This is a genomic window from Caballeronia sp. LZ003 (assembly GCF_031451465.1).
In the GTDB taxonomy this organism is placed as follows: domain Bacteria; phylum Pseudomonadota; class Gammaproteobacteria; order Burkholderiales; family Burkholderiaceae; genus Caballeronia.
This window is the reverse complement of record NZ_JARUXJ010000001.1, coordinates 2025815-2222002: the sequence shown is the minus strand read 5'-3', so window position 1 is coordinate 2222002 and position 196188 is coordinate 2025815. Positions and strand designations below refer to the sequence as shown.

Sequence of the window (196188 nt, the reverse complement as noted above, 5' to 3'; positions counted from 1 at the left end):
TTGGTGACTTTCTTTGCAGCCGCAAAGAAAGTTACCCCTCCGCCGGGGAAGCGGCTACTGAAACAAACCGCGCGACAACGGCTCAAGTTCCCAGGAAAAAACCCACCACAAAACCAACACCCTAAGAACAAAACTTAGCCAACAACCCCAACTGCGCATTGCGAATAGACTTCCCCGACCGCCGCTTACGATAATGCCCATCGCTCTGCATGACCCAGGCAGACTGATTATCCCCAAGACAGACGGATAACCCTTCAGCAATCACCCGACGCTTAAGCCGCCGATCGCGAATCGGAAACGCCACCTCGACGCGTCGAAAGAAGTTCCGATCCATCCAGTCCGCCGACGACAGATACACATCCTCTTGCCCGTTCGCATAAAAATAGAAGATGCGATGATGTTCGAGGAAGCGCCCGACAATAGACCGAACGGTAATATTCTCCGAAAGATCCTCCACACCAGGCTTGAGCGAACAAACCCCACGCACGATCAAATCGATTTTCACGCCCGCATGCGATGCCTCGTACAAGGCAGCAATCACGGTAGGCTCGAGCAACGCATTCATCTTCGCGACGATCCGCGCTCGCCGGCCCGCGCGCGCATGCTCCGCCTCGGCGCGAATCGCATCGATCAATTTCGCGTGCAAGGTAAAAGGCGATTGCCACAAAAGATGCAGCGGAATCTCTCCGCCAATTCCAGTCAGCTGCTGAAAGACATGATGCACGTCCTCGCACATCTGCTGATCAGCGGTCATGAGACCGAAGTCGGTATAAAGACGCGCCGTGCGCGGATGATAATTTCCCGTGCCCAAATGCGCGTAACGCTTGAGCACCATCTTGCCGCCCTGCGACACGCGCCGCACGATCAACATCATCTTCGCGTGACACTTGTGGCCAACCACGCCATACACCACATGCGCGCCCACCGCTTCGAGTTGCGACGCCCAGTTGATGTTCGTCTCTTCATCGAAACGCGCCAGCAACTCGACCACTACCGTCACTTCCTTGCCATTGCGCGCGGCCTGCATGAGCGCATCCATCAAGGGCGAATCGGTGCCGGTCCGGTAGATGGTCTGCTTGATCGCCATCACTTGCGGATCTTTCGCCGCCTGCAACAGCAGTTCGAGCACCGGCTGAAAACTCTCGTAAGGATGATGCAGCAGGATATCGCCCTGATCGATCGCATCGAAAAGATTGGTCGTGTTGGCGATCGACTTCGGCACCGAAGGAATGTGCGGCACGAACTTGAGGTCCGGCCTGTCCACCATTTCAGGCAGTTGCATGAGCCGCACGAGATTGACCGGCCCGTTCACGCGATAACAATCGCGCTCGCTCAACTGGCTTTCGTCGAGCAGACGCCGCACGAGATGCGGTGGCGTCTCCGCCGATACTTCGAGCCGCACCGCATTGCCCAGATGCCGCGCGGGCAACTCACCCTGCAAGGCGACGCGCAGATTCGTGATCTCGTCTTCATCGACGAAAAGTTCGCTATTGCGCGTGATGCGAAACTGGTTGCAATTGCGCACGATGAGATGCGGAAACAGCTCGCTCACGAAGTGCTGCATGAACGTGCTCAGCAGCACGAAGCCATGCGGATAACCCGACAGCGCCTCGGGCATGCGCACGAGCCGCGGCAGCGCGCGCGGCGCCTGCACGATGCCCATCATGGCCTGACGGCCGAAAGCATCCGTGCCTTCCAGTTCGACGACGAAGTTCAGGCTCTTGTTCAGCACGCGTGGAAACGGATGCGCCGGGTCGAGGCCGATCGGCGTCAGCACCGGCAGCAGTTCGTTCAGGAAATATTCGCGCGCCCAGGCGTTTTGCTGCTCGCTCCAGCTTTCCGCGCCATGAAAATAGATGCCTTCCATCTCGAGCGCGGGCAAGACGATTTCATGCAGCATCACGTATTGCTGATGCACGAGGCGCTGCGCGCGTTCGGAGACGAGATCGTAGACATGCTGCAGCGACATGCCGTCCGGCGAGAGCGAGCCGGGGTTGTCGCGCATCTGCTCCTGCAGCCCGGCCATGCGGACTTCGAAGAATTCGTCGAGATTGCTGCTCGTGATGCAGATGAAGCGCAGGCGTTCCAACAAGGGAACCGAGATATCGGCGGCCTGCGCCAGAACTCGCTCGTTGAAACCTAGAATGCCCAGTTCGCGGTTGAAGAGCGGATAGCGTATGGACATCGGCTGGGAGAATGGTGTCTCGATCGGAAGGGCAAGGGAACGTTCGGATAGTCTCACAGTAAGATGGCTTTATTGTGACAGAACGATTGTCACAAATTCTACTCACATTGTGGTTAGCGTCGCTAGCGCAGGGCGCGTGATACCGCGGTCGAGCGTGATTCACCCATTGACATCGGCGCATAAGTAGTCGACGTAGAATAGAATCCTGCGCTGCAGCAAAGCGCGCCTCCTCCCACGATCCTTGGACATCCGATGGTCACTCATCCTCATCTTCTTGCCGCGGTCGACCTCGGCTCGAACAGTTTCCGGCTGATCGTGGGGCGGGTGGAAGAAACGCCCGCAGGCAGCCAGATTTACCAGGTCGATGCCTTGCGCGAGGCCGTGCGCCTTGGCGCGGGTCTATCGAAGGACAAAATGCTCGACCGTGCGTCGCAGTTGCGCGGGCTCGAAGCGTTGAAGCGCTTCGGCGAACGTCTGCGCGACTTTCATCCGGATCAGGTGCGCGCGGTGGCCACCAACACGCTCAGGGTGGCGAAGAACGCGCACGAATTCATCGGCGAGGCGGAAAGCGCGCTGGGTTTTCCGATCGAAGTGATCGCCGGTAGGGAAGAAGCACGGCTCATCTACGCGGGCGCCGCGCATTCGGTGCCGGCGAGCGCGGGCAAGCGCCTCGTGGTGGATATCGGCGGCGGCTCGACGGAGTTCATCATCGGCTCCCATTACACGCCGATTCATATGGAGAGTTTGTATATCGGCTGCGTGAGCCACAGCCGCACGTTCTTTCCGGCCGGCAATGTCGACGAATACACCATGCGCCAGGCTGAACTCGCGGCCAAGCGCGAAATCCAGATTATCTCGCGCGAATACAAGCAGACCGGCTGGGATCAGGCCATTGGTTCTTCAGGCACGGCGCGCGCGCTCGCGGAACTCGTCGAAGCGAACGATTTCAACGACCCTGGCATCACGCACGGCATTTCGCGCGGCGGGCTGGAGCGTCTGAAGCGCGCGGTCATCAAGGCGGAGAACGTCAATCGGCTGAAGCTCGTCGCGCTCAAGCCGGACCGCATTCCGGTGCTCGCGGGCGGCCTTTCGATCATGCTCGGCGTCTTCGAGGAACTGGGTATCGATTATGTGGATACCACCGACGGCGCCTTGCGTCTCGGCGTGCTCTACGACCTGCTCGGGCGTTCGCAGCATCAGGACATGCGCACCGTCACCGTGGAAGGCTTCAAGCGCCGTTATGGCGTCGATGCCGCGCAGGCCGAACGCATCGGCTCGCTCGCGATCAGCTTCTACGATCAGCTCGGCGAACCCGATGCGGAACGTCGCGAGGAAGAACGCATGTTCCTCGCGTGGGCTTCGTCGCTTCACGAGATCGGCTTGTCGATTGCGCATAGCGCGTATCACAAGCATTCGGCGTATATCGCAAGCAACGCGGACATGCCGGGCTTTTCGCGCACGGACCAGGCGCGGCTCGCGACGCTCGTGCTGGGTCACGCGGGCAAGCTCGGCAAGCTCGCGCAAGCGCGCGATGTCGACTGGACATTGCTGTTTTGCCTGCGTCTTGCCGTGTTGCTGTCGCGTCGGCGCGCGGATGTGGGGCTGCCCGGCATCGAGGTGAAGAGCGCGGCGGGAGGCTTCGAAGTGCGGCTGTCCAACGAGTGGGTCGCGAGCAATCCGCTCACGGACTACAGCCTCGTTCAGGAAGCCATGGAGTGGGAAAAGATCGGGCGCCCGTATCGCGTGGTCTATACCGGCGATTGACGAACGCCGCGCCTTGAATCAACCGATGAAGTGCCGCGCATAACGCGCGTTGATATCCGACAGGCGGAAGAGGGTAAGAAAGTCCGCCGTGTTGAAATCCGGGTCCCACGCAGGCGCGCCGCATATCTTCGCGCCTAGACGCAGATAACCCTTCACGAGCGGCGGCGGGCTCACTTCCACGCCCGTGCGCAATTCCTCCACCGGCAGCGGCGTATGCGGGAACGCGTGATATTCGGGGGCGGCGAGGGCATCGGCGGCGAGCGAGGTGTAAAGGTTCGCCGCGTAGTGCCCGCCGTCGACCATGCCGACGCTCGCGCAGCCAAGCATCGTTTCGTAGCCGTTGTGCTTCATGTAGGCCGCGAGCCCGCCCCATAGCGACATGATCACCGCGCCGTTGCGGTAGTCGGGATGCACGCACGAGCGGCCCACCTCGACGAGCTTCGGCCGCAGATGCGCAAGCCGCGACACATCGAACTCGCCTTCCGCATACAGCCGCCCAATCCGCGCGGCCTCATGCGGCGGCAGCACGCGATACGTGCCGACCACTTTCAACGTATCGAGATCGCGCACGAGCAGATGATCGCAGTAGGCGTCGAAGACATCGACGTCAAGGCCCGCAGGCCCCGAGAGGTGCGCGCCCATCTCCTCGGAGAACACGCGGTAACGCAGCCGCTGGGCTTCACGCACGGCGTCGCCGGAACGCGCCCACGACACTTGCAGCCGATGCTGGCCGGTGATGGTTTCCGCGGTACGCGGAAGCTGGCGGCGCGAATCGAGCGAGAGCGACGATGACGCTCCGGTTGGCAGGAAGGGCGTCGGCATATCGAGCATTGGCGTTCCTCGGCAGGACGAAAGCTTGAGGGTTTCGGTCCTCGCCAATGTAGTAACGCGCAATGACGCTCGCATGGCATCGCAGTGACGTTTCGATGAAACGACATTCTGTTGAACCTGCGATTACACGGCCTTTCGGCTAGAGCAGATCGGGGTTCGTCACCGCGCGCAGAACGACCTGGCCGTCGCCGTGACGCGAGCGCGACTGGAACCACCAGACGCCTGATTTCTTGATCGACCAGTCCGCTTCGTCGCCGGTCATGAGCCACGCGGCAACGTGTCCGAGCGTAGGCTGATGGCCCACGACGACCACCGTTTCCGCGATGCCATCGGGCCAGCCGGCGGCATCGAGCACGTCCTGTGCATGTCGGCCGGGCGCAAGTTGATCGATCACGCGATACTGATCGCCGAAGGCTTCGACGGTCTGAATGGTGCGCGTGGCCGGGCTTGCGATGAAGACCGCATCGTCGTCGATACGCGCCTTCAGCCACTTTGCGGTGCCTTGCGCCTGCTTGCGTCCGCGCGAGGTGAGTTGACGCGCGAGATCGCTTGCGGCCTGATCTTCGGCTTCGGCGTGACGCCAGAGAATGAGGTTCATCGTTGTCTCCGCGAAATCGAAATGGCAAGAGCTTGCATGACCGGGCGGCGGCCGTCACTCGCTAAAGTGGCAACATTCGTTCCCTCTGCCGGAAGTGTTTGCGGCGTCGCGGCAAGCAAGCTATAATCTGCGGCTTGTCGGAGCGTAGCGCAGCCTGGTAGCGCATCTGATTTGGGATCAGAGGGTCGAAGGTTCGAATCCTTTCGCTCCGACCACTATTTACAAGGCTTTGCAGGTAGCGCAGTTTGCGGTGTCTAATGCAATGTCTAACGGGTGTCTAATAAATTTCTGACACCTACGCCGATTTTGGCACGCGCAGCCGAACGTCCGACACCGGTACGTCGCGCTGCTTTAGGTAAATTTCCGTCGTCTTCGCATCGCTGTGCGCCGCCGCAATCTGCAGCGCCTTGATGTCGTATCCGGCCCGCTCGGCGTCGGTCAGCGCTTTCGCGCGAATATCTTTCACCGTGTAGTTTTCTGCTGTCAGCTCGGCACGTTCGCATGCACGATCCCATGCCGAGCGTACGGCGGTCGCGCCGTACGCCTTGCCGTCGAGCGCATGCACGACCGGCGCACTGCCGATGCGTTGCACGCCGCCGTCGATCTCGATGATCCGAGCGAGCACGGCATCGATCTCGGGCGTAATTGTGAAGTCAACGGCAAGGCCGCTTGAGTCTTCGGTCTTGCTCGGCAGGAAGTGAATGACGCCAGCTGCGCGATCGATCTGGTTCCACTTCAACTCGCGGATGTCCGTCGAGCGCTGCGCGGTCAGATAGCAAAGATCCACGAAGCACTGCATCATCGGTCCGGTCGGTACGATCTGCGTGCGCGTTTCGCCGTCGCGCGTGTAGGTGACGGTCAGCATCGCCGCGCGCACGCGGGCGAAGTGATCGTCGGTGATATAGGTCTTGCGCGCCTTCGGCTTTTTCAGCTTTACTTCGCCGCAAGGGTTCGTGTCGCGCCGGCCATTGTCGACACACCACTGAAAGAAGCCGGACAGGAATGCGCGCATCACGCGCTGCATCGCAAGCTTGTCGGCGTACTTCACCTTGAGCCAGTTCGTGATGTGCGTCGGCTTCACGTCAGCGACGTTCACATTGCGAAAGCCCTTGCCGGCGTAATCACCATACTTCGGCCACGCCTTTTCCTTGTGCTGCGCGGTGTGCTTACGCACGTACTCGTCGATCAGCGGGCGCATGTCGCCCGTGCCTTCGGGGCGTTCGACTTTCTTGCGCTCGGCCGCGAGCCGTTCGACCAGCGTCGTTTCGCTGTCGGTCAGCGCGCACAGGCGAATCCACTTGCCCGAGATCGGCTCGGACCAATACCACGCGCCGTGCTTCGGATATACGCGCGGGTACTTTGCTTTCTTGCGCTCGGCCATTACGAGAAGTCCAGTTCGACGACCGCAGGCGCGGCCGTACCGAGCCCATTCTTGCGCGCACTGAGTGCTTCGAAAGTCTGCCACGTAACAATCAGCCGACCGTCGGCGCTGCGCACGACATCGACGCCGAACGTCAGCTTGAACCATTCGGCTTGTTTGTTGCGGCGACGCTTGCCGGTGATCTGCACCAGCTCGTCTTCAGTCATCAGACTCATAACAAACCTTCCAGATGCGCGATGCCCACGACGCACAAGGCAAACACGCCGAGCGCAACGCGCAAGATGAAATTGAGCGTGTCGAGCGCATCGGCGTCCGACGGTGAGAGTTCAGGCTTCATCGACGCGTCACCAGGCAAAGATCCGCATGCTGGCGCAGCGCGCGACCGTAGCCGACGAGACTGCCTTCGAGCAGCACGGACGGGTACGGCGGGGCGACCGGCTGCGGACGCGCCGTAAAGTACACCGTCGTTTTGCGCCCGCTTTCCGGTTCCTTCTCGCGCTCGCTATGAATGCGGCCGTCGTTGCGCAGCGCGGGCAGCACGCCGTAGACGGCGGTCGCGCGGCGTCCGAGACGCGCCGCGATCTGCGTGATCGACAGGCGTCGACCGCCTTCGAGTATGCGCACGATGTCTTCGGGGGAAAGTGGGCAGCGTTTCATAGCAGTGGGGCGATGTCTTCAATCATTCGGTCGACGGCTGACTTCGAATCAATGCAGCCGTACACCGCGCAGTTCAGTCGGCGCAGTCGCGCGTGCTCGCGGATCTGCGCATCGTTCGGGGTCTTGCCAGTCGCCTTGAGCTCGACGAAAACTATCTTGCCGCTCGGGAAGATCACGATCCGGTCGGGCACGTTGCGCCGGCCGGGGCTAATGAACTTGATCGCCAAGCCGCCCATGTCTTGCATGCGCGCAACGAGATAAGCTTCGACGTCTTTCTCAAGCACGGCGGGCACCGATGTCGAAGTTCATTAGCTCGGCCGCGACGGCTTCGGTTTGGCGGCGCAGCTGCGTTTCGCGGCGCACCGTCTCGCGACGAACCTGATACACGTATTCCATCTCGCGTTTCAGGCGACGCAGCTTGCGTTCGAGCAGATAGCGGCGGATCACAGCGCACCCCCGGCCGCGGCGGTAGTGGCGATCGGGCAGTTCTTCGCCGCGCGCATGGTGTTCAGATCGGACATGCGTTGTGCGGCGCCGACTTGCGCCTTGTGTTCTGCAATCGCGTTGCCGATACCCCAATCGCCGAGAAAGGCCAGCACATCGAGTCCGCTGAACTCGGCCTGCTTGTTGATCGTGTGCTGGATGCCTTGCGTCTTCGCCATCTCGACGTCGATCTCGCGGCACGACAGCGTCGTGCGCTCGAAGTCGGTAACGTCACCGGCCTGCGCGAACTGCTTCGTTGCGCAACCGGTAAGTGTTACTGAGGCGCCAAGTACGGCGGAAAGTAAAAGATTCCGTTTCATGTTAGTTATTCCGCAACGTGTTAGGTATGAGTGAACTATAAGTCGTTAGTCGTCGCCTAACAAGAACTTTTTAGTCCTTTCTGTAGCGTGTTGCTTCGAAGCCGCCGGCAGACAGCGGAATGCCTTGCGCCCACTCGGGCACGGTCGAGATCAGCTCGGAAAGATGGCGGTCGCTGAATTCTTCGCGCGCGGGTGCCTCGGTGATCAGTTCGTCGTGAATCGACAGCACGATCTCGTATCCGGCGTCTTCGACAAGCGGCATGTTGTAAAACAGGATGTCGCGCGCGACGGCTTGGCAAAGGTTTTCGAAGATCTTGCCGCCGTAGGTTTTGACGCGCTGCCATTTGCGTGTGTACTGATTCACGCCCATGTACGAGATGCCGCCCGAGTCGTCGACTTGCGGCGCGATGTAACAGAGCTGCCGGCCGCTCGGCATCTGCACGCGCAGCCACTGACCGTCGCGGCGCATGATGATCGTGCCGATGCGCACCGTCGTGCCCGGTGAGCAGATCGCCTGGACCGCGCCGTCTTTAAGCGCCGGCCAGAACGCGGAGATCGCCGAGTGCGCGTGACGCCAGCCGCGCTTCAGGATGTCGCACGCGACGTAGACGTGTTCTTCGAGCCCGAGCGTGCGCTTCTTTTTGCTGGCCCACTGCCAGGCGCCGCGCGCTTCGCGCACGATCTCAGGGTCAACGATATCGATCGCCTTGAACACAGCCGCGGCGACGTCGTCGAGCTCCATCTTGTACGTCATCGTGAATGTGACGAACGCGCCGACGCCGCCCTCGTAGCCAAGCGCCAGTTCCTGCACCTTCCCAAGCTGGCGCTTCTCTTTGTCGACGTCGCCGACAGTGACACCGAACGATTTCGCGTACGCGAGCTTGTACAGGTCGGCGCCGGTGCCGGCGTCGTACGCGCGGAATGCGTCGAGCTTCCACTGCTCCCCTGCGAGGAATGCCGCGACGCGACCTTCGATGTTCGACAAGTCCGAGACGACGAGCTTCTTACCCTCGGGCGCGATGATCGAGCCGCGCACGATGTTCGACGTGAGTCCCATCACGTTTTCGAAAATGAGATCGGCACAGCCTGACTTCAGCGCGTCGATGCCCATCGCCGTGTAGCGCAGCTTGTCTTCATCTTCGAGCTTCGCGACGCCGAGCTCGCGCGCCATCAGGCCGACGTTCGGGCGCGGCATGTTGCCCGGCTGATACAGGCGATGCGCGACACGGCCGGTGCGGTTTGCGCCGCAGAACTGCTGCAAGCCGCGCAGCCGGCCATCGTGCGACACACCGCGCAGCAATGTCTTGTACTTCGACGAGCTCGTCATCGTCGCTTCGAGCCGTATCGCGAGCAGCTCGCGCAGCACGTCGGGCAGATCGGGATCGTTGATCCGGCGCTCAAGCGTCGACTTCTTCAGATCCGGGAGGTCGACATCGTACTCGGCAAGCAGATGCTTGAGCAGCTTGTCGCGTTGCGTGGCCTTCGTGACTTCGCCGTCGGTGAGATCAACAGTGCGCGATGCAAGATCTTTCTGCGCGCGATCGATGGTCTGCACTGCGGCGCGGGCAAGCTCGACATCCATTTGCATACCGCGCTGGTTGATCTGCACGTCAAGGTGCGACAGCGCAAGTTCGGTCTTGTTGTTCGGGTAGTTCCACTTCGGCATCTTCGCGTGCACTGCGCGCATCGCGCGGATGTCCGACTTCGCATACTCGACGAACTCTGCCCACTCTGTCGGGTGTGTCAGGCGCGTGGCGCGCGAGCCGTCACGGCGTGGCTTGCAGAACAACTGGATCAGCGCCGAGCCGCGCTTGTCTTTTGACTGGTCGAGCGGGATCTTGAAGATCTGACAGAGAAGATCAAGCTTGCCGGGCAGACTATGCTCGTACGCTTGCAGCATCGTGTCGCGCCACTTCGACAGCGGCATGCGCGCGAGCAGCTCGGGCGCGGCGTTGCGCAGCAGCGTGTAATCGAACATGTTGCCGTTCTGCCACCAGAGTTCGTCCGCATCGTCGAGCGCTTCGTCGAGATCCATCGGCATCGCGTCGCCCGCAGTGCGATCCCACTCGTAGACTTCGCCGTCGTCAACGGCGTACGTCACGAGCATGATCTCGGCGGGCTCGGCATAGATGTGCGTGCCGCTGCGCAGCGGTGTCAGGCTGTAGGTTTCGAGATCGAGCCAGAGTTTCATGCTTGTTCCGTGCTTTGCGGCATACTGTGGTCCCAACTTCTATCGGGTGATGTGATGGCCAATGTGACAAGGGCGTGGCTGGACGACGAGAAGACGACAGGCGACTGGGTTCGGCTTAAATATGAAGTAGGCGGCAAGATCAAGAATGCAAAGATCAGCAATTCTGCTGTCAGTACGTTGATGACTCCGACACCGACCGCTGATGAGTTGAATCACCTTTTGATCAAACTCGTTGCTGTCCAACTCGCCTTGCACCCGAACGAGGCCGACTTCCTGCTCGTCACGCCATTGAGATTTGACTAAATAAGGTCTGCGCCGTCGAGCTCGAACACCGCTTCGACGACGGGCGCAAACGTCATGCGCTTCGTCGGGGCTTTTTGGCTGCAGATCTCGAAGACTTCGCCGACTAAGCGGTCTTGCACTTCGAGCAACCATTTACAAGCGGCGCGGAACGTCGGTGCTTCTTGAAGCACGGTGTCGGTGCCAGCTGCGCGAACAATGTGTTTCATTTCAATTCCCTAATAAGTAGTCCGAAACGGCAGTGCCTGAACTTTCCGCCCTATGGTTTAAGCGATCGCGGTTTGCGCACCCTGCAGCCGTGAATAGCGTCCATACGGGCGGCGTGCAGTTAGCGAGTAAAGGCGTTGGCGCCGCGCTGCCGGGCGCGGCTCGGATAGATCGCCCCGAGAAGTCGTTGCTTTGGAGTGGCGTGCTTACCGCCAAGCAAACACACCACCCCAAAACACCCTGCGCGGGGACGCAGGGCGCAATGCCTTACTGCGCGTCTGCAGCTTCGACGTCGATGCGCGAGCGCACCTGGTCGAAGAACGCGTCGGCCGCATGCTTCAGTTCATCGCTCACGTTGACGATCTGCCCGACCGCGTACAGCGTGTCGTTTTCGAGCTGGTCGGCGACGATGTGCTTGCTCTTTGCATTGAGCGTCGAGCCGCTGCCAGCCGTCGGGCCACCCGTGGGCGAGTTGCTCACCGAGTCGGTGACGGGAGGCGTCGTCGGATCGAGCGGCGTGCTGGCGTCAGCTGCGGCCGAGTCAGCGACAGGGGCAGGTACGGACGGGGCAGGTTCCGCGTCCCCGGTGGATGCATCGGCATCCGCCGGGGTATCGACGTTTCCCACGTTCGGTTTCTGCGCGCCGTAAGTGACGTCTTGATCGGTGCCGGCATCCGGCGCCGGGGGTTCGGTGGCCGACGCTGCGGTGCCGTCACCGGGTACCGTCGGATCTTCCGCGACCGGCGTGGTGGTCGTCGGAATCGTGGTGGCGGGCGTGGTCGGGTCGTTGACGACAGGGTCGCCCGCTGCGGTGGTTCCACCATCGGCCAAAGGGGCTGCGTCAGCGTCCGATCCCAGAAGCGTAGACGCCGCGCCGCTGGATGCCGGTGGGGTTGCCAACGGGTCCGTATCGGTCGCTGACGACGTATCGGTCGAAGACGCGGTCGTGCCAGACGTAACCGACGGCGCCGTGACCGACGCAGCGCCATCGGTCGATGCGTTTCCCGAGTCGGGCGCCGGCGGCGCGTCGATCGTGACAGGCGTCGAGTCGTCGACGATCTCGAAGTCGGCTTCGTTTGCGAAGTCGACGGCCGGGGCTTCGAAGACGTCGCCCGTGGATTTAGCTTTGATCTTAGCCATGATGGGGTATGTTCCTTGCAAGGTGGAGGAGTTGACCGGCGCTCGAACGCCGGCCGATGCTTCCTGTTATGCCAAGTCGTCTTCGGTCTGCGGCGCGTCGATGGAATCGAATTCGTCTTCGTCCACCGGCGTGCCTGCGCTGAAGGCGTCACCGTCTTTCACGAACTGCACGCCGCGCAGCGTCGCGCGGATGCCCTTGCCGTACTTGTTGTCCTGCGCCCAAACTTCGACCGTGCCGTTCACATAGCAGCCTGCGTACGGCTTGCCGTCGGCAACCGTCAGCGGCGACTTGTCGCGATCGATCACGATCGGACGGCCCTTGTATTGCGGGCGCGATGCGGACAGAACGAAGTTGCCTTCGTAGCCGTCGTAAGACTTCAGATCCCCGTCGTACCAGCAGCACTTCTGCGGGTTATTTGCAAGCGACTTCAGGACGGCCGCGGCCTTGTCCTTCCACTTTTCTTTCGCAACTTCCTCGATGACCTTCTGCATCGTTGTTTTCTTCCAGCTGCCGTCGGCTTGCTTGAGCATGACGGGCGTGTCTTCGGTCTGAAGGAACGCGCCGCGATACGCGAACGGGCCTTGACCTTCGAACTGCACGGCTTCGAACAGGTCGGGGAACGACAAACGTGCGGATTGGAGTTGAACGATCATTTGGAAAACCTCTTATTTAAAGAATCTCGGGTAATAAAAACGGACACGCGCAATGGCTGCTTCGATGTGGGCCGTGCGCGCTGCTTCGCCGGTAATGCCTTTCGCTTCATTCGCCGCCCGCGCCAAGATCTCGCGCGCCTCGGGCGGCAATAGCGCGCTGATTACACTAGGCTGCGTCGGGGTAGGGTAGGTGCGTGCGTTCATACGAGATCGCCCCCGTCGTCTTCCACGGTGACGGCTTCGAAGTCATCAGCGGGCGGCGCAATCACAAGCGCGGGCCGGGCGTCAGACTCGGGCGCGACGGACGGCTTGCCGTCGGCCTGCGTGACGAGCGCTTCGGCTTTCTTCCAGCGGCGTGGCGATTCCTTCGCGAGTAGCTTCTCGGCTTGCGTTGGACTGATCACCTTGAACGTGTACATTTCGTCCTGCTTCAGCCGCATGGACTTCAGCAGTGCTTCTGCCTCGTTCGTGTCAGACCACTTGCGTGCGCCGCGCCGGCCTTGTACAAGCTTCACGCCGGGCACGGCGTGACCGGTGAGCAACTCGGCTTCAATGCGCCCGCGCACAGCCTTCATCCAGCCGTCAATCAGATCGAGCGACTCGTAAATGATCCCGAGGCGATCGTTTCCGAGCAATTCGACATCGAACGACGTTGTCTCGGCTTGGGCCAAAGCTTCGAAGTCAGCTCCGATCGATTGCTCGACATGCGCCGCGAGCGCCGGGCAGACAGCCTTCGCCTTGCAGAACTTGCACTGCTTCTCGCCGGGGTTGAAGTCCGACAGCGCGAGCGGCACGAAGTCGACCGACTCGACGTAGAGCATCGCTTGCTCGGCCGCAGGCTTTGCGGTTTCGGCAATCCACGTCAGCAACTCGTCGGGCGTTAGCGTCCACTCGCTCGGCTTCTCGGCTATGCGCGGCTGGTGAATGAAGATCGTGACTGCGTCGAAGTCGTGGAACGCGCTGTGTTCCTCGTATGCCGCGCCGGCGTACATCATTCCTTGGTAGTTGTTTTCGGCAACCACCGCGACGCCGCGGCCGAACTTCAGGTCGCCGACGCAGATCTCGGCACGATCCGGCCAGGTCGCGATCAGCACACAGTCGCTCGTGCCTTTCGCGCCTTTCTCGCCCGTAATGTGCTCGATCGACAGGCGCTGCTCGAACAACGCTTCGACCTTGGCGCCAGCCAGCAGGTACGCTGCGATGCGATCGCGCACGCCGTCGACATAGAGCTGCACCGCGTCGGCCATCTCTTCATCGACTTCGAACTCGCGTTCTCCGACCTTGATGATCCGGCCCATGTAAGCCGTGGTGTCAGCCGAAGCGTCGAGACACCACTTCGCGAGCTCGTGCGCGGCCGTGCCTTCGTCGGCGTACTCGCTGCTGTCGTCGGGCTGGCCGAGCTGCGCGGCGGTGGACGCCTTGCAGCTGATCCAGGTGTAGGCCGACGACGGCGACAGGAGCGCGTGCGTGCGTTCTTCGGTTTGCGTGCTCATTTCTGCACCGCAGCCTTACGCGTCGCGGGCTTCTTGCCTTTCGGCCAGCCAGCGGCAACGAGATCCGACACAAGATTTGCGACAACAGGCACCGAACGATCCTGTGCGGGCGTCGTTGCCTTCAAGTAAGACGCGAACTCGGGCAGTCGATCGTGTGCCTGCTCGACGGTGTTGCACGAATAGATGACCGCACGGATCTTTGACTGCAGCGCGTCGCGCGCCTTGATCTGTGCGTCAGCATCACGCGCCATCTTCTCGATCGATTCCCAGAAGGCCGAGTCGGCCTTCATGTGTTTAATCGTCTCCTCGTCGTCGAACGAGACAACAGAGACGCGCGAGAGCGGGCGAGGCAATTGCCACAAGTAGTCGGTCTTAAACCAGTGGCTATGTTCTTTATAAACAGCTTTCAGCTTCGGCGGGAGATGGTCGATCGCCCACTTTTGCACCGCGACGCGAGCGGCTTCGTGGTAATCGACGTTCGGCACGTCGTCGAGAACGGCGCGCACGAAGGCGTCGCGGTCAAGGTTAGTCAGTCGCATCGCGGCTTACTCCATCGAAGCCGTGGCGTCGATGTGGCCGGCGAGCACGCCGAGGCACATCTGATACACGGCCGGGTATTGCTTCTCGTCGAGCCCTTTCTTGTCGGCCTTCGCCGTGATCGCCTGCGCGCCGAAGCGACCGAGCACGGCTTCGGCTTGCTCGCGACCGACCAGGCGATTAATACCGAGCACGGCGTCTTTCATGTTCGCGAAGTTCGGGTCGAGATCCTTGAGCTTCGCGTACAGCTCGGCGGTCTTTTCAGCCCACGGCAGCGAGCCAGGCTCAGCGTCACCCGCAGGCGCGGATTCGTTTGCTTGGGCCGGCGTCAACTGTTCGCCAGACGGGGAATCGGTCGGCTCCGCAGCCGCCTGCCTGTTCTCCGCAGTCGACTTTTTTGCGGTGTTGTCCTGCAGTTCCTTCTGCGCCTTGACGACCGCTTTCACGGCGGGTGAGGAGGCGGCTTGCGCGCTGGCCTGTGCGGTTTGCAGGGCGCCAGCAGCGGTGAGTGCGGCGATCAGCTCGCGCATGACGGCGGTATTCTCAGTGAGTGCGGCTTCGAGCGACATGAGTACTCCTAACAGGTACGTTGAAAATGTGAGCGAAAAAAGCGACGTGGTTACGACAGATCGATGTCGAACGCGGTGTCGTACACGTCGCCGCACTTCACGATGGCGACAGCCGTGACCGCGACCACGATCCAGACGGCGGCGAGGATAAGCAGGAAGGGATGCATGGCAGCTCCGGTTCGTGTTAGCCGTTGTTAGTCAATGCCCTACGGCATGGATCGAAATGTATGCCAGCAGGAAACGCGTGTCAAGCGTTACACAACATCCAAGACGAAAAAATACCCGCGCTTGGGCGGGTATCGTTTGAAATCAGGAAGTTACGGTCTCAAAACTGGCGCCACATTCCAAGCACGCGCCCCACAACAATGATCTCTGGATTGTCGAGCATGTCGATGTCGTCGGTGATACTGCGTTCAGAATTCATCGCGTATAGAGTCGGTCGCCCTTCCATGCTGGTCATGAACAAGCGTAACGACGAGGTGTTTGTAGCCATATGCCTAATGACAACGACATCCATCTCTTGGACGGTCTGAGCTGGATCTACGGCAATCGTGTCGCCTTCACGGATAGTGAGCAAGCCCCCTTCAGGGTCGTAGAACTCATCACTCTCGATGGACAACGCAAAGGTGCCAGGGTTACACGGGAAGGGGCATCGGATTGCGTCTTCCCTCAGGTCGTTGCGCAGGGTGCTGTATCCGAAAACATTCGCTGATACGTTTTTCGGAAGCATTAATCTACCGCCAGTTCGGATACCTCGAAATGCGACCCGGTCTGGATCGTACAAGGGGCTGTTCCTGTACCGCTCCATCGCTGCGTTCTCATCATCGGGGTCGTCAACGATCCAATATCCGGCATCACGCCACCGCAGTAGGGGAATGCGACCGTCAAACTGCACGCGGAGCTTGGCCAAACGGTCCATTAATTCATGGCGAAGATCGTCATTTTCGATACCGCCAGCTAGAGCAGCGACGTCACGTAACAAGCTTGGCAATGCATAGCTCGTGCCCCTGAGGGCACCCGGGCCTAGATCGGTCGTCTGGTGATGAACAATGTGGTTGCGCCAATTCATGGAAGCCAACTTGGCTTCTGTCTCACGTATTTGCTTGCGCACGCCCTCATTGAGCTTAGCGACCTTGGATGCTGGCAGGATGTGTTCGACATCTATAGTTTCTTTGCCGGTGAGCAGATAGTCGACGGTTGTCTGTAGTAAATCTGCTAACTCTGGAAGTTTCTCAAAGTCCGGTCTGCTACTGCCAGATTCCCAAGCCGAGACAGATGATCTATTGATCCCAAATCGGTCGCCTACTGCCTGCAGAGTCAGCCCACGAGCTTTGCGCAGCTCGCGTATTCGATCCCCCATCGTTTGTTCTTCTGTGTTGACCATAGCAAATCCCCAAAATGTTGATTGACGGCACCCAACACGACGCCTAACATATGTTGTGTATTGACTAACCGCGACGGAGTTCGCTTGTCCATCATCAAGAACGCAATCCTCGAAGCGGGCGGCGCCGTGGCTGTGGCCCGGGCATTCGGGATCGATCGCATCTCCGTCTATAACTGGGTCTACAAAGACGAAGTGCCGGCCGGTCGCGTAGTCCGTCTGGCCGAGCTCACGGGCTGGAAACACACGCCCCATGCGCTCGCACCGAATCTCTATCCGAACCCGACTGACGGGTTACCTGTAGACGTGTCAGGTATCACCTAACACGATCCAAAAGTAGCTTAACGCAAAACCCTTGTAAAGCAAAGACTTACGAGGGCGGGGAACTTTTTGTCTGAGGAAACTGCGATGCAGTCAATAACGACGGGCGTTTGCGACGGTTTAGAGCAATTGTTCGCTCAAGTTTCCGCTTTGTGCGCCGACGCGCGTAACTGTGGTGCCTGGGGAACAACGTGAATAAGCAAATTCTCGTCGACGCGCTCGCGCCGATCGTCTCGCGTGTGGTCACGTCGCACTGTTGGGTGAAGCGTGACGGCGATCTGTCGCACATCCGCCAGGCGCTGACACCGGCCAAGCTTGCGCATCACGTGAACGGTGGGCCAGCGTACGGCGCGGCGCAGATCGAGCCCGGTGCGAGCGTGACGCGTATCGCGTTGCTCGATCTCGATTCACATAAGGGCGAGACGCCGTGGAGCGAGATGCAGGCGGTCACGCAGCGCGTTCTCGATGCGCTTGCCGAGACAGGCTTGCGTGGCATTCCGTTTCGGTCGTCGGGCGGCAACGGCATTCACATCTATATGTTATGGGACGCGCCGCAAGACGCGTACAGCGTGCGCGTCGCGCCTCGCGAAGCCATCGAGACGTGCGGCTTCACTGACGGTGTGAAGGGCGTGTCGGCGGGGCAGATCGAATGTTTCCCGAAGCAGAACAGCGTACCCGCCGACAAGTGGGGCAACATGTTCGTGCTGCCGCTCGCGGGCAAGTCGGTGCCGCTCGATACGTTCGAGCTCGAAGACATGCCGAAGGAATACGCCGCCGATATCGATTGGACGATATCCGATCCGGTACCGATGATCGAGCGCGAAGCCGCCGCCGCGCCCGTCGTGGGTGAGATGCCCGTCGAGCTCGCGCAGCTGCGCGAAGCGCTCGCCGCGATCCCGAACTCGGGCGATGACGAGCTCGATTACGACGAGTGGCGCAACGTGATGTTCGCGCTGCACCACGCCACAGACGGCAGCGATGATGGTCTTGCGCTCGCGCACGAGTTCTCGGCACGTTCGAGCAAGTACGACCCGACGTTCCTTGACGAGCGCGTTTGGCCGCATATCAAGCACGGGCACGACGGCGAGCGCGGCGCGATCACCGGTCGCACGATCTTGCATATGGCGCGCGAGCACGGGTGGCAAGAATCGCTCGAAGATGACTTCGAGATCGTGCCGCTCGCGCCTGGCGAGAAGCCGAGCCCGAAGCGTCCGTCGTATCGGCGCAACGGTCAGGGTGACATCCTCGCGGTGATCGAGAACGTTGTAATCGGGCTCGAAAACCCGAACGAAGTGGGCGTCGACATCCGCTTTGACGAATTCCGCGCTGAGATCATGCTCGCGCAGGCCGGCAGTGGCGAATGGCGCACGCTGACGGACGCCGACTACACCCGGTTGCAGATCCGGCTTGAGCAAATCGGGTTCAAGAAGCTTTCCAAAGAGATGATGCGCGACGCGGTGTGGCTCGTTGCTGACGACCACCGCTTCGACAGCGCCGTCGAGTGGATCGAGACGCTCGAGCACGATGGCGTCGCGCGCATCGAAACGTTCCTGCACCAATACATGAGCGTGCCCGACACACCCTACACACGTGCGGTGTCTCGTTATATGTGGACCGCGCTCGCGGGTCGCGTGCTGGCGCCGGGCTGCGAAGCGCCGATGGTGCCGGTGTTCATCGGTGGGCAGGGTGCGGGCAAGACGCGCTCGGTCAAGGCCATCTCCCCGGCCGTTGACTTCTACACCGAATTGAACCTGGCCGACCGGGATGCAGACGCGTCGCGCGTGATGCGCGGCCGACTCGTGCTTGAACTTGGCGAGCTGCGCGGGCTGCACACCCGTGATTCGGAGTCGATCAAGGCGTTCATCAGCCGCACTCACGAGAATTGGGTTCCGAAGTTCAAGGAGTTCAGCACGCAGTTCGCTCGGCGCTTTCTCTTCTTCGGCACCACCAATCAGGAAGAGTTTCTGGCCGACGAGACGGGGGAGCGGCGCTGGTTGCCGATCCGCGTCGGGCGGTGTGACGTCGCCGCAATCGCGCGTGACTGCCTGCAGCTTTGGGCCGAAGCGCGCGACGTTTTCGAGCTTGCAGGCATCGATTGGCAAGACGCCGAGAAGCTGGCCGCGGACGTCCATGCCGAGCACAAGATCAGTGATCCGTGGGCGCCGATCGTTCAAACGTGGCTCGAAACACCGGAAGAATTCGACGGTGAAGACGACACGCCAGGAAAACGCGAATTCTTGCAGGTTCACGAAGTTCTAGTCGGTGCGCTGCGCATGGACGCAAAACAGATTGGAAAGCGCGAAGAACAACGAATTGGCAGAGTTTTGCAAGCTCTCGGCTTCGTGCGGGGTCTGCGTCGGGTGAACGGTAAGCCCACAAGGGTGTGGGAAAAGCCCGACTGATACCACCGTAACCACCTGCCTAGCGCAGTTGGTTACGCCTGAAAGCCTTATCCAGTAAGCGATGCAACCACCGTAACCAACGTAACCAACTACTTTAATAATTACGCGTGTGAATAGTAGGGCGTTTTAGAAGGGAATAGAAAAAAGATGGTTACGGTCGGTTACGTCGGTAACGGTAAAAAATTGCACGTTGAGGTGCCGAATGAACAAGCGATTAGTCGGCGTGAATGAAAAGGGTTTGCGCGTGGGGCAGGACCACCAACACGCCAAGTTGTCGGACCGTGATGTCGAGCTGATGCGGCAGCTTCGGGAAGGCGGAATGTCGCAGCGAGACATTGCCGAGAAGTTCGAAGTCTCGGTGAGCCTGGTCGACAAGATCGTGAATTACCGCCGTCGCACGCAGATGCCGGTGAAGTTCAGGCCGGTGTGATTCGCACATATCGCGTCAGGCATCGCGCAACATGCGGCGCATGGCACACAGCACTTACACCCCCGATCTGGCTGCAGAAATTTGCAAGCGAATTGCGCTAGGCGACTCGCTGCGCACGATTTGCGATCTGGATTCGATGCCCGATCAAACCACGGTGTACCGGTGGCTGCGCGAACGTGAAGACTTCCGCCAGCAATACGCACGTGCGCGAGAAGATCAAGCCGAGCACTATCTCGACGAGATCATCACGATCTCAGACGATTCGAGCCGCGACACGATCCACGGCGAAGATCGGGACATGCCGAATAGCGAGTGGATTGCCCGCTCGCGCTTGCGCGTCGATGCCCGCAAGTGGGCGATGTCCAAACTAGCGCCGAAGAAGTACGGCGATAAGCTCGATCTCACGAGCGCCGGCGAATCGCTTAACCTGACGCCCGAACAGCGTCAGTCGAAGATGGCGGCGATAGCGGCCGCAGCCGCGAAACGCAGAGCCGAAGACGACGGCAGCGATCTCGTATGACCCCCGCCGATTACGAAGCCCTGCGCCCGTACATGACGGACGCGGAAAGGGCTGAATTCGACGCGCTGCTGGCTTCGTACGAGCCGCCCCTATGGGAACCCTTGCCGGGACCGCAATCGATCGCCTACGGCTCGGATGCTGACGTCATCGGATTCGGCGGCGCAGCTGGCGGTGGCAAGACCGATCTCGCGATTGGCAAGGCACTCACGCAGCATCGCAAGTGCATCGTGGTGCGGAAAAACGGTACTGAGCACGTCGGCATGGTTGATCGCATGGCCGAGTTGCTCGGCAATCGTGATGGATGGAGCTCGAAGGATGCGATCTGGCGCCTGCCGAAAGTGCAAGTCGAGTTCGGCTCAGTGCCGAACATGGGCGACGAGCAGAAGTACCGCGGCCGGCCGCACGATCTGATCATCTACGACGAAGCCGCCGAGATCCCCGAGTTCCAGATTCGCTTCCTGATGGCGTGGAACCGGACGACCGACCCGACGCAAAAGTGTCAAACGCTACTAACGTTCAACCCGCCGTCGAGTGCCGAGGGCAGATGGCTGATCGCGTTCTTCGCACCGTGGCTCGATCGCAAATACCCGGGCAAGCGCGCCGCACCTGGTGAGCTGCGCTGGTTCGCCACGCTCGTGCAAGGCAGTGACGTGCGCGATGTGGAAGTCGCAGGCCCCGAGCCATTCGAGCACAACGGCGAGATGGTGCACCCGCGCTCGCGCACGTTCATTCCGTCGCGCGTGACCGATAACCCGCACCTGGTGGGCACGAACTACGTGTCGCAGCTCCAAGCGCTGCCCGAACCTCTGAGGTCGCAAATGCTTTACGGCTCTTTCGAAGCGGGCATGGAAGACGACGCCATGCAGCTGATCCCCACGGCTTGGGTCGACGCGGCAATGGCGCGATGGAAAGAACCGAACGTCAAGCCGCCGATGGACTCGGTCGGCGTGGACGTGGCGCGCGGCGGGCGCGACAAAACCGTGATCGCACGTCGGCACGGCATGTGGTTCGACAAGGCGATCTGCTACGCCGGCACGGCAACACCGGACGGCCCGACCGTGGCCGGATACGTGATCGCAGCGACCCGCGACAACGCGCCGATGCACATCGACGTGATCGGCGTGGGCAGCTCGCCATACGACTTCCTGAACAACGCGCGCCTGCCTGCAATCGGCGTGAACGTGTCGGAAGCCGCGCGCGGCGTCGACAAGTCCGGCCAGCTCCGCTTCTTCAACCTGCGCACCGAGCTTTGGTGGCGCATGCGCGAGGCGCTCGATCCGGCAGCGAACAACGGCATTGCGCTGCCGTCTGAACCCGAGTTGCTTGCCGATCTCTGCGCGCCGCGCTGGCGCGTGCAGGGCAAGACCGTGCAAGTCGAGTCACGCGACGACATCGTGAAGCGCATCGGGCGATCGCCTGATCACGCATCGGCCTACATCCTGGCGCTGATCGACACACCGAAGATCGCCGACTTACGCGCACATACCGCCCATCGTGACGAATACGATCCGTACGCATATCAGCGCCCGACCGCGCGCCGCGGCGAGCACAACCCATACGGATAAAAGGAACTCGCCATGTGCAACCCGATCGCCATCGGTATTGCCGGCTTAGCACTGAGTGCCGGCACGGCGGTCGCGGCGCACGTTCAACAGAACCAAGCGGCCGCCGACGCACGAGGCGACGCCGATAAAGCAAAGGCCGCAGCGGGCACCGCGCAGAAAGCGACAGCCGCCGACACGTCCGGAGTGAGCGCAACTAGCGGCGCGGCAACCGCAGGCGTGAACAGCGGACCCGCTTCCACGCTGCTGACCGGTGCGGGCGGCGTTTCAAACTCTTCGCTCAATCTCGGCGGGCTGACCGGGCTCGGCGGCAACACGCTTCTGGGCTCGTAATGGCGCGCACGCTACTCGCTGACGACACCGCCGAGAATCCGCAGGCCGATAAGCCGAGTCAGACGGGCGGCAACGCAAAGCCCATCAAGACGCGCAAGGAATTGCATCTGCAGCGTTGGGTCGCGCTCAAAAACGAGCGCTCGTCATGGATGCGCGAATGGCGCGAGATCAGTGAAGTGCTGCTGCCGCGCGCCGGACGCTTCTTCGTCGAAGACCGTAACCGCGGCAATCGGCGCAATCAGAAGATCTTCGACTCGACCGCGACTAAGTCGCTGCGCGTGCTCGGCGCCGGACTGATGGCCGGTGCCACGTCGCCCGCGCGCCCGTGGATCTCGCTGAAAACACCGTATCGCGACCTGAACAAGAAACAGGCCGTGAAGCTCTGGTGCGCCGAAGTCACGAAGCTGATTCTCGACGTCTTCAATCGCTCGAACGTGTATCGCTCGCTGCATTCGATGTACGAGGAAATCGGCGCGTTCGGCACGGCGACGTCGATCATCATGCAGGATTACAACGACGTGATCCGGATGTACCCGCTGACCGCCGGCGAATATGCGATATCGACGAACGACAAGGGCGAAGTCGACACGCTGTACCGCGAATTCCAGCTGACAGTCGCGCAACTCGTGAAGAAATTCGGATACGAGAAGTGCAGCGACAACACACGCCGCATGTACGACAAGGGCAATCTCGACGTGTGGCGCACGGTCATTCATTGCATCGAGCCGAACGAAGACCGCGACCCGAGCAAGTCGGACGCGCGCAACATGGCCTGGACGTCGACCTATCTCGAACTTGGCGGCTCGGCCGACTCGCAGCAGACCACCGGCCAGGCCGTCACGGGCGGCGATAACGCCGAGCTGTCGGTGTCTGGCTTCCGCAAGTTCCGCGTCGTCGCGCCGCGCTGGTCGACCTTCGGCGGCGATATCTACGGCAGCGGACCGGGCAGCGACGCGCTTGGCGACATCCGCCAGCTACAGCACGAGCAGCTGCGCAAGGGTCAGGCCATCGACAAGATGACGAACCCCGCGCTTCAAGTGCCGACGTCGATGAAGAATCACGATCTCGACACGCTACCGGGCGGCGTCTCGTACGTGGACAGCGCACAGCCGAGTGGCGGCATTCGCACGGCGTACGAGGTCAATCTTCGTCTCGACTACTTGCTCGAAGACATCAACGATGTCCGGGCACGGATCAAGAGCGCGTTCTACGAAGACCTGTTTCTCATGCTCGCGAACAACGTCAACGCGAACATGACCGCGACGGAAGTCGCCGAGCTGCACGAAGAAAAGATGCTGATGCTCGGACCGGTGATCGAGCGCCTGCACGACGAGCTGCTTAAGCCGCTGGTCGACGCGGCGTTCGACATCCTGGCCGAAGCGGGCTTGCTGCCGCCACCGCCACCCGAGCTCGAAGGTATGTCACTGCAGGTCGAGTTCATCTCGATTCTCGCGCAGGCGCAAAAGCAGATCGGTACCAACGCGATCGACAAGTTCACGATGGCGCTCGGCGGCATTGCGACGTTGCAGATCAACGCGCAGCAGCAGCCGACCGTGCTCGACAACTTCGATCCGGACGGCTGGTACGAAACCTACGCCGATGCGCAGGGCGTTGACCCTGCGATCAGTGTCGACCCCGATCAGCGCGATCAGTCGCGCCAGCAGCGCGCGAAGGCGCAAGCACAGCAAGCCGCCGCAGCGCAAGCACAGCAAGCCGCCGCAGCGCAAGCACAGCAAGCCGCCGAGACAGCGAAGACGGCCGCGCAGGCACCGACGCAAGGTGGTGGCAGCAACGTGCTGTCTGACGTCATGAACAACCTGACCGGATATTCGCAGTAGGGGGCGAGACATGCAGCCACAGCAATCCACCCGAGCCGTAAGCGACACCGACACATTCCGTGTACGGCAAGACGGTCAGCTCGTGCACGTGGCCGCATCCGATGTTCTCGCGTACGCGCAGGCCGGCGTCGCGAAGATGAACGGTCAACTCTCGACGGCTGCATCGACCACCATCACGAGCGCGAGCCCATACCGCACGCGCGTGAACAACGCCAGCGCGAGTACCGTGGTGCTGACGACGAACGCAGCCGACGACGAGACGCACGTGATCGTGAACGTCGGTGCGGGAACCGTGACCGTCAACTACCCCGGCCGCACTGGCCCGAGCACGAAGGCGATTGCGCAAGACAACGCGCTGACGTTCGCGTACAGCAAGGCGCTCGGCTACTGGACGATCGAATAATGGCCTACTCCAAAGGTGTGATCTGGCGGGATATCGACAACCCAACGTCGGGCATGACGGTGAACGTACCCGTCACTGCAGCCGACGCAGGAACACCGATCAATCTTTGCATCAACAACACGTCGTTGCTTCTGGCGATCACGCTGGTCTTTCCGATCACCGGCGTGCAGGACGGGCAGAGCGTGCGCATCTTGCCGCAGAACGCGATCACGACCGTGACCACGAACGTCGAATCGGGCGGCTTGCTGCAAGGCTTGCTCACAAGCCTGCTTGCGGGCGGCAGCGGCATCTATCAATTCCGTGCCGACAAGAAGCTTTGGTACAAGCTCGCTAGTTAAGGGGCAAACATGATCTCGATGAAACTCACGCCGGCTGAAGCCAAGGCTGAAACGATGCTCGCAGCTCCAAGCGATGCGCCCGAATACCCGTACGGCTTGACGATCTGTCTCGACGACGATGTGCTTGCCAAGCTCGGCATCACCGATCTGTCGCCTGTCGGCGCTGTCTTCATGTTGACGGCGCGCGTCGAAGTCTGCTCAACCAGCCAATACCAGAATCAGGACGGCACGGACAAGAGCATGTCGCTGCAGATCACCGACATGGATCTCGATACGGGTGACGCGCCGCGCTCGACCAACGACATTGCGAACCGCCTATACGGCTGACGCGCACATACCGCAGATAGCCGCCCGTATATTCGCGCACAACATGAGCGACGACTTCAACCCGACCGATCTCAACGCGATCGAAGAACAGCGAGCAACGCAGCGCGAGCAGTCGCGCTTCGATGCGGCGGTCGAACTTGAAGATATTCGCTGGCTCATGAGCAGCAAACGTGGCCGTCGATTGATGTGGCGCCTGCTCGGCGACGCAGGGCTGTACCAGCAGTCTTTCAACGGCAACACGAACTGGTCGATTTTCAACGAAGGGAAACGCAGCATTGCGCTAAGGCTGACCGCCCAGATCCACACGATCGATAACGGCGCCGAGCTCTACGCGCAGATGGCGAACGAAGCGAAGGTAAAGGAAAAACCAAATGGCTGACCCCATCACTGAAGGCCAGACGGACACGGCAAGTACGGCCAGCGACGCGGCAAGCTCCGCGCACGCACCGGAACCCCAAGCAGCGACCCCGGCAACGCAACCGACGGACGGCGCTACGCTGCTCGACGGCGCGGCGAAGCCAGCAGAAGGCGACGCACCGAAGGAAGGCGACAAGCCTGCCGAAGAGGCGAAGCCGATCGAGTACACCGACTTCACGCTGCCCGAAGGCGTCACGCTCAAAGGCGAAGCGCTCGATGAACTGAAAGCGTTCGCGAAAGAGAAGGGTCTTTCGCAGGAAGACGCACAGAAGCTCGTCGACATGGGCGCGAAGCAGTCGCAAGCGTTCACGGCAAGGCTCACCGAACAGGCGCAAGCGCAAGCCGCCGAGTGGGCCACGCAGACGCAAAACGACAAGGAGATCGGCGGCGAGCAGCTGCCCGAGAACCTGGCCGCGGCGAAGCAGGCACTCGACAAGTTTGGTTCCCCCGAACTGAAGTCGCTGTTGAATCAAAGCGGTCTTGGCAATCACCCGGAAGTCGTCCGGTTCATGGTCAAGGCCGGCAAGGCAATCAGTGAGGACGGTCGCATCGTAACGGGCAGCGCCGGCAACAAAAACCGCGCCGACACCCCGATCGCAAACCGTCTCTATCCGAACCAGAAATAAGGGGCGTAAATCATGGCCGTACTTGGCACCAAAAACCCGACGCTGCTCGACGTTGCGAAATCGCTCGATCCGGACGGCAACACCGCCGACGTCGTCGAGCTGTTGAATCAGACGAACGAGATCCTGATCGACATGCCGTGGATGGAAGGCAATCTGTCGACGGGCCACCGCACGACGGTGCGCACCGGCTTGCCGACCGTTATCTGGCGCCGTATGTACGGCGGCGTGCCGGCGAGCAAGTCGACCCGCGCGCAAGTCGATGAAGCCTGCGGCATGCTCGAAGCACGCAGCGAAGTCGATGTGAAGGCCGCAAACCTGAACGGCAATTCGGCATCGTTCCGGTTGTCGGAAGCCAGCGCGTTCCTCGAATCGATGAACCAGACGATGGCGTCGACGTTGTTCTACGGCGACACGACCGTCAACCCGGAACGCTTCACGGGTCTCGCGCCGCGCTTCGGTCAGATCTCGGGCGCACCGAATGCCGACAACGTCATTGATTGCGGCGGCACGGGCTCGAACAACACGTCGGTGTGGCTCGTGACCTGGGGCGATCAGACCGTGACGGGTATTTTCCCGAAGGGCTCGAAGGCCGGGCTCGAACACCAGGATCTTGGCGAGATCGACGCGTTCGACGCAAACAACAACCGCTTCCGCGCGCTCGCAGATCGCTGGGAATGGGATTGCGGTATTGCCGTGAAAGATTGGCGCTACGTCGTGCGCGCGGCAAACATCAACACGACCGATCTGCGCAACACGGCGAGCCCGACGTTCCCTGGCGTGAACGGCACTTCGGCGATCAGCCTGCCGGATCTGTTCATCGAAATGATCTCGCGTATCCCGAATCAGAACATGGGTCGTTCCGTGTTCTACGTGAACCGCCAGATCGCCAAGATGGCACGCCGCCAAGCGATGAACAAGTCGCAAAACGTCTTCGGCATCGAGCAAGCGCAGGGGCAGATCACCACGAACTTCCTCGGCATTCCGATCCGCATGATCGATTCGCTGCTGAACACCGAAGCGCGCGTCGTCTAAGCATCCGCAGAGCGCGAGCCGCCCCGGCGGCTTGCTCTGTTCACAGAACATAGGAGCAGCAACCATGATTCTCGATCAACAAAGCTTGTTCTCGGATGCGCAGGCGATCACCGCGTCGGCCAATTCGAGCAACGTCATCGACACATTGCCGGTAAACACGCCGAACACCCGTTCGGGTATCGGCGACGGCGAAGACATCAGCCTGTTCGCGCAAGTCGGCCCGAACGCGTTCACGGGCGGCACGTCGCTGCAAATCCAGCTCGTGTCGGCGGATGACGCCGCGCTGTCGACCAATGCCCAGGTGCATTACGACACCGGCGCTGTGGTGCTCGCAAACTTGACCGCGAAGGCGCGCCTGATCGGCATCGATCTGCCGTACGGCAAGTTCCGTCGCTACGTCGGCCTGAAGTACACCGTCGTCGGCACGATGACCGCTGGCGTGATCACCGCCGGTCTCGTGAAGGATCTGCAGACGATCAACGGTACGGTCGATTACGCGAAGGGCTACAGCGCCGCGTAACGCGCAGCCGGGCTTCGGCCCGGCTATCTCCTTGGAGCGCAGAGTATGAGCATCAAAGTTATCGCAACTCGTGCCGGGTATTACGGCAGCTATCGCGAGCCGGGCGACGAGTTCGAAATTGCTGACGAGCAAGCCTTCCACGATTCGTGGATGGAAAAGATCGACGGCAAGCGCACGAAGCGCATCGCTGGCGCGGGCGTTCAGACCACCGGCAACAATCCGGTCGGTGCTTCGAAGCCTAACCCCGAGCTCGACCCGCTGGTTTGAGACGGGCCGATAGGTGAGTCGAAACGGGAGCCGTCGTGCTCCTGTTTTTGTTTGAGGGTTTCGCTATGGCTAGTGTCGTGGACATTTGCAATCTTGCTCTCGGGCACTTGGGCGATGACGCCACCGTGTCGAGCATCAGTCCGCCGGAAGGCAGCGCGCAGGCCGAGCACTGCGCCCGTTTCTATCCGATTGCGCGCGATGTGTGTCTTGAAGCCCACGAATGGGGTTTCGCCACCAAACGTGCCGATCTCGCCTTGTTGTCCACCGCCGCGCCGCCCGGCTTTCAGTTCGTCTATCAAGTACCCGCGAACTGTCGCAACATTGTCGACCTGATCGATCCGAACGCGCTCGACGATTACACCTACCATAACCGCGGCGAGCAGTGGCGCAACTCCGCGCGCGAGCCCGTGCCCTACGAGCAAGAGACGCTTGACGACGGTACGCAGGTTATTTACACGAATCTCGAAAACGCCAAGGTTCGATACGTATTCGGTGTCACCGATACGACCAAGTTCAGCGCGCAATTCACCGACGCTTTGGCGTGGCTTCTCGCCGCATACCTGGCCGGTCCGGTGATAAAGGGCGACACCGGTATGCAAATCGGGCAAGCCATGATGAAAGCCTTCGTCGTCAGCATCTCGCAGGCGAAGACAGCCGACGCGAATAGCCGGCAACGCTCGCGAGCACAAAGCGAACGTACCCCTTCTTGGATCGCGAGCCGCTAATGCCGAACGTCCGTAACCTATCGCGCTCGTTCGCCGCTGGCGAGATCACGCCTGAACTCTTCGGGCGCGTTGATCTTGACCAGTTTCAGACGGGGCTCGCGCTGTGCCGCAACTTCATCACGTTACCGCACGGGCCTGCCGCAAACCGCCCCGGCTTCTCGTTCGTGCTTGAAGCCTATGACAGCACGAAACGCACGCGTGTCATTCCGTTCACGTACTCGGTGACGCAGACGATGGTGCTTGAGTTCGGCGCGGGCTACGTACGGTTTCACACCGGCGGCGCAACACTGCTTGAAACATCGAAAAACGCGATCGTCTCGGGCAATACCGTCGCGGCGCCTGCGCACGGCTATGCCTCGGGCGATTGGGTATTCGTGTCGACCAACAACGTGTCCGTGTGGGGCATTGCCAACAATGTAACCGGATCAAGCTTTCAGCTTGTTTCGCCCGCGGGCGCGATACTCGATCTGACACGTGTTGCGGGCAGCGCGGCTGTGGCGCGCGTCTATCAGATCGCTACACCGTATTCCGAATCGGACATTTTCGATTTGCACTATGTGCAGTCAGCCGATGTGCTGACAATCACGCATCCAAGCTATTTGCCGAAAGAACTGCGGCGCTTGGGCGCGGCGAATTGGGCGCTGACCGATATCAGCTTCGTGTCGGCTATGAGCGCCCCGGCCGTCTGCGCTGCCACGCCGCATACGGGATCGAGCGGCACGCCGAACAACGTGGAATACGACTACGTCGCCACCGCGCTTTCGTCGACCGGCGAAGAATCTCTGCCATCGCCAATAGGCAGCTGCATGAACGACATCACGCTCGTCGGTTATGTGAACGTCGTCACGTGGACGTCGGTTGCTGGCGCCACGCGGTACAACGTGTACCGCAAGTACCAGGGCATCTACGCATTTATCGGACAAACAGAAGATCTGACGATCACGGACAACAACATCACGCCTGATACCGGCACGACACCGCCCGAGCTGGCGAATCCGTTCAACGGCCCCGGCAACTATCCGGCGGTGGTCGGTTATCACCAGCAGCGCCGCGTGTTCGCAAGCACGGTGAACCTGCCGCAAACGGTCTGGATGACGCGCACGGGTACTGAGTCGAACCTGTCGGCCAGCACACCGTCGCGCGACACCGACGCCCTGAATTATCGGATCGCCGCACGCGAAGCGAACACGATCCGCCATATCGTTCCCCTATCAGAGCTCGTGCTGCTCACGTCAAGCGCCGAATGGGCGGTGACGGCGAACGGCTCTGCGACACAGGCGATCACACCGAGCACATTGTCCGTACAGCCGCAGGGCTACACGGGTGCTTCCAACGTTGTGCCCGTGACGGTAAGCAACTCGCTCTTGTATTCAATGGCAATGGGCGGGCATGTCGGCGAGATGACGTACAACTATTACGCAGGCGGGTATGTCACGCAGGACATCAGCGTAATGGCGCCGCATCTGTTTGACTTTCGCACTATATCGGATATGGCGTACGCCAAGGCGCCGTACCCGATCGTGTGGTGCGTATCGTCTGACGGCACTCTGCTTGGGCTGACTTATTCGCCCGCGCACAAGGTTTCCGCGTGGCACCACCACGACACCGACGGCCAATTCGAATCGGTATGCGTTGTCACAGAAGGCAACGAGTCAGTGCTTTACGTTGTGGTGAACCGCGTAATCGCAGGACGCCAGGTGCGCTATATCGAGCGCATGCACACACGCCAGGTCGATGCGCTAACCGACAGTTTTTTCGTGGATTGCGGCACGCTCGTCAGCGGCACTAACATCGCGACGGTCGGCGGTCTTGACTACATCGAAGGGAAGACGGTGAGTATTCTTGTCGACGGCGCTGTTCAGCCGCAACAAACCGTCACGAATGGCGTCGTCACCCTGTCGCACCCCGGCGGCGTTGTTGCGGTCGGCCTGCCCATTACCGCGGATCTACAGACATTGCCTTTTTCGTTTGCAACCGAAGGATACGGACAAGGCCGCACGAAAAACATCAATAAGGTCTGGCTGCGAGTACATAACTCGTCAGGTATTTTCGCTGGCCCGAGCTTCGACAAACTTACGCAATTCAAGCAACGCAAGGCCGAGCCATTCGGCACGCCGCCGGCGATGGTGACGGGCGAGATCGAGATAACGTTGACGCCATCATGGCAGCAAGACGGCTCGGTGTGCATCCGACAAACGGACCCGCTGCCGGTGATCGTCGCGTCAATGACCATCGAAGCAGCAATCGGAGGGTAGATGGCGAAGCTGATCGTCCGCGAAATCCGCGAAGGCGATATTGAGCACATCGCCGCGTATATGCGCCCGGCGGATCTTGACGAGGTCGAAGCGGGTACTGGCGTGCGCGAAGCACTCGCGGTCCTGCAAGTCGGCGTCCAATCCTCTAGCCCGTGTTGGACGATCGAGGTCGGCGGGGAACCTGCCGGCATTTTCGGCGCGTCGCCCACCGCCCCAACGTTGCTCGTACCGAGCGTCGGCGCCGTCTGGATGCTCGGCACACCGATGCTCGAACGAGCGCCGAAGCAGCTCACAAAGCTTGGTCGCACATACGTGCGGCGTATGGCGGAACAATACGGCACGCTGATGAACTTCGTCGACGCGCGCAACCTTAAATCGATTCACTGGCTCGCGCGGCTTGGGTTCACGGTACAACGCGAGACGGTGCCGTACGGTCCGTTTGGCCTACCCTTCCATCGATTTGGGATGAATCAATAATGTGCGTGCCCGTTGAAAGCGCGACAACCGGTTCGGGCGCGCCGTACGGCTTCGGCGGATCTTCGGCCAGCCCGAGTGTGGTCACGCCGGGCAATGCGACACTTGCGCTCGGTGCAGCGGGCGGGGCGCTGAAACTGTTCTCCGCGCTTACGACCGCTGGCGCCACGCGCACAGCCGAAGACGCGCAAGCCGATGCCGCCGCAACTAACGCCCTAATCGCCGAGCGCGCTGCAGCAAGCGCAATCAGTAGCGGACAAGCACAGGCGTCTGACGTCTCGATCAGGGGCGCGCAGACGATCGCTACGCAGCGTGCGGCGCTCGCGGCAAACGGCGTCGATCTGAATTCAGGTACCGCTGCGAGCTTGCAGGCATCGACGAAGTACGTCACCGACCAGAACGTCGACACGATCACGGCGAACGCTGCGCGCGCCGCGATGGGTTACACCACACAGTCAAACGACTACGCCGACAAGGCGGGCAGTCTTCGCGCCGCAGCCGGCTCGGTCAGCTCTGTAACTGCCGGGGCGACGTCGCTACTTACGAGCGCCACAAGCGTCGCCTCGGACTGGTACCGCAATCAACGCGTGGGGGTAGTGTAAATGCCGGTCGTTCCGACACTCGACCCATCTCAGCGAATCACGCCGACCACCGATTCGGCGACGCCCGTCACGTCTGGCGCATCTGCGGATCTTATGACGCAGGGCACGCGCCAGATCGGGCAGCTCGGTGATGCGCTCGGTCAGGCAGCGAACGCGCAGTCGCAGATGGCGATCGACGCGCAGAATCTCGCGAATCAGACGCGCGTGAACGATGCACTGAACCAGCTGAAGACACAACAGCAGGATCTGATGTACAACCCGCAGACCGGCGTGCAGGCGCAGACCGGGCTCAAGGCTATTCAGCGCGACAGCGGTATGTCGCTTGCCGATGAATACACCGGCAAGCTGACCGATTCGGCCGCGCAGATCAGCAGCGGCTTGGCAAACCCGGTGCAGCAGCGCTTGTTTCAGGAGCAGGCCGCAGGGATCACGTCGCAGTTCCACGGCGCGACGACGCAATGGGAAGGGCAGCAATTCAAGTCGTACGCGCTGTCGACGCAAGATGGCACGATCAAGCTCGCGACGAACCAGATCGGACTTTATTACAACGACCCCGATGCGATCGACGCAAATCTCAAGACGATCAAGGCCGCTGTGTACCAGGCCGGTCAGATCAATGGCAGCGCCGCCACCGAGATTGAGGCGAACCAGCGCACGATGACGAGCAACGCGCTGTCGGCGGCTGTCGACACGGCGCTGCAGCAAGGGCAGATCACGTACGCGAATGGGCTTGTCCAGAAATACGGCAAGGACATGACCGCCGACGACATGCTCAAGATCAACGGGAAGATGAACTCTTTCCTTGGCGCGCAGGCCGCGTCGAATGTCGTTGCTCGTGTATTCGCGCAGGCAGGCCCGGCACTCTCGAATAGCCCGTTCGACAAGATGGTGTCGATCACCGCGGCGTCAGAATCGGGCGGCAAAGAGAACAACGCCGACGGCTCGACTGTCACATCGGCCAAGGGCGCGCAAGGCGTGATGCAAGTCATGCCCACGACCAACACCGACCCCGGCTTCGGCGTCAAACCTGCGCAAGACAATTCGCCCGGCGAGCGAGCGCGCGTCGGCCGCGACTATCTGCAGGCGATGCTCGCGCATTACGGCGGCGATCCGTCGAAGGCGTGGGCGGCATATAACGCCGGCCCCGGCACGCTCGACGCTGCAATGCAGAAGGCGAACGCCGCAGGCGCGCCCGGTAACTGGCTCACGTACATGCCGAAGGAAACACAGAATTACGTGCAGACCAACGTCGCCGCGCTTCAGCAGAACAACACCGCACAGCGCCCGTCGAAGCTCGACGTGATCAATGCCGTGCGCGCCGATCCTGTCCTGCAGCAGAAGCCGGAATGGATGCAGCACGCCGTCACGCAAGCCGGGCAGCAATACGACGAGCAGACGGAAGCGATCAAGCAGCAAGACGCGTCGAATCTCGCCGGCGTATTCCGCACGCTCGCGTCGAACCGCGGCAACATTAACGCCGTGTCGCCGGCGGATCTCGCAAAGGTCAACCCTGACGATCTGCCGAAGGTCATGTCGTACGCCAAGCAGATGAACGAGGGTGTCAACACAACGAACACCGCGCTTTATCAGACGTACATCACATCGCCGAACATCATGTCGAAGATGTCGAACGACCAGTGGCAGACGCAGGCTCCGAACTTCAGCGAAGGCGACTTCAAGCACCTGACGCAGATTCGCGCCGATCTGATCAACGGCACGGGCACGAACTCACCAAATAGCCTGAACACTGGCGCAATGACGCAGACGCTGAATCAGCGCCTGACGATGATCGGCATTAATCCGAGCCCGTCGCTCACTGGTCTGAGCAAAGACGTCGAAGGTGCCGAGCGCGTCGGCGCGATCCGGCAGTTCGTGACGAACTCGATCCTTGACGCGCAGAAGGAAGCTGGAAAGAAGTTCAGCGAATCCGAAATCACCGACCACATTGACGGCCTGTTCACGAAGTCGCTCACGTTCCGCAATCAGCTCGTGATCGGTCCGCTGTCGTTCCAACGTGCCGACTCGACCGTGAACATGATGCAGATGACGAAAGATCAGATCCCGGATGACGTCTTGCCGCTGCTCAAGTCGGACTTCGCCAAGCGCGGCGTTCCGAATCCGACGAACGGCCAGCTGCTCGGCGCGTACTGGACGATGAAAACGATGTCGCAAAAACTTTCGAGCAATTAATGGCCGATCTGACCGTTCCGAAGACCAGCACCATCAACAACCAGTTCACGCCGGATAGCGCATCGAGCTCGCCGAGCACCGACGGACCGATCGCCGCGCCGCGCGCGACGCCAGCGCCCGTCGTCGATACGGGTGCGGCAGTCGATGGTTACCTGCACAACACAGCGCAGGGCGCGCAAGCGAATCTCGCCATCGCGTTCGGCGCGAATCCCGATTACGAAGCAGAACTCTCGCGGCTGTCGAAGCAGACGGGCGTGCCCATCGACAGCGCGCGCAAGTTCCCGGATCAGGTCAAGCAACAGGCGGCGATCAGCGGCATCGACTTCCAGCGCATGGCCGCACAATTCCCGAGCACGGCGGCGTTCTATCAGAACCAAGGCAATGCGAATGTCGCGCACGATGACGTCGACGCGCTGCAGAACGTCGAGCACGCCACTTACGGCTTGACGCCGAAGTCGCTTTTCTCGATCCCGTCGCAAGGCCCGGCACCGACGCCGCGCTCGACCTTCGTCGGCCCGAACGAGCAGATGGTCGATGACGTCGACGCGCAGACGCGCCAGGTTATTAGCCCGCCGCAGATGGGCTCGATCGTGCCCGACAACTCCTCGCTGCCATTTCGCACGCGCATCACCGATTGGGCGCGTGGTCTGCTCGGCATGGGGCCGGGCGAAGGCAATGCGCAAGGTGCGGGCGGCGCACAAGCGTTCATCCAGCAGTATGCGAAAGATAACGGCGTACCAGTCGGCGACATGCGCGACGCGGTCGGCGGCATGTCGGAAGTGCCGACGCAGTTCGCGCAGGGCTTCTATAACTCGTTCCTTGCCGGGCTTGCTCCGGACGAGAACGGCCCCGCGCAAACGACGGCGGGCGGCATTGCGAGCGGCGTCGGCAACCTGGCTGGCTTCGTTGCCGGCGCGCCTCTGAAGCTCGCGGGCGCGGCAGTCGAACGTCTGCCGGGGCTGACGCACGTCGCAGGCGAATCTTTCGCCAAAGGGCTCGCGCGCGACGTCGGCGCGCAGGCCACGACGCTCGGGCTGGCTAGTGCGATCACCGCGACCGGCCAGGCGCTCGACCAGAGCACGCCGAGCGCAGCGCTCGCAACGCTCGGCATGGCCGGGCTGCACGGCGCGGAGATGGGCGCGGTGTTCGGTGGCGCCGGCCGCGTGCTGCCCGACAACACCGTCGTGCAGACGCTCGCGCGCGCGGTCGGTGTCAATGCGCTCATGGATGCGATCCAAGGCACAAACCCGCTCGACAATCGCCCGACCGCGCAGAAGATCTTCGACTATGGTCTGAACACGATTTTTGCGATGCACGGCGCTGGCCGCGCGACGGGTGGCTGGCTGCGCGACGCGGCGCGCGCCGAGACGGCGGTTAGCGACGGCGCAAACCTGCAGAATCTGGTCGACGCGTCGGCGCAATCGAAACTGCGCGAGCGCGACCCCGACACGTTCCGCGACTTCGTCGCACAGGCGAACGACGGCAGTCCGGTGCAGAACGTCTACGTCGACGGCGGCACGCTGACGAACGCACTTGCGCAATCCGGCATCAAGATGGCCGACATCGAGCGCACGATGCCCGACGTCGCCAAGCAGATCCCCGAGGCGCTCGTGACAGGCGGCGACGTCACGATCCCGATCGCCGACTACATGGCGCACCTGGCCGGCAGCAAGGCGCAAGACGGACTCATGCCGCACCTGAAGACAGACCCGGAAGGCATGACGTTTCAGGAAGCAAACGAATTCCACCAGTCGGCGGTCGATCAGTTCACGCGCGCGGCGCAGCAGACCATCGTCGACCGGGGCAACGACGACGCGGTCGCGCAGTCGGCGAGCGTTGTGCACGATGACGTGCTGCGCCAGCTCGGTGAGGCGAACCGTTTCACGCCCGACGTGAACAAGACTTATGCTGCGCTCGTGCGCGACACGTACACCGCCGCCGCCGCGCGCGCTGGCGTCACGCCAGAAGCGATGTATCAGCGCTATCCGCTGCGCATTGCGGCCGAGGGCGTAACGGGCGCGAACACTGTTGAGCAGACCTTGCCTCGAAACATCTTTCGAGAGGATTCTGTTGAGGACTCTGATGGGAAGATAGTTCCGGGATTCCACGCAGAAACCGACGGCGTTTCCATGACTCTTGCCCGAAACGGTGATGAGTTGCACCCGACATGGGTAGATAACGGCGGGGTGGAGCGAAGCGGAAAAATCACCGCGCTATACGAACGCGCCATCGAACTAGCAAAACGAGAAGGATTGTCGTTTGTCTCCGATAACTCCGTTACGGCCGATGCCGCACGTGTGTACGATGCTCTTAAACGCCGAGGCTACTCGGTGGAACGTAACTCGCAGGCGCGGCTTGCGGAACGACCCGAAGTAACGACGCCTCGCTGGTTGACAGACGACGGCTCGCCGGTGTTTCGCGTTTCATCGGGCAATGAGGTAAATCAAGGTGCGCGCGGAAAGCTCTCCTTTGCCGACGGCATCAGCAGCGCACCGAGCACGATTACGCTGAATAAAGACGCCGATCTGTCGACGTTCACGCACGAGCTCGGGCACTTCCAACTTGAGATGCTGTCGCACCTGTCTCGCGACGGCGCGCTGCCGGATGTGGCCGCAGACTTCAAGGCCGTGACCGACTGGTTCGGCACGACGCCCGAGAAGTGGCGCGAAATGTCGCTCGACGAAAAACGCCCGATGCACGAGCAATTCGCGCGCGGCTTCGAAGCATACCTGTTCGAAGGCAAGGCGCCGAGCGCCGAGCTGCGCGGCGTCTTTCAGAAGGTGCGGGCGTGGATGGTGAACGTCTATCGTTCGCTGCGCGCGCTGAACGTCGAGCTGTCGCCAGAAGTGCGCGGCGTGTTCGACCGCCTGCTTGCGACGAATGACGCGATCCGCAGCGCCGAAGCCGAGCGCGCGTACATGCCGATGTTCGCGACACCGGAAGAAGCGGGCATGACGCCCGAACAGTTCGCCGATTACCACAAGCTCGGGCACGAAGCCACGCTCGAAGCGTCGGACGAACTGAGCGCGCGCACGCTGCGTGACATGCGCTTCGCCGATAACTCGAAGATCCGCGCGCTGCGCGAAATCCAGAAAGATGTCGCCGCGAAGCGCCGCGAGACACGCGCCGAAGTCGAAGCGCAAGTCGCGGCCGAGCCGGTGTATCGCGCGCAGGATTTTCTGAAGAAAGAAAAAGGCGCGGACCGCGAAGCGGTTGCGGAACAGTTTGGCTTCAGCTCGGCCGACGAAATGCAACAGAAGCTTGACGCAGCCGAGCCGATGAAAGCCGTGATCGACGCGGTCACCGATCAGCGCATGCTCGAAAAGTACGGCGATATCACCGACCCGGCCGCGATGAACCGCGCTGCGAATGAAGCGATCCATAACGAGGTGTGCACGCGCTTCATCGCGACCGAACTGAAGGCGCTTGCGAAGGCGACCGGTCCGGTGCGCGAGCTCGAACGTGCCGCGCGCGAAGTCGCGCAGAACACGATCGCAAACAAGAAAGTGCGCGAGATCAGCGCGGCAAAATATGCCACCGCCGAGACACGCGCCGCGAAGCTGGCTGATGCCGCGCTGCGCAAGGGCGATCTCGCCGAAGCCGCCGCGCAGAAGCGCAATCAGCTCCTGAACAATCAGCTCGAAAAAGCCGCGCGCGCCGCCGCAACCGAAGTCACGAAGGGCATCGGCTATCTGCGCAAGTTCGACACACCAAGCAAAACGCTCGATCCCGACTACCGCGGACAGATTGAGTCGCTGCTCGACCGGTTCGATCTGCGCTCGTCGACAACCGGCAAAGACATCGCACGCCGCGAAAGCCTAGTGAAATGGGTCGAAGCGCGCACCAATGAAGGCACACCGCCGATCATTCCTGAAGCGCTGCTGAACGAAGCGTATCGGAAGTCCTACAAAGACATGACGATCGACGAGATGCGCGGCCTGATCGACTCAGTGCGCAACATCGAGCACCTGGGCAGATTGAAGCAGAAGCTGCTCACACTGGCGGATAAGCGCGAATTCAACGGGTTCATAGAGGAAGCCGTCGGCACGATTGAGGAGAACGCAAAAAAGACGCTGCCCGATAAGATCGAGTCGAACCAGCTCGCCGACAAAGTTAAGGCGAAGGCGAATCGTTTCCTCGCTGATCACCGCACGCTTTCGAGCTTATTGCAGCAGATGGACGGCAAGGATGGCGGCTTCCTATGGGACAAGATCGTGCGGCCGATGAACGAGCGCGGCGATTGGGAAGCGCGCCGGCGCAGCGAGGCAACCAAGGCGCTGCGCGAGATTTTCGACCCGATCGTGAAGAAAGGCGATTTGCGCACGAAGACCTTCATCCCCGAGATCAACAACAGTCTGTCCAAGGAAGGGCGCCTGGCCGTGGCCTTGAATTGGGGCAACGAGACGAATCAACGTCGCGTGCTGACGGGCGACAAATGGACGCCCGCGCAGGCTCAGGCAATTCTCAAAACGCTGTCGAAGGAAGACTGGCAATTCGTTCAAAAGGTATGGGATCACGTCAACACCTATTGGCCCGAGATTGCCGAGAAGCAATACCGTGTCACGGGCGTGCGGCCGGAAAAGGTCGAAGCGCAGTCTTTCATCAACCCGCACGGCGAGACGATGCGCGGCGGCTATTACCCGATCAAGTACGATCCGGTGCGCTCGACGCGGGCTGAAGAGCACGAAGAAACGGCAACGCTGAAGCAGATGCTCGGCGGCGCCGTCACGCGCGCGACAACGCGCCGTGGCTTCACTGAATCGCGCGTCGAAGACGTGAATCGCCCGGTGCGCAAGGATCTCGGTGTTATCACGCAGCACGTCGAAGAAGTGCTGCACGATTTAGCCTGGCACGAGTGGCTGATCGACACGAACCGCGTGCTCGGCAGCGGGCGCTTTGGCGACGCCGTGCGCGCGCATTACGGCCCTGAAGTTCTCTCGACCATGAAGGAAACCGCCAAGTCCATCGCGCTCGGCGATGTGGCATCGAAGCATGCGATGGACGCTGCGCTGGCGTTCCTGCGCAAAGGCACGATCGTGTCGCGGCTCGGGTTCAACGTCATCAGCGCGCTGAAGCAGTTCGGCGGCTTCGGTCCGACTGCCGCGCTGATCGGGCCAGGCTACATGCGCCGCGGCTTGATCGAATACATGGGTTCCGCATTCCAGCGCCAGCACGTGACCGACGCCGTCTATGGAAAATCAGACTTCATGCGCCTGCGCGGCCAGACGCTTAACCGCGACATCCGCGAAGTGCGCAACCAGATCGACGCCGGATCGCATCCGCTGATCGAGACGATCAGTCAGACGCTGCCCGCCGCGCAGCGCACTGTGCCGGTGATCGATGCGGTGAAAGACAGCTATTTGTGGATGATCGAATATTCGCAGCGTCACGTCGACGTGCCATCGTGGCTCGGCGCATATCGCAAGGGGCTTGACGACTTCGCCGGAGACGAAGCGAAAGCCGTTTCTTATGCCGACCAGGTCGTGCGCGATTCGCAAGGTTCGGGGCTAATCGCCGACCAGCCGCAGATCATGCGCGGCGGTCAGTTCGCGAAGTTGTTCACGACCTTCTATTCGGCGTTGAACGCTCAATACAACCTGCTTGCGAAAGCCAAGGGGCAGGGCGGCGTCGCGCGCCTCGCATCGGCGTACATGATCGCGATTGCGCTGCCTTCACTCTACACGGCAGCTGTCGCGAACCTGCGCGGGCATCAAGGTAACGGCGATGATTGGCAGATGCAGATGGGCGTCGATTATTTCCAAGAACTGCTCGGCAATACGCTCGGTATGGGCGTTGGTGTGCGCGAGTTGTCCAGCATCCTGCAGGGTTTTGATTACACCGGACCGACGCCGCTCACACCGATTGCAGATCTTGGGCAGTTCGTCAAACAGGCGAAGAAGGGCGAAGTGTCTGAAGGCGGCATCCGCGCGGCAAACAAGTTGGCCGGCGATGTTCTGCACTACCCGGCCGGGCTGCTTGATCGTGTCGCCGAAGGCTATCTCGCCTGGCAGAACGGTGATGCGAGCGCCGCGGCGATGATCGTCGGCAAGCCGACAAAGTGAGCGCACATACCGGGTAAACGTGCGCTGACAATTGCGGGCATTCAATAGGAGTGCCCGCGCATGACGGTTTCCAGTTCGAAGCGAAAAGCCGGCCCGTTCATCGGTAACGGTGCGACGACCGCTTTTCCGTTCGCCTTCAAGGTGTTCGATAAGACAGATATCGCGGTCGTGCGCGTCAATTCGAGCGGGGTATCGGCGCAGCTACTTCTCGACTCGGATTATTCCGTCGCGTTGAGCAGCGATCAGAACAACAACCCAGGTGGTTCGATCGTCTACCCGATCACTGGCACACCACTGCCGAGCGGCTTTACGCTGGTGATTCTCGGATCGTTACCTTACGATCAAACCGTCGATCTTACAAATAGCGGTGGCTTCTATCCGGAAGTCGTCGAAGATATGGTCGATCGCGTCGAGGTTCAGGTCCAGCAACTCGCCGAGCTGGCGTCGCGCGCCATTGTCGTCAATGAAAGTGAAGACACGCCGTCGGCGCTTCCGCCTGCAACGTCGCGCGGCAATACACTGCTCGGGTTCGATGCGCTCGGAAATGTTACCGCGCTGCCGATCACGGCAAGCGTCGGCGCCGGAAGCCTGACAGACGAGGTTTTCGTCGATGGCATCGACTACACATCGGGCTCGTCGACCAGCGTCACGCTTGGTAAAGCATATGGCGATAAGGCAAATCTCGGCGCTGTCGTCATGTCGGGCATTGTTCAAGATCCGGATTCGTACAGTCTGAGCGGCAAGACGCTGTCATTCAATACGCCAATCCCCGCCGGCATACCAAAGATCTGGCTTAAAGGCGGCACGACGCTTTCGGAGTTCATTCCACCGAATCAATCCGTCGCGGACCCGCAGTTATCGTGGGTCGGTTTGCTCGAACGGCAAGCGTTGAACATCGCCGAGCTGCAGTCTCTCAGTACCGTGCGCTATTCGCATGCCCACACGAGTGGGTACTACACGGCTGGCGATGGTGGCGGTGACGCGTTTTATGCAGTGGCCTCGGGCTCGGCATCCATCACGCCTGCCGTGCTCGGCGACATCGCGGCATCCGATGGCGGCGTGTGGCGGCGTGTGTTCAAGGGCCGCGTGAACAGCAAGCAGCTTGGTCTGTTCGGCGACGGCAACCAGAACGGCACGGCAGGCACCGATCAGACGACGCTGTTCCAATCGATTCTGAACAGCCTGCCCGCTTACACCACGCTCGAATTCCTTCCGGGCTACTACAACGTCAAGTCGATCGACTTTACCTCGGTCGTTGCGAACTGCACATTCATCTTCTACGACGCATGGATCAGCGGTATCTCGACTTCCGCCTTCGACGCGATCGTTCGGTTGAACGGATGCAACAACAACAAGTTCTATAACCTTCAGATCGTCAGCGACGGCGCTGCGCCGACTCCGGTGCATCAGCAAAACTACGGCTGCGCGCTCCAGTTCAAAGGCGATTCGAGCCTTGTGCCGGCGGTCAACACCTGTTTCAACTATTTCTATGGCGGCAGCATCCGCTATATCAAGGCGGGGATCAGTTACGGAAGCTTGCTTGGTCAGGCTGCGATGCCTGCTTCGCAGATGTCGGAGAACTGGTTTTTCGGTATTCAGTTCCGAGGCGTGCTACAGCCCGTCTACGGCAATGCCATCAACTCGTATTCGACATGGGTCGGCTGCAATTTTCTCGCGCAGCGCATGGAATCGAACGCATCGTGGTGGAACGATAGCCTGGGTTTTTGTGTGCGCAACGACTACAACGACATCGGCAACCACATGGTCATGATCGGTTGCGAGTATCAGCGCGGCATTCAAAACGGCACCTCAATCTTCGGCGCGAACATGACCATTCGCGACGCGATTTGGGAAGTCGGCTGTCAGGCAGTTCTCACGGGTGACAACCTGATCAGCGGCGACGCAGATGGCTTTTTCGGTCCGGCCGGACTTGCGCCGTTTGCGATTGCGACTGGATCGACGGGCACGCTTACGCTCGAAGACTTCAGACTTAGCCGCACATCTGGTGTTGCCGCCACCGACCGCGCGAAACTCGTTGATGCAACCGGCTCGATCAATTTTCGAGTCTTGATGCGCAAATGCCACATTCAGGAATTCTATTTCGAAGGCTTTGAAGGCGGCGCGACGTTTGTGCATGGATGCCAGGCTAAGTTCGAAGACGTGACGATCGACAACGCCACGACGACAAGTTGGTATCTCGACGACGGACGCGCGAACGCGATCAACAACGTAGACCGATCCGGAACTTCGATACCGACCAGTGGCACGACGAGCAGCTTCGGTGGGTGGGTCGTCACGGCAAATGCGCCCGCTGGCGCTTATCGTCAACTCACTGGCGACGGTCCGTTCGGACTAAACCAGTGCATTCAGGTTGTCACAACCAGCGACGGCTTGAATCTCGCAACCGACACCACGAACCGCTTCAAGGTGGAAGGCAATCGAGACTATCACTTCGCGGTGCCGCTCAAGTTCATGACGACTACGTCGACCGCCTACTTCACGCCGGTCATCGACTGGTACGACTACGGCGGAAACCTGATCTCGTCGCAGAACCTTGGGCGCATCGACCAAACGTACGCTGCTGCGACGGGCTTCAATTCATGGCAGATGTATCGCGCGCCCGCGAAAGCGCCGGTGAACGCCTACAGCGCCGCCGCTCGATTTATCTTCGGCGCGGGGGCGACGATCGGGTTTTGTCTGCCGTCGCTCAACTGAGCGCGGCTGAGATGGGGACGTTTGATGTCAATGCCTGAAAACCTGACCCAATACGGCGTCGCCGGAACAGGCGCCGTATTGGGGCTTCGTTGGTTGTATCAGGTATGGCGCGGCGGGCGCCGTGATTTTCAGGGCGATCAGTCCGAAGCGACCGCTATTAAAAACCTGAAGACTGAAGTCGCCCGGCTAACCGATCGCATCGACTCGCTCGAAAAGAAGATCGATGAACGCGACATCGAGATCGAAGACGAGCGCAAGCTGCGCCGCAACGCCGAAGACGAACTTGACCGCGAGCGCCGCAGAAGCGCGCAGCTCGAAGATCGCATTGCCGAATTGGAGAGCGACTGTGGCAAGCATTAATCACTGGTGGCAGCAAGTGAAGTTGCTCGTTGCCGTAGGGCTGCTCGTAGTTGTCGCCGGATTTGTCGGCGCCCAAGTGCAGCAGCGCTTGGATGCCGAAGAGCGCGCGAACCTTGTCGCGCGGTTTCCGATCGTCAAGGAGCAGGAGCGCGCCGCGTGTACGCGCGAGTTCACGGCAAAGATTGACGGGCTAGAGCGTGTCAACAAACAGGCAACCGATGACCTCGCAGCGATGAAGCAATCGGTCGGCGACACCAACCAGATCGTGGCTTACACGCTGCGCTGGCTCGGGGACCGCGCGAAGCTAAACGACGCTCGTCAAGCGGCCTTGATCAAGCAAGCCCGCGAAGCGGCCGTCGCGGCTAATGCCGCCGCACAGAAGACAGACGTCGTCGAACAGAAGGTGAATGTCGCGACCGCCAAAGCCGTCGAAGCAGCGAGCACAGCGAAGGCTGTCGACAAAAAACTTGAAACCGCAGTCCAACCGCCGCAACCCGCGCAACCGTGGATCGGCAATCGTAGATAGGGGGTTTGCATGTCAACCATTCTGATCATCGTTCTTATCCTGCTCCTGATCGGCGGTCTCCCCACGTGGGGGTATAGCTCGGCTTGGGGTTATGGGCCAAGCGGGCTGCTCGGCATCATCCTCGTAGTCGTCATTGTTCTCGCTTTGATGGGGCGGATATGAACGCGACGTATGACCGACAAGCGCTTGAAGCGGAACTCACGCGCGACGAGGACAACGTGCCGTATGCGTATCAGGACAGCTTGGGCTATCTGACGATCGGAATCGGCCATCTGATCGACAAACGCAAGGGCGGAAAACTGCGGCCAGAGGTAATCGATCTAATCTTCGAGCTCGACATTCAAGACGTCGAGGCGGATCTCGATCGCAATCTGACGTGGTGGCGAAACCTTTCGCCCGTGCGCCAACGCGTGCTTCTGAATATGTGCTTCAACATGGGGATCGGCACGCTGCTGACGTTTAAGAACACGCTCGTGGCGATGCAGAACGGATCGTACGCTGCCGCAGCGGCTGGCATGCTCGCATCGAGATGGGCGACGCAAGTCGGAGACCGCGCCGAGCGCCTGGCGGAAATGATGCGTTCGGGGGTGGCGCCATGAGTACGTGGGGTGATGTCGCATCGGCGGTATCGAAGTTCGCGCCGATCCTTGGTAATGCTGTTCCCGGCGTGGGCACGGTCGTCGGTGCTGGTGTGGGGCTCGCGGCATCCGTCATTGCGAAAGCGCTTGGCACTGATCCTTCGCCAGACAGCATCATGGCTGCGCTTGCGGCCGATCCGGATGCGATCGTGAAGCTGAAGCAGGCCGAGATGGATCACGAAAAAGATCTCGCCTCGATCGCCGCGCAACGTGAGCAGACGAATCTCGCTTATCAACAATCAGTCTACGTGGCAGAAGCGGCAGACCGCGACAGTGCGCGCCAGCTGGCAGCGAAGCAGCCGAGAGACTTCATGCGCCCGTTGCTCGCGCTCGCGGTCGTCTGCCTGACTGGATACATCGTCTATGTGGTGATGTCGGGGAAGGCCGGCGGCTGGAATGAGACGGTCATCGCTCTCGTATCAACCGTCATGGGCTACATCATTTCCGAGCTGAAGTCTGTGTACGGCTTTTATTTCGGTATGACGAAGGACGCGCAGGTTCAGAACGCTGCGATTACCTCATTCGCCACCGCGCCCGGCACCGTCACCGCGCCGGTTGACGACGCTGTCACTGTGCAGGCTCCGACAACATCGGGCCAAACCGTAACTGTTCAGCCTGGGCCGCAAGCTGGCGGCGCCGCAATGTTTCGAGGTTCCTAAAATGAAAAGACTTTTCGTCCTGGCGCTTGCCGCTTTCACATCCGTCGCCTTCGGTGCAACCACGATTCCGCCGTCACTAGTTAGCCCGGCGGGATCGACAGCAGGGCAGGCAATCATCTCGAACGGCCCAAGCATACCCCCTGCGTGGGGAACCGTTACGCTTGGCGGTGTATCCGGAACACTCGCCATTGCCAACGGCGGCACGGGCGCCACAAGCGCTGCTACGGCGCTGTCCAATCTCGGTGCTGCGCCGCTAGCCAGTCCGACCTTCACGGGCACGCCTGCAGCCCCCACGCCTGGTGTCGTGGCCAACAGCACCACGCTTGCGACAACGGCATGGGTTCGGCTGCTGCTCGCCTCACCACCGTCATGGGGCAACACGACGGCCGCGCCGATATTCGCCACGACGCTCTCGGCAACCGGCTTGATTACGCCCAGCTCGACTGCCGGCATCAAGGGCACCACGACGAACGACAGCGCGCAGGCGGGCAGCATCGGGGAATTCCCGACGCCCACGAATCTCAGCGCGGTTTCTCTGACTTCTGGAACCGCGGCGAATGTCAGCTCAGCGTCGCTGACGGCTGGTGACTACGATGTCGAGTGCACAGCCAACTTTGTTCCAGCAGCAACTACGACGTTCGGAAATATAGAGATCGGGGTCAGCACGACTTCGGCAACGCAGCCTGGTCTAGGCGGATATCAGCTGATTCAGGCTCCGCTCAATACAGGCGTTCGGCAAACCATCAAGTCTGGAGCCGTTCGGATACTGCTCGCATCGACGACCACCGTCTATTGCGTTGCAACTTCGGTTTTTGGAGCCAGCACAATGACAGCGGACGGTTTCATGCGGGTTCGCAGGGTGAGGTAAGTCGTTGAAAGGAATATAATCCGGCCCATTCCAAGAAATTACAGAGGGCCGAATGAAAGGCGCGGGACACAGTAACAATTTCGATTTCATACGCGTAGTCGCAGCATCGCTGGTTATTTTCTCCCATCAATACGGATTAATGGGTCTAGGTGAACCCGCTGTCTTCGGCGGGTTTAGCTATGGTGGTCTTGGAGTTCTGATTTTCTTTTCGATCAGCGGTTATCTTGTCTCGCAGAGTTGGGACCGTGACCCGCATGTCCCGCGCTTTGCTCTTAAGCGTATCCTGCGCATTTTCCCCGGCCTGATTTGTGTGGCGCTTCTAATGACTTTCATCATGGGACCGCGCGCGACAACCCTCTCGCACACCGAATATTTCCAGTCGCCTGAAACGTGGGATTTTCTGTTCGGCACGGCGACGCTTTGGAACCTAACAGACAAGCTCCCGGGCGTATTCGTGGGTCTCCACCATCCGACCGTCAATAGTTCGCTCTGGACAGTCCCGCTCGAACTGAAGTGGTACGGGTTCCTTGCGGTGCTCGGGCTGTTCGGCTCGCTGCGCCATCGCTACGTGCTGCCGGTGACGCTGCTCGTACTGGCGCTTTGCCGCTTCGTTTTGCCAATTGAGGCGGCGCGTCACCCGTTGATGGACTTCGGGCTGTGCTTTATGTTCGGCGCGACTATGCACGTATGCCGTGCCGATATTGAACGTTATCGTTCGATCGTCGGGCCGGTTCTCGGCTGCGCTGCCGTAGGCTTCTGGCTGCTGCGCAACGAATATTTTGCGCTTGTGATCGCGCTGCCGTATGTTGTCGTGACGTTCGGCAACATGTCGACGCCTTTCGTTCGTCGCTTCGGGCGCTTCGGCGATCTGTCGTACGGCCTCTATATCTACGCCTTTCCGATTCAGCAATTGATCATTCTGCACTGGAACAACTCGAAGCCGGTTTGGTTCAACCTGATGCTGTCGTTCGTCGCGATCTCGGTGATGGCGTTTCTGTCTTGGCATCTGGTCGAAAATCCGGCCATGTCGCTGAAGCGGTTCCTAGGCAAACGCCGCTCCACGGCGATGGGATCGGCCGCGGCGAAGAGCGTCTGACCGTGTGGGGCGTCGCGCTCGTCGTCGGGGTATTCGGTGCAGCGGGGCTGTTTGCATTCGTCGCCCATCTCGACGCGCGATCCGCGCGCCGCAAGCGCCGCCGCAACTAGCGCAACCCCTTGCGTCGCATCGAGTCCAGCAAGATATCCTGAACCTCGCGCTTCGTCTCGCGCCGAACCATCACGTCTTCGTCGATCGTGTCGCGCGCAACGATGTGATAGATGAACATTGGCCGGTTATAGCCGGCCTGAAGCTGACGCGTCGGACCAATCCGCTCGATGATCTGCTGGTACTCTTCCAAATTCCACCAGTGACCGAAGACGGCGAGAATGTTGCCGCCGTCCTGCAGGTTCAGCCCATGACCAGCCGATGCAGGATGCGCGAAGAGAACGGGGATTTTGCCGGCGTTCCAATCTTTGATGGTCTGCGGGTTCGAGTCCAGCTGCCGACCTTTAGGGAACGCCCGTGCGAGACGCGCGAGATCCGACTTGAAATGGTAGGCAACCAGCACCGGCATTCCGGCCGCTTCCTCGATAACGTCTTCGAGCGCCTTGATCTTTTCGTCGTGCACATCCTTCCAGTTGCCGGCGTCGTCCACGTATGCCGCGCCATTCGCGAGCTGCAAGCACTTCATCGTGCGGCTTGCGGCGTTCATCGCTTCGACCTCGTGCTCGCCGATCTCCATGAACATCTTGCGTTCCATGTCCTGATACAGCCGCCGCGCCTTTGACGGCAGATCGACGATGATATTGCGCACGATCGGTTTTTTCAGGTCGAACCAATCGGCGGCGTTCAACGACAGTGTGCAGTCGCGCAGCGCGGCTTGAATCTGCTCCTGCGCGAAGTCGAGCGGCTTCGTCTGGTGGTATCCCTGACCGCCAGGGACGGATTGAAACCAGCGCGATTCGAACGCCATGTAGCTGCGCCCGAGGCGCTGGCCGGCATCGACGAACCACTGCTGACCCCAAAGATCTTTCAGCCCGTTCGGCGATGGCGTGCCGGTGAGATTGATCCAGCGGTGCACTTTCGTGTGCGCGATCTCCGCGAGCGCCCGGCCGCGCACGCTGCCGCCGGACTTCTTCAGGAACTCGGTTCCTTTCTTGCTGCGCTGCTGCGAGATGCGCGTCGACTTCAGCTTCGTAGATTCGTCGGCGACGATCGTGCCGAACGGCCAGGGCCGTGGATGATGCTTGAACCAGTCGATCAGCCACGGCAGATTTTCGTAGTTGATCGTCATGATCGGCACATCTTTGCGCAGCGCCATTGCGCGCGCCGACGCATCACCGATAATCGGCACGACGTCAATGCTGCGAAGATGTTCCCATTTCTGGACTTCATCCGGCCAGGTGGATTGCGCGACGCGCAGCGGCGCAATCACGAGTGTCGGCTGCGACTCGACGCCGAAGTGATAGAGCGACTCTAGCGTTGTAAGCGTTCCGACAGTTTTGCCTAGCCCCATGCCGGCCCACGTGTTCGAGCGGTCGACCGCGTGCTGGTGCTCGATGATCAAGCCCTGATACAGGTGCGGGGTGAAGATGCGGCGGGTCATTTCGTGCGCAACAGAAGTTCAAGACGCGCGAGCGCGTTCCACGCTGCGTGCGCCGCGTGCAACAATCCGGTGTCTGCGTCGTGCGAACCATCGATGTTCTCGGCCAAGATGTGGCGCGCCAACGCGTCGCCGTAGCGTTCTGCGCCGTCCGGTACCGACTCCCATCCGTTCCAAGTATATTTGCGCGCACCAATCTCTGACACTTCGGCGACTGCCGTGAGCGCTCGGGGGAAATAGCCGAGTGCGCCGCGTAGGACCGGTGCCTTCCCAGCGTCGAGCTTGGCTCCAGCCTCGTGCGGGCTCCTACCGTGCGGGTCTGCTTCTGCGCGCTTCGGATACAAGCGCGTAGCCATATCTCTTTCGTATGCGATGCGCGGGTCGATCCCGCCATTGGCGTCTACGGTCACGATCTTTTCCTGTCTAATAACTGCGTTGCAATCGGGCGCAAAGCCTTATGGCTTCGTGCCTGTTTTATATGCAATTGATTAGACACCGCTGCGCGCTAGCCCTTCTACTGCAAGGCTTTCCCTGTCATTGGCCTCGGTGATTTGGGATCAGAGGGTCGAAGGTTCGAATCCTTTCGCTCCGACCACCATACACGAAGGGGTTACAAGTCACGGCTTGTAACCCCTTTGTCTTTTTGACGTCGGGTTTGACGTCTTCTTGGGGACTTCATGCTGCGTAACTTCGTGTCCGTTCTAGGTGCCGCCACGCTTGCACTCATGCTGGCTGCATGCACCGAACCCGCTAATCAAAAGCATCCGCCGCAAGACCCGCCCGACTATAAGGGCGTACCGACCGACGACACCCCGCCGTCGATGCTCATCGCGCCGACGTCGGCCGATCCAAAGTGAAAGAAGGCGAAGCGCCGACGCATCAGCGCCGGCGCTTCTAACCCGCACGGACTGTTCGCGCAGAGAGAAGCGCGGGCTGCAGATATTTTATGGAGGCTTGGCCTCGGCAACTGTGTGCGCTTGTTTCGGAGCGTAACCGCGTGCAAGTTTCAATACGCCGGCGCCCACACGTTTGCGCGGTAGGAACGACGCGTCGGTCATCCATACTGACCTTAACTTCTAACTGACATTTAAGCGAAACATTTGCCGCAAGGTTAATATCCGACGACTTAGTGCATTCTGGTTTCGCCATGAATCTGCTGTCGGTTTTCGCTATCGTTGCTCCGCTCGCGCTTGCATTCCTCTTTGCGTTTGCCGCGCGTATCGATCCATTGTCCGGCCGCTGGCGCAGGAAAACGCCAAAGCGCGATCGGACCAAGCCCGCGAGCGCGTGATGTTCCCTTGAGCGCTCATGCAGGCACGCATGCAAGCGTCACTGCTTGCAGCGGATCACCATCGAACGATTCTTGATGTTCGCGCCGAAGATACCCGCGACCGTGCCGCCGGAAGTCGCGCCGTTGTCATTGTCCTTCGACACCACGTCGTATCCATATGCACCGCACACTCCGCCCGCTTGCTTGTAGCAGGCCGCCCAGCTCGTGCTCGCATCGCCGCCGCTGCAGTTGATGGCGAAGCCCGTATCGCCGGATGGCAAGTAGGTCATGGTCGGGCCGTGGGCGCATCCGCCGAGCGCGCCGGTAAGCGCGAGAGCGGCAACGACTGCGCCCGGGTGGATTCTTTTCATCGAAATCATCGATCTTCCTCTTATGGTCCGTCTGCGTTCAACGCGACGGCAAGTAACGCGCCGGGTCCGTCGAGCGGCCCATGTAACGCACCTCGAAATGCAGCATGGTGCGGTCGCTGTCGGTATCGCCCATCTCGGCGATTTTCTGGCCCTGCTGCACGGTCTGGCCTTCCTTCACGAATAGCGTCCTGTTGTGCGCGTAGGCGGTGAGGTAGTCCTCGTTATGCTTGACGATCAACATGTTGCCGTAGCCGCGCAAGCCGTTGCCCGCATAGACGACGCTGCCCGTCGCCGCGGCCACGATCGGCGTTCCCGCTGAATTGGCAATGTCGATGCCCTTCGAGTTGCTGCCGTTGAAGTTGCGGATCACTTCGCCTTGTGCGGGCCAGACGAGCGTGATGCCCGGTCCGGGCTTTGTCGCCGGTGCGGTGTCCGCGCTCTTCGGTGTGCTCGTGCTCGCCACGTTCGATGAAGCCGTCGCCGAGCCTTCCGGCGGCACCACGCGCAGCACTTGTCCGACTTCGATTGCATCGGGATTCGACAAGCTGTTCCAGCGCTTGAGATTGGCGACGGTGGTGCGGTTGGCGCGCGCGATCTTCGTGACCGTATCGCCGCGCTCGACGCGATAGTAACCGGGCGCAACCGGACCGGAGCCACAAGCGGAAAGCGTCACGACCGCCGCGACGAGCGATGTAAAAACGAACTGGCGGATTCTTTTATGCAAACCTGACCTCGTAAGGCGCCGCCGCGCGACGGGCGTTTGAAATTTTGCGCGGCGGATCGAAGGCAGGATTTTACCGTTTCGGGTTTCCCCTGACAGAAAGCCGTTTGCAACGTTTAGTCGGCGCGCGTGACGACGAGCCTGAGCAGCGCGGTCTCTGTTTTGCCCGGCGCGAGCCAGCGCAGGCCAAGACCGTTATGGATGGCATCGGGCAAGCCGATCCACGGCTCGACGCAATAGAAGTCCGATGTATCCGCCTCGGTCCAGGTCGTGACGGCAAACCACGGCACCGAATCGGGCTGATGCAGCTCGAAACTCACGGTGCGCTTCAGGCCCGGCATGTTCAGGCGCACGGGCTGATCGGAAGGACCCGTGAAGCAATGAAAGCTGTCGATGATGCTCGCGTCGCCCAACGAGTAGCGCGGCGAGCCAGGCGTCGCCTCGCTGATCGCGCCGCCGGCCAACTGATGCCGGCGCTCGGTGCGCGGCAGCTCCACGCTGCTTTGTGCCCGTTGATCGTGCGGCAGATGGAAATAGAAGTGATGTCCGGCGTAATAGGGCAGCGCCACTTCGCCGGGATTCGATGTCGTGAGTTCGACTTCGAGAGTCGTGGCATCGACGAGCCGGTACGCTGCCTCGAAGCGGAATGCGAACGGATAGCCTGCGCGCGTGGCGTCGCTGTCGACGAGCGTCATGCGCAGGCCGTGACCGTCGGCATCGCGCGTACAGGAGAACGGCAGGTCGCGCGCGAAGCCGTGTGTCGAGAGCGTGTGGACGACGCCGTCCTGATCGCGCCACTTGTTGATTTCGCCGTCGACGAAATGCCGGCCGAGAAACGGAAACAGCAGCGGATTGCCGCCGCGAATCTTGGGCGGATTGCTCCAGTCGGGCGCATCGGGCCAGTGGATGACGGGCTCGCCGTTCACTCGCCACGTCATGAGGCGGCCGCCGGCGCTCGGCGCGAGCAGGATTTCGGCGCCATCGCGCTCGATATGAATCACGTCTGGTTGAGATGACATGGTGCGAAGACGCTCCGGTGAAATGATGATCGCGCTGAAAACGGGCCTTGAAACCCCGACGATTCTGCCTTGCTTTGTCCTACGGAGAAACCCTTTGCGGGAAATTGCGACTGCCGTCTCATCTGACGATGTGTTGTTATAGCAACCGAATGTTGGAAATCAGACGGACAGGGAGTCACCATGGATCTGGCGATGGCAATGGGCGTCGCGATGTTCGGCCTCTTCGGCGCGAGCACGGCAATTTTTCTTTATAAGCTGAAGGGCTGAGCAGCGCGCCGCCTGCTCGTCGAGTTCTTTCGGCTTGATTCGATATCGCTTTCTTATAAATTACTGATTGATTCGGTTTCGCTGACGTTTATCGATCGGTGACGCCTGTCGCACGCGTTTGTACGTTTTCCGCTTGGCGGTCCAACTACGGCTGTGCATAATCGGTCCCGACTTGCGCGCCGCACCATTTCCTCATCCCCTTCGATCTTCGTCTCGCCGCCTTCGGCCTTGCGCTTTGGAGCGAGGAAAGCACTCCGCGGCGCGTCTTCCTTCCTCTTTCATGAAAAGGACCGACGCGTGACTCTCTGGTTTCTTATTTTTCTGAGCGTGCTGCAGGGCGTGACCGAACTCTTTCCGGTCAGTAGCCTTGGACATACGCTGCTCGTTCCCGGCCTAATCGGCATGCATATCGACAAGCACGCGCCGCAACTGCTACCGTTTCTCGTCGCCTTGCATCTCGGCACCGCGCTCGCGCTGCTGTGGTACTTCCGCAAGCGCTGGGTCGCGCTGATCGGCGGCTGGTTCGCTTCGCTCGGCGGTCGCCGCAACGACGACGGTCACATGATGTGGGCGCTCATCATCGGCACCATTCCGACGGGCATCGTCGGGCTGTTGCTCGAAAAGCGGCTCGAAGCGCTGTTTCACGATCTGCGTATCGTGGCGGCGGCGTTGATCGTCAATGGCGTGTTGCTGTGGTTCGGCGACAAGCTGCAACGCGCCCGTGCAGCACGCGCGCCCGAAAAGCTCACGTTCAAGCAGGCGTTTCTGGTGGGTCTTGCGCAGATCGGCGCGCTGATTCCCGGTTTCTCGCGCAGCGGTCTCACGATCATCGCGGGTGTCGGCGCGGGCCTGACGGCTGAAGCGGCGGCGGAGTTTTCGTTTCTGCTTGGCACGCCGATCATCTTCGCGGCCGGCGTGCTCGAATTGCCGAAGCTCTTTCACGCGCCCGGTCAGCTTTTCGATGCGTTGCTCGGCGGCGTGCTGACGGGTATCGCGGCTTATCTGAGCGTGCGTTTCCTGATGCGTTATTTCGAAGGTCACGGCAAGCTGGCATCGTTCGGCGTGTATTGCGTGATCGTCGGCATCTTCTTCTTCGGATGGTTCATGATGCATCCGCAGCCGTTGTAATCAAGTCTGGCCGCGCCGCTTGCGGATTGAGGTAAAATCCTCGCTCTCTTGGGTGCGGCCGGTCTCGCTTGGCCTGCCACGCGCCCATGTCTCAAGTGGTTCCTCGTAACCGCCCTTAGCTCAGCTGGATAGAGCAACGGCCTTCTAAGCCGTAGGTCACACGTTCGAGTCGTGTAGGGCGGGCCAGAATCAGCGGTTGTTCCGAAGCGCGTTCAGGCGCATCTTTTTGCAAATCGTTCCGCCGTATTTTCGACGACCATTCGCTGTGTTCGTCGCACTCGCCAAGCGTGAATTTCGTCATCCGCGGCGAGCGGAATGATTACTTGGCGATCCGAATCGAGTCATGTCTTTTCGGCTGATTCCTTCGCCACGCGCGGATGATCGCTCGTCAGTGTCATCAGAATGTCCGAGTACCACGCGCTGTTGAGACCGAGGCTTTCATCGGCGTGGACATCTCTTGTTCCCATGTCGATGGTCGATGAATGAATGCCGAGCAACACCCACGGCAAGCTCGCGCCCGTGCTCGTGTTCGCCATCGACGGATTGCTCATGACCACAGGCGCGCCGCTCGTTCCGCGATGCGTGCGTGCATCCGTGATGAAGCATCCCTTGCCCTGAAAGCGCAGGCCGAATGCCGACGCGATAATGCCTTGCCGCACCACCGGCAAATGATGCAGCGAGTCGTGAAAACCAAGCGGGAAGCCGACGATCAGCACGGACGCGCCCGTTGGCATGACATCTTCGGGCGAGGGAAGATGCTCCGGCCCGAACGCCTCGAACACCGCCGTTACGGGCAACCGGTCGCGACGAATTTCCAGCACGGCGACGTCGATCGCGCCGCCGTCGTCCGACCCATCGCGCCAGAGACTCACGCTCTGTGCATACAACGGCAGGTTGAACCACGTCGATGCACCGAGGTTGTCGCGGTCTGTGTGCAGTTCGATTTCGATACGATCGGGAAAATGCTGGCTCGGTTTATCGGTGACGACGTGACGGCTCGTGACGAGAAACAGGCGCTGATCGCGAGCAAAGAAAAAGCCACTCGCATTCGTTAGATGACGCTCTTGCACGAACGTGCGGACCCGGGCCGCAGTAAGGAGCAGCGCTTCGGCCGCGGGCTTGAACGTGGCGGGCGTATCGGGTTGCTCGCGCGGAATCATTCTCCCGACGAGTTCAAGCAAAGCGTCACGCTGCGGCGCGGCTTCACCCGAAGACAAAAACGCATCCAGCGATAACTCGGATACGCGTCCTCCCGATGCGGCATTCGGCACATGTCGAACCACGGGCATTTTGTCCGCGCCGGTATGCAACAGCCATTTATCGCCGTTCGGGCTTACATAGAGTTCGATGGAGTCGGTGTTCATCAGAGTCGGGACGGCGTGATGTGATCGAATGGCGCTTTGCGTTTCTTGCCGCGCGTTTGCAAGCAAGCGTGAAGAAAACATCGGCGCCACGCATCAGCGATGTGAACTCGGGACAAGTCGAAATACCGCGTCGATATCATCAGTACTCCCCGATTATCGTGTCGACCGTTCAAGCCGAGAAAGAGAAGCGCATTCAAGGGGAGGGCAGAAAGCTGCAAAGGCGCGCGGGCAAAAAATAAATTCGAAGCGTGTCCAGCCGACGATACGCAGTCAATTCGGCAGGGTCAAGACATTTCGGGCGGCTGCTTCGCGGCTATTAGCCGGGGCAAAAAGTCGATAGCGGCTTGTCCCGCGCTTTCGGCGATGAGACAAGACGAGCCGCGCGTGATCGCTGCCGCACTACCCGGGCACACTCGAGTTGCCGCTGTGCTTGATCCGCAAACTCACGTCATACAAGTCTTTCGCAAACGAACGTCAGCGCCATATATATTTCGAAGCCGCGACACCGGAAGATGCGGAACATGACGCGCTTTCGGTCGGGTGAGTTCACGCGCTTTTTGGCGGGGTGCGTGATGCGGGTCGCGCGATGATAGACAGATAAAATCATTGAGGCCGGTACTGAAACTTTCGCTGTACAAAATCACTAAAGCGCGTAGGATGGGCTTGGCCGATTGAGTCGCGACTTTGTGTGAAAACCGCATACGTTGCTCTCACGGTGGGCCCTGACGGGATCGGCCTATTATCGGAGACCGTGCAATGCGGTCAGTCGTTGCGGTCAGTTGCATAGACGTCGCCGACATCGCGAACAGCGCCGATATTGCTCCACGCTCCATCATTGATATGCCGCCCACGGCGGCGCGAGGTCATCCCATGACAGTTGAATTCCGCCTATATCGCGGCCTTGAAATTTATCCGCTCGTCTTCTCGCATAGGCCCGCAGATTCCGGTCATGGTCATAACTACGACGAGGGATTCGACGCCGCCGTGCGCATTCAGGAACCGCAAGTCGAGACTGGCGTGGCGCGCAGTCGTGTTTTCAGGCTTAGCATGGACGAGCCTTTTCAAAGCGCGGGTGACGCGCGCCGCGCATCGACTGCTTATGCGGAACAGATGATCGATCAATGTCCGCAAGACAGAACGTTCTTCGACTGAATGATCGATCGAGCAGATCGGGAGACGTCGCGCCTGCATGATTTTTCCGCAAGCCTGAATGTGCTTTAGCTAAGAGCTGTGATGCCAGGGCGCCTCACGGCAATCAACCAGGAGACGCCATGGAGATTACGCGAGCCCGCTTTCGCATCGACCCGACACCGCGCAGGGCCGACGGAGAATATATGGCGCATGCGCGAATCATCACCACCAACGCGGACGGCAGCGAATCCGATGTCCTGTCGAGCGGCGATCTCGCCGGCTTCGACTCGCGTGACGATGCAGTCGCCTTCGCTAAAAAGTGGGCGCAAGACTGGCTCGACGCTCGCTTCGGCTAGTGTCCGCATCGGGTCTATCGAAACCCCGTGATTCCGTCTGCGCAGGCCTTCGTGCCTCTGGCTAACGTCTCACATCGCCAAGCATGCTTGCAGCGGAGAAAGAATGGCCAGTTTCAATCAGGAAGACGCGACGAAAGACCTGCCTGAAAATCCCATCAGGACGATGCGGAAAGCGCGCGCCTCACGCGTGCGCAAGGGCAAGCCGGCGCTTGCCGTCGTTTCGGCGGATGCCTACGCCGAAGCCGCACAAGACGACACGCGGCAGCGTGAAATACGCGCGCTCATCCAGATGGGCAAGGACCAGGGCTTCGTCACGCATGCGCAGATCAACGACCATCTTCCCGGCGACTTCGCGCAGAAAGCCGCGCGCGAAGCCATTGCTCGAACCTTCAACGACATGGGCGTCGCGGTCTTTGAACAGGCACCCGACACCGAAACCCTGCTTCTGAACGACGCGACCGCCGTCGCCATGCTCGAGGACCACTCCGACGAGGATGTCGAAGTCGCCTTGTCGACGGTGGATTCCGAGTTCGGCCGCACGACCGATCCCGTGCGCATGTATATGCGCGAGATGGGCGCGAAGCAATTGCTGACGCGCGCGGCGGAGATCGAGATTGCGCGGCGTATCGAAGACAGTCTTCACGAGATGATCCAGGCAATTGCAGCGTGCCCCGCGACCATCTCGCTGATTCTTGCCAGCGCGGCGCAGGTCGAGGCGGGCACGCTGTCTATCGATGAATTCGTCGATGGCATCGACGACAAGGACGATGCGGACGCAATGCCGTTCGCGCAGGCGCCCAATGCGCCCAATGCGCCCAATGAGTCCAGTGAGTCCAACGCACCGAGCGATGCCGACGAAGAAACCAGTCTCGAAGATTCCGACCGCGCCGAGCAGGAAAGGCTGAGTCGGCTCACGAGCGACAGCCTGGCCATCTTTGCACGTGTCGAAGAATCCTTCGACCGCATGACTGTCGATGCAATCCAAAGCCCGCTTGCAGATACGAGCATCCGCACCGAACTCGCGCGCATTCGCTTTACCAACCGGACCGTGGATCGTCTTTGCGCCGACATGCAGCAGCGAGTCGCGCAAGTTCGCATGGTCGAGCGGCGCATTTCGTCCATTGCGATCGATTATTGCGGCATGCCGCGCGAGCAATTCGTGGCGTCGTTTCCCGGTCATGAAACCGATCTCGAGTGGACCGCCAATACGGCTGCGGCAGCGAACTCGCATGAGTACGGCGCGTCGCTCTACCGCAGTCTTCCGGCCATCCAGACCGAGCAGCACAAGCTGATCGAGCTTGAATCGAGCGCCGCGATGCCGTTGCAAAGGCTCAAGCAAACCAGCCGTCAGATGCTCGCGGCCGAGTCGCGCATGAGACGCGCGAAGGCCGAGATGATCGAGGCCAATTTGCGCCTCGTCATTTCGATTGCCAAGAAATACGTGAACCGGGGCGTGCACTTTCTAGACCTGATTCAGGAAGGCAATATCGGTCTGATGAAAGCCGTCGACAAGTTCGAATATCGGCGTGGCTGGAAGTTTTCGACTTATGCGACGTGGTGGGTTCGGCAGTCGGTCACGCGCGCGCTCGCGGATCAGGCGCGCACCATTCGCGTTCCGGTGCACATGGTCGAAACCATCAACAGGCTCAATCGCATTTCACGCGAGATCATGCAGCAGACCGGACGGCCCGCGCAGCCTGCGGTGCTCGCCGAACGCATGGAGTTGCCGAAGGAGAGAATCAGCGGTATCCAGAAGATCGCGCTGCATCTCATCTCGCTGGAAACGCCTGCAAGCGATGACGCCGACGCCACGCTCGGCGACATGATCGAGGACACGAACGCGCAATCGCCGCTCGATGCCGCCGTGCACGCGGACATGCGCGCCGCCATCGACGACGCGCTCAACGCGCTTTCGCCACGCGAGGCGCGCGTGCTGCGCATGCGCTTTGGAATAGACACGGTATCCGAGTTCACGCTGGGCGAACTGGGCTCGCATCTGGGCGTATCGCGCGAGCGCGTTCGCCAGATAGAAAGCCAGGCCATACGTAAGCTGATGCATCCCCGCCGCGCCGACAAGCTGCGCTCGTTTCTTGACCTCTGAAACGTCAGGGACATGTGTCGAGGCAAAGCGATTGGTTCAAGCCCCGCCAGCGACGTCGTGACTCTCGTCGCGGCAAAGGCCGGAATCCGAACCGCGCGGACTGCGCCGCCCGAACCGTTGCGCGGCGATCAACTCCTCGGATGCGCGAGGAAGAAACGCAGCATCTCGGCGCTAGCGTCAGGTCCGGCCGGATCGGTGTAGGTTCCGCGCGTGCTGCCGCCTGACCATGCGTGCGGCGCGCCGTGAATGGTCCATAACTCCGCGATTTTCCCGTTGGCCGACTTCAAGCGCTGGACCGTGTATTTGCGTGCGCCGGCCATGCCGTCGTGCAGCTCGCGGTCGGAACCGCTTGCGGTGAAATCGTCGACGAGCTTGCGGGCGTTGGCGTAATTCACCGTGGCGTCGGCATCGCCGTGAAAGACGATCAACGAGCACTGCGCTCCGCCTCCCGCGCGCTGGTTCGCGGCGTTGCCCTGACCGCCGCGCATTGCTGCGAGCGCGGACGGCAGATCGTGCGCGGCACCCACGGGAAGGCCGGAGTGCACGCCCGCCGCTGCATAGAGATCCGGATAGCGCTGCGCCATGATCGCCGCCATTGCGCCGCCGGCGGACAAGCCCGCGACGTAGACGCGTTTCGGGTCCACGCGATGACTCGCCATGACTTCACGCGTGATTCCCGCGATGATCGACGGTTCGCCGCCGTCGCGTTGCTGATCCGACGACTTGAACCAGTTCCAGCACTTCGACGGATTCGCGCTTTGCGGCTGAACCGGATAGACGACGATGCAGTCGTGCGCGTCGGCAAGCGCGTTCATTTGCGTACCGGCCGCGAAGTCGTCGGCGTTTTGCGTACAGCCGTGCAGCATGACGATGAGCGGCAACGGCTCATCGCGATAACCGGCCGGCACATAGAGTTTGTAGTCGCGCTGACCGGCCGCGCCCGTGAAGCGCCGCGTGCTGAAGTGTCCGCGATCTTCGGCGTCCGGTGCAGAGGCGGGCGCTGGTTGCGGCGGTGCCTTGACGAAAGCATCCGATGCGTCAGACGCGTGCGTTGCGTGCGTGGCGCCGCGCATCGCGCGCTTGACGACCTCGACGGCGCCGCTGCTGTCGCTATTGCGAAAGCGTTCGAACGCCTCTTTCATGGAGTCGAGAAATCCTTCGTTCAGTTTCATCATGTTTTCCGTAGTCGTTTCCGGCCTGCATCGGCAGGTCAGCGGATTCGATCTGCAAGCGCCGCTTTCACAGCCGGCGATGCGTGCAGCGCACCGCGAACCAGTATTGATTCGATGGTGGCAAGGGCAAGTTCCGGGGAGACGTCGGCGGCAATGCTGGCAAGACCCAGTACCTGAATCTTGAGCCTTTCATTGGCCGCGCGCACCGCTTCCAGATCCTGCTTCGAGAAGTATTGAAGTCCCAGCACGAGGGCGCGCCGCGTCGCCGTTTCCTTGACGACCACGGCATGCACCGAGAGCTGATTGCGGATAGCCGTACGGATCAGATCCGTGCGGTTCGAATAGAAACCTTCTTCCACGAGCAGATCGATTTGGCCGAGATCCACCGGGCCAAGATTGATCGTGATTTTTTCCGTTTCGCCGCCTTTGGAACGTGCGGCATCCAAGATTTGCCTCGCCATGAGTTCGTTTCTTCCATCCGTTGACCATCCATATGGAGGGTTATAGGCTGGTTTCGAGAGCACGTCAAGAAAAAACGATATGTGCTTTTTCGTCCGATTAGCGCGAATTAGTCAGACATTTCAGCGGTTTTGCGCGCGGGGTCGGCATTCGTTCTGGCCCGCTTCCTGCCCTATGTTTTCTCACGTTGCTTCACCGCGCCGACGAACGCCCCACGGGCCAAGGCTCCGGCTGAAATTGGCTGGCCTTGGCTGGATTAACCGGTTCGTACAACACTTGCGCTGCACACCCAGGATGCATTTGCGCCCCAACATGGCGCATTGGATGCACCGCGTGTGCGGCTGGCAAACCTGTGTCGCCAGAGGATGACGTGAATAATCGAGCATACGAAACCAGTCCAGCTCAGTGCTCGCTTTGGAATCGCAAGAAGCTGCGGGTGCGGCCGGATGCGCGGCGCGTGCTCGTCGCGTACGCGGAGCGGGCGCTCGGCATATCGCTCGTGTCGTTGTTCGAGCTGAAAGGATTTCCGACGCAGCTTGCCATCGATGCGACATCGCTCAAGGGCATCGTCGAGGAGTGGCGGCCGCATTTGGTCTTCTTGGATACGCGCATCGGTGGCTGCGCCAACTATGCACTCGTGCGCGAAGTGCGCCGTCAGGACGACGACGCGGGCCGCCTGATCATCGCGATGAGCAGCTTTCTTCCCGAAGAGCCGCTCGGGCGTCTCAAGGAAGCGGGCTACGACGGGCATTGCCGCCGCCCGTGCCCCGTGTGGCAGATGACGGATCTGCTCGACGAATACTTCGCGTGCCACGCGGTGCGTTGAAGTCCGCACGCTGACGCTGCATCGCGCGCGCATAGCTCAGCGGGCCGAACACGGCATTGAGCGCGATCATCGCGATGAGGCTCGCCGCGAGCATGGCCCACGACATCGCGAAGCCGCCGCTTGCGTCGCGCACGATGCCGGCAATCACCGGCGCTGCCGCCGCGATCACGAAACCCACGCCCTGCACGAACGCGACGAGACGCGCGGCGAGTTCGGGGTCGTCGGCGTGATCGAGCGTCAATACGAGCGTGAGCGAAAACACGCCGCCGAGTCCCGCGCCGAGCAACGCCACGACCATAACGGGCAACGCGAGCGGCGCGTACAGCAGCAAGCCGAATCCCGCGAGTTGAGCGGCAAGGCCGGCTGCGATCCACGCGCGCCGGTCACGAGCGCGCCCGAAGCGAGCGGCCGCCATCGGCAAGAGCAGCGCGGACGACGCCTGAAACACCGTGAGCAACGCGAGCAGCGTGCCGCTTTCGCGGACGCTCTGACCGAGTTGTTGATAGTACGCGGGCAACCACGCGACAAGACTCGTATAGCCGCCGTTGACGAGCCCGAAAAACACGCCGAGCGCCCACGCGCGACGATTCGAAAAGAGCGAAGGCTTAGAAGTCGTATCGCGTGTGACGGCGGGACGAGGCAAGGCATCCGCGCGCATCAGAAGCAGCCACAACGCGAGCGCGATGAGCGCGGGTATCGCCCAGACAGCGAGACCTGTTTGCCAGCTTGCGAGCGCGGCCACGTTGGGCGTGATGCTCGCGCCCAGTCCGCCGCCCGCCATGATCGATGCGGAGTAGAGGCCCATCGCAAAGGGCAGGCGCGCGGCGAAGCGCGTTTTCATGACACCGGGCAGAAGCGCCTGAATGACCGCGACGCCCGTGCCCGCGACCGCCGCGCTTGCGATCAACGCCGCCGCTTCGCCCGCGAAAACACGCGCCGCGCCCGCCGCGACGATCGCCACGAGCCCGATAGCCACGCCACGCGCATTGCCGATAGCCCGGGTCAGCGCGCTCGCCCCGAATGCGCAGACGCCCATGGCGACCACGGGCAGGCCGGTGAGCAGTGAAGCGCCACGAAACGACAAGCCGGTGGCGGGCAGGATCACGTTCATCAGCGGACTGATCGACGTGAGCAGCGGCCGCAGATTCAAACCGATTGCGACAATCACCGCCAGCCATACAAGGTTCGATGCGCGTGCTTTCATCGCGTGAAGTCCGCGGGAATGATCGTGCCGTTCGACATCACGAAGCGGCGAGCGGGGCGCATGGCGACGGCCTGCGCGACCGTTTCGGCATCGACGAGCACGAGGTCCGCGCGCATGCCCGCGGCAAGGCCATAATCCGCGAAGCCGCAACCGCGTGCCGCTTCGCTCGATACGCATGCGAAGGCCGCGGCGAGATCGTCGTCGCGGCGCAGGTCGAAACGCATCGCGATGAGCATCGCGCGTTCGAGCATGTCGGGCGAGCCGAAGGGCGTCCATGTATCGCGGATGCCGTCGTTGCCGCCGAAGAGCGTCACGCCCGCCGCGCGCGCCTCGCCAAACGGCGGAACGGCCATGGAGGCGGGCGCCGTGGTGAGCAGCGCCACATTCAGGCGCGCGATGCGTTCGAGCAACGCGTGGCGCCGCGCATCGGGCAACTGGCCCAGACAAAACGCGTGACTCACGACGACGCGTCCCTCGAAGCCAAGCGCCTTTACGCGATCGAGCAGCAGATCCAAGGTGAAGGCGCCGAGATCGCCGGGTTCGTGCAGGTGAATGTCGATCGGCTTGTCGTGCTTCGTGGCGAGCGCGAAGGTGATGTCGAGCGAGAGAGCGGGATCGCCGTCGATGGCTGCCGGGTCGAGCGCGCCGAGCACGTCCGCGCCGCTTCGCAATGCGGTATCGAGCAGCTCGCGCGTGCCCGCGCGCGTCGTCACGCCGGATTGCGGGAACGCGACGATCTGCATGTCGAGCACATCGGCGAGCGCGGCGCGCGTGGCGGCGACGCCTTCCAGATGACGCAGGCCGGCGTCGGTATCGATATCGACGTGAGTGCGAATGCGCGTCGTGCCCTGACGCAGAAATGCCAGCGCGAGCGCGCGCGACGCTTCGGCCGCATCGTGACCGCTTTCGGCGCGCCAGCGCCGCTCGTTCTCGATGCGATCGACAAGACGCGGCCCCACCGCATTGCGATACCACGGCATGCCCCACGTGGTCTTGTCGAGATGCGTGTGGCCTTCGACGAAGCCAGGCAGCAGCAACATGCCCGCGCCGTCGACGACCGTATCGCTCGCGGCAGGCGTCTTTTCGCCATGCGGCGCGATGGAGTCGATGGTGCGCGCGCGCACGCAGACGTCCACGGAATCGCCGCCGAACGGCCGTGCGCCGATAATCCAGATTGCCGGTTCCATACCCGAGAGCCTCCTGTTTGGTTGACCATCTTAGCAAATATTGGTCAACCAAAATCGCGGCATCGCTGATAACCCGTATTTGCCGGGCACTCGCTACAATGCGGATCAACAACAAGCACCGCACGCATTCATGGCATCGCAAAAGGACATTTCACCGGAAGAGCGCGTCTACGGCGCGGTCGCTTCCGCGCTCTTGCAGGGCAAGCTCGCGCCGGGCGCGCAACTCGTCGAGCGCGAACTCGCGGCGGCGTTCGACTGCACGCGCGGCGCCGTTCGCAAGGCGCTCGCGCGGCTTGGCGCGGAAGGCAAGCTCACGCTCGAAGTCAATCGCGGCGCGTTCGTGCCGTCACCTTCCGTCGATGATATTCGCGAGGTCTATCGCGCGCGGCAAGTGGTGGAGGCGGGCATCGTGGCGAGCCTGTGCGGCGCGCTCAAGACGCCGCAAAAGCGTGCGTTGCGCGCGCACGTGAAGAGCGAGCAGCGTGCGCTCAAGGCCGGCGTCGTGGAAGAATGCGTGCGGCTCGCGGGACAGTTCCATCTGCTGCTTGCGCAGCTTGCGGGCACGCCGGAAGTCGAGGCGTTTCTCGCGCGGCTCGTCGCCAGGACGGAGCTGTATAAAGCGTTGTTCGATCCGTCGAAGGTGTCGAATTGCGCATCCGACGAACACGGGCGTCTCGTCGATGCGCTCGAAGCCGGCGATCTGCACACCGCGCTTGCCGTCATGCGCGAGCATATCGATGAACTCGAGGCGCGCGTGCTGACCGAGGCGGGCGGCCAGCGCAGCAGCGATCTGGCGTCGCTTTTCGCGGGCGCATGAAAAACGGGCCGCAAGAGGCGGCCCGTCGGTCAAGCTCGGAGACTTATCACTGCGAGAAGTTCATCGCGTTCGTCAGGTCGCCCATTGCGGGCGCGCCGTTCGCCTTCAACGCGGCATCGCGCGAAGCCAGACCCGGCAACGTCGGCAGCGAGAAACGCTTCGTGATGAAGCGCAGGATCGACGTCGTGTCGTACTGCGTGTGATCGACGAAACCCTTCTTCGCATACGGCGAGACGATGAGCGCCGGAATGCGCGTGCCCGGACCCCAGCGGTCGCCCTTCGGCGGCGCGACGTGATCCCAGAAGCCGCCGTTTTCGTCGTACGTCACGACCACGACCATGTTCTTCCACTGCGGACTGTTCTGCAGATGCGTGATCAAGTCGGCAATGTGTTGATCGCCCGAGGCCACGTCCGTATAACCCGCGTGCTCGTTCAGGTTGCCCTGCGGCTTGTAGAACGAGACTTGCGGCAAGGTGCCCGCGTCGATCGCCTTGATGAACTCCGTTCCGTTCGTGCCGCCGTCGAGCAAATGCTGCGCGCGGTTGGTCGAACCCGGCGCGAGATCGGCGAAGTAGTTGAACGGCTGATGGTGCGTCTGGAAGTTCGGCACCGAATTCACCGAGCCGCCGATCACCGAACGGCTCGCCAGCGCCGCGCCCCACGAACCGCCATACCATGCCCAGCTGATGCCCGCGTTGTTCAGCAGGTCGCCGATATGCTGCTGCGTCTGCGGCGGCAGCGTCGTCGCGGCGTTCGGGTCGGCAAGCGTCGGATCGCCACCCGTCGGCGGCGTGTTGCCGCTCGGCTGATACGGCGGCTGCATCGTGTTGATCGCGTAGAAGTCGGGCGTCAGGTTGCCCGAGTTGACGAACTTCGGAATGCCCGTGAGCGCCGAAGCCGGCGAGTTCGACGCCAGCGTGAGCGACACGCCATCCGCGTTCACCGCCGAGATCGACGCCTTCGCCACGCTCTTGTCGGCGTTCGGATAAACCGGCGTACACGCGCAAACCAGCCACTGGTGATTCAGGAACGAACCGCCGAACGCGCCCATGAAGAAGTTGTCGGCGAGCGTGTATTGCTGCGCGACTTTCCACAGCGGCAGCTTTTGCGGCGGCGTGCTGTAGTGACCCATCACCATGCCGCCCGAATCCGCCCATGCGGCGAACTTGTCGTTCTTGCCGCCGTCGATCTGCATCTGGTTTTCATAGAAGCGGTGATACAGGTCGCGCGTCGTGAGCGAGAGCGGCGTGTTGAAGCCCGCCGGATCGTCGATGGCGAAAGGCGCGTTCGGCAGATTCGCCGTCATCGCCTCGGTGACGGCAGGCGTCACGCCCGTTGCCGTCAGACCCGTCCAGATCTTCGGCAGGGTCGGCAGCACGCTGCCGTCGCGGTCGAGCTGCTGCGCGCTTGCCGCCGTCACGCTCTGCAAGCCGTTCGCGCCGGGGAAGCTGCCGTAGAGGTTATCGAAGCTGCGGTTTTCCGCGTAGATGACCACGACGTTTTTCACCGACGAGATGTCGTTGTCGTGGTGGTCGTCGCCGCCGCATGCGTATAAGCCGATTGCCAGCGCCGATGCGAGCGGCACTGCGCAAACGAGTTTCTTGTTCATCGAGGTCTCTCTTGTGTTGGGGAGCCGGCGCCGAATGCAGGCGACTTCGGCAAACGCCTTCAAGTGCCTTTTAGTGCCGGCGTGCGAAGTGTGACCACGATCAATTACGCGAACATGTAATAACGCTTTCGAATGCGTAAGGTTGGTGAAATAACCATCATGCGTTGCCCTCCATATGACGGCGTCGGCGCTTGTCACATGAGAGACACATGAGCGTCATACCCTGCGGCATCTTTCAATTTCATGCGTCCGCAATCCATGCCTTCGATGCGTCTGCCGTTCGTTTTATGTTCCCTGTTGCTGGTCGCCTCATCCGTCGCGTTGAGCGGATGCGATTCCCACGCGGCCGATCTGGCAACGGCTCCGGCACAAGCCGCGCCATCGAAAGGGCAGTCGCGCGCGGAGGTTTTCGCGCAAGTGAAGGCAATGCAGACGGTCGGCGAGAAGCTCTTCATGGACCCGTCGCTGTCAGGCTCCGGCAAGCTCGCGTGTGCGTCCTGTCATAGTCCGAGTCATGCTTTCGGTCCGCCTAACGCGTTCTCCGTGCAGCTGGGCGGCAGCGATATGCATCGGCCTGGCTTTCGGGCGGTGCCGTCGCTCAAGTACTTGCAGTCCGTGCCGCAATTCGCCGAGCACTTCCACGATTCCGACGACGAAGGCGACGAAAGTGTCGATGCCGGCCCAACCGGCGGGCTGACGTGGGACGGCCGCGTGGACCATGGCGCGGACCAGGCGCGCATTCCGCTGCTGTCGTCGTTCGAGATGGGCAGCACGCCCGCAAAGGTCGCAGCGGCGGTCCGGGCGGCGCCTTATGCGGACGATGTCCGCCGCGCGTTCGGTGCGAGCGTATTCGATAGCGACGACCGTCTGTTCGCCTCCGTGCTGAGTTCGCTGGAAGCGTTCGAGCAGACGCCGCAGAAGTTCTTCCCCTATACGAGCAAGTTCGACGCGTTCCTTGCCGGCCGCGCAAAGCTCAACGACGCCGAGATGCACGGCCTGCAGCTCTTCAACGACGAGAGCAAGGGCAATTGCGCGGCGTGTCATATCAGCCAGCGCGCGAAGGACGGCACACCGCCGCAGTTCAGCGACTTCGGCCTGATCGCCATCGGCGTGCCGCGCAATCGCGCATTGCCGATCAACAAGAATCCGAACTTTCACGATCTGGGCGCATGCGGACCCGAGCGCACCGATCTGAAGGGCCGCGACGAGTTCTGCGGACTCTTTCGCACGCCGTCGCTGCGCAACGTGGCGACGCGCAAGACCTTCTTCCACAACGGCATCTATCATTCGCTCGATGAAGTCGTGCGCTTCTATGTCGAGCGCGATACGAACCCGGAGAAGTTCTATCCGGTCTCGAAGAAGGGCGCGGTGCAAAAGTTCGACGATCTGCCGCGCAAGTACTGGGAGAACGTGAATACCGAGGCGCCGTTCGATCGCAAGCGCGGCGACAAGCCCGCACTCGACGAAGCCGAGATCAAGGACGTGGTCGCCTTCCTCGGCACGCTCACCGACGGCTACGATCCCGCCACCGACAAGAATTCGCAAAAGGGCACGGCGATCCAGGACATGAAGGCGGCATCGAACTAAAGCCCGCGATATAGCCCGCAAGGCGGCCGTTCGCCTTGTGTCATGCTATCCTCGTTGCGGCCCTCAAAGGCCCGAGCGCGCGGTTTCGCCGCCGCTCGTCATACGCGCCTCGTCTACGGCGCCGTATCGAACGCATTGCAACGAGGAGAATCTATGCCGATCGAATATCGACCGCTGGCGCGCGCCTGCATCCGGACATTGACGGCCACCGTGCTCGTCGCCGCGAGCGCTTCGGCGTTTGCGGCCAATCTCGGTTTTCTGAACAACACGCCCATCACTTACATGAAGCAGCGCGACTTGCAGGCGCTCAACCGCGCCGCGCAGACCGCGCTCGAAACCAAGAAAGACGGCGAATCGCTCGACTGGGACAACAAGGACGCGGGCAATACCGTGCCGGTCCACGGCACCATCACGCCGCGCGAGACCTTCGAAGACGCCGGTCTCAAGTGCCGCAAGGTCGAGATCGTGGCCATTGCGAAGGGGCAGACGCAGACCTGGACGCCGTCTGCCTGCAAGCAGGCGAGCGGCAAGTGGCAACTCAAGAAGCAATGACGTGCGGGTTTGCATGTTGAACGGAGCCGTCGCGCGATGACCGCCCGTACCGTATCGTGCGGCGTGGTGATCCTGAACCCGCGGGGCGACGTGCTCCTGTGCCACGCGACCGAAACCACGCATTGGGACGTGCCGAAAGGACAGGGCGATCCCGGCGAGGCGCCTATCGACGCGGCCTTGCGCGAGTTGCGCGAGGAGACGGGCATCGTGCTGCCGGCCGCGCGTCTCAAAGACCTCGGACGCTTTGTGTATCGTCGCGACAAGGACTTGCATCTCTTCGCCGTGCGCGTGAGCGACGACGAAGTGAAGCTCGAAGACTGCGTGTGCGAATCGTATTTTCCGCGCTACAGCGACGGCACCATGATTCCCGAGATGGACGGCTATCGCTGGGTCAGTCCCGCCGACGTGGACAGCTTCGCGAGCCGCAGCCTCGCGAAGCTCTTTCAAACCACGCTGTCATTGGCCGAACTGCACGACACACTCTGAATTCATTCGGCGAGATGGTCGGTCGGATTGGCGAACAGCGCTTTCATGTCCGCCGATAACGGAAACTGCAGATTGATGCCGTCCGGCGGAATGGGCTGCATGAACCAGGTGTCGTAGAGCTTCTTCGCTTCGCCCGAGCGCTGCATGCCGGCGATCACATCGTCGACGATGCGTTTGAACTCGGGATCGCCCTTGCGCATCATGCAGCCGTACGATTCATTGGAAAGCGATTCGCCCGTCACCATGTAGTCGCGGCGCGCCGCGCCTTCCTGCGCGATCTTGCCGTAGAGCAGCGGGTCGTCCATCACGAAGGCGACTGCGCGGTCGCTCTTGAGCGCCTGAAATGCCTCGGCATGATCGCGCGCACTGATGATACGCAGATTCAGCTTGCGCTCGATGCTCATCTCCCGCAGCAGCCGTTCGTCCGACGTGCCCGCCGTGGTGGAGACGGTCTTGCCCGCGAGATCGTCGTAATCGCGAATGCCCGATTTGCGCTTCACGACCATGCGAATGCCGTACAGAAAGAAACTGTTGGAAAACGCGACCAGCGGATCGCGCTCGGCCAGATGCGCGGTGCTGCCGCATTCCAGATCGACCTGATTGTTCACCACGTAGGAAATGCGGTTCGACGAGGTCACGACCACGTTCTTCACCGTGAGATTCGGCATGTTGAGCCGGCGCTTCACTTCATCGACGACTTTGAGCGCAATGTCGTAGGAGTAGCCGACCGGCTGCTGCTTGTTCAGATAAGAAAACGGCACCGACGATTCACGCGCGCCCAGGACGATCGCGCCGTTCTCGGCAATCTTGCGCAGCGTGGCCGAAGGCGGAAGCTGATCGACGGCGGCCTGCGCGGAAGCGAGCTCTTTCGCCGTGGCGGCCCATGCCGGAGAGCAGAAAGACAGCGCGGCGGACGTCGCGATACAAACGTTTCCGACAATGACCCGGAACGCGCCCGCTCGCGGCGCGCTTGAGTACTGCTTCATGGATGTCCTCGCTGGAAGCGCGTGTTGCTGGCCCTCTGTTTGTCTTGTTCGCACCGCGGATGCGGGACCGGACGCCGCCTCTTGCGTGCGGCGCCCGTTACTCTGCAACTAAAATTGCGACGCTCAGGCAGGCTTGCCCCAGCTATCGCGCAAGCTGACAATACGGTTGAACACCGGCTTGCCCGGTTGCGAATCCAGACGGTCCGCGACGAAATAGCCGTGGCGCTCGAACTGGAAGCGGTCTTCGGCGTTGGCTTCGCGCGCGCTGGGTTCCAGGAACGCATTGACGATGCGCTTCGAATCCGGATTCAACGCATCCAGAAACTCCGCGCCACCCGCGCCCGGTTGCGGCTCCTTGAACAGGCGGTCGTAGATACGCACTTCGGCCGCGTAGGCCGTCGCGGCGCTGACCCAGTGGATCGTGCCCTTGACCTTGTACGCGTTCGCGCCGTCCGTGCCCGACTTGCTGTCCGGGAAGTAGTTGCAATGCACGGCGATCACCTTGCCGTTCTCGTCCTTGTCCGCGCCCGTGCACTCCACCACGAAGCCGTACTTGAGCCGCACCTTGTTGCCGGGGAAAAGGCGGAAGTAGCCCTTCTGCGGCGATTCCTGAAAGTCTTCGCGTTCTATCCACAATTCGCGCGAGAACGGAAATTTGCGCGTGCCGCGGTCAGCATGATGCGGATGCACGGGCGCGCTGCATTCCTCGCTTTGTCCTTCCGGATAATTGTCGATGATGAGCTTGAGCGGATCGAGCACCGCGATTGCGCGCGGGGCTTTCTCGTCGAGATCGTCGCGCAGCGCGCCTTCGAGCACGCTCATGTCGATCCACGAATCGACCTTGGTCACGCCCACGCGTTCCACCATCAAGCGGATGCTTTCCGGCGTGAAGCCACGGCGGCGCACGCCCACGATGGTCGGCATGCGCGGGTCGTCCCAGCCGTCCACGTGATTCTCCTGCACGAGTTGCAGGAGCTTGCGCTTGCTCGTGATGGCGTACGTTAGATTCAGGCGCGAGAATTCGATCTGCTGCGGCAGCGGACGCGCGAACACGCCGTCGTCGGCGAGTTGCGCCAGGAACCAGTCGTAGAGTGGCCGGTGATCCTCGAACTCCAGCGTGCACAGCGAGTGCGTGATGTTTTCGAGCGCGTCCGATACGCAATGCGCGTAGTCGTACATCGGATAGATGCACCACTTGTCGCCCGTGCGGTAGTGGTGCGCGAAGCGGATGCGGTAGATGACCGGATCGCGCATGTTGAAGTTCGGCGCCGCCATGTCGATCTTCGCGCGCAGCACGTGCTCGCCTTCCTTGAACTCGCCCGCCTTCATGCGGCGGAAGAGGTCGAGGTTTTCATCGGGCGTGCGGTCGCGATACGGCGAGTTGATGCCCGCTTCGGTTGCCGAGCCGCGCGTGGCGCGCATTTCCTCGGCGGTCTGGCTATCGACGTAGGCCTGGCCTTTCTTGATGAGCAGCTCGGCGCATTCGTACAGCTTGTCGTAGTAGTCGCTCGCGAAGTATTTGTGTTCGCGGCCGTCCTTGTTCCACTCGAAGCCGAGCCACTCGACCGCGTCGATGATCGAATCCACGTACTCGACGCTTTCCTTCTCGGGGTTCGTGTCGTCGAAACGCAGATGGCAGACACCGCCGTAATCCGCGGCCAGCCCGAAGTTCACGCAGATGCTTTTCGCGTGACCGATATGCAGATAACCGTTCGGCTCGGGTGGGAAGCGGGTCTCGACACGCTGCGACCACTTACCTGAACGGTTGTCGTCTTCGATGATGTTGCGAATGAAATTGGATGGCGCCGGGGCGTCGTTGCGATCGGTGTTCATGCGAAAAGAAGTGCCAACGGATGCGCTCGCGTGTGATCGGTTCGGGAAACGTTCCTCGCGGCTCGGAACGCGTTCGAATGCTAGGTATATCGGGATGATTCTACCTTACGCAACCCGCGCGGGCAGGCGCTCGCGGGTTTCGCCGATGCCGCCTTTCCATGCGCCGCGGATCGGCCTGCATATTCCGGCTCCCGCGTTACACCTGTGAAGCACTTATTCGGTCACCGTAACGAGGGTAACGGAAGGTAAATCGCGTTGTGGGCGGGGCGCGCGGGCTTTTATGATCGGCTCGCCGGTCGGGTTGCAAGCCGGCAAGCGGTGCGACTACAAGACATCACAACGACAACACAACGACAACACAGGGAATTCGACCATGAACAAGATCATCAAGCTCGCGGCGGTGGCCGCGCTCGTGACGAGCCTCACAGCCTGCGCGGGCGTGTCGCGTCAGCAGGCTCACGCGGCCATCGGCGCGGGCGCGGGCGGGGCGCTCGGCTACGTGCTCACGGGCGGGCCGCTCGGGACCATCGCCGGGGCGGCGGCGGGCGGGCTGATCGGCGCGGGAACGCGTTGATACCGGCGTATCGCGCTCAAATCACCTTGCCCTTTCGCAACTGCGTAATGCGCGCATCGTCGTAACCGAGCACGTCCTTGAGCACGCTCGTGGTGTGTTCGCCGAGCATCGGCGGATGCGTGCGTGCTTCGGGCGGCGTCGCGCTCATCTTGATGGGGCTTGCCACGAGCTTCACGTCGCCGCCTTCCGGATGCGGCAGATCGATACGCATCCTGCGCGCCAGCACTTGCGGGTCGTCGAACACTTCACCGAGATCGTTGATCGGGCCGCACGGCACGCCCGCCGCTTCCAGCGCGGCGAGCCATTCGTGCTTGCCGCGCGTGGCGACCATGTCGGCGAGAAGCGGCACGAGCACGTCGCGATTGCGCACGCGTGACGGGTTTTTTGCGAAGCGCGGATCGTCGGCGAGATGCGCGCATGCGCCTGCCTCGACGAACTTGCGAAACTGCCCGTCGTTGCCGACCGCGACGATGATCCAGCCATCGCTCGTCTGAAACGTCTGGTACGGCACGATGTTCGGATGCGCGTTGCCCCAGCGCACCGGCGGCTTGCCGCTCGCCAGATAGTTGGTGTTCATGTTGGCGAGCATGGCGACCTGCACGTCGAGCAGCGCCATGTCGATATATTGCCCTTCGCCCGTGCGATCCCGGTGCGAGAGCGCCGCCAGCACGCCGACTGTCGCGTACATGCCGGTCATGAGGTCGGCGATGGCGACGCCTGCCTTTTGCGGACCGCCGCCGGGTTGTCCGTCGCGCTCGCCGGTGATGCTCATGAAGCCGCCGATGCCCTGAATGATGAAATCGTAGCCCGCGCGCTCCGCATATGGCCCGGTCTGCCCGAAGCCTGTTACCGAGCAATAGACGATATCCGGCTTCACTTCTTTCAGCGATTCATAGTCGAGCCCGTACTTCTTCAACTGACCGACCTTGTAGTTCTCCAGCACGACATCGCTTCGAGCGGCCAGCGCGCGCACGATCCGCTGACCTTCTTCACTTGCGATATCGACCGTCACCGAGCGCTTGTTGCGGTTCGCCGCGAGATAGTAGGCGGCCTCGCGCGTGTCTTCGCCATCGGGCTTCTTGAGATAGGGCGGGCCCCAGTGACGGGTGTCGTCGCCGGTTTCGGGCCGTTCGATCTTGATGACCTCCGCGCCCAGGTCGGCGAGCGTCTGCGCGCACCACGGTCCCGCGAGCACGCGGGTCAGGTCGAGTACGCGGATATGGCTGAGTGCTCCCATGCGTCGTGTCTCTCGTCTCGGATTTGGTTTCTGACCACGCGACTGTCGCATAGAACGGACGGGCGCGCGAGGGCGCTTTATCCGTCGCAGACGCCTGCCGCGCCCCGGTTCGGCACCGCGAATCCCGTATAATCAAAAATTACTCGGAATAGCCTTAAGTCTTGCCGAAACCCGCATCAGAAGGGCTTCAAACGGGCTTTACCAAGGCTTCGTCAGAAAACCAGCAGAACACGCAAAACGCCCCGTACGCCATGAAAGCCGCCGAAATACGCGAGAAATTCCTGAAGTTTTTCGAATCGAAGGGACATACGATCGTCCGTTCGTCGAGCCTCGTGCCGGGCAACGACCCGACGCTGCTCTTCACCAACTCGGGCATGGTCCAGTTCAAGGACGTGTTCCTCGGCGCCGAAGCGCGGCCGTACTCGCGCGCAACCACCGCGCAGCGCAGCGTGCGCGCGGGCGGCAAGCATAACGATCTGGAGAACGTCGGCTACACGGCGCGGCATCACACGTTCTTCGAGATGCTCGGCAACTTCTCGTTCGGCGACTACTTCAAGCGCGACGCCATCCACTACTGCTGGGAGCTGTTGACGAAGGTCTACATGCTGCCGCCGGAAAAGCTCACCGTCACGGTCTATCAGGAAGACGACGAAGCGTACGCCATCTGGGAAAAGGAAATCGGCGTGCCGGCGGAACGCATCATCCGCATCGGCGACAACAAGGGCGCGCGCTACGCATCCGACAACTTCTGGCAAATGGCCGACACCGGACCGTGCGGTCCGTGCTCCGAAGTGTTCTACGACCACGGTCCGGAAATCTGGGGCGGCCCGCCGGGATCGCCGGAGGAAGACGGCGACCGCTTCATCGAGATCTGGAATCTCGTGTTCATGCAGTTCAACCGCGACGCGCAAGGCAACATGACGCCGCTGCCCAAGCAGTGCGTCGATACCGGCATGGGCCTCGAACGTCTCGCCGCCGTGCTGCAGCACGTGCACAGCAACTACGAGATCGATCTCTTCCAGACGCTCATCAAGGCCGCGGGCCGCGAGACCCATACGGCCGATCTGGATAACAACTCGCTGAAGGTCATTGCCGACCATATCCGCGCGTGCTCGTTCCTGATCGTCGATGGCGTGATTCCCGGCAACGAGGGCCGCGGTTACGTGCTGCGCCGTATCGTGCGCCGCGCCATTCGTCATGGCTACAAACTCGGCCGGCGCGGCTCGTTCTTCCACAAGCTCGTGCCGGACCTCGTCGCGGAAATGGGCGCGGCTTACCCCGAACTTGTCGATGCTCAACAGCGCGTCACCGATGTGCTGCGCCAGGAAGAAGAGCGCTTCTTCGAGACCATCGAGCACGGCATGTCGATTCTCGAAGGCGAACTGGCCGAACTCGACAAGAAGGGCGTGAAGCAACTGGACGGCGAACTCGCGTTCAAGCTGCACGATACCTACGGTTTCCCGCTCGATCTCACGGCCGACGTATGCCGCGAACGCGGCGTGACGGTGGACGAACCCGCCTTCGACGACGCCATGGCGCGTCAGCGCGATCAGGCGCGCGCGGCGGGCAAGTTCAAGCTCGCGGCCGGCCTCGAATACTCGGGCGCCAAGACCACGTTCCACGGCTACGAGAAGGAAATCTTCGACGACGCGAAAGTCATCGCGCTGTATGTGGAGGGCGCGTCGGTGAACGAGGCGCAAGCGGGCCAGCAAGCGGTCGTCGTGCTCGATCACACGCCGTTCTATGCGGAATCCGGCGGTCAGGTGGGCGATCAGGGCGTGCTCGCGAATGCCTCCGCGCGCTTCGCGGTGGCAGACACGCTCAAGGTTCAGGCCGATGTCGTCGGCCACCACGGCACGGTGGAGCAGGGCACGCTCAAGGTCGGCGACGTGGTGAAGGCGCAGATCGACGCCATCCGCCGCGCGCGCACCGCACGCAATCACTCGTCCACGCACTTGATGCACAAGGCGTTGCGCGAAGTGCTCGGCGGTCATGTGCAGCAGAAAGGCTCGCTCGTCGACGCCGACAAGACGCGCTTCGACTTCGCACACAACGCGCCGATGACGGACGACGAGATCCGCCGCGTCGAGCAGATCGTCAATCAGGAAGTGCTTGCGAACGCGCCGGGCGTCGTGCGCGTCATGTCTTACGACGAAGCGGTGAAGGGCGGCGCCATGGCGCTCTTCGGCGAGAAGTACGGCGACACGGTGCGCGTGCTGGACCTGGGCTTTTCGCGCGAACTCTGCGGTGGCACACACGTGCAGCGCACGGGCGACATCGGCCTCTTCAAGATCGTGATGGAAGGCGGCGTGGCGGCGGGCATTCGCCGTGTCGAAGCCATCACGGGCGACAATGCCGTGCGCTATGTGCAGGAGCTGGATCAGCGTATCAACGCGGCGGCGGGCGCCCTCAAGGCACAACCGTCCGAACTCACGCAGCGTATCGCGCAGGTTCAGGAGCACGTGAAGTCGCTGGAGAAGGAACTGGGCGCGCTCAAGTCGAAGCTCGCATCGAGCCAGGGCGATGAACTCGTTTCGCAAGCCGTCGATGTCGCGGGCGTTCAAGTGCTCGCCGCGCAACTCGAAGGCGCGGACGTGAAGACGCTGCGCGAAACCGTCGACAAGCTGAAGGACAAGCTCAAGAGCGCGGCTATCGTGCTGGCTTCCGTCGAAGGCGGCAAGGTCAGCCTCATCGCGGGCGTGACGGCGGATGCATCGAAGAAGGTCAAGGCGGGCGAGCTCGTCAACTTCGTCGCGCAGCAAGTGGGCGGAAAGGGCGGCGGCCGTCCCGACATGGCGCAGGCGGGCGGCACGGAACCGGCCAAGCTGCCGGCCGCACTCGCAGGCGTGACAGGCTGGGTGCAGCAGCAGCTTTAAAGCGCGGCGGAAGTGCTTAAAACGGTCCGGTTGGCGAAAGTCACCGGGCCGTTTTTCATTACAGCCTGTCAGGCACATCTCGTGCATCTTCTCCGGTACTTTCAACCAAAAGGGGAGAACAAACATGAACCACAAGATTGCATCGATCGTACTGGCTGGCGCAATGATCGCCGCCACGGGCGCAGCACAGGCCAAGGGATGTCTCGAAGGCGCGGCAGTCGGCGGCGTGGCGGGGCACGTCGCGGGCAAGCACGGCGTGGTGGGCGCGGCGGGTGGCTGCGCGATCGGCCATCACGAAGCGAACAAGAAGGACAAGGCCGCGCAGCAAGCCAACGCCGCCAGCGGCACGACAGCGAAGTAAGCGCAGCCTCGACCCAAGTTATTGTTTGCGCCATAAAGCGCGCCGCCGGCTTCGGTGGCGCGCTTTATCGTCAGATGACATGTTGAATTGGAGCGGCGCGCTGACGGCACCACGTCGTCGATGCTCGTAGCGGCAACGCGCAATCAAGACCGATAGCGCAATCGTTCGACGCTGCCCGTCGGTATCCTAAGTGTCGCGCGATTAGAACGGGCGCGGCACACGATCTATCGCTCAATCGCATTCGAATCATGCACGGCGCGATGCGGATAAAATGAGCGGACTGCTTGCACGGCACGCAACGATGGCGACCACGCAATCTTCACTCGTCCCGGGTCCCGAAGCTCGTGCAGCGCCTTCTACCAGTCTTCCAGCGAACTCCATGACCGCGCCGAACGAATCCATCCAGCATTTCGCCTCCGACAATTACGCGGGTATCTGCCCCGAAGCGCTCGATGCGCTCGTCAAGGCCAACACCAGCGGCCACGAACCGGCTTACGGCGACGATTCCTGGACCGCGCGCGTGTGCGACCGCATTCGCGACCTGTTCCAGACCGACTGCGAAGTCTTCTTCGTCTTCAATGGCACGGCGGCCAATTCGCTTGCGCTGGCGTCGCTGTGCCAGTCGTATCACTCGGTCATTTGCCACGAACTCGCGCATATCGAAACCGACGAGTGCGGCGGCCCCGAATTCTTCTCCGGCGGCTCCAAGCTTCTGACCGCGAAGGGCGAGAACGGCAAGCTCACGCCCGATGCGATCGAGGAACTCGTCACCCGACGCGCCGATATCCACTATCCGAAGCCGAAAGTCGTCTCGCTCACGCAATCGACGGAAGTGGGCACGGTCTATACCGTCGAGGAAGTGCGAGCGATTGCGGCCATCGCCAAGCGGCGGCATCTGACCGTGCATATGGATGGCGCGCGTTTCGCCAACGCGGTCGCCACGCTCGGCGTGCATCCGTCGGAGATTACGTGGCGCGCGGGCGTCGACGTGCTGTGCTTCGGCGGCACCAAGAACGGCTTGCCGGTCGGCGAAGCGGTCGTGTTTTTCGACAAGGCGCTTGCCGTGGATTTTGCTTATCGGCTGAAACAGGCGGGGCAGCTTGCATCGAAAATGCGCTTCATCTCCGCGCCGTGGCTCGGCTTGCTCGATAACGATGTCTGGCTGCGCAACGCGCGTCACGCCAACTCAATGGCGCAATTGATGGCCGAGCGTCTCGCGAATATTCCCGGCGTGCAGGTGCTCTTCAAGCCGGAATCGAACGCGGTGTTCGCGGAATTGCCGCCGCACGTCGCCACCGCCTTGCGCGCGAAAGGCTGGAAGTTCTATCAGTTCATCGGGTCGGGCGGCTGCCGCCTGATGTGCGCATGGGACACGCGCGAGGACACCGTCGAGCGCTTCGCCGACGAAGTCCGCGCACTCGCAGCGATCAACCGCTGATGCAGCCGCTGCCGACGATGAGCAAACCGCAACCCACGCGCCGCGCGGACTATCCGCACTTCCTTACCATCAGCACGCGCTGGTCCGACAACGATGTCTATGGTCATATCAACAACGTCGTCTACTACAGCTACTTCGATACCGTCGTGAACGAGTATCTGCTGCGCTCGGGCGTGCTCGACTTCGCGGGCGGCGAGACGATCGGGCTCGTCGTGGAAACGCGCTGCAATTTTTTCGAGTCGGTTTCGTTTCCCGATCTGATCGATGCAGGCTTGCGCGTGGAAAAGCTCGGCACGACGAGCGTGCGCTACGAGGTCGGCATCTTCACGCAAGGCGCAAAGAGCGCGGCGGCGCAGGGCCATTTCGTGCATGTCTATGTGAACCGCATGACGCGCCGGCCGGTGCCTTTGCCCGAGCGTCTCGTCGATGCCTTGAAGCCGCTCGTCAACGCTTGAGGATTGTTCCGTGCTTCAGTGGTTCAGCGTGAGCCTGCTCAACGGCGTGAGCGTCGGGCTGCTGCTCTTCATGCTCTGTGCGGGCCTCACGCTCATCTTCTCGATGCTCGGCCTGCTCAACTTCGCGCACGCGAGCTTTTATATGCTCGGCGCGTATGTCGGTCAGGCGCTGGCTTCGTATGGCGGATTCTGGCTGGCACTCGTCGTGGCGCCTTTGATCGTCGGCTGCGCGGGCGCGTTGTTCGAGCGCTTTCTGCTCAAGCGCGTGCATGCGCGCGGCGCGCTCGCCGAGTTGCTGCTCACGTTCGGCGCGGCCATCGTGATAGGCGAGGGCGTGAAGCTCGTATGGGGGCTCGGACCGTTGCCCGCGACGATTCCCTCCGTGCTCGAAGGGCCGCTCTTCACCTGGTACGGCGCCGCGTTTCCACGCTATCGCGTGTTCATGATGCTGCTTGCCATCCTCATGCTCGGCGCGTTGCATGTCGTGCTGCGCGTATCGAAGACGGGGCTCGTGGTGCGCGCGGCGCTCACGCATTCCGCGACCGTCGAAACGCTCGGCCACGATGTCCCGCGCGTCTTCACGACGGTGTTCGCCGCCGGCACGGCGCTGGCGGCGCTCGCGGGCGTGATCGGCGCGCCGCTTGCCGTGCTCGAACCGTCGATGGCCGACGCCGTCGGTCCCATCGTGTTCGTCGTCGTGGTCATCGGCGGGCTGGGCTCGCTTTCGGGGGCGCTCGTCGCGTCGCTCTTGATCGGCTGCGTGCAGACATTCGCCGTGGGCACGACGGCATCGGCGGGGAGCATTGCTGCCTGGTTCGGCGTGCGTTTGCCGGACGCTTGGGCCGCGCTCACCGTCGCGCAACTCGCGCCCGTGCTGCCGTACCTGTTGCTCGTCGCGATGCTGGCGGCGCGTCCACGCGGACTCTTCGGTGAAGAGACGCGCGATGCTTAAGTCCCTCGCGCCGTGGCTCGCACTCGTCGCGGCGCTTGCGATACCGCCGCTTTGCTTCGATCGATCCTGGCTGCTTGCGTATCTCGCGCAGACGGCGACGCTCATCGTTTTCGCGCTCTCGTACAACTTGCTGCTCGGGCAGACGGGCTTGCTTTCCTTCGGTCACGCGGTTTATGCGGGGTTCGGCGCTTTCGCCGCCGCGCATGTGTTCAATCGCTTTGGCGTGCCGTTGCCATTGCTGCCATTGATCGGCGGATGCTTTGCGGTGCTCGCGGCCATCGTCTTCGGCGCGATCTCGACGCAACGCGGCGGCACGGCTTTCGCGATGATCACGCTAGGCATCGGCGAATTGGTTGCGGCAAGCGTCTGGCTCGTGCCGGGCTGGTTCGGCGGCGAGGGTGGCGTGGCGATCGATCGCGCGAGCGGCGCTGCGCTCTTCGGATGGACATTCGGCCCGTTGCGGCAGGCGTATGCGTTGATCGCGTGCTGGTGTGTCGTGTCGGCTTGCGCGATGTTCGCGTTCTCGCGCACGCCGCTTTGTCGCCTCGCCAACGCCGTGCGCGACAATCCCGTGCGCGCGGCGGCGATAGGCGCGTCGCCACGGCGCGTGCGCTTCACGATGCTCGTCGTATCCGCGTTCTTCGCGGGCATTGCAGGCGTGTTGTCGCTCGTGAATGTCGAACTGGCATCGGCGGAAAGCGTCGGGCTTGCGAGATCGACGAGCGTGCTGGTGGCGACGGTCATCGGCGGGACCGGAAGCTTCTTTGGGCCGATTGCCGGGGCGGTGCTGCTCACGTTTTTCAGCGTGGCGGTGGCGAGCGTGTCCACTGCCTGGCCGATGTATCTCGGACTGTGCTTCGTGTGGGTGATCGTCGCGGCGCCCGATGGCGTCGCTGGCTTCTTCACGCGCATGCGCACGCGCCCGCTTCGCTCAACCATGTATGCCATGTCGAGCACGCTGGCGTTCGGTGCGGCCGTGGTCGTCGCGGTGGAGACGCTCTATGCGCGACAAGCGGATGCAAGCGCGTTGCCGCACGGCGTTTGGTGGATCGCGTTGCCTTGCTTGGCGCTCGGCGTTGGGCTCGCGTGGATCGATCGACGGGCGCGGGGCGTGCTATGAACATGGGTCTTGAATCGCGTAAGTTCGGCGAGCGCTTCAGGGCGATGTTTGCCGCCGGTCGCAAAGGGTACACGCCATGACCATCGCCCTCGAATTGCGCGGCATCGCGAAACGGTTCGGGCCGACGCGCGTTCTGCGCGGTATCGATCTGCAAGTGCAAAGCGGCGAACGTCATGCGCTCATCGGCCCGAACGGCGCAGGCAAGTCCACGCTCTTCGACACCATTTCCGGGCGCACCAAACCCGACGAAGGGCGCATCGTGGCAATCGGTATCGACATCACCGGTCGCGCGCCGCAACGCATTAGCCGGGTGCTTGCGCGCAGCTTCCAGACGACGAGCGTCTTCACCGGCTTGAGCGTGCTCGACAATCTGCGTTGTGCGGCTTTGGGCTCGGCTTCGTCGCGCATGATCGATCGCTGGCTGCCGTCGCGCGCGCTCGAAGACCGCGCCCGCGCCATGCTAGATGCCATCGGCCTGGCCGCTCACGCCGACGTACCCGCCGCACGGCTCACGTATGCCGAACAGCGCGCGCTCGATCTAGGCATCGCGCTCGCCACCGATGCGCCGCTCATTCTCCTCGACGAACCCACGGCGGGGATGAACCGCGCGGAGGCATCGCGCGCGCTGGCGCTGATTCGGGCGACGACGCAAGGGCGCACGCTCGTCGTCATCGAGCACGACATGGACGCGGTGTTCGGCCTCGCGGATCGCATCTCCGTGCTGGTTCAAGGGCGCGTGATCGCTACCGGCACGCCTGCGGCGATTCGCGACGATCGCGCGGTGCGCGAGGCGTATCTGGGGGAATCGCGATGAGCGCCGGGTTGCGTATCCACGATCTGCGCGCGTGGCATGGCGCGGCACAGGTACTGCACGGCGTGAACCTGTCAATAGCCGAAGGCGAGATCGTCGCGCTCGTGGGCCGCAATGGTTCGGGGCGCTCGACGCTCGCGAAGTCCATCATGGGCCTCGTGCGCTGCGAGGGCGAGATGCGGTTTCGCGATGCATCGCTCGTCGGGCTGCGGCCGTTTCGCATCGCACGCATGGGAATTGGCTACGTGCCTGAAACGCGCGATGTGTTTCCGGGCTTGAGCGTGCGCGACAATCTCGTGCTCGGCGAGCGTCCGGGCACGCGCTTCAGTGTGGACGATGCTTATCGCCTCTTCCCCGTGTTGCGGGAGCGCGCGCGAGTGAAGGCCGGCGCGTTGTCGGGCGGCGAACAGCAAATGCTGGCGCTGGCAAGAACGCTGGCGGGCGATCCGTCGTTGGTGGTCATCGACGAACCCGGCGAAGGGCTCGCGCCGCAAGTGCTGATGCAAGTGGCGGCGTGCCTCGCGGGTCTGCGCGAACGCGGCGTGGCGATACTGCTGATCGAAGAGCGCCTGACGATCGCGCGCATGCTCGATGCGCGCGTCGCGGTGATGGGGCACGGCGCGGTTCAGTTCGATGGGGCGTTGGGGGAGCTGGAAACACGCGCCGATGTGCAGCGAGAATGGCTGTCGGTGGGTTAACTCACTCCTTGCTATCCCGCTCCACGATCCACTCATGCTTCGGATCGTTTTTAAAGTGCCACGTGCGCTTATCGCCCGCCATCACGTTGAGATAATAATTATCGTAGCCATAAGGCACGACGACCGGATGATACCCACGCGGCACCATCACCACGTCGCGGTTCTCCACCGCCAGGGTTTCGTCGAGATCGCGCTCGTCGGTATAAACACGCTGAAACGCAAAGCCCTGCGGCGGATTCAGCCGATGGTAATAAGTCTCCTCCAGCGAACTTTCGACAGGCACGTTGTCCTGATCGTGCTTGTGCGGCGGATAGCTCGACGCATGGCCGCTCGGCGTACGCACTTCGACCACGAGTAACGACTCGGCAGCCTCGGTCTGCGGAAGAATATCGCATACGTGTCGCGTATTCGCGTTCTTGCCGCGCGTCGAACGCTTCATTTGCGAGGGCTCGATGAGTCGCGGCGGATACACGCCCGTCGCCGGCGCGCTCGCCACACCGAGTTCCGTTTCGCGCTCCGCCCGCACGATTGCGGCGAGCTTCGGCGGTACGTAGACGGCATAGGGCGCGGCGTCTTCGAACACACTGTCGCGCGAGCCGATGGACTGCCAGTGCTCGTCGCCCGCCTCGACGCTCACCGTGCCCGTCAGCACGACGATGCAACTCTCGCGCCCGGCGTCGTAGACATGCAGCACTTCACCTTCTTCCAGCCGGTACGCCGCGAAGCCGACATGCTTCCAGCCAGCGGATTCCGGTGTCACACGCGCGATCGTCTGGCCTTCGCGCGATGCCTTCACTAACAGGCTCATGCCGTCTCCTTGAATGTGGCATCGACAAGTGTGCGCAACGTGCGATAACCCTTGTCGGCATACTCGTAACTCCGCGCGATCACCGGGTCCTGCTCCGCTTCCACGACGAGCCAGCCGTCGTAATCATGCTCGGCCAGACACGCGACGATGCCGGGATAATCCACCGCGCCATCGCCCGGCACGGTGAAGGCGCCGTTGATGACCGCATCGAGAAAACTCCAGTTGCGATTGCGCGCCAGCTTCACGATCTCCGGGCGCACGTCCTTGCAATGCACATGGCACACGCGCGCAATATGCTTGCGCAGCGTGGTCAATGCGTCGCCGCCCGCGAAGGTGATGTGACCCGCATCGAAGAGAAGGCCCACCGCGTCGTTGGTCTCCGCCATCAGACGGTCGACGTCCGCGGGCGTCTCCACATACGCGCCCATGTGATGATGATAGGCGACCCGAACGCCTCGTGACAGCGTGTATTCCGCGAAACGATTCAGCCGCTCGGCATACTGTTGCCACTGCGCATCCGCAAAGAAACGCGGGCGCTGATAGAGCGGGCGCGGCGCGCCTTGAATGGAATTCGCCACTTCGCCATAGACCATCACCTTCGCGCCGTTTTGCGCGAGCAAGTCGAGATGGGCACCCACGGCTTCGATCTCTTCTTCCGCGCTGCGCTCGGCGAGTCTGCCCGAGTACCAGCCCGACACCAGCGCGAGGTCGTATTGCGCCAGCAGCGTCTTGAGCGCCTGCGGCTCGCGCGGAAACTTGTTGCCGAGTTCGAAGCCTTCGTAACCGATCCGCCGGCCTTCGGTCAGCGCGACGGACAAGGGCGTCTCGCCGCCGAGCGATGGCAAATCGTCGTTCATCCACGACAAGGGATTGATTCCGATCCGTACGTGCAAAGACATGTGCGCGGTCCTAGATAGAGTTGCCTTCGCTGCGTGCTTTCAACGCGCGCTCGTAACGCTCGCGCGCCGACAAGACCGCATCGCGATCCGATACCTCGGGCACCGCGACTTCCCACCACCATCCGCCTTCGTCGGTCGTGCGCGCGGGGTCGGTGTCGATGGAGATGAGGTAGCTGCGCTCGGCGGCGCGCGCGCGTTGCATCGCGGCCTGCAAGTCGTCGATGCTCGCCACATGCTCCGACAACGCGCCGAGCGCACGCGCGTGCATCGCGAAATCGATGGTCGGTGCGCCGAGCGAGCCTTGCTTGCAGTCGTCGATCAGGTTGTTGAAGGGCGCGCCGCCGCATGCCTGTTGCAAACGGTTGATGCAGCCATAGCCGCGATTGTCGAGCAACACGACGATCAGCTTAGCGCCGAGCATGACGGAGCTCGCCAACTCGCTGTTCATCATGAGATAGCTGCCGTCGCCGACGATCACGATCACCTCGCGCTCCGGCCGCGCGAGCTTCGCGCCCAGACCGCCCGCGATCTCGTAGCCCATGCACGAATAACCGTATTCGACGTGATAGCCGCCCGGCGCGCTCGTGCGCCACAGCTTCTGCAGGTCGGCCGGCAAGGTGCCCGCCGCGCACACGACGATATCGTCAGCCGGCGAATCGGCTTTCGAGCGCTGCACCGCGCCGATGACATCCGCTTCGCGCGGCAAGGCGTTGTCGGCGACGGGCGTGTTCGTCACGTGTGCGACAGTCTCGCGCCAGTCGTCGGCGAGACGTTTGGCGCGCGTGGTCCATTGCGACGACGCGCGCCAGTCGCCGAGCGCTTCGGAAAGCGCATCGAGTGCGAGGCGTGCATCGGCTTCGACGCTCAGCGCGTCTTGCTTCAGGGCATCGAAAGGATTGGCGTTGATCGAAACGAGTTGCGCATGCGCAAAGAGCGTGTTCGATCCCGTGGTGAAGTCCTGCAAGCGCGTGCCGACCGCGAGCACGCAATCGCTCGATTGCGCGAGTTCATTCGCCGATGCCGCGCCCGTCACGCCGATTCCGCCCGCGTTCAGGGCGTCGTCCCAAGCGAGCGCGCCTTTGCCTGCCTGCGTTTCCGCGACGGGCACGCCATGCTTGTGCGCGAAGGCGCGCAACGCGTCGGTGGCGAGGCCGTACAGCACGCCGCCGCCCGAGACGATCAGCGGTTCGCGCGACTCGCGCAAGGCCGCTGCGGCGCGCGCGATTTCATGCGGTGAAGGCGCGCTCGCATGGAACTCGACCACACGCGGCTCGAAGAACGAAGCGGGATAGTCGTAGGCCATCGCCTGCACGTCCTGCGGCAGCGCGAGCGTGACGGGACCGCAGAGCGCGGCATCGATAAGTACGCGGATCGCGCGCGGCAACGCGCTCAACAACTGCGCCGGATGCACGATGCGATCGAAATAACGCGATACGGCCTTCAAGGCATCGTTCGCGGAAACGCCGCCGTCGTGTGCGTCCTCGACTTGTTGCAGAACCGGATCGGGCGCGCGCGACACGAAGATGTCGCCCGGCAGAAGCAGCACCGGCAGCCGGTTCACATGCGCGAGCGCGGCCGCCGTCACGAGATTGGTGGCGCCCGGCCCGATGGACGTCGTGACAGCCATCATGCGGCGCCGCATATGCGCCTTTGCAAACGCGATCGCGCTATGCGCCATGGCTTGCTCGTTGTGCGCGCGATACGTCGGCAATTCCTCGCGATGCCGATACAACGCCTCGCCGATGCCCGCGACATTGCCGTGCCCGAAAATTGCGAAGACGCCGCCGAAGAGCGCCTCGCCGCTTTCCGTGCGCAGCGCGGCGAGATAGCGCACGAGCGCCTGCGCGGTGGTCAGCCGGATGGTAGCGTGCTGATTCATGCTGCTTGCTCCTGTCTTGGCTGCACGGCATTCAGCGACGCGCGCGCCTCGCGCCATGCGGAAATCAGCGTTTCGAACGTGTGGCGAACGCGCGCGATCAACTCGTCGTCGCCGATTTCGCCCGCGAGCCATGCGCGGCTCGGCTCGTGAAAGATGGTGCGTCCGACCGTGAAGCCCTTGCACGTTTTGGACGATGCCGCCGCCTTGAAGCCATCGCGCAACTGATCGACCGCCGCCGAGAGCCCGAGCAGCACGACGCCGCGGCAATACGGATCGCGCTCGGCAATCAGCGCATCGACGGCCTGCCATTGCTGTGCGCTCATCGGTTCGAGCTTCCACCATTCGGGATAGATGCCGAGGTTGTAGAGGCGCTTCAATGCGCGATACGCCGTGTCGTCCTCCACGGGCGGTCCGTTCTTCGGCACGATCACTTCGAGCAGCAGTTCATTGCCGCTCGCCTGTGTCGCATCGTAGAGCGTGCGCAGTTGCGCTTCCTGTTCGAGGCGCACGTCATGCGGATGATCGGGGTGATAGTGCACGAGACACTTCGCGATATGCTCGCGCGGCCATTCGACGAGCGTCGTGCCGACGTCGCGGCCGTGATCGAACACGAGCGGCATCGAGCCCGGCAACTCGACCGGACGGCCGATCCACCAGCCGCGGCCAGTCGCGGCATTGAGCGCATCCTGTCCGTAGCGGTCGTCGATCAATACGCCGATACGGCCGGCCAGTCCGCGTTCTTCTTCCGTCTTCGCGACGGCATCGACGAAAAGACCCTTCAGGTTTGCAATGCGCGTTTCGTTTGCGCCGGTCTGCTGCGCAAGCTCGAAAAACTGGTTGCGATGATCGAACGCGAAGCCGAGCACTTCGTCCCATTGCTTGCGCCTGGGGCTCACGCGATGCAGACGCGCGAGGCTTGCATCGCGATCCGGACGGCGCATGCGTGCCGGGTCTTCTTTTGCGGCCGCGAGGAAGTACACGAGTTCCTCGGGCGTGGGCATGGCGGGCGCGCAGCCGTGACGCGAAACGACGAGCGCGCCGCACGCATTTGCCGCGCGCGCACACGCTTCGAGCGATTCGTCGCGCAGCCAGCCCGAGAGGAAGCCGGACGCGAACGCATCGCCCGCGCCGAGCACGTTGAGCACTTCGACTTCGACGCCGCCATGAATGGGCGCATCGTCGATGGAAGCGGGCACCGCGCCTTCGATGATCGAGCAGCCGAGCGGCCCGCGCTTCACGACGAGCGTGGCATGAGTAACGGTACGAACCATGGCGAGCGCATCGATCAGATCGTCCTTGCCGCCCGCAATCCGGAACTCTTCTTCCGTGCCGATCGCGAGATCGATCAGCGGCAGGATGTGCAGCAAATGCGCGGTGACGCTTTCATCGGCGACGAAGCGCGTTTCGCCGTCGGCCTTGCCTGTCAGACCCCACAGCACCGGCCGATAATCGATGTCGAGAATCGTGCGCACGTTGTTTCGGCGCGCGTATTCGAGCGCGCGGCGGCTCGTGCGATTCACCTGTTCCGTGGAGAAGTGCGTGCCCGTGATGAGCAATGCCTTCGACGAGGCGATATACGCTTCGTCGAAATCATTTTCGTCCACGGCCATGTCGGCGCAATTCTCGCGATAGAACACGAGCGGAAAGGTATCGCGATCTTTTATGCCGAGCAGCACGAGCGCGGTGAGACGCTCGAAGTCCGTGCGCACGTGGCTCACGTCGCAGCCTTCGCCCGCGAGTGTTTCGACGAGAAAGCGTCCCATGTGATCGTTGCCGACGCGCGCGAGCATCGACGACTTGAGCCCCAACCGCGCGCAACCGAACGCGATATTCGCCGACGACCCGCCGAGATACTTCGCAAACGTCGCGACGTCTTCGAGCCGCGCGCCGACCTGTTGCGCGTAGAGATCGACCGCGAGGCGGCCGAGGCACACGATATCGTGCGCGCGGTCCGCTGCAAAACGTGAGGTGTGTTGTTCTGGCATGGCTTGTTGTCCTCGATCCTCAGATCGTCGCGCCTTCGAGTTCGTTGATCATCGTCTGCATCTCGGCGCCGCCCGCCATCATGTCGAGCACTTCGTTCTTCGAGATGGTGTCCTTGGTGTAGGTGCCCATCGAGCGGCCGCGATTGAGCAGCGTGAAGGAGTCGCCGATCGGATAAGCGTGGTGCACGTTGTGCGTGATGAAGATCACGGAAATGCCTTTTTCGCGCGCCTTGTGAATCAGCTTCAGCACGTTGAAGCTCTGCTTCACGCCAAGCGCGGCGGTCGGTTCGTCGAGAATCAGCACGCGTGCGCCGAAGTGAATGGCGCGCGCAATCGCGAGACATTGCTTCTCGCCACCGGACATGGTGCCGATAGGCTGATGCGGATCGCGCACGTTGATGCCCATTTCCGCGAGCTTCGCCTGCGAAGTCTCCGCGGCAAGATCGAGATCCATCACGCTGAAGAGACCGAAGCGTTTCTTCTGCGGCTCACGGCCCATGAAGAAATTGCGCGCAACGGACAAGAGCGGCACGAGCGCGAGATCCTGATAAACCGTGGCGATGCCCAAATCCAGCGCTTCCTTCGGCGACTCGAAGCGCACTGGCTTGCCATCGACGAGATAGTCGCCGGCGGACGGCGTATGCACGCCCGCCAGCGTCTTGATGAGCGTGGACTTGCCCGCGCCGTTATCGCCCAGCAGGCAATGCACTTCGCCGCGTCGCAGGCGCAAGGTCACGCCGTTCAATGCGATGACCTTGCCGAAAAACTTGCTGACGTTTTCCAGCGCGAGAATGTTGTCGTCGTTCATGGCGTTGGCCTCACTGAGCTTGCGATACGCGACGGCGCACGTAGTGATTGAACAGCACGGCGAGCAGCAGCATCACGCCGAGAAAGACGCGGAACCAGTCGGAACTCACGTTCGTATAAGTGATGCCGATCTGCACGACGCCGAAGATGAGCGCGCCGAAGCACGCGCCGACGACCGAGCCATAACCGCCCGTCAAAAGCGTCCCGCCGATGACCGCCGCGATGATCGCCTCGAATTCCTTCTGCAAGCCGCGATCGGCCGCTGCCGAGCCGATATCGCACACCTGCAGCACGGCGAAGAGACACGAGCAGAAGGCGGTGAGCACGAACAGCGAAATCTTCACGCGCCGTACCGGCACGCCGACGTTCTTGGCCGCGTTGGCGTCGCCGCCGACCGCGAGAATCCAGTTGCCGTAGCGCGTCTTGGCGAGCACGAAGGCGCAGACGGCGGCGAGCGCGAGCCACCAGATGATGACCTTCGGAATGCCCGGCACGAGCGGCTGGCCGTTATCGAGCAACTGACCGATCCCCATGTGCGCGAGCCACGCGAAGAGGCCGTGCAGCGCGACGCCGCGAAAGAGCGTGTCGGCGAGCCAGTCTTGTTGAGCGAGATCGCCGACGCCGGAAATGATGGTGCGATCCGCGAACATGATCGAGAGCGCGAGCGTGAGGCCGCGCAGGATGAACAGAAACGCGAGCGTGACGATGAACGAAGGCAGCCGCGTCTTCATCACGAGGTAGCCGTTCAACGCGCCGAGCAGCATGGAAGCGACGAACGCGAAGAGAATCGACAGCGAGAACGGCCAGTGCAGATAAACCGAGGGCAGCGCGACCATCATGCCCGCGAAGCCGATCATCGAGCCGATGGACAGATCGAACTCGCCCGCGATCATGAGAAGACACGCGCCGACCGCGAGCAAGCCGAGGTAGGCCGCGACCTGCGACCAGTTCATCACGCCGTCGAGGTTGAACATGCCCGACGAACCCGCCGCGAAGCCGAACACGATGAACACGAGCACGGTGCCCGAGATCGCGGCGAACTCCGGCCGGTTCAGCAGATGGCCGAACCACGATTGCCGGCGCACGCGTTCGTCCGAGGGCTTTGCTGCCTCCTGCGTCTCGGCCGACTCTGGCTGTGGATTCGCATGTGGAGGGTAATGCTTGCCGGCTACGCCCATGATGGCTCCTTGACTGATACCGATGCGCGCGCTCCTGCCGCGTCGGGAATAGACGCAGCAGACACACGACGTTCCGCGGAAATGCAGTGATAGCGGGCGGCGCTGAAAAGACGGCCGCCCTGAACGGTCAACGATATTGACCGGCGTATTTCACGACCTTGTCGAGATTCTCTTTGGTGATGAAACCCGGACCCGAACGGATGTTCTTCGGTCCATACGACGGCGCGAGGCCATACGTTTCGAGACGCGCCTTGAACTTCGGATTCGCTTCGAGAATCTGGCGAATCTTCACCGGGTCCGTGGTGTGATCCTTCTTGACGATAGCGAGCACGGCCACGGGGATATAGCCCTGCAAGTACGGTTGCTGATCGATTGCGAACTTGATCGTGCCGTCCTTGATGCCCTTCGCGATGTCATCGGAAAAGTCGAAGGTCACGAAATAGAGCTTGTTTTGCAGGCCCATTTGCGTGACGGCCTTGAGCGTCGCCGAGGCGGGCGTGGGTCCGAGCGTGAGTACAGCCTGCGTATCGGGATGATTGCGCAGGTAAGCCGACACCTTCGACTGAATCTCCGTCGGGTCCTGACCGGAGTCGATGGTGGACGCCTTGTAGTCGACGCCGATGGCTTCCGCGAAGCCACGGCAGCGGTCGAATGACACCGTGTTGGTCGCGATATGGTTCACGCACAGGAACGACTTGACGCCCGCGGCCTTCGCCTTTTCGCCTGCGGCCTTGCCCGCCACGTATTCCGGCTGGCCGATATGCATGATCGCCTTGAGTTGCTCGCTTTGCTCTTCGGTGCCCGAGTTGATCGTGACGAGCGGAATCTTCTTCGCCGTCACCTTGTTGAGCGCGCTCTTCAATACGTCGAAGTCCGCGATGGTGGTGATCACGCCGTCGTAATTACGCGCGGCGGCCTGTTCGATGAGACGCGACATATCGGCAATGTCGCCGTTGGGCGGATTGCGATAGTCGGTCTGGACGTTGAAGTCCTCGTCCGCCTGCTTGATCGAATTCTTGATGACGTTCCACCACGAGTCCGAGTCGGGCGCGTGGCTGATGAGGACGAACTTGGCGTCGGGCGCCGCGTGAGCGGGGGACGCCGTCAACAAGGCTGTGCTGCTCAGGATTGCGGCTGCCGCGAGCGCGCGCAACGCGGCTCGGCCATTGCGAATGGTCATTGTCTCCACCTATCTCGGTTTGTTGTTTGATCTGACTTTTCCGCGAGCCGATGCGGCCGTTGCTTGGGGCCGCTTCGAACTCAGCACCAAGAGTAGGCCAAGTTTTCCCGGTCTGCAATAGGAATTGCACCGATGCCATAAATGGAAAATACGTTCCATTTTCCTTGCAGCCTTCCTATAATCGCTTCCACGGCGTCTGCCTTCGCGGCGCCATCGACATGAGCTATCCATGCAGGATGAGACCAGCACCGACGTGCAGAGCGTCGACGATCTGATGCAGCGCATCACCGACGCTTACGACACGTTGCCGCGTCAGTTGAAGAACGTCGCGACGTATATCGAGCAGCATCGGTCGAGCGTGATGATGGATCGTACGAGCGATATCGCCACCGCGTGCGGCGTGCATCCGTCGGCCGTGGTGCGCTTTGCGCAGCGCTTCGGTTTTTCGGGCTTCTCGGACTTGCAGGCCGTGTTCAGGCAGGCGTTCGCGGGCGGCAATGGCTCGCAGCAGAGTTATCAGCAGCGCATTCGCAAACTCATCGACGAAAAGGCGGGCGATGCCTCCGGTGTCTCCGTGGCGCGCGAATTCATCGCGGCGAGCCGCACGGGACTCGACGAACTCGAAGCCGGTCTCGACGACGAACAGTTCGACGCCGCCGTGGAAATGCTCGAACACGCGGAGAACATCTATGTGATCGGCGTGCGGCGCTCGTTCGCGGTGGCGAGCTATATCGTCTACGCGCTGCAGCACACGAGAAAGCGCGTGCATTTGATCTCCGGCATCGGCGGCATGTTCCGCGAACAGGTCAAGAGCGTGAGAAAGGGCGACGTGGTCGTGGCCATCAGCTTCGCGCCTTATGGCAAGGAAACGCAGTATTGCGTGCGCGCCGCGCAGCATCACGGCGCGAAGACGCTCGTGATCACCGACAGCCAGCTTTCGCCGCTCGCGCGTCACGCGAGCGCGAGTCTGCTCGTGAAGGAGGGCAGCGCGTTCGCGTTCCGCTCGCTCACGAGCACCATTTGCTTGTGCCAGGCGCTGTTCATCGCGCTCGCGTACCGGCTCGAACTCAACGTAGAAGAATCCAAGGAGACAGGCGGCTATGACGATTGACGTGGCGGTATTCGGAGCAGGGCGCATTGGCAAGATTCACGCGGCCAATCTCGCGCGGCAGCCTGGCGTGCGCCTCAAGTATGTCGTCGATGTGAACCGCGAGGCCGCGTCGGCGCTCGCTGCGCAATACGGCGCGCAAGTCGCCGATGTGGATGCCGCCATGGGCGACGCCTCGGTGGGCGCGACGGTCGTCTGTTCGAGCACGGACACGCATGCGGACCTGATCCTCGCATCGGCGGCGCAAAAGAAGCACGTGTTCTGCGAGAAGCCCGTGGACCTCACGCTCGAACGCGCGCGCGCCTGCGCCGATGCCGTGCAGAAAGCGGGCGTGGTCTGCATGATCGGCTTTCAGCGGCGCTTCGACCCAACTTTCTCGGCATTGAGGGCGCGCGTGGAAGCGGGCGAGATCGGCGAACCGGAAATGCTGATCGTGACGAGCCGCGATCCGGGCGCGCCGCCCGTGGAATACATCGAGCATTCGGGCGGCATCTTCAAGGACATGCTGATCCACGACTTCGACATCTTCCGCTGGATGCTCGACGACGAAGCCGACACGCTGCACGCCACGGGCAGTTGTTTGTCCGATCCCGCCATCGCGGATGCCGGCGATATCGATTCGACAGCCGTCACCATCCGCACGAAACGCGGACGCCTGTGCCAGATCAACACGGCGCGGCGCTCGGGCTACAGCTACGATCAGCGCTTCGAGGTGCTCGGCAGTCTCGGCATGCTGCAAGCGGGCAACGTGCGTCCGACCGAAGTGACGGCATATTCGACCAAGGGCGTGTCGAGCGACGTGCCCGAGGCGTTCTTTCTCGAACGGTATCGCGCGGCGTATGCCGCGGAAATCGCGCATTTCTTCGATGCCGTGACCAATGGGAAGCCCGTGCGCACCACTGTTGCCGACGGCCTCAAGGCGCTCGAACTCGCCGAGGCCGCGACGCTTTCGTGGCGCGAAAAGCGCATCGTGAAGCTCGGGGAGAACGCGGCATGAGCGCGGTGCGGGTGGGCATTGTCGGGCTGGGGCGGCTCGGCCGCAGACACGCGGAAAACCTCGCGTGGCATGTGCCGGGCGCGCGGCTCGTCGCGGCGTGCAGCCCGGTTGAGCAAGAGCGCGAATGGGCTCGCGACAACCTGCCGGAAATCGCACTCCATGCCGATCACGCCGACTTGCTGACCGATCCGTCCATCGACGCCGTGTGGCTCGTCACGCCGACTTCGCTGCACGCGCGGCAGATCATCGCCGCGTTGCGCGCGGGCAAACATGTGTTCTGCGAGAAGCCGCTGTCGCTCGATCTCGCCGAATGCGACAGCGTGATCGAGGAACACGCGCGGCATGCGCATCTGCATGTAATGATCGGCTTCGTGCGCCGTTTCGATGCGAGTTATCGAGATGCCTTCGAGCGCATTGGCGAAGGCGCGATCGGCCGGCCGTTCATGGTGCGCTCGCAGACCTGCGACAAGAACGATCCGGATGGTTTTTTCGTGCGTTTCGCGCCGACATCGGGCGGACTCTTTCTCGATTGCAGCGTGCACGACATCGACCTCGCGCGCTGGATGCTCGGTAATCCGAAGCCCAAGCGCGTGTTCGCGAGCGGCACGATAGCAATCCACGAAGGCTTGCGCGAATGTGGCGATATCGACAATGGCGTGGGCACGATCGAATTCGACGATGGCCGGCTTGCCGTGCTATACGCTTCCCGCACGATGGCTCATGGCCACGACACGCAGACAGAAGTCATTGGCACGGCGGGCGCGCTTGCCATTGGGCGCAATCCGCGTGCGAACCGCGTCGAAATCGCCGATGCACACGGCATGCGTAACGTTTGCACGCCGACTTTCTTCGAGCGCTTCGACGATGCGTTTTTACGCAAGCGCAAGCCTTCGTCGCGCTCGTGCGAGATGGCACGCCGACCGGCCTCACGCTCGACGATGCGCGCGAGGCGACGAGGATCGGCATCGCCATGCGGCAGGCATATGAGACCGGGCGCCCGGTGGACTTGTGAACGCTGCGTTAGAATCGGGCCTTCGATGTTTCGCAACACGCAAGGCTTAACGGAATTCAAATCGCGATGGAAGTTCACAAGGAAGTCGACGCGCGCGGGCTCAACTGCCCGTTGCCGATACTGCGGGCAAAGAAAGCACTCGCCGACATGACGAGCGGCCAGATTCTGAAGGTGCTCGCCACCGACCCCGGATCGCAGCGCGATTTCGCGGCGTTTGCAAGGCAGACCGGCAACGAGATCGTCGAAGTAACCACGCAGGACAAAGTGTTCACCTTTCTAATGCGACGCCGCTGAAAAGGAAAAAGCCCATCACATGACGCGATGGGCTTTTTTTTCGCCTGCCGACGCGGGCGAATTCGACTTACTTCGACTCAGCTGGCCAGGTTCGGCGAGCGCGTGCGCAAATACTCGTCGAAGTCTTTCGACACTTCCGGATGGCGCAGCGCGAATTCCACCGTCGCCTTCAGATAGCCGAGCTTGCTGCCGCAGTCGAAGCGCGTGCCGTGGTACTTGTACGCGAGCACTTGTTCGTCCGACAGGAGCGACATGATGGCGTCCGTCAGTTGCAGTTCGCCGCCCGCGCCGGGCTTGATCGAGCGGATGTGATCGAAAATGCGGGGCTTCAGCACATAGCGGCCGACCACGCCGAGGTTCGACGGCGCAACGGCCGGTTCCGGCTTTTCGACGATACCCGAGAGCTTGAAGATGTTGTCTTCCCACTCCTTGCCGTCGATGATGCCGTAGGACTTCGAATCTTCCGCCGGGATTTCCTCGACGCCGATCACCGAGCTGTGATAGTGGTCGAAGACTTCGATCATCTGCGACATCACGGGCGGCTTGCCGTACAGCAAGTCGTCCGCGAGGATCACGGCGAACGGATTGTCGCCGACGAGCTTTTCGGCACACAACACCGCGTGGCCGAGACCGAGCGCTTCGGCCTGACGCACGTAGAAGCAATCGACATGGCTCGGCTTGATGCTGCGCACGAGTTCGAGCAGCTTGTCCTTGCCGCGCGCTTCCAGTTCGGCTTCGATCTCATAAGACTTGTCGAAGTGGTCTTCGATCGCGCGCTTGCTGCGCCCGGTCACGAAGATCATTTCGGTGATGCCGGCGGCCATTGCCTCTTCCACCGCATATTGAATCAGCGGCTTGTCGACGACGGGCAGCATTTCTTTCGGGCTCGCCTTGGTCGCGGGGAGGAACCGAGTGCCGAGACCCGCGACGGGGAAAACCGCTTTGGTAACTTTTAGCATGTGATAACCCTGATCCTCTTAATCATTTGGAACGTCGAGCAGTTGGGCGAACGGACGAACATCCCCGATCACGCGGCGATGCTACTTCACGACAGCCCAATCAGGCAGGCAGCCGCAAAATTTGCGCCCGAAGCTTCTCGATAGTGGTTTCGTATTCTGCCAGCCTTTTTCGCTCCTGTTCAACGACGGCGGGCGGCGCTTTTGAAACAAAGCTTTCATTTCCGAGCTTCGCGTTACATTTGCCTGCTTCGACAGTCAGGCGGTCTACTTCCTTCGTGAGACGCTCGCGTTCGGCGGCGACATCGATCTCCACCTTCAGCACGAGTTTGTTCGCGCCGACGATCGCCACCGGCGCACCTTCCGCTTCGGCGTCGAGCGCGGCTTCGTCGTCGATGATCTTCACTTCGGCAAGACGCGACAGTGCGGCGACGTACGGCGCAAACGTATGGAGACGCGCGGCGTCGCCATGTGCGAGCAGCGGCACCTTCACCGCGGGCGACAAGTTCATTTCGCCGCGCAGATTACGGCATGCGTCGATGACAGCCTTGAGTTCGGACGCCCACTGTTCCGCCGTTTCGTCGATCTTCTTCGTCTCGGCGCGCGGATAGGCCTGCGTCATGATCGACAACTCGCCTTCCTTCGTGCCTTCGGGCAAAACGTCGGTCAGCGGCGCCACCTTCTGCCACAGCGCTTCCGTGATGAACGGGATGATCGGATGCGCGAGCCGCAGCACTGTTTCCAGCACGCGCAACAGCGTGCGGCGCGTGGCGCGCTGCTGCTCGGGCGTACCGGTCTGGATCTGCACCTTCGCGAGTTCGAGATACCAGTCGCAGTATTCGTCCCAGACGAACTTGTAAATTGCGCTCGCAACGTTGTCGAAGCGATAGTCCGCGAAACCCTTTTCGACTTCCGCTTCGACGCGCTGCAGGAGCGACACGATCCAGCGGTCCGCCTGCGAATAATCCGTGTAGCCGCCGGGGCCGCAATCGCCCGGCTTGCAGTCGCCGGGGTTCGCAAAGCCGCAATCGTGGCCTTCGCAATTCATCAACACGAAACGCGTGGCGTTCCAGAGCTTGTTGCAGAAATTGCGATAACCCTCACAGCGTGCCAGATCAAAATTCACATTGCGACCCAGCGTGGCCATGGAAGCCATCGTGAAGCGCAGCGCGTCGGTGCCGAAGGCCGGAATGCCTTCCGGAAATTCCTTACGCGTTTTCTTTTCGATCTGCGCGGCGGCCTTCGGATTCATGAGGCCGGCGGTGCGCTTGGCGACGAGCGGTTCGAGCTCGATGCCATCCACGATATCGATGGGATCGAGCGTATTGCCCTTGCTCTTCGACATCTTCTGGCCTTCCGCGTCGCGCACGAGGCCGTGCACGTAGACCGTGTGGAACGGCACCTTGCCGGTGAAGTGCGTGGTCATCATCACCATCCGGGCAACCCAGAAGAAAATGATGTCGAAGCCCGTCACGAGCACGGTGGAGGGCAGGAACGCGTTCAGTTCCCTGGTTTCGTCCGGCCAGCCGAGCGACGAGAAGGGCACGAGCGCGGACGAGAACCACGTATCGAGCACGTCTTCGTCGCGGCGCAGCGTACCTTCGTAGCCCTTGGCGTCGGCTTCGGCGCGCGCTTCGTCTTCCGTCTTCGCGACGAAGATCTCGCCGTTTTCGCCATACCACGCGGGAATCTGATGGCCCCACCACAACTGGCGCGAGATGCACCAGTCCTGGATGTTTTCGAGCCATTGGTAGTAAGTCGTGGTCCAGTTCTCGGGTACGAACTTGATCTGCCCGCCGCGAACCACGTCCAGCGACGTTTCCGTGATCGACTTGCCCGGATTGAACGTGCCTTCCGGCGCGGCCTTGGTCATTGCGACGAACCACTGGTCGGTCAGCATTGGCTCGATGACCACGTTGGTGCGGTCGCCGCGCGGCACCATGAGCTTGTGCGGCTTCACGGACTCGAGCAGGCCGAGCGCTTCGAGATCCTTCACCACTTCCTTGCGCGCGTCGAAGCGATCTATGCCGCGATATTTCGCGGGCGCGTTGTCGTTGATCTTCGCGTCGAGCGTGAGGATTTCGATCTGCGGCAGCTTGTGGCGCTGGCCGACCGCGTAGTCGTTGAAGTCGTGCGCGGGCGTGACCTTCACGACGCCCGTGCCGAACTCGCGGTCCACGTAGTCGTCCGCGATAACCGGAATCTCGCGGTCGCCAAGCGGCAGCACGACCGTCTTGCCGATCAGATGCCGATACCGCTCGTCTTCCGGATGCACCATCACCGCAACGTCGCCGAGCATGGTTTCGGGCCGCGTGGTCGCGACCGTCAGATTGCCCGAGCCGTCGGGCAGCGGGTACTTGATATGCCAAAGGCTGCCGTTTTCTTCCTCGCTGACGACTTCGAGGTCGGACACGGCCGTGCCCAGCACCGGGTCCCAGTTCACGAGCCGCTTGCCGCGATAGATGAGCCCTTGCTTGTACAAGGTCACGAAGACGTCGCGCACGGCGGCGGACATCTTGTCGTCCATCGTGAAGTATTCGCGCGACCAGTCGATGGAAGCGCCCAGACGCCGTACCTGATTCGTGATGGTCGAGCCGGATTCCTGCTTCCACGCCCAGACGCGCTTCAGGAATTCCTCGCGGCCGAGGTCATGGCGGGAGATTTTTTTGGCGTCGAGCTGGCGTTCGACGACGATCTGCGTGGCAATGCCCGCGTGGTCCGTGCCCGGCACCCACAGCGTGTTTTCGCCGAGCATGCGGTGATAGCGCGTCAGGCCGTCCATGATGGTCTGGTTGAACGCGTGGCCCATGTGCAGCGTGCCGGTGACATTCGGCGGCGGCAGTTGAATGGAGAAATTCTTCGCGCCTTCCTGAAAGGTCGGGGCGGAGTAGCCGCGTTTTTCCCATTCCGGGCCCCATTGGGACTCGATGTTCTGAGGCTCGAAGCTCTTCGCAAGCGTGTTGTCGCTCATCGTGAAATCTGCCGAAAAATGCGTGAAAAGTGCGGGGTAATCCCTGATTATAAGGTTCGAGCGAGTCAATCGGACGAATTCGGGGTGGCTTGCGGCCAGGCGCGGATGCCAGGCGCCGGCGACGCCATCGGCGCGGTCTTATAATGGTCGGCCCGCCGCCAGAGACTTTGGCCCGCTTTTCGCCGTCCACCTGCTCCCATGCCCGACCTGCTCGCGAACCTCAACCCCGAACAACTCGCCGCCGTGACGCTGCCCAACGAGCCCGCGCTGATTCTCGCCGGCGCGGGCAGCGGCAAGACGCGCGTGCTCATCACGCGAATTGCGTGGCTGATCCAGCAGGGCTACGCGTCGCCGCCGACCATTCTCGCCGTGACCTTCACGAACAAGGCCGCGCGCGAAATGATGTCGCGGCTCTCGGCGCTCTTGCCCATCGACACGCGCGGCATGTGGATCGGCACCTTCCACGGCCTGTGCAACCGCATGCTGCGCGCGCATTATCGCGACGCGGGGCTGCCGCAGACTTTCCAGATTCTCGACACCGCCGATCAGCTCTCCGCCATCAAGCGGCTGATGAAAGGGCTCAATGTCGACGACGAAAAATATCCGGCGAAGAACCTTCAGTATTTCATCAACAACGCGAAAGAGCAGGGCTTGCGTCCAAAAGACGTGGACGCCACGGACGCCTTCAACCGCAAGTTCGTCGAACTGTACGAAGCCTACGATCAGCAATGCCAGCGCGAAGGCGTCGTGGATTTCCCCGAACTGCTGTTGCGCTGCCACGAACTGCTCGCGTTCAATGCGCCGCTGCGCGCGCATTATCAGGCGCGCTTTCGCAATATCCTCGTCGACGAGTTTCAGGACACCAACAAGCTGCAGTACGCGTGGCTCAAGCAGCTCGCGGGCGAGAGCAACGCCATCTTCGCGGTCGGTGACGACGACCAGTCCATCTACGCGTTTCGCGGCGCGAACGTCGGCAACATGCACGACTTCGAGCGCGAATTCCGCGTGCGCAATCTCATCAAGCTGGAGCAGAACTATCGCTCGCACGGCCATATTCTCGATACCGCGAACTTCCTGATCGCCAACAACTCGCGGCGGCTCGGCAAGAACCTGCGCACGGATGCGGGGCACGGCGAACCGGTGCGCGTCTACGAAGCCGCGACGGATTCGCAGGAAGCGGGCTGGATCGTCGAGGAGATCAAGGCGCTCATCAATACGGGTCTCGCGCGCGGGGAGATTGCGGTGCTGTACCGGAGCAATGCGCAGTCGCGGACCATCGAGCACACGCTCGTGAACGCGGGCATTGCGTATCGCGTGTATGGCGGCTTGCGCTTCTTCGAGCGTCAGGAAGTGAAGCATGCGCTCGCGTATCTGCGTCTGATCGACAACCCGAACGACGACACGGCGTTTGCGCGCGTGGTCAATTTCCCGACGCGCGGCATCGGTGCGCGCTCCATCGAGCAACTCGCCGACGCCGCGCGTCTCTACAACTGTTCGATGGCCGCCGCCGTGCCCTACGTCACGGGAAAGGCAGGTTCGAGCCTCGGCGCTTTCGCCACGCTCGTCGCGAAGATGCGCGCCGAAACGCAGCAGATGAGTCTGCCGGAAACGGTCGAATACGTCGTGCGCGCGAGCGGTCTCGCCGCGTTCTACGAGACCGAGCGCGAAGGCCAGGACCGTCTGGAGAACTTGCAGGAAGTGGTCAACGCGGCGGCGGCGTTCGTGAGCGAGGAAGGCTACGGGCTAGATACCCCCGCGCGTTCCGTGCCGCTGCGCCCCGGCGCGACGGCGGCGCCGGAGATCGTGAGCGAGGACGGCGAGATCGAAGTGCTGGACGCGCCCGGCATTGCCGATCCCGCGCAGAACCCCGATACCATGACGCCGCTTGCGGGGTTTCTCTCGCATGCATCGCTCGAAGCGGGCGACAACCAGGCGCAGGCCGGCCAGGATGCCGTGCAACTCATGACCGTGCACGCGGCGAAAGGGCTGGAATTCACGGCGGTGTTCATCACCGGACTGGAAGAAGGGCTCTTTCCGCACGAGAACAGCGCGCAGGAAACCGACGGCCTCGAAGAAGAGCGGCGGCTCGCTTATGTGGCGATCACGCGGGCGAAAGAGCGGCTTTATCTGTCGTTCGCGCAGAGCCGGATGCTGCATGGACAGACGCGCTACAACATTCGCTCGCGCTTTTTCGACGAATTGCCCGAAGGCTCGCTCAAGTGGCTCACGCCGAAGATCGAGCCGGGCGCGCGTTGGGGCGGGCGCGCGGATAACGCCGGCTGGGGCCGCGACTGGTTCGCGCGCCCAGGCCAGGAGCGCGGCGGTTCGGCTTACGGCGGTTCCGCCGCGTCCGCACCGGCGTTGCCGTCGTTCGCCAACGAGCAGCGCGCGGCGGAAAGCGGCTTCAAGGTTGGACAAGCGGTGTTCCACACGAAGTTCGGCGAGGGCACGGTGATCGGGCTCGAAGGCTCCGGCGGCGATGCGCGCGCGCAGGTTCGCTTCAAGCGGCACGGCGAGAAATGGCTCGCGCTCGCGGTGGCGAAACTGCAAGCGGTCGAATGACGATGCTCGGCATCATGGCGGCGCTGCCGCAGGAACTGGGCGATCTCGTCGCGCAGATGCATGCGGCGGGCGCAGTCGAGACGGTGACGCTCGGTCAGCGCGAGTATCACGTCGGCCACGCGCATGGCGTGCGCGTGGTGGCGACGCTCGCGCGCATCGGCAAGGTCGCGGCGGCGGCGACGGCGAGCGCGCTCATTCACGTGTTCAAGGTCGATGCGATCGTCTTCACGGGCGTCGCGGGCGGCGTGCATGCAAATGTCCGGGTGGGCGACATCGTCATCGGCGACACGCTCCTGCAGCACGATCTCGATGCCTCGCCGCTTTTTCCGCGCTATGAAGTGCCGCTTCTGGCCCGCTCTCATTTCGCCGCCGATCCCAACTTTTCCGATGCGCTCGCGCTGGCCGCCGCGAGTTTCATCGTCGATGAGGGCAGCGCGCTTGCCGAGCGCTTCGCGGTGCATGCGCCGCGTGTGCATCGCGGGTTGATCGTAAGTGGCGATCGCTTCGTCGCGAGCAACGAAGGCGTGCTGGCGCTGCGCGACGCCTTGCCCGATGCGCTCGCCGTCGAAATGGAAGGCGCGGCGCTCGCGCAGGTTTGTTTCGAACACGCGGTGCCGTGCGCCGTCGTGCGCACCATCTCGGATAGCGCCGATGCCGCCGCGCCTGAATCGTTCGCGGAGTTTCTCGTGGCGATCGCGGGTGCGTATTCGTCGGGGATTCTGGTGCGGTTTCTTCGGTCTGTGCATTAGCTCCAACTCTCGGGGTTTCCCCTTCTGCCGCCAGACAATTTGCCGCTTGTAATTGAGAATGATTCTCAATACAATGCATCACAAGCGCGGATATCGGCGTGCCGCAAAGAAGCGCGAACCGCTGCTTCGACGACCGCCATCCCGGCCTGATCCGAGACACAGCGCTGCCGTCAGCGCTTATCCGTAGCTTTGCATCGGAGCCGAAGCCGGCGCGAAACCGCCGGCTTCGTCCGACCAACGAGGCCCGAACATACATGACCAACGATTCCATTCCCACTGCCATCGGCTTGACGCGCGAGCGGGGCGGCGTATCCGAGGCAGGCGAAATTCACGAGGCGCGCAACGAATGCGCGGTCGCGGCCAACGCCGCAAAAGTGCTCGAAACCACGCGTCACGCGTGGAGCCAGGCATCGGACGCACCGAAAGAAGCCGCGCGCCGGTTGCCGCGCGCCACGAAACCGAAAAAGCGGGCCGTGCCGCGACAGTCGCGCTGGCCGAGCCTGGTTGCCGCGCTGAATTACTGGAGTCCAAAACCGCTGTGAATGCCGCCAATCTCCATTCAAAGCGCGAGTCGCTTTCACCGTCCGTCCCGCTTCCCGATCTCGATCTCGATGCCCGCATGTTCGACGCCAGCCGCTTTCCGCTCGTGCGCCTGCGCCGACGCGCCGTCAAGCCGGGCTACGCGTTTGCATGGTGCGCGCAGATGCGCCGCCTGCTTGCGCTCAACACGCCCTTCGTGATCGTCGCCGAGCACGACGCCGATGAAACCGCCGACGACATTCGCCTGCGCACCGCGTGGCTGCGCAATCAGCGCGTGCAACTCGCGGCGTATTGCCGGGGCATCGTCGTGATCGAGCCGCGTATCGAGGCGCGCGCGACCACGCGTGAAGCGCTGCGTCATTCGACCGAGGGCAGCGGCGTGCGCACGGTCGTGGTATCGAGCATGCGCGTGGCCGGCGAACTTGCGCCCGTGTTGCTCAAGCATTCGGGCGAAGCGGCAGCGCCGGTGTCGAAGAGCCGCGCGGTCTGAAACGTCCGAAGCGTTCGGAGATGGCGAAGCGCGCCTGAATCGATGACACCGATCAGGGCGCGCCCTGTCTAGCAAGGGTTTGCGGGCTGCTCTATGCTCTGTCTTCGTGATGAGGATATGTCAACGCGGCCGCCCGACGTGGGCGCATGCGGCGTTGGCGGACGCACAGAGACAAGCACAGCCACGCACTTCGCTCAAAGAGGACGCGCATGCCGACTTACCGAGAAGCGTATCGCCGGTCGATCGAGGAACCCGAGGCGTTCTGGGCCGATGAGGCGCGCCGCATCCATTGGCATACGCCTTTCACGCAGGTGCTCGATGCGAGCAACCCGCCGTTCGCGCGCTGGTTCGTCGGCGGCAAGACCAATCTCTGTCATAACGCGGTCGATCGCCATCTCGCCTCGCGCGCGCAGCAAAACGCGCTCGTGTATGTATCGACGGAAACGGGCATCGAGCGCCGTTATACCTACGCCGAACTGCACGCGGAAGTGAACCGCATGGCTGCCGTCATGCGCTCGCTGCACGTGAAGAAGGGCGACCGCGTGCTCATCTATATGCCGATGATCCCTGAAGCGCTCTTCGCGATGCTCGCGTGCGCGCGTCTCGGCGCGGTGCATTCGGTGGTGTTCGGCGGCTTCGCGGCGCCTAATCTGGCAGCGCGCATCGACGATGCGGAGCCCGCGCTCATCGTCACCGCCGATGCCGGCGCGCGCGCGGGCAAGGTGATCGACTACACGCCGCTCGTCGACGAGGCGCTTTCGCGCGCTGAATTCAAGGTGCCGCAAGTGCTTTTGATCGACCGGCAACTGGCGCCCGAGCGGCTGCAGGCGAGCTATCTCGTCTCCTACGAACCCTTGCGCGAAAAATTTTTCGATGCTCACGTGCCGTGCGAATGGCTTGAATCGAACGAGCCTTCGTACGTACTGTACACGTCCGGCACGACCGGCAGGCCGAAGGGCGTGCAGCGCGATGTCGGCGGTTATGCGGTCGCGCTCGCGGCATCGATGGAGCATATCTTTCAGGGCGCGCCGGGCGACACCATGTTCACCGCGTCCGACATCGGCTGGGTCGTTGGGCACAGCTACATCATCTATGCGCCGCTGATCGCGGGCCTGACCACGGTCATGTACGAAGGCACCCCGGTCCGTCCGGACGGCGGCATCTGGTGGCGGCTCGTGGAGCAGCATCGCATCAACCTGATGTTCACCGCGCCCACCGCGATCCGCGTACTTAAGAAGCAGGACCCGGCGCTGATGCAAGACGCCGATCTGTCCAGCCTGCGCACGCTGTTTCTGGCGGGCGAGCCGCTCGACGAACCGACCGCGCAATGGATTCAGAGCGCGCTGAGAAAGCCCGTCATCGACAATTACTGGCAGACGGAAACCGGCTGGCCGATGATCGCGATTCCACGCGGCATCGAGGCGTTGCCCTCGAAGCTCGGCTCGCCGGGCGTGCCGTCGATGGGCTTCAACCTCACCTTGCGCAACGAGGCGACCGGCGAGATTTGCGCGCCGGGCGAGAAGGGCGTGGTCGCGTTGGGTTATCCGCTGCCGCCGGGCTGCATGCAGACCGTGTGGGGCGACGATCAGCGTTTCATCGACACCTATTGGACTAGCGTGCCGAACCAGTTGGTCTATTCAACCTTCGACTGGGGCGTGCAGGACGAGGACGGCTACGTGTCGATTCTCGGCCGCACCGATGACGTGATCAACGTGGCGGGGCATCGGCTGGGCACGCGCGAGATCGAGGAGGCGTTGTCCGCGCATCCGGCGGTGGCGGAAGTCGCGGTCGTCGGCGTGACGGATGCCGTGAAGGGCCAGGCCGCCGCTGCGTTCGTCGTGCTACGCGATGCGAGCCGTCTCGATGCGCCCGGTGCGCGCGCCGGGCTGGAGGCGGAGCTGTGTCACGCGGTGGATGCGCAACTGGGCGCGATTGCGCGTCCGGCGCGCGTGCTTTTCGTGTCGATGCTGCCGAAGACGCGTTCGGGCAAGCTCTTGCGCCGAGCGATCGCGGCGCTGGCCGAAGGGCGCGATCCGGGGGAATTGCCGACTATCGAGGACCCGAGTGCGTTGGGGTTGGTGAAGGCGGCGTTGGAATCGTGAGCGCGAGCAGCGGGCTTTGAATACGCAAGGGCGCTTGCACCTTCACCGGAACGAACTAAGCTGCATCGCCACTTAAAGCACACCGGGCGCGTGATCTCTCGAAGCATCGACGCGCCCGTTAAAGGAATTACGGCCTGTTAAACCTTAAGCCTTTACCCGCTCCTCGCTCATCTTAGGCAACATCACCGTCAGCACGCCGATCAACGGCAAGAACGCGCAGAGCTTATAAACGAAGTCGATGCTCGTCACATCCGCGAGATGGCCGAGCACTGCCGCGCCCACGCCGCCCATGCCGAACGCAAAGCCGAAGAAGAGGCCCGCCACCATCCCGACCTTGCCGGGAATCAACTCTTGTGCATAGACCAGGATGGCCGAAAACGCGGATGCCAGCACGAGCCCGATGATCACCGACAACACGCCCGTCCAGAACAGATTCACGTAAGGCATGAGCAGCGTGAACGGCGCGACACCGAGAATCGATACCCAGATCACCGCCTTGCGCCCGACCTTGTCGCCAACCGGCCCGCCGATGATCGTCCCCGCCGCCACTGCCGCCAGAAACACGAACAGGTGAATCTGCGCGCTCTGCACCGACACGCCGAACTTGCTGATCAGATAAAACGTGAAGTAACTCGTGATGCTCGCCAGGTAAAAGTACTTCGAGAACACGAGCAGGACGAGCACGCTCATCGCCATCATGACTTTTTGACGCGGCAAGGAATGATGCGCAGCCTGTCCGCGACCCTTCTTCGTCGCGGGATGACGCTTGTACCAGCGGCCGATATTCGCCAGCACGAACATGGCAACGAGCGCCGCGACCGAAAACCACGCAATGCTGCGTTGTCCGTGCGGAATCACGATCAGCGCCGCAAGCAACGGCCCGAGCGACGAACCCGCATTGCCGCCGACCTGAAAGAGCGATTGCGCAAGGCCGTGCCTGCCGCCCGACGCCATGCGCGCAACGCGTGACGATTCCGGATGAAACACCGACGATCCGCAGCCAACCAGCGCCGCCGCGATCAGCAAAGTGCCGAAGTTGCCCGCCACCGACATCAGCAAGAGACCGGACAGCGTGAAACCCATGCCGACCGGCAACGACCACGGCTTCGGATGCTTGTCGGTGTAGAGCCCGACGAGCGGCTGCAGAAGCGATGCGGTGATCTGATAAGTCAGCGTAATCAGGCCGATCTGCCCGAACGAGAGCGAGAACTCGCTCTTGAACATGGGATAGATCGCCAGGATCAGCGACTGGATCATGTCGTTCAGCAGATGCGCGAAGCTGACCGCGCCCAGCACCGAATACACGGTGCGCTGAACGGCAGGCGTGGTGGCCGGTGACGCGCCCGCAGTCGCGGTACTGGCGACCGACGCGCTGCCCGAAGGCGGAAACGCGCCTTTATCGATACTTGTTTGCATGGTGGATGGCGTAAAACGCGTGGAAAAAACGGTTGTCCCAATTCTTGTATTCGCCTGCGACATTTATGCGCAAGCTGAATTTCTGACAAGTGTAGGCTGTCCGCGAGTCGTTGTCCTGCCAAGGTTCGTCGCGAATCGGACATCGTCGGCGTGATCTCGGCGGCCACGCGAGAGACGAACGTCCGTACACAAACGGATTAAAGAAAGCCAAATGTTTGCCGTAGACCAGCGATACAGACGTGCCGCGCGATAGACGCGGCCGTCCAGCAAACACTTCGGGGATCTACCATGAAACTGTTCTCGCTACGCGGCGTACGCGCAACGAGCGACGCGGCCTTCCTGCCGGACGCCGCCAGCAACCATCCACGCGCGGCCGATTCCGCCAGGCGAGGGTTGAGCGTCAAGGCGACGCTGCGTCTTGCCTTCGGACTCGTGCTTGCAGGAACGCTTGCCATCGGCGCGATATCGCTGATGCAGATCAGCCGTCTGAACGGCGCGACCGAATCCATTTACACGCAGGGCGTCGTCGCGAGCCGCGCGGCGGAAGAAACGCGTGGCTATCTGCTGCGCGCGAGCCGCTCCCAAAAGATGCTGCTCACCGCGACGACCGCCAAAGAGCGCGACGATCTCGGCGCGCAGATCGAGGAGGCGCTCGCGGCCATCGGCAAGGAACAGGTACAACTCGCGCAATACGTCGATCACGCGGACCAGGACGCACTCGCGCAGCAAAAGCGTTTCGACACGGCGCTCGCCGCGTGGAGTGGCAACGTGCGCGGCTTCGTGAAACTCGTGAAGGAGCAGCCGCTCGATCTTTCGCAGATGAACTGGCAAGTCGGCACGCAGGACATATCGCTGCTGGTCGAGACCGGCAAGCTCGAAAAGATGGTCGATGAACTCGTCGCGCGGCGCGGCGCGGCCGCAAAGGCGACCATCGATGCCGCCGCGTTCATCTTTCATTCTTCGTTCGTGATGGTTTCCGTGCTGACGCTCGCGCTGCTCGGGCTGGCTATCGCCGTGAGCGAATGGGTCGTGCGGCGGCTCGCGAAACAACTCGGCGGCGAGCCGGCTTACGCGATGGATATCGCGCGGCGCATCGCCTCGGGCGATCTGGCCAATCGCATCGTGCTTGCGCGTCGCGATGACGCGAGCATGCTGGCGGCTTTGTCGGAGATGCAGGCGGGCCTGTCGTCGACGGTCGGCGAGATCGCGGTGAGCGCGCAGGCTATCGCGTCGGCATCGAGCGAGATTTCAACGGGCAATGTCGACTTGTCGCGCCGCACCGAGGAACAGGCGGTGGCGCTCGAGAAGACCGCTTCGAGCATGGAGCAACTCACGTCGACCGTGCGCCAGAACGCCGATAACGCGATGCAGGCGAGCACGCTTGCCAACAACGCGTCGGCGATCGCGGAGAAGGGCGGCGCGGTAGTGAGCCGCGTGGTCGAAACCATGCAGCGCATCGATGCGAGCGCGAAAAGTATTGGCGACATCATCGGCGTGATCGAGGGCATCGCGTTTCAGACCAACATTCTGGCGTTGAACGCAGCGGTCGAAGCGGCGCGCGCGGGCGAGGAAGGGCGCGGTTTCGCGGTCGTGGCGGGCGAGGTGCGCAGTCTTGCACAGCGTTCGTCGGCGGCGGCGAAGGAGATCAAGAGCCTGATCGATACATCGGTGGCGCGCGTGTCGGACGGCTCGTCGTTCGCGCAGGAAGCGGGCGCGACGATGGAAGAAGTCGTGCGCGCGGTGCGGCGCGTGACCGACATCATGGGCGAGATTTCGGCGGCATCGGCGGAACAAAAGACGGGCATCGAACTGATCAGCCACGCCGTCGCGCAGATGGATGCGGGCACGCAGCAGAACGCGGCGCTGGTGGAAGAGGCGGCCGCGGCGGCGCAATCGCTCGACGATCAGGCGAAGGGGTTGAATGCGCTGGTCGGGAAGTTCCAACTTGCCTGATTCGCGTGGCGTCGGGTGACGGTGAAGAAGCCCCTCGACCCGATTTGCACGGCAAGCGCAATCGTTGAGTACGCGTACTCTTCGCGCTTGCTCAAAGCCGCAACCTCAAGCTAAAATCCGCGAACTCGGGCGCCGGCAGGGCGCCCATTCTCGCGAAAGTCATCCACACCTGCCACGCCTTGCAGTCCAAAGCGCAGTCAACGCGCCCAAGTCACGAACCGCAACGTCGAACCTTTTCAGCCGCACGCGAGAACGGCGCAAACAAAGGAACAACGTCATGTGGTCCACATCCTGTCCAATTTCCCCTCCCGCTTCGAATAGCGACTATCTGCGCGAACACGCGCGGCGGCTCTTGCGTCAGGCGCGCGATGGCGATTCGAGCGCCGCGCTGCCCGTGTTGCGACGGCTGCAATCCGCCGACATCACGCGCGCCTCGCGCCTCACCGATCTCCACGCGAAGCGCGACGCGCTGCAACTCAAGCACGTGCTCGCCATGCTCGCCAACGAACTCGGTTATTCAAGCTGGGACGCCTGCAAGAACGATATCGACACAGAACCCGCCGCGCGCATCGACCGATACCGGCTCGATGCCGGTGCGTTCAACGACTTCGAGCGCAACTGGTTCGCCAACGAAGCCGACGCGCTCGCCTGGCAGCGCGCCAACGGCGGCTATCTCGTCCCATATGGCGAGCAGGTCGTGGCTATTCTGAAGCGCGAATAGGAAGGAGGAATCAGATCAGCTCGACTTCTTTCCAGTTCGCGCTGGAAAAGAAGCGGCTGAGTTCGCGCGTGAGTTCGTTCAGCGCGCTCATTTCCGATGGCGCGATCTTGCGCACGTGTTGCGGATGCGTCCAGTCGCCGTAGACGAGCGCGACCGTCGATGCATCCGACTTCACCGGCAGCAGCACGAACGCCTGCGCCTCGCCGAGCGTCTCCTTGTACCAGCGCGGCAAGCGTGCGTCGATACGCGGATCGTGCGCGTTCTCGATAAAGATGCCCACCGGATTCGTGATCGCCAGATGGAACACGTCGGGCTTGAAGTCGGCGGAAAAGTGCAGCTCGGGCAGGATCGCTTCGACGCCGGCGCCAAGTCCCAGCCGCGCTTGGAACTCGTTGTCGGCCTGGCGCACGAATACCACCGCGCGCGACAAGCCGAGCCCCGCGAGCACGGCTTCGGAGGCAAGCGCAAGCACGGGCGCGAGCGCATTCTTCGATGGCAACGAGCGCAAGTCTTCGAGGCTCGCGCCAATGCGCGCTTCCGCCGATATTCCCGCCCGCGCGATGGCATCCGCATTGGCCTGCAGTTCGCTGATCTCCCGCATGACCGAGTCGCCGCCTTCTTCGCTGGCAAGCGCGAGGCTCATCGAGGCGAGCGTCGCGGCGTCGGTGCTGAGCGCGTCGCTATAGCGATTGGCGATATCGACGAGCAAGGACTCGCGGCCGCTCGCTTCGACATGCTGCGCGGTGAGCGCGTCGGCGACTTCGGTCGAATAGTTGGTGACGGCCTGCAGCCAGCGCACGTGCTTCGGCACGTTTTCGTCGGGCGGCGCTTCAGGGTCGCTCGCCTGCATGCCGGCGCGGATCGTCTCGGGCAGGCGCCAGCGGTCGGCCGCTTCCATGCCGATTTCGTCGAAGGTCACGCCGAGCAGCGCGGCGCACGCGTGACTGTCGCTGATGTTGTCCGCCGCCGCCTTGCGCCGCAACTGATCCCACTCGTGTTCGAGATAGAACGCGACGAGCAGCTTGCCGATCTGCCGCATCAGCGTGCAGACCACGGCTTCTTCCGCCGAACGCAGATCCGTGCGCTCGGTGATCTGCCGCGCGACCGCGCCGGAGAGCAAGGTGCGATTGAGTTCCAGCTTGGCGTCGATACGGCGTGGCGCGCTGTGATGAAAGTGATCGACGAGTTTGAGCCCGACCACGAGATGCCCGACGGCGTCCATGCCGAGCACCATCAGCGCGCGCGTGACGGTGGTGATGTTGCCGCCGAAGGCCACGTACATCGCGGAATTGGCGAGACGCAGCACCTTCTGCGTGAGGCCGAAGTCCGACAGCACCACTTGCACGAGGGACGTGAAGTCGAGGTCGTTATCGCTCATCGCGGACACGGTCGTGCGCAGCGCCTGAGACAGCATGGGGAAATCCCCGCGCTCGCTCATGCGCGCCCACAGCTTGTCCATAATTTCGGCCTTGACTGCCATCCGTGATAAGAACCCTTCGTTGCGCGAGGATCGATTCCAATCGGCCCTCGCAGCCTTCTTTCTCATGACGTGTCGTTCGATTAGAACACGAACACGCCTTCTCTCATAATGTCTCGTGCAGCACCAGCGAATGCGACTGGAACGACGACGCCAGCTCGTCGGACGGCAGCGCGCGGCTGATCAGCCAGCCTTGAATATGGTCGCAGCCCATCTCGGCGAGCAGGTCGCGCTGCTCCTCGGTTTCGACGCCCTCGGCGACGAGTTCCAGCCCGAGCGATTGTGCGAGCCCGACCACGGCGCTCACGATCGCACGATTGTTGCGCGACGTAATCAGGTTCTCGACAAAGCTCCGGTCGATCTTGAGCTTCGACAAGGGAAACCGCTGCAGATAGGCGAGGCTCGAATAGCCGGTGCCGAAGTCGTCGACGGCGAAGCGAATGCCCACCGAAGTCAGCGCTTCAAGCAGGCAAGTCGCTTCCTCGGGATCGCGCATCAGCACGCTCTCGGTGATTTCGAGCACGATGCGGCGCGCGTCGATGCCCGTCAGCGCCAGCGCTTCCTTGACCGCCGAGGCAAAACGCTTGTCCCGGAACTGCTGCGGCGACACGTTGATCGCCACGTAATCCAGCCGGATGCCGATGGCGTCCCACTGCGCGAGCTGCATGCACGCCGCCTTCAACACCCAGTTGCCCAGATAGTTGATGAGACCGATGGACTCCGCGAGCGGAATGAACACCGTCGGCGGCACGAGCCCGTGCAGCGGATGATTCCAGCGCATCAGCGCTTCCACGCCGACCACCGCGCCCGTGCGGATCTTCGTGATCGGCTGGAAGTACAGCGAGAATTCGCCGTTGCGCACCGCTTCGTATAGCTCGGCTTCCAGCTTGAGGCGTTCGGCGTCGGCGGGGTCGTCGTCGGGTGCGTGGAACACGAGCGTGTTGCCGCCCGCGGCCTTCGCCTGCGCGAGCGCGTGATCGGCCATGCGCAACAGGCTCGCCTGAACGCCGTGCTTGCCGTTGCGCTCGACGGGCTTGTCCGCGAGCGCGGCGTGATCCGGGTACATCGCAATACCCACGCTCGCCGACAAATGCGTATGCTGCCCGCGATGCCGATACGGCTGCGCAATCGCGTTGAGCAGACGCTTGCCGTGGCTTTCGGCGGCTTCGAGCGTGGTGCCGGCGGGCAGCAGCACGGCGAACTCGTCGCTCGCAATGCGCGCCACGCGCTCGCCCGGCGCGACGGTGTGCTGAATGCGCCGCGCCGTCTCGCGCAGCATGTCGTCGCCGGTGTCGTAACCGAGCGCGCGGTTGATCCGCTGATAATCGTCGATATCGAGCACGAGCAGCGCCGCCTGCGTGCGCGTGAGTTCGGCTTCGGCTTGCGCCGCGCTCATGGCGGTATCGAGCGCGGCGGCGTTGTCGAGTCCGGTGAGCGCATCGTGATGCAGCGCGTGTTGCAGCGAATCCTCACGCTCGCGCCAGTGCGATACATCGAACGCGGCGAGCGCGAAGCCCGGCGTGCCGAGCGCGGCGGTGGACATGAGCCGCAGCTCGACGCAGATCGGAATGGTCAACGACTTCACCACGTTGAGCGTCGCCGATTCGAGCTTGCCGCTCGCTCGCGCGCGAGCAATGAGCGCGTGCAGTTCGTCGGCTTCCTCGGACGGCACGAGGTCGTGCAGCGTCAGCATGCTTAGATAGTCACGGTGATACCCGATGAACTCGATGCTCGCGTCCGACACCTGCCGGAAGCGCAGGGCATCGTCGAGTTGCGCGAGGAAATCGACCGCGCCGAGCGCCAGCATGAGCACCGACTGATCCTTGTCGAAGCCGTGCGCCGCGACTGCGCTCGAAGAAGCGGGCGCGCGTGCTTGCGCTTGTGCTTCCGGCTGTACCGGCTCTTGTGCCTGCGCTTGCACAGCGGCGACGCCGGGCGCGGCGCTCACGGCTTCGCGGCGGCTCGCCACGGCGCTTCGCCATGCGCGGCCGAGCGCATCGCGAACGATGCGCCACGGTGCGCGGCGGGAGGCGGTGATCCGATTCGCTTGCATGTTGTGGTCGAGTGGTGCGTGGCGCCGGTGTTCCGCGGCCGAATAAGCAACGGCGAGGGGACACTGCGGCGCTCGAAAACGTCTTGCGGACGCTCTCGTCGGGTACGTGCCGGCACACGCGCGACACGCTCTATCAGGCGAGTTATCGGCCCATGGGACGGTTTCTTTAGCTGGAGCGACGGTGCCGCGCTGTATGGCCTAACGCGTCGAGGTTATTTGTCGTACAAAACTTGCGTATCATGCCACCTTCGATGGCACCTTCGATGGCACCTGCAGTGCCGGCGGCGATGTCCGCTTGCAAGACCGTTGACCGTCGACCGGAAAATTCGCTTGAGTTGTTCAATCCCATGACCCACCATAGATTGCCGGCCTGCCTCGTTTGCGAGGCAGCGTGCTGGGCACTTCCGAGCTTCCCGTCATGGCCGATTCCCCGCTAAAGCCCGCGCCCTCCCGGCGCGAACACAGTGTCTATGTCGGCCGTCAACCCATTCTCGACGGCGACGGCGCGCTGGCTGCCTACGAATTGCTGTTTCGCGACAGCCCCGACAATCGCGCCCGCATAGCGGACGACGTGCAGGCCACCGCGCACGTGGTGGCGCGCACGGTCGGCGAGATCGGCGTGTCGGCCGTGCTGGGCGACCATCCCGGCTACGTCAACATGAGCCGCGAATTGCTCTTCGACGACATCGTCCACATCATGCAGCCCGAGCGCTTCGTGCTCGAATTGCTGGAGAGCATCGAGTTCGACGAGTCCATCTTCCGGCGCTGCGGCCAGTTGCGTAACGCAGGCTTTCGCCTGGCTCTCGACGATGTCATCCGTCTGGACGACGCGCTCCTTGCCGCGCTGCCATCCGTGGATATCGTCAAGATCGATCTTCTGTCCACCGACCGCGCGCACTTGCCGAAACTCGCCACGACGCTCAAGACGCGCGGCAAGTTGCTGGTCGCCGAGAAGGTCGAGACGCTCGACGACTTCAAGGAAGCCAAGCGCCTGGGCTTCGACTTCTTTCAGGGCTATTTCTTCGCGCGGCCGCAAGTGCTCTCGGCAAGGCGCGCGAGTCCGGCGCGCGGTGCGCTGCTGCGGTTGCTCGCCGTGCTCGGCGGCGACCCGGCCTTGCGCGAGCTCGAGACCGAACTCAAGCGCAATCCGGACATCGTCGTGCAACTGCTGCGTCTGGCCAATTCCAGCGCGCATGCGCGCGGACGGCGCTTGTCGTCGTTGCGCGAGGCCATCGCGTCGACAGGCACACGTCAGTTGATGCGCTGGACCCAACTGCTGCTCTATGCGGACGGCAGCGGTCTGCCGTGGCGCTCGGACCCGCTCCTCCAACTCGTCGGCACGCGCGCGCGCTTCATGGAACTCGCGGCCGGCGTGCTGCGCCCGGATGACGAGCCTTTTGCCGATGCCGCCTTCATGACGGGCATCTTTTCGCTCGTGCATGTCGTGCTCGGCATGCAGCCGGAAGAAATTGTCGATAAGCTTCACCTCACGGCGGAGATCCGCTCGGCGATCCTCGAAGGCGAGGGCGCGCTCGGTGCGCTGCTGGCCATCGCGAAAGCGGCCGAACAGGGCGATGCCGCCGCGATCGATGCAAGCCGGCTGGCCGATCCCGCGCTCGCGGAACTCACGCCCGCCACGCTCTCGCAAATGCAGGTCGAAGCGGCGGCGTGGTTCACCGAGAGCCGGCTGGATCAGGACGAGGCGCAAGGCTGAGGCGCTTGCCGCTCGTCTCGCGACATTTTTGCTGCCCTCAAGCGGAGTGCATATGAAGAAAAAGATTCTGGCGACCGTCGTCGGCCTGGCCGCCGCAACCGCGGCTTGCGTGGCCGTGGTGTATTCGACTGCCGCGAGCGCCACGCTCAAACCGGGCGACGCCGCGCCGTCGTTCGTCGCCCAGGCATCGCTTGGCGGCGATGTGTATCAGTATTCGCTTGCCGACGCGCTCAAGAAAGGCCCCGTCGTCCTGTACTTCTATCCGGCGGCGTTCACCAAGGGCTGCACGATCGAAGCGCACGAATTCGCCGAGGCGGTCGATCAATACAAGGCGCAGGGCGCCACCGTGATCGGCGTGTCGCACGACAACATCGACACGCTCAAGAAGTTTTCCGTGAGCGAGTGCCGCAGCAAGTTCCCGGTCGCGGCGGATGAAGACTCGAAGATCATCCGCTCCTATGACGCTTCGCTGCCCATGAAGAGTTCGATGGCCAATCGCGTGTCCTACGTGATCGCGCCGGACGGCAAGGTGATCTACGAATACACGAGCCTTTCGCCGGATCAGCATGTCGCGAATACCTTGCAGGCCTTGCGTGACTGGAACGCGAAACACAAGGCGCAATGAGCTTGTCGTCCCGTATTCGTCGTTCAAAGAACAAGGTGTGAAGTCAGATGCCGATCGTTGTCGCCCTCGCGGTTCTCGTCGCGCTCATCTATGGCGCGGTCTGGTCGTTCAACGCGCTGCACGCGCACTTCGGGCTTGCTGTCGCAGTCGGCGTGGCGGTGGTGGCGGCCGCGGCAATCGCGGCGGGCGTCGCTTACTGGCTCGCGCGGCGCCGTGAAGTCGCGGCGAACATTCCGCGCTCGGCTGGCGGCGACTGGACTCACGAACTCAAACGCGACTGGGGCGGCTTGCGGCTCGCCGCGGGCAAGCGGCTCCTGGAAGTGCGCGTGGGCGAAGCGACGGGCAGCTATATCTTTGCCGATCTGCGCGGCGCGCGCGAGGAGCAGGGCAACGCGGTCGTCCTCACCGTCGCGGATTCGAAACATCCCGAATGGCGTCTGCCCATCAGCGATCCGGCCGATGCTCGCAAGTGGACGCGCATCCTCACGCTCGCCACGCGCCAGAAGCTTTAGTCATGACCAAGCGGCTATTGCGTGTGATAGCCGAGATCGCCGCGCACCTTGCCGCGAAACACCCAGTAAGACCAGATCACGTAGATGATGATGACAGGCAGCAAGAACATCGTGCCGATCAGCAGAAACTGATGCGATAACGGTGCGGCCGATGCGTCCCACAGCGTCACCGAAGGCGGCGCAATGAACGGCCACAGGCTGATCACGAGCCCGGTGAACGCGAGGAAGAAGAGGCCCACGGAGCACAAAAAGGGCAGCACTTCGCGGCCTTTTTGCAAGCTCGACCACAACGTCCACGCAAGGAGCGCGGTCAACACCGGCACGGGCGTGAACGCTAAGCTCTGCGGAAAGCCGAACCAGCGCGCCGCAATGCGCGCATCTTTCAGCGGTGTCCACAGGCTGATCAGCAAGATGAACGCGATCACGCCGAGCAGCGCATGACGCGCCATCTTGCGACCCCACGCTTGCAACTCGCCTTCGGTCTTGAGCACGAGCCAGGTCGAGCCCTGCAACGCATAGCCGAAGATCAGCCCGACGCCGACGAGTAGCGGAAACGGCGCCACCCAGTTCCAGCTCGTGCCGGCGTACTGCCGGCCGTGGATCGGAAAGCCCTGGATGAACATGCCGAGCACCGTGCCTTGCGCGAAGGTCGCGACGAGCGAGCCGTAGCCGAACGCGCCATCCCACAGCCATCGGCGCGCGCCCTCGACCTCGCGGAATTCGAACGCGACGCCGCGAAAGATCAGCCCGAGCAGCATGAAGAGAATCGGAAAGTAGACCGCCGGCACGATGATCGCGAAGGCCAGCGGGAACACCGCGAACAAGCCGCCGCCGCCGAGGATCAGCCAGGTTTCGTTGAAGTCCCACACCGGCGCGACGGAGTGGATCATCAAGTTGCGTTCGTCGGGATCGCGGCGCAGCAGGAACAGCATGCCGACGCCCAGATCGAAGCCGTCGAGCAGCACGTACATGAACACGGCCAGCGCGAGGATGGCGGCCCACAAAGGCATGAAATCGAGCATCGCGGTCTCCTGTTGACTTGTTATGGGCGATGCGGCGGGACGACGTCGTCGCGATTCGCCGTGCGCGCGCCGCCGTCGCCGCCTGCCGTGACCGCGGATACCGCCGACAGCGGCCGCGCCGCGCGCGTCTTCGTATCGAGCGATTCGTTCTCATGGTCACGCGACGCGTCGGTCGGGCCGATGCGCACGAGCCGCCGCAACAGCACGAAGCCCGCGCCGAAGATCACGAGATAAGCCAGCATGTAGAGCGCCCAGGACAGGCCGACGTCGGCGGTGGTGAGCGAGGGCGTGACGGAATCGCGCGTGCGCAGGATGCCATACACCGTCCACGGCTGACGGCCCGCTTCGGTGGTGGTCCAGCCCGCGATCACCGCGATGAAGCCGAGCGGCATGGCGAACGTCGCGCAACGCAGCCAGCGCGTGCTTTGTTCCAGCTTGCCGCGCGCGAACAGCACGATGCCCGACAGCACGAGCGCGAACATCAGAAGCGCGATCCCGACCATGATGTGAAAGGCGAAAAACACCACGGCGACAGGCGGGCGGTCTTCGCGCGGAAAGTCCTTCAGCCCGCGCACGACTCCGTTCGGATCGTGCGTGAGGTAAAGGCTGCCGAGCACGGGAATCGAAATCTCGAAGCGGTTGCGCTCTTCCTTTTCGTCGGGAATGGAGAAGAGATTCGCGGGCACGCGCGAGCCGGTTTCCCACAGACCTTCCATCGCCGCGAGCTTGGCGGGCTGATATTTGAGCGTGTTCAGACCGTGCGAATCGCCGATCACCATCTGGATCGGCACCATGATGATAAGAAAGATCAGCGACATCTTGAGCATCACGCGACTTTCCTCGACAGCGCGTTTTTGCCGCAGATACATGGCGCCGACGCCGAGAATGACGAAGCCCGTCGTGACGAGGAACGCGCTCACCGTATGCCCAAGCCGGTACGGAAACGACGGCGTGAAGATCACGTCGAAGAAGCTCACCACTTCGAAGCGGCCGTCCGGCAACATGCGATGCCCTTGCGGCGTCTGCATCCAGCTATTGACGGCGAGAATCCAGAACGACGAGATGACCGTGCCCGCCGCGACGAAAATCGCGGACATGACGTGCGCCCATTGCGGCACGAGCTTGCGTCCGAACAGGAGCACGCCGAGAAACGCCGATTCGAGGAAGAACGCCGTCAGCACTTCGTAGCCCATCAGCGGGCCGACGACATTGGCGGTGGCATCGGAGAAACGGCTCCAGTTGGTGCCGAACTGAAACGGCATGACGATGCCCGACACCACGCCCATGCCGAACGACACCGCGAAAATTTTCAGCCAGAACGCGGACAGGCGCCGGTAGACATCGCGCTTGGTGATCCACCAGTTGAATTCGAGCGTCGCGATGAAGCACGACAGGCCGACCGTGAACGCGGGCAGCAGTATGTGGAACGCGACGACCCAGGCGAACTGGAAACGTGAAAGCAGGACCGAATCGACATCCATGAGCGCTCCTTTTGTGTTTCTGTAAAGGGCGGGGCGAAGGGTGCACGGTCGCACACTGGTGGCGCGCGCTCCATTAATACACGGTTTTACATCGCTCGGCACGAGGAGCGAAAAGCCTTGCTGCACCAAATCGGTATAATTACGGTCTGCTTTCGCCGCGTGGACGACCGCGCGCGCTTCTTGTTACCGGGGACGGCCCCGTTCCTTCGAGGAAGTCACCTCATGTCCTGGATTCTTCTTTTTATCGCCGGTTTGCTCGAAGTGGCATGGGCCGCCGGGCTCAAGTCATCGGAAGGCTTTACGCGGCTTTGGCCGTCGGTGTTCACGCTGGTGACGGCCATCGGCAGCTTCGTCTTGCTTGCCATGGCCATGCGCCAGTTGCCGCTCGGCACCGCTTACGCTGTTTGGACGGGAATCGGCGCGGTCGGCGCGTTTATTTTCGGCATCGTGTTTCTGGGCGAGGCGTTGACGGCGGCGCGTATCGGCAGCGCGGCGCTGATCGTCGCGGGGCTTGTCGGACTCAAGCTCTCGTCCGGGCATTGACGCGCTGTTGCACCGGCGCCACCGCAATGGTCGCCGGTGCGAGCGGCAGCGCACTTCGGGCGGCATTCGCCGGATGCCTTGCTGCACCGCTTCCTTTTGCATGGATATAATGGTCTGAAGGCATTTCCGATTTTCAGCAATCTCCGATTGCAGATAACATCACTCGGCGAGCCGCACCGTTTTATCTTTCCGCCTGCGTCACGAGGCTTTTTTCGATATCCTCGTTGATATGGGCGGCTTCTTCCGGCATCCGGGCTGGAAAGAAGCGACGTTCAGACCGGCGCACACGGTTGGCCGGGTTGCTGGCGCACCAAGGAGGCGGCAATGCTTGAGTCACTTTCGCTCGCTGCGGGCCTGTCATGGGCGAGCGGGTTGCGCCTGTATCTCACGGTCTTCATCGCGGGTCTGTTTGAACGCATCGGTCTCATCCATCTTCCTGATTCGCTCGCGGTGCTCGGTTCGCCGTGGGTGATCGGCGTGGCGGCGGTGCTCGCCGTCGTCGAATTTCTCGCCGACAAGATTCCCGCGCTCGATTCGCTGTGGGACGCCATTCACACGTTCATCCGCATTCCGGCGGGCGCCGTGCTTGCCGCCGGCACGCTCGGTCATGCCGATCCGGCCATGCTCACCATCGCGGCGCTGGCGGGCGGAACGCTTGCCGGCGCCTCGCATTTCGCCAAGGCGGGCACGCGCGCGCTGATCAATCTCTCGCCCGAACCGGTGTCGAACTGGGCGGCATCCGCGACGGAAGACATCGGCGTGCTGCTCGGCATCACGCTCGCGCTCTTCGTGCCGGTGCTGTTCCTCGTCATGCTGATTGCGTTCCTGGTCATCGCCGGTTGGGCGCTGCCGCGCCTCGTGCGCGGCGTGCACGGCGGAATATCGCGCATGGCCAAGCACATGCTGCCCGGCAGCGGCACGCCGCAAACGTCGATCACGAGCCTGCGGAGCAAGCACGATTGAGCACCGCGGCGCGCAACGACTCCACTCCCTCCAAGGCCGCGCTCAAAGCCGACCGCACGCATCCTCCTGTCCGGCTCGATTTTCTGCAGACCGCGCGTCAGGCGTGGCGCATGACCGCGCGCGACTGGCGCGCGGGCGAACTCACCATGCTGCTGCTCGCGCTGGTGCTGGCGGTGGCGGCGCTGTCGAGCGTCGGTTTTCTCTCCGACCGCATGCGTCAAGGGCTCGTGCGCGACGGCCGTCAGATGATCGCGGCGGACTTCGTCGTGCGCTCGGATCATCCCGTCGATGCGATGTTCACCGACCAAGCCAGGTCGCTCGGCCTCGAAACCGCCGGGACCACGATCTTCCCGAGCATGATCAGCTCGACCGCGGCGCAGCCCGCCTCGCGGCTCGCGGCGATCAAGGGCGTGACGCAAGGTTATCCGCTGCGTGGCGCGCTGCGTATCGCGTCGGCGCCCGGCAAGCCCGACGCGCCCGTCAACGGCATTCCCGCGCCCGGCACAGTCTGGGTCGATGCGTCCCTGCTCGATGCGCTGAAAACGCAGCCCGGCGGCACGGTGAAGGTCGGCACGCTTACGTTCAAGGTGGTGGGCATCATCACGCGCGAGATGGATCGCGGCTTTTCCTTCGTCAACTTCTCGCCGCGCCTCATGATGCGCGCCGATGAAATCGCCGCCACGGGATTGCTCGGCTACGGCAGCCGCGTGACTTACCGCTTGCTGGTCGCGGGACCGGATGCGCAGATCGAGCGCTTCGCGCAATTCGCCCGCGATAAGACCGACGGCGGCAAATTGCGCGGCGTCGGACTCGAATCGCTGTCGGACGGGCAGCCGCAAGTGCGGCAGACCATCGATCGCGCGAGCCACTTTCTCACGCTCGTTTCGCTGCTGACGGCGATGCTCGCGGCGGTAGCCATCGCCATGGCCGCGCATCGTTTTGCGCGGCGGCATCTCGACGGCTGCGCCACCATGCGTTGCCTGGGCGTCAGTCAGCGCACGCTGCGCGCGTTGTTTCTGAACGAATTCCTGGCGATCGGCGTGATCGGCAGCGCGCTTGGCGTCGTGCTCGGTTTCGGCGGCCATCTCGTGCTGCTGAACTGGCTGGGCTCGCTCGTCGATGTCGATTTGCCGCAGCCCTCCGTCTGGCCCGCGCTGCAAGGCACCGCGATGGGCCTCGTGCTGCTGCTCGGATTCGCCCTGCCGCCGCTTTTGCCGCTCACGCGCGTGCCGCCTGTGCATGTGATCCGCCGTGAACTCGGCGATGCAAAGCGCGTCGCTTATGCGGCCTACGGCGTCGGCGTCGTGCTGTTCGCGGCGTTGCTCATCGTCGCGGCGGGCGAGTTGAAGCTCGGCGGCATCGTCGCGGGCGGATTCGCGGCCGGCCTCCTGATCTTCGGCGTGATCGCGCGCGCGGCGTTGTGGGCGGCGGCGCGCTTCGTGCGGCGGGAAAAGAGCCGCGCGGGCGTGGGCTGGCGTTATGCGCTGGCGTCGCTCGAACGGCGCAGCGGCGCGAGCGCGTTGCAGATCACGGCGCTTGGCATCGGCCTCATGTGTTTGTTGCTGATAGCGATGACGCGCGACGACCTCATCAAGGGCTGGCGCGCCGCCACGCCGCCGGATGCGCCCAACGAGTTTCTCATCGACATCCAGCCGGATCAGCGCGAAGGCGTGCTCGCGTATCTGCATGGGCATGGCCAACCCGATGCCACGCTCTCGCCGATGGTGCGCGCGCGTCTCGTCGCCATCAATGGCAAGGCGGTAAATCCGGACAGCTACGACAAGCCGGATGCAAAACGGCTCGTCGATCGCGAATTCAATCTTTCTTACACCACCGAATTGCCGGGCGATAACCGCGTGACGCAGGGCACGTGGTTCGGCAAGAACGCGCAGCCGGCGGTGTCGATAGAAGAGGGCATCGCGAAGACCATTCGCGTGAAGATGGGCGACACGCTGCGTTTCGATGTCGCCGGCATGCCGGTCGAGGCGCCGGTGACGAGCGTGCGCAAGGTCGACTGGAATTCGTTCAAGGTCAACTTTTTCGTGCTGATGCCGCCCGAGACGCTGGCCGACCTTCCCGCGACGTTCATCACGAGTTTTCATCTGCCGCCGGAACAGGCGCGCACCATCGACGGCCTCGTCGCCGCCTATCCGAACGTGACCGCCATCGATACCGCGCCGATCCTCGCGCAGATTCAGCGCACGCTCGACCAGGTGATCGGCGCGGTGCAGTTCCTGTTCATCTTCACGCTCGCGGCCGGCGTGCTGGTGCTCTACGCGGCGCTTGCCGGCACGCGCGACGAACGCATGCGCGAGTCGGCACTGTTGCGGGCTTTGGGCGCATCGCATCGGCAGATTCGTTCGGTGCAGGTCGCCGAGTTCGTCGCGGTCGGCGCGTTGTCCGGCCTGATGGCGGCGCTCGGTGCGCAGGGCATCGGTTACGTGCTTGCATCGCGCGTGTTCGAGTTTCATATCGAGTTCAACCCGTGGCTCGTGCCGGTTGGCATCGTCGCGGGCGTTGCTTGCGCGGCGCTCGGCGGCTGGATGAGCCTGCGGCGCGTGCTGGCGCGTCCGGCCTTGCAATCGCTGCGCGACGCCTGAGTTTTCTGTTGTCCAAAAGCAATGAGCGAAGTCAATTCCCAACCTTCCGACGATGAAGTCCAAAAGCCCACGCCGTTCGAACTGATCGGCGGCGAGGAACGTCTGCGCGCGATGGTCGATCGCTTTTACGATCTGATGGACCTCGAACCTGAATTCGCGGGCTTGCGCGCGCTGCATCCGCCGACACTCGACAACTCCCGCGACAAGACCTTCTGGTTCCTGTGCGGCTGGATGGGCGGACCGGATCACTACATCAGCCGCTTCGGCCATCCGCGTTTGCGGGCGCGGCATATGCCGTTCGCCATTGCAACGGCCGAGCGCGATCAATGGTTGCGCTGCATGGCGTGGGCGATGCAGGACATCGGCCTCGACGAGCCTTTGCGCGAGCGCCTTCTCACCTCTTTCTTCGATACCGCCGACTGGATGCGCAACCGGCCCGGCTGATTCGCGCGCTTTTGTATCGGTCCAAGGCAGCGGCGCGTGCGGCATGATCTGCGGAACGGCTTTTTGCCGCCCCACGAAACATTGCAAGGACAAGACATGAGCACACGCGCACTCTTTCGCGAGGACGCTTATCGCACACAGTGCGAGGCGAGCGTCACGGCTATCGACGAAATGGGCATCCACCTCGATCAAACCGTGTTTTATCCGCTCGGCGGCGGCCAGGCCGGCGATGCGGGCACGCTGACGCTTGCCGACGGCACGAAGATCGTCATTGCCGACACGCGCAAGGCGAAGTTCGAAGGCGCCACGCCCGACGACGCCGTGCATGTGCCCGCGCCCGGCCAGGAAGAAGCGCTTTCGCTTTTGAAGGTTGGCGACAGAGTGAGCGCGGAGATCGACTGGGAGCGGCGGTATCGGCATATGCGGCTGCATACGGCGAGTCATTTGATGTGCGCGGTACTGCCGTATCCGGTGGATGGATGCAGCATCACGAGAGACTATGCGCGCCTCGACTTCGCGACGGTCGAGCCTATCGAACGTGAGCGCGTGGAAGCGCGTCTGGCGGAACTGATCGGCGGCGCGCACGACGTGAATACCGAATGGATCACCGACGACGAGATGACCGCGCGCCCTGAACTCGTCCGCACGATGAGCGTAAAGCCACCGATGGGCCTTGGCCGCGTGCGCCTTTTGCGCATCGAAAACGTGGATTTGCAGCCATGCGGCGGCACACATGTGCGTAATACGGGCGAGATCGGCGGCTTGCGGATTGCAAAGCTGGAGAAGAAGAGCGCGCGCACGCGGCGACTGGTGCTGGAGCTGGTTTGAACGCGCGAGCGGAAGCACTCGATCCGCGCGCGAGCGCGATACTCGAATTCTGGTTCGGCGCGGTCGGCTCGCCTGAGGCCGGGACGGAACGCAAGCTGTGGTGGAAAAAGAAGCCTGCCTTCGATGCGCAGATCAGCGAGCGCTTCGGCGCGGTGCTCGAAGAAGCGCTGTCGGGCGGTTTGCGTGAATGGGAGCGCACGCCTTCGGGTGCGCTTGCGCTGATCGTGCTGCTCGACCAGTTTTCGCGCAATTGTTATCGGCATACGCCGCGCGCGTTTGCGGGCGACGAGCGTGCGTTGGCGTTGGCGAAAGCGCTGGTCGATTCCGGCGATGATTTGCGCTTGGCCGATGCATACCATCGTGCGTTTGCGTATATGCCATTCGAGCATGACGAGACGATGGAGAGCCAGCTTCGCGCGGTTGAATTGTTTGGGAAATTAGAGCAAGAAGAGGGCGTGACGAGCTTCCATGAATCGGCGATGAAGCATGCGGAAGTCATCGAACGATTCGGGCGCTTTCCGCATCGCAACCGAATTTTGGGCAGGCCGACGACGAAGGAAGAAGAAACGTGGCTGACGACCCGCGGCGGCTTTTAGAGGGAGGCGAACCCGATGATGGCGCGCAGCGAGTCAGAAAGGCGTGGCTAGGAGATCCGAAGAGCACTAAGACCGGTAGTCAATGTGAGTGCTCGAGTAGAACTGCGCAAAGACAAGGCTTCGATCAGCGGGCCGCAAAGAAGGTCATCAACTGCGGAGAGGTGACAAAAAAATTCGCAGACAACGGCCCATTGCAGGGCAAGCGTTCGAAGAGAATCATGAGCTGCGAACGACTACGAGCGTGAGAAAGGGGAAGTGCTCAAAGGGTTTGTGGTAAATAGCGGGGAACCAGCTGTGCTTCAGGAGCCGGTTCCTAAGCTGCTTTCTTTGGTAACTTTCTTTGCAGCAGCAAAGAAAGTTACCCCTCCGCCGGGGAGGCGGCTACTGAACAAAACGCAGCAAAAGAAAAAAAGAAAGCACCTCACCGCCCACCGGCGACATCGATCAAAGCCCCGGTGACATAAGAAGCGGCATCGGAGAGCAGCCAGACGATAGCCTCGCCGACTTCATCGGCGGACCCGGCGCGCCCGATAGGCGTCTGCCCACCCAGCACCTGAGCCCGATCGGGCTTACCACCACTAGCGTGAATCTCGGTCTCGATGAGACCGGGCCGAATGGCATTGACCCTCACCCCTTCGCGCCCGAGCTCTTTGGAAAGCCCGATGGTGAGTGTATCGATAGCCCCTTTGGAAGCCGCATAATCGACATACTCCCCCGGGCCGCCCAATCTGGCGGCCGCCGAAGAAACATTCACGAGCGACCCGCCCTTGCCACCACGCGAAGTGGAAAGCCGCCGCGCCGCTTCACGAGCGCAAAGAAACGCGCCGAGCACATTGGTATCGAAAATGCGTTTCATGCGCTCGATATCCATGTCCGCGAGCATGGAGCCGGGCGCGACGATGCCCGCGTTGTTCACCACGCCATCGAGCTTGCCGAACGCCTTCTCGGTGGCATCGAACATCGCGATGATCGCCGCCTCGTCGCACACGTCGCCCTGAATGGCGATCGCCTTGCCGCCAGCGGCTTGCACCGCGGCGACGGTTTCATCGGCGGCACTGGCGTTATTCGCATAGTTCACGCCGACCGACCAGCCGCGCGCGCCCGCGAGCAGCGCTGCCGAGCGGCCGATGCCGCGGCTCGCGCCCGTAATCAGGATGACTTTGGACATCGTGTCGACCGTTAGGGATGGATCAAACCGCGTCGCGCTTTTCGTTCCACTTGTCGAGCGTGCGGGGCGTGTAGTGCTGCAGCTTCGTGATCATCTCGCCGGGCTCGCGCGCAATCTGTATGAGCTCTAGATACTGCTCGCGCATGAAGCCTTCGTCGACGGTATGGCGCAACATGGCCATGAGCGGGTCGTAATAGCCGTTCACGTCCAGCAGGCCAACAGGCTTCTGATGATAACCAAGCTGCGCCCACGTGAACACTTCGAAAAATTCCTCGAAAGTGCCGACACCGCCGGGCATCGCGACGAACGCGTCCGCGAGATCGGCCATGCGCTTCTTGCGCTCGTGCATGTCGGGCACGACGATCAGTTCCGTGAGGTCCGTATGGCCCACTTCCTTCGCAAGCAGCAACTCTGGAATGACGCCGATTGCGCGTCCGCCGGCGGCGAGCACTTCATCGGCGATCAGGCCCATCAAACCGACGCGGCCGCCGCCATACACGAGCGAGAGGTCGGCCTCGACGAGCGCGCGGCCGAACGCCTTGGCCGCTTCGGCATACACAGGGCGGGCTCCGCTGGCGGAGCCGCAATAGACACAAACAGCCTTCATTATCGGGAATCCTTCGGTGTTACGTTCTTCGGCGCGCCCGACGGCGCTTCCTCGCGCGGCGGCAGGAAGTCGGCGTACTGGCGCTTCGGCAGTTTACCGGACACGAGGTCGTCGAAGAGCTGGCGCGATCGTCCGCGAAGATACGGCGCCATGATCGAAATGATATGCAGACTCGCCTGATGCAACTCCGTGCGGATCGCTTCCTGATCGTTGTACTTGCGCGGGTTCATGACGTACTGGTACGAAAGCCAGTAGGTCGAGATCACGCCCATGTTGGTCGCGATGACTTCGATCTCCGCAGGCGTCGCGACCATTTCCTGATCGGCGACGAGCGCTTCGCATAGCTGGCTGGCAAAGCGCACCTTGTGCGTGATGATCTGCTTGAAGTGCGTTTCGAGCGTGCGATTGCGCGCGAGCAGATCGTTCAGATCGCGATAGAGAAAGCGATACGCCCACAGGAAATCGGCCATGTACTGTAAGTACGACCACATTTCATCTATGGTCGGACGATGATCGTCCGGGAACTTCAGGCGCTTCTGAATCTGCTGCTCGAATTGCGCGAAGATGCTGTTGATGATGTCGTCTTTGTTCCGGAAATGGTAGTACAGATTACCTGGACTAATTTCCATTTCTTCGGCGATCGTCGTGGTGGTGACGTTCGGCTCGCCGATATCGTTGAACAACTTCAGCGACAGCTCGAGAATCCGTTCGCGGGTACGGCGGGGAGGTTTGGCTTCCATGTCGTCCGACCTTGGCTTCCGGTGGCGGCGCTCGAAACTCCAAAACGTTCGCGCGACCGGTTTCCGTTGCTATTTTTGAGAATGTCGGACGATTATAAACCGGTCGTTCGGCGCGACAGTGCTGCGTTTCAGGTGACATTCATCTTTTATGGGATACGAGCGAGCCAATTCGACACGACCGGCCAGAGAATCAACGCCCACGTAACGAGGCAAACGCCGAGCGCGACCATCACGGCCGCGCTGCCGAAATCCTTCGCGCGCTTCGAGAGTTCGTGACGTTCGAGCGAGATGCGGTCGATAGCCGCTTCCACGCTCGAATTGAGCAATTCGACGATCAGCACGAGCAGCACGGATGCGATCAGCGCCGCGCGCTCGACGGGCGCCACCGGCACGAAAAGACTGCATGGCAGAAGGATCGCGGCGAGCGTGAGCTCCTGACGAAACGCGCTTTCCTCGCGAATGGCGACGCGAAAACCGTTGAGCGAGTTCTTCATCGCGTGCCAGGCGCGCGTGAAGCCGCGATTGCCTTTATACGGGTTGAAGGGCAGCGGCGCGAGCGGATCGTCGGGACCTAGCGGTTCGTTTTCCTCATTGGCTTCGACGTCGCCATCGCGCTTGGACTCGAGCGGACGAGGCGCCGCACGGGCGTGAGCTTCGGCGCGTTGCTCGGCGAGCCTCTTTCGCGTCATGCGGCCGCCCGGTCGATGCTCGGCGCGCGTGGTTCGACCTGGCGCAAATGCGAGGCGAACTGCTCGGAGGCCGCGCGCCACGAGAAACGCTCGGCCCACGCGCGGGCATCGGCGCGTTCGATCTTGAGCGCTTGCAGACAGGCTTCGTGCAGATCTTCATGGAGCGCGCCGGGACCGTGTTCACCTAGTACATCGATTGGACCCGTAACCGGATACGCGGCGACCGGCGTGCCGCAGGCCATCGCTTCGAGCAGCACGAGGCCGAAGGTATCGGTGCGGCTCGGGAACACGAAGACATCGGCGGCGGCGTAGACCTTCGCCAGTTCCGTCTGCGAAAGCACGCCGAGATAGTTGACGTTCGTATAGCGCGACTTCAGTTCCGCGAGCGCCGGTCCTTCGCCCGCGACCCACTTCGAGCCGGGCAGATCGAGCTTCAGAAACGCTTCCACGTTCTTTTCCACGGCCACGCGCCCGACGTACAGAAAGATGGGCCGCGCGGTGTTGAGCACCTTCGAGTCCATCGGATGAAAGATGTCCAGATCGACGCCACGCGTCCACAGCACAACGTTGGTGAAGCCGTACTGTTCCAGGTCGTGCTTGACGACCGGAGTAGGCGCCATCACCGCCTGCGAATGCCGATGAAACCAGTGCAGAAACCGATAAGTCATGGCGAGCGGAATGCCGAAGCGCGCTTTCACGTACTCGGGAAAACGCGTGTGATAAGCGGTCGTGAACGGCAGTTTGTGACGCAGCGCATAGGCACGCGCCGACATGCCGAGCGGGCCTTCGGTCGCGATATGCAGCGCGTCCGGCGCGAATTCGTCGATACGCTTCGCCACGTGCCGGCCCGGCATTAATGATAGGCGAATCTCAGGATAAGTCGGACACGGAATGGTTTTGAACTCGAGCGGCGTGAGCAATTCCACGCGATGCCCGAGGCCCGTGAGTTCGCGGCTCGTCTGCGTAAGCGTGCGCACGACGCCATTGACCTGCGGCTCCCATGCATCGGTGACGATCATGATTTTCATCGGATTTCGGCTCGGGTGAGGATGCGGTTCAGACGGTGGCGCGCACGCGGTTCGGTTGCGCTTCCGGGGAGTGCATGACGGTCCAGTAGACGATCTTCAGTTCGCCGTCTTGGGTCTCGACGAGCGCGGAGAGGCTCTCCACCCAGTCGCCGTCGTTGCAATAGAGAATGCCGTCGATATCGCGTATCTCGGCCTTGTGGATATGCCCGCACACCACGCCATCGCAGCCGCGGCGGCGGGCTTCGTCGGTCATGACCCGTTCGAACTGCGAAATGAAGTTGACCGCGTTTTTGACCTGATGCTTGAGATACTGCGAGAGCGACCAGTAGTCGAAGCCGAGCTTCGTGCGTACGCGATTGAACCAGCGGTTGAGCAGCAGGATCATCGTGTAGGCGGTGTCGCCGAGATAGGCGAGCCATTTCGCATGCTGGATCACGCCGTCGAAGAGATCGCCGTGCACGATCCAAAGACGCTTGCCCGCGAGCGTCGTATGGAAGGCTTCGCCGCGCACGTGGATGTCGCCGAACGCGAGATCGCAGTACTGGCGCGCGGCTTCGTCGTGATTGCCGGGGATATAGACGACTTGCGTGCCCTTGCGCGCCTTGCGCAGGATTTTCTGAATGACGTCGTTGTGCGCCTGCGGCCAGAACCAGCCTTTCTTCAGTTGCCAGCCATCGATGATGTCGCCGACGAGATACAGATACTCCGACTCGTTGTGGCGCAGAAAATCGAGCAGATAGGGCGCCTGGCAGCCGCCAGAGCCCAAATGGATGTCCGACAGCCAGATCGCGCGATAGCGTTGAGGCGCGCTGGAGGATTCGCTGTCGTCGTCGACGCCCGGGTTCGCCGGCAGCGGCAGGGCGGCTTCATGCGTCGCGCCGCGCCGATCGGCGCTCCGAAAACGATAAGCGGAAGACGCTTCGATTGCCTGCGTGACGGTCGAGTGGAAGGTCATGGGCTCGCGTATCAGGTTTCGATATGCGCATTGCGCCATGCGGCCGTGACCGAGCCGTGACAGTCACGAGAAGTTCTTATTACTTGTAGGGAGTCGGCGCCGTGATGATGCGCGTGCCAGCCAGGCGATCGTGCAGAAACTGCCGCGCCGGATCGAGCCGGACGGCGGCCGCCCACAGCGCGATCCAGGCTGCGAACACGGCGAGCGTCTGCGGCACGGCGAGCCCGAGCAGCGGATGCAGCGCGAGCGGCGGCAGGAACCACAGCCACGCGAGCGCGTAGCGCGCGAGAGCCCGGCCAGGCGTGACGGGCTCACCGTGGGCATCGACCAGTTTGAGGCGCCAGGTTTTCATTGGCAGCGTCTGGCCGCCGTGCGTCCAGAACCACACGAAATACGCGGCGAGCACGAGACCGATCCACGTCATCAGCCAGTTGTGATGCGTAAGGCCGTTTTTCTGCTGAGTGAGCGTGCTGAACAAATATCCAGAGATGAACACCACGCCGAACAGGATGACGCCTTCGTAGACCATCGTCGCGAGCCGGCGGCGCAGCGTGGGCGCGTGGAGCGGCGAGAGAGGCGTGGTGGTGGAAGCGGACGCGCTCATGAGCCGTTGTACATGGAAGGCGCTTGCTGCGGGGAGACGGGAATCGGCGTTGCCGGCACGACGCTCGTGGCGTTGGGAATCGCGGGCGTGGCGGTTGAGGTGGAAGAAGGCGATGCAGCCGGCGCACCGGAGCCGCCTTCGGCATGTCCCGCGCCGTGGCCTTGCTCGCGTGCGGCCACGAGCCGGTTGATGTCCTTCACTTCGCTCTTGCCGGTCGGCGGCGCGCTGACGACCGTGGGACGGCGCGTGCGCTCGGTGGCGGCGAGCTTTTTCTTCTGCTCTTCGGAAAGCTTCTGGTAAGCATCCCACGCCTTTTCGCGATTCTCCGGCGCGACGGACTTTGAAACCTGATAGTTCTCGCGCGCGACTTTGCGCTGGTCCGGCGTCATGCGCGTCCATTCCTCCATGCGCTGATGCAGACGCTTTTGCGCCTCGGGCGACATGCGGTGATAGCGCGATGCGATCTTCAGCCACTTTTGCTTGCGCTCTTCGCTGAAGGAATCCCATTGCGTGGAGAACGGCGCGAGCGCGACGTGCTGCGCTTCGGTGAGACGATTCCACGAGAGCGGACTGCCGGAAGAGAGCGCCGACAGCGAAAGGCCGGAATCGGCGCCCGAACTTGCGCCGTTGGGCGCGGCGGCGGTCGAGAGCAAGGCGGCGGTGGCCGGGTAAAAGCGCGGATAAGTCGCGGCGAATGCGACCAGACTCGCAATCGCGCAACTAAAGACAATCGCGAGACCGCGCTTGTAACTCACCCGAAAACTCCCCGCCAATTTTGATGTCAGTTGAAAGATTCGACAATACGCGTTAGTGATTACGCGTCAAATATGCGTTGAAGCCGTGGTCGAGATAGGCGTCGAGCGGCAAGCTGTCGGAGAGCATGGCCGCGTCGATGTCGGCGAGTTCGGCACGGCGCTCCTGATCTTCCCAGTAAGCGATGCCAGCCAGACCGATAGCCAGCGCGCACACCGGCCACACGAGGCCGAAGCCGCCGAGCCGCGCGAACAGGCCCTTCGGCCCTTGCGTCTCGGAGCCGTCGTGACCCGCGCCGCCCGCCGAGAGGCTCGCGCCTGCTCCGGCCAAAGCCGGCGTGAACGCGGGCGCGGTCAGGGCGACCTTCTCCGGCTTCTTGCGCGCGATGGCAGCCCGGCGCGCCTCGGCGAGCCGGTCGACCGCGGCGGCCGGAATAGTCGATGTACTTTCGTCCAGCGCGCGAACTACCTTCAGCGCGAACTCGTTTTCCTTTGAATCAAGAACGGAACTCATAGCGTGATCCCTTTGGCTTTCAGGGCGTGCGCGAGGGCGTGCGTGGCGCGTGAACAATGCGTTTTGACGCTGCCCTCGGAGCAGCCCATGGCGGCGGCCGTCTCTGCGACATCCATATCTTCCCAGTAACGCATGAGAAAGGCTTCTCGTTGACGTGCCGGCAATTTCTGGATTTCCGCGTCGATCAGGTTGAGTACCTGTTCGCGTTCCAGTTTGTTCTCGCTGCTCTCGCTGCCGAGTGCGCCATCTTGTGATTCGAAGGATTCGAGCGGGTCGAACTCGTCGTCGTCCGCGTTTCCGAAGGACGAAAAGAGGCTGACCCACGTGTTCCGCACCTTCTGGCGACGGAAATAGTCGTGCGTCGCATTCTGGAGAATACGCTGGAAAAGCAGCGGAAGCTCGGAAAGCGGCTTGTCACCGTATTTTTCCGCCAGTTTGATCATGGCGTCCTGCACGATGTCCAGCGCCGCGTCGTCGTCGCGGACGGTGTACACGGTCTGTTTGAACGCGCGTCGTTCGACGCCCGCCAGGAAATCGGCAAGTTCCTTGTCTGATGCCATCCGTTGGGAGCCCGGCGCAACGAATTTGCGTCGAAAGGGATCGTGGGTTCTAGGAAAACCTGCGGATGCTAGCAAATTTTCGCCACGCCGGGAGGATTTGGGACGATTTGTTGCCCGATTTACGTACTCGCTGCTCCAAGCGTCAAACGTTGTGCTACATCTGAGCTTTATCCGAAAAGCGTCGGATCGGAGATTTCCGAAACTTTTTTCTTGACCCGTTGCGCGCGCCGGGCTACATTTTCCGACTCGCATCATAAAGTGAAATGTCTGCTTTGAGGCGAGCCCAAGAAGCACGCCAGTCAATTCAAGACGCGCCGCTTGAACCCGAGCCACAAGCCCGGCAGAGAGCACCCGATCAATTTTTTGCCGAAAATTCGAAAGGTGATGAATGAACATGCCCAGCGCGGAATTCTCCACGTCGGATACGACTCCCCCTCACGAAGCTGACTCCATCGGCGGCACCGTGCTCATGCGCGCGCTCGCTGACGAGAAGGTCGAGTTCATTTGGGGCTATCCCGGCGGCTCGGTACTCTACATCTACGACGAGCTGTACAAGCAGGACCAGATCCAGCACATTCTCGTGCGCCACGAACAGGCCGCCGTACACGCCGCCGACGCCTATGCGCGCTCGACCGGCAACGTGGGCGTGTGCCTCGTGACTTCCGGCCCCGGCGTCACCAATGCGGTGACGGGTATTGCCACGGCCTATATGGACTCCATTCCGCTCGTCATCATCAGCGGGCAGGTTCCGACCGCGGCCATCGGCCTCGACGCGTTCCAGGAGTGCGACACCGTCGGCATCACGCGGCCCTGCGTCAAGCACAACTTCCTCGTGAAGGACGTGCGCGATCTCGCCGCCACCGTCAAGAAAGCGTTCTACATTGCTCGCACGGGTCGCCCCGGTCCGGTGCTGATCGACATTCCGAAGGACGTGTCGAAGGCGCCGTGCAAGTACGAACCGCTGAAGAGCGTGTCGCTGCGTTCGTATAACCCGGTGACGAAGGGCCACTCCGGCCAGATCCGCAAGGCGGTGCAACTGCTGCTTTCGGCCAAGCGCCCGTATATCTATACCGGCGGCGGCATCATCCTCGCGGATGCATCGCGCGAACTGAACCAATTCGCCGATTTGCTGGGTTATCCGGTCACCAACACGCTGATGGGTCTGGGCGGTTACCGCGCGAGCGACAAGAAATTCCTCGGCATGCTCGGCATGCATGGCACGTACGAAGCCAACATGGCCATGCAGAACTGCGACGTGCTGATCGCCATTGGCGCGCGCTTCGACGACCGCGTGATCGGCGACCCGGCGCACTTCGCATCGTCGCCGCGCAAGATCATCCACATCGACATCGATCCTTCGTCCATTTCCAAGCGCGTGAAGGTGGACATTCCCATCGTCGGCGACGTGAAGGAAGTGTTGAAGGAGCTGATCGAGCAGTTGCAGACGGCGGAACACGGCCCGGACACGCAGGCGCTCAAGTCGTGGTGGGACCAGATCGAAGGCTGGCGCTCGAAAGACTGCCTCGCTTACGACCGCAAAAGCGAGATCATCAAGCCGCAATATGTCGTCCAGAAGCTGCATGAACTGACCGACGGCAACGCCTTCGTCTGTTCGGATGTCGGTCAGCATCAGATGTGGGCCGCGCAGTTCTATCCGTTCAACAAGCCGCGCCGCTGGATCAACTCGGGCGGTCTCGGCACCATGGGCTTCGGCTTGCCGGCAGCCATGGGCGTGAAGATGGCTTTTCCCGACGAGGAAGTGGTCTGCATCACGGGCGAAGGCTCCATCCAGATGTGCATTCAGGAGCTCTCGACGTGCAAGCAGTACAACACGCCCGTCAAGATCATCTCGCTCAACAACCGCTATCTCGGCATGGTGCGCCAGTGGCAGCAGATCGAATACAAGAAGCGCTATTCCAGTTCCTACATGGACGCGCTGCCTGACTTCGTGAAGCTCGCCGAAGCGTATGGGCATGTCGGCATTCGCGTCGAAAAGACCGCGGACGTCGAGCCGGCGCTGAAGGAAGCGCTGCGCCTGAAAGATCGCACCGTATTTCTCGACTTCCAGACCGATCCCACCGAAAACGTATTTCCCATGGTGCAAGCAGGCAAGGGCATCACGGAAATGCTGCTCGGCTCGGAAGATCTATAACGCGGCTTTGACTCGCGAGGCCCGGGCGCACCCGTCTTCACAAAGGACGAGCGCCGCGCACGGGTTTTTCGAAGCAGACGCCAACTGGATAAACCTCGGGAAAAGACATGAAACACATCATCTCCGTACTGCTGGAAAACGAACCGGGCGCGTTATCGCGTGTCGTCGGGCTCTTTTCCGCGCGCGGCTACAACATTGAAACGCTGACGGTGGCGCCGACCGAAGACAGTTCGCTGTCGCGGCTGACCATCGTCTCGATTGGCTCGGACGACGTGATCGAACAGATCACGAAGCACCTGAACCGCCTGATCGAGGTGGTGAAAGTGGTCGACCTGACAGAGGGCGCCCACATCGAGCGCGAGCTGATGCTCATCAAGGTAAGAGCGGTCGGCAAGGAACGCGAAGAGATGAAGCGCATGGCGGATATCTTCCGCGGCCGCATCATCGACGTGACCGAAAAGACCTACACGATGGAACTGACGGGCGCATCCGACAAACTCGACGCGTTCATTCAGGGGCTCGACGCCACGGCCATTCTGGAAACGGTTCGCACGGGCAGTTCCGGCATCGGCCGGGGCGAGCGCATTCTGAAGGTTTAAACCTACACTCATTTCGACTAGTTTTCTCTGCCTGCGCGGAGACAGACCTCAAGGAACCACCATGAAAGTTTTCTACGACAAAGACGCCGACCTCTCCCTCATCAAGGGCAAGCAAGTCACCATCATCGGTTATGGCTCGCAAGGCCATGCGCACGCGCTGAACCTGAAGGAAAGCGGCGTGAACGTGACGGTCGGCCTGCGTAAAGGCGGTGCTTCGTGGAGCAAGGCCGAGAACGCGGGCCTGAAGGTCAAGGAAGTGGCCGAAGCCGTGAAGGGCGCGGATGTCGTCATGATGCTGCTGCCCGACGAGCAAATCGCCGAAGTCTACAAGAACGAAGTCCACGCCAATGCCAAGGAAGGCGCGGCGCTGGCGTTCGCGCACGGCTTCAACGTGCATTACGGCCAGGTGATCCCGCGCGCGGATCTGGACGTCATCATGATCGCGCCGAAGGCGCCGGGCCACACCGTGCGCAACACGTATCAGCAAGGCGGCGGTGTGCCGCACCTGATCGCGGTGGCACAAGACAAGTCGGGTTCGGCCCGCGACGTGGCGCTGTCGTATGCGGCGGCCAACGGCGGCGGACGTGCCGGCATCATCGAAACGAACTTCCGCGAAGAAACCGAAACCGACCTGTTCGGCGAGCAAGCCGTGCTGTGCGGCGGCACGGTGGACCTGATCAAGGCTGGTTTCGAAACGCTGGTGGAAGCGGGCTACGCGCCAGAAATGGCGTACTTCGAGTGCCTGCACGAACTGAAGCTGATCGTCGACCTGATCTATGAAGGCGGTATCGCCAACATGAACTACTCGATCTCGAACAACGCCGAGTATGGCGAGTACGTGACGGGTCCGCGCATCGTCACGGAAGAAACGAAGAAGGCGATGAAGGCCGTGCTGAAAGACATCCAGACCGGCGAATACGCGAAGAGCTTCATCATCGAAAACCGCGCTGGCGCGCCGACGCTGCAATCGCGTCGCCGTCTGACGGCCGAGCATCAGATCGAGCAGGTCGGCGAGAAGCTGCGCGCCATGATGCCGTGGATCGCGAAGAACAAGCTGGTCGATCAGTCGAAGAACTAAGTCTCGCTTCGAGGGGTTCGTAACTTGCCCCGTCTCCGTTTGCGTGGAGATAGACCGCGTTTCCAAGGGGCCTGCTGCTTGCGCCATTTTCTCCGCATGCGTGGAGATCGGTGTTTGCAGCACGTTTTTTGCTGAAACTAAAGCCGTCCGGATGCCCTGTGCTCCGGGCGGCTTTTGCTATCCTACGGTTTTAATAAAACATCGAACTCGTTCATGAACTATCCTCATCCGATCATTGCCCGCGAAGGCTGGCCGTTCATCGCCATCGCGGCCGTCGTTGCGATTCTCGTGCAGGCGCTCGGCGGCTTCGGCTTCGCCTGGATTTTCTGGCTGATCGTGATCTTCGTCGTCCAGTTTTTTCGCGACCCGCCGCGTCCCATTCCCGCGCAGGCCAACGCCGTGCTGTGTCCGGCCGACGGGCGCATCGTCGCGGTCGAAACCGCGCATGATCCGTATGCGGGCCGTGAGGCGCTCAAGATCAGCGTGTTCATGAACGTTTTCAACGTGCATTCGCAGCGTTCGCCGGTCGATGGCGCCATCAGCAAGGTTCAGTACTTCCCGGGCGCGTATCTGAATGCGGCGGTCGAGAAGGCATCGACGGAGAACGAGCGCAATGCCATCGTCTTGCAGACGGCGAGCGGTCATACCGTGACGTCGGTGCAGATCGCGGGCCTCATCGCACGACGTATTCTCTGCTATGTGCATGTGGGCGAGCCGCTCACGCGCGGTCAGCGCTATGGCTTCATTCGTTTCGGTTCGCGCGTCGACGTGTATCTGCCGATTGGTAGCCGTCCGCGTGTCTCGATTGGCGAGAAAGTGTCCGCATCGTCGACGATCCTCGCCGAGTTCGCGGAATAACGCCGGGGGTTTCGATGGCGGCATTCAAACCGCGCCGTAACCGTATGAACGGCGCGACTCCGCGCGCCTTCCGGCGCAACAAGGCCGCGCAGGACGTCGGTGCCGTGGAAACGCGGCGCGCCAAACGGCAGCAGTTCTTGCGCAAACGCGGCATTTATCTCCTGCCTAACGCGTTCACCACGGCGGCGCTTTTTTGCGGCTTCTTTGCTGTCGTCCAGGCGATGAACGTTCGCTTCGAGATCGCGGCCATCGCCATTTTCGTCGCGATGGTGCTCGATGGCATGGACGGACGCGTCGCGCGCATGACGCACACGCAGAGCGCGTTCGGCGAGCAATTCGACAGTCTTTCGGACATGGTGTCGTTCGGGGTCGCGCCGGCGCTCGTCATGTATGAATGGGTTTTGAAGGATCTCGGCCGTTGGGGCTGGCTCGCGGCCTTCGTGTATTGCTCCGGCGCGGCGTTGCGGCTTGCGCGCTTCAATACGAACGTGGGCGTGGTCGACAAGCGCTATTTCCAGGGCTTGCCGAGTCCGGCCGCGGCTGCGTTGATCGCGGGCTTCGTGTGGCTCGCGACCGATAACCGCGTGCCGCTCAAGCTCGTGTGGCTGCCGTGGGTGGCCTTTGCACTTACTGTCTATGCGGGCGTGACGATGGTATCGAACGCGCCGTTCTACAGCGGCAAGGCGCTGGATGTGCGGTATCGCGTGCCATTCGCGGGCGTGTTGCTCGTCGTGGTGGCGTTCGTGTTGGTGTCGTCCGATCCGCCGGTCATGCTGTTTTGCCTCTTCGTTCTGTACGGCTTTTCGGGCTACGTCTGGTGGGGCTATATGGCGATACGCGGGCGGCCGAACCCGGCGCGTAGCTCGCAGCGGGATGGTTAAGGGGCATCACTGTCATCGTGAGAAAAAGAAAAGGCGGCGATTTGAAAAGATCGCCGCCTTTTTGCTTACCGACAGTGTCCAAGGACAAACAGCGCGCGCGGATATTGTCGCGAGTCGACGCGACTAGTGCAGGTGTTCGCGGACGGCTCAACCCGCCACTAACGTGCCGTTCTGCACACGTACGCGTTGACCTTCGCCGAACGGCGGTTGCTGCTTATACGTGAAGTAGCGCGTCTTGCCGTTTTCCATCCGCACGCGCACCGAATAGTCCGTCTCGCTGCGAACGTGTTTCTCGACCGAATTGCCTGCCAGACCGCCGCCAAGCGCGCCCAGGAGCGTCATTGCGGTACGTCCGCCACCACGGCCGAACTGGTTGCCGACGACGCCACCCGCCACCGCGCCGCCCACCGCACCGATGCCGGTACCGTGTCCTTCCTGACGAACGGCGGAGATGGCTTCAACCGTCCCGCAGGTCGAGCAATAAGCCGGATGCGCGGGAGGCTGTTGTGCATACGACGGTTGCTGAACAGGCGGCTGTTGCTGAGCTTGCTGCTGGGCCGCCCGTTGCTGCGCGGCTTGTTCCGCGGCTTGCTGTTGAGCGGCTTGTTGCTGCGCTGCCTGCTGTTGTGCTTGTTGCGCCGCTTGCTGCTGTGCGGCTTGTTGCGCAGCGCTGGGTTGCTGCTGCGCGACGGCTGCCGCCTGCGTCTGCGCCGTATCCGCCGAATTGCTCGATGCGCGCGGGAAGATTCCCGTCATCGCAGCCGTGGCCACGAGACTCGCGACGATCACCGCGCCCGCCGCCGTGGCGATGAGCGGATGCAGACGCCGTTGTGGCGGTTGACCATTGCCTGTCGAGGGCGAAGTGGCCGGCGTAAATTTACTGTTCCCGTTATCCATTTTTGGACCTCCGTACCGAGGCTTTGGAAGCGCAGATGCGCTGACTATAAGCGGCATACTGCCGATGCCGTCTGTGCAATACGTTTCTCGGGGAAACCCGGATTTCATGCTTAAGCGGTTGTAACAAATGCTCAACCGCTAGGCACAAGGTGAAAAGCACAAATAATGCCAATCGTGATCTGCCCTGTCTGAAGGCGATTTGACGCTATGAACACCCGCTGGACCTTTACCAGTAGTTACAAAAAGATGATGCCTCGGGCAAAAACGGCTGGAAATAAGCTGATCGTCAGCGGGGCGCTCCTCGCGCGAAGGCGGCGCCACTTCTTGAACGGTCTCTTGTTCCCGCGTTGCGCCTCACACAAAGAGAAAGTCTTCGCGTAACGCGTGGAATGCCATTGCCGTAACCGCCCGGCAAAACGCTAAATCGCTCGCAACACAACGACGCAAGAAGCCCCATCGACATAACCAATCGTCGATGCCGTTTCGCGTTTATTCGCCATGCTGATCGTTTCAGAGATGCGCGTCGGCCGTTCTCTAACCGAGTGTGTTCCGGCGAATTCGCGCAGCGTATGCTGACCCAGCCGCGCGAAGGCAGACGCGAGGATCGATGCCTCCCGTCGATTACGAGACCCGCACAGAGAGACGCTCCGTGGCCACGATTTGGCACGGTGAGAAGCGGCAGCACGATCGAACGTGGCAGCGGCGCGAAGCAGTCACACGACGCGCATCGATGCCGGTGCTCTACTCATCGTGCATCGCCAAGCGCCAGCAGTTCACGCCAATCGAGGGCATGAAATGGAATTCAAACGCGAAAAATACGAGCGGCTGCTCGCTTTCGCCAGCACTTTGCCGCCGCTGCCGACCGCGGTCGCTCATCCATGCGACCACGACTCTCTGTCTTCCATCATCGAAGCGGCGCGGCTCGGGCTCGTCGCGCCGATTCTCGTAGCCTCGCGCAGCAAACTCGAAGCGGTCGCCAGCGAGTGCAATCTCGATCTCGGCGATCTACCCATCATCGACGTTCCGCACAGCCACGCGGCGGCGGAAGTCGCGGTGCAGCTCGTGCATGAAGGGCGCGCGGAAGCGCTGATGAAAGGCTCGCTGCACACCGACGAACTGATGGGCGCGGTGGTCACGCGTAACGGCTTGCGCACCGGGCGGCGCGTGAGCCACTGTTTCGTAATGGATGTTCCCGGCCGCGAAAACGCCCTGATCATCACCGACGCCGCCGTCAACATCTCACCGACGCTCGACCAGAAGCGCGACATCGTGCAGAACGCCATCGATCTCGCTCACGCATTGCGCATTGCCGAGACGCGGGTAGCGATTCTTTCCGCGATGGAAACCGTCAATTCGAAGGTGCCCTCGACGCTAGATGCCGCCGCGCTCTGCAAGATGGCCGATCGCCAGCAGATCACGGGCGGCATTCTCGACGGCCCGCTCGCGCTCGACAACGCAATCAGCGAGGAAGCCGCAAGGATCAAGGGGATCGAATCACCGGTGGCGGGGCGCGCGAACGTGCTCGTCGTGCCGGACCTCGAATCCGGAAACCTGCTGGCAAAAAGCCTGTCGTTTCTCGCTGGCGCGGATGCAGCGGGCATCGTGCTGGGCGCGAAGGTGCCGATCATCCTGACGAGCCGTGCGGATTCGATCATGACGCGGCTCGCATCATGCGCGGTGGCCTCGCTCGTGGCGCTCGCGCGGCGCGAGAATCCTTCGGCCGCGATCGTCTAGAGGGATGTATGGACGTCGTTCTGGTCATCAACGCGGGGTCGTCCAGCATCAAGTTTCATGCATACGTCGAGACGGAAGGCAGCCTCGATCCTGTCGCCGGCGGCAAGCTCGAAGAGATCTACGGCAAGCCGTACTTCGAGGCCAGGCGGCCGAACGGCGAACTCATCGACGAAAAGCATTGGCCCGAAGGCGAACAACTCGGGCACGACAATGCGATCACGTTCTTGCTGAACTGGCTGCGTGAACGCTCTTCCGGCGCGAAACTGCTTGCCGTGGGTCATCGTGTGGTGCATGGCGGTGAACGATTTGCAGCGCCGGTGCGCGTCGATACGGACGTGCTCGCGCAACTGGAAGCGCTCGTTCCGCTCGCACCGCTTCATCAGCCGCATAACCTCGCAGCGATCCGCGCGATACGAGCGCGCAATCCGCAGGTGCCACAAATCGCATGTTTCGATACGGCCTTCCACCATACGCAGCCCGCAGCGGCAACGCGCTTCGCGCTGCCGCCCGAGATCACGCAACGCGGCGTGCGGCGCTACGGGTTTCACGGGCTGTCGTACGAGTACATCGCGAGCGTTCTGCCGCAATACAGCGCAAAGGCCGCCAATGGCAAGAGCGTGGTGCTTCATCTTGGCAACGGCGCGAGCATGACGGCGCTCGATCGAGGCAAGAGCGTCGCCAATACGATGGGCTTCACGGCCGTCGAAGGGCTCGTCATGGGCACGCGCTGCGGGAGCATCGATCCCGGCGTGCTGCTATGGATGATGCAGGAAGCGCGCATGGACGCCCATGCCATCGAGACGCTGCTCTACAAGCGCTCCGGTCTGCTCGGCGTGTCGGGTATTTCCAGCGATATGCGCACGCTGCTCGCGAGCGATGCACCCGCTGCCGCCGAAGCGGTCGATCTGTTTTGCTATCGAATCTCGCGCGAACTCGGCTCGCTTGCGGCCGCGCTCGGCGGGCTCGATGCGCTCGTGTTTACCGGCGGCATCGGCGAACGTGCGGCGCCCGTGCGCGAGCGCGTGGGGCGCGCGGCGGCATGGCTCGGCGTATCGCTCGACGACGAGGCCAATGCACGCCACGAACGGCGCATCGACGATTCGACGAGCGCAGTCGATGTCTGTGTCATCCCGACGAACGAAGAATTGATGATTGCCCGTCACGCGTTAAGGCTGCTGGGAGGCTGAACGTCGGCGGGCGCATTGCCAGCGGAAAGACGATGCGTGGCGCGGCTGACATCGACAAGAGGACGTTATGAACGCAATCAGGACGCTGCTCGAAGCTCAGCCGCTCTTCACGTTGTTCCTCACGATCGCGCTCGGCTATGTGATTGGCGAGATTAGCCTCAAAGGCGTCTCGCTCGGATCGGGGGCCGTGCTTTTCGTCGGCTTGGCAATCGGCGGATTCGCGCCGAAAGCCTTGCCGCCCGCGCTGCTCGGCACGCTCGGCTTGTTGCTGTTTCTGTACGGCATCGGCATTCAATACGGCGCGCATTTCTTCAAGGGACTGACGAGCGCGGAAGGATTGCGGGCCAACGCGGCAGCGGCGCTTGGCGTCGTCGCGGCGGGTTTCGTGTCGCTTTCGCTGGTGCCGGCGTTCGGTCTCAGGCTCGACGAAACGCTCGGCTTGTTCGCGGGCTCGGGAACCAGTACGGCGACGTTGCAAGCCGTGATCTCAACCTTGCATAGCGATGGCGCCGCCGTGGGCTACAGCGTGACTTATCCATTCGGCGTCGCCGGTCCGATACTGATGATCTACGCCCTCGGCGCGTTGCTCAAAGTGAAGATCGAGGCGCCGCCCGAAAGCAACATCGAGACGGCGGAGATCGCCCTGCAAAATCCCGCGCTCGTCGGTCTCAGCGCAGTCGAACTTCATGCGGAGTTGCCGGATGGCGTGACCATTGCCGCCGTTCGCCGCGCGCATCGCAACCGGCTGCCGACCGCGGATTTCGTTCTGCAAACCGGCGATGTCCTGCTGGCAACGGCATTGGAGCCGGCCGCGCTGGAGGAGGCGGCCACACTCATCGGCGAGGTTCAACCGGGCAGGATCACGCGGCATCGGGAAGATCTGGATTACCTGCGCGTGTTCGTATCGAGCCGGGTCATGACCGGGCAGCGCATTGGGGACATTCGATTTCCCGATGGCGTCGTCTGCTCGATTGCTCATGTGCGCAGAGGCGACGCCGACATGTTGCCTCACGTCGATCTGATTCTGGAATCCGGAGACAGGGTCGGGTTGCTGGTGAATCGGACGCATGCCAAAGCGGTTCGCAAACTGTTCGGCGACTCGATCAAAGGGACGGCCGAACTCAGCTTCATCTCAATTGGCGTTGGCGCCGCGATTGGCCTGCTCATTGGCATGATTCCGATTCCCGTGCCCGGCGTGGGAAAACTGACGCTCGGGCTTGCGGCGCTGCTTTTGACCGCGCTTTATCTTGGGAAGATTCGTCGCTCGGGGCCATTTATCTGGAGCGTGCCATTGTCGGCGAATCTGGTTCTGCGGAACTTCGGGTTGACCATGTTTCTGGCACAAGTCGGGATTGCTTCCGGACCGAAATTCTTTGCCGAAGTAGGGGCGACGGGTGTTTCGCTCCTGCTTTACGGCGCGGTGATTCTGATTGCGTTAGTGCTCGTGACGGCGTTTTTCTGCTTGGTGATTTTCAAGCTGCCGTTCGATACCACCATTGGCGTTCTCAGCGGTGCTACGGGAAATCCCGCCATTCTGGCGTTTGCCAATCGCGTGACGCCAACCGATAAACCGGATATCGGCTATGCCATGATTTTCCCGTCGATGACCATTCTGAAAATTCTGTTCGCGCAGATTGCCGCCGTGTTGATGGGGCATTAATCAGAAGCGATGCTGCAAGACAGCGCTGACATCACTGTCAGCGCCACTAACTCAGTCCTCGCGACGCAGATGCGGGAACAAAATGACGTCGCGGATGCTCGGGCTGTCGGTCAGCAACATCACTAGCCGGTCGATGCCGATTCCGCAGCCGCCTGTCGGCGGCATGCCGTATTCGAGCGCGCGAATATAGTCGGCATCGAAAAACATGGCTTCTTCGTCGCCCGCGTCTTTCTGATCGACTTGCGTCTGAAAGCGCGCGGCCGGATCTTCCGGATCGTTCAATTCGGAAAAGCCGTTGGCGATCTCGCGGCCCGTGATGAACAACTCGAAGCGCTCCGTGATGCCCGCCACGCTGTCCGACTCACGCGCGAGCGGCGACACTTCGATTGGATAATCGACGATATATGTCGGCTCCCACAATTGCGATTCAGCCGTCTCTTCGAAAAGCGCCAATTGCAATGCGCCAATGCCCGCATTCAAAAACGCCGGTTGCGTCGTATCCACGCCGAACTTTTTCAATTCCGTGCGCAGGAACGCGGCGTCGCCGAGTTGCGCGTCGGTGTATTGCGGCGCGTATTTTTGAATAGCCTGATTGATCGTCAGCCGATGAAACGGCTTCGAAAAATCGAGTTCGCGGCCCTGATACGTGATGCTCGCGGTGCCGAGCGAGTCGATTGCCGCCTGGCGGATCAGTTGCTCGACGAAGTCCATGAGCCAGTGATAATCCGTGTATGCGGCGTAGAACTCCATCATCGTGAATTCCGGGTTGTGTCGCGGCGACACGCCTTCGTTCCGGAAATTACGATTGATCTCGAACACACGCTCGAAGCCGCCGACGATCAGCCGCTTCAGATACAGCTCCGGCGCGATGCGCAGAAACATCTGCATGTCGAGCGCGTTGTGGTGCGTAACGAAAGGCTTGGCCGCCGCGCCGCCCGGAATGGGGTGCAGCATTGGCGTTTCGACTTCCATGAAGCTCGCCTGCGCCATGAAATTGCGAATGGACGTGACCGCCTTGGTCCGCGCCATGAAGGTCTTGCGCGACTCCGGCGTGACGATCAGATCGACATAACGCTGGCGATAGCGCATTTCCTGATCGGCAAGGCCGTGAAACTTGTCGGGCAGCGGACGCAGCGCCTTCGAAAGCAGGCGCAGTTCCGTGCAGCGCACCGACAGTTCGCCCTTGTTCGTGCGAAACAGGACGCCGCGCGCGGCGACGATATCGCCCAGGTCCCACTTCTTGAAGGCGTCGTAAGTCTCGGCGCCGACGTCGGCGGGCGTGATGAAGAACTGGATCTGGCCGCTGCCGTCCTGGACCGTCGCGAAGCTGGCCTTGCCCATCACGCGCTTGAGCATCATGCGGCCGGCAAGCGCCACGGGCAGGGGATTGGCTTCGAGTGCTTCCTTGTCGGTATTGGCGAATTCGCCTTGCAGCGCGGCGGCCTGATGCGTCGGACGAAAGTCGTTCGGATAAGCGACGCCTTGCTCGCGCAGCGCGCGCAATTTGTCGCGACGCTCGCCGATGATCTGGTTTTCTTCCAGTTCGGGCGCGGCGCCCGCTTGAGTCGGTTCGGTCATGATGTGTAGCTTTCGATACGGTGGGATGCGGCGCGGCGAGGGCCAGACGAAAGCGCGGATACCGAAAGCCGGTATCCGCGCCGCGAAACTCAAACGCCCTGTTTCAGGCTCGCGCTGATGAAGTCGTCGAGGTCGCCGTCGAGCACGGCGCGCGTGTTGCTCATTTCCACGCTGGTGCGCAGGTCCTTCACGCGGCTCTGGTCGAGCACATAGGAGCGGATCTGATGGCCCCAGCCCACATCGGTCTTGCTCGATTCGAGCTTGTCCTGTTCGGCCTGGCGCTTGCGCATCTCGAATTCGTAGAGACGCGCCTTCAGCATCTGCATGGCTTCCGCGCGGTTGCGGTGCTGCGAGCGGTCGTTCTGGCACTGCACGACGATGCCAGTCGGCGCGTGCGTGAGACGCACCGCGGAGTCGGTCTTGTTGATGTGCTGGCCACCCGCGCCCGAAGCGCGATACGTGTCCGTGCGGATATCGGCGGGATTGATTTCGATCTCGATCGAATCGTCGATTTCCGGATACACGAACACCGACGAGAACGACGTATGCCGCCCGCCCGACGAGTCGAACGGCGATTTGCGCACGAGGCGGTGAATGCCCGTCTCGGTACGCAGATAGCCGTAGGCATATTCGCCTTCCACCTTGATGGTCGCGCTCTTGATCCCGGCGACGTCGCCTTCGGATTCCTCGAGCACTTCGGTCTTGAAGCCCTTGCGTTCGCAATAGCGAAGATACTGGCGCAGCAGCATGGACGCCCAGTCGCACGCCTCGGTGCCGCCCGCGCCCGCTTGGATGTCGATGAAGCAATTGTTCGGGTCGGCCGGGTTCGAGAACATCCGGCGAAATTCCGTGTCTTCGACGCGCACTCGCAGTGCTTCCGCGTCGGTTTCGCAGGCGACGAGCGTTTCTTCGTCGCCTTCCTCGTGCGCCATCTCGAAGAGATCGCTGGCGTCGCGCAGGTCGTTGTCGAGCGCGGTGAGTTTCGACACCACGCCGTCCAGCAGCTTCTTCTCACGACCGAGCGCTTGCGCGTTCTTCGAGTCGTTCCAGACGTTCGGGTCTTCGAGTTCTTTGTTGACTTCGGCTAGACGCGCTGACTTGGCGTCGTAGTCAAAGATACCCCCGTAGCTCGCCCGCGCGACGGCGCAGGTCGGCCAGAAGGCTTTCGATCGCGTTGAGACGTTCCGCTTCCATTGTCGATCTTCGGCTTCGTAAAAAGGTGCAATTATAGCCGATCGACCGGGTTTTCCCGCTTCGAGCGGGCCGTTCCGGCGGGTTTTCAGCCCGCGTGTTCGACGATCAGCTGCACGCGCGCCACGCCGTTCCATGAATCGCTGACGAGCCGGTAAGCGACCGTCGCGCGCGCCGGGAGCGGGTCGACATGGTTGAACCAGATCGCGTTGAAGCGCTGGCGCCCGCGCAGAAGTTGCAGCTTCAGATGCTTGTCCTTGACGAGCGCCTGCGACGCGACCTCGAACTCGCCGGAGAACGTGGGCGCCGGAAAGCCTTGTCCCCACACGGCTGCGTCGATCAGTTCGACGAATTGCGGCGTGAAATACGCGTCCTCCAGTTCGCCATCGGTTTCGATGGTGCGTGAAAGCGCGTCGGCCGTCAGCCATTCGCGTCCGATGGCCTCGAACGCGGCCGTGAAGCGCGGAATGTCGGCGGTGGCGAGCGTGAGGCCCGCCGCCATCGCGTGACCGCCGAATTTGTGGATGAGACCGGGTTCGCGCTTCGAAATGAGATCGACGGCGTCGCGCAGATGAAAGCCCGGAATCGAGCGGCCGGAGCCTTTGCAGAGCACGCCGCTGTCGTCGGCGTGCGCGAAGGTGAAAGACGGCCGATGAAACCGCTCCTTCAGCCGCCCCGCGACGATGCCGATCACGCCCTGATGCCAGCTCGCGTCGTAGAGCGTGAGCGTGGCGCGCTCGCCGGGGTCGAGCGTCTGCAATTCGGCGAGCGCCTGCTGCTGCATGCCCGCTTCGATCTCGCGGCGCTCGCGGTTCATGCCGTCGAGTTGTTGCGCGAGTTCCCACGCGCGGCCGATATCGTCGGTCGTCAGGCATTCGATGCCGAGCGACATGTCCGACAGCCGTCCCGCCGCGTTCAGACGCGGTCCGAGCGCGAAGCCCAGATCGAAGCCGGAAGCGGTGCGCGCATCGCGGCTCGCGGCCCGGAAAAGCGCGGCGATGCCCGGCTGCATGCGGCCCGAGCGAATCCGCTTCAAACCCTGCGCGACGAGAATGCGATTGTTGGCGTCGAGCTTCACGACATCCGCGACGGTGCCGAGCGCGACCAGATCGAGCAGGCCGTCGAGACGCGGTTCGGGGCGGCCATCGCCATAGGTGTCGCGACGCCGCAGTTCGGCGCGCAGCGCGAGCAGCACGTAGAACATCACGCCCACGCCCGCGATGCATTTGCTCGGAAACGCGCAGCCCGGCTGATTCGGATTGACGATCGCGCGCGCGGCGGGCAACTCGTCGCCGGGCAAGTGATGGTCGGTGACGACGACTTCCATGCCGAGCGCATTGGCGGCCGCGACGCCATCCACGCTGGCAATGCCGTTATCGACCGTGATCAGAAGATCGGGTACGCCGCGTGGCGAACGCGCCGCCAGTTCGACGATCTCCGGCGTGAGCCCGTAGCCATATTTGAAGCGGTTCGGAACCAGATAGTCGATGTCCGCGCCGAACATGCGCAGCCCGCGCACGGCGACGGCGCAGGCGGTCGCGCCGTCGCAGTCGTAATCGGCGACGACGAGCATGCGCTTGTTCGCTGCGAGCGCATCGGCGAGAACGACGGCGGCGGCATCGCAACCCTTCAGGCCGACGGGCGCGTGCAGGCGCTTGAACTCGGTTTCGATTTCGTCGGGCGACGTGACGCCGCGCGACGCATACAGCCTCGCGATGACGGGATGCAGGCCGTGGCGCGCGAGGGCTTCGGCATCGGCGGGGGAGGCGGCGCGGGTAACGATACGCGTCATGCTGTCAGTGACCTATTCGATGAAAAGCGCCGCGATCGGCCGGCGTCGCCAGAACTTGCGCAAGTCCGAGCGCGTGACGCCGAGCGTCACCGAGCCTGTATCGCCGCAGAGCGTGATACCGAGTTTCTTGAGCGTGCCGTTCGTGAGCGCGTCGAGCGCGGGCGCGAACCACGCGGTTTCGAGCGCCTGCAACGAGTCGTTCCAGCGCGCCCAGTCCTGTTCGATGAACGGCGCCGAGAACGGATCGAGTTCGACGAGCGTCGTGCCTTCTTGCGCTTCTCGCCCGTTGGCGAGCGCGGCGAAAGAGTCGGCTGGCGCTTCGGGCGCGATGTTCGAGGCGAGCGCGAGACCGCGTGTGGCGGCGGCGTCGGACATGATGCGGGCGAACGGGCTCTTGACCGGACGCAGCGTGCCTTGTCCGTGCAGCCAGATGGAGTTGATCGCAGGCAGGCCGCGCGACTCGCGTTCTTCGTTGACCGGATGTTCGAACCACGCCATCTGGATTTCGTTCTGCAACTTCATCCAAGCGCGCGAACGTTCGCCCGTGCGGGCTTCGTGCGGCAACCAGATTTCGATGTTGCGTCCCGTCGCGCGCAACGGCGACGCGCCCGCGAGCGCGCCCAGCGCGCCGCCCGACACATACCAGCGCAACGGCGTGGGCGCTTGCAGCGTGATGCCGAGGTCTTCGATCACGGGCCGCGCCGTATCGAAGAGCGTGCGGGCTTCTTCCGTGCGCACGCCGAGCGTGGCCGGATCGATGAGCACGAGATGGTCGTGCGCGATGCGCACGTGAACCGGCTCGATACAGGCCCAGAGCGCATCGCCGGGCGTGCCGCCATCGGCGAGCAGCATGTAGGGTGCGAGCGGCGCTTCGTCGGAGTTTGGCGCGGCGGCATCGAAACGTTGCGCGATCCAGCGCTCGTGCGGCAGCGTGCGCTGAAAGTCTTCGCCGAGCACCCGCTCTTCCAACGTCGCGCGCGCGAGGAGTTTGTCGAGCGCCGCGCTTTGCAGCCCGTGTAGCGCGGTGGCGGCGTCTGCTGCGGCAGGCAGCGCGAAGGGGAGCAGAAGATGGAGGTCGGAAACGGGCATGATGGTCGGCATTGTAGGGCAAAGGCGCACGCGGCATCGGTGCTCGCCATCGCCCTGGAAGAAGCGATTTCTTCGTCGCCGGACATCGATCGGACCTGCGCCGCGCCTTTGAATTGTCCTAATATGGCAAACTTTCGCCAATTTCGCGCTCGCGTCGCGCTGCATCCGCTAGTCGCGCATGTGCGTAATCAAGAGAGAAGCGCAAAACCGAAGCCGCAAGCAACGACGGCAACGCAGCAACCGTAGAAGAAAGGATTCGCTTGAAACTCCCGTATGAATGGCAGATAGGCTGGCGCTACACGCGCGCCAGCAAACGCACCACAGGCAACGGCTTCATCTCCTTCATCGCGCTCGTGTCGATGGCGGGCATCGCGCTCGGTGTCGCCGCGCTGATCGTCGTGCTCTCGGTCATGAACGGCTTCCAGAAAGAGGTGCGCGACCGCATGCTCTCCGTGCTCGCGCACGTGGAGATCTTCTCGCCGACCGGTTCCATGCCCAACTGGCAAGTGACCGCGCAGGAAGCGCGCCGCAATCCGGAAGTGCTCGGCGCGGCGCCCTATGTCGAAGCCCAGGCGCTGCTCACGCGTCAAGGCGCGGTGAGCGGCGTGGCGTTGCGTGGCGTGGAGCCGTCGCTGGAACCGGAAGTGTCGGACATCGGCAAGGAAATGCGCTCGGGCGCGCTCGCGGAATTGAGGCCGGGCGAATTCGGCATCGTGCTCGGACGCGATCTCGCGACCAATCTCGGCGTGATGACCGGCGACAAGATCACGCTCGTCGCGCCCGAAGGCACGATCACGCCGGCCGGCATGATGCCTCGACTCAAGCAATTCACAGTGGTCGGCATCTTCGAGTCGGGCCACTACGAATACGATTCGACGCTCGCGCTCATCTCCATTCGCGATGCCGAGGCGCTATTCCGCCTGCCTGCGCCAACCGGCGTGCGGCTGCGGCTGAAGGACATGCAGCGCGCGCCCGAAGTCGCGCGGCAACTCGCGCACACGCTCTCGGGCGACTTGTATATTCGCGACTGGACGCAGCAGAACAAGACGTGGTTCTCCGCCGTGCAGATCGAAAAGCGGATGATGTTCATCATTCTCACGCTGATCATCGCGGTGGCGGCGTTCAATCTTGTCTCGTCGCTCGTGATGACCGTCACCGACAAGCAAGCCGATATCGCCATCCTGCGCACGCTCGGCGCGCAGCCAGGATCGATCATGAAGATCTTCGTGGTGCAGGGCGTGACGATCGGCTTCATCGGTACGGCGCTCGGCGTGACGTTCGGATGTCTCGTCGCATGGAGCATTCCGTGGCTCGTGCCGATGATCGAGCATCTCTTCAACGTGCAGTTTCTGCCGCCTTCGGTTTATTTCATCAGCGAACTGCCGTCCGAACTCGTCCCGGGCGATGTCATGAAGATCGGCGTCATTGCGTTCCTGTTGTCGTCGCTGGCTACGCTGTATCCGAGCTGGCGCGGTTCCAAGGTTCGTCCGGCGGAGGCGCTGCGCTATGAGTGACTTGAACCAGAACGAGATCGTGTTGCACGCGTCTTCCATCTCGAAGACTTTCGTGCAGGGCGGCTTCAACGTGCAGGTGCTCGACAACGCGCAACTGGAAGTGCGGCGCGGCGAGAAGCTCGCCATCGTGGGCGCGTCGGGATCGGGCAAGAGCACCTTGCTGCATGTGCTCGGCGGCCTCGACGAACCGAGCGCGGGCAAGGTCTCGCTGCTCGGCAAGCCGTTCACGCAGTTGAAGGAAAAGGAGCGCAACGAGTTGCGCAATCGCGCGCTTGGCTTCGTGTATCAGTTCCATCATCTGCTGCCGGAATTCACCGCGCTCGATAACGTGGCGATGCCGCTGCGCATTCGCCGCATGCCGGAAGACGAGGCGCGCCGCGAAGCGATGGTCATGCTGGAGCGCGTGGGCATCGGGCATCGCGCGAAGCATCGGCCGGGCGAACTGTCGGGCGGTGAGCGCCAGCGCGTGGCCATTGCGCGGGCGCTCGTCACGCATCCGGCGTGCGTGCTCGCCGATGAACCGACCGGCAATCTCGACGGCGGCACCGCCGACACGGTCTTCAATCTGATGCTGGAACTGTCGCAGACGCTTTCGACGAGCTTCGTGATCGTCACGCACGACCCCGATCTGGCCGCGCGATGCGACCGCATCATGCGCCTGCGCGACGGCGTGCTGCACGAAGAGCCGTCCGTGCCGGTGTAATCACGCGCGCCGCGGAGGACGCCATGTGGATCGATACGCACTGCCATCTCGATGCCTCGGAGTTCGACGCGGACCGCGCCGCCGTCGCGGATGCCGCGCTCGGCGCGGGCGTGTCGCGCATCGTGATTCCGGGTGTGGATCGCGGCAACTTCGACACCGTGCGCGATCTGGCGCATGGCATCGCGGGCGGGGCGTACGCGCTCGGCATCCATCCGCTTTTCACGCCGGGCGCGCGGGAGGACGATCTGCGCGTTCTGCGCGAGAAGATCGAGGCGAGTCTCGACGATCCGTTGTTCGTCGGCATCGGCGAAATCGGGCTGGATTACTTCGTGCCCACGCTCGACGACGCGCGCCAGCAGTTCTTCTACAACGAGCAACTCAAGCTCGCGCGCGAGTTCGATCTCGCGGTGATCTGCCATGTACGCAAGTCGCAGGACAAGGTGCTGAAGGGCTTGCGCGTGCATGCCATCCGATGCGGAATCGCGCATGCGTTCAACGGCAGTTTTCAGCAGGCCGAGGCGTTCATCGCGCAAGGCATGCATCTCGGTTTCGGCGGCAATCTGACGTTCGAGCGCGCGCGACAGATCCGCCGTCTGGCCAGCGACTTGCCGCTCGAAGCCATCGTTCTCGAAACCGATTCGCCCGATATCGCGCCTTCCTGGCGCTACAAGGGGCGCAATTCGCCGGACCAGGTTCCGGGTATCGCGAAGGTGCTGGCCGAGTTGCGCGGCATCGATGAAAACGCGCTTGCCATCGGCACAACGGCTAACGCGCATCGTGCATTGCCCCGGCTCGCGCTTGCCTCTGCATAATCGTTCGCAGGTTTCGCATTGCTTCGGATGACTTGGTTTTCCGATGCGGATGCGTTCGCTTTGATCGAACGTGTGGGTGAGGATAGGTGCGCGCGATATTGCTCGGTTTCGCGGCGGGCGTCTGGTGGTTACAACAGCAGGCGCAATTGCCGTCGTGGTTGGCGTGGTTCTGCGCTTCGCTGTGCCTTTGCGGCATCGGTGCGCGTGGGGCCCGGCGGCGTTCGGCATTCATCCTGGCCGCGTTCGCATTCGGTTTTGCCTATGCCGCGTTGCGCGCCGACGTGCGACTGCAGGCGCATCTGCCGGTTGCTTACGAACAACGCGATATCGCGTTGACCGGCTTCGTGCGCGGTCTGCCCGAGGCTCAGACGGACGGCGTGCGGTTCCTGTTCGAAGTCGAATCGAATGGCGCGGGGTTGCGAGACTTTCCGCGCATCGTCAGATTGCTGTGGATGCCCGCCGAGCGAGGCCACGCCAACGCGCCGCCGACGCTCGTGCCGGGTCAGCGCTGGACGCTTTACGCGCGTTTGAAGCGTGCGCACGGCAACGCGAACTTCGGGCTGCGCGACAGCGAAGTCGCTTTGCTCGAACGCAATATTCGCGCAACGGGCGCGGTGTCGAACGTGCGGGCGCCACGGCGTTTGCGTGTCGATGCGCGCGGGCCGCTGCTCGCGATAGAGCGCATGCGTGCACGTTTGCGCGGACGCATCGAGACCGTGCTCGCGGATGCGCCCCATCGGGGAATCATCGTGGCGTTGGCGGTGGGCGCGCAGTCATCGGTAAGCGATAGCGACTGGGCCATCATGCGCGCGACCGGCACGAGCCATCTCGTTGCGATTTCGGGGCTGCATATCGGCTTCGTGGCGGGGCTCGCGGCGTTGTTGTGCGGCTTCGCATGGAAGCGCATGCGGCTGCGTGGCATGGCGGCGCCGCTGTGGGTATCCGCGCCGAAAATCGCGGCCTTGGGCGCGGCAATCTTCGCTTCCTGCTATGCGGCGCTCGCCGGTTTCAACGTGCCCGCGCAACGCGTGCTGTGGATGTTGGTCGTGTTCGGCATCGGATTTATCGGCGGGCGAAGGCCGGCTTCTTCGCTGGTGTTTTGCTGGGCGCTCGCGTTCGTGCTGCTTGCCGATCCGTGGGCCGTGACGTCACCCGGATTTTGGCTTTCGTTCGGCGCGGTCGCGGCGATTCTGCATGGCATCGCGTCGGTGGGGCGGCAAGCGGTGAGGGTGGTGGAAGATGCAGAGACGATCGCGCGGGAGATGGAGGCGCGGGAGCCGCCGGATCCCGACGCTGGCCGGCAGAAAGCGAATGTAAGGACGGGTTCGAAAGCGGCGCGCGGCCAGCCCGCCGCGCTCGTGCGTGACGAGAGTAACGACAGCGCTCGCGTGCCGATCGCGTCCCCGGCACATACCACGCCGCTCGAAGAGGCACGGCGCGTGATCAACCCAAGCCCCGGTGCTTTCCAAAAGCTCACCGGAGCTTGCCGCCGTGCCGCATCGAATGGACATCGTCACGCCTTGTCGAGCTTGCGCGTGCAATACGCCGTGACACTCGCGCTCGCGCCTCTGACCATCTACTGGTTCTCGCAGATACCGCTCATCGGCCCGTTGGCCAACTTGTTCGCGATTCCCTGGGTCAGCGTGCTCGTGACGCCCGCGACGCTCGCGGGACTGATCCTTCCCGCGCCGTTCGACGCCCCCGCGCTCCATTTCGCGCACGCATCGTTGAGCATGATGATCGATGCGCTCGCCCGCCTCGCGGCCACGACGAATTCACCGCTCTGGCACTTGCCGCAACCCGGCGCGTTTGCGCTCGTCGCCGCATGCGTGGGCGTCGCGTGGGCGCTTGCGCCGCGCGGCTGGCCGTTGCGCTTTGCCGCGCCGCTCACGTGGCTGCCGCTTCTCGCATCCGCGAATCACGTGACGCCGCATGGCGAGTTTCGCGTGACCGCGCTCGACATCGGGCAAGGCTCGTCGCTCGTCGTCGAAACCCGTCGTCATACGCTCGTTTTCGATGCCGGTCCCGGCCCCGAATCGACGCACGCGGGCGAACGTATCGTCGCGCCGTATCTGCTCGCGGCGGGCATCCGCTCGCTCGATACGCTCGTCATCAGTCACTCCGATTCGGACCACGCAGGCGGCGCGCCCGCGGTGCTGCAAGGCATCGCGGTCGAGCAACTGCTCGCGTCGCTGCCTGCAAGCGACCTGCTCTGGTCGCTTGCACGCGCGCGCGGCGCCGAGAGGCTGCGCTGCGCGGCAGGTCAGCACTGGACGTGGGACGGCGTGGACTTCAGCATGCTCTGGCCGGATGCCGGGCCGCTTACCGGCAAGCCGAATCATCAAGGTTGCGTAATGAAGGTGACGAACGCGGAAGGCCGCAGCGCGCTTTTCACCGCCGATATCGAGGCAGGCGACGAACGCACGCTCATCGCGCGAGATCGCGCGGCGTTGCACGCGGACGTGCTGATCGCGCCGCATCACGGCAGCCGCACGTCATCGACCGAACCGTTTCTCGACTCCGTGAAGCCGCTCGCCGCGATATTTCAGATGGGTTATCTCAACCGTTTTCATCATCCGAACCCGACCGTTTATGCGCGCTATCAGTTGCGCGAGATCGCGCTGTCGCGAAGCGATGAAGACGGCGCGGCGCGGATCGACTTCGGGCAAGAGATCGCGCTCGAACGCTTCCGGCAGACTCACTTGCGCTACTGGATGAATCGCTGAACGAGGCGCCGTTCTCAGGACATCGTCCGCGCGCATGCACGTATCGCGCGGTGCGGCGCATGATCGTATCTTTGTCCTGAAACGGGCGTTCGCACCGCCCGCGACAGACATCGCGAGCATCGCCGAGGCGCGCACCGATGCAGGGCAATTGCGCCGCCGATCCTCTGGGTGGGCGCGTGCCTTTACGGTATAATCCGTTTTTCCCGCGAGCATCTAGCGATGACCAAATATGTATTCGTCACCGGCGGCGTAGTTTCTTCCCTTGGCAAGGGTATTGCCGCCGCCTCCCTCGCCGCGATCCTCGAATCGCGCGGTCTGAAAGTCACCCTCCTCAAGCTCGATCCCTACATCAACGTCGACCCCGGCACGATGAGCCCGTTCCAGCACGGGGAAGTGTTCGTGACCGAAGACGGCGCCGAGACCGATCTCGACCTCGGCCATTACGAGCGCTTCATCAGCACGAAGATGCGCAAGGCCAACAACTTCACCACGGGCCAGATCTACGAATCGGTGATCCGCAAGGAACGTCGCGGCGAGTATCTCGGCAAGACGGTGCAGGTCATTCCGCACATCACCAACGAGATTCAGGCTTTCGTCGAACGCGGCGCCGCCGCGGCGACGTGCGGGCAGCCTGACGTGGCAATCGTCGAAGTGGGCGGCACGGTGGGCGACATCGAATCGCTGCCGTTCCTCGAAGCCGCGCGTCAGATGAGCCTGCGCATGGGCCGCAACAGCGCGTGCTTCATCCACCTCACGCTGGTTCCGTTCATCGCCACCGCGGGCGAGCTGAAGACCAAGCCCACGCAGCACAGCGTGCAGAAGCTGCGTGAAATCGGTATCTATCCGAACGTGCTTCTTTGCCGCGCCGACCGCCCGATCCCCGACGACGAGCGCCAGAAGATCTCGCTCTTCTCGAACGTGCATGAGGAAGCGGTCATCTCGGTGTGGGACGTCGACAGCATCTACAAGATTCCGCAGATGCTGAACGATCAGGGCCTCGACGAAATCGTCTGCAACGAGTTGAAGCTCTCGCCGCCGCCAGCCAACCTGAAAATGTGGTCGGATCTCGTCGAAAAACTCGAGCATCCGAAGAACGAAGTGACCATCGGCATGGTGGGCAAGTACGTCGAACTGACGGAGTCGTACAAGTCGCTGATCGAAGCGCTGCGTCACGCCGCCATTCATACGTCGACCAAGGTCAACATCGAATATATCGACTCCGAGCAGATCGAAGCCGAAGGCGCGGACGGTCTCAAGCATCTCGACGCCGTGCTGGTGCCGGGCGGTTTCGGGCGTCGCGGCACGGAAGGCAAGATCAAGGCAATCCGCTATGCGCGCGAGTCGAAGACGCCGTATCTCGGCATCTGTCTCGGCATGCAGCTCGCAGTCATCGAGTTCGCGCGCGACGTCGCCGGTCTCGCCGATGCCAACAGCACCGAGTTCAATGCCGACACGACCAATCCTGTCGTCGCGCTCATCACCGAGTGGTACGACCGTGCGGGCCGCGTCGAAAAGCGCAGCGAGGAATCGGATCTCGGCGGCACCATGCGTCTCGGTTCACAAAAGTGCCCGATCAAGCCCGGTACGATGGCCGAGCGTATTTACGGCACGGATGTGAACGAGCGTCATCGTCACCGTTATGAGGTCAATAACCGTTTCGTGCCCCAGCTCGAAGCCGGCGGGCTTATCATCAGCGCCCGTACGCCGAGCGAGGATCTGCCCGAAATGATGGAGTTGCCGCAAGCACAGCATCCGTGGTTCGTCGGCGTCCAGTTCCACCCGGAATTCACGTCCACGCCGCGCGACGGGCATCCGCTCTTCAAGGCATTCGTCGAAGCGGCGCGCGCGCATAGTCTCACGGCTGGCGGCGCGAACACCACGCAGACCGCGGCCACGGCAGGAGCGCAAGCATGAAGCTGTGTCACTTCGAAGCGGGACTCGACAAGCCGTTCTTCCTGATCGCGGGAACCTGCGTGGTGGAGTCGGAGCAGATGACTATCGACGTCGCCGGGCGTCTCAAGGAAATCACCGACAAGCTTGGCGTGCCGTTCATCTACAAGTCGTCCTACGACAAGGCGAACCGCAGCTCGGGCAAGTCGTTTCGCGGCCTCGGCATGGACGAAGGCTTGCTTATTCTCGGCGAAGTGAAGAAGCAACTCGGCTTGCCGGTCCTGACGGACGTGCACGCCGAGCACGAGATCGAAGCGGTGGCATCGGTCGTGGACGTGCTGCAGACGCCTGCGTTCCTGTGCCGTCAGACCGACTTCATTCATGCGTGCGCGCGTTCGGGCAAACCGGTCAACATCAAGAAAGGCCAGTTCCTCGCGCCGCACGACATGAAGAACGTGATCGACAAGGCGCGCGACGCGGCGCGTGAAGCCGGTCTTTCGGAAGACCGCTTCATGGCGTGCGAGCGCGGCGTGTCGTTCGGCTATAACAACCTCGTGTCCGATATGCGCTCGCTCGCCATCATGCGCGAGACCAACGCGCCTATCGTGTTCGACGCAACTCATTCGGTGCAGTTGCCGGGCGGGCAAGGCACGAGTTCGGGCGGCCAGCGTGAGTTCGTGCCGGTGTTGGCGCGCGCGGCGGTGGCCGTGGGCGTGTCCGGGCTTTTCATGGAGACGCATCCCGATCCCGCGTGCGCAAAGTCGGACGGCCCGAACGCGGTGCCGCTGCATCGCATGGAAGCGTTGCTCGAAACGCTCGTCGCGCTGGATCGCGCGGTCAAGAGCGGTCCGTTTCTCGAAAACGACTTCAGCTGATCGTCAAATCGCTTCAGGCAGGAAAGCGGGCGTCGCCTTCACGGCGTCCGTGTCTTAAAAATAGTCACGCGGAGTGACAACATAAGAGGAGATGGGCGTGCAAGGCCTGGCGGCACGAGGGCTTGTCAAACGCGCCGCGGCCGCAGCAAAACGCATGCAGCCGGTTTCATGTGCGGACCATCGATTTCGACAGTGCCAGACGGTTCGATCGTCGCTGGCGCCAGGCTCGCGTGGCAACACGCGGGCAAGCGCCACGGAATGAACCTGATGGCCGTGGAAGGTGTCTCAAGCGAAGCCGTCGCGCGCGAACCTGGACGCGCGAAGCATCGCTGTGACTGACAGAATTCATCGTCAATTTGAGGAAACCATGAGTGCTATCGTAGATATCATCGGCCGCGAGATTCTCGATTCGCGAGGCAATCCGACCGTCGAATGCGACGTATTGCTCGAGTCGGGCACGATGGGCCGCGCAGCGGTGCCGTCGGGTGCATCGACGGGCTCGCGCGAAGCCATCGAACTACGCGACGGCGAAGCCGGCCGCTATGGCGGCAAGGGCGTCCTGAAGGCAGTCGAACACATCAACACCGAGATCTCCGAAGCCATCATGGGTCTCGACGCCTCGGAGCAGGCATTCCTCGACAAGACGCTGCTCGAACTCGACGGCACCGAAAACAAGTCGCGACTCGGCGCGAACGCAATGCTCGCCGTTTCCATGGCGGTTGCGAAGGCCGCAGCCGAGGAAGCGGGACTGCCGCTGTATCGCTACTTCGGCGGCTCGGGCGCCATGCAACTGCCGGTGCCGATGATGAACATCGTCAACGGCGGCGCGCACGCGAACAACAGCCTGGACATCCAGGAATTCATGATAGTGCCGGTAAGCCAGCCGACCTTTCGCGAAGCCCTGCGTTGCGGCGCCGAAGTGTTCCACGCGTTGAAGAAGATTCTGGCCGATCGCGGCATGAGCACGGCAGTGGGCGACGAAGGCGGCTTTGCGCCGAACTTCGGCAGCAACGACGAGTGTCTCTCGACCGTCCTGCAGGCTATCGAGAAAGCGGGGTATCGCGCCGGTGAAGACGTGCTGCTCGCGCTCGATTGCGCGGCAAGTGAGTTCTACCACGACGGCAAGTACCAGTTGGCCGGCGAAGGTCTGCAACTGTCGTCCGGCGAATTTTCGGACTATCTGGCGACGCTCGCCGACAAGTTTCCGATCGTCTCCATTGAAGACGGCATGCACGAAAGCGACTGGGACGGCTGGAAGACGCTGACCGATCGCCTCGGCAAGAAGATTCAGCTCGTCGGCGACGACCTCTTCGTCACCAACACGCGCATCCTGAAGGAAGGCATCGACAAGGGTATCGCCAACTCGATCCTCATCAAGATCAACCAGATCGGCACGCTCACCGAAACCTTCGCGGCGATCGAAATGGCGAAGCGCGCGTCGTACACGGCGGTCATCTCGCACCGTTCGGGCGAGACGGAAGATTCGACCATCGCGGATATCGCCGTCGGTCTGAACGCCGGTCAGATCAAGACCGGTTCGCTGTCGCGCAGCGATCGCATCTCGAAGTACAACCAGTTGCTGCGTATCGAGGAAGACCTCGGCGATATCGCAAGCTACCCCGGCAAGTCGGCGTTCTATAACCTCCGCTAAAGCTTTTGCCGCTTTAGTCGATAAGAACGTTAGTCTTATTTTCAGCCCGCCGCCCACGGCCTCGACGTCAATAGAGGTTGCCGGGCGGCGCTTATTTCGGCTACTCGAATGCGGCTCGTAACTGTCGTTCTGGTCTTGTTACTGGCGCTGATCCAATACCCGTTGTGGTGGGGACACGGCGGCTGGCTTCGCGTGCATGAATTGCAGCAGCAGCTCGCGCAGCAAAGCGACAAGAACACGAATCTGAAGCTGCGCAACGAGCGCGTTCAGGGTGAAGTGCAGGATCTGCAAAGCGGCACCGCGGCTGTCGAAGAGCGCGCGCGCTATGAGATGGGCATGGTGAAGGACAGCGAGGTGTTCGTGCAATTCGTCGCGCCGAACTCCAACGCGCCTGTCAACTCGGCGAACGTGCCCGGCATGAACGGTTCGACGCGCGGGCAAGTCTCGGCGGCGCCGTTGCGCGTGGTGCCGAATCCGGTTTCGCGCTCGAAGCAGGAAATGCGCGACGCGGACAAGAAAATGCAGAAGGAAAAGGCCGCCGAAGCGAAGAAGAAGCAGGGCGCGGCTAACTGAGCGGCTTTTCGTTTTTCTCGGCAAAATAAAAAATGGCGCAGTCGATATTTCGACCGCGCCATTTTTCATGTGCGCCTGGTTTGCGCGGGATTCGCCGTTACCAGGAATAGCCGGTGCCGATGCCTATACCCGAGCCCCAGTAAGGACCGCCACCCCAGCCGCCGCTGGAATAGCCGCCGTAGACCGTGACGGGCGGCGTGTAGTAGTTGGACATCATCTTGGCGTCGTTGCCGATGCTCGCAGCCTTCTGCGATTCGTTCAGCGCCTGTTTGTCGATGGCGTTATAGCGCGCCATCTGCTGCTCGGGCGTGAGCGTCTCTTGCGGGGGCAGCGGCGTGTTGGGCAAGCGGCTGTAGATTGGCGAAGGGCCGGGCGGGTCCATCGTGCAGCCAGCGACGAGCGCCAAGCCCAAGAGGCACGACGAAAGTTTCCAGTTGAGCGTTGCGGTTTTCATTTGCGACCTCCAGCGGGCCGGTACTGAGTTCTGCGGGGTGAAAATCATACCGTGCGGCAAGCTTGATGCATCAACCAATGCAAAAGCCGCGCCGGATTGGCAGATGCCCTCGCCAATCCCGCGCAAACCCAGGCGCCGCAAGGCTCAGTGCCGCTGACCGGGCGCCGGGCTCACCCCTTGTGAGAGCTCTTTTGCGACAAAAAGTTGCGCAACGTCCACCGGGTCGAACTCGTAGCGTTGATTGCAGAACTCGCAGTGAACCTCGACGCTGCCGCGCTCCTTGATGACGCTGTCCACCTCTTCGCGGCCGAGCATCTTCAGCATGCCGCCGACCTTTTCGCGCGAGCAGCTGCACTGGAAGCGCGCGGGCGCAGGCTCGAAGTGCTGCACGTTCTCTTGCCAGAAAAGTCGCCGGAACACCGTCTCGGGCTCTTCCTTCAGCAATTCCTCGGCGGAAAGCGTGCTGCCGAGATGACACACGCGCTGCCAAGTATCGGCGTCGTGTTCGCCCGGATGCGGCACGATTCCGCCATCGCCCGGCAGCTTCTGCAGCAGCACGCCGACGGCGCGGTCGGTGTTCGCCGCGAGCCAGATGCGCGTGTCCAGCTGCTCGGAGTGATGCATGTAGTGTTCGAGCACTTCCGACATCGACGTGAGCGGCCCGTGCTCGCCCGACAACGGCACGATGCCCTGATACGGCTGCTGTCCCGGCCTCTTGTCGTTCGGGTCGAGCGTGATGACGCAGCGCCCCTGGCCATTGCGGTTGAGCAAATCGGCAAGCGACATGTCGCCGTCGAGCTGCTGTTCGTTCGCGTCATCGGAAAGCTTGGCCGTGGCGCGCAGCGACAGATTCGAATTGCACTGCACGACCAGCATTTTCACGGGGCCGTCGCCATATATCTGCATGATTAGCGTGCCGTCGAACTTGAGGTTCGCCGACAGAAGCGCGCACGCGGCCATCATCTCGCCGAGCACATTGCGCACCGCTTGCGGATACGAACGGCGCGCGAGCACTTCTTGCCACGTATTGCGCAGCGAGACGATCTCGCCGCGCACGGGCGCCGCATTGAACATGAATTTTTGCAACTGGTCGTTCACAACTCTTCCTTGGGTGATGAGGCGAGACGCGCCGTCTTCGATAAGCGGATGAGCCGCTCAACCGATGCGCACGAGCTGCGCCTTGTAGAATTCGCGCCGGTCCGCGTAGCTTGCCGTGGCTCCGCGCATGCGGGCGATATCCGCTTCGCCGATCTCCCGCACCGCTTTGGCGGGTGCGCCGAGAATCAGAGTGTTATCCGGAAAAACCTTGCCTTCGGTGACGATGGCGCCCGCGCCAACCAGACAGTTGCGGCCGATTACCGCACCATTCAAGACCACCGCCTGAATTCCGATCAGCGAGCCTTCCTTTACGGTGCAACCGTGCAGCATGGCCTGATGTCCGACGGTCACGTCGTTTTCGATCGTCAGAGGAAAACCCGGGTCCGCGTGCAGCACCGCGCCTTCCTGCACGTTGCTGCCGTGACCGACGACGATCGGTTCGTTGTCGCCGCGCAGCGTCGCGCCGAACCACACGCTGGCATTTTCCTCGAGCGTCACCTGACCGATGATCGTCGCGGTATCCGCGAGAAAGACGCTTTCGTGGATGGTGGGGGCGTCGTCGCCGAGTTTGTAGATGGCCACTGTGTCTCCTGGGCGTTGTCTTCGAAGGGTGGGATGCGCTCGTTGCCGCGTCGGGTTGCGCGAGGGCTACAATGCGCGCCTTTGTCGTATGTCGTTCCGCGCCTTGTCCAATTGGTTGGCCGCGCGGATTATTGCTTTCGGCGTGTCGTGCGTGCGCCGGGATTACCATTTTAGCCGGTTGCGCCGAAACGTCCTTCGCGCCGGCCGCATTCGCTTCCTGGCGTCTTTCGCTTAACCGAGCATCATGCAAAACGTTCCGACTTCCTTCACCGACGATGCCTGCATGCGCCGCGCGGCGCTCGCCATTCTCCGCGAGCGCGATCCGGTGACGAAAGCGCGCGACGCCCGCACGCTGTACGAGCGCGTGCTGAGCGGCGCGGCGCGCATCGACCCGGAGGTCGCGCTCGACGAACCGGACGACTTGCCCGGCCGTCCCGAGGCGCCGGAACTCGTCGAGCCGTCATCGCTCAAGCGCCGCAGCATGCAATCCGACGCGGGGCGCGCGGTGCTGCTGCACGCGCTTGCGCACATCGAATTCAACGCGATCAATCTGGCGCTCGATGCCGTGTGGCGCTTTCCTTCGATGCCCACGGCGTTCTACATCGACTGGCTGAAGGTCGCGGCGGAGGAGGCGCTTCACTTCTCGCTGCTAACCGCGCGTCTGGCGCAATTCGGCCACGTCTACGGCGATTTTCCCGCTCACGACGGCTTGTGGGAAATGGCCGAGCGCACCCGCGCCGACGTGCTGGCGCGCATGGCGCTCGTGCCGCGCACGCTCGAAGCGCGCGGTCTCGATGCCTCGCCGCCCATTCGCAAGCGTCTCGCGCAGGCGGGCGACGAAGCGTCGGCAGCGATTCTCGATGTAATCCTGCGCGATGAAATCGGTCATGTGCTGATTGGCAACCACTGGTTCCGTTTTCTCTGCGACGCGGCGAGTCTCGAACCGCATCCTACTTACGAGCGTCTTGCGAAGCAGTATCACGCGCCGAAATTGCGTGGCCCGTTCAACTTCGAGGCGCGTCGCGACGCGGGCTTCGACGAGGCCGAACTGCGCGCGCTCGCCGGGCTGGACGAGAACCCGTCGCTATAATCGAACGATCATCTTTTTCGAATGCGACACCGACCATGAAAGAATCGCGCTCCGAATTCGTCGATGCGCGCGGCGTGCGTCTGCACGTGCGCCGCTGGGGCTCGCCCGACGCGCCCATGCTTTTCATGCTGCACGGCTGGATGGACGTCGCGGCATCGTTCCAGTTCGTCGTCGATGCGCTAAAGGGCGACTGGCAAGTGCTCGCGCCCGACGCACGCGGTTTCGGGCTGTCGGACTGGCCGGTGGCCGAGAAGGGCGGCGGCCATTACTATTTTCCGGACTATCTCGCGGACCTCGAAGCGCTCATCGACCATTTCGATCCCGTCGGCAAAGTGAACCTGATCGGCCACAGCATGGGCGCGAACTTCGCGCTGCTCTATGCGGGCGTGCGGCCGGAGCGGGTACGCCGCGTCGTCGATCTCGAAGGCTTTGGGCTGCCCGCGGCGCATCCGGCGCAGGCGCCCGGACGTATCGCTACATGGCTCGACGACCTGCGCGCGCCGCCACAACTGCGCAGCTATGCGACGCTCGATGAAGTCGCCGATCGGCTGATCCGCACCAATCCGCGCTTGGCGCCTGCACGCGCGCGCTTTCTCGCGCAGCACTGGTCACGGCAGGAAGCCGACGGGCAATTTCATTTGCTCGCCGACCCGGCACACAAGCTGCGTGGTCCTACGTTGTATCGGCTCGATGAGGTGTCGGCGGTCTGGAAGCGTGTTCAGGCGCCCGTGCTGCACGTCGAGGCGAAGGATTCGCCCACGCTCGCGGGTTTCGCCGGAAAAATGCCGATTGCCGAGTTCAAGACGCGCTTCGAGGCGTTTGCCGACTGGCGCGAGGAAATCATCGATGAAGCGGGGCATATGGTTCATCACGATCAACCCGAGCGAGTCGCGGCGCTCATCGAAGCGTTCTGCGCGTGAATGTGCACGCTAACGCGCGGCCAGGCGCAACGGCATCACCAGCACGTCATGCCGTTACAGTAAAATGTTAAAAATCATGAAGCCGACGATCAACGCCGATTTGCACTGCCATTCCACCGTCTCCGACGGCCAGTACGCGCCTGCGCAGGTCGCGGCGCGCGCGCACGCCGGCGGCGTCGGATTATGGTCGCTCACCGATCACGATCAGCTCGGCGGCCAGCGCGAAGCGCGCGAGACGGCCGAGGCGCTCGGCATGGGCTATTTGCCGGGCGTCGAGATTTCGGTGACGTGGGCGGGGCGCACGGTTCACATCGTCGGCATGAATGTCGATCCGGACAACGCGGAACTGCAGCGCGGGCTCGAAGCCACGCGTAACGGCCGTGCGGCACGCGGCGTGGCTATCGGCGAAGCGTTGGCGGCAGTCGGTATTCCGAACGCGCACGAAGGCGCGCTGCGCCATGCCGAGGACCCCGACATGATTTCGCGCGTACATTTCGCGCGCTTCCTGGTGGAAGAAGGCTACGCCAAGACCACGTCCGACGTGTTCGCGCGCTATCTCGGCGAGGGCAAGCCGGGTTACGTCGGCCACTGCTGGGCGAAACTCGCCGACACGGTGAAATGGATTCGCAACGCGGGCGGCGAGCCGATCATCGCGCATCCGGGGCGTTACGATTACAGCCCGCTCGAATTCGCCGCGCTCTTCGACGAATTCATCCAGCTCGGCGGCCGCGCCATCGAGGTCGTCACCGGCAGCCATACGCCGGATCAGTATCGCGAATATGCGGATGTCGCGCGTCGTTACGGCTTCGAAGCCTCGCGCGGTTCCGACTTCCACGGCGCGGGGGAAGGGCGCGTCGATCTCGGTCAGTTGCCGCCGTTGCCGGACGATCTCACGCCGGTCTGGGAGCGTTGGCTGTAAGGCGTCCGCACGGCCCGTGCTCCCTGCGTCATCCGAATTTTCCGTACGCGCGGCACGCCTGGGCGCTCGCGTGGCGTTGCGGGCACGAGCGAACAAGAAGGCATCGTCATGTCTCAATTCTTTCGGATTCACCCCGACAATCCGCAGCCGCGGCTCATCAATCAGGCTGTGCAGATCATTCGCGATGGCGGGATCGTCGCGCTGCCGACCGATTCGAGCTACGCGCTCGCCTGCCATCTCGACGACAAGACGGCGGTCGAGCGTCTGCGCCGGATTCGTGGGATTGACGACAAGCAGTTGCTGTCGCTGCTCGTGCGCGATCTCTCGGAGCTGTCGAATTTCGCGATGGTCGACAACACGCAGTACCGGCTCATCAAGTCCGTGACGCCGGGCCCTTATGTGTTCGTGCTGCAGGCGACCAAGGAAGTGCCGCGCAGGCTGTCGCATCCGTCGCGCAAGACAATCGGGCTGCGCGTGCCGGATCACGCCATCACGCTGGCGCTGCTCGAAGCGTTGGGGCAGCCGCTGCTTGGCTCCACGCTGATCCTGCCGCCCGACACGGAACCGCTCAACGACGCGGAGGAGATCCGCGAACGGCTCGAAAAGCAGATCGAACTCGTGATCGATGCAGGCGCTTGCCCGGCCGAACCCTCGACGGTCATCGATCTTTCCGGCGGCGAACCCGTGCTCGTGCGCGCGGGACGCGGTAGTCTGGAACCGTTCGGTCTCGCCGCGTAAGTTTTCGTCCACGCGCTTAAATCCTGCACGAACCGCCGGCGCGGCGCTTGGCATCGCGCCGCCTTCGTCTGCTCTCGCCTGCCTGCTTGATACAATACCGCCCTATGGATGCTTCCCTGATACAAACCATCGCGGTCTACGCGCTCCCGGTGATCTTCGCGATCACCCTGCACGAGGCCGCGCATGGCTACGCCGCGCGTCTGCTCGGCGACAACACGGCCTACGTGCTCGGCCGTGTCTCGATGAACCCGATGCGGCATATCGATCCCATCGGCACTATCGTGATTCCCATCGTGCTGTATTTCGTGACGAGCGGCGCGTTCATGTTCGGCTACGCGAAACCGGTGCCGGTGGCCTTCGGCAATCTGCGCAATCCGCGCTGGGGCAGCCTCTGGGTCGCAGCGGCGGGTCCCGGTAGCAACTTCGTGCAGGCGCTCCTGTGGGGCGTGATCGCGGTGCTGCTCGCGGCTTTCAATGTCGACGAACCGTTCTTCACGCGCATGGCGGCCGCTGGCGTCGGCGTGAATCTCGTGCTCGGCGTGCTCAATCTCTTTCCGCTGCCGCCGCTCGATGGCGGCCGCGTGCTCATGGCGCTATTGCCGGTACGCGCGTCGATCGCGTTTTCGAAGCTCGAACCTTACGGTTTCTTCATCGTGATGGCGCTGGTCGTGACGGGCGTGCTCACACGCTACTGGCTGAGTCCGCTCGTCGGCGTCGGTTACGCGGCGGTATCGGCCATACTGAATCCCTTCGCTTCACTATTCCCATAAAACCATGTTCCCTGACCGTATCTTCTCCGGCATGCGGCCGACCGGCTCGCTGCATCTCGGCCACTATCACGGCGTGCTGAAAAACTGGGTGCGGCTGCAGTCCGAATACCCGTGTTTCTTCGCCGTGGTCGACTGGCACGCGCTCACGACGCACTACGAGACGCCCGAGGTCATCGAGAAAAACGTCTGGGAAGTGCTGATCGACTGGCTCGCGTCGGGTATCGACCCGGCGCAGGCCACGCTCTTCATTCAGAGCCGCGTGCCGGAGCATGCGGAACTGTCGCTCCTGCTCGGCATGGGCACGCCGCTCGGCTGGCTGGAACGCGTGCCGACCTACAAGGAACAGATCGAAAAGCTGCGCGAGAAAGATCTCTCCACTTACGGCTTTCTCGGCTATCCGGTGCTGATGGCGGCGGACATTCTGCTGTATCGCGCCTCGCTCGTGCCGGTCGGCGAAGATCAGGTGCCGCACGTGGAGATGACGCGCGAGATCGCGCGCCGCTTCAACTACCTGTACGGCAAGGAACCGGATTTCGAGGAGAAGGCGCTCGAAGCCGCGAAGAAGCTGGGCGGCAAGCGCGCGAAGCTGTATCACGAATTGCGCGTGGCGTATCAACAGGAAGGCGATGACGAAGCGCTCGAACAAGCTCGCGCGATGCTGCAGGAATCGCAGAGCCTGTCGATGAGCGATCGCGAGCGCCTGTTCGGCTATCTGGAAGGCGCGCGCAAGCTGATTCTCGTCGAGCCGCAAGTGATGTTGACGGAAGCGTCGCGCATGCCGGGTCTCGACGGCCAGAAGATGTCGAAGTCGTATGGCAACACCATCGGCTTGCGTGAGGACGCCGAGACTATCGCGAAGAAAGTGCGCACCATGCCGACCGATCCGGCTCGCGTGCGACGCACCGATCCGGGCGATCCGGACAAGTGCCCGGTCTGGCAACTGCATCAGGTCTATACCGACGAAGCCACGCACGAGTGGGTGCAAAAGGGCTGCCGCAGCGCGGGAATCGGTTGCCTCGACTGCAAGCAACCGGTGATCGAAGGCATCTTGCGCGAGCAGCAGCCCATGCTCGAACGCGCGCAGAAGTACATGGACGATCCTTCGCTGTTGCGCGCCATCGTCGCGGACGGTTGCGACAAGGCACGCAAGTTCGCCGTCGAAACCATGCGCGACGTACGCGAGGCAATGGGCCTGTCCTACAACTGATGGACGCTGGCACGCCGAGCGGTTGGGTCACGCGCTGGGCGCATCTCATTGCGCCCGGCGCTTCGGTACTCGATGTCGCATCCGGAAGCGGCCGCCACGCGCGCTGGCTCGCGGCGCGCGGGCACGCGGTACTGGCCGTCGACCGTGACGCCGATGCGCTCGCCTCCATGTCCGCGCTGCCCGACATCGCGACGTTGTGCGCCGATCTCGAAGGCGCGCCGTGGCCGCTGGCTGGCGGCCGGACGTTCGGGGCGGTCGTCGTTACGCGCTATCTGCATCGTCCGCTTTTCACGCATCTGATTCATGCGCTCGCGCCGGGCGGCGCGCTTATCTACGAAACCTTCGCGGCCGGCAACCAAACCGTCGGTAAACCGTCCAATCCTGCGTTTCTGCTCGAACCTGGCGAGTTGCTCGAAGCCGTGCGCGGCCGTCTGCGCGTGATCGCGTATGAAGACGGTTTCGTCGATGCTCCGCATCCTGCCTTCGTGCAACGAATCTGCGCTGTACTCGTTCCAGAGCCCGCAAAAGCCGGCGCGATTGAGGACACAACCGGTAACACACCCTCGGGTTGGCCACGTTACGAATTGACCGGGTAATCCGCTACAATCGCGGTATCGCGCTTTTTGCGACTAAATTTTCGATTAAATTCATAGAGTTTCATGACAAACGGAACACTTGGCGGCATCCAGATCCGCGGCAGCATTCCTGCCATCGTCACACCGATGCACGAGGACGGTAGTCTCGATTTGCCGGCGTTTCGAAAGCTGATCGACTGGCACGTCGCGGAAGGCTCGAATGGACTGGTCGTAGTCGGAACGAGCGGCGAGTCCGCCACCTTGTCGGTGGAAGAACACGTGCTGATGGTGCAGACGGCCGTCGAGCATACGGCCAAGCGCTTCCCGATCATCGCGGGCGCGGGCGGCAATTCGACGGCAGAGGCCATCGAGCTGTCGAAGCAGGCCAGAAAGGTCGGCGCCGATGCCACGCTACAAGTCGTTCCGTATTACAACAAGCCGACGCAAGAGGGCATGTACCGCCACTTCCGAGCGATTGCGGAAGCCGTCGACCTGCCGGTGATTCTCTACAACGTGCCGGGCCGCACCGTGGCCGACATGAGCAACGAGACCATCCTGCGTCTTGCCGAAGTGCCCGGCATCATCGGCGTGAAGGAAGCCACCGGCAATATCGATCGTGCGGCGCATCTCATCAAGCACGCGCCGGCGCATTTCTCGATCTATAGCGGCGACGATCCCACCGCCATCGCGCTCATGCTGCTCGGCGGCCACGGTAACATCTCGGTGACGGCCAACGTCGCGCCGAAGGCCATGAGCCAGTTGTGCCGCGCCGCGCTCGAAGGCGACGCCATCACCGCACGCCGTATCCATCTCGGCTTGCTGTCGCTGCACAAGCAACTCTTCTGCGAAGCGAATCCGATTCCGGCCAAGTGGGCGCTGCAAGCGCTCGGCCGCATGGAAGGCGGCATTCGTCTGCCGCTCACGCCGCTCGACGAGCGCTACCACGACGTGGTGCGCGACGCGTTGCGCGAAACCGGGCTGCTCGCCTGATCGGGCGCGGCGGGCGACCTTATCGAAATCATCGAGACGCCAGCACCGCCGCAAGTGATCGAAATGAGCCACTTCATCAGTCATCAACCGCCGTTCATTGGCCCCGTCGGCCCGCACGAATAACGCGGGAACGACGCGAGGCAATGCGTCATCAGCAGCAAAGAAGGACCTCATGAACCGTTCCGCTCTTCTTACTCAAGCCAAACGCCTGAGCGTGTTGTCACTCGGCGTCAGCGCCGTCTTCGCGCTTGCCGGCTGCGATACGCTCAACGACTGGCTCGCGCCGGACCGCGTCAACTACAAGGCTGCTGAGACCGCGCCCGCGTTGGCCGTGCCGTCCGATCTTTCCACCGCCGACATCAGCCAGCGTTACGCCGCGCCGCCGAAGGAAAACACGCTCGGCGGCACCGCCGCGCGTTCGGTCACGCCGGCCGGCAACACCACGCTCGGCGTGCCGACAGCGCAAGATCCGTACGGCATGCACGTGGAAAGCGATGGCGACCGTCGCTGGCTCGTCGTCGACGGCCGTGTGCCCGACCAAGTCTGGCCGCAACTGCAGGAGTTCTGGACGGAGAACGGCTTTACGCTCAAGACCGACTCGCCGCAGACCGGCATCATGGCGACCGACTGGGCCGAGAATCGCGCGAACATTCCGGACGACTGGTTCAGAAAGAGCGTCGGCAAGCTGATCGACTTCGCGTATTCGTCGGGTACGCGCGACATGTTCCGCACGCAAGTGGATCGCGCGGCGGACGGCTCGACCGACATCAACGTCACGCATAGCGCGATGGAAGAAGTGCTGACGGGTCAGGACAAGACTTCGTCGCGCTGGGAAACGCGTCCGCGCAATCCGGCGCTCGAAGCCGCGATTCTCGTGAAGATCATGCAGAAGTTCGGCCTGACCGAAGACCAGGGCAAGAAGCTCGTGACGCAGGCGCGTCCGGCGGGCGCGAAAGTCGCGGTCGATTCAGCCGCGGGCGGCTCGACGCTCGATCTGGCGGAACCGTTCGATCGCGCGTGGCTGCGCGTGGGCCTCGCGCTCGATCGCACCAACTTCACGGTGGACAATCGCGACCGCGCGAAGGGTCTCTACTACGTGCATTATTCGGACTCCATGGCGGAGCTGAAGAAGGAAGGTTTCTTCGGCAAGCTGTTTTCGAGCAACACGCCCATGCCTACACGCCAGTTCTTCGTCAACGTGAAGCCGAAGGCGGATGCGCTTACGCAGATCGCCGTGGTAGACGCCAACGGCCAGCCGGACAATTCATCTGATGCGCAGCGTATCGTGTCCTTGCTGCACGCGCAGTTGAACTGAATATTCGCGTATCGACATGGACACATTGTGAGATTTGCGAGCCTCGGCAGCGGTAGCGAAGGCAATGCATTGCTCGTCGAGGCGACGAGCGGCACGACCACCACGCGCGTGCTGCTCGACTGCGGGTTCTCCGCGAAGGAAGCCGAGCGCCGGCTCGCGCGGCTCGGCTGCCGCGCGGACGAGCTCGATGCCATCGTCATCACGCATGAACACACGGATCATATCGGCAGCGCGCTGACGCTTGCGCGCAAGTGGTCCATTCCATTGCATATGAGTTGGGGCACGGCGCGCGCATGCGGCGCCGACGAAGCGAACGTACAGCTCAACGTGTTGTGGGGCGATGAGAGCGTCGCCATCGGCGATATCAGCCTCTTGCCTTACACGGTGCCGCACGACGCACGAGAGCCCTTGCAGTACGTGTTTTCGGACGGCTCAAGCCGTCTCGGCGTGCTAACCGACGTGGGTGTGTCGACGCCGCACATCCTGAACGTGTTGAGCGGGTGCGATGCGCTTGTGCTCGAGTCCAATCACGATATCGACATGCTCGCGGGAAGCCGCTATCCGGCTTCGTTGAAGGCGCGCATCGGCGGAAAGCACGGACACCTGAATAATGACGCCGCCGCTGCGATTCTCGCGGCGCTCGACCGTTCGAAGTTGCGTCATCTGGTTGCCGCGCATCTCAGTCAGCAAAACAATCTGCCGCATCTGGCGCAGGCTGCGCTCGCTAGCGTAGTGGGTGCGTCGGCGGTGGATGTCGTCGTTGCAACGCAGACCGAAGGGTTCGATTGGCTCGCGCTTTGATCATCTAAGCAACTCGCATAGAAAACGCAGGCACAAAAAAACCGGCCCAAAAGCCGGTTTTTTTGCATGCAAGCTGCAATGAAGCAGCCCGCACTAAGTAAGGACTCAACCTTACTGGCTTGCGCCCGAAGCCGGGGCAGCCGACGAAGCGGCAGCGTCCGATGCTGCGCCAGCAGCCGAAGCTGCGTCGCTTGCAGCGGCCGAAGCGCTCGATGCTGCAGCGTTTGCGTCCGAAGCAGCAGCCGCCGGTGCCGAAGCAGCCGACGTATCGCTTGCAGCGCTCGGAGCAGCCGAATCGCTAGACTTGTTGCATGCAGCAAGAGCAACAGCAGCCAACAGGGATGCTACGAGGAGGGATTTCTTCATGATCACGTCCTTTTATGGTTAAAGGTAAGCAACAGCGCAAAGTACCGGTAATGTGTGCTCCAACACCGACCTGGGCCGCTGTGGAGCCCCACAATATTTTTTTGTTGTGAGACATCCTACGGCTTGGCCGGAAATTATAGGCACTTTCGACGCGACCGTCGATAAATCGGGGGCCGATACGTTGTCTTTCTCATACAAATTTTCATATTGCGGGACAGCAAAACAATTAGTTCCGCAAATACTTGGCGGCACATTGGCTGTCAAGCAATTCAGATCAAAGAGTCCAGCTTAATCCAGCCCGCACAATACCATTCGTGCAGCATCGATGTCATTGAAGAATCATCTGTAAGTGTTACAAAGCGTTTCCCTTCAAGGCAACGTGCATCGGCCAGTTCGGGAAGCCACTTTTTAGCCCTTGCAGTTAACGCTTCGGCCTCGCCATTAACAAAATAAGACGTCTTGTCATAGAGCAGAATAGTCTTACGGTCGAGCGTTATACCTGCCTTCTTCGCGCGCTCGACAAACTTTTGCTGATTAAGCGCACGCTCTGGTGGATCAAAAACGACATTCGCTTTCGGCTCACTCAAATAACTGCCTAAAAACGCCGCGATATCCTTTTCGGTCCATTTGATATCCGCAAGGATCGAGCCAACCCGGTCGAGCAGAAGCTGCGGCAAAAGCGCGGGTTTCGTAACCGGCTCCTGTTGCGGATCGCGATAGCGCGCCTGCGCTTTTGCGTTCGCCGGTGTATCGCCCATGCGTTCGGCTAGGTGATAGAGGAACTGCGCCGTGAGTTCTCGCGTGGAAGGCGCGCGAAAGCCGATAGAGCAAGTCATGCACTCGCCCTCGGCGATCCCGTCATGCGCGATATGAGGCGGCAGATACAGCATGTCTCCCGGCTCCAGCACCCATTCTTCCTCAGGCTCGAAGTGCTGTAAAACTTTCAACGGCATGTCGGGTTTTAGCGAAAGATCGCGCTGTGCGCCGAAGCGCCAGCGGCGCTTGCCATGCACTTGAAGCAGGAACACATCGTAAGAGTCAAAGTGCGGGCCGACGCCGCCGCCATCCGTCGCATAGGAGATCATGAGATCGTCCAAACGCGCATCGGGGATGAAGCGAAAGCAGTTCATCAACGCGGCGGCGCGATCGTCATGCAGGTTCACGCCTTGCACGAGCAGCGTCCATTCGCGCTTCTTGACGGCCGGCAGTTCGTCGGATGCGAACGGTCCGTGCTCCATGTTCCACGTATTGCGAAAATGCGTGATGAGGCGCGATTCGACGTCGTCGAGATCGGCGAGTTCGAAGAGTTCGTCGCGCGACAGCGGCGCCTTCATGCCGGGGAACGCCTGGCGAATCAGGAGCGGCTTCTTCTGCCAGTAACGCCGCATGAACTGTCGCGGCGTGCGGTTGCCCAACAGAGGCGTAGGCTCGTCGGGTAACGGTGCGCCAGGCTTGTGCATGTTGGGACGCAGGCTGGAATCGGGGATGGGTGTTGCTTCAGGTGGCCGCTTGGGCATCGTATAATCGAGGCTTGTATCTTGGAGGATCCAATGAAAATTGCGAAAGACACTGTCGTTCTGGTCGCTTACAAGCTATCGGATGCACAAGGCAATCTGATCGAGGAAAGCGACGAGCCGATGGTCTATCTGCACGGCGGCTATGATGGCACGTTCCCCAAGATCGAGGAAGCGCTCGATGGTCGCGAACCCGGCTATGAAACGTCCATTCAACTGGAGCCGCAAGATGCATTCGGCGAGTACGACCCTGAACTCGTGAAGATCGAGGAACGCAGCCGTTTCCCCGAGCCGCTCGAAGTGGGCATGCAGTTCGAAGGCACGCCCGAAGACGCCGACGACGAACTCGACTCGCTCATTTATACGGTGACCGACGTTGCCGAAGACAAGGTCGTGCTCGACGGCAATCATCCGCTCGCAGGCATGGCGCTGCGCTTCGCATTGTCGGTGCAGGAAGTGCGCACGGCCACGGAAGACGAAATCGTGCATCAGCACGCGCATGGCGCGGACGGCCTTCAAGTGGCCGACGACGAAGACGATGACGAAGAGCCGCCGAAAGACGCGGGCCCCACGCTGCACTGATCATCTTGTTTGATGCAGTCCGAAAAGCGCAGCGCTTGCTGCGCTTTTTTTTTAATATCGATTGCTTTCGTTCGAGCCTTGAGGCGCTGCACCGTTCTGTACGCCCGATGCCGGCAATGGAAACAATGGCGGCATGGATTGCGGCGTGAAGACCGGTGGCAGGTCCGATGCAGGCGGCTGCGGTAAGGAAGGTGGCGCGGGCAACGGAGCGGGGAGGTCATCGCGCGGCAAGGCGGGCGGCGTGGTTGGCGGCACGATGGGCGCCGCATAAGAAGACGCACCCAGTGGTGCAGACGAACCGCTCGATTGCGCAGGTGCTTCGTTTTGCTGATCGTTGCTGTCGCGCTTGCGGACATCGCTCACGTTGCGCACGCGCAGCCGGAATGGCGGATGCCAAGAAGCATCGCTCTGAACTTCGAGCCACTGCGTCTGCGGTTGCTTCAACGCAATGGCAACCCGCGTGAGATTCGTCACCACCAATCCCTTGTCGTTGTGCAAGGGCTGATCGATATGAAAGCCGCTCGGCTCGCTGGCGTCGCCGCCATGAATGACGATCACCGGTCCGCGAAACGTCTCCGCCGCTTTCACGAGGCTGCGCTTCAGTTCGAGAAAGCCGTCGCGTACCGGGTTCGTGCGCGAAAAGCGCAGCCATGCAAAACGATCGCGCTTTTCATAGCGCGCGAAATCCGGATCGCCCTGCATGAGCACGACGAGCGCGCGCATGCCCGAACGTCGCGCCGATTCCGCCGCATGTTCGAGCCAGAACGTGGTCGCCACCGCGCGATCCTCGAACTCGCCGTTGCGCCCGCCGGCCGTCAGGTAGTGATTGTTCGGGCTCGGCGCATTGAGTCCGATGAACGCGACGCCGTTCGCTTGCCAACGCACGATCTCGCGGAATGAGCGAAAGCGCGCGACATCGCTTTCGCGTGCGAGCGTGAGCGGGTTCTGTCCAAGTGAGCCTGCATCGCCGAAAAATTGCTGACGCACGAAATCGAGCCGTTCGACCGGATCGTATGAGCCTGAGCGCGCCGAGCCGCAATCGGCCCAGTCGTGTTCGCCGAGCAGCATGATGAGCGGCGTGCGCGATGCATCGAGAAGATCGTGACGCGACTGATACACGCTGTCGCGGCATGCTTCGGCCGGTCCCTTCAGATTTCCGTCATAGACGATGAACGCCAGATTCCGATCGCGGCCGATGGCATCGAGCATTTGCCGCACGGGCGCTTCGTCGGCGGGACGCGAAAGAGAATCGGCAATGACGGCGAAGGTCAGCGGCCCGTTGTCTTCGCCTTGAGCGTGGGCGTGCGTGAGCGCGGCACCAAGCAGTGCCGCCGCGCAGAACGCGCGCATCAGACCGCCCGCCGAGAGGCGCTCAACGCGCGTCATCCGCCGCGGACTTCGCCATGTCGTGCAATTCGAACAGCAGTTCGAGCGCATCGCGCGGACGCAACTCGTTCGGATCGAGTGAACGCAGCTTGTCGAGTGCGGGATGCTCGGGCGGCGCGTGAACCGGCGATGCTTCCGGCTCGTCTTCATAATGGTAAGCCGGGCTCGCGAAGAGATCGTATTGCGGCGTCGGCTGGCCGATGGACTGCTGCTCCAGATGCGCGAGATGCTTGCGCGCCGCGCGGATCACCGCGGACGGCACGCCAGCCAGTTGCGCGACTTGCAGACCATAACTCTGATTGGCCGGACCTTCATTGACCGAATGCAGGAACACGATGCCATGATCGTGCTCGACGGCCGAAAGATGCACGTTGGCCGCCTGCGTGAACTCCGTGGGCAGTTGCGTGAGCTCGAAGTAGTGCGTGGCGAAGAGCGTGTAGCAGCCGTTATGCGTGAGCAGATGGCGCGCGATGGCCCATGCCAGCGCGAGGCCATCGAACGTGGACGTGCCGCGCCCGATTTCATCCATCAGCACGAGGCTGGATGCGCTCGCGTCGTTGAGAATGGCGGCCGCTTCGGTCATCTCGACCATGAACGTCGAGCGCCCGCCCGCGAGATCGTCCGCCGCACCGATTCGCGTGAAGATGCGGTCCAGCGCGCCGAAGCGTGCGCGCTTCGCCGGCACGTAGCTGCCGACGTGAGCCATGAGCGCGATCAACGCCGTTTGCCGCATGAAGGTGGACTTGCCGCCCATGTTCGGACCGGTGATGAGCAAGAGCTTGCGCTCTTGCGACAGGCAACAGTCGTTGGCGATGAATTGCTCGACCTGCGCCTCGACCACGGGATGCCGTCCTTGTTCGATATCGATGCCCGCACCCGCGGCGAACTCGGGCGCGACCCAGTCGAGCGCATGCGCGCGTTCGGCGAAAGCGCCGAGCAGATCCAGTTCGGCGAGCGCTGCCGCGACGCGCTGACAATCTGCAATGAATGGCAGCAGATTTTGCAAGAGCGCGTCGTAAAGCAAGCGTTCACGCGCGAGCGCCCGCTCTTGCGCCGAAAGCGCTTTGTCCTCGAAAGTCTTGAGTTCGGGCGTGATGTAGCGCTCGGCGTTCTTGAGCGTCTGCCGGCGCCGGTAGTCGTCGGGCACTTTGTCAGTCTGTCCGCGCGTGACTTCAATATAGAAGCCATGCACCTTGTTGAACTCGACACGCAAATTGGTGATGCCCGTACGCGCGCGTTCGCGTGATTCGAGATCGATCAGGAACTGATCGCAGTTCTCCGAAATGTCGCGCAACTCGTCGAGGTCCGTGTCGTGGCCGCGCGCGATTACGCCGCCGTCCCGGATCAGCGCGGCAGGCTCGGGCGCGATGGCGGCCGTGAGCAAATCGAGACACTCGCGCGGCGGTTCGAGCGCTTCGCCAATGCGCACGAGCGCCGCCGTCTGCGCGGGCACGGCTGCCACCAAGGCGCGCAGATCGGGCAGGGCGGCGAAGGTATCGCGCAGGCTCGACAGATCGCGCGGACGCGCCGACAACAGCGCAAGACGCCCCGTGATGCGTTCGATGTCCGAGATCTTGCGCAACGCGCTTCGCAACGCGTCGAGACCGCTCGCGGCGGGCGCATCGAGCAATGCGCCGATGGCATGCTGACGCGCCTGCGCAATCGACGTATCGCGCGGCGGATGATGCAGCCAATGACGCAACAGACGGCTGCCCATGGTCGTGCAGCAGGTATCGAGAAGCGAGAACAGTGTGGGCGATTCCGTGCCGCGCAACGTCTCGGTGAGTTCGAGATTGCGGCGCGTGGAAGGATCGAGCCCGATGTACTCCGACTCGTATTCCACCTTCAGGCTGCGCACGTGGCGCAACTGCTGGCCTTGCGTGGCGGCCGCGTAGATGAGCAGCGCACCCGCCGCGCCGCACGCGCAGGTGAGGGTCTGCGCGCCGAAGCCGTCGAGGCTCGCTACATCCAGTTGTTCGCCGAGACGCTTGGTGCCGGAGCTAACGTCGAAATGCCATGCGGGCACGCGCGTGGTCGCCGTGAGATTCGTCACGCCGAAGGAAGCGCGCGTGTCGGTGACGGTATCCGCGATAAGCGTTTCCGCCGGACGGATGCGTTCGAGCGCCGTGCTCACTTGCTCGGGCGCGACTTCCGCGAGCCGCAGCGCGCCGCTCGCGAGATTGAGCCACGCGAGGCCGACGCTCGTCACCACGCCGCGCCGGTTGTGCATGGGGCAGAGCGCAAGCAGATAGACGTCGCTTTTATCGGCGAGGAGCGCCGCGTCGGTCAGCGTGCCGGGCGTGACCACGCGCATGACCTTGCGTTCGACCGGTCCTTTCGATGTCGCCGGGTCGCCGATTTGCTCGCAGATCGCCACCGATTCGCCGAGCTTCACCAGCTTGGCGAGATATTGCTCGCATGCGTGATGCGGCACGCCCGCCATGCGGATTGGATTGCCGTTCGACGTGCCGCGTTGCGTGAGCGTGAGATCGAGCAGGCGCGCGGCTTTTTCGGCATCGTCGAAAAAGAGCTCGTAGAAGTCGCCCATACGATAAAAGACGAGCGTGCCGGGATGCTCCGACTTGATGCGCAAGTACTGCTGCATCATGGGAGTGTGCTGCGCGATATCCGCCGGAAGCGCGGCCGCTGCATTGGAAGAAGGTTCGGGAGTTGCCGTTTGATTGCCCATCTTGCGTGCGGTAAGTGCAAAGACGCCGGGCGCAGCGTGCGTTCAGCCGCGCGCCAACTGATAGGGCATGAGTTTAACCTGTCGGGCACGTGCGAGAGGAGTCGGCCGAACGGGCTAGGGTCGAGAACGTGCTCCAGTAACGATGAAAGAACGAAGGCGCCGGACTCGCCGGCGCCTTCGTCAGAACCACGCAACGCTAAAAGCGCTGATCCTTATGCGCGTCCGGCCAGAAATCCGACCAGCAGCGCGAGACCTGCCACCGCGCCCAGCGTATGCCACGGCTTGTCGTGCACGAATTCGTCGGCGTAGCCTGCGGCATCGCCGAGCTTGCCTGTCAGTGCCGTACTCGCGCCGTCGATTTGCGAACGAGCGGTCTTGAGCTTCGATTGCAAGTCACGGCGCAACTTGTCGCCGTCGATATCCTTGCCGCTCTGGATCGAGCTTTCGAGGTCATCGAGCAAACTGCGCAACTGGCTGCTGGCCGAATCGACCGCATCGCTCGCACCGCGCACGGCGCGCTGGCCCACGTTGGCTGCGCCATTGATTTTGCTGTCGAGCGTCGAACGTGTGAACAATCCCATTTCCTTGCTCCTTATTGACGTGCCGAAAAGAGTCGCACGACGCGAACCCGCATGTATTGCAGCGTGCCGCGTCTGATGCTCTGTCTACCAGGTTTTTCGCGGTTGCCCGCGACCGATTGCACAGGCCACTGGGCTTCGCGGCCCGGTACGAACCCAGGATACACTCGGTAGCAAGCTTCATTCCTCGACGAGCGCGCCGAGATCCACATCGCGTTCGTTTTGCGAATGGCGGCGCATGGCGAGCGCCATCATCACGCCGACGAACACGCCGAATATCACGATGATCCATTGCACCGGAACCTTGATCGTGAGGAGCAGCGCGTAGGAGCCGAGCATGGCTAGCACGGCGATGTTCTGATTGAAGTTCTGCACGGCGATGGACGCGCCCGCGGACAAAAGCGTGGCGCCCCGGTGCTGAAGAATCGCGTTCATCGGCACGATGAAAAAGCCCGCGAGGCCGCCGAGCGCGATCATCAGCGGATACGCCATCAGAATATAAGCGGGCGCGAAGAGCGGCCCGATATGCACGCCTGCATTGGCGGGGAACATGTCCTTGTTGTAGAAGGCCATGGCCACCGATACCGCGCCGATCAGCACGCCCACCGGCAGAACCTTGAGCGACTGCCGCAAGACGATCCATGCCGATGCCGCCGCCGCGCCGAGCGCAATGCCCACACCCGTCACGCCCTGCAACACGGCCGCTTTGGAAAGCGAGAGGCCGAGATTGACGTCGGCCCACTTGAGCACGAGCAGTTGCAGCGTAACGGCCGCGCCCCACAGGAGCGTCGTGACCCAGAGCGCGATCTGCGCGAGCTTGTCGGTCCAGAGCACCTTGAAACTGTGCGAGAAATCGCCGACGAGACGCGTCGGCTGGTTCAGCAGATTCGGGTAGCGCGCGCCGGTATCGGGAATGAACGCGTTGATCGCGGCCGCCGACGCGTAGATCAGCATGACCGTGAACATCGCGGCGTGCGCGGCGGTGTGCATCAACGGCACGTGCGCGTTCTCGACCCAGCGCGCCACGACTTGGCTCACGAGCGCGCCGCCGATCACCGTGCCGAGGATGGTCGATCCGACCGTCGCCGATTCGAGCCACGCGTTCGCCGCGATGAGCTTTTGCGGCGGCAGCAGTTCGGTCAGGATGCCGTACTTCGCGGGCGAATAAGCGGCCGCGCCGAGGCCGACCACGCCGTATGCAATCATCGGATGCACGCCCGCGATCATCAGCGCGCAGCCCGCGGCTTTGAGCGCATTGGAGATGAACATCACGTGGCGCTTTTGCAGGGCATCGGCGAATGCACCGACGAAAGGCGCGAGCACCACATACGACACCGTGAAAAAGATCTGAAGCAGCGGCGTGACCCACGGCGCCGATTGCACGACGGCAAGCATGGCGATCGCGGCGATCAAAAGCGCGTTGTCCGCCAGCGACGAGACGAACTGCGCGGCAATGATCGTGTAGAAGCCTTTTTTCATGGCAAAACGAGAGTTGGCGCGCGTCGTGCGGCGCGCGCCGGGGTGTGTTCGGGGGAAACGGACAGCCAAGGAGCGTGCTGTGGCGCTTGAACCTTGCCGCGTGTGCGAAAGATTGCACTGTATCGGAGCGGCGGATTCGATGCAGGAAGTGATGCAGCGTGGCGATCGAAGAACGAGGAAAACGCTAGGCGGGCACGCTCGCGCGTGCCCGCCGACCCAAACGCCCCTTACTCTCCCGTCAACCGCGTGCGCGAATGCGGATCGAGCACCTTGATCATCTGCGCGTACACCTTCGGATTGGCCGCGACGATCTCGTTCTGGAACAGGAAATCCGATTCGCCCGTGTAGTTGCCGACGAGACCGCCCGCCTCCGTGACGAGCAGACTGCCAGCAGCCACGTCCCACGGATGAATGCCTTGCTCGAAGAAGCCGTCGAGACGGCCCGCCGCGACATTGGCGAGATCGAGCGCCGCCGCGCCCGGACGACGCAGGCCCGCGCACGACAAGGTCATTTCGCTGAAAAGGCGCATATAGCCGTTCAGGCCCTGGCCGTCACGGAACGGAAAGCCCGTGCCGATGAGCGCATCCGAAAGACGATCCAGCTTGCCCACGCGAATGCGACGCTCGTTCAGATACGCGCCACGGCCGCGCGATGCCGTGAAGAGGTCGTTACGCGTCGGGTCGTAGATCACGGACTGCGTCACGATGCCCTTGTGCACGAGCGCGATCGACACGCAGTAATACTGGAAACCGTGGATGAAGTTCGTGGTGCCGTCGAGCGGGTCGATGATCCACTGGAACTCGGAGTCGCGATCGTCCTTGCCGGATTCTTCGGCAAGAATGGAGTGATCGGGATAAGCGGTGTGCAGCGTCTCGATGATGGCGGCTTCGGACGCCTTGTCGACTTCCGTCACGAAGTCGTTGTGCTGCTTCTTGCTGATCTGGATACGGTCCAGGTCCAGCGATGCGCGGTTGATGATCTGTCCGGCGCGGCGCGCGGCCTTGACAGCGATATTGAGCATCGGATGCATGAGCGAAATCCTTTGACCGCCGTGCACGGGCAAGAACCGCGAGCAGGCGAATTAAATGAGCGACAACGACTTTGTCGACGAAAGACGAATTGGATAAGAGCGGGGCGCGGCGCCAGGCAAAGTTGAAAAGGCGAAACGCAAGCGCGCTATTTTACCCGAAACGCGCCTTTTGGCCGCGCGCGCGAACCAAAAAGCCGCCAACATCGCCGACAATCGCTAACATAGCGGGCTGTGTGTACCCGTTCGCCATTGATGCGCGACGAGACGCAATACCGACGCGCACGAACCATTTAGCAACACGCAAAGCACCTTCATCCTTGGACACCAACCAATTCATCGCGCCCGCGGGCGGCTTCACGTCGACCCGTTTCATCCTCGTCGAGCCGAGTCATCCTGGCAATGTCGGCGCGGCGGCGCGCGCGCTCAAGACCATGGGCTTCGCGCGCCTCGTGCTGGTCGCGCCGCGCGTGGCCGACGTCAAGAACGAACCCGAAGCCATCGCGATGGCAAGCGGCGCCGACGACGTGCTCGCGAGCGCCCATGTCGTCGATACGCTCGCCGATGCGCTCGTCGGCGTGCGCTGGTCCGTCGCGCTCACGGCGCGCATGCGCGAGTACGGTCCGCCGCAGATGCCGCCACGCGCACTCGCCGAACGCGCGCACGAACTCGTGCGGCATGGCGACATCGCGCTCGTGTTCGGCAACGAGCGCACGGGCTTGTCCAACGCGGATGTCGAGCGTTGCAGCGCGCTTGCCCATATCCCGGCGAATCCGGCGTATAGCTCGCTCAATCTGGCGCAGGCGGTGCAGGTCCTCGCCTACGAATTGCGCGTCGCGTTTCAGGAGCCCGCGTCCGAACTTACGCTCGTCGAGCCGGCCGCGCACGTCGCGGGTGCATCGAGCGATGAGATCGAAGGCATGTACGCGCATTTCGAAGAAGCGCTCGTCGCGCTCGACTTTCTGGATCCCGCCAATCCGAAGAAGCTGATGTCGCGCGTGCGGCGGCTCTTCGCGCGCTCGGGACTCGAGCACGAGGAAGTGAATATCCTGCGCGGCATCGCCAAACATATTCTCGCGCGCGTCAAAAAACCCTGAACGCGATGTGGCTGCAAGCAACCGTGCTTGCAGCGGGGACAATCGTGCAGAGTCCGTCCGAGTGACTCTACAATCGCCAAAAATATAAGCTTTGCGCGCGCGGTCATTTGGGCTTCGCGCCTGACCCCATCGAGATCACGACATGTTCCAACGACTTCGCGAAGATATCGCCGCCATCCGCGAGCGCGACCCCGCCGCTCGCAGCGCCGTTGAAGTCGTGACGTGCTATCCCGGCCTGCATGCCATCGTGCTGCATCGTTTCGCGCATGCTTGCTGGCGCGCGCAGTGGCGCTGGCTCGCGCGTTTCATCTCGCAGATGGCGCGCTTTCTCACTGGCATCGAGATTCATCCGGGCGCGACGCTCGGCAGGCGCGTGTTCATCGATCACGGCATGGGCGTGGTGATCGGCGAGACGGCCGAGATCGGCGACGACTGCACGATCTATCAGGGCGTGACGCTTGGCGGCACGTCGCTCACGCGCGGCGCGAAACGGCATCCCACGCTGGGGCGCGGCGTGATCGTCGGCGCGGGCGCGAAGGTGCTCGGCGGCTTTACGGTCGGCGCGGAGGCGAAGATCGGTTCGAACGCGGTCGTCGTGAAGCCGGTTCCGGCGGGCGGCACGGCGGTGGGCAATCCGGCGCGCATCGTGATGCCGGCGGTGCAGCGGCCAAAGGAAACCGCGCGTGAAGGCTTTTGCGCTTACGGCATCACGCCGAACGCGGACGATCCGGTGTCGCTGGCCATTCACGGTTTGATCGATCACGCATCGACGCAAACGCAGCGTGTCGATGAAATCGTCGCCGCGCTCGAACGTCTGGGCGCGCGCGTGGAAGCGCTCAATGGTGCCGGCGGAGCGGGGCTCGTGGACTTGAAGCGCTTGTGCGCGTCGATGGAAGGGAAGGTGGAAAGCGAACTCGCGCAGCGGTAATTTTTTGTGCCGTTGCGGCGCGTGAAAGCGTGAGTGCAGTTCGAATTTCGCGCTCGCACGGCAACGGCTGCGTGGCGAACCCAAGAGTCATGCACCAGAACTACAACGGCAGCGCGCGAATCCCTTCCTCGTCGATCCGCAGATACCCGCCGCGCGGTTCATCCATATCCAGTTCCCAATCCGGCAACACCCAGCGCGCGCCTTCCACTTCCCGATGCATCGCCGGACGATGCGTATGTCCGTGGATCATCGTATGCGTGCGGCTGCGGATGAAAAGCTCCGACACCGCCTTGCGCGTCACGTCGTATTTCGGCGATTCGCCCTGCATGCGCGCGCCCTCGCTGTTCGTGCGCATGCGCTGCCCGATGCCGAGCCGCGTCTTCAGCGGCAACGCGAGAAACGCGCGCTGTGCGAACGGATTGCGCGCAAAGCGCCGAAAGCGCTGATAACCGGGATCGGCGGTGCAGAGCGCGTCGCCATGCGCGAGGACGATACGCGTGCCGAACGCGGTCATGGTGAACGGATCGGGCAACGGAAGTGCGCCGGCTTCCTTCATGAAGCGCTTGCCGAGCAGAAAATCGCGATTGCCATGCATGACATATAACGCGATGCCGCGCTCGGTGAGCGTATGCAAAAGCTTCGTCATGCGGCGCGCGAAGCGGGCGCGCTCGTCGGCGACGGCGTCATCCAGAATATCGTCGCCGACCCAGAACTCGAACAAGTCGCCGAGGATGAAAACCGAGTCCGCGCCGCTCGCCGTGACTTCGATGAAATGCTCGAACGCGGCGACCGTCTTCGGAATCGCCTCGCTCAAGTGCAGGTCGGAAATGAAAAACAGCGGGCGCGCGTTGTGCGCTGCGCCCGCTGCTTTTTGCGCGACCTCTTGCCTGAAAGACTTCGTGTCGATCATGCGTGCCGTGTTCAGACCACCACGGCCTTTTCGATCACGACGTCGTCCACCGGCACGTCCTGATGAAAGCCCTTCGAGCCGGTCTTGACCTTCTTGATCTTCTCCACCACGTCGAGACCTTCGACCACGCGGCCGAACACGGTGTAGCCCCAGCCCTGCGGCGTCGGCGACGAATGGTTCAGGAAGTCGTTGTCCTTCACGTTGATGAAGAACTGCGCGGTTGCCGAATGCGGGTCGTTCGTGCGCGCCATGGCAACCGTGCCGTTGTCGTTCGTGAGGCCGTTGTTGGCTTCGTTGTCGATGGGGGCATCGGTCGGCTTTTGCTTCATGCCCGGCTCGAAGCCGCCGCCCTGAATCATGAAGCCGTCGATTACACGGTGGAACACGGTGTTGTCGTAATGACCCTTCTTCACGTAGTTGAGGAAGTTCTCAACCGACTTCGGCGCCTTTTCAGCGTCCAGTTCGATCTTGATGACGCCGTGGTTCGTATGCAGTTCGACCATGATGATTTCTCCGGTATGTTGATGATTGACGATGGGCGGCGTTCACCGAACGAACGCTGCCGGGTTGTGCGTTTATTGCGAGACCACGGTAGCCGACTCGATCACGGTCGGCTTTTGCGGCACGTCCTGCATTGGGCCGCGCGTGGTGGTCGGGCTCGCTTCGATCTTCTTCACGACATCCATGCCCGAGACGATCTTGCCGAACACGGCATAACCATTGCCGTCGGGATTCGGGAAGTCGAGTCCTGCATTATCGACCGTATTGATGAAGAACTGCGCCGTGGCGGAATTCGGGTCGCTGGTGCGCGCCATGGCGAGCGTGCCCGTCGTGTTCTTCAGGCCGCTCTTGCTTTCGAGCGCGATGGGCGCGCGCGTGGGCTTCTCGGCGAAACTCGTGCTATAGCCGCCGCCCTGGATCATGAAACCCGGAATCACGCGATGAAAGATCGTGCCCGAGTATTGACCGGACTTCACATAGTCCAGGAAGTTCGCGACCGTCTTCGGCGCCTTCTCCGGATACAGCTCGACCTTGAAGTCACCTTGCGAGGTATGGAACAGCACGGTCGGATGCGCGCCCGTTGCGGATTGCGCCGCCTGTGCGTAGGCGGGCGCGGTAGCGATCAGGGCAGCGCTGGTAAGCCCCAGCATCAGCAATTTCATGAAGGATCGGTCCTCGGGTGATGAATGCAAACGAATGCAGATAAGCAGCCGCAATCGCGGCCGACCGACAGCTTACCGCCTGCACGCGCGAGTGCGCCAATAGCCTTGTCCGACGCCGCGCCGTGGTCGCGTGTCTCAAGGCTGCGTCTGCGGCGCGACGTAAGGCGCGGTCGGGAACGGCCCGGTTGCGCCGCCGTACGGCGAGTACGAATCGGGTGAGGGCATGGTCGACAGGCCGGTGCCGCTGTCGGTGCTGCCCGAGCCTTGCGCGGGCGCCCATTCACCCGATGGCGATTGCGGCGCCGTCGTGGCGCGCGTGCCCGAGGCGCCATTCGCCGCAACGCCGCGACGAACCGGTGGCGGCGTGATGATGTTCTGAATGGCCGTCACGCGCTGACGCGTGAGCGGACTCGTCGAGCCGAGCGATTGCGCGCGTTTGTACGATTCGCTCGCGAGCCGCAGATAAAGATCGCCGAGATTGTCGTATGCGAGCGCGTAGCCCGGGTTCGCCTTGACCGCCGTTTCGAGCGCGGCGCGCGCTTCTTCGTAGCGGCCTTTCTTGGCGTAGAGCGCGGCGAGGTTGTTATACGGCTCGGGCAGTTCGGGATACGCCTGCGTGAGTTCGGTGAAGGCCACGATGGCGTCGTCGTCGCGATTCAGGCGCGCAAGCACGGTGCCGCGCTTGAACTTCGCCTGCACGTCGGTCGGATTGGTGGCGATGCGCGCATCGAGTTGCTTGAGCGCGGCGTTCCAGTCTTGTCCGGCGATGGTCGAGTCGATTTGCGGCGTGCCGTCGGTGGTGGATTTCGCGAGCTGCGCGAACGCCGTGGTCGAGATGCCGACCGAAGCCGCCATGCCGATGACCGCGATCGCGCCGGCACGCATGAGCGTGTTCCTCGCGATGTTGCGGGAAAGAGAGAAGAGGTGCGAAGGCATGCGCGCGCGAGCGTGAGTCACTTGGAATCGATTCAAGGAATGAAGCAGCGAAGGGATCATAACCGGGCTTGATGGATGAGCGGCCGGCAAGCGGCCGGCAAGCGGCCGGCAAGCGGACAACCAGGTGTCGAAGCAAGTCAGCGAAGCATGCGGCAACTTGGCCGACAAGCCCGCCGCAAAAGGCCTCGGGCATGGCTCGAGCGTCACGCGCGAAGTCCGTCGCGCGGCACGCCGGGCACTTCATGGGCACAGGCCCCGGTGTTATACTCCGACCCATTCTAACAAAAGGTCCGTACGTTTCGCGCACGCGCCGGCTGCTTGCAGCTATCCTTTGCAAGTGCATGTGTTGCCCGGTGTATCGAAGCAGCGTTGCGAGGCATCGGACTCGTTGGACTTTCTTGTTGGACTTTCCTTTTCAGCCACTCGTGGCCGTCTTCGTTCTGGTCGCATGACCGTCGTGTCGCTTTCGCGAGTGCGCCTTGGCCGTAAAGCCCGCATCGACACGCCGCATGCAATGCCATGCACGAATGTTCCGGGTTCACGCACTGTCTCTTTATGAATTCGCTGCGCATCTACAACACGCTCGCGCGTGACAAGCAATCCTTCACGCCGCTTCGCGCTGGCGAGGTACGCATGTACGTCTGCGGAATGACGGTGTATGACTATTGTCACATCGGCCATGCGCGCGTGATGGTGGTGTTCGACATCGTGCAGCGCTGGCTGCGCACGCTCGGCTATAAAGTCACGTACGTGCGCAACATCACGGACATCGACGACAAGATCATTCGTCGCGCGGTGGACAACGGCGAGCCCATCAAGGCGCTCACCACGCGCTTCATCGCGGCCATGCACGAAGATGCCGATGCGCTCGGCGTCGCGCGTCCGGACCTCGAGCCGCGCGCAACCGACTTCATTCCGCAGATGCTCGGCATGATCGATGCATTGCAGGCGAACGGCTATGCCTATCACGCGAAAGACGGCGACGTGAACTACGCCGTGCGCAAGTTCGCTGACTACGGCAAGCTGTCGGGTAAGTCCATCGAAGACTTGCGCGCGGGAGAGCGCGTCGCCGCCAATGACGCGAAGGAAGATCCGCTCGACTTCGTGTTGTGGAAGCAGGCGAAGGCCGGCGAGCCGCGGGACTCGGGCTGGGACTCGAAGTGGGGACGCGGGCGTCCGGGCTGGCACATCGAATGTTCGGCCATGGGCTGCAGCTTGCTTGGCGACCGGTTCGACATTCATGGCGGCGGCCAGGACTTGCAGTTCCCGCACCACGAGAACGAGATCGCGCAGAGCGAAGGCGCGACCGGGCAGACGTTCGTGAACTACTGGATGCACAACGGCTATGTGCAGATCGACAACGAGAAGATGTCGAAGTCGCTTGGCAACTTCTTCACCATTCGCGAAGTCCTTGAAAAATTTGATGCCGAAGTTGTGCGTTTCTTTATTGCACGGGCACACTATCGGTCGCCGCTGAACTACAGCGACGTGCATATCGACGATGCCAAGAACGCATTGACTCGCCTCTATACGGCGTTGAAAGATGTCGAGCCGGACAATCGGCAACTTGACTGGAACGAGGCGAACGCGCAGCGTTTCCAGTCTGCGATGAACGACGACTTCAACACGCCCGTGGCGGTCTCGGTGCTGTTCGATCTCGCGAGCGAAGTGAACCGCACACGCGACACTTCTCTCGCGCGCCAGCTCAAGGGTCTCGCCGGCGTGCTGGGTCTGCTCGGCCGTGAGCCGCGCGCTTTCCTGCAGCAAGCAGGCGGCGCGGCTTCGACCGAAGGCCTCGCGCCGCAAGAGATCGAAGCGAAGATCGCCGAACGCGTTGCCGCGAAGCAGGCAAGGAACTATGCCGAAGCAGACCGTATTCGGGCCGAATTGCTCGAAGCCGGTATTGCGCTTGAAGACAAACCGGGTGGGTCGACCGAATGGCGCCGCGTGTGAACGCAGCCCTTCATACCCTCTGATCGACTCACCAGGCAGGAGGCACGATGGCAACGGCCAGGAAGACGCCGGTCAAGCGACCCGCGTCTGTCAGGAATGCATCGCCCGCGACGAAGCGAACGCGCGGCGAGCAAGCGACGACAAGCACGCTCAAGAGTGATGGTGCAAGAGCTTCGGCTCAGAAGGCAGTCAAGCGCGCGGCACTCAAACGTAGTGACGGCACGCGTCTGAACGGCGTAAGCCGTGAGGACGTAAAAGCGGATGCAAAGACGGACACGAAAGCGATCCGCGCAGCCGCTCGCGTGACAAAAGCGCGCAGCGAGGAAGCGGAAGCGTCGCCCGTCAAGGCGAACGGACGCGCGCATGCCGGCGATGCCACGAACGCGCAAGCGCTCGTCGCCGACAAGGAGCGCGGTGAAGTCGTGCGCAAGTCGCGCGTCGTCACGGCGGATGCCGAGGTGCCCGTGCAGATCGGCGGACTCACGCGCGAAGTCGTGCGTCCCGATTACTGGGACAAAGCGTGCGCCGACCTGATGAAGCGCGACCGCATCCTCAAGAAACTCATTCCGAAGTTCGGCCAGATGCATCTCGTGAATCTGGGCGATCCCTTCTCGACGCTCGCGCGTTCGGTTGCTGGCCAGCAGATTTCGGTGAAGGCCGCGCAAGCCATTTGGGAGCGCGTGAAGGGCGCTTGTCCGGATGTCGTGCCGGCGCGTTTCATCAAGCTCGGCCCGGAGAAGCTTCAGGCGTGCGGCTTGTCCAAACGCAAGACGGAGTACATTCTCGATCTCGCGCAGCACTTCGTATCGGGCGCGTTGCACGTGGATACCTGGGCGTCGATGGACGACGAAGCCGTGATCGCCGAACTCACGCAGATTCGCGGTATCGGCCGGTGGACGGCGGAGATGTTCCTCATCTTCAACCTGGCGCGCCCGGACGTTTTGCCGCTCGACGACCTCGGTCTGATTCAGGCGATCAGCGTCAACTACTTCAGCGGCGAACCTGTCACGCGCAGTGAAGCGCGCGAAGTAGCTGCTAACTGGGAGCCGTGGCGCACGGTTGCAACGTGGTACATGTGGCGCAGTCTCAATCCGATTCCCGCGGACCATTAAGAACCGACTAAAAGATTGGCGAACTATCGTTGATTTATAATCGATAGTTCCCGCGCGCATTTATCAGGGACGGACGCGGTTAAAATACGCCCTGCCCGATGTTCTAGGACTCGAACACATGAAGACCACGTTTCTGGATTTCGAGCAGCCGATCGCTGAACTCGAAGCGAAGATCGAAGAACTCCGCTTCGTTCAGGACGATTCCGCTGTCGATATTTCGGAAGAAATCGAGCGGCTGTCGAAAAAGAGCCAGCAGCTCACCAAAGATCTGTACGCGAATCTGTCGCCGTGGCAGGTATCGCAAATCGCGCGGCACCCGCAGCGTCCGTACACGCTCGACTACGTGAACGAGCTGTTCACGGACTTCCATGAATTGCATGGCGATCGTTCCTATGCGGACGATCTCGCCATCGTCGGCGGTTTTGCGCGTTTCAATGGCCAGCCGTGCATGGTGATCGGCCATCAAAAGGGCCGCGACACCAAGGAGCGCGCGCTGCGCAACTTCGGCATGCCGCGCCCGGAAGGGTATCGCAAGGCCGAGCGCCTCATGCGTCTCGCCGAGAAGTTCAATCTGCCCATCTTCACTTTCGTCGATACACCCGGCGCGTATCCCGGCATCGGCGCGGAGGAACGCGGGCAGTCGGAAGCCATCGGGCGCAATCTCTACGTCATGGCGGAGTTGAAGACGCCGATCATCACGACGATCATCGGCGAGGGCGGTTCGGGCGGCGCGCTTGCCATCGCCGTGGCCGACACCGTCATGATGCTGCAATTCTCCACGTACTCGGTCATCTCGCCGGAAGGCTGCGCGTCGATCTTGTGGAAGAGCGCGGCCAAGGCGCCGGAAGCCGCGGAAGCGCTCGGGCTCACGGCGCATCGGTTGAAGGCGCTGGGTCTCATCGACAAGATCGTGAACGAACCGCTCGGCGGCGCGCATCGCGACCCCAAGGGCATGGCGGCGCTTTTGCGTCGCGCACTTGCCGATTCCCTGCGCCAGTTCCAGGGCATGAGCGTGCAGGATCTGCGCGAGCGCCGCTTCGACAAGCTGATGGCGTACGGCAAGTTCAAGGAAACGCTGCCGGGCGCGTGATCCGCGTTCCTCATGGCGAACTTCGACACTGAAACCCCGGCCGGCCGCCTCGTTATCGAGGCGTTGCGCGGCGCTTTGTCGGAGGCGGCGCTGCCCGCCGACTCGCTACTGGCCGTCGCGCTCAGCGGCGGTCTCGACTCCACGGTTCTCCTCGATGCCGCCGTGCGCTGCTTCGGCGCATCGCGCGTGATCGCGCTGCATATCCATCACGGCCTGAGCCCTAACGCGGATGCGTGGGTATCGCATTGCGAGGCGCTGGCTGCCTCGCTCGATGTACGTTATGCGTCGCGTCATGTCGATGTCGTCCGCATGGGCGGCGAGAGTCTCGAAGCGGCCGCGCGCGATGCGCGTTATCGCGCGCTCGACGATCTCTGCGACGAGCAAGGCGCGGCGGCGCTTCTGATCGCGCATCACGCCGACGATCAGGCCGAAACCGTGCTGCTGCAATTGCTGCGCGGCGCGGGCGTCGCGGGCCTCGCGGCGATGGCGCCGCAGCGTCTTCACGCAAGCGAGGTGCTGCGTCTGCGTCCGTTGTTGCGGCTGCTGCGCGCGCAACTCGAGCAATACGCGCATGAGCGCGACCTGAGCTGGATCGAGGACGAATCCAACGCCGATACGCGTTATGCGCGCAACGCGCTGCGGCATGACGTGCTGCCGGTGCTCGCCGTGCATTTCCCCGGCTTTCGCGATGCGCTCGCGCGCACGGCGTCGCATGCCGCTTCGGCGCAACGCTTGCTCGACGAGCTGGCGGGCATCGACATGGAAAAGGCGCGGCACGCGGAAGAAGGCGCGCTCGCGCTCAATGCGCTGCTCGCACTCGACGACGAACGCGCGACCAATCTGCTGCGCTATTGGATGCGAGATCGCGGCTTGCAGGCGGCATCCACTGCGCGTGTCGCGGACATTCTGCGTCAACTGCACGCAGCCGCCGACGCGCGCGACGGGCACGCGCTTCGTATCGATCATGTGGGACACGCGCTGCGGGTTTATCGCAATGCGTTGTTCTGGGAGAAGGCCGACAGCGCCGATGCACCCGATCTCGACGACGGTCCGAGTCAAGCGAGAGCGTTGGTTGAACTGCGCTGGCAGGGCGAGGAAGTCTGGCGCTTGCCGCAGTGGCGCGGGTCGCTGGTGTTCGAGCCTGCCGCCGAACCGGGCGATGACGTCATCGCCGAAAGCGTGTTGCGCGCCGCGCCGTTGAGCGCGCGTTCACGCGCGGGCGGCGAGCGTTTGCGCGTTGCATCCGATGCACCTAGCCGCACGCTCAAGAATCTCTTTCAGGAGCGCGGCGTGCCAGCGTGGAAGCGCGATGTGCCGCTCATCTTCATCGGCGCGTTGCTGATGTTCGTGCCGCTCGTCGGCGTGAATCGCGAAGTCGAAAACGCGAAGGGGCCGTGGCGGCGGTTGATCTGGCGGCCGGATTTGTTGATCGCCTGAGGGCTGCGGTGTCCGGCTGGCAAAGAGTTTCCAGTACAGGAGGGCAGCAACTTGCGCATGCCTCTTTTCGGGATGCTCCGCTGCAAACCCGTTAAAATAGATGCCCAGCCGCTTCATCTTGTAATTTCGGCTTCGATCCGGTACCGTAGCTCGTTTGTCCGCTTGGCGTTTTGCTCGTCATCTCCGTCCAAAAGACGTGATATTCAACGTTAAATCGCCAGCCATCGCGCGAATTCGCTGCGTACCAACTGCGCGACTTTCATGCGCGATTGGCTAACGCAACTGCTGCCTGGTATTGCAATCCGGTACCCCAAGCACGCGGCGGCATATGCGCCAACGCGTCGCGTCGCCAGCTTCAAATCATCCCCGAAGTGATCGGCCACAACGCTTAAAGCGCATTGCAACGAGCGCATGAAGCGCGGTTTTCCTTCCAGTTCAAAACGACAATGGCACTCATCGTACACAAATACGGCGGCACTTCGATGGGCTCGGTCGAGCGCATCAAGAACGTCGCCAAGCGCGTCGCCAAATGGCACAAGGCAGGCCACAAGCTGGTCGTCGTGCCCTCGGCGATGTCCGGCGAAACCAACCGCCTGCTCGGCCTCGCGAAAGACATCACGCCCAATCCGGACCCGCGCGAACTCGACATGATCGCCTCCACCGGCGAACAGGTCAGCGTGGGCTTGCTCGCCATCGCGCTGCACGCCGAAGGCCTCGAAGCCGTGAGCTACGCCGGCTGGCAAGTGCCGATCAAGACGGACAGCGCGTTCACCAAGGCGCGCATCAGCGAAATCGACGGCGAGCGCGTGCTCAAGGATCTCGATGCGGGCAAGGTCGTGGTCATCACGGGCTTTCAGGGCGTCGATCCGGAAGGTCACATTGCCACGCTCGGGCGCGGCGGCTCGGACACCTCGGCGGTCGCGATCGCCGCGGCGCTCAAGGCCGACGAGTGCCTGATCTATACCGATGTCGACGGCGTCTATACGACCGATCCGCGCGTCGTCGAAGAAGCGCGCCGGCTCGACCGCGTGACCTTCGAAGAGATGCTGGAGATGGCGAGCCTGGGCTCGAAGGTGCTGCAGATCCGTTCGGTGGAATTTGCTGGCAAGTATCAGGTGAAGACGCGTGTGCTTTCGAGCCTGACCGACCCGCTTATGCCGCTCGAAAAGGAAATGCACTCGGGCACCCTGATTACTTTTGAAGAAGACGAGAACATGGAAAAAGCAGTGATTTCTGGCATCGCGTTTCAGCGCGACGAAGCGCGCATCGCCGTGATGGGCGTGCCGGACAAGCCGGGCGTCGCGTATCAAATTCTCGGACCTGTCGCCGATGCAAACATCGACATCGACATGATCATTCAGAACCAGAGCGTGAACGGCAAGACCGACTTCACGTTCACGGTGGGCCGCGGCGACTATCAGCGCGCGCTCGAGATTCTGAATGGCCAGGTGAAGGGCCACGTGCAGGCCGAGACCGTGCTGGGCGACCCGAAGGTGTCGAAGGTCTCGGTGGTGGGTGTCGGCATGCGTTCGCACGTGGGTATCGCGAGCACCATGTTCCGCACGTTGTCGGAAGAGGGCATCAACATCCAGATGATCTCGACCTCCGAAATCAAGATCTCCGTGCTGATCGACGAGAAGTACACCGAACTCGCGGTGCGCGCGCTGCATAAGGCGTTCGAGCTCGATCGCGCTTGAGTGTTGCTTGAGTCTTGTTTGAGTGTGGCGTTGAGCGTTGCGACGGGTTCGAGGGCTCATGCACTGTTGCGGTTCGCGTAAGCCATGAGCCGATGCGTAATCGATTGGAAAAAATCGTTATGCGAATTTGACCGGCGCGGGCGAACACGCTATTATCTCGATCTCGTTGCACTGCACTCCCGGTGCGACGAACAGTTTGGGAGACGTGGCCGAGTGGTCGAAGGCACTCCCCTGCTAAGGGAGCATCTGGCTAAAAACTGGATCGAGGGTTCGAATCCCTCCGTCTCCGCCAGTAGTAGTAGAAAAGCCCCGCAAGGTTAAAAACTTGCGGGGCTTTTTGTTTTTGGGCGGTGATCGGGCCCGGTCGCGTGAGATTCAATCTTGGCTTGCGTGGATAAGTTCTAGCAGCCATGCATGGCGATTCGCTGTGTCGCTTGCCAGAGCAGTGCTCGCGCGGAACTGTCTCCCTCTTTTTCAGGCGCGGCGTTGCCTGCGTCTTGAATTCGAGCAATCGCGCGTCTGGCATGAGGGGATCGCGATGCCAAACATCGAAAACGCGCACACGCACCAGTCGATCCGCACGTTGATCGCAGTATGTTCCGGCGGCGCTATCGGAATCCTTAGCCGCCGCGCACGAACAGTAAGCGCGCGAAACGTTCGCCGCGCAGAACTCCAACCTCTAAAACGCGTGAAGCCGGAACTCTCATCCGGATCGAGCCGTCTCGCTTTCTTTCGCACGTCTCTCCGAAACTCGATGTTTATCCCTCGATACAAACGGAATTATCCTAACGTTTTGCACATTTTGTCTCGGAATTTCTTGGAAGACTAAGACATGTCTGTAAAAGAGCTTACGCGTACGTCGATTAAGCCTAGGAATGCGATGAAATTGCACAGTTTATCTCCTGATCGCCGCCAGATTTTTTACAACTGCTAGTACACTTGCTCGTTGTTAGCATTTACATCAAAGCCCTTGAATTTTAGTAACGGCGATTGGGCAGCCGCCACCCTATGGTTCATCCTCTTAAGACATTTCCCAATAACGCTTGCGGTTCGTCCGTTGATATAGATTCAAAGGCCGTTACTGGAAATGACGGAGCGCCTTGAAAAGGTCAGCGTGAAACAAAGTGCTTTAGAAGTTGATAGGTCATTAGGGCCTGAAAGCGGTGATAATGAAAAGCATAAACAAGCGGACTATCTCGCATGTTTGGCAGGAAAGAAGAAGCCAATATTCACGCTTATTTTGATCTTGCGCAGAAAGGCTTTCGATTTTTAGGTTGAGGACTTGGTGGTGATTTCGATGTTGGTTGTGTTGATCGCGCTTCTGGTTTCCTTTGTTTCGGTACTGTTCATTGTTCGCTTCGAGCGCTGGCATGGTTCCTTCTCAATGGACCGCGATCTGGATGGGATTCAAAAAGTCCATGCGGTTGCGGTGCCACGAATCGGTGGCGCGGGCGTCATCGTCGCAGTTGCTGCTTCGTTACTCTTGAATGCCTTTCTGAATCCTTCGCGTAACAGTAGCGAAGCTCTAATTTTGCTTGGCTGTTCCTTGCCTGCGTTCCTGTCAGGTTTCGCGGAGGATCTGACCAAGAAAATCAGCCCGAGAACGCGTTTGATCGCATCCATGATTGCGGCACTGCTTGCTTGCTTCGCACTGCGGGCGGTGGTTACACGGGTGAACTTTTCTTACGTCGATGCAGTGCTTGTTTTCTCGCCGATCGCGATTGCTCTGACAGTATTTTCAGTATCTGGCGTGGTGCATGCAATTAACATCATCGACGGTTTGAATGGGCTTGCATCCGTTGTTGCGATCATCATTTTAGCGTCGATCGGCCTGGTGGCGTTTCATGTGGGCGACTCGACAATTGTTATTGTCTCGTTGACGCTGATTGGTGCGATTACCGGTTTTCTTGCCTGGAATTTTCCGATCTCCCGAGTCTTTCTCGGAGACGGCGGCGCGTATTTCATCGGTTTTCTAATCGCCGAGTTGCTGATCTTGCTCACCATGCGCAATCCCAGCATTTCGCCGCTTTACGCAATTCTGGTAACGATCTACCCAGTCTTCGAAACCGTCTTCTCGATCTACCGAAGAAAACTCGTGCGCGGTTTGCCTGCCGGTGCGCCTGATGCGGTTCATTTGCATACACTGGTTTATCGTCGCGTGCTTGGCGGAGAATTGAATCGATGCGATTCACGCGCCTTGAGTCTTAGAAATTCCCGGGCATCTCCTTATCTGTGGACGCTGACGCTTTGCGCGGTCGTTCCGGCAACCTTGTTTTCAGAATCTCCAGTTCTTCTCGGCGCGTCGGCACTCCTCTTTATTGCCACCTATGTCTGGTTGTATGCCGCAATCGTGAGATTTCACGTGCCGGCTTGGCTTCGGCCAGCGCCTGTCAAGGAGCAACCTATTGTCGTGCACGCTGAACAATAAAAAGGTCTCTGTTTTTAACCCTGAAATTTTGATTGAGAACACGGACTAAGGCCGACGCCGATTCAGCGTCAAGCCAGTGTTTGAACCGAATTGAATTGAACACCCGCAAGCAATGGTTGATTTGAAATTTTCCGGCCGTCTCAAGTTGGCTCTCGCTATCGCAATGCTGCCCGCCCTGCTTGGCGCATGCGCGCTTGCCCCCGGCATGCGACTCGATCCCAAAGCACCAGTCGACTCTTCCGACCCAGCCTCAACACCCGACATCGCGACCATCACGCCGCAACTGGTCAGGCAGCAAAAGGCTGAGCGCGATGCCACGTCCCAAGGCGATTATCGCCAGCTCATCGGCTATCCCAATCATTACGTCATCGGGCCGGCCGATGTGCTTTCCATCATCGTTTGGGATCACCCCGAACTGGTCGTTCCAAATCTGACCTACAGCATCGGCGATACAGCCGGCACGCTGCCCAATGGGCCGGGTCTCAGCACACAGACGGTCCCCGGCTTCGTCGTCGGGGATAACGGCGACATTCAGTTTCCATATGTTGGAAAAGTGAAGGCTTCTGGCGGAACCGTCGCTCAATTACAAGCGACGTTGAAGCGCCTTCTCACGCCTTATCTGAGAAATCCGCAACTGACGGTAAGCGTAGTCGCCTATCGCAGTCAGCGCGTGTTCGTGGAGGGCCAAGTCAATCAGCCTGGCATCAAGCCGATCACGAATGTCCCGATGTCCCTGTCGGAAGCGCTCAGCGAGGCCAATGGCGTCACCGCCGGCGTGGGCGACACGAGGCGGATCCAGATCTTGCGTAACGGCCGGACCTTCCAGATTAGCTTGCCGCAACTCGCGGAACAGAAACTCGATGCATCGATGATCTTCCTGAAAGACCGCGATGTCGTTCGTGTCTTGCCGCAGACCTATAACCAGGTGTTCGTCACCGGCGAAGTAATGCGCCCGATGACGCTGTCAATGCACGACGGTCGGCTTACCTTGAATGACGCACTGGCCTCGGCTGCCGGCGTGAATCCTTCGACGGCCGAAGCGGCAGGAGTTTATGTCGTACGTCCGACCGAAGACCCGGCCGCGCCGCAGGTCTTTCATCTCGACAGCACGTCGCCGGTGGCACTGGCACTCGCGGAGCATTTCGAGCTGCAGCCAAAGGATGTCGTCTATGTGGACGCCACCGGTCTTGCTCGCTGGAACCGCATTGTCAATCTGCTTTTGCCGAGCGCGCAAGGCGCGAACATCGGGCGCCAGGTCGCGGGCTATTGATCATGTCCTCACGCACGACTCGCATGAACGATCGCACAGGAGTCTCGGGATGATCGACTCGGTTCTCCTCGTGTGCGAGGGAAATATCTGCCGCAGTCCGATGGCAGCGGGTTGGTTGCAGTCGAAAGTGCCGTCGCTGGAAGTCTGGTCCGCCGGAATCAGCGCGCTTGCCGGACAGCCGGCCGATCCATACGCACAAGGCGTGATGAAGGATCACGGCATCGACATCTCATCTCATCGTGGCGCGCAGTTGAGCGGCTTCGACTGCAAGCGCGCCGAGTTGATCCTCGTAATGCAGGAACAGCAAAAGCGCTATCTGGAGAAGCGATATCCGTTTGTAAAAGGTCGCGTCTTCAGGCTAGGTCAATTCAGTAACTTTGAAGTACCGGACCCGTACCGAAAAGAACGGAATGTTTTCGAAGACTGTTTTGACTTGATCGAAAGAGGACTTTCGGACTGGGTCGGGCGAATTGAATCAACGCGTTGGAAGTTATGAAACAAGAGAATCTACCGGTTATGTTGCATGGCGAGAGCAGCGATCAACTAAGTATCGTCGAGCTGCTGGACGCCCTGTTGGATCACAGAAAGCTGATTGCCATCGTCGCTGCGCTGTTCGTGATCGTCGGCGCAATGTATGCGTTTCTCGCGACACCGGTTTATAGCTCGCGCATTCTGGTAGCCGTCGAAGATTCTTCCGATGCGGCCAGCGCTAAGAACTTACTTAGCGATGTTTCCGCCATGTTCGATGTCAAATGAACCTGTCCGCATTTTTGTGTGCGAGGCGGTTAGCGGAGTCACCCGCGTGCGTTGGTAAAACGCTCTCCAAACAGGATGGCAAACTGGTTCATTGCGG

The 196188-nt window shown here is 62.2% G+C and carries 184 protein-coding genes, 3 tRNA genes and 2 pseudogenes; 113 read left to right on the top strand and 76 right to left on the bottom strand.

Translation table 11 applies throughout. The features are described from left to right. Positions 1 to 121 precede the first annotated feature (121 nt). Positions 122 to 2185, bottom strand: a complete 2064-nt coding sequence (ppk1, locus tag QCE79_RS09940) for a polyphosphate kinase 1 (RefSeq protein WP_244825734.1) — start codon at positions 2183 to 2185, stop codon at positions 122 to 124. A gap of 252 nt (positions 2186 to 2437) precedes the next feature. Between ppk1 and ppx the strand changes: the two genes are divergently transcribed. Continuing rightward, a complete protein-coding gene (gene ppx, locus QCE79_RS09935; RefSeq protein ID WP_244825732.1) occupies positions 2438 to 3949 on the top strand; it encodes an exopolyphosphatase in 1512 nt (503 codons plus the stop codon). An 18-nt stretch (positions 3950 to 3967) separates the two neighbouring features. On the opposite strand, the gene QCE79_RS09930 is transcribed toward ppx, so the two are convergent. Together QCE79_RS09930 and QCE79_RS09925 are read right to left on the bottom strand one after the other, a co-directional pair. Beyond that, positions 3968 to 4780: a GNAT family N-acetyltransferase gene (locus tag QCE79_RS09930; RefSeq protein WP_244825731.1), complete on the bottom strand. Its 813-nt coding sequence runs from the start codon at positions 4778 to 4780 to the stop codon at positions 3968 to 3970. Positions 4781 to 4919: 139 nt separating this feature from the next. Then, on the bottom strand, positions 4920 to 5378 hold the full coding sequence (locus QCE79_RS09925; RefSeq protein WP_309843842.1) for a histidine phosphatase family protein: 459 nt from the start codon (positions 5376 to 5378) through the stop codon (positions 4920 to 4922). Positions 5379 to 5516: 138 nt separating this feature from the next. On the opposite strand from QCE79_RS09925, the gene QCE79_RS09920 reads away from it, so the two are divergent. After that, positions 5517 to 5593 (top strand) — tRNA-Pro (locus tag QCE79_RS09920). A gap of 80 nt (positions 5594 to 5673) precedes the next feature. Here the strand turns inward: QCE79_RS09920 and QCE79_RS09915 are convergent. The 8 genes from QCE79_RS09915 to QCE79_RS09880 form a co-directional block, all read right to left on the bottom strand. Next, positions 5674 to 6759, bottom strand: coding sequence for a tyrosine-type recombinase/integrase (locus QCE79_RS09915; RefSeq protein ID WP_309843839.1), 1086 nt, complete (start codon positions 6757 to 6759; stop codon positions 5674 to 5676). Further along, positions 6759 to 6974, bottom strand: coding sequence for a DUF4224 domain-containing protein (locus tag QCE79_RS09910; RefSeq protein WP_309843836.1), 216 nt, complete (start codon positions 6972 to 6974; stop codon positions 6759 to 6761). Before QCE79_RS09910 ends, QCE79_RS09915 begins: the two co-directional genes overlap by 1 nt. Further along, complete coding sequence (locus tag QCE79_RS09905; RefSeq protein ID WP_309843834.1) at positions 6971 to 7096, bottom strand: hypothetical protein; 126 nt, start codon at positions 7094 to 7096, stop codon at positions 6971 to 6973. The genes QCE79_RS09910 and QCE79_RS09905 overlap by 4 nt, the downstream gene beginning before the upstream one ends. Further along, positions 7093 to 7416 carry a hypothetical protein gene (locus QCE79_RS09900; protein WP_309843831.1) on the bottom strand — a complete coding sequence of 108 codons (324 nt, stop codon included), beginning with the start codon at positions 7414 to 7416 and terminating at the stop codon, positions 7093 to 7095. The genes QCE79_RS09905 and QCE79_RS09900 overlap by 4 nt, the downstream gene beginning before the upstream one ends. Next, on the bottom strand, positions 7413 to 7700 hold the full coding sequence (locus QCE79_RS09895; RefSeq protein ID WP_309843829.1) for a VRR-NUC domain-containing protein: 288 nt from the start codon (positions 7698 to 7700) through the stop codon (positions 7413 to 7415). Before QCE79_RS09895 ends, QCE79_RS09900 begins: the two co-directional genes overlap by 4 nt. Next, positions 7693 to 7863, bottom strand: a complete 171-nt coding sequence (locus tag QCE79_RS09890; protein ID WP_309843826.1) for a hypothetical protein — start codon at positions 7861 to 7863, stop codon at positions 7693 to 7695. The genes QCE79_RS09895 and QCE79_RS09890 overlap by 8 nt, the downstream gene beginning before the upstream one ends. Further along, positions 7860 to 8219 carry a hypothetical protein gene (locus tag QCE79_RS09885; RefSeq protein WP_309843822.1) on the bottom strand — a complete coding sequence of 120 codons (360 nt, stop codon included), beginning with the start codon at positions 8217 to 8219 and terminating at the stop codon, positions 7860 to 7862. Before QCE79_RS09885 ends, QCE79_RS09890 begins: the two co-directional genes overlap by 4 nt. Before the next feature lie 70 nt (positions 8220 to 8289). Then, positions 8290 to 10410 carry a DNA polymerase I gene (locus tag QCE79_RS09880; RefSeq protein WP_309843820.1) on the bottom strand — a complete coding sequence of 707 codons (2121 nt, stop codon included), beginning with the start codon at positions 10408 to 10410 and terminating at the stop codon, positions 8290 to 8292. Positions 10411 to 10464: 54 nt separating this feature from the next. Here QCE79_RS09880 and QCE79_RS09875 point away from each other — a divergent pair, with 54 nt between their 5' ends. Beyond that, positions 10465 to 10713, top strand: coding sequence for a hypothetical protein (locus tag QCE79_RS09875; RefSeq protein ID WP_309843818.1), 249 nt, complete (start codon positions 10465 to 10467; stop codon positions 10711 to 10713). Here QCE79_RS09875 and QCE79_RS09870 read toward each other — a convergent pair. From QCE79_RS09870 to QCE79_RS09835, 8 genes are all read right to left on the bottom strand, one after another. Next, positions 10710 to 10919 carry a hypothetical protein gene (locus QCE79_RS09870; RefSeq protein WP_309843815.1) on the bottom strand — a complete coding sequence of 70 codons (210 nt, stop codon included), beginning with the start codon at positions 10917 to 10919 and terminating at the stop codon, positions 10710 to 10712. The two genes, QCE79_RS09875 and QCE79_RS09870, sit on opposite strands and share 4 nt — an antisense overlap. A 265-nt stretch (positions 10920 to 11184) precedes the next feature. Continuing rightward, entirely contained in the window at positions 11185 to 12057 is an 873-nt protein-coding gene (locus QCE79_RS09865; RefSeq protein WP_309843813.1) for a hypothetical protein, read from the bottom strand. A 66-nt stretch (positions 12058 to 12123) separates the two neighbouring features. Next, complete coding sequence (locus QCE79_RS09860) at positions 12124 to 12711, bottom strand: ssDNA-binding protein (RefSeq protein ID WP_309843810.1); 588 nt, start codon at positions 12709 to 12711, stop codon at positions 12124 to 12126. Between the two features lie 12 nt (positions 12712 to 12723). Further along, entirely contained in the window at positions 12724 to 12915 is a 192-nt protein-coding gene (locus QCE79_RS09855; protein ID WP_309843807.1) for a hypothetical protein, read from the bottom strand. Beyond that, positions 12912 to 14204, bottom strand: a complete 1293-nt coding sequence (locus tag QCE79_RS09850) for a DUF2800 domain-containing protein (protein ID WP_309843804.1) — start codon at positions 14202 to 14204, stop codon at positions 12912 to 12914. Before QCE79_RS09850 ends, QCE79_RS09855 begins: the two co-directional genes overlap by 4 nt. Next, a complete protein-coding gene (locus QCE79_RS09845) occupies positions 14201 to 14710 on the bottom strand; it encodes an Nmad5 family putative nucleotide modification protein (RefSeq protein ID WP_404989334.1) in 510 nt (169 codons plus the stop codon). The genes QCE79_RS09850 and QCE79_RS09845 overlap by 4 nt, the downstream gene beginning before the upstream one ends. Positions 14711 to 14749: 39 nt before the next feature. After that, positions 14750 to 15310: a hypothetical protein gene (locus tag QCE79_RS09840; protein WP_309843799.1), complete on the bottom strand. Its 561-nt coding sequence runs from the start codon at positions 15308 to 15310 to the stop codon at positions 14750 to 14752. A 325-nt stretch (positions 15311 to 15635) separates the two neighbouring features. Further along, positions 15636 to 16694, bottom strand: a complete 1059-nt coding sequence (locus QCE79_RS09835) for a helix-turn-helix domain-containing protein (protein ID WP_309843797.1) — start codon at positions 16692 to 16694, stop codon at positions 15636 to 15638. Between the two features lie 84 nt (positions 16695 to 16778). On the opposite strand from QCE79_RS09835, the gene QCE79_RS09830 reads away from it, so the two are divergent. From QCE79_RS09830 to QCE79_RS09690, 29 genes and pseudogenes are all read left to right on the top strand, one after another. Continuing rightward, positions 16779 to 17015: a YdaS family helix-turn-helix protein gene (locus tag QCE79_RS09830; protein ID WP_309843794.1), complete on the top strand. Its 237-nt coding sequence runs from the start codon at positions 16779 to 16781 to the stop codon at positions 17013 to 17015. A gap of 188 nt (positions 17016 to 17203) precedes the next feature. After that, on the top strand, positions 17204 to 19414 hold the full coding sequence (locus QCE79_RS09825) for a VapE domain-containing protein (RefSeq protein WP_309843791.1): 2211 nt from the start codon (positions 17204 to 17206) through the stop codon (positions 19412 to 19414). Positions 19415 to 19616: 202 nt separating this feature from the next. After that, positions 19617 to 19844: a helix-turn-helix domain-containing protein gene (locus tag QCE79_RS09820; RefSeq protein ID WP_309843788.1), complete on the top strand. Its 228-nt coding sequence runs from the start codon at positions 19617 to 19619 to the stop codon at positions 19842 to 19844. Positions 19845 to 19884: 40 nt separating this feature from the next. Beyond that, positions 19885 to 20364 (top strand): terminase small subunit protein, encoded by a 480-nt coding sequence (locus QCE79_RS09815; protein WP_309843786.1) that lies wholly within the window; start codon positions 19885 to 19887, stop codon positions 20362 to 20364. Beyond that, the gene (locus QCE79_RS09810; RefSeq protein WP_309843784.1) at positions 20361 to 21929 is read left to right on the top strand and encodes a terminase family protein; all 1569 of its coding nucleotides are present in this window, start codon (positions 20361 to 20363) and stop codon (positions 21927 to 21929) included. Before QCE79_RS09815 ends, QCE79_RS09810 begins: the two co-directional genes overlap by 4 nt. Before the next feature lie 12 nt (positions 21930 to 21941). Beyond that, on the top strand, positions 21942 to 22259 hold the full coding sequence (locus QCE79_RS09805; RefSeq protein ID WP_309843780.1) for a hypothetical protein: 318 nt from the start codon (positions 21942 to 21944) through the stop codon (positions 22257 to 22259). Further along, on the top strand, positions 22259 to 24097 hold the full coding sequence (locus tag QCE79_RS09800) for a portal protein (RefSeq protein WP_309843777.1): 1839 nt from the start codon (positions 22259 to 22261) through the stop codon (positions 24095 to 24097). The genes QCE79_RS09805 and QCE79_RS09800 overlap by 1 nt, the downstream gene beginning before the upstream one ends. A 10-nt stretch (positions 24098 to 24107) precedes the next feature. Further along, positions 24108 to 24500 carry a hypothetical protein gene (locus QCE79_RS09795; protein ID WP_309843775.1) on the top strand — a complete coding sequence of 131 codons (393 nt, stop codon included), beginning with the start codon at positions 24108 to 24110 and terminating at the stop codon, positions 24498 to 24500. Beyond that, positions 24500 to 24838 carry a hypothetical protein gene (locus QCE79_RS09790; protein ID WP_309843773.1) on the top strand — a complete coding sequence of 113 codons (339 nt, stop codon included), beginning with the start codon at positions 24500 to 24502 and terminating at the stop codon, positions 24836 to 24838. Before QCE79_RS09795 ends, QCE79_RS09790 begins: the two co-directional genes overlap by 1 nt. Positions 24839 to 24847: 9 nt before the next feature. After that, positions 24848 to 25165: a capsid staple protein gene (gene gp10, locus QCE79_RS09785; RefSeq protein WP_309843771.1), complete on the top strand. Its 318-nt coding sequence runs from the start codon at positions 24848 to 24850 to the stop codon at positions 25163 to 25165. 43 nt (positions 25166 to 25208) lie between these two features. After that, the gene (locus QCE79_RS09780; RefSeq protein WP_309843769.1) at positions 25209 to 25544 is read left to right on the top strand and encodes an endopeptidase; all 336 of its coding nucleotides are present in this window, start codon (positions 25209 to 25211) and stop codon (positions 25542 to 25544) included. Next, entirely contained in the window at positions 25537 to 26208 is a 672-nt protein-coding gene (locus QCE79_RS09775; protein ID WP_309843767.1) for a hypothetical protein, read from the top strand. The genes QCE79_RS09780 and QCE79_RS09775 overlap by 8 nt, the downstream gene beginning before the upstream one ends. 12 nt (positions 26209 to 26220) lie before the next feature. Beyond that, complete coding sequence (locus tag QCE79_RS09770) at positions 26221 to 27240, top strand: major capsid protein (protein WP_309843765.1); 1020 nt, start codon at positions 26221 to 26223, stop codon at positions 27238 to 27240. A gap of 64 nt (positions 27241 to 27304) precedes the next feature. Next, the gene (locus QCE79_RS09765; protein WP_309843762.1) at positions 27305 to 27760 is read left to right on the top strand and encodes a Bbp16 family capsid cement protein; all 456 of its coding nucleotides are present in this window, start codon (positions 27305 to 27307) and stop codon (positions 27758 to 27760) included. Between the two features lie 45 nt (positions 27761 to 27805). Next, complete coding sequence (locus QCE79_RS09760) at positions 27806 to 28027, top strand: hypothetical protein (RefSeq protein WP_309843759.1); 222 nt, start codon at positions 27806 to 27808, stop codon at positions 28025 to 28027. Between the two features lie 65 nt (positions 28028 to 28092). After that, entirely contained in the window at positions 28093 to 28752 is a 660-nt protein-coding gene (locus tag QCE79_RS09755; protein ID WP_309843758.1) for a hypothetical protein, read from the top strand. After that, a pseudogene (locus QCE79_RS09750) lies at positions 28752 to 29048 on the top strand (hypothetical protein); the annotation flags it as partial. The gene QCE79_RS09755 and the pseudogene QCE79_RS09750, both read left to right, overlap by 1 nt. A 1959-nt stretch (positions 29049 to 31007) precedes the next feature. Next, complete coding sequence (locus QCE79_RS09745) at positions 31008 to 31484, top strand: hypothetical protein (protein ID WP_309843756.1); 477 nt, start codon at positions 31008 to 31010, stop codon at positions 31482 to 31484. Beyond that, complete coding sequence (locus tag QCE79_RS09740) at positions 31484 to 32083, top strand: hypothetical protein (RefSeq protein ID WP_309843753.1); 600 nt, start codon at positions 31484 to 31486, stop codon at positions 32081 to 32083. Before QCE79_RS09745 ends, QCE79_RS09740 begins: the two co-directional genes overlap by 1 nt. A 93-nt stretch (positions 32084 to 32176) precedes the next feature. After that, the gene (locus QCE79_RS09735; protein ID WP_309843750.1) at positions 32177 to 34273 is read left to right on the top strand and encodes a transglycosylase SLT domain-containing protein; all 2097 of its coding nucleotides are present in this window, start codon (positions 32177 to 32179) and stop codon (positions 34271 to 34273) included. Then, entirely contained in the window at positions 34273 to 40335 is a 6063-nt protein-coding gene (locus QCE79_RS09730; protein WP_309843747.1) for a hypothetical protein, read from the top strand. The genes QCE79_RS09735 and QCE79_RS09730 overlap by 1 nt, the downstream gene beginning before the upstream one ends. A gap of 60 nt (positions 40336 to 40395) precedes the next feature. Next, positions 40396 to 43050: a hypothetical protein gene (locus QCE79_RS09725; RefSeq protein ID WP_309843746.1), complete on the top strand. Its 2655-nt coding sequence runs from the start codon at positions 40396 to 40398 to the stop codon at positions 43048 to 43050. Between the two features lie 24 nt (positions 43051 to 43074). After that, positions 43075 to 43410: a hypothetical protein gene (locus QCE79_RS09720; RefSeq protein ID WP_309843742.1), complete on the top strand. Its 336-nt coding sequence runs from the start codon at positions 43075 to 43077 to the stop codon at positions 43408 to 43410. Continuing rightward, a complete protein-coding gene (locus tag QCE79_RS09715; protein WP_309843739.1) occupies positions 43334 to 43936 on the top strand; it encodes a hypothetical protein in 603 nt (200 codons plus the stop codon). Before QCE79_RS09720 ends, QCE79_RS09715 begins: the two co-directional genes overlap by 77 nt. Before the next feature lie 9 nt (positions 43937 to 43945). Next, positions 43946 to 44098: a DUF3309 family protein gene (locus tag QCE79_RS09710; protein WP_309843736.1), complete on the top strand. Its 153-nt coding sequence runs from the start codon at positions 43946 to 43948 to the stop codon at positions 44096 to 44098. After that, positions 44095 to 44535, top strand: coding sequence for a glycoside hydrolase family protein (locus tag QCE79_RS09705; protein WP_309843733.1), 441 nt, complete (start codon positions 44095 to 44097; stop codon positions 44533 to 44535). Before QCE79_RS09710 ends, QCE79_RS09705 begins: the two co-directional genes overlap by 4 nt. Next, positions 44532 to 45233: a hypothetical protein gene (locus tag QCE79_RS09700; protein ID WP_309843730.1), complete on the top strand. Its 702-nt coding sequence runs from the start codon at positions 44532 to 44534 to the stop codon at positions 45231 to 45233. The genes QCE79_RS09705 and QCE79_RS09700 overlap by 4 nt, the downstream gene beginning before the upstream one ends. A 1-nt stretch (position 45234) precedes the next feature. Then, positions 45235 to 46101 carry a hypothetical protein gene (locus tag QCE79_RS09695; protein ID WP_309843727.1) on the top strand — a complete coding sequence of 289 codons (867 nt, stop codon included), beginning with the start codon at positions 45235 to 45237 and terminating at the stop codon, positions 46099 to 46101. A gap of 52 nt (positions 46102 to 46153) precedes the next feature. Then, entirely contained in the window at positions 46154 to 47197 is a 1044-nt protein-coding gene (locus QCE79_RS09690) for an acyltransferase (protein WP_309843724.1), read from the top strand. A gap of 106 nt (positions 47198 to 47303) precedes the next feature. On the opposite strand, the gene QCE79_RS09685 is transcribed toward QCE79_RS09690, so the two are convergent. Both QCE79_RS09685 and QCE79_RS09680 read right to left on the bottom strand, forming a co-directional pair. Further along, positions 47304 to 48746 (bottom strand): DEAD/DEAH box helicase, encoded by a 1443-nt coding sequence (locus tag QCE79_RS09685; protein ID WP_309843722.1) that lies wholly within the window; start codon positions 48744 to 48746, stop codon positions 47304 to 47306. Beyond that, positions 48743 to 49153 (bottom strand): dATP/dGTP diphosphohydrolase domain-containing protein, encoded by a 411-nt coding sequence (locus tag QCE79_RS09680; protein ID WP_309843720.1) that lies wholly within the window; start codon positions 49151 to 49153, stop codon positions 48743 to 48745. The genes QCE79_RS09685 and QCE79_RS09680 overlap by 4 nt, the downstream gene beginning before the upstream one ends. A 267-nt stretch (positions 49154 to 49420) precedes the next feature. On the opposite strand from QCE79_RS09680, the gene QCE79_RS09675 reads away from it, so the two are divergent. After that, positions 49421 to 49600, top strand: coding sequence for a hypothetical protein (locus tag QCE79_RS09675; protein ID WP_250492611.1), 180 nt, complete (start codon positions 49421 to 49423; stop codon positions 49598 to 49600). Between the two features lie 290 nt (positions 49601 to 49890). After that, positions 49891 to 50034, top strand: a complete 144-nt coding sequence (locus QCE79_RS09670) for a hypothetical protein (RefSeq protein WP_250465239.1) — start codon at positions 49891 to 49893, stop codon at positions 50032 to 50034. A gap of 38 nt (positions 50035 to 50072) precedes the next feature. On the opposite strand, the gene QCE79_RS09665 is transcribed toward QCE79_RS09670, so the two are convergent. From QCE79_RS09665 to QCE79_RS09655, 3 genes are all read right to left on the bottom strand, one after another. Beyond that, the gene (locus tag QCE79_RS09665; RefSeq protein ID WP_404989319.1) at positions 50073 to 50393 is read right to left on the bottom strand and encodes a hypothetical protein; all 321 of its coding nucleotides are present in this window, start codon (positions 50391 to 50393) and stop codon (positions 50073 to 50075) included. Between the two features lie 28 nt (positions 50394 to 50421). Further along, positions 50422 to 51108 carry a peptidoglycan DD-metalloendopeptidase family protein gene (locus QCE79_RS09660; RefSeq protein ID WP_309843713.1) on the bottom strand — a complete coding sequence of 229 codons (687 nt, stop codon included), beginning with the start codon at positions 51106 to 51108 and terminating at the stop codon, positions 50422 to 50424. A 113-nt stretch (positions 51109 to 51221) separates the two neighbouring features. Further along, on the bottom strand, positions 51222 to 52124 hold the full coding sequence (locus QCE79_RS09655; protein ID WP_309843711.1) for an aldose epimerase: 903 nt from the start codon (positions 52122 to 52124) through the stop codon (positions 51222 to 51224). Positions 52125 to 52688: 564 nt separating this feature from the next. On the opposite strand from QCE79_RS09655, the gene QCE79_RS09650 reads away from it, so the two are divergent. Further along, on the top strand, positions 52689 to 53519 hold the full coding sequence (locus QCE79_RS09650; RefSeq protein WP_309843708.1) for an undecaprenyl-diphosphate phosphatase: 831 nt from the start codon (positions 52689 to 52691) through the stop codon (positions 53517 to 53519). Positions 53520 to 53628: 109 nt separating this feature from the next. After that, a tRNA-Arg gene (locus tag QCE79_RS09645) sits at positions 53629 to 53705 on the top strand. 155 nt (positions 53706 to 53860) lie between these two features. Here QCE79_RS09645 and QCE79_RS09640 read toward each other — a convergent pair. Continuing rightward, on the bottom strand, positions 53861 to 54883 hold the full coding sequence (locus QCE79_RS09640; RefSeq protein ID WP_309843706.1) for a serine protease: 1023 nt from the start codon (positions 54881 to 54883) through the stop codon (positions 53861 to 53863). A gap of 870 nt (positions 54884 to 55753) precedes the next feature. Between QCE79_RS09640 and QCE79_RS09635 the strand changes: the two genes are divergently transcribed. The 3 genes from QCE79_RS09635 (at position 55754) to rpoD (ending at position 58471) form a co-directional block, all read left to right on the top strand. Then, complete coding sequence (locus tag QCE79_RS09635; RefSeq protein WP_244825717.1) at positions 55754 to 56035, top strand: hypothetical protein; 282 nt, start codon at positions 55754 to 55756, stop codon at positions 56033 to 56035. A gap of 119 nt (positions 56036 to 56154) precedes the next feature. After that, a complete protein-coding gene (locus tag QCE79_RS09630) occupies positions 56155 to 56370 on the top strand; it encodes a hypothetical protein (RefSeq protein WP_244825715.1) in 216 nt (71 codons plus the stop codon). Between the two features lie 103 nt (positions 56371 to 56473). Beyond that, positions 56474 to 58471: an RNA polymerase sigma factor RpoD gene (rpoD, locus tag QCE79_RS09625; protein ID WP_309843702.1), complete on the top strand. Its 1998-nt coding sequence runs from the start codon at positions 56474 to 56476 to the stop codon at positions 58469 to 58471. A gap of 128 nt (positions 58472 to 58599) precedes the next feature. Here the strand turns inward: rpoD and QCE79_RS09620 are convergent, their stop codons facing one another. Both QCE79_RS09620 and QCE79_RS09615 read right to left on the bottom strand, forming a co-directional pair. Then, positions 58600 to 59643, bottom strand: a complete 1044-nt coding sequence (locus QCE79_RS09620; protein ID WP_250526102.1) for a PHB depolymerase family esterase — start codon at positions 59641 to 59643, stop codon at positions 58600 to 58602. Between the two features lie 38 nt (positions 59644 to 59681). Next, on the bottom strand, positions 59682 to 60104 hold the full coding sequence (locus QCE79_RS09615; RefSeq protein WP_244828079.1) for a CopG family transcriptional regulator: 423 nt from the start codon (positions 60102 to 60104) through the stop codon (positions 59682 to 59684). Between the two features lie 368 nt (positions 60105 to 60472). Between QCE79_RS09615 and QCE79_RS09610 the strand changes: the two genes are divergently transcribed. Further along, entirely contained in the window at positions 60473 to 60928 is a 456-nt protein-coding gene (locus tag QCE79_RS09610) for a hypothetical protein (RefSeq protein ID WP_244825711.1), read from the top strand. On the opposite strand, the gene QCE79_RS09605 is transcribed toward QCE79_RS09610, so the two are convergent. Together QCE79_RS09605 and QCE79_RS09600 are read right to left on the bottom strand one after the other, a co-directional pair. Further along, positions 60828 to 62132, bottom strand: a complete 1305-nt coding sequence (locus tag QCE79_RS09605) for a cyanate transporter (protein WP_309843699.1) — start codon at positions 62130 to 62132, stop codon at positions 60828 to 60830. The genes QCE79_RS09610 and QCE79_RS09605 overlap by 101 nt on opposite strands. Continuing rightward, the gene (locus QCE79_RS09600) at positions 62129 to 63319 is read right to left on the bottom strand and encodes an amidohydrolase family protein (RefSeq protein WP_309843696.1); all 1191 of its coding nucleotides are present in this window, start codon (positions 63317 to 63319) and stop codon (positions 62129 to 62131) included. Before QCE79_RS09600 ends, QCE79_RS09605 begins: the two co-directional genes overlap by 4 nt. 130 nt (positions 63320 to 63449) lie before the next feature. On the opposite strand from QCE79_RS09600, the gene QCE79_RS09595 reads away from it, so the two are divergent. Beyond that, positions 63450 to 64136, top strand: a complete 687-nt coding sequence (locus QCE79_RS09595; protein WP_244825706.1) for a GntR family transcriptional regulator — start codon at positions 63450 to 63452, stop codon at positions 64134 to 64136. A gap of 46 nt (positions 64137 to 64182) precedes the next feature. Here the strand turns inward: QCE79_RS09595 and QCE79_RS09590 are convergent, their stop codons facing one another. After that, on the bottom strand, positions 64183 to 65745 hold the full coding sequence (locus QCE79_RS09590; protein ID WP_244825704.1) for an acid phosphatase: 1563 nt from the start codon (positions 65743 to 65745) through the stop codon (positions 64183 to 64185). Between the two features lie 243 nt (positions 65746 to 65988). On the opposite strand from QCE79_RS09590, the gene QCE79_RS09585 reads away from it, so the two are divergent. From QCE79_RS09585 to QCE79_RS09575, 3 genes are all read left to right on the top strand, one after another. Next, positions 65989 to 67332, top strand: coding sequence for a cytochrome c peroxidase (locus tag QCE79_RS09585; protein ID WP_309843691.1), 1344 nt, complete (start codon positions 65989 to 65991; stop codon positions 67330 to 67332). 153 nt (positions 67333 to 67485) lie between these two features. Beyond that, positions 67486 to 67884 (top strand): RT0821/Lpp0805 family surface protein, encoded by a 399-nt coding sequence (locus QCE79_RS09580; protein WP_244825701.1) that lies wholly within the window; start codon positions 67486 to 67488, stop codon positions 67882 to 67884. 36 nt (positions 67885 to 67920) lie between these two features. Then, positions 67921 to 68370: an NUDIX hydrolase gene (locus QCE79_RS09575; protein ID WP_250465229.1), complete on the top strand. Its 450-nt coding sequence runs from the start codon at positions 67921 to 67923 to the stop codon at positions 68368 to 68370. Between the two features lie 2 nt (positions 68371 to 68372). Here the strand turns inward: QCE79_RS09575 and QCE79_RS09570 are convergent, their stop codons facing one another. Beyond that, positions 68373 to 69356, bottom strand: a complete 984-nt coding sequence (locus QCE79_RS09570) for a transporter substrate-binding domain-containing protein (RefSeq protein WP_244825699.1) — start codon at positions 69354 to 69356, stop codon at positions 68373 to 68375. 123 nt (positions 69357 to 69479) lie between these two features. After that, positions 69480 to 71189: a glutamine--tRNA ligase/YqeY domain fusion protein gene (locus tag QCE79_RS09565; protein ID WP_309843684.1), complete on the bottom strand. Its 1710-nt coding sequence runs from the start codon at positions 71187 to 71189 to the stop codon at positions 69480 to 69482. Between the two features lie 373 nt (positions 71190 to 71562). Between QCE79_RS09565 and QCE79_RS09560 the strand changes: the two genes are divergently transcribed. Continuing rightward, complete coding sequence (locus tag QCE79_RS09560) at positions 71563 to 71763, top strand: ornithine carbamoyltransferase (RefSeq protein WP_244825697.1); 201 nt, start codon at positions 71563 to 71565, stop codon at positions 71761 to 71763. A gap of 16 nt (positions 71764 to 71779) precedes the next feature. Here QCE79_RS09560 and QCE79_RS09555 read toward each other — a convergent pair whose 3' ends face one another. After that, entirely contained in the window at positions 71780 to 73000 is a 1221-nt protein-coding gene (locus QCE79_RS09555; protein ID WP_309843681.1) for a CaiB/BaiF CoA-transferase family protein, read from the bottom strand. 251 nt (positions 73001 to 73251) lie between these two features. Between QCE79_RS09555 and alaS the strand changes: the two genes are divergently transcribed. The 8 genes from alaS (at position 73252) to QCE79_RS09515 (ending at position 81711) form a co-directional block, all read left to right on the top strand. Then, entirely contained in the window at positions 73252 to 75876 is a 2625-nt protein-coding gene (gene alaS / locus QCE79_RS09550) for an alanine--tRNA ligase (RefSeq protein ID WP_309843678.1), read from the top strand. Positions 75877 to 76000: 124 nt separating this feature from the next. Continuing rightward, on the top strand, positions 76001 to 76237 hold the full coding sequence (locus tag QCE79_RS09545) for a hypothetical protein (RefSeq protein WP_244825693.1): 237 nt from the start codon (positions 76001 to 76003) through the stop codon (positions 76235 to 76237). Positions 76238 to 76637: 400 nt separating this feature from the next. Further along, the gene (locus QCE79_RS09540; RefSeq protein WP_244828077.1) at positions 76638 to 77675 is read left to right on the top strand and encodes a low specificity L-threonine aldolase; all 1038 of its coding nucleotides are present in this window, start codon (positions 76638 to 76640) and stop codon (positions 77673 to 77675) included. 17 nt (positions 77676 to 77692) lie between these two features. After that, positions 77693 to 78130, top strand: a complete 438-nt coding sequence (locus QCE79_RS09535; RefSeq protein ID WP_244825692.1) for a thioesterase family protein — start codon at positions 77693 to 77695, stop codon at positions 78128 to 78130. A gap of 70 nt (positions 78131 to 78200) precedes the next feature. Continuing rightward, positions 78201 to 79082, top strand: coding sequence for a branched-chain amino acid ABC transporter permease (locus tag QCE79_RS09530; RefSeq protein ID WP_309845274.1), 882 nt, complete (start codon positions 78201 to 78203; stop codon positions 79080 to 79082). Further along, on the top strand, positions 79075 to 80202 hold the full coding sequence (locus QCE79_RS09525) for a branched-chain amino acid ABC transporter permease (protein WP_309843676.1): 1128 nt from the start codon (positions 79075 to 79077) through the stop codon (positions 80200 to 80202). Before QCE79_RS09530 ends, QCE79_RS09525 begins: the two co-directional genes overlap by 8 nt. Positions 80203 to 80278: 76 nt before the next feature. Further along, entirely contained in the window at positions 80279 to 81016 is a 738-nt protein-coding gene (locus QCE79_RS09520; RefSeq protein ID WP_309843674.1) for an ABC transporter ATP-binding protein, read from the top strand. Then, positions 81013 to 81711, top strand: coding sequence for an ABC transporter ATP-binding protein (locus QCE79_RS09515; RefSeq protein ID WP_309843672.1), 699 nt, complete (start codon positions 81013 to 81015; stop codon positions 81709 to 81711). The genes QCE79_RS09520 and QCE79_RS09515 overlap by 4 nt, the downstream gene beginning before the upstream one ends. Position 81712: 1 nt before the next feature. Here the strand turns inward: QCE79_RS09515 and iolB are convergent, their stop codons facing one another. From iolB to QCE79_RS09480, 7 genes are all read right to left on the bottom strand, one after another. Then, positions 81713 to 82519, bottom strand: coding sequence for a 5-deoxy-glucuronate isomerase (gene iolB / locus QCE79_RS09510; protein WP_250465222.1), 807 nt, complete (start codon positions 82517 to 82519; stop codon positions 81713 to 81715). Beyond that, a complete protein-coding gene (iolE, locus tag QCE79_RS09505; protein ID WP_250465221.1) occupies positions 82516 to 83418 on the bottom strand; it encodes a myo-inosose-2 dehydratase in 903 nt (300 codons plus the stop codon). Before iolE ends, iolB begins: the two co-directional genes overlap by 4 nt. Before the next feature lie 10 nt (positions 83419 to 83428). Further along, positions 83429 to 85297 carry a 3D-(3,5/4)-trihydroxycyclohexane-1,2-dione acylhydrolase (decyclizing) gene (gene iolD, locus QCE79_RS09500; protein ID WP_309843668.1) on the bottom strand — a complete coding sequence of 623 codons (1869 nt, stop codon included), beginning with the start codon at positions 85295 to 85297 and terminating at the stop codon, positions 83429 to 83431. After that, a complete protein-coding gene (iolC, locus tag QCE79_RS09495; protein ID WP_309843666.1) occupies positions 85294 to 87282 on the bottom strand; it encodes a 5-dehydro-2-deoxygluconokinase in 1989 nt (662 codons plus the stop codon). The genes iolD and iolC overlap by 4 nt, the downstream gene beginning before the upstream one ends. A 19-nt stretch (positions 87283 to 87301) precedes the next feature. Next, a complete protein-coding gene (locus QCE79_RS09490; protein WP_244825680.1) occupies positions 87302 to 88090 on the bottom strand; it encodes an ATP-binding cassette domain-containing protein in 789 nt (262 codons plus the stop codon). A gap of 10 nt (positions 88091 to 88100) precedes the next feature. Then, the gene (locus tag QCE79_RS09485; protein ID WP_244825679.1) at positions 88101 to 89267 is read right to left on the bottom strand and encodes an ABC transporter permease; all 1167 of its coding nucleotides are present in this window, start codon (positions 89265 to 89267) and stop codon (positions 88101 to 88103) included. A gap of 127 nt (positions 89268 to 89394) precedes the next feature. Continuing rightward, positions 89395 to 90447 (bottom strand): sugar ABC transporter substrate-binding protein, encoded by a 1053-nt coding sequence (locus QCE79_RS09480; RefSeq protein WP_244825678.1) that lies wholly within the window; start codon positions 90445 to 90447, stop codon positions 89395 to 89397. 229 nt (positions 90448 to 90676) lie between these two features. On the opposite strand from QCE79_RS09480, the gene QCE79_RS09475 reads away from it, so the two are divergent. From QCE79_RS09475 to QCE79_RS09460, 4 genes and pseudogenes are all read left to right on the top strand, one after another. Next, entirely contained in the window at positions 90677 to 91558 is an 882-nt protein-coding gene (locus QCE79_RS09475) for a MurR/RpiR family transcriptional regulator (RefSeq protein ID WP_244825677.1), read from the top strand. Beyond that, a complete protein-coding gene (gene iolG, locus QCE79_RS09470; protein ID WP_309843661.1) occupies positions 91548 to 92552 on the top strand; it encodes an inositol 2-dehydrogenase in 1005 nt (334 codons plus the stop codon). Before QCE79_RS09475 ends, iolG begins: the two co-directional genes overlap by 11 nt. Next, a pseudogene (locus QCE79_RS09465) lies at positions 92549 to 93564 on the top strand (Gfo/Idh/MocA family oxidoreductase). The gene iolG and the pseudogene QCE79_RS09465 overlap by 4 nt, the downstream one beginning before the upstream one ends. Before the next feature lie 66 nt (positions 93565 to 93630). Beyond that, positions 93631 to 93858 (top strand): sulfurtransferase TusA family protein, encoded by a 228-nt coding sequence (locus QCE79_RS09460; protein WP_062601442.1) that lies wholly within the window; start codon positions 93631 to 93633, stop codon positions 93856 to 93858. Positions 93859 to 93935: 77 nt separating this feature from the next. Here QCE79_RS09460 and galU read toward each other — a convergent pair whose 3' ends face one another. Together galU and QCE79_RS09450 are read right to left on the bottom strand one after the other, a co-directional pair. Beyond that, entirely contained in the window at positions 93936 to 94817 is an 882-nt protein-coding gene (galU, locus tag QCE79_RS09455) for a UTP--glucose-1-phosphate uridylyltransferase GalU (protein ID WP_244825674.1), read from the bottom strand. Positions 94818 to 94917: 100 nt separating this feature from the next. Continuing rightward, a complete protein-coding gene (locus QCE79_RS09450) occupies positions 94918 to 97785 on the bottom strand; it encodes a valine--tRNA ligase (RefSeq protein WP_309843657.1) in 2868 nt (955 codons plus the stop codon). Between the two features lie 198 nt (positions 97786 to 97983). Here QCE79_RS09450 and QCE79_RS09445 point away from each other — a divergent pair, with 198 nt between their 5' ends. The 5 genes from QCE79_RS09445 (at position 97984) to QCE79_RS09425 (ending at position 104228) form a co-directional block, all read left to right on the top strand. Then, the gene (locus QCE79_RS09445) at positions 97984 to 100347 is read left to right on the top strand and encodes a UvrD-helicase domain-containing protein (RefSeq protein WP_244825671.1); all 2364 of its coding nucleotides are present in this window, start codon (positions 97984 to 97986) and stop codon (positions 100345 to 100347) included. Then, positions 100344 to 101096, top strand: coding sequence for a 5'-methylthioadenosine/adenosylhomocysteine nucleosidase (locus QCE79_RS09440; RefSeq protein WP_309843651.1), 753 nt, complete (start codon positions 100344 to 100346; stop codon positions 101094 to 101096). The genes QCE79_RS09445 and QCE79_RS09440 overlap by 4 nt, the downstream gene beginning before the upstream one ends. 254 nt (positions 101097 to 101350) lie before the next feature. Continuing rightward, positions 101351 to 101638: a hypothetical protein gene (locus tag QCE79_RS09435; RefSeq protein ID WP_309843649.1), complete on the top strand. Its 288-nt coding sequence runs from the start codon at positions 101351 to 101353 to the stop codon at positions 101636 to 101638. Next, on the top strand, positions 101635 to 102126 hold the full coding sequence (locus QCE79_RS09430; protein WP_309843646.1) for a hypothetical protein: 492 nt from the start codon (positions 101635 to 101637) through the stop codon (positions 102124 to 102126). Before QCE79_RS09435 ends, QCE79_RS09430 begins: the two co-directional genes overlap by 4 nt. A gap of 146 nt (positions 102127 to 102272) precedes the next feature. After that, the gene (locus QCE79_RS09425; RefSeq protein ID WP_284507734.1) at positions 102273 to 104228 is read left to right on the top strand and encodes a propionate--CoA ligase; all 1956 of its coding nucleotides are present in this window, start codon (positions 102273 to 102275) and stop codon (positions 104226 to 104228) included. Positions 104229 to 104372: 144 nt separating this feature from the next. On the opposite strand, the gene QCE79_RS09420 is transcribed toward QCE79_RS09425, so the two are convergent. After that, entirely contained in the window at positions 104373 to 105644 is a 1272-nt protein-coding gene (locus tag QCE79_RS09420; RefSeq protein WP_250492589.1) for an MFS transporter, read from the bottom strand. Positions 105645 to 105932: 288 nt separating this feature from the next. On the opposite strand from QCE79_RS09420, the gene QCE79_RS09415 reads away from it, so the two are divergent. Both QCE79_RS09415 and QCE79_RS09410 read left to right on the top strand, forming a co-directional pair. After that, the gene (locus QCE79_RS09415; protein ID WP_309843641.1) at positions 105933 to 107597 is read left to right on the top strand and encodes a methyl-accepting chemotaxis protein; all 1665 of its coding nucleotides are present in this window, start codon (positions 105933 to 105935) and stop codon (positions 107595 to 107597) included. A gap of 277 nt (positions 107598 to 107874) precedes the next feature. Continuing rightward, the gene (locus QCE79_RS09410) at positions 107875 to 108318 is read left to right on the top strand and encodes a hypothetical protein (protein ID WP_250509255.1); all 444 of its coding nucleotides are present in this window, start codon (positions 107875 to 107877) and stop codon (positions 108316 to 108318) included. A 10-nt stretch (positions 108319 to 108328) separates the two neighbouring features. Here QCE79_RS09410 and QCE79_RS09405 read toward each other — a convergent pair whose 3' ends face one another. After that, positions 108329 to 109798, bottom strand: coding sequence for an HDOD domain-containing protein (locus QCE79_RS09405; protein ID WP_309843636.1), 1470 nt, complete (start codon positions 109796 to 109798; stop codon positions 108329 to 108331). 103 nt (positions 109799 to 109901) lie between these two features. Beyond that, positions 109902 to 111848, bottom strand: coding sequence for a bifunctional diguanylate cyclase/phosphodiesterase (locus QCE79_RS09400; RefSeq protein WP_284509341.1), 1947 nt, complete (start codon positions 111846 to 111848; stop codon positions 109902 to 109904). 418 nt (positions 111849 to 112266) lie between these two features. On the opposite strand from QCE79_RS09400, the gene QCE79_RS09395 reads away from it, so the two are divergent. From QCE79_RS09395 to QCE79_RS09385, 3 genes are read left to right on the top strand one after another with little or no spacing between them, the layout of a single operon-like run. Continuing rightward, entirely contained in the window at positions 112267 to 113562 is a 1296-nt protein-coding gene (locus QCE79_RS09395; RefSeq protein ID WP_309843634.1) for an EAL domain-containing protein, read from the top strand. 52 nt (positions 113563 to 113614) lie between these two features. After that, positions 113615 to 114187 carry a peroxiredoxin gene (locus QCE79_RS09390; RefSeq protein WP_244825656.1) on the top strand — a complete coding sequence of 191 codons (573 nt, stop codon included), beginning with the start codon at positions 113615 to 113617 and terminating at the stop codon, positions 114185 to 114187. A 47-nt stretch (positions 114188 to 114234) separates the two neighbouring features. Beyond that, positions 114235 to 114699: a hypothetical protein gene (locus QCE79_RS09385; RefSeq protein WP_244825655.1), complete on the top strand. Its 465-nt coding sequence runs from the start codon at positions 114235 to 114237 to the stop codon at positions 114697 to 114699. A gap of 14 nt (positions 114700 to 114713) precedes the next feature. Here the strand turns inward: QCE79_RS09385 and cydB are convergent, their stop codons facing one another. Then, positions 114714 to 115721: a cytochrome d ubiquinol oxidase subunit II gene (gene cydB, locus QCE79_RS09380; protein WP_309843630.1), complete on the bottom strand. Its 1008-nt coding sequence runs from the start codon at positions 115719 to 115721 to the stop codon at positions 114714 to 114716. A 20-nt stretch (positions 115722 to 115741) separates the two neighbouring features. After that, positions 115742 to 117202: a cytochrome ubiquinol oxidase subunit I gene (locus QCE79_RS09375; protein WP_250465204.1), complete on the bottom strand. Its 1461-nt coding sequence runs from the start codon at positions 117200 to 117202 to the stop codon at positions 115742 to 115744. 222 nt (positions 117203 to 117424) lie between these two features. Here QCE79_RS09375 and sugE point away from each other — a divergent pair, with 222 nt between their 5' ends. From sugE to QCE79_RS09345, 6 genes are all read left to right on the top strand, one after another. After that, entirely contained in the window at positions 117425 to 117745 is a 321-nt protein-coding gene (gene sugE / locus QCE79_RS09370; protein WP_309843626.1) for a quaternary ammonium compound efflux SMR transporter SugE, read from the top strand. A gap of 324 nt (positions 117746 to 118069) precedes the next feature. Then, a complete protein-coding gene (locus QCE79_RS09365) occupies positions 118070 to 118708 on the top strand; it encodes a DUF4126 domain-containing protein (RefSeq protein ID WP_309843624.1) in 639 nt (212 codons plus the stop codon). A gap of 110 nt (positions 118709 to 118818) precedes the next feature. Further along, a complete protein-coding gene (locus QCE79_RS09360) occupies positions 118819 to 121308 on the top strand; it encodes an FtsX-like permease family protein (RefSeq protein ID WP_309845272.1) in 2490 nt (829 codons plus the stop codon). A gap of 21 nt (positions 121309 to 121329) precedes the next feature. After that, entirely contained in the window at positions 121330 to 121752 is a 423-nt protein-coding gene (locus tag QCE79_RS09355) for a group II truncated hemoglobin (RefSeq protein ID WP_244825648.1), read from the top strand. Positions 121753 to 121848: 96 nt separating this feature from the next. Further along, positions 121849 to 122580: an alanyl-tRNA editing protein gene (locus QCE79_RS09350; RefSeq protein ID WP_244825647.1), complete on the top strand. Its 732-nt coding sequence runs from the start codon at positions 121849 to 121851 to the stop codon at positions 122578 to 122580. Beyond that, a complete protein-coding gene (locus QCE79_RS09345) occupies positions 122577 to 123176 on the top strand; it encodes a DUF924 family protein (RefSeq protein WP_309843621.1) in 600 nt (199 codons plus the stop codon). Before QCE79_RS09350 ends, QCE79_RS09345 begins: the two co-directional genes overlap by 4 nt. Positions 123177 to 123597: 421 nt before the next feature. On the opposite strand, the gene QCE79_RS09340 is transcribed toward QCE79_RS09345, so the two are convergent. The 10 genes from QCE79_RS09340 to QCE79_RS09295 form a co-directional block, all read right to left on the bottom strand. Further along, entirely contained in the window at positions 123598 to 124344 is a 747-nt protein-coding gene (locus QCE79_RS09340) for an SDR family oxidoreductase (RefSeq protein WP_309843618.1), read from the bottom strand. A 22-nt stretch (positions 124345 to 124366) separates the two neighbouring features. After that, a complete protein-coding gene (locus QCE79_RS09335) occupies positions 124367 to 124951 on the bottom strand; it encodes a TIGR00730 family Rossman fold protein (RefSeq protein ID WP_250465199.1) in 585 nt (194 codons plus the stop codon). Beyond that, positions 124951 to 125691 carry a TetR/AcrR family transcriptional regulator gene (locus tag QCE79_RS09330; RefSeq protein ID WP_250465198.1) on the bottom strand — a complete coding sequence of 247 codons (741 nt, stop codon included), beginning with the start codon at positions 125689 to 125691 and terminating at the stop codon, positions 124951 to 124953. Before QCE79_RS09330 ends, QCE79_RS09335 begins: the two co-directional genes overlap by 1 nt. 146 nt (positions 125692 to 125837) lie before the next feature. Next, positions 125838 to 126380 carry a diacylglycerol kinase gene (locus QCE79_RS09325; protein WP_309843615.1) on the bottom strand — a complete coding sequence of 181 codons (543 nt, stop codon included), beginning with the start codon at positions 126378 to 126380 and terminating at the stop codon, positions 125838 to 125840. Beyond that, positions 126377 to 127408, bottom strand: a complete 1032-nt coding sequence (locus QCE79_RS09320; protein ID WP_309843613.1) for a glycosyltransferase family 1 protein — start codon at positions 127406 to 127408, stop codon at positions 126377 to 126379. Before QCE79_RS09320 ends, QCE79_RS09325 begins: the two co-directional genes overlap by 4 nt. A 28-nt stretch (positions 127409 to 127436) precedes the next feature. Then, on the bottom strand, positions 127437 to 128363 hold the full coding sequence (locus tag QCE79_RS09315) for a UDP-2,3-diacylglucosamine diphosphatase (RefSeq protein ID WP_404989288.1): 927 nt from the start codon (positions 128361 to 128363) through the stop codon (positions 127437 to 127439). Between the two features lie 79 nt (positions 128364 to 128442). Next, positions 128443 to 128967, bottom strand: coding sequence for an RDD family protein (locus QCE79_RS09310; RefSeq protein WP_309843608.1), 525 nt, complete (start codon positions 128965 to 128967; stop codon positions 128443 to 128445). Then, entirely contained in the window at positions 128964 to 129722 is a 759-nt protein-coding gene (locus tag QCE79_RS09305; RefSeq protein WP_309843605.1) for a DUF3106 domain-containing protein, read from the bottom strand. Before QCE79_RS09305 ends, QCE79_RS09310 begins: the two co-directional genes overlap by 4 nt. Before the next feature lie 52 nt (positions 129723 to 129774). After that, positions 129775 to 130233 (bottom strand): DUF3619 family protein, encoded by a 459-nt coding sequence (locus QCE79_RS09300; RefSeq protein ID WP_250526003.1) that lies wholly within the window; start codon positions 130231 to 130233, stop codon positions 129775 to 129777. Further along, positions 130230 to 130793 carry an RNA polymerase sigma factor gene (locus QCE79_RS09295; RefSeq protein WP_309843602.1) on the bottom strand — a complete coding sequence of 188 codons (564 nt, stop codon included), beginning with the start codon at positions 130791 to 130793 and terminating at the stop codon, positions 130230 to 130232. The genes QCE79_RS09300 and QCE79_RS09295 overlap by 4 nt, the downstream gene beginning before the upstream one ends. A 388-nt stretch (positions 130794 to 131181) precedes the next feature. Between QCE79_RS09295 and QCE79_RS09290 the strand changes: the two genes are divergently transcribed. From QCE79_RS09290 to pssA, 5 genes are all read left to right on the top strand, one after another. Beyond that, positions 131182 to 132945 carry an acetolactate synthase 3 catalytic subunit gene (locus tag QCE79_RS09290; RefSeq protein WP_244825629.1) on the top strand — a complete coding sequence of 588 codons (1764 nt, stop codon included), beginning with the start codon at positions 131182 to 131184 and terminating at the stop codon, positions 132943 to 132945. 107 nt (positions 132946 to 133052) lie between these two features. After that, positions 133053 to 133544: an acetolactate synthase small subunit gene (ilvN, locus tag QCE79_RS09285; protein ID WP_035939651.1), complete on the top strand. Its 492-nt coding sequence runs from the start codon at positions 133053 to 133055 to the stop codon at positions 133542 to 133544. A 61-nt stretch (positions 133545 to 133605) separates the two neighbouring features. Next, entirely contained in the window at positions 133606 to 134622 is a 1017-nt protein-coding gene (ilvC, locus tag QCE79_RS09280) for a ketol-acid reductoisomerase (protein ID WP_244825627.1), read from the top strand. Between the two features lie 213 nt (positions 134623 to 134835). After that, positions 134836 to 135480 (top strand): phosphatidylserine decarboxylase, encoded by a 645-nt coding sequence (locus tag QCE79_RS09275; RefSeq protein ID WP_244825625.1) that lies wholly within the window; start codon positions 134836 to 134838, stop codon positions 135478 to 135480. Between the two features lie 14 nt (positions 135481 to 135494). Further along, complete coding sequence (gene pssA, locus QCE79_RS09270; RefSeq protein WP_244825623.1) at positions 135495 to 136361, top strand: CDP-diacylglycerol--serine O-phosphatidyltransferase; 867 nt, start codon at positions 135495 to 135497, stop codon at positions 136359 to 136361. A gap of 147 nt (positions 136362 to 136508) precedes the next feature. Here pssA and QCE79_RS09265 read toward each other — a convergent pair whose 3' ends face one another. Then, the gene (locus QCE79_RS09265; RefSeq protein ID WP_244825622.1) at positions 136509 to 137258 is read right to left on the bottom strand and encodes a glycine zipper 2TM domain-containing protein; all 750 of its coding nucleotides are present in this window, start codon (positions 137256 to 137258) and stop codon (positions 136509 to 136511) included. 795 nt (positions 137259 to 138053) lie between these two features. Between QCE79_RS09265 and QCE79_RS09260 the strand changes: the two genes are divergently transcribed. The 3 genes from QCE79_RS09260 (at position 138054) to QCE79_RS09250 (ending at position 141839) form a co-directional block, all read left to right on the top strand. Continuing rightward, positions 138054 to 138992 carry a phosphate acetyltransferase gene (locus tag QCE79_RS09260; RefSeq protein WP_250465192.1) on the top strand — a complete coding sequence of 313 codons (939 nt, stop codon included), beginning with the start codon at positions 138054 to 138056 and terminating at the stop codon, positions 138990 to 138992. 8 nt (positions 138993 to 139000) lie between these two features. After that, positions 139001 to 140179, top strand: a complete 1179-nt coding sequence (locus QCE79_RS09255; protein WP_309843591.1) for an acetate/propionate family kinase — start codon at positions 139001 to 139003, stop codon at positions 140177 to 140179. Between the two features lie 67 nt (positions 140180 to 140246). Further along, positions 140247 to 141839, top strand: a complete 1593-nt coding sequence (locus tag QCE79_RS09250; RefSeq protein ID WP_309843589.1) for a TrkA C-terminal domain-containing protein — start codon at positions 140247 to 140249, stop codon at positions 141837 to 141839. 51 nt (positions 141840 to 141890) lie between these two features. Here the strand turns inward: QCE79_RS09250 and lysS are convergent, their stop codons facing one another. The 4 genes from lysS to QCE79_RS09230 all read right to left on the bottom strand — a co-directional run bounded on the left by lysS (position 141891) and on the right by QCE79_RS09230 (position 147501). Then, the gene (gene lysS, locus QCE79_RS09245) at positions 141891 to 143417 is read right to left on the bottom strand and encodes a lysine--tRNA ligase (protein ID WP_309843586.1); all 1527 of its coding nucleotides are present in this window, start codon (positions 143415 to 143417) and stop codon (positions 141891 to 141893) included. Between the two features lie 89 nt (positions 143418 to 143506). Then, a protein-coding gene (prfB, locus tag QCE79_RS09240; protein WP_244825612.1) for a peptide chain release factor 2 occupies positions 143507 to 144611 on the bottom strand; the annotation gives its coding sequence in 2 pieces (ribosomal slippage) (positions 143507 to 144529 and positions 144531 to 144611; 1104 coding nt in all). An 85-nt stretch (positions 144612 to 144696) separates the two neighbouring features. Beyond that, entirely contained in the window at positions 144697 to 146400 is a 1704-nt protein-coding gene (gene recJ / locus QCE79_RS09235) for a single-stranded-DNA-specific exonuclease RecJ (protein WP_309843583.1), read from the bottom strand. A 12-nt stretch (positions 146401 to 146412) separates the two neighbouring features. Beyond that, positions 146413 to 147501: a regulator gene (locus QCE79_RS09230; protein WP_309843581.1), complete on the bottom strand. Its 1089-nt coding sequence runs from the start codon at positions 147499 to 147501 to the stop codon at positions 146413 to 146415. 248 nt (positions 147502 to 147749) lie between these two features. On the opposite strand from QCE79_RS09230, the gene QCE79_RS09225 reads away from it, so the two are divergent. The 8 genes from QCE79_RS09225 to ftsB all read left to right on the top strand — a co-directional run bounded on the left by QCE79_RS09225 (position 147750) and on the right by ftsB (position 158233). Then, positions 147750 to 149003: a lipoprotein-releasing ABC transporter permease subunit gene (locus tag QCE79_RS09225; protein ID WP_309843579.1), complete on the top strand. Its 1254-nt coding sequence runs from the start codon at positions 147750 to 147752 to the stop codon at positions 149001 to 149003. Then, on the top strand, positions 148996 to 149706 hold the full coding sequence (gene lolD, locus QCE79_RS09220) for a lipoprotein-releasing ABC transporter ATP-binding protein LolD (RefSeq protein WP_250465188.1): 711 nt from the start codon (positions 148996 to 148998) through the stop codon (positions 149704 to 149706). The genes QCE79_RS09225 and lolD overlap by 8 nt, the downstream gene beginning before the upstream one ends. A gap of 23 nt (positions 149707 to 149729) precedes the next feature. Then, entirely contained in the window at positions 149730 to 150518 is a 789-nt protein-coding gene (locus tag QCE79_RS09215) for a TatD family hydrolase (RefSeq protein WP_250465187.1), read from the top strand. An 86-nt stretch (positions 150519 to 150604) separates the two neighbouring features. Further along, positions 150605 to 153244: a DNA internalization-related competence protein ComEC/Rec2 gene (locus QCE79_RS09210; RefSeq protein WP_309843574.1), complete on the top strand. Its 2640-nt coding sequence runs from the start codon at positions 150605 to 150607 to the stop codon at positions 153242 to 153244. Positions 153245 to 153463: 219 nt separating this feature from the next. Continuing rightward, positions 153464 to 155158 carry a CTP synthase gene (locus tag QCE79_RS09205; RefSeq protein WP_309843570.1) on the top strand — a complete coding sequence of 565 codons (1695 nt, stop codon included), beginning with the start codon at positions 153464 to 153466 and terminating at the stop codon, positions 155156 to 155158. Then, on the top strand, positions 155155 to 156009 hold the full coding sequence (gene kdsA / locus QCE79_RS09200; protein ID WP_309843569.1) for a 3-deoxy-8-phosphooctulonate synthase: 855 nt from the start codon (positions 155155 to 155157) through the stop codon (positions 156007 to 156009). The genes QCE79_RS09205 and kdsA overlap by 4 nt, the downstream gene beginning before the upstream one ends. 367 nt (positions 156010 to 156376) lie before the next feature. After that, entirely contained in the window at positions 156377 to 157660 is a 1284-nt protein-coding gene (eno, locus tag QCE79_RS09195; RefSeq protein ID WP_244825600.1) for a phosphopyruvate hydratase, read from the top strand. Positions 157661 to 157768: 108 nt separating this feature from the next. Next, positions 157769 to 158233, top strand: coding sequence for a cell division protein FtsB (gene ftsB, locus QCE79_RS09190; protein ID WP_244825598.1), 465 nt, complete (start codon positions 157769 to 157771; stop codon positions 158231 to 158233). A 97-nt stretch (positions 158234 to 158330) separates the two neighbouring features. Here ftsB and QCE79_RS09185 read toward each other — a convergent pair whose 3' ends face one another. The 3 genes from QCE79_RS09185 to QCE79_RS09175 form a co-directional block, all read right to left on the bottom strand. Then, positions 158331 to 158687: a hypothetical protein gene (locus QCE79_RS09185; RefSeq protein ID WP_244825596.1), complete on the bottom strand. Its 357-nt coding sequence runs from the start codon at positions 158685 to 158687 to the stop codon at positions 158331 to 158333. Positions 158688 to 158831: 144 nt separating this feature from the next. Further along, positions 158832 to 159785 (bottom strand): Hsp33 family molecular chaperone HslO, encoded by a 954-nt coding sequence (hslO, locus tag QCE79_RS09180; protein WP_244825594.1) that lies wholly within the window; start codon positions 159783 to 159785, stop codon positions 158832 to 158834. Positions 159786 to 159842: 57 nt separating this feature from the next. Further along, positions 159843 to 160367 carry a gamma carbonic anhydrase family protein gene (locus QCE79_RS09175; protein ID WP_244825592.1) on the bottom strand — a complete coding sequence of 175 codons (525 nt, stop codon included), beginning with the start codon at positions 160365 to 160367 and terminating at the stop codon, positions 159843 to 159845. 244 nt (positions 160368 to 160611) lie between these two features. Here QCE79_RS09175 and QCE79_RS09170 point away from each other — a divergent pair, with 244 nt between their 5' ends. From QCE79_RS09170 to QCE79_RS09125, 10 genes are all read left to right on the top strand, one after another. Continuing rightward, positions 160612 to 161457 carry a ferritin-like domain-containing protein gene (locus tag QCE79_RS09170; RefSeq protein WP_309843562.1) on the top strand — a complete coding sequence of 282 codons (846 nt, stop codon included), beginning with the start codon at positions 160612 to 160614 and terminating at the stop codon, positions 161455 to 161457. Positions 161458 to 161492: 35 nt separating this feature from the next. After that, entirely contained in the window at positions 161493 to 162377 is an 885-nt protein-coding gene (locus tag QCE79_RS09165) for an alpha/beta fold hydrolase (protein ID WP_244825588.1), read from the top strand. A gap of 76 nt (positions 162378 to 162453) precedes the next feature. Further along, positions 162454 to 163296 carry a 3',5'-nucleoside bisphosphate phosphatase gene (locus QCE79_RS09160; protein WP_250465179.1) on the top strand — a complete coding sequence of 281 codons (843 nt, stop codon included), beginning with the start codon at positions 162454 to 162456 and terminating at the stop codon, positions 163294 to 163296. A 108-nt stretch (positions 163297 to 163404) separates the two neighbouring features. Next, positions 163405 to 164034, top strand: coding sequence for an L-threonylcarbamoyladenylate synthase (locus QCE79_RS09155; RefSeq protein ID WP_244825584.1), 630 nt, complete (start codon positions 163405 to 163407; stop codon positions 164032 to 164034). A gap of 104 nt (positions 164035 to 164138) precedes the next feature. Continuing rightward, entirely contained in the window at positions 164139 to 164804 is a 666-nt protein-coding gene (locus QCE79_RS09150; protein ID WP_244825582.1) for a site-2 protease family protein, read from the top strand. A gap of 4 nt (positions 164805 to 164808) precedes the next feature. Beyond that, positions 164809 to 166011, top strand: a complete 1203-nt coding sequence (locus QCE79_RS09145; protein WP_244825581.1) for a tryptophan--tRNA ligase — start codon at positions 164809 to 164811, stop codon at positions 166009 to 166011. Continuing rightward, positions 166011 to 166607: a bifunctional 2-polyprenyl-6-hydroxyphenol methylase/3-demethylubiquinol 3-O-methyltransferase UbiG gene (locus QCE79_RS09140; RefSeq protein ID WP_250465176.1), complete on the top strand. Its 597-nt coding sequence runs from the start codon at positions 166011 to 166013 to the stop codon at positions 166605 to 166607. The genes QCE79_RS09145 and QCE79_RS09140 overlap by 1 nt, the downstream gene beginning before the upstream one ends. Positions 166608 to 166670: 63 nt before the next feature. Beyond that, a complete protein-coding gene (gene dapA / locus QCE79_RS09135; RefSeq protein ID WP_250509232.1) occupies positions 166671 to 167576 on the top strand; it encodes a 4-hydroxy-tetrahydrodipicolinate synthase in 906 nt (301 codons plus the stop codon). Positions 167577 to 167748: 172 nt separating this feature from the next. Beyond that, a complete protein-coding gene (gene bamC, locus QCE79_RS09130; RefSeq protein ID WP_244825578.1) occupies positions 167749 to 168891 on the top strand; it encodes an outer membrane protein assembly factor BamC in 1143 nt (380 codons plus the stop codon). A 27-nt stretch (positions 168892 to 168918) separates the two neighbouring features. Next, positions 168919 to 169692, top strand: coding sequence for an MBL fold metallo-hydrolase (locus tag QCE79_RS09125; RefSeq protein WP_309843549.1), 774 nt, complete (start codon positions 168919 to 168921; stop codon positions 169690 to 169692). 111 nt (positions 169693 to 169803) lie between these two features. Here the strand turns inward: QCE79_RS09125 and QCE79_RS09120 are convergent, their stop codons facing one another. After that, positions 169804 to 170058 carry a hypothetical protein gene (locus QCE79_RS09120; RefSeq protein ID WP_244825575.1) on the bottom strand — a complete coding sequence of 85 codons (255 nt, stop codon included), beginning with the start codon at positions 170056 to 170058 and terminating at the stop codon, positions 169804 to 169806. Positions 170059 to 170327: 269 nt separating this feature from the next. Further along, positions 170328 to 171575, bottom strand: coding sequence for a cupin domain-containing protein (locus QCE79_RS09115; RefSeq protein ID WP_309843546.1), 1248 nt, complete (start codon positions 171573 to 171575; stop codon positions 170328 to 170330). A gap of 33 nt (positions 171576 to 171608) precedes the next feature. Between QCE79_RS09115 and QCE79_RS09110 the strand changes: the two genes are divergently transcribed. Continuing rightward, entirely contained in the window at positions 171609 to 172154 is a 546-nt protein-coding gene (locus QCE79_RS09110; protein ID WP_244825571.1) for a peptidylprolyl isomerase, read from the top strand. A gap of 51 nt (positions 172155 to 172205) precedes the next feature. On the opposite strand, the gene QCE79_RS09105 is transcribed toward QCE79_RS09110, so the two are convergent. The 5 genes from QCE79_RS09105 to QCE79_RS09085 all read right to left on the bottom strand — a co-directional run bounded on the left by QCE79_RS09105 (position 172206) and on the right by QCE79_RS09085 (position 179317). Next, a complete protein-coding gene (locus QCE79_RS09105; RefSeq protein WP_309843543.1) occupies positions 172206 to 173540 on the bottom strand; it encodes a hypothetical protein in 1335 nt (444 codons plus the stop codon). Continuing rightward, positions 173527 to 176229 (bottom strand): DNA mismatch repair protein MutS, encoded by a 2703-nt coding sequence (mutS, locus tag QCE79_RS09100; RefSeq protein ID WP_309843542.1) that lies wholly within the window; start codon positions 176227 to 176229, stop codon positions 173527 to 173529. Before mutS ends, QCE79_RS09105 begins: the two co-directional genes overlap by 14 nt. Before the next feature lie 212 nt (positions 176230 to 176441). Continuing rightward, positions 176442 to 176810, bottom strand: a complete 369-nt coding sequence (locus QCE79_RS09095; RefSeq protein WP_244825565.1) for a YqjD family protein — start codon at positions 176808 to 176810, stop codon at positions 176442 to 176444. Between the two features lie 177 nt (positions 176811 to 176987). Beyond that, a complete protein-coding gene (gene lplT, locus QCE79_RS09090) occupies positions 176988 to 178286 on the bottom strand; it encodes a lysophospholipid transporter LplT (RefSeq protein WP_309843539.1) in 1299 nt (432 codons plus the stop codon). 227 nt (positions 178287 to 178513) lie between these two features. After that, positions 178514 to 179317, bottom strand: coding sequence for an inositol monophosphatase family protein (locus QCE79_RS09085; protein ID WP_244825561.1), 804 nt, complete (start codon positions 179315 to 179317; stop codon positions 178514 to 178516). A 317-nt stretch (positions 179318 to 179634) separates the two neighbouring features. Here QCE79_RS09085 and QCE79_RS09080 point away from each other — a divergent pair, with 317 nt between their 5' ends. Both QCE79_RS09080 and cysE read left to right on the top strand, forming a co-directional pair. Continuing rightward, a complete protein-coding gene (locus QCE79_RS09080; RefSeq protein WP_284503802.1) occupies positions 179635 to 180411 on the top strand; it encodes an RNA methyltransferase in 777 nt (258 codons plus the stop codon). Positions 180412 to 180553: 142 nt separating this feature from the next. Then, the gene (gene cysE, locus QCE79_RS09075; RefSeq protein WP_309843536.1) at positions 180554 to 181339 is read left to right on the top strand and encodes a serine O-acetyltransferase; all 786 of its coding nucleotides are present in this window, start codon (positions 180554 to 180556) and stop codon (positions 181337 to 181339) included. Between the two features lie 100 nt (positions 181340 to 181439). Here cysE and QCE79_RS09070 read toward each other — a convergent pair whose 3' ends face one another. From QCE79_RS09070 to QCE79_RS09055, 4 genes are all read right to left on the bottom strand, one after another. Then, complete coding sequence (locus QCE79_RS09070) at positions 181440 to 182249, bottom strand: UDP-2,3-diacylglucosamine diphosphatase (protein ID WP_250465168.1); 810 nt, start codon at positions 182247 to 182249, stop codon at positions 181440 to 181442. A gap of 11 nt (positions 182250 to 182260) precedes the next feature. Beyond that, positions 182261 to 182752, bottom strand: coding sequence for a peptidylprolyl isomerase (locus tag QCE79_RS09065; RefSeq protein ID WP_244825556.1), 492 nt, complete (start codon positions 182750 to 182752; stop codon positions 182261 to 182263). A gap of 72 nt (positions 182753 to 182824) precedes the next feature. Next, on the bottom strand, positions 182825 to 183412 hold the full coding sequence (locus tag QCE79_RS09060; RefSeq protein WP_309843529.1) for a peptidylprolyl isomerase: 588 nt from the start codon (positions 183410 to 183412) through the stop codon (positions 182825 to 182827). Positions 183413 to 183547: 135 nt separating this feature from the next. After that, positions 183548 to 184297: a M48 family metallopeptidase gene (locus QCE79_RS09055; RefSeq protein WP_250465167.1), complete on the bottom strand. Its 750-nt coding sequence runs from the start codon at positions 184295 to 184297 to the stop codon at positions 183548 to 183550. 606 nt (positions 184298 to 184903) lie between these two features. Between QCE79_RS09055 and cysS the strand changes: the two genes are divergently transcribed. The 11 genes from cysS (at position 184904) to QCE79_RS09000 (ending at position 196091) form a co-directional block, all read left to right on the top strand. Beyond that, positions 184904 to 186301, top strand: coding sequence for a cysteine--tRNA ligase (gene cysS / locus QCE79_RS09050; RefSeq protein WP_250509221.1), 1398 nt, complete (start codon positions 184904 to 184906; stop codon positions 186299 to 186301). A gap of 47 nt (positions 186302 to 186348) precedes the next feature. Next, the gene (locus QCE79_RS09045; RefSeq protein WP_309843525.1) at positions 186349 to 187413 is read left to right on the top strand and encodes a DNA-3-methyladenine glycosylase; all 1065 of its coding nucleotides are present in this window, start codon (positions 186349 to 186351) and stop codon (positions 187411 to 187413) included. Between the two features lie 118 nt (positions 187414 to 187531). Beyond that, a complete protein-coding gene (locus QCE79_RS09040) occupies positions 187532 to 188503 on the top strand; it encodes an acetyl-CoA carboxylase carboxyltransferase subunit alpha (protein ID WP_244825547.1) in 972 nt (323 codons plus the stop codon). A 12-nt stretch (positions 188504 to 188515) separates the two neighbouring features. After that, entirely contained in the window at positions 188516 to 189940 is a 1425-nt protein-coding gene (tilS, locus tag QCE79_RS09035) for a tRNA lysidine(34) synthetase TilS (protein WP_309843522.1), read from the top strand. A gap of 446 nt (positions 189941 to 190386) precedes the next feature. Beyond that, a complete protein-coding gene (locus QCE79_RS09030) occupies positions 190387 to 191637 on the top strand; it encodes an aspartate kinase (RefSeq protein ID WP_244825543.1) in 1251 nt (416 codons plus the stop codon). Between the two features lie 199 nt (positions 191638 to 191836). Further along, positions 191837 to 191929: transfer RNA gene (locus QCE79_RS09025), tRNA-Ser, on the top strand. Between the two features lie 795 nt (positions 191930 to 192724). Next, positions 192725 to 192910: a hypothetical protein gene (locus QCE79_RS09020; RefSeq protein WP_309843519.1), complete on the top strand. Its 186-nt coding sequence runs from the start codon at positions 192725 to 192727 to the stop codon at positions 192908 to 192910. Between the two features lie 24 nt (positions 192911 to 192934). Then, complete coding sequence (locus tag QCE79_RS09015; protein WP_309845271.1) at positions 192935 to 194065, top strand: glycosyltransferase; 1131 nt, start codon at positions 192935 to 192937, stop codon at positions 194063 to 194065. A 112-nt stretch (positions 194066 to 194177) separates the two neighbouring features. After that, positions 194178 to 195335: a polysaccharide biosynthesis/export family protein gene (locus QCE79_RS09010; protein WP_309843516.1), complete on the top strand. Its 1158-nt coding sequence runs from the start codon at positions 194178 to 194180 to the stop codon at positions 195333 to 195335. Between the two features lie 49 nt (positions 195336 to 195384). Then, positions 195385 to 195831, top strand: coding sequence for a low molecular weight protein-tyrosine-phosphatase (locus tag QCE79_RS09005; RefSeq protein WP_309843513.1), 447 nt, complete (start codon positions 195385 to 195387; stop codon positions 195829 to 195831). Further along, positions 195828 to 196091 carry a Wzz/FepE/Etk N-terminal domain-containing protein gene (locus QCE79_RS09000; protein WP_309843510.1) on the top strand — a complete coding sequence of 88 codons (264 nt, stop codon included), beginning with the start codon at positions 195828 to 195830 and terminating at the stop codon, positions 196089 to 196091. Before QCE79_RS09005 ends, QCE79_RS09000 begins: the two co-directional genes overlap by 4 nt. The last annotated feature ends 97 nt before the right edge of the window (positions 196092 to 196188 follow it).

What these genes read in the sequence shown, in the direction of transcription:
- QCE79_RS09340 (WP_309843618.1), bottom strand. Translation starts at nt 124,344, where the DNA reads ATGTCCAAAGTCATCCTGATTACGGGCGCGAGCCGCGGCATCGGCCGC.
- QCE79_RS09535 (WP_244825692.1), top strand. Translation starts at nt 77,693, where the DNA reads ATGAGCAAACCGCAACCCACGCGCCGCGCGGACTATCCGCACTTCCTT.
- QCE79_RS09085 (WP_244825561.1), bottom strand. Translation starts at nt 179,317, where the DNA reads ATGCATCCGATGCTCAATATCGCTGTCAAGGCCGCGCGCCGCGCCGGA.
- QCE79_RS09435 (WP_309843649.1), top strand. Translation starts at nt 101,351, where the DNA reads ATGACCAACGATTCCATTCCCACTGCCATCGGCTTGACGCGCGAGCGG.
- QCE79_RS09930 (WP_244825731.1), bottom strand. Translation starts at nt 4,780, where the DNA reads ATGCTCGATATGCCGACGCCCTTCCTGCCAACCGGAGCGTCATCGTCG.
- rpoD (WP_309843702.1), top strand. Translation starts at nt 56,474, where the DNA reads ATGGCCAGTTTCAATCAGGAAGACGCGACGAAAGACCTGCCTGAAAAT.
- QCE79_RS09140 (WP_250465176.1), top strand. Translation starts at nt 166,011, where the DNA reads ATGGACGCTGGCACGCCGAGCGGTTGGGTCACGCGCTGGGCGCATCTC.
- QCE79_RS09010 (WP_309843516.1), top strand. Translation starts at nt 194,178, where the DNA reads ATGGTTGATTTGAAATTTTCCGGCCGTCTCAAGTTGGCTCTCGCTATC.
- QCE79_RS09545 (WP_244825693.1), top strand. Translation starts at nt 76,001, where the DNA reads ATGAACCACAAGATTGCATCGATCGTACTGGCTGGCGCAATGATCGCC.
- QCE79_RS09850 (WP_309843804.1), bottom strand. Translation starts at nt 14,204, where the DNA reads ATGAGCACGCAAACCGAAGAACGCACGCACGCGCTCCTGTCGCCGTCG.
- QCE79_RS09450 (WP_309843657.1), bottom strand. Translation starts at nt 97,785, where the DNA reads ATGAGCGACAACACGCTTGCGAAGAGCTTCGAGCCTCAGAACATCGAG.
- QCE79_RS09790 (WP_309843773.1), top strand. Translation starts at nt 24,500, where the DNA reads ATGGCCTACTCCAAAGGTGTGATCTGGCGGGATATCGACAACCCAACG.
- ftsB (WP_244825598.1), top strand. Translation starts at nt 157,769, where the DNA reads ATGCGGCTCGTAACTGTCGTTCTGGTCTTGTTACTGGCGCTGATCCAA.
- QCE79_RS09675 (WP_250492611.1), top strand. Translation starts at nt 49,421, where the DNA reads ATGCTGCGTAACTTCGTGTCCGTTCTAGGTGCCGCCACGCTTGCACTC.
- QCE79_RS09320 (WP_309843613.1), bottom strand. Translation starts at nt 127,408, where the DNA reads ATGAAAATCATGATCGTCACCGATGCATGGGAGCCGCAGGTCAATGGC.
- QCE79_RS09355 (WP_244825648.1), top strand. Translation starts at nt 121,330, where the DNA reads ATGAGCGAAGTCAATTCCCAACCTTCCGACGATGAAGTCCAAAAGCCC.
- galU (WP_244825674.1), bottom strand. Translation starts at nt 94,817, where the DNA reads ATGCTAAAAGTTACCAAAGCGGTTTTCCCCGTCGCGGGTCTCGGCACT.
- QCE79_RS09865 (WP_309843813.1), bottom strand. Translation starts at nt 12,057, where the DNA reads ATGGCTAAGATCAAAGCTAAATCCACGGGCGACGTCTTCGAAGCCCCG.
- QCE79_RS09635 (WP_244825717.1), top strand. Translation starts at nt 55,754, where the DNA reads ATGACAGTTGAATTCCGCCTATATCGCGGCCTTGAAATTTATCCGCTC.
- QCE79_RS09655 (WP_309843711.1), bottom strand. Translation starts at nt 52,124, where the DNA reads ATGTCATCTCAACCAGACGTGATTCATATCGAGCGCGATGGCGCCGAA.
- sugE (WP_309843626.1), top strand. Translation starts at nt 117,425, where the DNA reads ATGTCCTGGATTCTTCTTTTTATCGCCGGTTTGCTCGAAGTGGCATGG.
- QCE79_RS09425 (WP_284507734.1), top strand. Translation starts at nt 102,273, where the DNA reads ATGCGGCGTTGGCGGACGCACAGAGACAAGCACAGCCACGCACTTCGC.
- QCE79_RS09185 (WP_244825596.1), bottom strand. Translation starts at nt 158,687, where the DNA reads ATGAAAACCGCAACGCTCAACTGGAAACTTTCGTCGTGCCTCTTGGGC.
- QCE79_RS09475 (WP_244825677.1), top strand. Translation starts at nt 90,677, where the DNA reads ATGCAGGATGAGACCAGCACCGACGTGCAGAGCGTCGACGATCTGATG.
- QCE79_RS09695 (WP_309843727.1), top strand. Translation starts at nt 45,235, where the DNA reads ATGAAAAGACTTTTCGTCCTGGCGCTTGCCGCTTTCACATCCGTCGCC.
- QCE79_RS09105 (WP_309843543.1), bottom strand. Translation starts at nt 173,540, where the DNA reads ATGACGCGCGTTGAGCGCCTCTCGGCGGGCGGTCTGATGCGCGCGTTC.
- QCE79_RS09580 (WP_244825701.1), top strand. Translation starts at nt 67,486, where the DNA reads ATGCCGATCGAATATCGACCGCTGGCGCGCGCCTGCATCCGGACATTG.
- QCE79_RS09490 (WP_244825680.1), bottom strand. Translation starts at nt 88,090, where the DNA reads ATGAACGACGACAACATTCTCGCGCTGGAAAACGTCAGCAAGTTTTTC.
- QCE79_RS09835 (WP_309843797.1), bottom strand. Translation starts at nt 16,694, where the DNA reads ATGGTCAACACAGAAGAACAAACGATGGGGGATCGAATACGCGAGCTG.
- bamC (WP_244825578.1), top strand. Translation starts at nt 167,749, where the DNA reads ATGAACCGTTCCGCTCTTCTTACTCAAGCCAAACGCCTGAGCGTGTTG.
- QCE79_RS09005 (WP_309843513.1), top strand. Translation starts at nt 195,385, where the DNA reads ATGATCGACTCGGTTCTCCTCGTGTGCGAGGGAAATATCTGCCGCAGT.
- QCE79_RS09720 (WP_309843742.1), top strand. Translation starts at nt 43,075, where the DNA reads ATGTCAATGCCTGAAAACCTGACCCAATACGGCGTCGCCGGAACAGGC.
- QCE79_RS09685 (WP_309843722.1), bottom strand. Translation starts at nt 48,746, where the DNA reads ATGACCCGCCGCATCTTCACCCCGCACCTGTATCAGGGCTTGATCATC.
- QCE79_RS09770 (WP_309843765.1), top strand. Translation starts at nt 26,221, where the DNA reads ATGGCCGTACTTGGCACCAAAAACCCGACGCTGCTCGACGTTGCGAAA.
- iolE (WP_250465221.1), bottom strand. Translation starts at nt 83,418, where the DNA reads ATGTCTTTGCACGTACGGATCGGAATCAATCCCTTGTCGTGGATGAAC.
- QCE79_RS09810 (WP_309843784.1), top strand. Translation starts at nt 20,361, where the DNA reads ATGACCCCCGCCGATTACGAAGCCCTGCGCCCGTACATGACGGACGCG.
- QCE79_RS09905 (WP_309843834.1), bottom strand. Translation starts at nt 7,096, where the DNA reads ATGAAGCCTGAACTCTCACCGTCGGACGCCGATGCGCTCGACACGCTC.
- QCE79_RS09585 (WP_309843691.1), top strand. Translation starts at nt 65,989, where the DNA reads ATGCGTCCGCAATCCATGCCTTCGATGCGTCTGCCGTTCGTTTTATGT.
- QCE79_RS09575 (WP_250465229.1), top strand. Translation starts at nt 67,921, where the DNA reads ATGACCGCCCGTACCGTATCGTGCGGCGTGGTGATCCTGAACCCGCGG.
- QCE79_RS09925 (WP_309843842.1), bottom strand. Translation starts at nt 5,378, where the DNA reads ATGAACCTCATTCTCTGGCGTCACGCCGAAGCCGAAGATCAGGCCGCA.
- QCE79_RS09395 (WP_309843634.1), top strand. Translation starts at nt 112,267, where the DNA reads ATGGCCGATTCCCCGCTAAAGCCCGCGCCCTCCCGGCGCGAACACAGT.
- QCE79_RS09630 (WP_244825715.1), top strand. Translation starts at nt 56,155, where the DNA reads ATGGAGATTACGCGAGCCCGCTTTCGCATCGACCCGACACCGCGCAGG.
- QCE79_RS09030 (WP_244825543.1), top strand. Translation starts at nt 190,387, where the DNA reads ATGGCACTCATCGTACACAAATACGGCGGCACTTCGATGGGCTCGGTC.
- alaS (WP_309843678.1), top strand. Translation starts at nt 73,252, where the DNA reads ATGAAAGCCGCCGAAATACGCGAGAAATTCCTGAAGTTTTTCGAATCG.
- lysS (WP_309843586.1), bottom strand. Translation starts at nt 143,417, where the DNA reads ATGACCGAACCGACTCAAGCGGGCGCCGCGCCCGAACTGGAAGAAAAC.
- QCE79_RS09690 (WP_309843724.1), top strand. Translation starts at nt 46,154, where the DNA reads ATGAAAGGCGCGGGACACAGTAACAATTTCGATTTCATACGCGTAGTC.
- QCE79_RS09265 (WP_244825622.1), bottom strand. Translation starts at nt 137,258, where the DNA reads ATGGATAACGGGAACAGTAAATTTACGCCGGCCACTTCGCCCTCGACA.
- QCE79_RS09115 (WP_309843546.1), bottom strand. Translation starts at nt 171,575, where the DNA reads ATGCCCAAGCGGCCACCTGAAGCAACACCCATCCCCGATTCCAGCCTG.
- iolD (WP_309843668.1), bottom strand. Translation starts at nt 85,297, where the DNA reads ATGAATCAGCACGCTACCATCCGGCTGACCACCGCGCAGGCGCTCGTG.
- QCE79_RS09295 (WP_309843602.1), bottom strand. Translation starts at nt 130,793, where the DNA reads ATGGCATCAGACAAGGAACTTGCCGATTTCCTGGCGGGCGTCGAACGA.
- QCE79_RS09015 (WP_309845271.1), top strand. Translation starts at nt 192,935, where the DNA reads ATGTTGGTTGTGTTGATCGCGCTTCTGGTTTCCTTTGTTTCGGTACTG.
- QCE79_RS09390 (WP_244825656.1), top strand. Translation starts at nt 113,615, where the DNA reads ATGAAGAAAAAGATTCTGGCGACCGTCGTCGGCCTGGCCGCCGCAACC.
- iolG (WP_309843661.1), top strand. Translation starts at nt 91,548, where the DNA reads ATGACGATTGACGTGGCGGTATTCGGAGCAGGGCGCATTGGCAAGATT.
- QCE79_RS09755 (WP_309843758.1), top strand. Translation starts at nt 28,093, where the DNA reads ATGGCTAGTGTCGTGGACATTTGCAATCTTGCTCTCGGGCACTTGGGC.
- QCE79_RS09325 (WP_309843615.1), bottom strand. Translation starts at nt 126,380, where the DNA reads ATGACGCGAAAGAGGCTCGCCGAGCAACGCGCCGAAGCTCACGCCCGT.
- QCE79_RS09335 (WP_250465199.1), bottom strand. Translation starts at nt 124,951, where the DNA reads ATGAAGGCTGTTTGTGTCTATTGCGGCTCCGCCAGCGGAGCCCGCCCT.
- QCE79_RS09870 (WP_309843815.1), bottom strand. Translation starts at nt 10,919, where the DNA reads ATGAAACACATTGTTCGCGCAGCTGGCACCGACACCGTGCTTCAAGAA.
- QCE79_RS09290 (WP_244825629.1), top strand. Translation starts at nt 131,182, where the DNA reads ATGAACATGCCCAGCGCGGAATTCTCCACGTCGGATACGACTCCCCCT.
- QCE79_RS09170 (WP_309843562.1), top strand. Translation starts at nt 160,612, where the DNA reads ATGCAAAACGTTCCGACTTCCTTCACCGACGATGCCTGCATGCGCCGC.
- QCE79_RS09055 (WP_250465167.1), bottom strand. Translation starts at nt 184,297, where the DNA reads ATGCGTGCCGGCGCGATCGCGGTCATCGGCATGGCGGCTTCGGTCGGC.
- cydB (WP_309843630.1), bottom strand. Translation starts at nt 115,721, where the DNA reads ATGCTCGATTTCATGCCTTTGTGGGCCGCCATCCTCGCGCTGGCCGTG.
- QCE79_RS09620 (WP_250526102.1), bottom strand. Translation starts at nt 59,643, where the DNA reads ATGAAACTGAACGAAGGATTTCTCGACTCCATGAAAGAGGCGTTCGAA.
- QCE79_RS09710 (WP_309843736.1), top strand. Translation starts at nt 43,946, where the DNA reads ATGTCAACCATTCTGATCATCGTTCTTATCCTGCTCCTGATCGGCGGT.
- QCE79_RS09350 (WP_244825647.1), top strand. Translation starts at nt 121,849, where the DNA reads ATGAGCACACGCGCACTCTTTCGCGAGGACGCTTATCGCACACAGTGC.
- recJ (WP_309843583.1), bottom strand. Translation starts at nt 146,400, where the DNA reads ATGACGCGTATCGTTACCCGCGCCGCCTCCCCCGCCGATGCCGAAGCC.
- QCE79_RS09740 (WP_309843753.1), top strand. Translation starts at nt 31,484, where the DNA reads ATGTGCGTGCCCGTTGAAAGCGCGACAACCGGTTCGGGCGCGCCGTAC.
- QCE79_RS09730 (WP_309843747.1), top strand. Translation starts at nt 34,273, where the DNA reads ATGGCCGATCTGACCGTTCCGAAGACCAGCACCATCAACAACCAGTTC.
- QCE79_RS09460 (WP_062601442.1), top strand. Translation starts at nt 93,631, where the DNA reads ATGGAAGTTCACAAGGAAGTCGACGCGCGCGGGCTCAACTGCCCGTTG.
- QCE79_RS09020 (WP_309843519.1), top strand. Translation starts at nt 192,725, where the DNA reads ATGACGGAGCGCCTTGAAAAGGTCAGCGTGAAACAAAGTGCTTTAGAA.
- QCE79_RS09260 (WP_250465192.1), top strand. Translation starts at nt 138,054, where the DNA reads ATGGAATTCAAACGCGAAAAATACGAGCGGCTGCTCGCTTTCGCCAGC.
- QCE79_RS09365 (WP_309843624.1), top strand. Translation starts at nt 118,070, where the DNA reads ATGCTTGAGTCACTTTCGCTCGCTGCGGGCCTGTCATGGGCGAGCGGG.
- QCE79_RS09855 (WP_309843807.1), bottom strand. Translation starts at nt 12,915, where the DNA reads ATGAACGCACGCACCTACCCTACCCCGACGCAGCCTAGTGTAATCAGC.
- QCE79_RS09670 (WP_250465239.1), top strand. Translation starts at nt 49,891, where the DNA reads ATGAATCTGCTGTCGGTTTTCGCTATCGTTGCTCCGCTCGCGCTTGCA.
- QCE79_RS09860 (WP_309843810.1), bottom strand. Translation starts at nt 12,711, where the DNA reads ATGATCGTTCAACTCCAATCCGCACGTTTGTCGTTCCCCGACCTGTTC.
- QCE79_RS09310 (WP_309843608.1), bottom strand. Translation starts at nt 128,967, where the DNA reads ATGAGCGCGTCCGCTTCCACCACCACGCCTCTCTCGCCGCTCCACGCG.
- QCE79_RS09315 (WP_404989288.1), bottom strand. Translation starts at nt 128,363, where the DNA reads ATGACCTTCCACTCGACCGTCACGCAGGCAATCGAAGCGTCTTCCGCT.
- QCE79_RS09795 (WP_309843775.1), top strand. Translation starts at nt 24,108, where the DNA reads ATGCAGCCACAGCAATCCACCCGAGCCGTAAGCGACACCGACACATTC.
- QCE79_RS09275 (WP_244825625.1), top strand. Translation starts at nt 134,836, where the DNA reads ATGAACTATCCTCATCCGATCATTGCCCGCGAAGGCTGGCCGTTCATC.
- QCE79_RS09880 (WP_309843820.1), bottom strand. Translation starts at nt 10,410, where the DNA reads ATGAAACTCTGGCTCGATCTCGAAACCTACAGCCTGACACCGCTGCGC.
- mutS (WP_309843542.1), bottom strand. Translation starts at nt 176,229, where the DNA reads ATGGGCAATCAAACGGCAACTCCCGAACCTTCTTCCAATGCAGCGGCC.
- QCE79_RS09215 (WP_250465187.1), top strand. Translation starts at nt 149,730, where the DNA reads ATGTGGATCGATACGCACTGCCATCTCGATGCCTCGGAGTTCGACGCG.
- QCE79_RS09595 (WP_244825706.1), top strand. Translation starts at nt 63,450, where the DNA reads ATGGCATCGCAAAAGGACATTTCACCGGAAGAGCGCGTCTACGGCGCG.
- QCE79_RS09145 (WP_244825581.1), top strand. Translation starts at nt 164,809, where the DNA reads ATGTTCCCTGACCGTATCTTCTCCGGCATGCGGCCGACCGGCTCGCTG.
- ppx (WP_244825732.1), top strand. Translation starts at nt 2,438, where the DNA reads ATGGTCACTCATCCTCATCTTCTTGCCGCGGTCGACCTCGGCTCGAAC.
- QCE79_RS09805 (WP_309843780.1), top strand. Translation starts at nt 21,942, where the DNA reads ATGTGCAACCCGATCGCCATCGGTATTGCCGGCTTAGCACTGAGTGCC.
- QCE79_RS09250 (WP_309843589.1), top strand. Translation starts at nt 140,247, where the DNA reads ATGAACGCAATCAGGACGCTGCTCGAAGCTCAGCCGCTCTTCACGTTG.
- QCE79_RS09065 (WP_244825556.1), bottom strand. Translation starts at nt 182,752, where the DNA reads ATGGTCGAACTGCATACGAACCACGGCGTCATCAAGATCGAACTGGAC.
- QCE79_RS09410 (WP_250509255.1), top strand. Translation starts at nt 107,875, where the DNA reads ATGTGGTCCACATCCTGTCCAATTTCCCCTCCCGCTTCGAATAGCGAC.
- QCE79_RS09385 (WP_244825655.1), top strand. Translation starts at nt 114,235, where the DNA reads ATGCCGATCGTTGTCGCCCTCGCGGTTCTCGTCGCGCTCATCTATGGC.
- gp10 (WP_309843771.1), top strand. Translation starts at nt 24,848, where the DNA reads ATGATCTCGATGAAACTCACGCCGGCTGAAGCCAAGGCTGAAACGATG.
- QCE79_RS09765 (WP_309843762.1), top strand. Translation starts at nt 27,305, where the DNA reads ATGATTCTCGATCAACAAAGCTTGTTCTCGGATGCGCAGGCGATCACC.
- QCE79_RS09400 (WP_284509341.1), bottom strand. Translation starts at nt 111,848, where the DNA reads ATGCAAGCGAATCGGATCACCGCCTCCCGCCGCGCACCGTGGCGCATC.
- QCE79_RS09440 (WP_309843651.1), top strand. Translation starts at nt 100,344, where the DNA reads ATGACGATGCTCGGCATCATGGCGGCGCTGCCGCAGGAACTGGGCGAT.
- QCE79_RS09875 (WP_309843818.1), top strand. Translation starts at nt 10,465, where the DNA reads ATGGCCAATGTGACAAGGGCGTGGCTGGACGACGAGAAGACGACAGGC.
- eno (WP_244825600.1), top strand. Translation starts at nt 156,377, where the DNA reads ATGAGTGCTATCGTAGATATCATCGGCCGCGAGATTCTCGATTCGCGA.
- QCE79_RS09155 (WP_244825584.1), top strand. Translation starts at nt 163,405, where the DNA reads ATGTCTCAATTCTTTCGGATTCACCCCGACAATCCGCAGCCGCGGCTC.
- QCE79_RS09330 (WP_250465198.1), bottom strand. Translation starts at nt 125,691, where the DNA reads ATGGAAGCCAAACCTCCCCGCCGTACCCGCGAACGGATTCTCGAGCTG.
- QCE79_RS09230 (WP_309843581.1), bottom strand. Translation starts at nt 147,501, where the DNA reads ATGCCGACCATCATGCCCGTTTCCGACCTCCATCTTCTGCTCCCCTTC.
- QCE79_RS09120 (WP_244825575.1), bottom strand. Translation starts at nt 170,058, where the DNA reads ATGAAGAAATCCCTCCTCGTAGCATCCCTGTTGGCTGCTGTTGCTCTT.
- QCE79_RS09000 (WP_309843510.1), top strand. Translation starts at nt 195,828, where the DNA reads ATGAAACAAGAGAATCTACCGGTTATGTTGCATGGCGAGAGCAGCGAT.
- QCE79_RS09840 (WP_309843799.1), bottom strand. Translation starts at nt 15,310, where the DNA reads ATGTCGCTCGAAGCCGCACTCACTGAGAATACCGCCGTCATGCGCGAG.
- QCE79_RS09515 (WP_309843672.1), top strand. Translation starts at nt 81,013, where the DNA reads ATGAGCGCCGGGTTGCGTATCCACGATCTGCGCGCGTGGCATGGCGCG.
- QCE79_RS09800 (WP_309843777.1), top strand. Translation starts at nt 22,259, where the DNA reads ATGGCGCGCACGCTACTCGCTGACGACACCGCCGAGAATCCGCAGGCC.
- QCE79_RS09605 (WP_309843699.1), bottom strand. Translation starts at nt 62,132, where the DNA reads ATGAAAGCACGCGCATCGAACCTTGTATGGCTGGCGGTGATTGTCGCA.
- QCE79_RS09565 (WP_309843684.1), bottom strand. Translation starts at nt 71,189, where the DNA reads ATGAACACCGATCGCAACGACGCCCCGGCGCCATCCAATTTCATTCGC.
- QCE79_RS09640 (WP_309843706.1), bottom strand. Translation starts at nt 54,883, where the DNA reads ATGAACACCGACTCCATCGAACTCTATGTAAGCCCGAACGGCGATAAA.
- QCE79_RS09480 (WP_244825678.1), bottom strand. Translation starts at nt 90,447, where the DNA reads ATGACCATTCGCAATGGCCGAGCCGCGTTGCGCGCGCTCGCGGCAGCC.
- kdsA (WP_309843569.1), top strand. Translation starts at nt 155,155, where the DNA reads ATGAAGCTGTGTCACTTCGAAGCGGGACTCGACAAGCCGTTCTTCCTG.
- cysE (WP_309843536.1), top strand. Translation starts at nt 180,554, where the DNA reads ATGTTCCAACGACTTCGCGAAGATATCGCCGCCATCCGCGAGCGCGAC.
- QCE79_RS09165 (WP_244825588.1), top strand. Translation starts at nt 161,493, where the DNA reads ATGAAAGAATCGCGCTCCGAATTCGTCGATGCGCGCGGCGTGCGTCTG.
- QCE79_RS09705 (WP_309843733.1), top strand. Translation starts at nt 44,095, where the DNA reads ATGAACGCGACGTATGACCGACAAGCGCTTGAAGCGGAACTCACGCGC.
- QCE79_RS09615 (WP_244828079.1), bottom strand. Translation starts at nt 60,104, where the DNA reads ATGGCGAGGCAAATCTTGGATGCCGCACGTTCCAAAGGCGGCGAAACG.
- QCE79_RS09255 (WP_309843591.1), top strand. Translation starts at nt 139,001, where the DNA reads ATGGACGTCGTTCTGGTCATCAACGCGGGGTCGTCCAGCATCAAGTTT.
- ilvN (WP_035939651.1), top strand. Translation starts at nt 133,053, where the DNA reads ATGAAACACATCATCTCCGTACTGCTGGAAAACGAACCGGGCGCGTTA.
- QCE79_RS09405 (WP_309843636.1), bottom strand. Translation starts at nt 109,798, where the DNA reads ATGGCAGTCAAGGCCGAAATTATGGACAAGCTGTGGGCGCGCATGAGC.
- QCE79_RS09780 (WP_309843769.1), top strand. Translation starts at nt 25,209, where the DNA reads ATGAGCGACGACTTCAACCCGACCGATCTCAACGCGATCGAAGAACAG.
- QCE79_RS09360 (WP_309845272.1), top strand. Translation starts at nt 118,819, where the DNA reads ATGACCGCGCGCGACTGGCGCGCGGGCGAACTCACCATGCTGCTGCTC.
- QCE79_RS09060 (WP_309843529.1), bottom strand. Translation starts at nt 183,412, where the DNA reads ATGAAATTGCTGATGCTGGGGCTTACCAGCGCTGCCCTGATCGCTACC.
- ppk1 (WP_244825734.1), bottom strand. Translation starts at nt 2,185, where the DNA reads ATGTCCATACGCTATCCGCTCTTCAACCGCGAACTGGGCATTCTAGGT.
- QCE79_RS09520 (WP_309843674.1), top strand. Translation starts at nt 80,279, where the DNA reads ATGACCATCGCCCTCGAATTGCGCGGCATCGCGAAACGGTTCGGGCCG.
- QCE79_RS09900 (WP_309843831.1), bottom strand. Translation starts at nt 7,416, where the DNA reads ATGAAACGCTGCCCACTTTCCCCCGAAGACATCGTGCGCATACTCGAA.
- lplT (WP_309843539.1), bottom strand. Translation starts at nt 178,286, where the DNA reads ATGAAAAAAGGCTTCTACACGATCATTGCCGCGCAGTTCGTCTCGTCG.
- lolD (WP_250465188.1), top strand. Translation starts at nt 148,996, where the DNA reads ATGAGTGACTTGAACCAGAACGAGATCGTGTTGCACGCGTCTTCCATC.
- QCE79_RS09665 (WP_404989319.1), bottom strand. Translation starts at nt 50,393, where the DNA reads ATGATTTCGATGAAAAGAATCCACCCGGGCGCAGTCGTTGCCGCTCTC.
- QCE79_RS09915 (WP_309843839.1), bottom strand. Translation starts at nt 6,759, where the DNA reads ATGGCCGAGCGCAAGAAAGCAAAGTACCCGCGCGTATATCCGAAGCAC.
- QCE79_RS09555 (WP_309843681.1), bottom strand. Translation starts at nt 73,000, where the DNA reads ATGGGAGCACTCAGCCATATCCGCGTACTCGACCTGACCCGCGTGCTC.
- iolB (WP_250465222.1), bottom strand. Translation starts at nt 82,519, where the DNA reads ATGAGCCTGTTAGTGAAGGCATCGCGCGAAGGCCAGACGATCGCGCGT.
- QCE79_RS09070 (WP_250465168.1), bottom strand. Translation starts at nt 182,249, where the DNA reads ATGATCGACACGAAGTCTTTCAGGCAAGAGGTCGCGCAAAAAGCAGCG.
- QCE79_RS09590 (WP_244825704.1), bottom strand. Translation starts at nt 65,745, where the DNA reads ATGAACAAGAAACTCGTTTGCGCAGTGCCGCTCGCATCGGCGCTGGCA.
- QCE79_RS09445 (WP_244825671.1), top strand. Translation starts at nt 97,984, where the DNA reads ATGCCCGACCTGCTCGCGAACCTCAACCCCGAACAACTCGCCGCCGTG.
- pssA (WP_244825623.1), top strand. Translation starts at nt 135,495, where the DNA reads ATGGCGGCATTCAAACCGCGCCGTAACCGTATGAACGGCGCGACTCCG.
- QCE79_RS09700 (WP_309843730.1), top strand. Translation starts at nt 44,532, where the DNA reads ATGAGTACGTGGGGTGATGTCGCATCGGCGGTATCGAAGTTCGCGCCG.
- cysS (WP_250509221.1), top strand. Translation starts at nt 184,904, where the DNA reads ATGAATTCGCTGCGCATCTACAACACGCTCGCGCGTGACAAGCAATCC.
- QCE79_RS09820 (WP_309843788.1), top strand. Translation starts at nt 19,617, where the DNA reads ATGAACAAGCGATTAGTCGGCGTGAATGAAAAGGGTTTGCGCGTGGGG.
- QCE79_RS09560 (WP_244825697.1), top strand. Translation starts at nt 71,563, where the DNA reads ATGAACAAGATCATCAAGCTCGCGGCGGTGGCCGCGCTCGTGACGAGC.
- QCE79_RS09570 (WP_244825699.1), bottom strand. Translation starts at nt 69,356, where the DNA reads ATGAAGCAGTACTCAAGCGCGCCGCGAGCGGGCGCGTTCCGGGTCATT.
- QCE79_RS09045 (WP_309843525.1), top strand. Translation starts at nt 186,349, where the DNA reads ATGGCAACGGCCAGGAAGACGCCGGTCAAGCGACCCGCGTCTGTCAGG.
- QCE79_RS09375 (WP_250465204.1), bottom strand. Translation starts at nt 117,202, where the DNA reads ATGGATGTCGATTCGGTCCTGCTTTCACGTTTCCAGTTCGCCTGGGTC.
- QCE79_RS09110 (WP_244825571.1), top strand. Translation starts at nt 171,609, where the DNA reads ATGAAAATTGCGAAAGACACTGTCGTTCTGGTCGCTTACAAGCTATCG.
- QCE79_RS09600 (WP_309843696.1), bottom strand. Translation starts at nt 63,319, where the DNA reads ATGGAACCGGCAATCTGGATTATCGGCGCACGGCCGTTCGGCGGCGAT.
- QCE79_RS09725 (WP_309843746.1), top strand. Translation starts at nt 40,396, where the DNA reads ATGACGGTTTCCAGTTCGAAGCGAAAAGCCGGCCCGTTCATCGGTAAC.
- QCE79_RS09525 (WP_309843676.1), top strand. Translation starts at nt 79,075, where the DNA reads ATGCTTAAGTCCCTCGCGCCGTGGCTCGCACTCGTCGCGGCGCTTGCG.
- iolC (WP_309843666.1), bottom strand. Translation starts at nt 87,282, where the DNA reads ATGCCAGAACAACACACCTCACGTTTTGCAGCGGACCGCGCGCACGAT.
- QCE79_RS09160 (WP_250465179.1), top strand. Translation starts at nt 162,454, where the DNA reads ATGAAGCCGACGATCAACGCCGATTTGCACTGCCATTCCACCGTCTCC.
- QCE79_RS09300 (WP_250526003.1), bottom strand. Translation starts at nt 130,233, where the DNA reads ATGAGTTCCGTTCTTGATTCAAAGGAAAACGAGTTCGCGCTGAAGGTA.
- QCE79_RS09040 (WP_244825547.1), top strand. Translation starts at nt 187,532, where the DNA reads ATGAAGACCACGTTTCTGGATTTCGAGCAGCCGATCGCTGAACTCGAA.
- QCE79_RS09530 (WP_309845274.1), top strand. Translation starts at nt 78,201, where the DNA reads ATGCTCTGTGCGGGCCTCACGCTCATCTTCTCGATGCTCGGCCTGCTC.
- QCE79_RS09485 (WP_244825679.1), bottom strand. Translation starts at nt 89,267, where the DNA reads ATGGGCGTAGCCGGCAAGCATTACCCTCCACATGCGAATCCACAGCCA.
- dapA (WP_250509232.1), top strand. Translation starts at nt 166,671, where the DNA reads ATGACAAACGGAACACTTGGCGGCATCCAGATCCGCGGCAGCATTCCT.
- QCE79_RS09415 (WP_309843641.1), top strand. Translation starts at nt 105,933, where the DNA reads ATGAAACTGTTCTCGCTACGCGGCGTACGCGCAACGAGCGACGCGGCC.
- QCE79_RS09735 (WP_309843750.1), top strand. Translation starts at nt 32,177, where the DNA reads ATGACGCAGGGCACGCGCCAGATCGGGCAGCTCGGTGATGCGCTCGGT.
- QCE79_RS09420 (WP_250492589.1), bottom strand. Translation starts at nt 105,644, where the DNA reads ATGCAAACAAGTATCGATAAAGGCGCGTTTCCGCCTTCGGGCAGCGCG.
- QCE79_RS09150 (WP_244825582.1), top strand. Translation starts at nt 164,139, where the DNA reads ATGGATGCTTCCCTGATACAAACCATCGCGGTCTACGCGCTCCCGGTG.
- QCE79_RS09095 (WP_244825565.1), bottom strand. Translation starts at nt 176,810, where the DNA reads ATGGGATTGTTCACACGTTCGACGCTCGACAGCAAAATCAATGGCGCA.
- ilvC (WP_244825627.1), top strand. Translation starts at nt 133,606, where the DNA reads ATGAAAGTTTTCTACGACAAAGACGCCGACCTCTCCCTCATCAAGGGC.
- QCE79_RS09760 (WP_309843759.1), top strand. Translation starts at nt 27,806, where the DNA reads ATGAGCATCAAAGTTATCGCAACTCGTGCCGGGTATTACGGCAGCTAT.
- QCE79_RS09910 (WP_309843836.1), bottom strand. Translation starts at nt 6,974, where the DNA reads ATGAGTCTGATGACTGAAGACGAGCTGGTGCAGATCACCGGCAAGCGT.
- QCE79_RS09885 (WP_309843822.1), bottom strand. Translation starts at nt 8,219, where the DNA reads ATGAAACGGAATCTTTTACTTTCCGCCGTACTTGGCGCCTCAGTAACA.
- tilS (WP_309843522.1), top strand. Translation starts at nt 188,516, where the DNA reads ATGGCGAACTTCGACACTGAAACCCCGGCCGGCCGCCTCGTTATCGAG.
- QCE79_RS09205 (WP_309843570.1), top strand. Translation starts at nt 153,464, where the DNA reads ATGACCAAATATGTATTCGTCACCGGCGGCGTAGTTTCTTCCCTTGGC.
- QCE79_RS09775 (WP_309843767.1), top strand. Translation starts at nt 25,537, where the DNA reads ATGGCTGACCCCATCACTGAAGGCCAGACGGACACGGCAAGTACGGCC.
- QCE79_RS09745 (WP_309843756.1), top strand. Translation starts at nt 31,008, where the DNA reads ATGGCGAAGCTGATCGTCCGCGAAATCCGCGAAGGCGATATTGAGCAC.
- QCE79_RS09815 (WP_309843786.1), top strand. Translation starts at nt 19,885, where the DNA reads ATGGCACACAGCACTTACACCCCCGATCTGGCTGCAGAAATTTGCAAG.